At 40.6% G+C, this 217,727-nt stretch carries 164 protein-coding genes, 2 tRNA genes and 1 other RNA gene (1 of these 167 only partly in view); 69 read left to right on the top strand and 98 right to left on the bottom strand.

Annotated elements, in window-relative coordinates:
- Nucleotides 1–428 precede the first annotated feature (428 nt).
- Together lpdA (ACK2WI_RS15000) and ACK2WI_RS14995 are read left to right on the top strand one after the other, a co-directional pair.
- Complete coding sequence (gene lpdA / locus ACK2WI_RS15000) at nucleotides 429–1,835, top strand: dihydrolipoyl dehydrogenase (protein WP_409151512.1); 1,407 nt, start codon at nucleotides 429–431, stop codon at nucleotides 1,833–1,835.
- 313 nt (nucleotides 1,836–2,148) lie between these two features.
- Complete coding sequence (locus tag ACK2WI_RS14995; RefSeq protein ID WP_093100827.1) at nucleotides 2,149–2,556, top strand: acyl-CoA thioesterase; 408 nt, start codon at nucleotides 2,149–2,151, stop codon at nucleotides 2,554–2,556.
- Here ACK2WI_RS14995 and ACK2WI_RS14990 read toward each other — a convergent pair.
- A complete protein-coding gene (locus ACK2WI_RS14990; protein WP_093100829.1) occupies nucleotides 2,553–2,849 on the bottom strand; it encodes a DUF3817 domain-containing protein in 297 nt (98 codons plus the stop codon). The genes ACK2WI_RS14995 and ACK2WI_RS14990 overlap by 4 nt on opposite strands.
- Before the next feature lie 190 nt (nucleotides 2,850–3,039).
- Here ACK2WI_RS14990 and lpdA (ACK2WI_RS14985) point away from each other — a divergent pair, with 190 nt between their 5' ends.
- Nucleotides 3,040–4,428 (top strand): dihydrolipoyl dehydrogenase, encoded by a 1,389-nt coding sequence (gene lpdA / locus ACK2WI_RS14985; protein WP_093100831.1) that lies wholly within the window; start codon nucleotides 3,040–3,042, stop codon nucleotides 4,426–4,428.
- A gap of 275 nt (nucleotides 4,429–4,703) precedes the next feature.
- Nucleotides 4,704–5,198, top strand: a complete 495-nt coding sequence (locus ACK2WI_RS14980; protein ID WP_409151511.1) for a YdcF family protein — start codon at nucleotides 4,704–4,706, stop codon at nucleotides 5,196–5,198.
- A gap of 4 nt (nucleotides 5,199–5,202) precedes the next feature.
- On the opposite strand, the gene ACK2WI_RS14975 is transcribed toward ACK2WI_RS14980, so the two are convergent.
- Nucleotides 5,203–6,243: a DUF2157 domain-containing protein gene (locus ACK2WI_RS14975; RefSeq protein WP_409151510.1), complete on the bottom strand. Its 1,041-nt coding sequence runs from the start codon at nucleotides 6,241–6,243 to the stop codon at nucleotides 5,203–5,205.
- Between the two features lie 128 nt (nucleotides 6,244–6,371).
- Between ACK2WI_RS14975 and uvrA the strand changes: the two genes are divergently transcribed.
- A complete protein-coding gene (gene uvrA, locus ACK2WI_RS14970; protein WP_409151509.1) occupies nucleotides 6,372–9,221 on the top strand; it encodes an excinuclease ABC subunit UvrA in 2,850 nt (949 codons plus the stop codon).
- 28 nt (nucleotides 9,222–9,249) lie between these two features.
- On the opposite strand, the gene ACK2WI_RS14965 is transcribed toward uvrA, so the two are convergent.
- From ACK2WI_RS14965 to ACK2WI_RS14915, 11 genes are all read right to left on the bottom strand, one after another.
- Complete coding sequence (locus ACK2WI_RS14965; protein ID WP_409151508.1) at nucleotides 9,250–11,952, bottom strand: M14 metallopeptidase family protein; 2,703 nt, start codon at nucleotides 11,950–11,952, stop codon at nucleotides 9,250–9,252.
- Nucleotides 11,949–14,372: an alpha/beta hydrolase family protein gene (locus tag ACK2WI_RS14960; protein ID WP_409151507.1), complete on the bottom strand. Its 2,424-nt coding sequence runs from the start codon at nucleotides 14,370–14,372 to the stop codon at nucleotides 11,949–11,951. The genes ACK2WI_RS14965 and ACK2WI_RS14960 overlap by 4 nt, the downstream gene beginning before the upstream one ends.
- Nucleotides 14,350–15,903, bottom strand: coding sequence for a S10 family peptidase (locus tag ACK2WI_RS14955; protein WP_409151506.1), 1,554 nt, complete (start codon nucleotides 15,901–15,903; stop codon nucleotides 14,350–14,352). Before ACK2WI_RS14955 ends, ACK2WI_RS14960 begins: the two co-directional genes overlap by 23 nt.
- Before the next feature lie 12 nt (nucleotides 15,904–15,915).
- Nucleotides 15,916–17,403, bottom strand: coding sequence for a RagB/SusD family nutrient uptake outer membrane protein (locus tag ACK2WI_RS14950; RefSeq protein ID WP_409151505.1), 1,488 nt, complete (start codon nucleotides 17,401–17,403; stop codon nucleotides 15,916–15,918).
- Nucleotides 17,404–17,425: 22 nt separating this feature from the next.
- Nucleotides 17,426–20,698 (bottom strand): SusC/RagA family TonB-linked outer membrane protein, encoded by a 3,273-nt coding sequence (locus ACK2WI_RS14945; RefSeq protein ID WP_409151504.1) that lies wholly within the window; start codon nucleotides 20,696–20,698, stop codon nucleotides 17,426–17,428.
- A gap of 239 nt (nucleotides 20,699–20,937) precedes the next feature.
- Nucleotides 20,938–21,378 (bottom strand): energy transducer TonB, encoded by a 441-nt coding sequence (locus tag ACK2WI_RS14940; RefSeq protein WP_409151503.1) that lies wholly within the window; start codon nucleotides 21,376–21,378, stop codon nucleotides 20,938–20,940.
- Nucleotides 21,379–21,431: 53 nt separating this feature from the next.
- Nucleotides 21,432–22,412, bottom strand: a complete 981-nt coding sequence (locus ACK2WI_RS14935) for a hypothetical protein (protein WP_409151502.1) — start codon at nucleotides 22,410–22,412, stop codon at nucleotides 21,432–21,434.
- A gap of 87 nt (nucleotides 22,413–22,499) precedes the next feature.
- Nucleotides 22,500–23,150, bottom strand: coding sequence for an alpha/beta fold hydrolase (locus ACK2WI_RS14930; RefSeq protein ID WP_409151501.1), 651 nt, complete (start codon nucleotides 23,148–23,150; stop codon nucleotides 22,500–22,502).
- A gap of 18 nt (nucleotides 23,151–23,168) precedes the next feature.
- Nucleotides 23,169–25,280: a DNA topoisomerase 3 gene (locus tag ACK2WI_RS14925; protein ID WP_409151500.1), complete on the bottom strand. Its 2,112-nt coding sequence runs from the start codon at nucleotides 25,278–25,280 to the stop codon at nucleotides 23,169–23,171.
- Nucleotides 25,281–25,348: 68 nt separating this feature from the next.
- Nucleotides 25,349–26,695 (bottom strand): deoxyguanosinetriphosphate triphosphohydrolase, encoded by a 1,347-nt coding sequence (locus ACK2WI_RS14920; protein ID WP_409151499.1) that lies wholly within the window; start codon nucleotides 26,693–26,695, stop codon nucleotides 25,349–25,351.
- A gap of 118 nt (nucleotides 26,696–26,813) precedes the next feature.
- On the bottom strand, nucleotides 26,814–27,284 hold the full coding sequence (locus ACK2WI_RS14915) for a hypothetical protein (protein ID WP_093100853.1): 471 nt from the start codon (nucleotides 27,282–27,284) through the stop codon (nucleotides 26,814–26,816).
- A 191-nt stretch (nucleotides 27,285–27,475) separates the two neighbouring features.
- Between ACK2WI_RS14915 and ACK2WI_RS14910 the strand changes: the two genes are divergently transcribed.
- The gene (locus ACK2WI_RS14910) at nucleotides 27,476–28,537 is read left to right on the top strand and encodes an aldose epimerase family protein (RefSeq protein WP_409151498.1); all 1,062 of its coding nucleotides are present in this window, start codon (nucleotides 27,476–27,478) and stop codon (nucleotides 28,535–28,537) included.
- Nucleotides 28,538–28,764: 227 nt separating this feature from the next.
- Here the strand turns inward: ACK2WI_RS14910 and ACK2WI_RS14905 are convergent, their stop codons facing one another.
- From ACK2WI_RS14905 to argH, 4 genes are all read right to left on the bottom strand, one after another.
- Nucleotides 28,765–30,009, bottom strand: a complete 1,245-nt coding sequence (locus ACK2WI_RS14905) for a YdcF family protein (RefSeq protein WP_409151497.1) — start codon at nucleotides 30,007–30,009, stop codon at nucleotides 28,765–28,767.
- Between the two features lie 5 nt (nucleotides 30,010–30,014).
- Nucleotides 30,015–31,535 (bottom strand): RagB/SusD family nutrient uptake outer membrane protein, encoded by a 1,521-nt coding sequence (locus ACK2WI_RS14900; RefSeq protein WP_409151496.1) that lies wholly within the window; start codon nucleotides 31,533–31,535, stop codon nucleotides 30,015–30,017.
- A 10-nt stretch (nucleotides 31,536–31,545) separates the two neighbouring features.
- A complete protein-coding gene (locus ACK2WI_RS14895) occupies nucleotides 31,546–34,797 on the bottom strand; it encodes a SusC/RagA family TonB-linked outer membrane protein (protein ID WP_409151495.1) in 3,252 nt (1,083 codons plus the stop codon).
- 744 nt (nucleotides 34,798–35,541) lie between these two features.
- Nucleotides 35,542–36,876, bottom strand: a complete 1,335-nt coding sequence (argH, locus tag ACK2WI_RS14890; protein WP_409151494.1) for an argininosuccinate lyase — start codon at nucleotides 36,874–36,876, stop codon at nucleotides 35,542–35,544.
- 1,435 nt (nucleotides 36,877–38,311) lie between these two features.
- On the opposite strand from argH, the gene ACK2WI_RS14885 reads away from it, so the two are divergent.
- From ACK2WI_RS14885 to ACK2WI_RS14865, 5 genes are all read left to right on the top strand, one after another.
- Nucleotides 38,312–38,482, top strand: coding sequence for a hypothetical protein (locus ACK2WI_RS14885; protein WP_409151493.1), 171 nt, complete (start codon nucleotides 38,312–38,314; stop codon nucleotides 38,480–38,482).
- Nucleotides 38,483–38,642: 160 nt separating this feature from the next.
- Nucleotides 38,643–39,014, top strand: a complete 372-nt coding sequence (gene rbfA, locus ACK2WI_RS14880; RefSeq protein ID WP_093101568.1) for a 30S ribosome-binding factor RbfA — start codon at nucleotides 38,643–38,645, stop codon at nucleotides 39,012–39,014.
- Between the two features lie 15 nt (nucleotides 39,015–39,029).
- The gene (gene aat / locus ACK2WI_RS14875; protein ID WP_409151492.1) at nucleotides 39,030–39,698 is read left to right on the top strand and encodes a leucyl/phenylalanyl-tRNA--protein transferase; all 669 of its coding nucleotides are present in this window, start codon (nucleotides 39,030–39,032) and stop codon (nucleotides 39,696–39,698) included.
- The gene (locus ACK2WI_RS14870) at nucleotides 39,676–40,755 is read left to right on the top strand and encodes an aminotransferase class V-fold PLP-dependent enzyme (RefSeq protein ID WP_409151491.1); all 1,080 of its coding nucleotides are present in this window, start codon (nucleotides 39,676–39,678) and stop codon (nucleotides 40,753–40,755) included. The genes aat and ACK2WI_RS14870 overlap by 23 nt, the downstream gene beginning before the upstream one ends.
- Nucleotides 40,752–41,390, top strand: coding sequence for a hypothetical protein (locus ACK2WI_RS14865; protein WP_409151490.1), 639 nt, complete (start codon nucleotides 40,752–40,754; stop codon nucleotides 41,388–41,390). Before ACK2WI_RS14870 ends, ACK2WI_RS14865 begins: the two co-directional genes overlap by 4 nt.
- Nucleotides 41,391–42,308: 918 nt before the next feature.
- Here the strand turns inward: ACK2WI_RS14865 and ACK2WI_RS14860 are convergent.
- Complete coding sequence (locus ACK2WI_RS14860; RefSeq protein WP_409151489.1) at nucleotides 42,309–42,728, bottom strand: hypothetical protein; 420 nt, start codon at nucleotides 42,726–42,728, stop codon at nucleotides 42,309–42,311.
- Nucleotides 42,729–43,061: 333 nt separating this feature from the next.
- Here ACK2WI_RS14860 and hemA point away from each other — a divergent pair, with 333 nt between their 5' ends.
- The 5 genes from hemA to ACK2WI_RS14835 all read left to right on the top strand — a co-directional run bounded on the left by hemA (nucleotide 43,062) and on the right by ACK2WI_RS14835 (nucleotide 49,253).
- The gene (hemA, locus tag ACK2WI_RS14855; protein ID WP_093101537.1) at nucleotides 43,062–44,303 is read left to right on the top strand and encodes a glutamyl-tRNA reductase; all 1,242 of its coding nucleotides are present in this window, start codon (nucleotides 43,062–43,064) and stop codon (nucleotides 44,301–44,303) included.
- 105 nt (nucleotides 44,304–44,408) lie between these two features.
- Nucleotides 44,409–45,995, top strand: coding sequence for a hydroxymethylbilane synthase (gene hemC, locus ACK2WI_RS14850; protein ID WP_409151488.1), 1,587 nt, complete (start codon nucleotides 44,409–44,411; stop codon nucleotides 45,993–45,995).
- Nucleotides 45,996–46,053: 58 nt separating this feature from the next.
- On the top strand, nucleotides 46,054–47,025 hold the full coding sequence (gene hemB, locus ACK2WI_RS14845; protein ID WP_093101539.1) for a porphobilinogen synthase: 972 nt from the start codon (nucleotides 46,054–46,056) through the stop codon (nucleotides 47,023–47,025).
- 69 nt (nucleotides 47,026–47,094) lie between these two features.
- Nucleotides 47,095–48,540, top strand: a complete 1,446-nt coding sequence (asnS, locus tag ACK2WI_RS14840) for an asparagine--tRNA ligase (protein ID WP_409151487.1) — start codon at nucleotides 47,095–47,097, stop codon at nucleotides 48,538–48,540.
- Nucleotides 48,541–48,632: 92 nt separating this feature from the next.
- Nucleotides 48,633–49,253, top strand: coding sequence for an L-threonylcarbamoyladenylate synthase (locus ACK2WI_RS14835; RefSeq protein ID WP_093101542.1), 621 nt, complete (start codon nucleotides 48,633–48,635; stop codon nucleotides 49,251–49,253).
- On the opposite strand, the gene ACK2WI_RS14830 is transcribed toward ACK2WI_RS14835, so the two are convergent.
- The 8 genes from ACK2WI_RS14830 to tilS form a co-directional block, all read right to left on the bottom strand.
- Entirely contained in the window at nucleotides 49,248–49,688 is a 441-nt protein-coding gene (locus ACK2WI_RS14830; RefSeq protein ID WP_409151486.1) for an SRPBCC family protein, read from the bottom strand. The two genes, ACK2WI_RS14835 and ACK2WI_RS14830, sit on opposite strands and share 6 nt — an antisense overlap.
- Nucleotides 49,689–49,732: 44 nt before the next feature.
- The gene (locus ACK2WI_RS14825) at nucleotides 49,733–50,299 is read right to left on the bottom strand and encodes a Crp/Fnr family transcriptional regulator (RefSeq protein WP_409151485.1); all 567 of its coding nucleotides are present in this window, start codon (nucleotides 50,297–50,299) and stop codon (nucleotides 49,733–49,735) included.
- A 5-nt stretch (nucleotides 50,300–50,304) separates the two neighbouring features.
- On the bottom strand, nucleotides 50,305–51,201 hold the full coding sequence (locus ACK2WI_RS14820) for an EamA family transporter (protein ID WP_093101546.1): 897 nt from the start codon (nucleotides 51,199–51,201) through the stop codon (nucleotides 50,305–50,307).
- Between the two features lie 24 nt (nucleotides 51,202–51,225).
- Entirely contained in the window at nucleotides 51,226–51,540 is a 315-nt protein-coding gene (locus ACK2WI_RS14815; protein ID WP_093101548.1) for a DUF721 domain-containing protein, read from the bottom strand.
- Nucleotides 51,527–52,636: a DNA replication/repair protein RecF gene (gene recF, locus ACK2WI_RS14810; protein WP_409151484.1), complete on the bottom strand. Its 1,110-nt coding sequence runs from the start codon at nucleotides 52,634–52,636 to the stop codon at nucleotides 51,527–51,529. Before recF ends, ACK2WI_RS14815 begins: the two co-directional genes overlap by 14 nt.
- 37 nt (nucleotides 52,637–52,673) lie before the next feature.
- Nucleotides 52,674–52,976, bottom strand: a complete 303-nt coding sequence (locus ACK2WI_RS14805) for a DUF4834 family protein (RefSeq protein ID WP_093101551.1) — start codon at nucleotides 52,974–52,976, stop codon at nucleotides 52,674–52,676.
- An 83-nt stretch (nucleotides 52,977–53,059) separates the two neighbouring features.
- Nucleotides 53,060–53,548 (bottom strand): hypothetical protein, encoded by a 489-nt coding sequence (locus ACK2WI_RS14800; protein WP_093101552.1) that lies wholly within the window; start codon nucleotides 53,546–53,548, stop codon nucleotides 53,060–53,062.
- A gap of 5 nt (nucleotides 53,549–53,553) precedes the next feature.
- Nucleotides 53,554–54,879: a tRNA lysidine(34) synthetase TilS gene (gene tilS, locus ACK2WI_RS14795; RefSeq protein ID WP_409151483.1), complete on the bottom strand. Its 1,326-nt coding sequence runs from the start codon at nucleotides 54,877–54,879 to the stop codon at nucleotides 53,554–53,556.
- A gap of 126 nt (nucleotides 54,880–55,005) precedes the next feature.
- Between tilS and ACK2WI_RS14790 the strand changes: the two genes are divergently transcribed.
- The 3 genes from ACK2WI_RS14790 to ACK2WI_RS14780 all read left to right on the top strand — a co-directional run bounded on the left by ACK2WI_RS14790 (nucleotide 55,006) and on the right by ACK2WI_RS14780 (nucleotide 62,629).
- Nucleotides 55,006–57,438, top strand: a complete 2,433-nt coding sequence (locus tag ACK2WI_RS14790; protein WP_409151482.1) for an OstA-like protein — start codon at nucleotides 55,006–55,008, stop codon at nucleotides 57,436–57,438.
- Nucleotides 57,439–58,007: 569 nt separating this feature from the next.
- Nucleotides 58,008–61,169, top strand: a complete 3,162-nt coding sequence (locus tag ACK2WI_RS14785; RefSeq protein WP_409151481.1) for a SusC/RagA family TonB-linked outer membrane protein — start codon at nucleotides 58,008–58,010, stop codon at nucleotides 61,167–61,169.
- Nucleotides 61,170–61,180: 11 nt separating this feature from the next.
- Nucleotides 61,181–62,629: a RagB/SusD family nutrient uptake outer membrane protein gene (locus ACK2WI_RS14780; protein ID WP_409151480.1), complete on the top strand. Its 1,449-nt coding sequence runs from the start codon at nucleotides 61,181–61,183 to the stop codon at nucleotides 62,627–62,629.
- A 79-nt stretch (nucleotides 62,630–62,708) separates the two neighbouring features.
- Here the strand turns inward: ACK2WI_RS14780 and ACK2WI_RS14775 are convergent, their stop codons facing one another.
- The 7 genes from ACK2WI_RS14775 to ACK2WI_RS14745 all read right to left on the bottom strand — a co-directional run bounded on the left by ACK2WI_RS14775 (nucleotide 62,709) and on the right by ACK2WI_RS14745 (nucleotide 73,371).
- The gene (locus ACK2WI_RS14775) at nucleotides 62,709–63,956 is read right to left on the bottom strand and encodes an alkaline phosphatase family protein (RefSeq protein WP_409151479.1); all 1,248 of its coding nucleotides are present in this window, start codon (nucleotides 63,954–63,956) and stop codon (nucleotides 62,709–62,711) included.
- Nucleotides 63,957–63,974: 18 nt separating this feature from the next.
- Nucleotides 63,975–65,774 carry a RagB/SusD family nutrient uptake outer membrane protein gene (locus tag ACK2WI_RS14770; protein WP_409151478.1) on the bottom strand — a complete coding sequence of 600 codons (1,800 nt, stop codon included), beginning with the start codon at nucleotides 65,772–65,774 and terminating at the stop codon, nucleotides 63,975–63,977.
- A 4-nt stretch (nucleotides 65,775–65,778) separates the two neighbouring features.
- Nucleotides 65,779–69,072 carry a SusC/RagA family TonB-linked outer membrane protein gene (locus tag ACK2WI_RS14765; RefSeq protein WP_409151477.1) on the bottom strand — a complete coding sequence of 1,098 codons (3,294 nt, stop codon included), beginning with the start codon at nucleotides 69,070–69,072 and terminating at the stop codon, nucleotides 65,779–65,781.
- Nucleotides 69,073–69,328: 256 nt separating this feature from the next.
- The gene (locus ACK2WI_RS14760; protein WP_409151476.1) at nucleotides 69,329–69,904 is read right to left on the bottom strand and encodes a non-canonical purine NTP diphosphatase; all 576 of its coding nucleotides are present in this window, start codon (nucleotides 69,902–69,904) and stop codon (nucleotides 69,329–69,331) included.
- A gap of 74 nt (nucleotides 69,905–69,978) precedes the next feature.
- A complete protein-coding gene (locus ACK2WI_RS14755; protein ID WP_236736594.1) occupies nucleotides 69,979–70,530 on the bottom strand; it encodes a hypothetical protein in 552 nt (183 codons plus the stop codon).
- 28 nt (nucleotides 70,531–70,558) lie between these two features.
- A complete protein-coding gene (locus ACK2WI_RS14750) occupies nucleotides 70,559–71,539 on the bottom strand; it encodes a deoxyhypusine synthase family protein (RefSeq protein ID WP_093101563.1) in 981 nt (326 codons plus the stop codon).
- A 731-nt stretch (nucleotides 71,540–72,270) separates the two neighbouring features.
- Nucleotides 72,271–73,371 (bottom strand): mandelate racemase/muconate lactonizing enzyme family protein, encoded by a 1,101-nt coding sequence (locus ACK2WI_RS14745; RefSeq protein ID WP_409151475.1) that lies wholly within the window; start codon nucleotides 73,369–73,371, stop codon nucleotides 72,271–72,273.
- A 210-nt stretch (nucleotides 73,372–73,581) separates the two neighbouring features.
- Between ACK2WI_RS14745 and gltB the strand changes: the two genes are divergently transcribed.
- A complete protein-coding gene (gltB, locus tag ACK2WI_RS14740) occupies nucleotides 73,582–78,081 on the top strand; it encodes a glutamate synthase large subunit (protein WP_093101565.1) in 4,500 nt (1,499 codons plus the stop codon).
- An 18-nt stretch (nucleotides 78,082–78,099) separates the two neighbouring features.
- Complete coding sequence (locus ACK2WI_RS14735; protein WP_409151474.1) at nucleotides 78,100–79,569, top strand: glutamate synthase subunit beta; 1,470 nt, start codon at nucleotides 78,100–78,102, stop codon at nucleotides 79,567–79,569.
- 518 nt (nucleotides 79,570–80,087) lie between these two features.
- On the opposite strand, the gene ACK2WI_RS14730 is transcribed toward ACK2WI_RS14735, so the two are convergent.
- Both ACK2WI_RS14730 and ACK2WI_RS14725 read right to left on the bottom strand, forming a co-directional pair.
- A tRNA-Met gene (locus ACK2WI_RS14730) sits at nucleotides 80,088–80,160 on the bottom strand.
- Between the two features lie 58 nt (nucleotides 80,161–80,218).
- Nucleotides 80,219–80,291, bottom strand: a tRNA-Met gene (locus ACK2WI_RS14725).
- Between the two features lie 113 nt (nucleotides 80,292–80,404).
- Here ACK2WI_RS14725 and era point away from each other — a divergent pair.
- Complete coding sequence (gene era, locus ACK2WI_RS14720; RefSeq protein ID WP_093101620.1) at nucleotides 80,405–81,283, top strand: GTPase Era; 879 nt, start codon at nucleotides 80,405–80,407, stop codon at nucleotides 81,281–81,283.
- A 44-nt stretch (nucleotides 81,284–81,327) separates the two neighbouring features.
- Here era and ACK2WI_RS14715 read toward each other — a convergent pair whose 3' ends face one another.
- From ACK2WI_RS14715 to recJ, 6 genes are all read right to left on the bottom strand, one after another.
- On the bottom strand, nucleotides 81,328–83,064 hold the full coding sequence (locus ACK2WI_RS14715) for a RagB/SusD family nutrient uptake outer membrane protein (protein WP_409151473.1): 1,737 nt from the start codon (nucleotides 83,062–83,064) through the stop codon (nucleotides 81,328–81,330).
- 10 nt (nucleotides 83,065–83,074) lie between these two features.
- Nucleotides 83,075–86,302, bottom strand: coding sequence for a SusC/RagA family TonB-linked outer membrane protein (locus ACK2WI_RS14710; RefSeq protein WP_409151472.1), 3,228 nt, complete (start codon nucleotides 86,300–86,302; stop codon nucleotides 83,075–83,077).
- Between the two features lie 419 nt (nucleotides 86,303–86,721).
- Complete coding sequence (locus tag ACK2WI_RS14705) at nucleotides 86,722–87,792, bottom strand: branched-chain amino acid aminotransferase (protein WP_409151471.1); 1,071 nt, start codon at nucleotides 87,790–87,792, stop codon at nucleotides 86,722–86,724.
- Between the two features lie 613 nt (nucleotides 87,793–88,405).
- Nucleotides 88,406–89,923: a GH3 auxin-responsive promoter family protein gene (locus tag ACK2WI_RS14700; protein WP_093101626.1), complete on the bottom strand. Its 1,518-nt coding sequence runs from the start codon at nucleotides 89,921–89,923 to the stop codon at nucleotides 88,406–88,408.
- Nucleotides 89,924–89,947: 24 nt separating this feature from the next.
- A complete protein-coding gene (gene lptB, locus ACK2WI_RS14695; RefSeq protein ID WP_093101628.1) occupies nucleotides 89,948–90,682 on the bottom strand; it encodes an LPS export ABC transporter ATP-binding protein in 735 nt (244 codons plus the stop codon).
- Nucleotides 90,683–90,713: 31 nt separating this feature from the next.
- Nucleotides 90,714–92,414, bottom strand: a complete 1,701-nt coding sequence (gene recJ / locus ACK2WI_RS14690) for a single-stranded-DNA-specific exonuclease RecJ (RefSeq protein ID WP_409151470.1) — start codon at nucleotides 92,412–92,414, stop codon at nucleotides 90,714–90,716.
- 115 nt (nucleotides 92,415–92,529) lie between these two features.
- On the opposite strand from recJ, the gene ACK2WI_RS14685 reads away from it, so the two are divergent.
- The 3 genes from ACK2WI_RS14685 to ACK2WI_RS14675 all read left to right on the top strand — a co-directional run bounded on the left by ACK2WI_RS14685 (nucleotide 92,530) and on the right by ACK2WI_RS14675 (nucleotide 95,174).
- Entirely contained in the window at nucleotides 92,530–93,309 is a 780-nt protein-coding gene (locus ACK2WI_RS14685; protein ID WP_409151469.1) for an MBL fold metallo-hydrolase, read from the top strand.
- A gap of 73 nt (nucleotides 93,310–93,382) precedes the next feature.
- Nucleotides 93,383–93,862, top strand: coding sequence for a cation:proton antiporter regulatory subunit (locus ACK2WI_RS14680; protein WP_093101632.1), 480 nt, complete (start codon nucleotides 93,383–93,385; stop codon nucleotides 93,860–93,862).
- Nucleotides 93,863–93,869: 7 nt separating this feature from the next.
- Nucleotides 93,870–95,174 carry a cation:proton antiporter gene (locus ACK2WI_RS14675; RefSeq protein ID WP_409151468.1) on the top strand — a complete coding sequence of 435 codons (1,305 nt, stop codon included), beginning with the start codon at nucleotides 93,870–93,872 and terminating at the stop codon, nucleotides 95,172–95,174.
- 9 nt (nucleotides 95,175–95,183) lie between these two features.
- Here the strand turns inward: ACK2WI_RS14675 and ACK2WI_RS14670 are convergent, their stop codons facing one another.
- The gene (locus ACK2WI_RS14670; protein ID WP_409151467.1) at nucleotides 95,184–96,686 is read right to left on the bottom strand and encodes an alpha-L-fucosidase; all 1,503 of its coding nucleotides are present in this window, start codon (nucleotides 96,684–96,686) and stop codon (nucleotides 95,184–95,186) included.
- A gap of 9 nt (nucleotides 96,687–96,695) precedes the next feature.
- Entirely contained in the window at nucleotides 96,696–98,792 is a 2,097-nt protein-coding gene (locus tag ACK2WI_RS14665) for a glycoside hydrolase family 2 protein (RefSeq protein WP_409151466.1), read from the bottom strand.
- 192 nt (nucleotides 98,793–98,984) lie between these two features.
- On the opposite strand from ACK2WI_RS14665, the gene ACK2WI_RS14660 reads away from it, so the two are divergent.
- Nucleotides 98,985–99,776 (top strand): hypothetical protein, encoded by a 792-nt coding sequence (locus ACK2WI_RS14660; RefSeq protein WP_409151465.1) that lies wholly within the window; start codon nucleotides 98,985–98,987, stop codon nucleotides 99,774–99,776.
- Nucleotide 99,777: 1 nt separating this feature from the next.
- Here the strand turns inward: ACK2WI_RS14660 and ACK2WI_RS14655 are convergent, their stop codons facing one another.
- The 5 genes from ACK2WI_RS14655 to pdxA form a co-directional block, all read right to left on the bottom strand.
- Nucleotides 99,778–100,044: a hypothetical protein gene (locus ACK2WI_RS14655; protein WP_409151464.1), complete on the bottom strand. Its 267-nt coding sequence runs from the start codon at nucleotides 100,042–100,044 to the stop codon at nucleotides 99,778–99,780.
- Nucleotides 100,045–100,747: 703 nt separating this feature from the next.
- Entirely contained in the window at nucleotides 100,748–101,677 is a 930-nt protein-coding gene (gene miaA / locus ACK2WI_RS14650) for a tRNA (adenosine(37)-N6)-dimethylallyltransferase MiaA (protein WP_409151463.1), read from the bottom strand.
- Between the two features lie 80 nt (nucleotides 101,678–101,757).
- Nucleotides 101,758–102,336, bottom strand: a complete 579-nt coding sequence (locus ACK2WI_RS14645) for an IS1096 element passenger TnpR family protein (protein ID WP_093100492.1) — start codon at nucleotides 102,334–102,336, stop codon at nucleotides 101,758–101,760.
- Nucleotides 102,337–102,413: 77 nt separating this feature from the next.
- Nucleotides 102,414–103,817: a CCA tRNA nucleotidyltransferase gene (locus tag ACK2WI_RS14640; RefSeq protein ID WP_409151462.1), complete on the bottom strand. Its 1,404-nt coding sequence runs from the start codon at nucleotides 103,815–103,817 to the stop codon at nucleotides 102,414–102,416.
- 70 nt (nucleotides 103,818–103,887) lie between these two features.
- Nucleotides 103,888–104,943, bottom strand: coding sequence for a 4-hydroxythreonine-4-phosphate dehydrogenase PdxA (gene pdxA, locus ACK2WI_RS14635; protein ID WP_409151461.1), 1,056 nt, complete (start codon nucleotides 104,941–104,943; stop codon nucleotides 103,888–103,890).
- Between the two features lie 138 nt (nucleotides 104,944–105,081).
- Here pdxA and rsmA point away from each other — a divergent pair, with 138 nt between their 5' ends.
- From rsmA to ACK2WI_RS14620, 3 genes are read left to right on the top strand one after another with little or no spacing between them, the layout of a single operon-like run.
- Nucleotides 105,082–105,861 carry a 16S rRNA (adenine(1518)-N(6)/adenine(1519)-N(6))-dimethyltransferase RsmA gene (gene rsmA, locus ACK2WI_RS14630; protein ID WP_409151460.1) on the top strand — a complete coding sequence of 260 codons (780 nt, stop codon included), beginning with the start codon at nucleotides 105,082–105,084 and terminating at the stop codon, nucleotides 105,859–105,861.
- Between the two features lies 1 nt (nucleotide 105,862).
- Nucleotides 105,863–107,017 carry an FAD-dependent monooxygenase gene (locus ACK2WI_RS14625; RefSeq protein WP_409151459.1) on the top strand — a complete coding sequence of 385 codons (1,155 nt, stop codon included), beginning with the start codon at nucleotides 105,863–105,865 and terminating at the stop codon, nucleotides 107,015–107,017.
- Between the two features lie 9 nt (nucleotides 107,018–107,026).
- Nucleotides 107,027–107,953 (top strand): NAD(P)-dependent oxidoreductase, encoded by a 927-nt coding sequence (locus tag ACK2WI_RS14620; protein WP_409151458.1) that lies wholly within the window; start codon nucleotides 107,027–107,029, stop codon nucleotides 107,951–107,953.
- Here the strand turns inward: ACK2WI_RS14620 and ACK2WI_RS14615 are convergent.
- The gene (locus ACK2WI_RS14615) at nucleotides 107,918–108,805 is read right to left on the bottom strand and encodes a hypothetical protein (RefSeq protein WP_409151457.1); all 888 of its coding nucleotides are present in this window, start codon (nucleotides 108,803–108,805) and stop codon (nucleotides 107,918–107,920) included. The genes ACK2WI_RS14620 and ACK2WI_RS14615 overlap by 36 nt on opposite strands.
- A 180-nt stretch (nucleotides 108,806–108,985) precedes the next feature.
- On the opposite strand from ACK2WI_RS14615, the gene acs reads away from it, so the two are divergent.
- Nucleotides 108,986–110,902, top strand: coding sequence for an acetate--CoA ligase (gene acs, locus ACK2WI_RS14610; protein WP_409151456.1), 1,917 nt, complete (start codon nucleotides 108,986–108,988; stop codon nucleotides 110,900–110,902).
- A gap of 233 nt (nucleotides 110,903–111,135) precedes the next feature.
- Here acs and ACK2WI_RS14605 read toward each other — a convergent pair whose 3' ends face one another.
- Nucleotides 111,136–112,221, bottom strand: a complete 1,086-nt coding sequence (locus ACK2WI_RS14605) for a metallophosphoesterase (RefSeq protein ID WP_409151455.1) — start codon at nucleotides 112,219–112,221, stop codon at nucleotides 111,136–111,138.
- Between the two features lie 221 nt (nucleotides 112,222–112,442).
- Here ACK2WI_RS14605 and ACK2WI_RS14600 point away from each other — a divergent pair, with 221 nt between their 5' ends.
- From ACK2WI_RS14600 to mnhG, 7 genes are read left to right on the top strand one after another with little or no spacing between them, the layout of a single operon-like run.
- Nucleotides 112,443–114,752, top strand: coding sequence for a putative monovalent cation/H+ antiporter subunit A (locus tag ACK2WI_RS14600; RefSeq protein WP_409151454.1), 2,310 nt, complete (start codon nucleotides 112,443–112,445; stop codon nucleotides 114,750–114,752).
- A gap of 4 nt (nucleotides 114,753–114,756) precedes the next feature.
- A complete protein-coding gene (locus ACK2WI_RS14595; RefSeq protein WP_093100507.1) occupies nucleotides 114,757–115,170 on the top strand; it encodes a Na+/H+ antiporter subunit B in 414 nt (137 codons plus the stop codon).
- Between the two features lie 3 nt (nucleotides 115,171–115,173).
- Complete coding sequence (locus tag ACK2WI_RS14590) at nucleotides 115,174–115,530, top strand: Na+/H+ antiporter subunit C (protein ID WP_093100509.1); 357 nt, start codon at nucleotides 115,174–115,176, stop codon at nucleotides 115,528–115,530.
- The gene (locus ACK2WI_RS14585) at nucleotides 115,527–117,044 is read left to right on the top strand and encodes a proton-conducting transporter membrane subunit (protein WP_093100511.1); all 1,518 of its coding nucleotides are present in this window, start codon (nucleotides 115,527–115,529) and stop codon (nucleotides 117,042–117,044) included. Before ACK2WI_RS14590 ends, ACK2WI_RS14585 begins: the two co-directional genes overlap by 4 nt.
- Nucleotides 117,041–117,517, top strand: a complete 477-nt coding sequence (locus ACK2WI_RS14580) for a Na+/H+ antiporter subunit E (RefSeq protein WP_093100513.1) — start codon at nucleotides 117,041–117,043, stop codon at nucleotides 117,515–117,517. The genes ACK2WI_RS14585 and ACK2WI_RS14580 overlap by 4 nt, the downstream gene beginning before the upstream one ends.
- Nucleotides 117,514–117,786 carry a monovalent cation/H+ antiporter complex subunit F gene (locus tag ACK2WI_RS14575; protein ID WP_093100515.1) on the top strand — a complete coding sequence of 91 codons (273 nt, stop codon included), beginning with the start codon at nucleotides 117,514–117,516 and terminating at the stop codon, nucleotides 117,784–117,786. The genes ACK2WI_RS14580 and ACK2WI_RS14575 overlap by 4 nt, the downstream gene beginning before the upstream one ends.
- Nucleotides 117,779–118,195 (top strand): monovalent cation/H(+) antiporter subunit G, encoded by a 417-nt coding sequence (mnhG, locus tag ACK2WI_RS14570; protein ID WP_093100517.1) that lies wholly within the window; start codon nucleotides 117,779–117,781, stop codon nucleotides 118,193–118,195. Before ACK2WI_RS14575 ends, mnhG begins: the two co-directional genes overlap by 8 nt.
- On the opposite strand, the gene ACK2WI_RS14565 is transcribed toward mnhG, so the two are convergent.
- Entirely contained in the window at nucleotides 118,196–119,260 is a 1,065-nt protein-coding gene (locus tag ACK2WI_RS14565) for a lactonase family protein (RefSeq protein ID WP_409151453.1), read from the bottom strand. It lies immediately after the preceding gene.
- Nucleotides 119,261–119,468: 208 nt separating this feature from the next.
- On the opposite strand from ACK2WI_RS14565, the gene ACK2WI_RS14560 reads away from it, so the two are divergent.
- Nucleotides 119,469–120,854, top strand: a complete 1,386-nt coding sequence (locus ACK2WI_RS14560) for a peptidylprolyl isomerase (RefSeq protein ID WP_409151452.1) — start codon at nucleotides 119,469–119,471, stop codon at nucleotides 120,852–120,854.
- Between the two features lie 70 nt (nucleotides 120,855–120,924).
- Here ACK2WI_RS14560 and ACK2WI_RS14555 read toward each other — a convergent pair whose 3' ends face one another.
- The 8 genes from ACK2WI_RS14555 to tgt form a co-directional block, all read right to left on the bottom strand.
- Complete coding sequence (locus ACK2WI_RS14555; protein ID WP_409151451.1) at nucleotides 120,925–121,785, bottom strand: YybH family protein; 861 nt, start codon at nucleotides 121,783–121,785, stop codon at nucleotides 120,925–120,927.
- A 23-nt stretch (nucleotides 121,786–121,808) separates the two neighbouring features.
- Nucleotides 121,809–123,275 carry a cysteine--tRNA ligase gene (gene cysS, locus ACK2WI_RS14550; RefSeq protein ID WP_313368087.1) on the bottom strand — a complete coding sequence of 489 codons (1,467 nt, stop codon included), beginning with the start codon at nucleotides 123,273–123,275 and terminating at the stop codon, nucleotides 121,809–121,811.
- A 17-nt stretch (nucleotides 123,276–123,292) separates the two neighbouring features.
- Complete coding sequence (der, locus tag ACK2WI_RS14545; protein WP_093100525.1) at nucleotides 123,293–124,594, bottom strand: ribosome biogenesis GTPase Der; 1,302 nt, start codon at nucleotides 124,592–124,594, stop codon at nucleotides 123,293–123,295.
- Nucleotides 124,595–125,281: 687 nt separating this feature from the next.
- A complete protein-coding gene (locus ACK2WI_RS14540) occupies nucleotides 125,282–126,913 on the bottom strand; it encodes a RagB/SusD family nutrient uptake outer membrane protein (RefSeq protein ID WP_409151450.1) in 1,632 nt (543 codons plus the stop codon).
- 11 nt (nucleotides 126,914–126,924) lie between these two features.
- Nucleotides 126,925–129,960, bottom strand: coding sequence for a SusC/RagA family TonB-linked outer membrane protein (locus tag ACK2WI_RS14535; protein WP_409151449.1), 3,036 nt, complete (start codon nucleotides 129,958–129,960; stop codon nucleotides 126,925–126,927).
- Nucleotides 129,961–130,147: 187 nt separating this feature from the next.
- The gene (locus ACK2WI_RS14530) at nucleotides 130,148–131,026 is read right to left on the bottom strand and encodes a DMT family transporter (protein WP_409151448.1); all 879 of its coding nucleotides are present in this window, start codon (nucleotides 131,024–131,026) and stop codon (nucleotides 130,148–130,150) included.
- Nucleotides 131,027–131,038: 12 nt separating this feature from the next.
- A complete protein-coding gene (locus ACK2WI_RS14525) occupies nucleotides 131,039–132,097 on the bottom strand; it encodes an LptF/LptG family permease (protein ID WP_313514195.1) in 1,059 nt (352 codons plus the stop codon).
- 42 nt (nucleotides 132,098–132,139) lie between these two features.
- A complete protein-coding gene (gene tgt, locus ACK2WI_RS14520) occupies nucleotides 132,140–133,270 on the bottom strand; it encodes a tRNA guanosine(34) transglycosylase Tgt (RefSeq protein ID WP_093100534.1) in 1,131 nt (376 codons plus the stop codon).
- A 127-nt stretch (nucleotides 133,271–133,397) separates the two neighbouring features.
- On the opposite strand from tgt, the gene ACK2WI_RS14515 reads away from it, so the two are divergent.
- Together ACK2WI_RS14515 and rsmG are read left to right on the top strand one after the other, a co-directional pair.
- Nucleotides 133,398–134,540, top strand: coding sequence for a glycosyltransferase (locus tag ACK2WI_RS14515; RefSeq protein ID WP_409151447.1), 1,143 nt, complete (start codon nucleotides 133,398–133,400; stop codon nucleotides 134,538–134,540).
- A 21-nt stretch (nucleotides 134,541–134,561) separates the two neighbouring features.
- Entirely contained in the window at nucleotides 134,562–135,197 is a 636-nt protein-coding gene (rsmG, locus tag ACK2WI_RS14510) for a 16S rRNA (guanine(527)-N(7))-methyltransferase RsmG (protein ID WP_093100535.1), read from the top strand.
- 194 nt (nucleotides 135,198–135,391) lie between these two features.
- On the opposite strand, the gene ACK2WI_RS14505 is transcribed toward rsmG, so the two are convergent.
- Together ACK2WI_RS14505 and ACK2WI_RS14500 are read right to left on the bottom strand one after the other, a co-directional pair.
- A complete protein-coding gene (locus ACK2WI_RS14505; RefSeq protein ID WP_409151446.1) occupies nucleotides 135,392–135,592 on the bottom strand; it encodes a hypothetical protein in 201 nt (66 codons plus the stop codon).
- Between the two features lie 71 nt (nucleotides 135,593–135,663).
- Complete coding sequence (locus tag ACK2WI_RS14500; RefSeq protein ID WP_409151445.1) at nucleotides 135,664–135,900, bottom strand: hypothetical protein; 237 nt, start codon at nucleotides 135,898–135,900, stop codon at nucleotides 135,664–135,666.
- A gap of 93 nt (nucleotides 135,901–135,993) precedes the next feature.
- On the opposite strand from ACK2WI_RS14500, the gene dprA reads away from it, so the two are divergent.
- The 6 genes from dprA to ACK2WI_RS14470 all read left to right on the top strand — a co-directional run bounded on the left by dprA (nucleotide 135,994) and on the right by ACK2WI_RS14470 (nucleotide 141,661).
- A complete protein-coding gene (gene dprA / locus ACK2WI_RS14495) occupies nucleotides 135,994–137,091 on the top strand; it encodes a DNA-processing protein DprA (RefSeq protein WP_409151444.1) in 1,098 nt (365 codons plus the stop codon).
- A 15-nt stretch (nucleotides 137,092–137,106) separates the two neighbouring features.
- Nucleotides 137,107–138,603, top strand: coding sequence for an MFS transporter (locus tag ACK2WI_RS14490; protein WP_409151443.1), 1,497 nt, complete (start codon nucleotides 137,107–137,109; stop codon nucleotides 138,601–138,603).
- A 1-nt stretch (nucleotide 138,604) separates the two neighbouring features.
- Nucleotides 138,605–138,832: a DUF6814 family protein gene (locus ACK2WI_RS14485; protein WP_093100543.1), complete on the top strand. Its 228-nt coding sequence runs from the start codon at nucleotides 138,605–138,607 to the stop codon at nucleotides 138,830–138,832.
- Between the two features lie 81 nt (nucleotides 138,833–138,913).
- Nucleotides 138,914–139,011: signal recognition particle sRNA small type (ffs, locus tag ACK2WI_RS14480), an RNA gene on the top strand.
- A gap of 100 nt (nucleotides 139,012–139,111) precedes the next feature.
- Nucleotides 139,112–139,954, top strand: a complete 843-nt coding sequence (gene accD / locus ACK2WI_RS14475; RefSeq protein ID WP_093100544.1) for an acetyl-CoA carboxylase, carboxyltransferase subunit beta — start codon at nucleotides 139,112–139,114, stop codon at nucleotides 139,952–139,954.
- Between the two features lie 306 nt (nucleotides 139,955–140,260).
- A complete protein-coding gene (locus tag ACK2WI_RS14470; RefSeq protein ID WP_409151442.1) occupies nucleotides 140,261–141,661 on the top strand; it encodes a sialate O-acetylesterase in 1,401 nt (466 codons plus the stop codon).
- Nucleotides 141,662–141,741: 80 nt separating this feature from the next.
- On the opposite strand, the gene ACK2WI_RS14465 is transcribed toward ACK2WI_RS14470, so the two are convergent.
- Entirely contained in the window at nucleotides 141,742–142,092 is a 351-nt protein-coding gene (locus ACK2WI_RS14465) for a hypothetical protein (protein ID WP_312696575.1), read from the bottom strand.
- Nucleotides 142,093–142,198: 106 nt separating this feature from the next.
- Here ACK2WI_RS14465 and ACK2WI_RS14460 point away from each other — a divergent pair, with 106 nt between their 5' ends.
- Nucleotides 142,199–142,534 carry a MerR family transcriptional regulator gene (locus ACK2WI_RS14460; protein WP_093100690.1) on the top strand — a complete coding sequence of 112 codons (336 nt, stop codon included), beginning with the start codon at nucleotides 142,199–142,201 and terminating at the stop codon, nucleotides 142,532–142,534.
- Here ACK2WI_RS14460 and ACK2WI_RS14455 read toward each other — a convergent pair.
- Nucleotides 142,529–143,026, bottom strand: a complete 498-nt coding sequence (locus ACK2WI_RS14455) for a metallophosphoesterase (RefSeq protein WP_093100546.1) — start codon at nucleotides 143,024–143,026, stop codon at nucleotides 142,529–142,531. The two genes, ACK2WI_RS14460 and ACK2WI_RS14455, sit on opposite strands and share 6 nt — an antisense overlap.
- A 1-nt stretch (nucleotide 143,027) precedes the next feature.
- Nucleotides 143,028–143,732: a tRNA1(Val) (adenine(37)-N6)-methyltransferase gene (locus ACK2WI_RS14450; protein ID WP_409151441.1), complete on the bottom strand. Its 705-nt coding sequence runs from the start codon at nucleotides 143,730–143,732 to the stop codon at nucleotides 143,028–143,030.
- 124 nt (nucleotides 143,733–143,856) lie between these two features.
- On the opposite strand from ACK2WI_RS14450, the gene ACK2WI_RS14445 reads away from it, so the two are divergent.
- Nucleotides 143,857–144,252 (top strand): hypothetical protein, encoded by a 396-nt coding sequence (locus ACK2WI_RS14445; RefSeq protein WP_093100549.1) that lies wholly within the window; start codon nucleotides 143,857–143,859, stop codon nucleotides 144,250–144,252.
- A gap of 16 nt (nucleotides 144,253–144,268) precedes the next feature.
- Here the strand turns inward: ACK2WI_RS14445 and mutS are convergent, their stop codons facing one another.
- Complete coding sequence (mutS, locus tag ACK2WI_RS14440; protein ID WP_093100551.1) at nucleotides 144,269–146,875, bottom strand: DNA mismatch repair protein MutS; 2,607 nt, start codon at nucleotides 146,873–146,875, stop codon at nucleotides 144,269–144,271.
- Between the two features lie 139 nt (nucleotides 146,876–147,014).
- Here mutS and mtgA point away from each other — a divergent pair, with 139 nt between their 5' ends.
- Nucleotides 147,015–147,758: a monofunctional biosynthetic peptidoglycan transglycosylase gene (gene mtgA, locus ACK2WI_RS14435; RefSeq protein WP_093100691.1), complete on the top strand. Its 744-nt coding sequence runs from the start codon at nucleotides 147,015–147,017 to the stop codon at nucleotides 147,756–147,758.
- Nucleotides 147,759–147,774: 16 nt separating this feature from the next.
- Here mtgA and ACK2WI_RS14430 read toward each other — a convergent pair whose 3' ends face one another.
- The 7 genes from ACK2WI_RS14430 to ACK2WI_RS14400 all read right to left on the bottom strand — a co-directional run bounded on the left by ACK2WI_RS14430 (nucleotide 147,775) and on the right by ACK2WI_RS14400 (nucleotide 158,511).
- Entirely contained in the window at nucleotides 147,775–148,767 is a 993-nt protein-coding gene (locus ACK2WI_RS14430) for an isoaspartyl peptidase/L-asparaginase family protein (protein ID WP_236736554.1), read from the bottom strand.
- Nucleotides 148,768–148,913: 146 nt separating this feature from the next.
- Nucleotides 148,914–150,242: a DUF5125 domain-containing protein gene (locus tag ACK2WI_RS14425; RefSeq protein WP_409151440.1), complete on the bottom strand. Its 1,329-nt coding sequence runs from the start codon at nucleotides 150,240–150,242 to the stop codon at nucleotides 148,914–148,916.
- A complete protein-coding gene (locus tag ACK2WI_RS14420; protein WP_409151439.1) occupies nucleotides 150,239–151,735 on the bottom strand; it encodes a glycoside hydrolase family 30 protein in 1,497 nt (498 codons plus the stop codon). The genes ACK2WI_RS14425 and ACK2WI_RS14420 overlap by 4 nt, the downstream gene beginning before the upstream one ends.
- A gap of 10 nt (nucleotides 151,736–151,745) precedes the next feature.
- Nucleotides 151,746–153,254 (bottom strand): RagB/SusD family nutrient uptake outer membrane protein, encoded by a 1,509-nt coding sequence (locus tag ACK2WI_RS14415; protein WP_409151438.1) that lies wholly within the window; start codon nucleotides 153,252–153,254, stop codon nucleotides 151,746–151,748.
- A gap of 34 nt (nucleotides 153,255–153,288) precedes the next feature.
- A complete protein-coding gene (locus tag ACK2WI_RS14410) occupies nucleotides 153,289–156,258 on the bottom strand; it encodes a SusC/RagA family TonB-linked outer membrane protein (protein ID WP_409151437.1) in 2,970 nt (989 codons plus the stop codon).
- A 197-nt stretch (nucleotides 156,259–156,455) separates the two neighbouring features.
- Nucleotides 156,456–158,114 carry a DUF6377 domain-containing protein gene (locus ACK2WI_RS14405; RefSeq protein WP_409151436.1) on the bottom strand — a complete coding sequence of 553 codons (1,659 nt, stop codon included), beginning with the start codon at nucleotides 158,112–158,114 and terminating at the stop codon, nucleotides 156,456–156,458.
- On the bottom strand, nucleotides 158,101–158,511 hold the full coding sequence (locus tag ACK2WI_RS14400; RefSeq protein WP_093100558.1) for an RNA-binding S4 domain-containing protein: 411 nt from the start codon (nucleotides 158,509–158,511) through the stop codon (nucleotides 158,101–158,103). The genes ACK2WI_RS14405 and ACK2WI_RS14400 overlap by 14 nt, the downstream gene beginning before the upstream one ends.
- A gap of 105 nt (nucleotides 158,512–158,616) precedes the next feature.
- Between ACK2WI_RS14400 and ACK2WI_RS14395 the strand changes: the two genes are divergently transcribed.
- The 5 genes from ACK2WI_RS14395 to brnQ all read left to right on the top strand — a co-directional run bounded on the left by ACK2WI_RS14395 (nucleotide 158,617) and on the right by brnQ (nucleotide 162,738).
- Nucleotides 158,617–159,441: a 2,3,4,5-tetrahydropyridine-2,6-dicarboxylate N-succinyltransferase gene (locus ACK2WI_RS14395; protein ID WP_093100560.1), complete on the top strand. Its 825-nt coding sequence runs from the start codon at nucleotides 158,617–158,619 to the stop codon at nucleotides 159,439–159,441.
- 7 nt (nucleotides 159,442–159,448) lie between these two features.
- Nucleotides 159,449–160,030, top strand: coding sequence for an L-threonylcarbamoyladenylate synthase (locus ACK2WI_RS14390; RefSeq protein ID WP_093100561.1), 582 nt, complete (start codon nucleotides 159,449–159,451; stop codon nucleotides 160,028–160,030).
- Between the two features lie 2 nt (nucleotides 160,031–160,032).
- On the top strand, nucleotides 160,033–160,512 hold the full coding sequence (locus tag ACK2WI_RS14385) for a DUF4920 domain-containing protein (protein WP_409151435.1): 480 nt from the start codon (nucleotides 160,033–160,035) through the stop codon (nucleotides 160,510–160,512).
- 70 nt (nucleotides 160,513–160,582) lie between these two features.
- Complete coding sequence (gene folP, locus ACK2WI_RS14380; protein WP_409151434.1) at nucleotides 160,583–161,425, top strand: dihydropteroate synthase; 843 nt, start codon at nucleotides 160,583–160,585, stop codon at nucleotides 161,423–161,425.
- A 5-nt stretch (nucleotides 161,426–161,430) separates the two neighbouring features.
- Nucleotides 161,431–162,738 (top strand): branched-chain amino acid transport system II carrier protein, encoded by a 1,308-nt coding sequence (gene brnQ / locus ACK2WI_RS14375; protein ID WP_409151433.1) that lies wholly within the window; start codon nucleotides 161,431–161,433, stop codon nucleotides 162,736–162,738.
- A 55-nt stretch (nucleotides 162,739–162,793) separates the two neighbouring features.
- On the opposite strand, the gene metG is transcribed toward brnQ, so the two are convergent.
- A complete protein-coding gene (metG, locus tag ACK2WI_RS14370) occupies nucleotides 162,794–164,860 on the bottom strand; it encodes a methionine--tRNA ligase (protein WP_093100568.1) in 2,067 nt (688 codons plus the stop codon).
- A 216-nt stretch (nucleotides 164,861–165,076) separates the two neighbouring features.
- Between metG and ACK2WI_RS14365 the strand changes: the two genes are divergently transcribed.
- Entirely contained in the window at nucleotides 165,077–165,472 is a 396-nt protein-coding gene (locus ACK2WI_RS14365) for a DoxX family protein (protein ID WP_093100695.1), read from the top strand.
- 72 nt (nucleotides 165,473–165,544) lie between these two features.
- Here the strand turns inward: ACK2WI_RS14365 and ACK2WI_RS14360 are convergent, their stop codons facing one another.
- The 16 genes from ACK2WI_RS14360 to ACK2WI_RS14285 are packed head-to-tail and all read right to left on the bottom strand — an operon-like array spanning nucleotide 165,545 to nucleotide 182,649.
- The gene (locus ACK2WI_RS14360) at nucleotides 165,545–166,003 is read right to left on the bottom strand and encodes an ABC transporter ATPase (RefSeq protein ID WP_409151432.1); all 459 of its coding nucleotides are present in this window, start codon (nucleotides 166,001–166,003) and stop codon (nucleotides 165,545–165,547) included.
- Nucleotides 166,004–166,014: 11 nt separating this feature from the next.
- Nucleotides 166,015–166,557, bottom strand: coding sequence for a DUF420 domain-containing protein (locus tag ACK2WI_RS14355; protein WP_093100571.1), 543 nt, complete (start codon nucleotides 166,555–166,557; stop codon nucleotides 166,015–166,017).
- 1 nt (nucleotide 166,558) lies between these two features.
- Nucleotides 166,559–167,281 (bottom strand): SCO family protein, encoded by a 723-nt coding sequence (locus ACK2WI_RS14350; protein ID WP_312696562.1) that lies wholly within the window; start codon nucleotides 167,279–167,281, stop codon nucleotides 166,559–166,561.
- 11 nt (nucleotides 167,282–167,292) lie between these two features.
- On the bottom strand, nucleotides 167,293–167,670 hold the full coding sequence (locus tag ACK2WI_RS14345; protein ID WP_093100575.1) for a cytochrome C oxidase subunit IV family protein: 378 nt from the start codon (nucleotides 167,668–167,670) through the stop codon (nucleotides 167,293–167,295).
- A 34-nt stretch (nucleotides 167,671–167,704) separates the two neighbouring features.
- Entirely contained in the window at nucleotides 167,705–168,442 is a 738-nt protein-coding gene (locus ACK2WI_RS14340; protein WP_093100577.1) for a cytochrome c oxidase subunit 3, read from the bottom strand.
- A gap of 9 nt (nucleotides 168,443–168,451) precedes the next feature.
- Nucleotides 168,452–169,054, bottom strand: a complete 603-nt coding sequence (locus ACK2WI_RS14335; protein WP_409151431.1) for a heme-copper oxidase subunit III — start codon at nucleotides 169,052–169,054, stop codon at nucleotides 168,452–168,454.
- Between the two features lie 3 nt (nucleotides 169,055–169,057).
- A complete protein-coding gene (gene cyoE, locus ACK2WI_RS14330) occupies nucleotides 169,058–169,966 on the bottom strand; it encodes a heme o synthase (RefSeq protein ID WP_093100579.1) in 909 nt (302 codons plus the stop codon).
- Nucleotides 169,967–169,981: 15 nt separating this feature from the next.
- Nucleotides 169,982–171,040 carry a COX15/CtaA family protein gene (locus ACK2WI_RS14325; RefSeq protein ID WP_409151430.1) on the bottom strand — a complete coding sequence of 353 codons (1,059 nt, stop codon included), beginning with the start codon at nucleotides 171,038–171,040 and terminating at the stop codon, nucleotides 169,982–169,984.
- 48 nt (nucleotides 171,041–171,088) lie between these two features.
- Entirely contained in the window at nucleotides 171,089–172,963 is a 1,875-nt protein-coding gene (locus ACK2WI_RS14320; protein ID WP_373865677.1) for a cbb3-type cytochrome c oxidase subunit I, read from the bottom strand.
- A 25-nt stretch (nucleotides 172,964–172,988) separates the two neighbouring features.
- Nucleotides 172,989–174,341, bottom strand: a complete 1,353-nt coding sequence (locus ACK2WI_RS14315; RefSeq protein WP_409151429.1) for a cytochrome c oxidase subunit II — start codon at nucleotides 174,339–174,341, stop codon at nucleotides 172,989–172,991.
- Between the two features lie 41 nt (nucleotides 174,342–174,382).
- Nucleotides 174,383–175,618, bottom strand: a complete 1,236-nt coding sequence (locus tag ACK2WI_RS14310) for a quinol:cytochrome C oxidoreductase (RefSeq protein ID WP_093100584.1) — start codon at nucleotides 175,616–175,618, stop codon at nucleotides 174,383–174,385.
- A gap of 19 nt (nucleotides 175,619–175,637) precedes the next feature.
- A complete protein-coding gene (locus tag ACK2WI_RS14305; RefSeq protein ID WP_409151428.1) occupies nucleotides 175,638–176,288 on the bottom strand; it encodes a c-type cytochrome in 651 nt (216 codons plus the stop codon).
- On the bottom strand, nucleotides 176,260–176,796 hold the full coding sequence (locus ACK2WI_RS14300) for a DUF3341 domain-containing protein (RefSeq protein ID WP_093100588.1): 537 nt from the start codon (nucleotides 176,794–176,796) through the stop codon (nucleotides 176,260–176,262). The genes ACK2WI_RS14305 and ACK2WI_RS14300 overlap by 29 nt, the downstream gene beginning before the upstream one ends.
- Before the next feature lie 5 nt (nucleotides 176,797–176,801).
- Nucleotides 176,802–178,283 (bottom strand): NrfD/PsrC family molybdoenzyme membrane anchor subunit, encoded by a 1,482-nt coding sequence (nrfD, locus tag ACK2WI_RS14295; protein ID WP_093100590.1) that lies wholly within the window; start codon nucleotides 178,281–178,283, stop codon nucleotides 176,802–176,804.
- A gap of 27 nt (nucleotides 178,284–178,310) precedes the next feature.
- Complete coding sequence (locus tag ACK2WI_RS14290; RefSeq protein ID WP_409151427.1) at nucleotides 178,311–181,322, bottom strand: TAT-variant-translocated molybdopterin oxidoreductase; 3,012 nt, start codon at nucleotides 181,320–181,322, stop codon at nucleotides 178,311–178,313.
- Between the two features lie 40 nt (nucleotides 181,323–181,362).
- The gene (locus tag ACK2WI_RS14285; protein WP_093100593.1) at nucleotides 181,363–182,649 is read right to left on the bottom strand and encodes a cytochrome c3 family protein; all 1,287 of its coding nucleotides are present in this window, start codon (nucleotides 182,647–182,649) and stop codon (nucleotides 181,363–181,365) included.
- Between the two features lie 241 nt (nucleotides 182,650–182,890).
- Between ACK2WI_RS14285 and ACK2WI_RS14280 the strand changes: the two genes are divergently transcribed.
- Nucleotides 182,891–183,355, top strand: coding sequence for a methionine-R-sulfoxide reductase (locus ACK2WI_RS14280; protein WP_312696556.1), 465 nt, complete (start codon nucleotides 182,891–182,893; stop codon nucleotides 183,353–183,355).
- Here ACK2WI_RS14280 and ACK2WI_RS14275 read toward each other — a convergent pair.
- Entirely contained in the window at nucleotides 183,315–184,349 is a 1,035-nt protein-coding gene (locus tag ACK2WI_RS14275; RefSeq protein WP_093100596.1) for a LacI family DNA-binding transcriptional regulator, read from the bottom strand. The genes ACK2WI_RS14280 and ACK2WI_RS14275 overlap by 41 nt on opposite strands.
- A gap of 158 nt (nucleotides 184,350–184,507) precedes the next feature.
- Here ACK2WI_RS14275 and ACK2WI_RS14270 point away from each other — a divergent pair, with 158 nt between their 5' ends.
- The gene (locus tag ACK2WI_RS14270; protein WP_409151426.1) at nucleotides 184,508–186,772 is read left to right on the top strand and encodes a GH92 family glycosyl hydrolase; all 2,265 of its coding nucleotides are present in this window, start codon (nucleotides 184,508–184,510) and stop codon (nucleotides 186,770–186,772) included.
- 80 nt (nucleotides 186,773–186,852) lie between these two features.
- Nucleotides 186,853–187,179 carry a DUF493 domain-containing protein gene (locus tag ACK2WI_RS14265; protein ID WP_093100599.1) on the top strand — a complete coding sequence of 109 codons (327 nt, stop codon included), beginning with the start codon at nucleotides 186,853–186,855 and terminating at the stop codon, nucleotides 187,177–187,179.
- Between the two features lie 45 nt (nucleotides 187,180–187,224).
- On the opposite strand, the gene ACK2WI_RS14260 is transcribed toward ACK2WI_RS14265, so the two are convergent.
- The 5 genes from ACK2WI_RS14260 to ACK2WI_RS14240 form a co-directional block, all read right to left on the bottom strand.
- On the bottom strand, nucleotides 187,225–188,097 hold the full coding sequence (locus tag ACK2WI_RS14260) for a hypothetical protein (protein ID WP_409151425.1): 873 nt from the start codon (nucleotides 188,095–188,097) through the stop codon (nucleotides 187,225–187,227).
- Between the two features lie 160 nt (nucleotides 188,098–188,257).
- Nucleotides 188,258–190,597, bottom strand: a complete 2,340-nt coding sequence (locus tag ACK2WI_RS14255; protein WP_409151424.1) for a glycosyl hydrolase family 95 catalytic domain-containing protein — start codon at nucleotides 190,595–190,597, stop codon at nucleotides 188,258–188,260.
- A 142-nt stretch (nucleotides 190,598–190,739) separates the two neighbouring features.
- The gene (gene pnp / locus ACK2WI_RS14250; protein ID WP_312696551.1) at nucleotides 190,740–192,902 is read right to left on the bottom strand and encodes a polyribonucleotide nucleotidyltransferase; all 2,163 of its coding nucleotides are present in this window, start codon (nucleotides 192,900–192,902) and stop codon (nucleotides 190,740–190,742) included.
- A 223-nt stretch (nucleotides 192,903–193,125) separates the two neighbouring features.
- A complete protein-coding gene (gene rpsO / locus ACK2WI_RS14245; protein ID WP_093100604.1) occupies nucleotides 193,126–193,404 on the bottom strand; it encodes a 30S ribosomal protein S15 in 279 nt (92 codons plus the stop codon).
- A 121-nt stretch (nucleotides 193,405–193,525) separates the two neighbouring features.
- Nucleotides 193,526–194,737 (bottom strand): acyltransferase family protein, encoded by a 1,212-nt coding sequence (locus ACK2WI_RS14240; protein ID WP_409151423.1) that lies wholly within the window; start codon nucleotides 194,735–194,737, stop codon nucleotides 193,526–193,528.
- 216 nt (nucleotides 194,738–194,953) lie between these two features.
- On the opposite strand from ACK2WI_RS14240, the gene ACK2WI_RS14235 reads away from it, so the two are divergent.
- From ACK2WI_RS14235 to ACK2WI_RS14215, 5 genes are all read left to right on the top strand, one after another.
- On the top strand, nucleotides 194,954–196,135 hold the full coding sequence (locus ACK2WI_RS14235; RefSeq protein WP_409151422.1) for an ROK family protein: 1,182 nt from the start codon (nucleotides 194,954–194,956) through the stop codon (nucleotides 196,133–196,135).
- Between the two features lie 61 nt (nucleotides 196,136–196,196).
- On the top strand, nucleotides 196,197–199,469 hold the full coding sequence (locus tag ACK2WI_RS14230; RefSeq protein ID WP_409151421.1) for a SusC/RagA family TonB-linked outer membrane protein: 3,273 nt from the start codon (nucleotides 196,197–196,199) through the stop codon (nucleotides 199,467–199,469).
- Between the two features lie 4 nt (nucleotides 199,470–199,473).
- Entirely contained in the window at nucleotides 199,474–201,063 is a 1,590-nt protein-coding gene (locus ACK2WI_RS14225) for a SusD/RagB family nutrient-binding outer membrane lipoprotein (RefSeq protein WP_409151420.1), read from the top strand.
- A 74-nt stretch (nucleotides 201,064–201,137) separates the two neighbouring features.
- The gene (locus tag ACK2WI_RS14220) at nucleotides 201,138–202,568 is read left to right on the top strand and encodes an alpha-L-fucosidase (protein WP_409151419.1); all 1,431 of its coding nucleotides are present in this window, start codon (nucleotides 201,138–201,140) and stop codon (nucleotides 202,566–202,568) included.
- 72 nt (nucleotides 202,569–202,640) lie between these two features.
- Nucleotides 202,641–203,669, top strand: coding sequence for an exo-alpha-sialidase (locus tag ACK2WI_RS14215; protein ID WP_409151418.1), 1,029 nt, complete (start codon nucleotides 202,641–202,643; stop codon nucleotides 203,667–203,669).
- 32 nt (nucleotides 203,670–203,701) lie between these two features.
- Here ACK2WI_RS14215 and ACK2WI_RS14210 read toward each other — a convergent pair whose 3' ends face one another.
- A complete protein-coding gene (locus ACK2WI_RS14210) occupies nucleotides 203,702–206,086 on the bottom strand; it encodes a glycoside hydrolase family 3 N-terminal domain-containing protein (RefSeq protein WP_409151417.1) in 2,385 nt (794 codons plus the stop codon).
- Nucleotides 206,087–206,257: 171 nt separating this feature from the next.
- Here ACK2WI_RS14210 and ACK2WI_RS14205 point away from each other — a divergent pair, with 171 nt between their 5' ends.
- On the top strand, nucleotides 206,258–208,030 hold the full coding sequence (locus ACK2WI_RS14205) for an alpha-L-fucosidase (protein WP_409151416.1): 1,773 nt from the start codon (nucleotides 206,258–206,260) through the stop codon (nucleotides 208,028–208,030).
- 114 nt (nucleotides 208,031–208,144) lie between these two features.
- Here the strand turns inward: ACK2WI_RS14205 and ACK2WI_RS14200 are convergent, their stop codons facing one another.
- On the bottom strand, nucleotides 208,145–209,920 hold the full coding sequence (locus ACK2WI_RS14200; protein ID WP_409151415.1) for an aminopeptidase P family protein: 1,776 nt from the start codon (nucleotides 209,918–209,920) through the stop codon (nucleotides 208,145–208,147).
- A gap of 128 nt (nucleotides 209,921–210,048) precedes the next feature.
- Here ACK2WI_RS14200 and dacB point away from each other — a divergent pair, with 128 nt between their 5' ends.
- The 5 genes from dacB to ACK2WI_RS14175 all read left to right on the top strand — a co-directional run bounded on the left by dacB (nucleotide 210,049) and on the right by ACK2WI_RS14175 (nucleotide 216,911).
- A complete protein-coding gene (gene dacB / locus ACK2WI_RS14195) occupies nucleotides 210,049–211,488 on the top strand; it encodes a D-alanyl-D-alanine carboxypeptidase/D-alanyl-D-alanine-endopeptidase (RefSeq protein WP_409151414.1) in 1,440 nt (479 codons plus the stop codon).
- Between the two features lie 49 nt (nucleotides 211,489–211,537).
- Complete coding sequence (locus ACK2WI_RS14190; RefSeq protein ID WP_093100621.1) at nucleotides 211,538–213,823, top strand: NADP-dependent malic enzyme; 2,286 nt, start codon at nucleotides 211,538–211,540, stop codon at nucleotides 213,821–213,823.
- A 9-nt stretch (nucleotides 213,824–213,832) separates the two neighbouring features.
- A complete protein-coding gene (gene ruvA / locus ACK2WI_RS14185; protein WP_312696540.1) occupies nucleotides 213,833–214,417 on the top strand; it encodes a Holliday junction branch migration protein RuvA in 585 nt (194 codons plus the stop codon).
- 1,137 nt (nucleotides 214,418–215,554) lie between these two features.
- Entirely contained in the window at nucleotides 215,555–216,031 is a 477-nt protein-coding gene (locus ACK2WI_RS14180; protein WP_313369008.1) for a GAF domain-containing protein, read from the top strand.
- 85 nt (nucleotides 216,032–216,116) lie between these two features.
- The gene (locus ACK2WI_RS14175; RefSeq protein ID WP_409151413.1) at nucleotides 216,117–216,911 is read left to right on the top strand and encodes a hypothetical protein; all 795 of its coding nucleotides are present in this window, start codon (nucleotides 216,117–216,119) and stop codon (nucleotides 216,909–216,911) included.
- Here the strand turns inward: ACK2WI_RS14175 and ACK2WI_RS14170 are convergent.
- Nucleotides 216,883–217,727, bottom strand: partial view of a WD40 repeat domain-containing protein gene (locus ACK2WI_RS14170; protein ID WP_409151412.1) — the 3' portion only. 73 nt of this gene lie beyond the right edge of the window; only the last 845 of its 918 coding nucleotides appear in the window; its start codon lies beyond the right edge, outside the window; its stop codon occupies nucleotides 216,883–216,885. The genes ACK2WI_RS14175 and ACK2WI_RS14170 overlap by 29 nt on opposite strands.

Below are 217,727 nucleotides of genomic sequence, written 5' to 3'. Positions count from 1 at the left end.
GCGGTTGTAAACAAACTGATCAAACAGGCGTTCGCCATTGCAAAGTCTGGTGAGGTATATCGAGTGGAAAAAGGATTAGCAGAATAAAATTTGGAAAAAATTTAAAATAAATTTGGAAATAGACACAGTTCATCCTCCATCGAAGATGGAGGACCTGTACGCCAATACAATCAATTCTTGTATGGTTCCGAGAACCTTCGTGCCTCAGGTTGACACTAGAAAAGGATGTTTTTTTGCGTTTTACTGCCCTGGAAGGGCAGAATTATTTTAGGTCAGCCAAACCCCATTCCCCCCTTCTCCCCGCACCTCTTTTTCCCCTTTTGTAATCCCTCCGTCTAATTAGAAAATACTCCCTATTTTATCCTATTAATCTTCGCTTAATATGCATTTAAATAGTAAATTTGCCTCGTAAACAAAGAAAAATCTCTATGCAATACGACGTAATCGTAATCGGAAGTGGTCCAGGTGGTTATGTTGCCGCTATCCGTTGTGCTCAATTAGGCCTAAAAACTGCCGTAATTGAAAAATACAGCACATTTGGAGGAACCTGTCTTAATGTTGGATGTATCCCATCCAAAGCATTGTTGGATTCATCAGAACATTACCACAATGCTGCTCACAATTTTGAACAACACGGCATTAGCTTAAGTAACCTGAAAGTCGACATGAAGAAAATGATCGACAGAAAAAACAGTGTTATTGACCAAAATACTGCTGGTATTACCTTCTTATTCAAGAAAAACAAAATTGACAGCTTCCAAGGCGTAGGTTCATTCGTTGACAAAAACACCATTAAAGTGACTGCTGCAGATGGTAAAGTCGAAGAGTTAAGTGCGAAAAACGTGATTATCGCTTCGGGTTCTAAACCTTCAGCATTACCTTTCCTTCCTGTTGACAAAAAACGTATCATTACTTCTACGGAAGCTTTAAACCTTACAGAAGTCCCTAAACACCTGATCGTTATCGGTGGTGGTGTGATCGGATTGGAGTTAGGTTCTGTATATGCCAGATTAGGTGCTAAAGTATCGGTTGTTGAATATGCTAAATCTATCATCCCAACTATGGATGCTGGATTAGGTAAAGAATTGCAACGCGTGCTGAAGAAAAACCTAGGCGTGGAATTCTTCATGAGCCATAAAGTTACCGGCGCTACTGTAAAAGGTAAAAACGTAACGGTTACAGCTGAAGATTCTAAAGGTCAAGCCGTAGAATTAGAAGGCGATTACTGCATCGTAGCTGTTGGTAGAACTGCTTATACAGAAGGTTTAGGTCTTGAAAACATCGGCATCAAAACTGAGGAAAGAGGAAATAAAGTACCTGTAAACGAGCATTTGGAAACTTCAGTTGCTGGTGTATACGCCATCGGTGATGTGATCAAAGGTGCTATGTTGGCTCACAAGGCTGAAGATGAAGGTATCTATGTTGCTGAGCGTATTGCTGGTCAAAAACCCCATATCGACTACAACTTAATCCCTGGCGTTGTTTATACATGGCCTGAGGTTGCGTCTGTAGGTAAAACCGAAGAACAACTTAAGGAAGAAGGCAAGAAATATAAAGCTGGAAGTTTCTCATTCAAAGCTTCTGGACGTGCTAAAGCATCTGGCGACACAGATGGTTTCATCAAAGTATTGGCAGATGCTGAAACTGATGAGATCCTAGGTGTACATATGATCGGACCACGTGCAGCTGATATGATTGCAGAAGCTGTTGTAGCAATGGAATACCGTGCATCTGCAGAAGATATCGGTAGAATTTGCCATGCTCACCCTACCTTCACTGAAGCATTTAAAGAAGCTGCTCTTGCAGCAACTGCAAATAGAGCGATCCACGCTTAATATCAAAAATATTATTTCTAGAGGCTATCTTTTCAGGTAGCCTCTTTTTTTGTTTTTGAACTGAGTGCAACCATTAGTTTTATTCGAGACACATTCCGAATTTTCCGAATGTGTCTCGAATGAGACTCGAATCAGTCCCCTATAAAACTTCAAAAAAAATGCAGATCAAAAAACGATTATGATGCTCCATTTTTAAGCGATTTCCTAAGTTCTTTTTGCTAGCTTTTTTATTAAACGCAAACTGTTCTAGAAGCCTAGAATCTTTCTAAGAAATACAGAAAACGAATAAAGTATTTTTTCGGATATTTGTAGTATGAACTTTTATACTCGTAAATGGGTCAAACCCGAGGACCTAAACCCTAATGGATCCTTATTCGGAGGAACTCTATTGCGCTGGATAGATGAAGAAGCTGTAATCTACGCCATCGTCCAACTCGGGAATCCACATGTAGTCACTAAATACATCTCTGAAATCAACTTTGTCAGTTCTGCGAAACAGGGCGATATCATTGAACTCGGCATCGAGGCCATCAATTTTGGAAGGACATCACTAACCATGAGGTGCGTAGTCCGTAATAAAATAACAAGGATGGTGATCCTTTCCATTGACAAATTGGTGTTTGTCAATTTGGATCCGGAAGGAACTCCAACCCCACACGGCAAAACGGAAATTACCTATGCCTATATGGGGATAGAGTCTGATATCAAGAAAAGGGATTAAGCAGCTTTTTGAGCTGTAATCTCTCTTTTAAGGTCTTTTTCTACCCAAAAAGAAACAATTGGGATCAAGCTCAGGAAGAAGTATTTGACCACGCGGCCAATCTTCCAGTTATAGGTTTGCCAGCAGGCAATCAATAGGACGACAAAAAGTACGACTAGGAAACCATGAATGGAACCGGCAACACGTACGGCTTCTGGAATTCCTCCAAAATACTTCAATGGCATAGCAACAAAAAACAACAAAACGGTAGAGATTGCCTCCCAAAGGGCAACTTGCTGAAATATTCTTAACATATAAAATACTATTAGTCAGCGCAAAGAAAAGGAAAAGCTTTAGGGAAAAGAAATCAAGGAAAAGGATTGACCTCGATATGACATATAGGGCGTAAAAAACAGCTCCAAGCGGAAAAGATATGTCCTGACTAAATAAAAAATGTGTATTTTTGATGAATTGTATTTGCAAACATAACGACAATTAATATTTATGAATTACGACATTATTGTTATCGGTAGTGGTCCAGGTGGATACGTAGCCGCCATCAGAGCAGCTCAATTGGGATTCAAAACTGCCATTATCGAACGTGACGCATTAGGTGGAATTTGCCTTAACTGGGGCTGTATTCCTACCAAAGCACTATTGAAAAGTGCACAAGTATTCGAATATTTAAATCATGCTGCTGATTATGGTATCAAAGTAAATGGCGGTGAAGCCGACTTTGAAGCCATCGTAAAAAGAAGTCGTGGTGTAGCAGATGGCATGAGCAAAGGGATCCAGTTCTTGATGAAAAAGAACAAGATCGACGTGATCATGGGAACTGCAAAAATTAAAAAAGGTGGTAAAATCGAGGTGAAAGCCGCTGATGGTTCGACCAAAGAATATACAGCTAAACACACGATCCTAGCAACTGGTGCTCGCTCCAGAGAATTACCTAACCTACCTCAAGACGGAAAGAAAATTATCGGTTACCGCCAAGCGATGAACTTGCCAAAACAACCTAAATCAATGGTTGTCGTAGGTTCTGGTGCTATCGGTGTCGAATTCGCATACTTCTACAATGCTATCGGTACGAAAGTAACGATCGTTGAATTTATGGACCGTATCGTTCCTGTTGAAGACGAAGAAATCTCTAAACAATTAGAGAAATCATTGAAGAAAGCTGGAATCAATATCCTTACGAAATCTGAAGTTCAATCTGTAGACACTAAAGGTGACCTTTGTAAAGTTTCCATCAAAACTGAAAAAGGTACAGAAACCCTAGAAGCTGAAGTTGTTCTTTCTGCTGTAGGTATTACGCCTAACATCGAGAACCTAGGTCTTGAAGAAGTTGGTGTTAAAACCGACAAAGGACGTGTATTGGTAGATGACTTCTACAAAACGAATATCGATGGCGTTTATGCAATCGGTGATATCGTTAAAGGTCAAGCCCTAGCTCACGTTGCATCTGCTGAGGCTATCACTTGTATTGAGAAGATCAAAGGTTTACACGTAGATCCAATCGATTACAACAATATCCCTGGATGTACTTACTGTTCTCCGGAGGTTGCTTCTGTAGGTTTCACAGAAAAAGCGGCTAAGGATGCTGGCTATGAAATCAAAGTGGGTAAATTCCCATTCTCTGCTTCCGGTAAGGCTTCTGCCGCTGGTGCAAAAGACGGTTTCGTAAAAGTAATCTTCGATGCTAAATATGGTGAATTCTTAGGTGCACACTTAATCGGTGCAAACGTAACGGAAATGATCGCTGAGGTGGTAGTAGCTCGTAAATTAGAGTCAACTGGCCATGAGATCATCAAATCGGTACACCCTCACCCTACCATGAGTGAGGCCATTATGGAAGCTGTAGCGGATGCTTATGGCGAAGTAATCCACTTATAAGATAAAAATATACCAACTCCATTAGGAGTAATAAGAGGCCGGAACAAAATTCTGGCCTCTTTTTTTATTCAAAGCTTATTTAAGACCAATTTGTCCTTTTTTAACTTTTTTCGTAAATTACCTTAATATCCAACAATTGGATCGGGTCATAATTTTTTATTATAATTAGAATGTAAAACTAGCTAAGTTAATATTTTAAATTCCAAGAAATAATTATTAAACCTTACTTTATTTATATCCTTTTTTATAGTTTTGGATAATTAATTCATTTGTTCATGAAAACAATAATAATGGTGTTGGGCGCGCCTAATGACGAGTACGGACACCTATCGGCTGTAGCGCTCGATAGACTATATAGAGCATATGATTTAGCCATCAATAATGAATCTGCTTTAATCTTGTGCACGGGTGGCCAAGGCGACCACTTCAATATCACAGATAAACCACATACGTATTATGCTCAAAATTTCTTGAGCTTGAAAGGCATTAATCCTAACCGTTTCTTGCCAGGAATTCCTTCAAAAAATACAATTGAAGATTTTTCCCTATCAAAAGAGACCTTAGAGGAAATTAATCCAGATTTACTGATCATTATCACTTCAGAATTTCACATGGAAAGGGTGCAGCTCATCTCCGAAACCATCATTCCGTCCATCAATAAGTTCTTTGTTTCTGTTTCTTCTTCTCTCCTAGACTCGGAGTTGAGGCCTTTGATGGAGCATGAGAAAATTGCAGTTCAGTTCTTAAAGGAAAATGGGGTAGACTTTTAATACCTCATTCCTTTTTCTTCCAGATACTTTCGGCCCAACGGCCAACAAACCAAAAGGAAACCGCCAATAACAAAAAGAAAATCGTTCTATTGATATTATCCCACAAATACTCCACAAATCGGGTATATAGGTTCAGGATAAAGAAGACAAAACCTATATCGCGTGATACATGATCCTTGGTTTTCATTCCATAAATAGCCAAGCCCAATGATATGGCTATCCCCAATAAACCCCAGTAGAATATTTCGTATTGACGGATACTGGACCATTTATCGAAATCACTGTAGTTTCCAAATATGGAAAGCAACCAAAGTGCGATCATTGTATAGAGCAGTCCAACCACAAAAGAGGTGGACTTAAAGACGGCCAAAGGCTTTATTTTAGGTTGAAGCAATACAGCAAAGGTAGTCAGGATAATCCCAAAGATCGTAAAACGTAATGGGTAGTTCATTCCCCAGAACTTAAATCCCCAATTGCTATGGTATGCGGTTTCTGTGGCAAACCAGATCCCAAGAGCTACTAAGGTAAAAACCCAGAGCAACTTGGAGGTCAGCTTTACGGATAGGATTCCGTAAATAATGATGGACATCAGGAATAATAGGGTGAAATGGTTTTCATTACGGTCCAGGACCTGTCCGAGAAATCCTATGCTGGCTGCTGTAGAAAAAGCCCCAGCGAGCATTAAGGTCTCATTTGAAAAGTTCTTTTCAGGATTCCTCGATTTATTCCGAAAACCAAGGATATAGAACAATACCGCGAGACCGGCGAAACCTAGGCAGAAAATGACATTGGGCGTTTCATAAAATTTCTCTACCAAGTCGGAAAGATAACCATCGGAAAACAGGGATACCACCGAAAATATCAAGGATGCCAAGGCAATCCAGAAGGCATACCGAGCCAGCATCCCCCATTCAAAGCCTTTATCATCTAAGTTTGCTTTCAACTCCTCAGACTTTTCTTGCGAGATCAATTGCTCCTTCTCCCAATGTCCCAATGCCTGTTCTATGATCTCTCGCTCTGATTTATTTACGTCTAGTTTTTTCAAAATGATATGCTTTGTAGTTTAAAGGTAATACTTTTCAATAATCCTGCCTAATAGAAGATTAGAGATGGGAGACTTAAAATCCTTAGCTAAAAATCAGTAACTTTGCATTTTGCTAAAAGGAGATATTAATGGCCGTAAAAAAAGCAGTAGACCTTGGGGATCAAAGCGAATTAGAAGTATTTGGTGCCCGCGTACACAACCTTAAAAATATAGACGTATCATTTCCAAGAAACCAACTTGTCGTTATCACGGGATTAAGTGGCAGCGGTAAGTCTTCATTGGCTTTTGACACGATCTATGCCGAAGGTCAGAGACGATATATGGAGACTTTCTCAGCATACAGCCGCCAATTTTTGGGAGGGATGGAAAGACCCGATGTGGACAAAATATCAGGATTGAGCCCAGTAATTTCCATTGAGCAAAAAACCACTTCCAAAAACCCGAGATCAACCGTAGGGACCATTACTGAAATATATGACTTCCTGAGGTTGTTGTATGCTAGGATCGGTGAAGCATACTCTTATGTTACCGGCAAAAAAATGGAACGTATGTCTGATGATGAAATCACGGATCGTATCCTCAATGAATTCAACGGAGAAGGAATCTATGTCCTGGCTCCAGTGGTAAAGGGTCGTAAAGGTCATTACCGCGAACTTTTTGAACAGATCAGAAAACAGGGTTATACCAAAGTCCGCGTGGATGGAGAAATATTGGATATTGCTCCTAAAATGCAGGTAGACCGTTATAAAATCCACGATATTGAAATCGTGGTAGACCGCATCATCGTGGAGAAGGATTCACGAAAAAGGCTCTTCACCTCCATCGGTCAAGCTTTAAAAACGGCAAAGGGGATCATCAAGATTGCCAATAAGGAGAATAAGGAACAATTCTTCAGTCGATATTTAATGGATGCGGAGTCAGGGATTTCCTATGATGAACCGCAGCCGAATACCTTCTCGTTTAACTCGCCTTATGGCGCTTGTCCAAAATGTGATGGTTTGGGATATATCTATGAAATCGATAAAAAGATCGTCATCCCTGACAGAAGCCAGAGCATCCAAAAAGGTGGGATTATCCCTTTGGGACCGGTTAAGGATTCATGGAATTTTGCGGTGCTGAAAGCAGTGGCCAAGAAATATGATTTCGCATTGACCACGCCAATCGATAAGCTGCCGGAAGAACTGATCGACAACCTTCTTTTTGGTGAAGAGGAACCGATCAACTTAACGGTTTCTTATGGTTCTTATGGAGCAAGGGAATATAAAGTTCAATTCGCCGGCATCTTCAAGATGTTGGAAGAGATGAGCGCAAAATACAGTGATGATACACAAGGTTTGGATGAATTCCGTACTCAGGTAGTTTGTCCAGAGTGCCATGGGGCGCGATTGAAAAAAGAATCCCTCCATATCAAAGTTGCAGATAAGAATATTTCAGAATTAGCAGAAATGGATATCGTCGCCTTGAATGAATGGTTCGATGGCGTTGAAAACAAGCTTTCAGATAGACAGAACATTATTGCCGTTGAGATTATCAAAGAAATCAAGACCCGTATTGGATTCCTGTTGGATGTAGGGTTGAATTACCTGACCTTGAACCGTAGCTCTAAGAGCTTATCCGGTGGAGAGGCACAGCGTATCCGTTTGGCGACCCAAATTGGTTCACAATTGGTAAATGTACTTTATATCTTGGATGAGCCGAGTATTGGGCTGCACCAACGTGACAATGAGCGTTTAATCAATGCCTTAAAAAACCTTCGTGATATTGGGAACTCCATTTTGGTGGTAGAACATGATAAGGACATGATCCTTCATTCGGATTATGTGATCGACATGGGACCAGCAGCCGGTGTTCATGGTGGTAAAGTTGTCGCCCAAGGTACGCCTAAACAATTGATGAAGGAAAACACCTTGACGACCGATTACCTCAATGGAACCCGGGAGATCAAAATCCCAGAAGAAAGAAGAAAAGGAAATGGCCACACACTAACTTTAAAGGGCGCTACAGGCCATAATTTAAAGAACGTGAGCATTGATATCCCTTTGGGTGAATTAGTGCTTGTAACGGGAGTATCGGGCTCTGGCAAGTCGAGCTTGATTACCAATACCCTTTACCCTATCTTGAACCATCATTTCTTTAGGGCAAAGGCGAAACCGCTGCCTTACGCTAAAATCGAAGGTTTGGAAAATATCGATAAGGTCATTGAAATCGATCAATCTCCTATCGGTAGAACGCCAAGGTCAAACCCTTCTACCTATACCGGTGTATTCTCGGATATCCGTGCTTTATATGTACAATTACCGGAAGCCAAGATCAGGGGTTACAAGCCTGGGCGTTTTTCTTTTAATGTGAAAGGTGGTAGATGTGAGACTTGTCAGGGTGCTGGAATGAAGATCATTGAGATGAACTTTTTGCCCGATGTACAGGTTCCCTGTGAAACCTGTAACGGAAAGCGCTATAACCGAGAGACTTTAGAGGTAAGATACCGTGGAAAGTCTATTTCGGATGTATTGGACATGAGCATCGATGAGGCGGTAACTTTCTTTGAGAATATCCCATCTATCTATAGAAAAATCAAGACCCTACAGGATGTAGGTTTGGGTTATATTACCTTAGGCCAATCGTCAACCACCCTTTCTGGTGGTGAAGCCCAAAGGGTCAAATTAGCAACAGAGCTTTCTAAAAAAGATACTGGAAAGACTTTCTATATCTTGGATGAACCGACAACTGGTCTGCATTTCGAGGATGTCAATGTATTATTGGGGGTAATCAATCGTTTGGTTGACCGCGGAAATACCGTTTTGATTATCGAGCATAACCTCGATGTCATAAAAGCAGCCGATTGGGTTATCGACATGGGTCCTGAAGGTGGTAAAAACGGCGGAAAAGTCCTTTTCCAAGGAACACCTGAAGATTTGATCAAACAGAAAAACTCGGAAACAGGAAGGTTCCTGAAAATTGAAATGAACTACAATAAATAATAAAAGGGAGCTTTCGCTCCCTTTCTTTTTATCGGTATAGTTGATTAAATAACATTTTGAATGTCCCATGGCTCTGAGCCCTGTTGGTAATTTCAGGTCCGATTGCCACTAATTTCCCTTTCCCAATTTTAGATACTAATCCAATATTAACATCCTTTAGATATTGCTGTCCATGTGCCCATCCACTTAATAGGGAATGGTCAGAATTAATGGATCCTAATGCATATAGATTTTCTGAATTTTGGAATTTAAAGACAGGGCTATTATTGAACACAATGTTCAGATCTTGATCCAAACCGTAGTTCTCCGGTTTGCTGATATCAGCTTCAGCCTTTAGAATACTCGTCGGAACATAAAACTTCACACTGGACAACTTCACTTTCTTGCCATCTTTACCTATTTCCATCAATGGATTTTCAACCGGAAGATTGAAATGGTAAACTAGCTCAGAGGCTGCACCAATAGTGACGATCTGCCCGCCATTTTCCACGAAGCTTTTCAGAACTGGAATAGACTTGGCAGCTGTTACAGATCCTAACATGTGCTTATATTGATCAGGCACAATGCTTTCATCAACAGAACGTCCTGAAGCATTTGATCCAAAAGCAGGAATACCCTGACCTACAAACAATAACACATCATAATCTTTGATGCTATTATTGTCAATATCTTTTGGATAGAACAATTTGTAATCATATCCATATTGTTCCAACATCCATCTCACCCAACCGGAAGGCATGCTACCGCCATAATGATCAAATAAGCCGATCTTGATGGCTTCAACAGGTTTCAATTGTTTTGGTTTGCTAGCAACTGCTTTGCTTTGCAATCCTAATGTAGTGCCAAATTCCTTAACCTTAGCTGCAGCTTTAGCGTCTACATAGAAATCTTTGGAATCAAGGTCACGGTACACTTTCACACCTGCCTTCAACAATTGATTGATGGCTAAATAAGCATCGTTTGCTTTTCCATTGATCAAATAACCTCCTTTAGATGAGGCAACCTCTCTAGCCAATGGATTCAACAGAACTCCAGTTTCTTTTTTCTGAAGTGCTGCATTGAAATCATCATAAACCTTATCATATTCTACACCCATTTGCATAGCCAATGTCCAACCAGCAGCATCATACGGACGAACTGGTGGCCCACCTTCGTATTCTACATCATGTGGGTGATCCTGAGGCTGGAACATATCCAATACCTGAGGTCTAAAAGCCTGATTGGTTTTGACTACGATAGACCCTTTCGGATAATTCTTTCCATTGACACTGAAATCAGCACTTGCTTGATAAACATATACTCCAGATTTGATCAAGGTGTTCACGAATTTAACGACTGTTCCAAAATCATCTTGGTCTGCCGATAAGATGAAAGCTCTAGGGTCACGTTTGGATTTATCTGTGAAGATGGCATCATAATAGCTCTTAGGGATGGTTTTTGAACGATAGAAAGTATTGCTTTCTTCTTTCTTCACCTTACCTGCCGCTACATCTGCATCATAGGTTTTCTCAATGGATTCGGCATATTTCGGGTATTTGGTCCAATAATCCTCGTTTCCTCGGTCAATAGAGTTTTTACCCATCTTGTACATGTTGTACAATAATTTGTCACCATTACGGGCTGCATAATCTAGGATCGCAAAGTTCATCGATACAGAATAGTCAATTGACTTCTTGAAATTCCATTTCTGTGGAGCAACTGGGAATGGCAAGCCATTTCTAGGAACCTGTCTTTCTGCTACCAAAGGGATATCAGATGGTGTAGGATGTCCGGTTATTTCGGTCAAGATACCAATCATGTTATGGAAATAGGGTGCCGTACGCAATCCACCATTCCACCAAGTAGAGAATCCTGATTGGTCCATGCGGACATAACCTGGTTTATCTTCTTCATTCAGGCGGTTGATCATGGCAAACCCAACGCCATCGATACCTGTCACCAATAATGGATCGAACACATGGTTAAATGGATCTCGATAAGGAGGACCCGCCACAATGGTTCCATCTGGTGAGGTCTGGTGATGGTTATAGACAATCTGAGGCAACCAATCTACATATACGACCTTGGCCAAGTTGCTGGCTTCCTTCATGTTGAACATAAAGAAATCACGGTTATTATCATGGCCTACATATTTTTGGTAAAGTGTAGGGATAGACATATTACGCTTGGCCTTGTCCTCATATTGCATATACCAATCAGCCAATAGATCTTGTCCATCAGGATTGACATGCCACATCAATACCACCACCTTATCCAGGTAATTGTTGATTTCGGCATCATTACGATTGGTCAATTGATAGAAGGTTTCGATCAACTGATGTGAACCGACCATCTCGTTGGAATGCATTCCCCCATCGATCCATACCACTGGCTTACCAGCTAAGGAAAGCTCCTTTGCTTCTTCTACGGTAATTCCTTCGGCACGCCCTAAGGTTTGTGATATCTTGCGGTATTTTTCAATATCTTTTAAGTTTTCTGGAGAGGAGATGATGATCAGGTGCTGTTTTCTGCCCTCTTCTGTTAGTCCCCCATCTTTAATAAGTACTCGGTTGGATTCTTTGGCAACTTTTAGAAAATAGCTCTCCATCTGTTTGTAGTTGGCCAGCATATAGTCATCACCAATATTGAACCCAAAATGTGTTTTCGGATTGGTAACCTGTTGTGCAGTTCCATAGTTGAACTGCCCAATCAATAAGGCTACCAGAATCGATTTTATGGTATTCTTAATCATTTTTTATTGTTTTTTACATATTTCTCCAACCATTGATGTTGTTCCCAAAAGGTATGGAGCACTCCTTCCCTGCTTCTGTATCCGTGGAATTCTTTAGGCAACATCACCAAACGCACGATTCCTCCGTGCCCTTTGATAGCGGCGTAAAGACGCTCACTCTGGATCGGGAAAGTTCCTGAGTTCTCATCGTCCATTCCATGGGTCATCAATAAGGGTCTCTTGATCTGTGGTGCATAGGTAAATGGTGACATCGCATCATAAGTATCCTTTGCTTGCCAATAGGTCCTTGCTTCGCCTTGGAAACCAAATGGAGTCAAGGTTCTATTGTAGGCACCACTTCTTGCAATACCTGCAGCGAATAGATCGGTATGTGCTAAGAGGTTGGCCGTCATAAAGGCACCATAAGAGTGCCCACCGACGCCAATCCTGTTACGGTCTGCTACGCCTAAGCCAACGATATGATCAATCAATGCGCTTGCATTATCCTTAATTTGCTCTACGAACGTATCATTTGGTTCAGAAGTACCTTCTCCAACGATAGGCATATCAGCCTGGTCCACCACTGCGTATCCTTGTGTCACCCAGTAAACTGGAGAACGGAAAGCCAAGCGAGGGAAGCGATTTGGCGAACCTTTAACCTGTCCGGCTGCTTCTTTTGTTTTAAATTCCCGTGGATAGGCCCATACCAACACTGGTAATGGAGCATCGCCTTTTTTGAAATCTGCAGGTACATATAGTGTTCCTGATAGATTCAATCCATCTTTTCTAGGATAGGACAACAATGTTTTCTGAACATTGGCGATACTTGGGTATGGATCCGAGAAGTTGGTAATCTTGGATTCTTTCTTGTTTTTGATATTTACCGAATACACATTGGGCGCATCCTTTGCTGATTCCCGGGAAACATACAGCACTCCGGTATTGTTAAAGAAGATCGGTTCTTCATAATAACCGCGCTTGGATTTGTACAAGGTGTCCTGTTTGCCATTCTGCACATTCCATTTCATCAAAAATGGTCGGTCACCTTCTGGGGAAGCGCCTAGCCCCTGTGTGAATACAGAGCCTTTTCCATCGGTCAGCAATTGACCTTTTTCATTTTTCACAAAACTTCCTGGATCGGTATAGGTATCCTCTGATTTACGGGTAGAGAGCACTTTGACCACCTGATTGGTCTTTGGGTTGATCAAGGTCATTTTGGTAGAACGGTCTTTGCGCCAGTTTTCTGAAACGATGGCAAAACCATCTCCCCATTGAATATCGCGAACCCGATAGGTACCGGAGAAGATCTTATTTGATGAAGAAAGATCATAAGGAGCTCCTAATTCAAATACTTCATCACGCACCTCGGTTTTCACATTTGGATCACCTTTATCAAATGCCTGCACATAAACCAAGGATGCATCCTTGTCTTTACGCCATTCAAAATTTCGAGGTCCTTCTAATACCGCATCGAAAGAGATCGGCATTTTATCTGCCAATGGAATCGTGTAGATATCCTTCACTTTTGATCCCGTGGAAGAATAAACTGCTACTTCTGCCGGAAAAAGATAGATCGGCACCAAGTAAGAATACGGCTTAACCACTTTCTCGGTCAGGATATACTTACCATCGGGAGAATAAGAAACAGATTTAAAGATTCCTTTAATGCCGATAGGTTTTGCATTCCCCTGAAGATCGACCTGGATCAGGTCTGAGGTGAGGTAATATTCCATTAAGGTCTCATCGTATCCATTAGCAAGTAGGTTTTGATAGGTTCTTGAAGGGGTAATACCGCCAAGGTTTTCTTGAACCACAGGCCCTGTAGGAACTGGATTCTGCACTGGCACATTGCCTCTTGAAGAGTTTACTTGCTGGGCAAGTAAAGCTGTCCCATCGCCATTCCACTGAAAGGTGCTACCGTAAGTGTCATTGACCTTGCTCAATAGTTTCTTTGCTGTTTTATTGTTCAGGTCGGCAAGCCATAGTTCAGTATCTTCTAAAGATTTATTCAAAAAGGCAAATACACCAGGTTTGGAAGACCACTTAACGTCGGAAATCTGCAAATCCTGAGGTAAGCCTTGGATGCTGAATTCAGAGCCATTGCTCAGATCGCGGATCTTAAGACCCTTGAAAGTACCGAGATTCTCCGCAACCGTGGTATTGCTAATGGGATTAATCCGCAGGCCAGCAACCCCTAAGACAGGTTGTGAGGCTTGAATAATGGTCTGAAAACCTGGAACTTCCAATACCAACATATACCGTCCATCTGGACTGAACTCCTCCATTGGGATCTGTGGTGCATCCACAAGATTCACGATGGATTGAGGGGGTAATTGGTACTTGATTGCCTCTTGCGCATAGATCATCGGAGAACCCGCCAAGAAAGCAATGAAAAGTCCTGCTTTCAAATAATTTCGGTTAGTTTTTCTTGTAAAATTCATCTGCATCTTTATTTAACTGTACCATGCAATCCTTCGGCATGTACACCATGTGTCCTGCCTCGTAATAAGTAAATGATACTTTTGATTTCTGTTCTGGTCTTAAATTCATATGCTTCACAACATATTCAGCAGCATGATAAGGTGTTGCCAAATCATAATAACCACCAATAACCCAAACCTTTAGGTCCGGATTTTTGGACATAGCCTGCCTCAATAGCTCTGACGCATTTAAATATTTATTCTGAACATTATTGTAGTTCCATGGGGATACCCCACCTGAAAAATCATAAGGTAGTTCATTCTTGAATTTAAGCTCGGTCCTAATATAATGATTCATTGCGGAAGAAAAGGTACCTGCAGTGTTTCCTGCTGGATCAAATTCAAAACGATCACCTGAATCATCATAGTCGCGACCTATCGCACGGCTATCAAGTCTACCAACCGTTAAGCCTTCATCGCGTCTCAATTCTTTACAGAACTTATGGATATTGATCCTCAAGTTGGTTTCTTTGATATAGGCTTTGCTCAAGCCGGTATACCTAGCCAATTTGCTGGCTATCTGATCATATTCTTGCTCCGTCAAGTCTGTTCCTTTGTTCAGAGCCAAGAGATATTCGTTGTTTGCAAATTTCTCTACCTCATCCAATGTTGCTCGAAGGTTGCCCTGTAAACCAGACTCCAATTGTTTATGGTAAAATGCAGTTGCCGTATAGGTTGGCAAAAACAGATGATATGGCAGGTCATTACCTATGTCAAACCTTGCTGTTTGCATATTCAATATGGAACTTAACATAATGACGCCATCAAAATACATGCTGTACCGGTTCTGTAGATACTGAACTAAACCTGCCGCTCTCGGCGTACCGTAGCTCTCTCCCATGATATACTTCTTGGAATCCCAGCGTTCATTCTTGGTTACATACAACCTGATAAAATCGGCCACTGACTGCACATCCTCTACAAAGCCATGGAATTGCTTAGGGTCTTCTCCCTTTACCGCTCGGCTGTAACCTGTAGAGATCGGATCAATAAATACAAGGTCAGTCTTGTCCAACCATGTTTCCGGGTTATCTCCGTAGCTATATGGATAGACTGCATCACCAGCTTCGGTCAAATTTGGCCGTTTTGGCCCCATAAAACCCATATTTACCCACACAGAGGCCGAACCAGGTCCTCCATTGAATGCAAAAGTAACCGGACGGTCTTTCCGGTTAGTTGCCACATAGGCAATAAAGAAGACATTCCCTTTCGGGTTGCCATCTTCATCTTTCAACTGTATATAGCCTGATTGGGCCTTATACTCGATACTGCCAGACCTCAGTTTGGCTACATGCTTGGTTTCTACCACTTCAGGAATGATGGCTGAATTGTTAGATACTACTGACGTATCAGGTTTCAATGTTTCAACGGCCTTGTTTTTACTGTACTGTGGCCCCCTTGGGATAACGGGCGCTAAACTCTGCGCCCATAGATCTCCAAAGATGAACATGAAAGCTATGAAACTAATCGTCTTAATTTTATAATCATTCATACATTATTTATTTTAGTTATTCTCCATTAAATTATTCAATATCAATTCATTACTTGGAATTGGCAGAATATAAGCTGGATCATCGGTCGGAACAGCAGCAATGGCATGCTGTGATTTCGCTGGAATGGTTAATCCAAGGCGCATCAGGTCACCATTACGGATACCTTCGCCCAAGAATTCAATCCTGCGCTCCTCGATGATTCGATTTAAGTAGGCAGTTACATTGGCAAATGAAGCGGCTGTTAAGGACGCTCCTTGATTTGATCTGCCATAAACTGCATTCAGTAAGGCTAAGGAACGTGCATCCACGCTATTTGATGTTCTTGCTAATGCCTCAGATAGGTTCAACAATACTTCAGAATAACGGATCACTGGAACATAATCGATATATGGCGAGGCTTGGTTAAACTTGGTTAACCATGCTTTTCCGGTCTTTGTTCCTATTTTGGTCAATTTTCTCCTCGCATCGGTTTCTAACCATAAATCTGAGGAGTAGATACCTTCAACTTTATTCAATGAATATTCACCTGCCCCATTGCTGGTTGCCGTACCGCCGTCGCCTGTACCTGGTAAATAATACCTAGACAAGGCACTACCTGGTGCGTCATTATTGGTGAATGGCATAGAGAAAATGGATTCATTAGAAGTGTAAGGTGATTTAAAGAGATCCTCAAAATTGCCTTCTAATTTATTTCCTACCCCTGTTGCTGCGCTGAAAGGTGCTGCTGCAGGAACCAATTTATTGGCCTCTGCAATTACCTTTGCATAATCTCTCATGCTGAGATAAACTCTTGTCTTTAATGCAATGGCAGTGTTTTTATGGGCTCTTGTGGTATTCAAGAAAGCTGAGGAATAATTCCCTGGTAGGTTTTGTTCCGCATAATCCAAATCAGCCAATACCTGTTTGTAAGTTTCAGCTACAGTGCTCCGCTCTAAATCGTAGTTTCCGGGACCTGTATTGCCTTTCAAACGTAACGGCAAGCCTGGTTTGCTTCCATTACCATCCCAATAGGGTCTTGCATAAAACTGCAATAGATAATAATAGGTCATCCCACGGATCAATCGTGCTTCTGCTCGGTAACTATTCGCTGTAGCTGCATCTAAGACGGCATCACCCCCATTATCTAAGCCATCCAAGAATACGTTCAACTTGTTTATCGAAGCATAGGTCGCCACCCATATATCGTTGACATCTGAGGTGGTGGTCTGTGGCAGCATGGAATACATGGTAGCTCCTGTAGCAGCGTTCATATTGCTGCAGTGAAATTCCCCGGTTCTGACATCTGAAATCAGCGTGTACCAACTTCCTAAATAATTAGATGCCTTCATGCTGGCATATAAGCCATTGACTTGGCTCAGGATACGTTCTGGGGTACTAAATGCGGTCACATCGGTAATCAATGTTTTGGGTTGTGGATTCAACCATTCTTCCTTTCTACAACTGCTAAATAATAAGGTCAGTCCAGTTGCACATAATATGATAGATTTACTTGATTTCATTGTAATAAGTTTTTAATTGTCCTTAAAATCCAACGTTTAATCCAAATGTGAAGGTCCTTGCATTTGGTGCTTGGTTCTTGTCAATACCTTGTCTGATAGCATTGTTACCATTGGTCGTAACGTCTGGATCATATCCATTGTACTTGGTCCACAAGGCTAGGTTTTGGCCACTGACATACACACGAATGTTATTCAGCTTCATTTTGCTCACCAAAGTGTTTGGTATCGTGTAGGAAAGCATCACATTCTTTAAGCGCAAGTAATCTGTCGAAGAAATATTATGTATTAAAGGCAATGTATTACCATTGGAAACATTATCGTTATTGACTACCCTAGGGATATCCGTCTGGTCGCCAGGATTCTGCCATCTGCGCATCAAATCAACTGAATTGTTCCAGAACCTTAAATCACGCATAGTTCCTTGGTTACCATTCATCATATAACCTCCCAGTTGGTAGGTCAATAATACGGTCAGGTCAAGGCCTTTGTAGTTAAAGCTGTTGGTCCAACCTCCAAATACTTTAGGAGCAGTTGGTTTATATGGCTTCGCATCATCAGAAGGTGTAATCGCTCTGGCTCTTGTGCCATCCTCATATTCCCACTGATATTTTACAGCATTGATACCAGATACATTCTGCTGGTAGAACACCTTCTTACCGTCTCCATCAATGAAGATCCTTCTTCCTGTTGCCGGATCAACGCCAGCAGTTTCTATAGCATATAGCATACCTGCAGCTTGTCCAGGCAAGGTAATGGTCATACCATCCAAGGAACCCGAAATAATGCTAGGGACACCGTTGGCTAAAGTCAATACTTCATTGTGATTGGTCGTTAAGTTAAATGAGCTATTCCATCTGAAATCTTCCTTACGAACTGGAGCTCCTCCAATAGTAAATTCAAATCCTCTATTGTACATCTCACCAACGTTCTGTAAGATACTGTTTGAAGTACCATTAGGGATACCAACCGAGGGAGGAAGTGGCACCGCAAAGATTAAACCGTCGATAGAGTTCTTATAATAACCGATTTCTCCAGTGATTGCTGAATTGAATAGAGCAAAATCCAACCCTATATCAAATTTCTTACTGGTCTCCCATTTTAGGTCTGGGTTACCCGTTACCGAATAAGTTAAACCAGGTTGGCCTCCATATAAGGTTGCTGAGTAAGTGTTGATTGCTCCAAAATCTCCTAGTCCACCAACATTACCAACTTTACCATAACTGCTCCTCAATTTAAAGGCATTGATCTTTTTTCCTAATGAGCTACCTGACCAAAAAGCTTCTTTTGCAATGTCCCAACCGCCGGAAACTCCCCAGAAGGTACCTTTCTTATTGTTCAGCCCTAGAGCGGAATATTCATCCTGCCTTAAGTTTGCTGTAAAGAAGTATTTCTTTTGATAGTCATACTGCAAACGAGAAAATAGAGAGAACAAATAGTTGTTGATCTCTTGGTTGTCGGTTCTATAGTCAAAAACGTTCTGCCAACCACCCTGAATATTGGTATAGTATGGATCCGTCTGTCCAGTCCGCTGCAAGCCGAACATAGAACCAGTGGTTCTTTGTTGTTCTTGGCCCAGCAATAGGTTGAAGCTATGTTTATCATAGTTGCGATCGAAAGTCAAGGTATTAGTCCATACCCAACGCTGGCGTTTCGAACTTACACTGCTTGCCGAACCATTACTTGCCAAGCCCTCACCGGAAAGTGGTGAATAGTAATTATTATAGTCAATATTTCTATAATCGATACCATATACCGATTTATAAGTAACCCATTTCAATGGCTTGATCTGCACATAGGCATTGGATTGCACATTATTTCCAGTATTGTTGGAATAATTGTTTAGCAATGAAATCACGGGGTTATAGAAACCTAGACGAGATTGATTCAAATGTCCGGTATTGTCCATTAATCCTAAGAAACCATTTGATGTCACGTTAAAAGTGCCATCATTGTTATAAGGCCCAATAATCGGAGCAGAAATCAAGGCTAGACGTGCCATCGCTCCAGAAGAAGAAGACGATTGGAAACCACCCTGACCACCTGCACCGGTAGACATCGCCGCTAAATTGTTCTCATTGACATAGTTCAACTTGACACCTAGCTTTAACCAATCGGTAGTCGTATTATCAATATTGAACATCGCTGATTTCCTGTTGAAACCATTTTTCTGGAAGATACCCTCTTGGTCAGTATAGGCCGCGGAACCAAAGTAATTGGTCTTTTCGGTCGCACCAGATATATTGATATTATGTGAGTGGGAAGTTCCCGTTTGGTAGATGTAATCATACCAGCGGGTGTCAATGGTATTCCCGTTAGCATCCTTACTCAATCCATAAAAGTTTTTGGTTTCATTAAAAGTACCGTCATTCCTTAAGGCTTCGTTCTTGATTTCCACATATTGAGCGGCATTCAACAACTCTGGCAAACGGTTAGCAGTGGTATACCCTAACCATCCCTCATAATTAACCTTTGCAGATCCTCTTTTCCCTTTTTTAGTCGTGATAAATACCACCCCGTTGGCAGCACGCGAACCATAAATACTGGTTGCCGCAGCATCTTTGGCGATATCAATACTTTCAATATCAGCTGGGTTGATAGAAGATAATGGATTGGAAGCCGCATAACTAGGCCCCGAATCATCATTATCATTGAAGGCGGGAACACCATCAATCACAACCAGAGGATAGGTACTCAATGATAAAGAGTTTGTTCCCCTGATCTTAAATACGGGAGCTTGGTTTAGAACACCTGAACTGGTATTCACCTGAACCCCTGAAGACCTTCCTGCTAAGGAAGCATCAAAACTCTGAACTGGCAAGTTGCCTACATCATCCCCTTTTACTGATGTTAAACTTCCAGTAGTCTCTTTACGGCTTTGCGTTCCATAACCGATTACAACTACCTCATCCAATTCCTCATTGGATTCTGTCATCGTCAAATTGATTGGATTGGAATTCAAAACCAAGTGTTCAATGGGGCTGTATCCCATTGAAGTCAATACTAAAACACTGTTTCTTGGAACTCGGAAAGTGAAATTTCCATTGGCATCAGTAGAAGTACTGACACTCTTCCCCTTGATGGTAATGGAGACCCCTGCGATAGGAGTGCCATTTTTGTCAACAATTTTCCCCTTAATTTCAATTTCTTCTTGAAAAGAAATTATGTCCTTATTAATGCTTGCAAATGTTTGATTTGGATACGCTAATAACGACAGGCATGTAAAGCCCAGTAATGTCCATTTGCTGGTTAATGGCAATGGTTTTGTCCAAGTTTTTGGACAATTGGATTGTTTCATAAGTGAAATAATTTAGGTGCTAATTTTCATGGTAGATTAATTCAGAAGAAGAATTAACCATCTAATAGGCGGTCTATTCATAATTAGTAATTTGTTAATTTGGTTTGCCAAATTTAATATTTATTAAAAAATTACCAATGAAATAAATAAATAAGTTTATAAATTAATGTAAAGATGCTTTTACAGTAATTTAACTATAACTACAATAATGTTAATACGGATTTGCTAATTAGTTTTAGCTAAGGTAGGTAGTCTTCTAAGATTGCTACGATCGGTTGCCTAATCCGAGTGCGGACCGGTTTATCATCCTTTATTGCAGCTTTCCATTTAGGTGATTTCTTGATGATTCGCATGGTTTCGCGCGCAAATGCAGGACTGATCTTCGATTGGTTGATTATATCGATATCACAGATCCCCCCATCCTCACAAACAGTAAATTCCAAGATGGCAGTCTGACGGAGACCATACTGCACATATTCCGTACTGTCCATTGCCATGAATACGCTGGAAAGATTTAAGTTGTTTTCTAAAAAGCGTTGCCATCCTATGGCTCCGCCGACAAACTGAGGGATAATATCTACCTCGCGAACGATGCTGCTGTCCACAATTACTTCATTCTGGGCCTTTAAACTCCCAAAACCAGAAAGAAATAACATCAGGATCGTCAGCAATATCTTCATAAGGCTCTTTAAATCATCACTAAAAGATACGAAAAAATAAGGTCTTTCTAAAATTACTTAGCTAAGTCAATGTTAGCAAGAAACTCGCCTTGATCATCTGTAATGAAACTCATTGGTTTCTCTGGGTTTTTGATGATTTCAAACAAGGTGTATCCCCAAGGTTTCCAAAAACTTTCCAATACCTGCCCATAAGTCTTTGCTGTCCATTGATCAAATATTGGCTTCAGGGTCCAATCATTCAAAGGCATTGGTTCCACAAAAACCTTATCTGGAACTTCCATATAGGTATATTCCGGCAACCTGTTAAACAGATAAGCAGAATAAAAATAACGAGCACAGATTTCTTCAAATTGGATAGGGTGAAGGACCTTTCCTTTAACTTTTGCCAAAACCTCATCATGATAGATTTCGTGAACTCCGTTATCTTGCATAGTAGCTATAATGGCAAAATCTTTCATCCTTATAGAAAAGATCAAAGTATTGATCTCATCTCTATACATAAAAGTTTCTGGGCTACTATCAACTGGCAACACTAAAATGGTGAAAGGATTTTTATGCTCAAACTCCATCGGCGTGATCAGAGATTGCAACATAAAATGTAGGTTCTTGAACTTATGCACCAATGCTTGTGAAAAATTCAATTGCTCTCCAGAAAGGAAAGCCTGTCTAATTCCGACTTGGATTTCATTGAACACCACACCGTACAGAATCTTCCCTACCCATTGAAAAAGGGTCAATTGATCCAGCTCCTTCAAAGCTGTGTAACCAATGTTTACCGCATCTTCAACCTTTCTCTCAACCTCAGCAAAAACTGCCGCTACTTCCGCTGAACATGGCAATTGCAGTTGTTTATAAGTCACTAAACTCTCATCCAACAACTTAAAAGGCTTATCTTCCAAATCAAAGATCCGCATCATCCAAACAGGGAACACCTGAATCTTTTCATCTTCCGATTCCAATGCTTTTCCTGACAAGAAGCAAGTTTTGTTATCAAATTTAAAATCCAAGAAGGGATTATAGAGTCTATCTGCCATAAGCTGCAAAGGTAATAGAAAAGTCATAGATGGAAAACCATGCTGCTACAATTGACCGCAACATGACTTTGAGAAAGCCAGTATACTTTACAACAGGAAATTACGAATGGGATAATTCAGTTCTGCGGCTTTATTCCAAACCATAAAATGCCCGCCTCCTTTGATCCTGATGGTATAATCTACATTCTGGATTGGAATCAGTCGATCTTTATCCCCATGGATATGCAAACAATTTACCGGAACATGGCTATTCTCCCAATTCACGATCTTGTCTATAGCCCATTTTTGAAAGTCAGGATCCGAATCCGCTAACATGGTATCAAAAAGAAATTGTTCTTCATCTGATTTAAGGCCAAAAAGCCAATAAAGCACCTTGGAATTCGCAAAGCGTGGTTGGCTTCCAGAAAATAATTTGTGCAAAGAAAGAAATTTGGAAACACCCAAGACCTTGGGCAGCTCATCCTTCGTTTTAGCCGAAGATATTATAATGGTTTTCTTGAAATCATAATATTTGGAGAGCTCAGCAATACACATTCCACCGAAGGACAATCCCAGTACATTGGCCCCTTGCTTGGGGATCTGATAATGCTCTGCAAGCCTAAACACATAACTCTCTAATGCTTCTGCCGGCCTTGGCTTTAACCAATCGACATATACAACCTGCATCCCTGAAAAATCAAGATTTTCAAAGACTCGACGATCAGCTCCTAAACCAGAGAAAACATAGATAGTGTCCATCTATCTAAGTTAAGGAAATCAACCAATATTTACTTTAAAGTTTTCGAAAAGCAATGGAGCCGAAACAACCTGTCCATCTTGACCTTTTACACCTTTCAAAACAGAGGTTTTCCCTTTCTCCAGCAGATTCTTCATCTCCTTTTCATCCAGGAAAACACCATTCAAGGTTCGCCAAATCTTAAAGTCACAGCCTCTGGCATAATGGTCACATTGCGCCACCTTATCATACAGCTGGATCTGTCCTGGTTTACATTTAGGGCATTTGATTTTCCCTTTTTGCAAAGGTTTTAATTCCTCGTGGGCTATAGCAACGCGCAATTGCAAAAGCTCTTTGGTTATCTTCTCTGTATAATCTTTGATATGTTTCATAAACACATCATAGCTTACCTTATTCGCTCGCATTTCCTCCAGCTTCTGTTCCCACTTACCCGTCAGCGTCACTTTAGCAATCGAGCGATCCTTGATCAGAAAATAAACCGAAAGGCCTTTCTCTGTAGGAATCAACTTTTTCTTATCCCTTTTGATGTAATCCCGCTGGAATAAAGTCTCTATGGTTGCAGCACGAGTTGCAGGTGTGCCCAAACCACAATCCTTCATTGCCTGGCGCATCTCATCATCCTCGATCTCCTTCCCAGAAGTCTCCATCGCCTTCAACAAGGAAGCTTCCGTATGTATAGGTCTTGCTTTGGTAAATCGCTCGGCCAATTCCAAGGTCAATACTTCAAGCAATTCCTCCACGCTCAATTTTGGTAACTGTGCGTTTTCATTGTCTTGGTCATCCGTATTTTTATCCTCATCGGGCAATTCAACCTGATCTGCAGATAATCGCCATCCATATTGCCTGATGACCGTTCCTTTCGCAATCAACTCCACCCCCGCGGCATCAATCGTAACGGTAGTGATATCTTTCAGACAGACCTCCGAAAAACTCTCCACCATACGTTTGGCGATCATGTTGTAGATATTCTGCTGATCCATAGGCATTGGTCCCGGTTTCTCATCAGTCACCAATAAAGCGTGGTGATCCGTAACCTTTTTATCATCAACAGAGCGTTTGTTCAGTTTGGCACCAATTAGGTTTTTACTGATGACTGCAATCTGTTCTTGAGCCGTATCAGCCAAATGTTGGAAGAGTTCTTCAATTTTCTCAAAGACATCTTCACCGATATATCTAGAACCCGTACGCGGATAGGTAATTACTTTCTTCTCGTACAAGGTCTGTGCGATACTCAATGTTTGGTCAGCAGAATAGCCGTACTTTTTATTGGCATCCTGCTGAAGCGAGGTCAAATCAAATAATAGCGGCGGTTGTTCCTTCGTTTCCTTGGCCTCCACATTCTTGACGGTGGCCTGCATCCCAACCTGTAGCTTCGCAACGGTTTCCTCAGCTACATCCTTCTTATCGATCTTATTCGAAGTAGCCTTAAACTGTATACCCTCTTTTTCAAATCCTGCCTGGATCTTATAAAATGCTTGAGGTTTAAAATCTTTGTTTTCCAAATATCGCGAGCAGATCATCGCCAGCGTCGGCGTCTGCACCCTTCCTAAGGAAAGCAAACCCCTATTACCTGCCGCTAATGTCAATGCTTGGGTTGCATTGATCCCGATCAACCAATCCGATTCAGACCTTGACCTTGCCGACATATATAAACTGTCGTATTCTACACCCTCCTTCAGATTGGCAAAACCTTCTTTAATGGCTTTATCCGTCTGCGAGGAAATCCACAGCCTTTTAAAAGGCACATTGGATTTTAAGTAATAATAGATATTCCTGAAAATCAATTCACCCTCACGTCCAGCATCCGTTGCTACGATTATTTCCTCAGCTTGGGACAACAGAGCTTTGATGGTATTCAGTTGCTTCAGCGCACCTGTATCATCCGTTTGCTTGCCATCCCTCTTGATTTTCTTCACCTCCAAAGCAAACTGCTCCGGAATGATCGGCAAATTAGAAATGGACCAATTATGGAAGCCATAGGCCTGCGGAGTACACAATTGCACCAAATGGCCAAATGCATAAGTAAAGGCATAGCCATTCCCCGAAATATATCCATCCTTAACCTCTTTCGCGCCCATCACCCTGGCCAAATCTCTCGCTACTGAAGGTTTTTCAGCTATTACTACTTTCATTCAATACTTTATATTGGCCTTCTTTCAAAAGCCATATCACCTCTTAAATCTAATGAAAAATGAAATTATTATTCCAAGGAAGCTATCGATATCCCTTGGATCTTACGGTAAAGTTCTACCGCATATACATCCGTCATCCCTGATACAAAATCAAGTACTGCACGGATCTTGGAATAGGTATCATCCCTATCGGTATGGAACTGCTCAGGAATCATCGCTACCAGTTTTTTGTCAAACATGGATTTGTTGGATTTCAAATAAGCGGGCACAAATTCTTCCAATAAAGCATTCATCACCTTAAAACCTGCAATTTCAATCTGTACCACCGTTGGTGCATTATATATTCGTGCAACCGAAATCTTCGATATGACTTTCATATGCTGCACGATATCAGGATCTAAAGCATCCATCAAAGGTTTCTCAAATGTACCTTTCAAGAATTTTTCTTGGTTTTCCACAAAAACCTTTGCACAAGCCCAAATCAACGTATTGATCGCCTTCGCCCTCAATAAGGAAACCCTACTCGCCGTATCACCCAATGAATCCAGTCTTTCTCTTAAGTCCTCGCCGGCACAAAGTGGCAACAGCAATTCCTCCACTTCTTTATAGGAAAGAATCTTTAAATGGTGGGCATCTTCAAGATCAATAATATTATAGCAGATATCATCTGCAGCCTCAACAAGATAAACCAATGGATGTCGCAAATAACCCTTAGGATTAGAAGGGTCCCTTTCCAAGCCCAATTCCATTGCGATCTTTTCAAAACTCGCTTCCTCGGAGTCAAAAAAACCATACTTCTTCCTATGATGAGATCCCTTAACGTGACCATCGATCGCTAAACAGGGATATTTAACGATGGAAGCCAAACTCGTATAGGTTAGGGCAAATCCCTTGGGATCCTTTCCATTGAAGGCATGGGTCAATATCCTCAGGGCATTGGCATTTCCCTCAAAGTGGATCAAATCTTCCCACTGCTCTTTGCTGACCATTTCCTTATACTTCTGCCCTCTACCTTCGGTAAAAAAAGTGGAAATGGCCGCTTCTCCGGAATGTCCAAATGCGGGGTTTCCCAAATCATGCGATAGGCAGGCTGCCGACACAATATTCCCCACTTCCTGAAGAAATGGTGCCTCCTCATCAATATTAGGATTCTCCTGCTTCAACATGTTATAAAACAAGCGTCCTAAAGACCTACCTACTGATGCGACCTCCAAACTATGGGTCAATCGATTATGAACAAAAACAGCCCCCGGCAAAGGAAAGACCTGCGTCTTGTTCTGAAGTCTACGAAATGGCGATGAAAAGATCAAACGATCATAGTCCCGCTGAAATTCAGAACGAGCATCAAATTGATCATTGTTCGCACGACTTTCATAGCCCCAGCGCTTTGCTGATATCAGTTGTTTCCAATTCATGTAAAATCTCAGATTTTGAATGGCAAATATACCATTTTAAAAATTTCAAGGACCCAAAGTAGAAGGAATAGTCCCGAATATTGTAGCGAATAATTTCTTTGTCCCAGCTTGGTCTTATCTAATCTTCTGCAGTCCTATTTCCTGTCATCATCCCAAACAACAGATTCAACACATAGACAAACTGCATTACCAACAGCATAATAAAAGATCCCACATAAAACTGTTGGATTTTATAAAACCGTTCTACCTCAGCTAGATTTGAAGCTTTCCCCGAAACTTGGGATTCAATATTGCCAAAATAAACCCTTTCGACAAAACCCCAAGTCCACACATTGATGATGAGACATAAAAAACTGATCAAATGCATGATGCTCCAGCTTTTGGAATAGAGCATCTGCTCCGTAAAATAATATAAACCCGCAAAAATTAGCCCCAGTAAACCTAAAAACTTAAAAAGGGAGATGGAAGAGAGAATAAAATAGGTGTCGTAAATATTGATGGTAACGGAGGAATCCTTTGCAGGAACAAAAACTGCAAAAGCAAGGACCAAAATCCCTACCGCCAAAAATAATATCGAAACCTTAAACATAACGTTGATTTCCAACAAAATAATAAAATCTCCGCGATTTTTAAAATACGATTATGATCATAAAATTGTATAAATTTTGAATGTTTGACAATCAAAAGGGCATTACGGCATAAGTATTTGCCTTTCCTTTTCCATAGTTCTTTGGAACGAACCCCTTTATTATTATCTTTAACAGAAGCAATTAAAACATAATGACGACTTATAAACTCCCTCTTCCTAAAGACTTTGAAGGTAAATTGAATGGCAAAAACACCCATCTCATCACCCTTACCAACCGAGCAGGAATGCAAATCGCGTTGACAGATTATGGTGCTAGACTAGTAAGCGCTTTGGTTCCCGACAAAAACGGCGACCTTATCGATGTGGTTTTAGGGTTTAATGGCATACAAGACTACCTTCAAGCGAAACAATATTATCATGGAGCAACAGTCGGAAGGTTCTGTAACCGTATTGCCAATGGTAAATTCGCCATTGATGGAAAGGAATATACCTTAGCACAGAACAATGGCAGTAATTGCCTGCATGGCGGAGTCGATGGTTTTCACAACCGTGTATGGGACAGACAGGTCAGCTTCAATAAACAAGTCGATTTCTATTATGTTTCTCCAGATGGAGAGGAAGGCTTCCCGGGTGAATTAAAAACAACCGTTTCCTATGAATTGAGCAATGAGAATGAAATCATTATCAAGTACAGAGCCACTACAAATGCGCCAACTGTCCTCAATCTGACCAACCATGCTTATTTCAATTTAAATGGAGAGGGAAATGGCGACACCTTGAACCACGAGGTTACCATTCTTTCGGATGAATTTCTCCCACTCAATGAAAATCAAATCCCAACGGGCGATATCTATCCTGTCGAAGGTACCGCTTTCGACTTCCGCCAACCCAAACTCTTGGCAACAGATATCAATAGCCCCGAGGAACAGATCCAAATAGCTAATGGCTATGACCATAGCTTCATCAATAAACAACCTATCAGTGAGCCAATTGCCAAAGCCTATTCCAAAGAGTCTGGCATCGAACTCCAAGTCTTTACTACCGAACCTAGCCTCCACCTCTACAGCGGAAACTTTCTAGACGACGATCAAGGGAAATCCGGGAAAAAGTACTTGCGCTATGGCGGACTTTGCTTCGAAAGCCAGCACTATCCCGATAGCCCTAATCAGGAAAAATTCCCATCAGTTAGACTGAATCCAGGAGAGGTGTTCGAAAGCGAAACAAGATATAAGTTTTGTATAAAAAAGTCTTGAGACTTTTTTAGGACATAGGACAAAAGACCTTTGGCGTCTTGGTATCGAGGCAAGATTTGAACCAGGATTGCCCTCGACGGTTATCGAGCGAAGCCGAGATGCCGCTCGGGCTACTGGATAAGAGGATGGACCAAGATCCGGATTTCAACTCAGCTTATTAATATTAATAAAAAAGACATTAGACGCTGATAGGTCTAATGTCTTTTGTCTATTGTCTTATGTCTCTTCTACGGATCCAATGGCTCATCGGCATCAATGGTCATGGACTCCAGCTTTGGTTTAAATTCCAATACGACATCATTGATACGTTTTCCTAATTCATAAGGCACATAGCCTAATTCCTTGATACAACGGTCAGCCATCTTCTCTACAAAGTCTATATGGGCCTCGCTACTGGTCACCATGGCATATTTTTCCTCTGGAAAGCCATACTTCATCATGATCCTGGCTGTATTTCTCAGGTTTGTCGTGGTATGTCTTGCATGAGGATCAATAATAATCGCCTCTTCAGGGACGAGTAGGTTTTCCACCAAATACTTTTTCATTTCGATGGCCTCAATATATGGGGTCTTGTATGGATGAACCCTACCGCCTGAAAGAACAATAAAGGGCGCTTGCTTGTCAAAATATGCTCTTGCAGCCATTCTAGCTCTTAACATCCCGCCTGGGCTGATAGGTTGATCGTATACATTGGGTCCAGCACCTAAAACCAACAAAAGACTATAGGGATATTGTTCAAAATCTACCGATTTAATTGCCTCAAAAGCCTTCTTGTTCTCTCCATCCATCAAAGGTTCTAATTGTGCTGCATCCATCCGCTCATTGATCTCCAACAGCCTAACCGCTGTAAACATGCTCATAAAAGCAAATTGATAGGGCTCCTTACAATCCTTCAACACATCTTGGCGAACATCTTTCAACAAAGTCAAAAAACCCTTGTTTGTGACATCAAAAGAAATGGAATCAATCTTGGGATAATTTGGTTTTTGACCACCTGCATAAACATCGATCACATAATTCTGGAATTTCATGTCTTGGGCAATGGCTTTCACCAAATAAGCTTTTGGATCTTCTTTCCCTCCTAGATCGTAGGTATTGGAAGGAACCAATTTATCCTGAACCAACTGCCTTAGCGCTGGCGTAGAAACCATTAATTTCTCAAATGCCGACTTCATGTCTTCTATCTCTCCATCCGACCATTTAAAGGCTGTCAACATGCAGTTTAAATCCGCACAGGATTTTGACTGGTTAAACCTTTGCTCGCGTTTGCTCAGCAGCTCCTTTATTTGGGCATCTGAAAACAGCTTTTTACTCAGTTCAGGATCCTTTAACAATAAATAGCTAGCATAGTAATTCTTTGAAATCACCCAATCTTGTGGAGTAGCTTCCGTTCGAATATCCTGCGCATTAGAGGTCTGCACTAAACACACCCCTAACAGCATGATTATTATTCTGTTGACAATGTTTTTCATCCCTATTAATATCCTGGGTTTTGATACATTTTCTCTGGATTCAATTTGTATTCATCAAATGGAATTGGATAGTAACGATCCTTCGTGCTGATGTTTGACAACTTGGCATTGCCATAATCATCCTGACTTTTCTTTTTGAAATAGTTCACCAATTCCTGAGCATTATAGTTTCTTACTAAATCAAACCAACGATGGTTCTCAAAAGCAAGTTCAGCCCTTCTTTCATGCAAGATCGCCTCTTTTAAGCTTGGATATTTTGATGCATAATCAGCTTGTTTCATGGCATCCTGATAAGATGGCAATCCAGCCCTTGAACGCACTTCATTTAATAAGGTTATTGCCTCCGCATTCTTACCTAAGTTCATTTTGGTTTCAGCCAATAACAACATAACATCTGCATATCGAATCAAGATCCAGTCATTTCCTCCCCATCCAGTAGTACCTGCTGCTGTGCTAACATCTCTAAATTTGGTCACGAAGTAATCATTCACCTGTGGGCTTTTTGCAAACTTCACAGAGAAATCCTTACGCACATCCTTATCCTCATAGTCTTTCACTAAATCCAATTTTACGACCTCTCCTGAACCAGTGGATTTAAATTGAGAGTTGATCGTCTCGCCACGAGCCTGATAATTCCTGGCAATACTGGAACTATAAGTCTGATCACCTGCCAAGTATTGTACTTGGAAAATCAATTCCTTACAGGTACTTTTTTGGTTCACATCAAAGACATCCGAATAAGGGATTTCAGTCAACTTACCAAACTTTCTCAATCCATAAGAAGCAGTCAGATATTGCTCAGCCTTTTGGAAATTCGCTTGCTTGTTCTCCGCCATGGTGGAACCCATGGTTAAATAGACCTGACCAAGAATAGCATTCACCGCCGCCTTAGAAGTTCTTCCTACAGCATAGTCATGTTGTGTATCTGGTAAATCAGAAGCCAAAGCTTCAGTGAGGTCCTTCACAATCTGATCATAGACCACTTTTTCTTTTTGTCTGAAGGCCAACTCCTCTGCTTGTTCTTTCGAGATAATCTCTACCGTTGACAAAGGAATATCGCCAAACTTCCTAACCATGTGGAAATATAAAAGTGCACGAACGAACTTAGCTTCTGCTTTATATCTTTCTTTCAGATTTGCATCTGAAAACTCCACCTTATCAACATGCGTTAATAATACATTACATCTCGAAATCGCGTCATACATTGCTGACCAATGCGTTTTCAAATAGGTATTACTAGGGAGAATCGAAAAATCATTGAATTGAAAAGGTTCACCAGCAGAAGATTGGTTATCATTCCTTCCTGAATTATCAGATCGTTCTTCATTATACATTGTACTGCCTTCTCCGATCGTCGATCCCAATCGAAGACCTTGATAAAGCCCATTGACAGCTAGTAAAACATCATTTTCAGTTTTATAATAATTTTGAATAGTAACGGCATTGGGGTCATCTTGATTCAAAAAGTCTTTAGAACAAGAACTGAACAACAACAATGCTAGGGGCAATAAATATCTCTTTTTCATTAAATTCTTTTTAAAAGGTTACTTTCAATCCAAGGTTATAGGTGCGCACCAATGGGTACAAACCATAATCAACCCCAGGTGTCAAATTTCCACGTTGATCATAATCTGGTTCAGGGTTATATCCCTTGTATTTTGTTAGGGTAAATGGGTTATCCACACTAGCATACACCCTAACTCCAGCTAAGGTCCATTTTTGAGCAACTGCTGATGGTAAGGTATAGCCAAGGATAATATTGGTCATCCTCAAATAAGATCCATCCTGCAGATAAAATGTAGATAGGCGCGTACTGTTACTTTGGGTACCACCACGAGCAGCACGGTAAACCTTTCCATTTCCAGGGTTCTGAGCTGAGCGATAGCGTTGTGCCACATCGGCATATTGGTTTCCTGAGCCTTCCATGTTGTACAGATAATAATCATATCCATCAAGCACCTTGTTACCTTGTGAACCATTGAAAGAAGTCCTGATATCAAAACTCTTATAGCGCGCATCCAATGCAAATCCATAAGTAAAATCAGGGTGCGGATTTCCTATTATCCTTTTATCCTCATCGTTCACTACGCCATTTCCGTCCACATCCTCAAAATATAGATCTCCAGGTTGTAACGGAGTTGTTGAAGCCGATGAAGGCGCAACAGTTTTGTAATTCTCCTCAGTAGCAATTCCCGCTACTTTAAATCCGTAGAACATCCCGATTGGACTACCCTCTTGTGTGATGTGCGTCAAATACGAACGTTCAGCACCATTGGTCATAATGGTTGAAGCGCCACCTAGATCCAGTACCTTATTTCTGTTGACATTGATATTTCCGCTAAAGCCAAAATCAAAGTTTTCTTTTCTAATAATTGCCGCGTCCAGCTGTACATCAAAGCCTTTGTTTTCCACCTTACTGTTCGGTAGGTTGGTCAAAATTGTTGTTGTACCTGATACCGCTGTGGTTGGTTGGTTAAATAATAAGTTCGACGATTGACTTAAATAGAAGTTAGTCATCACATTCAACCTTCCTCTCAACAACCCAATATCTAAACCCACATTGGACTGCGAAGTGGTTTCCCAACTAAGGTTCGGGTCGCGCATGGCATCTGGCCAATATGCGGTAGCCACCTTATTGCCGATGATCACACCCCCTGGGTTGCTATAAACAGTAATGGCTCTATAATCTCCAATATTGTTGTTCCCGCTCTGGCCCCAACTTGCACGCATTTTCAAGGTAGACCCTGCACCTAACCAATTATCATAGAACTCTTCATTTGAAATGGTCCATCCCGCTGAAAATGAAGGGAAATCCGCCCACTTACTGTTCGGACCAAACCTCGACGAAGCATCTCTACGATAGGTTGCCGACAAGAAATATTTTGATTCGTAGGAATAGTTTACCCGACCAAAATAAGACATCATGGTCGTCCTACGCTTAAAGGTATTATCTGCCAATAATTGAAAATTAGAAGGATCAGCACCTTTATTGGTAATCTCGTCTATGGCATCATTTTGAAAACCCCTTGCTCTCACACCTACATAATCTAAATCTGTTTGCTGTGCTGAATAGCCGAGTAAACCCATGATATGGTGTTTCTCTCCAAAAGTTTTATTATAGTTTAAAGTAGCCTCTAATAATTTATCAATTGAACTTTTGGTCAATGCATCAGCATAAGCTGCAGTCTTCGCTTGATCACTGTATGGCGCATAGTTTCCACTTGAAATGCTGGTCGGACGGTAATAGTCATATTTCTCATCGTAGGTAGACAAACCACCATTCAATTTGAAATTCAAACCTTCCATTAGTTTAAAGTCTGCAAATGCATTATAAAGTCCTCTTTTTCCTTTACGGTTATTCTTTACTTCCGACACATAAGCCATTGGGTTTTCTGGGTTTTGGATCCCATAATTATTGGCGCCCAATTCAGCCATCAGATATTTGGCATAGGTACCATCCTCGTTATAAGCCGGCAAGGTAGGCAGATAGATCAATGCCGCCATCGACGGACTACGGTCATAACGTCCAGTAGTTACCTCATTATTATCGTTATACGTGAAGGATACGTTCGCACCGATATTCAACCAATTGGTCACTTTAGAATCCACATTGGTTCTAAAATTGAATACCTTTTGGCCAGTAGCCAACATGATTCCCTCTTGGTTTTGATATGATCCACTTACAAAATATCTGTTGTTTTCATTTCCTCCAGATACTGAAACATTATGGCGTTGGAATGGCGCATTTCTATACAACTCATCTTGCCAATCTGTATCATACTTTGCTTTTTTGGGCGTTCCAGTAGCAAAATCATAGTACTCTTCAGGAATAGTGATGGCGCCTGCATTTCCGACTTTGGACACCCGAAGTTCATTACTGTCAAACCTCATATTATCGGTCCAAGTTTGTCCCCTTCCCAATACTAGATCTTTGTAGGTATTGTTTCTACCATCAATCAATAAGTCGATAAACTCTTCTGAATTCAACAAGTCTACTTTCTTCGACAATTGACCGAATCCAGCAAGAACTTCATAATCTATATTATTCTTTCCTTGCTTTCCTCTTTTGGTTGTGATCAATACAACCCCGCCTGCCGCTCTAGATCCATAGATGGCAGCAGATGCCGCATCTTTCAAGACATCAATGGATTCAATATCATTAGGATTTATGTTTAGGTTGTTCCCAGCAGGGTATCCATCAATGACATATAAAGGATCGGAACCCGCATTTACGGAACCTACACCACGAACACGGATTTTAGTACCATCATAAGGCGCACCGGAAGTCTGGGAAACTTGAACCCCTGCTACCTTTCCCACCAAAGCTTGCGATAATTTAGGCGAAGTCAAGTTTAACTCATCAGCTTTCACACTGGAAATCGCTCCAGTCAAATCAGACTTACGGATCTTTTGGTAACCAATGGAAATCGTAATCTCTTCCAGTGCATTCTCTGCACTTTTCATCTCAAATAAGTTGCCTGAGGTTTTGCTGATCGTTTGAACCAAGCTTTCAAAACCAACATAGGTTACTCGAATTTGGTCTCCCTCTTTACCCTCAATTGAAAAATTACCGTACTCATCAGATTGAACCACCTTTTGATTGGTAAGATTAGAAATTGATGCCCCAGCTACGGGGTTGCCATCCTGGTCTACTACACGACCACTGATCTGGTTTTGCTTTACTACCTCGGTTTGGTTGGAGATCGGTTTTAGGCCTGCCTCTGCAAAAGTTGGAGTAATAGCAACGGCGCACAAAAGCCAAAAAAGCTTTGTAAATTTTGGTTGCATAAGAATATTAATAATTGTAAATATTGTTGCGCAATGTTAAACCTCTTATGTTAATCGAACTTTAAGCCATGATTAATAAAAGAACAAGTTTGCTAGGAAACTAATGGGGGAATTGGGGGGGGGGATTTGAACCAGGATTCATGGGATAAGAGGATGGACCAAGATCTATTCCGATAGTCAAGCGGAACGAGACTCGGCACAGGATTGCTGAATTGGCACCGCCACTGCTCACCCTTGTCATTAAGTTTAGGTTTATTATGCTGAGGTTTTCTCCTTAATCAATTCATTTTTTTATACCGGAGTCAAAATCTTATAGGTATTTCTCAAAACAAACTTCAATTCTTCCGAAGGAAGTCCTTTAGCCTCTGGCTCATTTCCTTGGCGGAAAAATGGATAGAATGCCGTTGACCTGTGCGATGGGATTGGCCTTGGAATGCTTTCAATAGATCATCCCATTAAAAGGGATGATCTATTGAAAGCATTCCCGACAACAAGGCATTCTATCCATGTGTGGGAGCCCGTGCGAAAAGCCACCTTAAATGGGCCGAAGCGTTACGGATTCGAATTATTTTTGGTATCCGTGAGCTCCTTCGTCGGTTTTGGTTACTTTTGGGCTCCAAAAGTAACGAAGAATCTGTTTTTTCATTGTTAACTTAATGACATTCCGTTCAGCCTAAAAAAAAGACATTAAACCTTTCCAGGACTAATGTCTTATGTCTTGTGTCTTATGTCTAAATCTAATACCTACTCTGCTAAAAGGCTTTCCAAAGCAGCTTCTACTTTTTCAAAACCGAAATCTGCTTTCACTTCTTTAAACATCCTTTCGATCTGGTCATTGCAAAGGTTGCCGATACTGCCTTCGTGGGTATGGTTGACTTCTTTGGCTGGTTGGAATTTACCTTCTTCGATATCCAGACCGATTTTGCGGTAGGCTTCGCGGAATGGCACTCCGTTCAACACTTCATTATTTACCACCTCCACAGAGAATAAATAATCGTATTTCGGATCATCCAGGATATTATTTTTGATGGTAATATTCTCCAACATATATTTTGCTATTGCCAAGCAATCATTCAGGGATTGGAATGCTGGGAATAGGTTTTCTTTCAATAACTGCAGGTCACGATGGTAGCCTACTGGAAGATTGGTGGTCATCATCGCAATTTCATTGGGCAGAGCTTGGATCTTATTGCAACGCGAACGGATCAATTCAAACACATCGGGGTTCTTTTTATGTGGCATAATGGAAGAACCTGTTGTCAGGTGTGCCGGAAAGGAGATAAACCCAAAATTCTGGTTGATGAAAAGGGTAACATCCATGGCAAATTTCGCCAAAGTTGCCGCTATCGAGCTCATGGCTTGTGCAAGGATCCTTTCGGTCTTCCCCCTACCCATCTGTGCATAAACCACATTATAGTTAAGGTCTTCAAATCCCAACAAGTTGGTGGTCATTGTTCTGTTCAATGGAAAAGACGACCCATAGCCCGCAGCTGAACCCAGAGGATTCTTGTTGCAGACATTCCATGCCGCTTTCAACAGTTGCAGATCATCCACCAGACTTTCTGCATAGGCACCAAACCATAAACCAAAGGATGAAGGCATTGCAATCTGAAGGTGCGTATAACCGGGCATCAGAACAGCTTTGTACTGATTGCTCAGGCTGATCAATTGATTGAACAGCTCTTCGGTATTCTTAAAGATGCTCTCGATTTCGGACCTGAAATACAATTTAAGGTCAACTAGAACCTGATCATTCCTGGAGCGTCCCGAATGGATCTTTTTACCGGCTTCACCGATTCTTTCGGTCAGCATCATCTCCACTTGGGAGTGCACATCTTCAACGCTATCCTCGATCTTGAAATTTCCGGCCAATATTTCTTTGTAGATATTCTTGAGCTCTTTTTGCACCTCGACTAAATCTTGTTCGGTCATTAAGCCTATGCTGTTGAGCATTTTGGTATGGGCCAACGAACCAAGTACATCGGCGGCTGCCAAGTTCATGTCCATTTCACGGTCTTGTCCTACGGTAAAGGTTTCCACAAAGGAATCTACATCAATATTTTTTTGCCAAATCTTCATGTTCAAAATCTTGTCGAACAAAAGTACCAATATCTAAGGAAAATGCAAGGCAACAGGACCTTTGCATTTTTAGTATTTCCAACAATAATTACAATTACTTATTCATTTCAGCCATTTTATTTTTCCGACTTTCAATAATTTTTAAAAAACCTTATGAATTTTCTGTTCTTTTTTGGTTAATTTTTGGAGAACTCCGCTAGAATTTCCCGCAAAAGTAAAATGTTAATTATTGTTAAAGCTTTTCCGTTTTAGCATAGTGTTAAACAAGCATTTACAGATTTTAAACCGGAAAATTTTCAACTCTATTTTATTAAGAAACGATGAATAAATCATGAAGAAATAGGACAAAAAATCCCTTTTGACAATTAAGTAATCACTTACTTTTTTTTAAAAAACATCTTGTGTCATCGTAATTAAAGCTCTATGTTTGTGATGTAAAGGGGAATGAATGATATTAATAAGTGAGCTTCCACTCACGGTTAATAGCCAACTACAAATTACTAAACATGATAGACCGGAAAGTCTTAAAACTACGAAAAGAATTATTCTATCCAATTATAAACTAATTTTGATTAAAGACTTGTCACCATGCCCACGACAAGTCTTTTTTTTGTGCTTTTTTTTCGCATTAGCAATGATAATTTTCAATGTCAATATTCGTGACAAGTCTTACTCTCATTCGAGACATATTCGGGAAATCAGCAAAAAATAATCGGCTCGAATTGCGAAAATTCGGAATGAGTCTCGAATAAGGTCAATATTGTATCCCAAATGTGTTTTCTATTTTTTTATTAGGCCAAGGCAAACTGGATTTTTAGGGGATTCCTAGATTGTGCTTGTGGGATTTAAACATTGGACCGGTTTATTAAGAAAGGTGATGTAAGCCTGTTGGCAATGAAAAATATTGTTATTGAACTATGGAGACCAAATCTAGTAGATTACATTATTTTAAAACAAAAAATATGCATCTGCTGTCTGTGTCACTCTGGAACGAAGAGTCTCAGAACAATACAAATAATGTTTGTATTGGCGTACAGGTCCTGCATCTTCGGTGCAGCATGACAGGATCAGTGTGGGAGAAACGTACAGATTCTTCACTCATCGTTCAGAATTGAAAGTTTCCAGAGAGGGATTCAGAGCGCAGCGAAGAATCTATTTTTTTTTATTTTTTTTATTTTTTTGCGGAGTCTGTCATCGTAAGCACCGCGAACGAACTGTTTTTTTCTCTAAACAGGTTTATTGAAAAATATTTCACCCACGCTGTGGGTTCTCCATGGGGAATCCCTTGGATCTACAAATATTTCACTCCTTCCAGGGGTTCCCAATTTTACAAACATCAATCCTTCCGCAGGAAGTCCTTTAGCCCCCGGCTCATTTCCAGTGGCGGAAAAATGGGTAGAATGCCGATGACCCGTGCGATGGGATTGGCCTTGGAATGCTTTCAATAGATCATCCCATTAAAAGGGATGATCTATTGAAAGATATTCCCGACAACAAGGCATTCTATCCATGTGCGGATGATTGTGCGAAAAGCCACCTTAAATGGGCCGAAGGTTTTTGGTTACTTTTGGGCTCCAAAAGTAACGAAGGGAATTGGTATCCCTGAGCTCCTTCGTCGATTTTGGTTACTTTTGGGCTCCAAAAGTAACGAAGAGAATTTGCTTATCAACCAAGCAAAGCTTCCACCCTGCAATATATTAGTTCATAGAAAAGCCCTATATTTGTAATAGGAAATGCAATGCAGCTTTCCTCAATCAAATCACAAGATGGGAACAGAAAGTAAAAGACAACAACGATTTGCTGGAGTAATACAACAAGACCTTGCAGAAATGTTTCAACGTGAGGGCAACTCTTGGGCTCCCGGTGCTTTTATTACCGTTACCAGGGTACGCGTCACTCCTGACTTAGCCATTGCTAGGGTTTATTTGAGCTTCTTGAACACCAAAACTGCCAAAGCAGACATGGACAGCATCAAATCTAAAACCAACGAAATCCGCTATAAACTAGGGGCACGTATTAAGAATCAAGCCCGCATCGTTCCGCAGTTGGAATTCTTCTTAGATGATACCAACGAATATGTTGAGCATATGGACAAGATCTTTGATGAGATCAGCAAGGAACCAAGACAGCCTGAATAGGCCAAACAGCATAGCATGCCATACGTATTGGATGAAAACAGATTGGTTTTCCCCCACCCTTCACTAGCCGACGAAGACGGCCTTTTGGCAATTGGCGGCGACCTGTGTACAGATAGGTTGATGCTGGCCTATGAAAACGGCATCTTCCCATGGTACAATGAGGACAGCCCAATCTTATGGTATGCGCCATTAGAAAGATTTGTTTTACGGCCTTCGGAACTGAAGGTTTCCAAAAGCTTGAAACAGGTCTTAAAGTCAAACAAATTTCAGGTCAGCTTTGACAGGGATTTTAAAGCTGTCATTGAGGGCTGTGCCAATATCCCTAGAAAGGACCAAGATGGAACCTGGATCATTTCAGATATGCAGGAAGCCTATCTACAGTTGCATGAGGAAGGATATGCGCATAGCATAGAAGTTTGGCAAGAGGATGATTTAGTGGGTGGACTTTATGGTATAAAGATAGGCAATGTTTTCTGTGGCGAGAGTATGTTCTCCATGGTCTCCAACGCTTCAAAGGTTGCGCTATACCACTTAGCCAAAAATTTTGGACTTGAATTAATCGATTGTCAGATCCCCTCCGATCATTTGCGTAAAATGGGGGCAGAAATGATCAGTCAGCAAGAATATTTATCCATTCTAAACGAACAAGAAATTTTGCCTTATGACTTTGAAGGAACACTTTAACCTTCCAAATGATGTTATTTACTTAAACACTCCTGGCAATGGTTTGTTGCCGAAGGTTACCTTGGATTGGAGAAAGACCTGGGAACAGGAATTCTTTGATATCAACTCCAATCTAAGGGATGAACAACCGGAATTTATCAATGGAGTACGGGAAACCGTCGCTGATTTTTTCGCGACGAAAACCGAAAACACTTTCTTGACACCGAATTTCTCATTTGGTTTCTCCAGCCTGGTAGACTTGCTACCAAAGGACCTGACCTATTTGGTACTGGAGGATGAATATCCATCCCTTCAATATCCCATAGTCAACAGAAAGCTAAATTATACTTCAGTTGCTGTATCGGCACAAGTTGAAGAAGACCTGCAGAAAGCAATAGAAAAAAACAAGCCTGATGTTCTGATCTTGAGCATAGTGCAATATATATCAGGTCTGATGATCGACTTGGATTTTATCAAGCGCATAAAAGCCGCCCATCCAAACCTTTGGATCATTGCTGATGGCACCCAATTTTTAGGGACATGTCCCTTTAATTTTCCAGAGTCAGGCATTGATGCCTTAGGGGCTTCAGGTTATAAATGGCTTTTATCTGGTTTTGGAAATGGTTTTTTGCTGATCAGCGACAGCTTCAAACTGATGCTGGAAGACTTGAAAGCTGAGGTTCCATTGCCGAAAGTAGCCATGTGGAAGCACAAGAGCATCTTGGACACCTTTTTTGAGCCGGGCCATCAGGATACCTTAAGCCAAGGCACCTTGCAAAGCAGTCTAAAGTTCTTGAAAGCACAAGGGCTGGAAAATATCCAGCAGCATATCAAAGAATTAACGGATGAAGCGTATCGACTGCTATTGGAAAGGGATCTGATCCTGCCATACATCGCAGAGCGTAAAGTGCGTTCTTCGTTGATCAATGTCCAGATCCCACAAGAACTTTATCCGAACCTGATGAACATGGGCGTGAAATGTTTTCCCCGTGGAACAGGGATTAGGATAGGAATACACCTTTACAATGATTTAAGGGATATTCATAATTTTGTTAATATTATTGAGAGTTTACGATGAAATTTAAAATAGGAGATTTAGTAAGGTTTGTAGATGAACCCATTGAGGGACATATCACTGCATTTTTGAGTAATGGCCTAGTTGGGGTTACCGATGACACAGGATTCGAGATTCCAGTGATGGAAGACAAGATCACGCTGGTGCATGGCAACATGCGCATGGAAGAGGACGAGGAACCAACGAATGTGGTGCAAACAGGCAAGTTTCTAGAAAAGGGCATTTTCTTGGCCCTGACCGGTGAACAGAAAGAAGGATTGGTGAAGTTCTTTATCGTTAATGAAACTTCCTTTGAATTGTTGGTTACTGTATCTGACTCATCCGGAAACAAACGCACAGGGATCTTTGCCAATATCGTCCCTGCTCGGGAATACAATCAGATCTATACCGGAAATATTTCTGCCATCAACAAATGGCCAAATTTGGAGTTCCAGATCTTGCGGACCTCAAGAAGGCAACACAATGCCTTCCCTCCGATCGAAAAAACCATTAAGGTGAAGCCTCTAGACCTAATCAATTCCAAAGAAAACCTGGAGGTCTTACCAGACAAAGCCTGGGTTTATGAATTGGACAAAGTGGAAGAAAATATTGGTCTAGATAAATTGAAGCAACATTTTATTTCGCATAGACCGGGGTAGAGATAAGACTGGAGACCCCAGAGCATTAAAGGATTAATTCTTAACCCTAGGTCGTTGAAGGGATGAATTGCGTTTTGAACCAGGATGCCCTTCGACGCCGCTCAGGGTACGGGATGGGAGGATAGACCAAGATCAAAAATAAACATTTTATTTTTCCATGTTCCTGCTGTCATCTGACGAAGGAAGAATTTGAGCTAAATTTATTGGAATGTGATGACCGGCAAGTGGAAGGCAAATTTTTGTTAATTTTAGAGATACAACCCCTTTAGGGGTTCCATTATTTTAGCAGACATGGCACGTTAGCCTGGAAGACGCGCAAAAACGATGTTCGATTAATCGAACATCGTTTTTGCATTATCCCTTTATTGTTTACCATCCATGCTAAAATAATTCATCCCCGCTGGGGATGTATGGCGGATAAAAAATATTCTTCTGGAGAGGAAATATAGGTCTAAATACCTAGAAACACAGATTTAGCAAACGTGCATTAGTACGAAGGAAGAATCTCGGAAAAATGCAGGTTTAATGGTAAAAAGGATAAGGATTATTTCAACGTACAGTTCCTTTACCTTCGGTAAAGGATGACAACTTCTAGAGTAAGAGAACCGTACAGATTCTTCACTATTCGTTCAGAATTGGAATGTACTAAGAGGGATTCAGAGAAAAGCGAAGAATCTATTTCTATTTTTTTAAGAGGATTTTGTCATCGTGAGCACAGCGAACGAACTATTTTTTTAAAGGTCTTTCAGAAAAATATTTCACCCACTCTGTGGGTTATCCGTTTGAAGATTCGATTATCTACAAATATTTCACCCCCGCTAGGGGTTCTATCCCTTTTCACCCAGAATCTATTATCCGTTCAAGATCTATTATAAATCTTACCAAATAAACAACATTCAGTTAGGCGCAAGAAAATTCTTATGTCTGTTGTCTTATGTCTAGTGTCTTATGTTTATTGCTTCCTACGGAAAAAAGAATCAACAATGCACCTAACAACAATAATCCCCAACCCCATTTGATATTTAGGGTTTTAGAAAGCAGGCCATCGATTAATTTGAAACCGAGGTAATTGTTGATTTGGAAGAACACCAATATAAAGGACAGGATAATCCAGCCGATCAGCACCCAGGCGGAGATTCGGAATGCGCTTAATTTACGCATAAAGAAAAGCAGGACACTGAGGCCAAGCAAACCGTTCGTGATCATGAACAAGGCGGTATCAACTTGGTAAAGGTTCCAGTTTGCCTGAAGGGGAACTTTGAGGAATGGGCAGAAAATTGCAGAAAAAAACACCACAAAAAATCCTATTAATGCCAAAGGTTTGTTTAAACTTCTCATGATTCAAAATATAGTCCAAAGATGAGCATTTGATGGGATTTAGGAAAGTAAATTTTGGGATTTAAACGGATTAAAGGCGGAAAAAACCAATAATTTATCGATAATCGTTAAGTCTAAACTGTAATTTATGTCATTTATTATCAACGCAAGATATGATTGTTATCACAATATTAGCGCTTTAACAAACCTATAACACTGTGCTTCAATCCATTAACATATTTTTAACACTATTTATAATCGTTCTAAATTCACTGTATTGACACATTCTTGACAATAGCAACGTGGTTTTAATCTACATTTGCAGTACAAAATTATTGGAGAAATAATTAGGCTTTGAAGAATTTAAAAGTTATAGCGTTTACCCATAAACATGTCGATCTAAAAGATTTGGGGAATCTGGTGATATGCAATGAAGAATTGGATAGTCGCCTTATTAACCTAAAAAACAATTTAGATATTCCTGAGATATTCTACATCGGTACTTGTAACCGGGTGGAATTTGTGTTCTATGGTGCGCATGAGTTAAACGATGATTTTGTAGTGCAGTTTTTAGACAGCATGAATTTCTGTGTTCCAGCGGAGCGTATGCAATGTTATTTGGGACAGGTAAACAGATATTCAGGTCTTGATGCCTTGAACCATCTATTCCGCACTTCATGTTCGATGGAGAGCTTGGTCGTTGGGGAGAAAGAAATCTTAGCACAGATCCGTCGTGCATACGACCGTTGTAAAGCGGCAGGATTTACGGGGGATTTCTTGAGGCTGATGATGGACCGTCTTGTTAAAACGGCAAAAGAAGTATACACCTACACCAATATTTCACGCAACCCTATTTCGGTAGTATCTCTAGCTTACCGTAAGCTTCGTGAAGTAAAATTAAAGGATAACCCTAGGATCTTGGTGATTGGATCTGGGGAGACCAACCAAAATTTAGCAAAATACCTTAAAAAACATAAGTACAGCAATTTCACTATCTTCAACAGAACAGTTGCCAATGCGCAGGCATTAGCGGAAGAGTTACAGGCACCTGTTTATCCTTTGAGCGAATTGAAAAATTACAAAAAGGGATTTGATATGATGATAACTTGTACCGGTGCACCTGAAGCCATTATCCATGAAGATCTATACGAATCTCTATTGAATGGTGAAGAGGATAAAAAGGTAATTGTTGACTTAGCTATTCCAAATGATATTGATGCAGCTGTGATTGCAAAACACCAAATCCACTACATCGAAGTGAGCAGTTTGCAGCAGATTGCGGAGAAGAACATTCAAGAGCGTTATGCGGAATTGGATAATGCGGAAAAGATCATTGAGCAAAACATCAAAGAATTCTTACCGATTTTGAAACAACGTCGTGTTGAGGTTGCCATGAAAGAAGTTCCTGAGAAAATCAAGGAAATCAAAGCAATGGCGCTGTCGGAAGTCTTTGCCAATGAAGTTGAGCAATTGGACCCACAAGCACGCGAAGTGTTGAACAAGGTCATCAACTATATGGAAAAGAAATATATCAAAGTTCCGATGGTGATGGCGAAAGAGATCTTGGTTAAATCTGCCGAATCAGAAAGTAATTAATAATAAATTTTCTTAAAATTATCTGATTCTGACATTAAATCATCAGAATTAAGAGGCTATTTCCTTAAATTTGCCTCCGGATTATTCATTTGTAAATCTTTGAACGTGAACAGAAAACTAATTATCGGTACCCGAGGAAGTGAATTGGCACTATGGCAAGCAAACTTTGTAAAGGACCGATTAGCCGAGATATCAATAGAAGCTGAATTAAAAATCATCAAAACCCAAGGGGATATTGTTCAGCATTTAAGACTAGACAAACTTGAAGGAAAAGGATTCTTCACGAAAGAATTGGAAGAAGAATTATTGTCTGGGCAAATTGATCTTGCCGTTCACTCCCACAAAGATTTACCGACGGTCAATCCTCCGGGATTGATCATTGCAGCGGTTTCAGAGCGTGAAGACCCTTCGGAATTATTGATCGTCCACAAAGATTGTGTGGATATCACCAAGCGTCTTTCCTTGAAGCACAATGCCACTGTTGGAACTTCTTCTAACAGAAGAAAAGCTCAACTCCTTTCCTTGCGTCCTGACCTGGAGTTTGAAGACCTTCGTGGAAATCTTCAGACCCGTGTTCAGAAACTTCGTGATGAAAAATATGATGCTATCGTATTGGCCAAAGCTGGAATTTCCAGGATCAATATGGAGCTTTCCGACTTCCATTTGGAGGAGATCGCACCAGTAGAGGTTGTCCCTGCACCTGCACAAGGGGTATTGGCGATACAGATCCGCGAAAGTGACCAAGAATTGTTCGACATCTTACAACAGATCAACGATAAAGAAGTGGCTGAAGCCATTTCAGTAGAGCGTAAAGTATTGAACCTGTTTGATGCAGGCTGTCATGCTCCTCTTGGTAGCTATTGCCGTAAAAAAGATGGTGTATTCCAATCTTGGACCTCCATTGCTGATACCAACGAGGATTTTCCTGACCGTGTATTCTTGGAGTCTGACAGCACAGAAGGAATGGCAGAGAAGATTTTTTCCAAATATCAAAAGGATAGAAAACTACCTTCTTCGGTGTTTATTACCAGAGATCTTGCTGAAAACTCGTATTTAGCTCGCTTCTTAAAGAAACATGATATCGCGGTTGATGCAAGATCATTGATCCGCATTTTCCCGACTATCAATAAATTGGACTCCTTTATCCTAAAGAGAGCGGATTGGATTTTCTTCAATTCAAAAAATGCCATTGAGCATTTCTTCAAATTAGACCCATGGATCTTGAAAAAAACAAAGATTGGTGTTCTAGGAAGAGGATCTGAAGATACTTTGCGTAAATTCAACCGTATTGCAGATTTTTCAGGTGATAACCTAGGAATTGATACGGAAGGCATCGCACAGGAGTTTGCTAAATTGGTGGATGGTCAAACGGTATTGATCCCACGTGCAGAAGGTTCTTTGCAAACCATCCAAAAAGCGTTGACCGAAAACACTAAGATCATCGATATGCCGATCTATGAAACGGTAATCGAGGAGGAAGTGGACAAGAGCAATGCGCAGGTATTGATCTTCACCAGCCCGAGCAATGTGGAAGCTTATTTCCGCGAGAACTTAGCTGACCCTGATCAGAAGATTATCTGTATCGGTTATTCTACAGCTAAGGCTATTGAGGCATTAGGTTTGAAATATACGCTACCATACACGCCAGACGAAATCGGATTGGCGGAAGCTGTATTCGGATTAGATTATTAGAAAAAATATAGCGAAGGGGGAATTATCCCCCTTTGCTCTTACATAAAAAAACAAAAACATGTTACACCGTCCTAGAAGAAACAGAAAATCAGCAGTGATCCGCGATATGGTTCAAGAGAACCATTTGTTTGCTGCAAACTTGATTTTCCCATTGTTTATTGTAGATGGAGACAACCAAAAAGTTGAAGTATCCTCCATGCCTGGTATCTACCGTTACTCGATCGATAATTTATTGCGCGAGGTAGAAAGCTGTATGAATTTGGGCTTGAAGGCCTTTGATTTATTCCCAGCTGTGGAAGAGTCCCTAAAAGACAAATACGCAACAGAAAGCTATAGAAAAGGAACCCTGTACTTAAAAGCTATTGAGGCGGTTAAGAAAAACTTCCCTGAGGCTTGCGTTGTTACAGACGTAGCTATGGACCCTTATAGTTCTGATGGGCATGATGGGATCGTTGAAAATGGCGAAATCCTGAATGATGAAACCTTAGAGGTATTGGGTAAAATGGCATTGGCACATGCGGAATCAGGTGCTGATATCATCGCTCCATCGGATATGATGGATGGCAGAATTGGTTACCTACGTAATATATTGGACGAAAATGGATTCAGCAATGTTTCCTTGATGTCCTATACAGCGAAGTATGCATCGGCATACTATGGTCCATTCCGTGATGCATTAGGTTCAGCTCCTAAAAAAGGTGATAAAAAAACCTACCAGATGAACCCTGCAAACAGCAAAGAGGCTTTGATCGAAGCACAGTTGGATACCCAAGAGGGTGCTGATTTCTTGATGGTAAAGCCAGGATTGCCTTATTTGGACGTCATCAAGTTATTGAGCGATAATTTCGATCTACCTATTGCGGCATACAATGTGTCTGGGGAATATGCGATGTTGAAAGCAGCAATCGCAAACGGATGGTTGAGCGAGCAGGTGATCTTGGAAACCCTAATGAGTTTCAAGAGAGCTGGAGCGACATCGATCTTGACCTACCATGCAAAAGAAGTTATTGAAAAAGGCTGGGTAAAATAGACCATAAATCAATTATTTGGCTATTTTTGTAAGCCTATAAAGCGACCATTAAAATATTTTTTCTACAAAATGGAACATACACGAATTAAAGAATTATTAAAATCAGAGGATTTCGGAAGAGAAGTTATTGTTAAAGGATGGGTTCGTACCTTCCGTAACAATCAATTTATAGCTATCAATGACGGGTCTTCAATCAATAATATTCAAGCGGTCATTGATTTTGAAAACACTTCGGATGCAATCTTAAAAAGGATTACTACGGGTGCGGCTGTGCGTGTAAAAGGAAATTTGGTAGAATCGTTGGGTAAAGGACAGAAAGTAGAGATCAAAGCAACGGATGTATCGATCATCGGTGACTCGGATCCTGAAAAATTCCCTTTGCAACCTAAGAAGCATAGTTTGGAATTCCTTCGTGAGATTGCACATTTGCGATTCCGTACTGGTACTTTCAACGCGATCTTCAAAGTTCGTAATGCCTTGGCATTTGCTGTGAACAAGTTCTTCCAAGAACGCGATTTCGTATATATGCATACACCGATCATTACTGGATCAGATGCTGAAGGTGCTGGAGAAATGTTCCGTGTGACGACTTTGGACCTGGACAATATTCCACGTACTGAAAATGGTGAGGTAGATTTTAAAGAAGATTTCTTTGGTAAATCCACTAACCTAACGGTTTCCGGTCAGTTGGAAGGTGAGTTGGCAGCATTGGCATTTGGAAATATCTATACCTTCGGCCCTACCTTTAGAGCTGAAAATTCCAATACGACTCGTCACTTAGCTGAATTCTGGATGATCGAGCCTGAGATGGCATTCTATGAATTGGAAGACAATATGGATCTTGCTGAAGATCTATTGAAATATGTTATCCGTTATGCTTTGGAGCAATGTCCGGAAGAAATTGAATTCTTGAACAACCGTTTATTGGAAGAGGAGAAATCTAAACCACAGAACGAGCGTTCTGAATTGAACTTGATTGAGAAATTAAACTTCGTCATCAACAATGATTTTGAACGCGTGACTTACACGGAAGCGATCGATATCTTATTGAGAAGCAAGCCTAACCAGAAGAAACAATTCAAATACCTGATTGAAAGTTGGGGTGCCGACCTGCAGTCAGAGCATGAACGTTTCTTGGTTGAGAAGCATTTCAAAAAGCCTGTTATCCTGACTGATTACCCAAGGGAGATCAAATCTTTCTACATGAAACAGAATCCTATAGATGCTAACGGTAGACAAACTGTTCGCGCTATGGACATCCTGTTCCCGGGAATCGGTGAAATGGTTGGCGGTTCACAACGTGAAGAAAACTTGGAAAAACTGATCACCAGAATGGGTGAAGTTGGAATTCCTACGGAAGAGATGGAGTGGTTCTTGGATACGCGCCGTTTTGGTTCGGTTCCGCACTCTGGATTTGGAGTTGGATTTGAAAGGTTGGTATTATTTACCACTGGAATGACCAATATCCGTGATGTAATTCCTTTCCCAAGGACACCGAATAACGCAGAGTTTTAAAAACTAAATAATATTAAAAACCGTCAAAACAAACATTATTTTGACGGTTTTTGTTTATTCAGTAATATTGAAACAATTTAATAAACTAATCCATGTTACTAAAAATCTACAATGACAATCCGAATCCAAAGGCTATTGAAGAGGCTGTGGAGATATTAAGAAAGGGAGGCGTGATTATCTATCCAACAGATACGGTATATGGTATTGGTTGCGACATTACAAACCAGAAGGCCATAGAGCGCGTCTGTTCCATCCGCGGACTGAAACCGGACAAGGCTAACCTTTCCTTTATTTGCTACGACCTGACGGATATTTCACAATATACCAAACCCTTTGACACCACCGTGTTCAGGGTATTGAAAAAAGCATTGCCTGGTCCGTTTACTTTTATCTTCAATGCGAGTTCGCAAGTCCCAAAACTATTGAGCTCGAAGAAGAAAACGGTAGGTATCCGTGTTCCTGATAACAACATCGTGCGTGATATTGTCAAGGAATTAGGCAACCCTATCGTCACGACTTCCATCCATGACGATGATGAAATCATCGAATATTCTACTGATCCGGAATTGATCTATGAGAAATTTGAGGAAAAAGTAGATTTAGTGATCGACGGTGGATATGGCGACAATGTCCCTTCGACCGTAGTTGATGTGACCTCTGGTGACTTTGAAATCATCCGTGAAGGAAAAGGCGATCTAGAGCAATACCTATAGTCTAGATTCTACCCTCTCTTTGATTGCTGCATTGAACAGCTGAAAACCTTTCTTAGTATTGCCATGGATCATTTTCTTGAAGAATGGCACCAATATGCCCATGAATATTTCCCCTTGGATAAGCTGGGTTTGATTGTTTGAAATCCTATTCAGGATAAAATAATGCTCGCCATCAAATATTCCATTGATCAGCAACTTTCCTTTCCAACGCAGTTCTTGGTTGGCATCTATCTTTAAGAAGACCGGATTCATCTTCATGCTGGTGCCTCCAGGTTGGGTAAGCAAGACTTGGGTCTTCTTTCCTACTTGCGGGGTTCCATAAAATTCAGCGATACTTGGACTCCATTCTGGATAAGCTTGGAAGTCGGATAATACGGCCCATACAGCTTCTGCAGGTGCATTTATAATAATCTGTGATTCAATCTGTTCTTTCATACCTCAAAGTTAGGCTAGTGACAGAAAGATGCACTTGACATTTATCAAGAAGATAATTTATTGCGGATCCGGCTTAGGGTTTCTGGACTCATGCCCAATACCGAAGCAATGTATTGTAAGGGAACCTGATTGAAGAGCTGCTTATTCTGTTCAAAATACTTCTGATAGCGTTCTTCGGCAGATAGAGCTATGAAATCGAATACCCGATGTTCGATTTGCATGAAACATTTAGCAATGAATCGCTTTTCGATTACATTCCAATTGGGGATGGACTGTTGGATATCGAGGTAATCGGATTTATGAAGGGTCCATAACTTTGTTGGAGTCAATGCCTCAATGGACCAGTTGGATGGATTATCAAAAAAGAAAGAAGCTAAATCGGTGATGAAATACCCCTCTCCTCCTATCCATTGGGTTACTTCCTTGCTATCTGTCCATTTGAAAACCCGACATATTCCCTCTTCGATAAAACTCAGCTTTTTACAGGCTTTACCAGCTTCCAGAAACAATTCATTCTTGGAGAGCTCTTCTGGGACGAACCTGGAGATAATTAAATCTGCTTGCTCATCAGAGAGTTCGAACATCTGTAATAACTGTTGCTTGAATTTCATTTTCCTTATGCTTTAAGTTGAGTTTGACGTCTCCTTTCATAAATATAAGCAATATTAAAAATGACTACAGCAATAAAGATCATCCCAAAGGCAATGATTTGAGCAGTATTGATGGATTCCTTGTAATATAACACCGCAAGAAAGAAGCTGATAATGGGATTGAGGTACAATAAAATACCCACTACAGATGAGTCTAGCCCTTTGAGGGCATAGATGTTCAAAAATAGTGGAATAATGGTGTATCCAATGGCTATAATAAGGATGTAGGTATAAAACTCATCCGTCTTTGGAGCGGAATTGTCTACAACAGCGAGGATGGGCAATAGCAAAATGGTGCTCACCAAGATATGGATGGTGAGGGTAAAGAATTTATCGAGTTTGAATTTATTCTTTTGAAGGACGAGATAGCCAGCATAGGAAAGCGCGATAATAAAGCTATAGAAAAGGTCGATAAAATGCCCATAGGCTAATAAGATGCAACTCAGGATACTCAGACCAACGGCAAACCACTGCCCTTTGTTGAGTCGTTCTTTTAGGAAGATACTTGCCAATACGGTGGTCAGGATGGGGCAAATCAGGTAAGCTAGCGAGGTCGCATTGACACTGACTGCATTCATCACATAAATGAATAGGAACCAGTTCATCCCCAATAGGACTGCGCTTGCCAAAACATTGACAAGGAGTTGTTTTCTTTCTGTGGAACTGCTGGTTTTTAAGTATTGAATGCTAGCTAATGTCTGTTTTCTACGAAATATAAAACAGGCCAATAGGATGCAGACTGAGGCAAATAAAACGCGGTGTATTAATATATCGAGGGCTCCATAGTCACTGAGAGGCTTCAAGACCAAGGCAAAGGTTCCCCAGATAATAAAGCCTGTCAATGCTGACAGGTAATATTTCATATTATAGATAAAGAATAAAAAGCCTTAAAGAATAACAAACTCTTCGATGACCACCTTACCAACGTATTCATTGACACGTCCGATAATCTGTCTGCGCATCATGGCCAGTTCATTCTTGATGACCGCTGATTCTACGCGTACAAACAATTTCTTATCTCTAATATAGATTTGTTGGGTTCGGTTGGCAATTGCACTTCCAATAAGCTCAGGCCAGGCGGTAACAATTGAGGTTTCATCGAATTTACGTCTGAGACGATATACATCCAATAATTTCTCCACTGCTTGTTTGATGGTTACATCATCACTTCTCCTAAATGCATCATCATTATACTTCGCCATTGATCTGACCTCCTTGTATGTCAAAGATACGAATTGGCTTTCCTATTTCTTGAAATATTTTCCTAATTCTAGCTGAGTCGGTATCGGTCAGGAAGATCTGTCCAAATTCATCTTCAGACACCAATTGCATTAGTTTTTTAGTCCTTTGATCATCTAGCTTATCGAAGATATCGTCCAATAACAAAAGCGGCTTATATTGCTTCCTGTTCTTTAGAAAAGCATATTGAGCTAACTTAAGAGCGATCAAGAAAGATTTCTGCTGTCCTTGGGAGCCAAACTTCTTCAATGGCATCCCTTCATGTATGGTGAATTGCAGATCGTCTTTATGGATACCTACTGTCGTGCGTTCGAGCGCTCTATCCTTTTCAAGCTGTTTATTGAGTAAATCCAGGAAATCCTGTTCTTGGAGTTGGGATTCATAAACTAAGTCCACCTGTTCGACATCATCAGAAAGAAATTGGTAATAACGACGGAACTCCGGCAGGAACTCTTCCATGAACTTCTGTCTTCGGGAAAATATCCTTTCCCCCGCTTCCACAAGCTGAAGATTCAGAACTTCCAATAGCCCTTTGTCAAAGACTCCGGTCTCACGGATGTTCTTCAGGATGATATTCCGGTTCAAGAGAATCCTGTTGTAGGTAATCAGGATATCTAAGTATTGATTATCGGTTTGGGAGATTACATTGTCGACAAATTTCCGGCGCTCCTCACTCCCATCCATGATAATAAAGCTATCATTCGGAGAAATCATGACCAAAGGAAATTGCCCGATATGATCGGCTAAACGGCCGTATTCTTTTTTATTCTTCTTGAATTGCTTCTTCTGATTTCTTTTGATACTACATGAAACAGCATCCAAGACGGTTTCCTTATCAAATTGCCCTTGGACCATAAACCAATCTTCTCCCTTTTTGATATGCTGGGAGTCAATCGGATTAAAGTAGGATTTGCAAAGTGAAAGGTAATGGATGGCATCCAATAGATTGGTCTTACCGGAACCATTCTGCCCTGTAAAGGCATTAGTTTCTGGTAGAAAATCTAATGAAGATTCAGTATAGTTCTTAAAATTTAAAACGGATAGATGTTTTAGCCACATAGCAATGCAAAGATATGCTTTTTCGGTGGGCTATGCTTTATTTTACCTCTTCAAAGTCAATAAACTCACCTGCAGTTTCAGTACCTTTTCTGGAACTGTTTTCTTTTGGAGGAGTATATTCCACACGAACTTTCCCATCTGGGCGTTGCTGTTGCTTAAACTGCGAAAATGGATCGTTATAGTTCTGTTGATTAGGGCCTTGATTAGCATATTGTCCTTGAGCGCCATTCATGATTTTCTCTGCCACCTTCTTCATAAAGAAAGGCATCAGAAGACGCACACCAATTTTAAATAGGTAGTAAAATATAACTGCTGATATAAGGAAATATATAAATGTCATTTTTAAATGCTTTTCATCAAATTTAACAAATAATCGAAATGAAAGTTTAGGAGATTGTCAAGTAAATCTCAGTTAACATTTTTTTACTTTTCAGATTTAGCTTTTAAAACAGCCTGAAGAAGCTGAGCAGGGTGCTGTGAACCAATCACATAGACCAAACCATCATTATCGGTAAGCCATAAAGCCTCCTTCCCACCTGAATAGAACCTGATTTTTCCATTCTTGTGCAGGTTATAAACAGGGTTGTTAAAAAAGAAGGTTGAATATCTATCCTTTTCAATCTTTTTAATTGAATTGAGATCAATCTTAACCAAACTGGTTGTCCAAAGACCGCTTAAAATAATATGTGTTTTGGTAACTGTGGTCCGGTAACTGACCATATAGAGCATGATGATGGAAACGATCAAGATTCCCACACCTACAATAAAGAACAGCTGTTGAGAGACAACGTGTTCCCAATTAATATAATAGGCAACAAAGCAAAACAATGCTAAGATCAATCGCACGCTAATCCAAGTCCAATCCCTTCCTAGATATTGTTTTTCTTGAAATAAGATTTGTTCTTCTTCCATATTTGCTATTTGTATACTAAAGTAAGTACTTTCTTTGTATTTTCTGTCACTTTAAAGCGATTATCTAAGCGCATGCCAACTACCCAAATCAATTGCCCATCGGCATTGACCAAAATAGGGACTTCCTCTTTTTGGAAACGGTTCAGTTTTTTCTGGATGAAATAATCACTCAGCTTCTTAGACCCCTCCATTCCCAATGGTTTAAAGGTATCTCCAAGCTGCCAAGACCTCAGTAACAAGGGGAACTTGATTAGATCCGCATCTACTTGGACTTGGCTTTCCTCACGCACTATTTCCTTTCCCTGGGCTTCGAGGATATAAAAGTCCTTGCTTTTGTAGTTTACTTTTGCTGATAGGTTTTCGATAGTAATTTCAGATGGTCTTTCATCCATCTTCTGTCTGAGAATTAAGTCATCACGGTCCAATAAGAGCTCATGGCTAGCGGATTCAAAGATCTGCCCCATCCCCCTAACCAGAACGGTGATTAGGTCCTCAATTACATTTCTCTGGAAGTGGTAGGGTTTAAATAGTTCAAAAATCAGAAAGTGATCGCTGGCATAGTCTTGCAAGGCCACAACTTTGATCTTTATTTGTTTCCCTTCTTTTTGAAACAGCGAATTTCGGATACCTTCTACCTGATTCTGTATAAAGCGCTGGCTTTCCTCAAAGTGTTTAATATTCTGCTCTAGGATGGATTCAAAGTCGGGCTGGATCTCCTTAAACTTCGGAATGATTTCCAATCTTATTTTATTTCTGGCATATTTAGTCGAGAAGTTAGACTGGTCATCTCTATACGGCACCTTCAGTCTCTGCACCTCCTCCGCTACCTCATTGGCAGAAAGAAACAAGATGGGTCGAACTATTACCCCACGCTTAGCTTGAATCCCTAACAGCCCTTGAATACCGGTTGATCTAGTCAGATTAAACAACATGGTTTCCAAATGATCATTGGCATGTTGGGCAATGGCAATGTGTTGGCAGGCTTGTTCGGTTCGCAGTTCTTCAAACCATTCATATCGCATTTCACGGGCAGCCATTTGGATGGATACTTTATGCTGCGCTGCATAATCTTCCGTTTTAAATCGCTTTACAAACACTGGAAACCCTAATTCCTCAGCATATTCAACAACCAAGGCCTCATCTTTATCAGACTCATCAGCTCGGAGTTGGAAATTACAATGGGCGATGATGCAGTTAATCTCCAAATCATGAAACAATCTAGCCATCAACATGGAATCCTTTCCGCCACTCACGGCCAAGAGAACCTTATCTTCTTGGTCAAGGAGTTCCTTTTCACTGATAAACTGTTTTAATCTTTCTGAAACTGACATAGTCCAAAATTACAGATTATAAATAATCTTGTGTTAGAGGCATTAAAATTTATTGTTTAACAATTTTTTGCTAATTAATTCTATATTTTTGCGCTTGTGAGATACCTATTAGTACTATTAATAAGCATGATATGCCTGTCTACCTATGCACAGGACGAGTTTACACCCGTGAACGCAGGCACGGACAATGCACCTATGCGCTTGGTATCTTCATCCAGCAGTAGATTTATCAATCAGAAAATATTAAGAAGTTACAACGCTGTCTACGAGCATAAGGGTTCAACCTTAGCTGCAGATAGCGGAGACCTTTATAAGGATGACATTGGCAATGAGTTCTTTGAAGCCCATGGTAATATCGTCATTACCCAACCTTCGGGAACTGTAATCCAAGGTACGCATCTTCATTATGATGCTTCTTCTCAACATGCGGTGTTGACTAAAAACGTAAAGATGGTCGATGATCAGAGCACGCTGACCACAAACTATCTGACGTACAACTTAAGGAGCCAACAGGGAACTTATACCGGTGGCGGTAGAATCGTAGGCCAAGGCGACACAATAACTTCCCAAAGGGCTTATTATTTCGAAAACACCAAGGATGCTTATTTCAACAACAAAGTCGTTGTAAGAAATGAAAGCACTATCATATATACGGATTCCATGCAGTACAATACCATGTACAGGGATGCCTTTTTCTTTGGCCCTACTACCATTAATGGCAGAAAAGGGGAGAAACTTTACACGGAAAAAGGAACCTACAATACTGCTTTTGGGGTTGCAAAATTCAACAAGAACAATCTTTATACAGAAGGAAGCCGCTTTTTAAAAGGTGACAGTTTGTTCTATGATCGTAATACAGGCTTAGGTGAGGCTTTCCGAAATGTATTGTTTGTGGATACCTTAGATAAGTTCTATGCCAGTGGCGAATACGGAAAATACCTAGAAAGCGACCAGTCGATCCTGATGACCAATAAGCCTTTGATCAAATACGTGGTCAGGACAGATTCTACGGATAATTCCCAAGATTCAGTACAAGTTGATACTGTCAATCGGGAAAACCTATCCAGAAGAGAATTAAGAAGACTTGAAAAGGCTGAGGAAAAGGAACGCGAGAAATTAGAGGAAGCTGAAAAAGAAAAACAGGCAGAATTAAAGAATGCTGCTATAAAACCAGTTGAAACTGACAGTATAGCTCCTCCACCGGTTCGGCAGAACAGCAAAATAGATACCGCCTATATGACGGCGGACACCCTCTTTTCCAAAGTTATTTTTGTTAGAGACTATAGGCCTTTAGATCTTAAGCTCGATAGAAATGGTGGTCAGTTGGAGGACACAACTGAAGTGGATTATGGCGACATCGATCAAGTTGATCTTTTTGAAACCGGTGATTCTTCCGTAGTAGAAGAAGTAGGGGCCAAAGAATTGACGCAAGTCGGACCTGCTAGAAAAGAAGCCGCCACCCTAAAACCAACGGCAAAAAAAGCAGCAAGCAGGCCCGCGGCGAAACCAAAACCTGTGGATTCAGCAACCATCCAAGCTACGACCAAGGCTGATAGCGTATTGAGAAGGAATGCCGTAATGCCTACCGGACAGGAACAAGATAGTTTGATGCGGAAAGCCCTGCAATCTGCCCAAACTGCCGACACTTTACTGAAAGACTCCACTGAAATATATGCTGATACGGCGAGAACCCGGATCGTAAAAGCCTATTACAATGTGAGGGTATTCAAATCAGACCTACAAGCAGTAGCAGACTCTGTATACTATGGCATGGTGGATTCCATGTTCCGATTTATGGGTTCGCCGATGATCTGGTCTGAAGGGTCACAGATCAACGCAGACACCATCTATATGCAGATCAAGAACAACAAGATGGACAATGCCCTATTGAAGGACAATGCCTTTATGGTGAATGCAGTATTAGACACCCTGAAATTCAATCAACTGAAAGGTAGAAAAATCACAGCCTTCTTTGCCAATAATAATATTGACCGGCTATTCGTTGATGGGAATGCGGAAAACTTGGTCTTTAGCACCAATGACAAAACCAATACGATTACGGAGATGTTCCATGACCGAAGTAGCCGTATTAAGGTCAAGATGGAGGGCAAGAAAGTAATTGATTATGTATCCATCCGGAAAGTTGACCAAAAAGTCTATCCATTTAAATTGGTAACTCAAGAGATTGAAGTCCTACCTGGATTCCTCTGGAAGCCGGAGGACCGACCGAAATCAGTAGAGGATATGTTGAACCGCAAGAGGACCAAAGCGGCACCTATTTCCGATCAAAAGGGCAATCCAGAAGAAAATGGCAGTACTAAGGGACAAAGCACTACCGACCCGGAGGAAAAGGTTGAGGGAACTGAAACTATTGCTCCTGAGTCAAATCCGGACAAGAAACCTTTGCCTCCAACTAAGGAAACAAAACCTGCGGAAAAGCCTCAAAACAAACCGACAGCAGTACCCGATAGCACCTTGAAATCGAAGCCAGATAGCACCTTGAAAGTTATGCCAGATTCTACTTTAAAGTCAAAGCCTGACACTATTAAAACCAAATAATATAATTGAAAGAAGTTGCCAGTAGGCAGCTCTTTTTTTGCACGATTTTCTTTAGACATTTTATGCAGCTCCTGAAATATTAAAAGGCAAATTATCCAAAAACCTTCCCTCTTATCAGCAAACCCGTTGCAATATTTTTAACAATTCCAAAAAGCCAGCCCATTTATCAACCTCATTGTTACAATTGAGACCCTCTTTTATTAAATAATGGAAAATTGAGCTTTATTCTAAATATTTTTTTAGGAAACTATTGCATTAATTACAAAATTAATCTAGTCGATTTAATTTATTTCTTTAATTCATTAAAATTAACCCAAATACATATTTGATGGTAAATTTTAAAACACATCAATTTATATTATTAACATACATTGAGTCCTTTTAATTATTTATTAATAAAAACTGAAACTTTTCTAATTTTTGCTTTATTTTCTTGAATGCACACGTTTGTTTAGTTGGAATAAATAAACATCTTCATCCTGCGGAGAAAATTCTAGAGTTTCTTTGCAAACCAGTAAGTTATGGTCTACTTGGCATCATTTACTAACTAATATTAACTAAACAAACACATGAAACAAAGATTACTTAGCATGCTTGTGCTGTGCGTGCTGCTTATTGGCAGTTCCTATGCACAAAATCGGCAGGTTACCGGTAAGGTAACGTCTGCTTCAGATGGCGCTCCGATCTCTGGAGTGTCCGTTCGAGTTGTAGGGTCATCCGTGGCAACTCAAACCAGCGGGGATGGTACATATTCCATCGCAGTTCCCGACAACAACGGTTCCCTTTCCTTTACTTACATCGGATACCAAACGTTCCAAGTCGCCATTGGAAACAGAGCGGTAATCAATGTAGAATTGGGCTCAGATGACCAAACCTTGGATGAGGTCGTAGTAACTGGTTACTTGGTTCAATCAAGAAAAGACTTTACAGGATCTTCCGCTAAAGTAGGTGGTGAAACCGTAGCCAATAGACCTTTGCAAAGTTTTACACAAGGTCTTACCGGACAGGCTACCGGGGTGAACATCGTTCAGCCTTCAGGGGTATTGAATAACCCTCCAGTGGTACGTGTTCGCGGTTTAAGTTCACTTTCCTTAAACTCCTTCCCATTGGTCGTTGTGGATGGTATTCCCATTTCTACAGGTGATGTTTCTGAAAACTCTTCAGCAAACAACCCTTTAGGAGATATCAACCCAGAGGACATTGAATCCATTGACATCTTGAAAGATGCTGCTTCAACAGCTATTTACGGATCACGTGGTGCATCTGGTGTATTGATCATTACGACCAAAAAAGGTAAAACAGGAGCGGCTAAGGTTGCTTATGATGGTTGGTTTGGTACTTCCAAAGCGGTACGTCTTCCTGAAATCATGAACGCTGCACAATATATTGCCCATAAAAATGGTGCAATCGCAAATGCTAGGGAACTTAACCCTAAACTGCCTGTAGCATCTTTTCCAGTAGGCGGTGGTTTCTTCCCAACTTTAGACGAAAATGGCAATCCAATAGATACTCGCTGGTATGACTATGTATATAGAGATGGATTCTCGCACAACCACAACTTAAGTGTAAATGGTGGTACAGAAAAAACCAAATACTTCTTCTCAGGTAACCTATCTGATCAAGATGGTATTTTATTCAACAACACCTTCAAACGTAAGGGCGTAAGAGCCAACCTTGAACACAGACTTAATGACTGGATCAAATTAGGAACGAACTTAACATTCACCAATAGCGACAATAGATCGCCAAACTCGGGTTCTGTCGAAGGTGCTGCCTTCAACACTTCGGGCCTTGGCCGTATCGCCATGGTACAAGCTCCAAACGTTCCAGCCTTCCTTCCTAATGGTGATTACAACGTTTCAGGTAGTTCGATCGGAAAAGGAGCCAATGTATTAGCACCTAACTATCCTAACCCTCTACCTATTAGAGATTTGGATAAAAACTCTTCAGAAACTAGCCGCTTCTTTGCAAATGTGAGTGCTGAAGTGAAATTATTGGATGGACTAACCTTAAACAACAATTTCAACTGGGATTTAAGAAATACCACCAACCAGCAATTCTGGAACCCAATCAATGGTGATGGTTATAGCTTCAATGGATATGCTTACAACAACCAAGCAAAAAACAACAACTGGTTACTTTTCAACGCTTTGGTCTACAATAAAGCTTTTGGAAACCATAATCTTACCGTATTGGGAGGTCATGAGGCACAAAGTACTCGTACTGAGAACTGGGGTGCAGTTCGCTACGACCTAACTGATGGTTTCTTCGATCAATTCCAAGGTAACTACCTAACCAACGATGCTGGTGGCAATGGAATTGGCGAACTCAACCTTGATTCTTATTTTGCTTCATTGAACTATAACTATGCTAACAAGTACTTCTTCACGGCTAACTTCAGACGTGACGGTCTATCATCATTAGCACCAGGTAAAAAATGGGGTAACTTCGGTGGTGCATCCGTTGGATGGACTGTTTCTGAAGAAGAATTCTTTAAATCAAGTTCTTTAAGCAATGTATTCTCTAATTTCAGATTAAGAGGAAGCTGGGGCCGAGTAGGTAACAGTTCCCTTTCCAATCTTTATGGTTCTTTTGACACCTATGACCCAGCAATCTATGGAAGTGTGGGTGGTATGGTATTCTCGCAAACCGGAAATAAAGAACTGACTTGGGAAACTGCAGACCAAACAAACATTGGTTTAGACTTAGGATTTTGGAACAATAGAGTTTCCTTAGAAGCTAACTACTACAACAAAAACCACAATGGATTGATTCTAGCCGTTCCGCAAACACCTTCAAAGGGTATCCCGGGCAACAGCATCTTGATGAACATCGGTTCGATGTACAACAGAGGATTTGAGTTTGCCTTGAACGTGAGAGCAGTTGAAAAAGAGAATTTCAAATGGACAACTTCATTAAACATCTCCACCAATAAAAACGAGGTAACAGCTTTGGATAACCAAGGCAGACCATTGATTGCAACAACTTCAGGTCTTGAAACAACAAGTATCACCGAGGTTGGAAAATCAGCAGCACAGATCTATGCCGTGCCTACAGTTGGAATCAACCCTGAAAACGGTAGAAGAATCTTTGTCAATTTAAAAGGAGAGCAAGTACAATACTTACACAATGCGCCTGACACAGAAGGAAATTACAATTACACCTATATGAATGGCGAAAAAGCAAACTCTGTAGCAGGCCAAGCCGTGGCATCAGGTAATACCTTACCTACTTACTTCGGTGGTTTCAACAACAGTTTCCAATACAAAAGCTTTGATGCTACCCTTAACTTCACCTTCTCTGGCGGTAACTATATCTACAACGGTTCTAGAGCTGGTTTAAGAGACCAACGTATCTGGAATAACTCTGTAGACATGTTGAATGCTTGGACACCAACGAATAAAAACACGGATATTCCAAGAGCTATCTATGGAGACAATATTTCAAATGGTTCTGCATTCGCAATCGGATCGAACATTGAAAAAGGTGACTTCATCAGGTTACAGACCGCATCATTAGGATACCGTCTTCCAGGAAGCGTTTTTGGAAACTCTGGTATTTCAAGCTTAAGGATCTATGCAGCAGTAAACAACGCTTTCTTGATCACCAAATACACTGGTGTTGACCCTGAAATCTCTTCCAATGGTAATGGAAACCTAAACTCAGGGGTAGAGCGTAACTCTATGCCTAATGGACGTACATTCACTTTCGGTATTAATCTAGGCTTTTAATTAATTGTGTCATGAGAAGATTTAAAATCAAAAATAAATTAGCAGGGCTATTAGTTCTAACGCCACTGTTGTTCAGTACCGTCTCTTGTAAAAAGGACTTTTTGGAACTATCCCCTGAACTATCGATCCCTAGTGAATTCGTTTTCTCTAGCGCTGACCGTATCGAATCCCAAGTAGTAGGTATATATTCATCGATCAAGAACGGCCAATTTTATGGTGGCCGCTACTTAATCTATAACGATATCCGTTCGGAAGAATTTGTCAATGAAAGGACTAACAACGTTACGGGCTATTCAACTTACCAATTCTCCAATGATGAAACAGATAGTTATGTTTCTGACTTTTGGGTAAGAGGTTATTTAACCATTAACCGCATCAATATCTTTTTGACTGATATCGAGCCTGTCGGCACCGATATCCTAGAAGCCAATAAGAAAACCCAATTGATTGCAGAAGTTAAGTTTATCCGTGCGCTGACTTATTATTCCTTGGTGCAGTTATTTGCTAAGCCTTATGCAGCGGATAACGGTGCTTCTAGAGGAATTCCTCTGCGTTTATTGGCAGAAAGAAACTCGGAAAACAACGATTTAACAGCAAGCCCTGTCAAAGACATCTATGCCCAAATCCTAAAAGATTTGAATGAAGCGGAAGCAGCAGTACCTGCTACCTATGCTTCTCAAGATGATCAGAGCACACGTGCGCATAAAAACACGATCATTGCATTCAAAACCCGTGTCTTATTAGCCATGAAAGATTATGCAAAGGTTATTACAGAAGCTAATAAAATCGTAAGTGCTACAGAGCCATTCAGGGCTAGCTCAGGGGTTCCGCATCAATTGGCTCCTGCCATTACCGATGTATTCTCGAATTTCAAAATCAACGAACGTATCTTAAGTTTCCCTTTTGAAGCCAATAATGCCCCTGGTACGCAAAACCAATTGGGTTATTATTACAATGAAGGAAATATTGAGTATTCATTAGCAGAAGGAGGTATCTTTTCGAATCCAGCTTGGCCAACAACCGATGCCCGCAAGAAAGATTTAACAGGAAAATCATCCAAAGGTGGTTTGAATATCTTAACAAAGTTCTCGGCTGCTTCTCCATATTTGGATTGGATTCCGGTAATCAGATATTCGGAGGTTCTTTTGAACTTGGCAGAAGCTGAAGCAGAAGCTGGTTCCCAAACTAGAGCCTTGGCTTTATTGAAAGCGGTTCGCAATCGTTCCGATGCGGCTTACACCTTCCCTACTTTTGCAAATAAAGCGGCTTTGGTAGATGCTATCTTATTAGAACGTAGAATTGAGTTCTTAGGCGAAGGTCTTCGTGTTCCGGACTTACAACGCAGGAATATGCCGATCAATTCTGTAGGTGCAGGCCGTTTGATACAGCCTACGGATGAGCGTTATATATTCCCAATTCCACTAGGTGAAACAATCACGAACCCTGGGGTAAGTAAATAATAAATATTAAGTTAATTGTAATGAAGAAGAGGCTGCGTCATGCAGCCTCTTTCTTATTTTTAATAAATCCTATAGTTTATTATCTCACGATCCAACGGTTCAAAGTATTGTCTTTACCTTCAAATACCACCTTTAGCATTTTGCTGTCTTTCAATTCCTTTGGCAGTTTGACTTTCACTGCCCCTGAGCTTTGCTCATAATCCCCTAAATCAATATACTTATCATTTCCCTTTACGCCTTGCTGTTTGAAGTTATTCGTTCCTGACACCAAAATCTTCACTTTATCATTTCTTTGCAGACTGGTCCAGCTCAGAACCAAACTATCATCTTTCAGCATAGCCTTTGGATGCGCAATAGAAACTTCACCAACAAACGGCACGCCATCTAATTCATATTGCTGCTCTTTTGAAATGTTTACCCCTAAATGTCTAGCCATCGAAGGTAAAATATCGACGATCTCAGGAGTATGCGCATAAAAATGCTTGTTCAAGCCCTTCTTGTTGGTTGCAATCCATATTCCTCTCTCCCGGTCAGTCTGCCCACCGTGGCTTTCACCCGTTGCTACATCCCTACCATGATCGGTGATCACGACAAACATCCAATCTTCATTAAAATACTGCTCCCTATATTGCACGGCAGCAAATAAATCGCCAACCTGACGGTCCGCAATCTGTACTGCCTTTTCCATTTCAGGACTATCCCCAAAGTGGTGTCCAATATCATCAGTATACTGAAGATAGACCCAACTGAAATCAGGTGCATCTTTTCTGATGCTCTGACTAGCTTCCTTCACCACCTCCTCATCAATATTATTAATATACTTTGACTGTTTATCATGCGGAAAACGTGCTGTATCCAATTCATATCCATCATAATGGTAATCAAACTTCAATTGTTCGGTCTGTGGCAAGCCCTCTCCGATCAATTTTGTCCTATTATCTAACCAAGTAGAATAAATCCCGATCTTCCTGTCTTTTTGATCATGCTTCAGAAACCTGAACAAAGTCCAATAGTTATAGTTTGGATCTTCCAAGCTATTATCCCAAACATTGTGCTTGTTTCCCCAAGTTCCAGTGATCATACTGGTATAACAAACCGCAGAAATGGTTGGAGTCTGGGAATATCCCGCCTTTTCTCCACCCATGGTCGCACGGGTATAACCTCCAATTTGACTTACTGCATCAATAAAAGGCGTGCTAACCTTTTCCTTCACATCAGCAGGAATACCATCTACGATGATAACGATTGCTTTTTTAGTTTTCGGAGCTTGCCCAAAAAGTAAGCTGAAACTACATAGGCAAGCAAGGATTAAACTGATTTTTTTCATAGTGTTTAATTTATTCAATTACCATCCAAAGATTTGTTCAAGACTCGGATTGATATCCCTATCGTTTTTAGGAATTGGTCTATAGTAATATTTAGGATCTTCAAAAGTACCGACTTTATCGACCACATCAATATATCCAGAATTTCCTTCACTTAAAAACACAGATACATCTTGCCCAATTCTTCCGACCTTATAATATCTTAAGGTCACGCCTAAACTGTTCTTTTCTCTTACCTCCGGCAAGGACTCATTGCTCGGGATCAATTTGATGTCAGCAATACCGTCACCCGTAACGTCATGATTTCCCAAACCTTTGAAATAGATCCCCTGTGGTTTTCTTTCCAATAGTTTACCTGCTTTCCAACGCATTAAATCATTAAAACGGAATCCTTCAAAAGCCAATTCCACCCTACGCTCTCTCCTGATTTCCAGGATCAAACTTTGGTTAGGTCCAGCCGTCTCTTTGAAATCATTGGCCATTTTAGGATCCAATACTGGGTTCAGGGTCATATCCGGCATACCTGCTCTTTTACGCAATAGGTTTACAGATTTATCTAAATCTCCTTGATTGTTCAAGATCCCCAATTCGGCCTTAGCCTCTGCAAAGGTCAACAAAACTTCCGCATAGCGGTAAAGTGGGATATCTACATTGTATCTCTCTTCTTGAACACTGGTATTTAAGAAACCTTTGATCTGGTGGTAACCTGAAAAGTTCTTGCTCAATTGCTGTACATATAAACCTGGTCCCTGTGAATAGGTACTCACATATACTAGATTCCAACCTGGTGCAGCATAGGTTTGGGCCAACCTAGGATCTCTATCCTTAAACTCTTCCACAAAGGAAAACTTTTCATAACCGGGCTTGTTGGTATAGATCGAACCATCCTTCATCAGATAACTCTGTACCACATCCCGAAGTGGATAATATTCATAATTTCCAAACATCCCAGGCCAATCCGAACGATTGATGACGTTGTTGGCATAAAATCTACCAAGGATAACCTCACTATTGTTTTCCAGATTGGCGTTATTGTACAATGAAGCATAATCCGATTCTACCTTGCCGGTATTGTGGATAGCATAACCCCCATTGTTCATGATGCTTTCAGCAGTCTGATAGGCAATAGTCAAGAAATTAGCGGCAGTCTTATCCAAACCTAGGTATTTATGGTATTTCCTGTAAGTACCTTCAAACAGGGCAAAGCGGCTATATTCCTGGCCAATTACCCATTTGTTTACTTTTCCTGGAATCTTGGTCGTTTCAACATTCTCAAAAGCGAACTTAAAGTCTTCCATTATTTTTCCAACCACCAGTTCCCTTGGATCTCTTTTGCCAAATAAAACAGCCTCATCTTCAACTTTAACCACCTTATCTATCCAAGGAACATCCGAAAAGCGCTGAACTTTACTCACATAGAACCTAGCCCTGAAATATCGAGCTAAACCTTCATAATGCTTCAGTTTTGCTTCAGAGATGTTTGCTTTCGATAGGTTTTCCAACATAAAGTTGATATCCCGTAGCTTCTGCCAGTTCCAACCTTCTGTAATGTTGGATTCAGAAGCTGTACCCAACAAGATGTTTTTGATTTCCTTATTTCCGGTGGTACTTGCGTTATCTGTTGTCGCGTCTTGTTCGTAAAAACCATTGTCCAAGAAATCGTAAAGGTTCAAGGCATACATGTCCAGATCGGATTCGGTCTTGAAGAAGTTCTCCTTTTGAACCATCGTTTCAGGCAATTGATCGAGGTAACTGTCATTACACCCTGCAAACGTTAGCAAGGAGGCAGTCAATAAACTTAATTTGATATATCGTTTCATTATTTTAAAAAGTTAATTGTAGACCAGCAGAGAAACTGCGTTGGAATGGATACATCGCTCCATTACCCTCTCTCTTTCTTGCTACGGTTGGATCTGTATAGGTGTTAATGTTCAAGACCTCAGGATCAAAATATCGCTTCACGGCAGACCATTCCATCAGGTTTTCTGCACTCACATAGACTCTAAGGTTCTTAACTCTGGCTTTCTGTAATAAATGACTTGGGATGGTATAACCTATGGTTAGGTTCTTGAATCGCAAATAAGCCGCATTCAATAAATACCTGGTCTGAGGAATGGCAGCACCTTGGGCCTCATCCACACGAGTTCCTAAGTTCAAATCCGCTAACCAAGATTGCAGTACTGGATATTTGGCATCCAAATTCTGATCGGCCAAGCCCAAGGCTAAATAAGCAGCAGAATGTTTAGCACGGTCAGCATCTGAATCATTGTTAGGACGATAGAAATCCAGAAGGTGGGAATAGATATTACCATAAGGTTGTTGGTAAACACCCCAGTATAGGTAATCCAGTGGATAATAATCTCGCTTGCCAATCCCTTGTAAAAACGCGCGCACATCAAAACCTTTCCAGCTAGCATTCAAGTTCAGACCAAAATTGTAACGCGGAGTAGAATTGCCAATAATTTTCAAGTCCTTGGTATCGCCCAAGACATATCCTTTTTCAATTTTACCATTCCCGTCTTGATCTACAAATTTCGGCCATCCCGGTACAATGGATAAGGCTCCCCATGGAATGATCGAGGTTTGATCAAGCTTATTGATCTCTTCTTGGTTTTTAAAGAAACCATCACTTTCCAATCCCCAGATCTCGCCCAGTTCCATACCCTTATAGAATTGGGTAATCCTATTGTTCGGGTTATCAAATTTGGTAATCTTAGCGCGGGAGTCCGAAAGCACAAAAGTAGCCCCAAAGTTCAGGATCGATCCTGAAACATCTTTGGAATCATTATATGACAAGGTCAATTCCCATCCGTTGGTTGCCAGGTCAGCAGCATTTTCATTCGGTTCCTTTACTCCCAAGACTTTAGGAAGTTCCTTTCCAAAGGTCAACATACCGATTGTATTTCTACGGTAGATATCGAATGAACCATTAAACTTATTCTGCATAAAGCCAAAGTCCAAACCTAAGTTGTAGGTTTTCACTTTTTCCCAAGTATAATGGTTAGATACCAAGCCTGGAGCTTTAATCGATGGATTCACTTTACCTCCAATTAAATATGGAGATTCATAAGGTTCCATGGTCGGGATATAACCAAAGTTTGACACCGCTTGGTTACCTAATTCACCATAAGAACCCCTAACTTTCAATTGGCTTAACCAGTTGACATCCGACAGGAAGTTTTCCTTGTTGATCAACCAAGCCACTGAACCCGATGGAAAAAAACCAAATCGGCTAGCCTTTGGAAATCTGGATGAACCATCATAACGGCCATTCAATTCGATGATATACTTATCATCATAGATATAGTTCAAGCGATAGAATGCTCCGCGCAAGGCATACTTGTCGATCCCCTCGCCTACTTGAGCAGTACCGGTCGCCAATGCCACGGTTGGGAATAGATCAGAGATCAAACCTTGCCGCTCAGCAACAATGTTTTCCAATCGATAATCCTCTTGGTTGAAACCTAGGACCGCTGTTACCTGATGCTTATCAAAGGTCTGGCTATAGGTCCCAAAAATATTATAGACATTATAGTAAGAAAATCCCGCTTCACGATAGGCTGAAGAAATCCCTTCCTCACGGATATCTCCTGGACCATATCCAATCTTATATCTGGTCGTATACCTGTTTAAGTTCCTTGAATTTCTTTGGAAGGTATAGTCTGCATTGATCTTAAACTTGTTTTCAAACAATCTTAATTCAGCATTGAAGGTAGACTGCAGATCATTACGTTTTGTCCTCATCTGTCCCCCGTCGACCATTTTAGCCGCAATTCGGCCTGCACCAGTATTACGTTGTTCATCGGAATATGCCCAACTTCCATCAGGATTTTTCAAGGTACTGGTTGGAAACACATGGTAAATTTCCGCCATAGAACTTGGGGAATCATACAGGGATGGATTTACCCTTTCGTTCAAACCAATTACGGTATTATTACCTACTGAAAGGTAATCGTTCAGCTTATAATTCACCTTGGACCTGATACTGTATCGATCAAAATAGTCCTCCGCGATTTTGATCGGAGAATTTTGACGATTATATCCGGTACTGATATAGTAATTGACTTTATCACTCGATCCAGAAATCGATAAATCATGGTTATGGGTATTGTTCCAGTCGGAAAGAAAATAACGGGTCCAATCCCTATTACCCATATACTCCCATTGTTTTGGATTACTTGGATCGATCCTTACATCAGCGATGCTTGGGTTATCCGATCTTTCCTTCGCATATTGATAGTATTGCTCAGAGAAGTTCACGTTATCCCAAGGTGTATTATCCGTGGAAGTTTCCAATAAACGGGAGAACACATAAGGGTCGGTAATCTTATCTGGGATTACCGTTGGGGTATTCCATGTAAAGTTATTGCTGTAATTGATTTTAAGGGCACCTTTACCGGATTTGGAGGTAATCAGGATTACCCCGAAGGAGGCTCTTGCCCCGTAAATAGCAGCGGCAGACGCATCTTTGATCACCGACATGGATTCGATATCCTGTGGGGAGATCCTGTTCAATTCTGCGGAACTGATAGGCACGTTATCGAGTAAGATCAAAGGATCACCGCCATTGATCGAAGTGATACCACGAATATTGATCTTGGCGGCTTCACCTGGAGCACCAGAGTTGAACTGCACATTCAAGTTAGGCACTAAACCCTGCAAACCTTGGGACACATTGGCAATGGGGCGGCTCTCGAGTTCCTTACCACTGACATAATCTACGGCCCCTGAAAGGTTGACTTTTTTCTGGGAACCATAACCAATGACTACCAGCTCCTCCAGATTGGATGAATTGGAATTCAAGGTAAAACTAGTCTGTTCATCGATGACAAAGATTTTGCTGTCATAGCCGATCGAACTGATCTGGATAGACTCTCCTTTGGAAACCCTTAAACTGAATTGACCATTTTCATCCGTTTGGGTAGAAATTCCTGCGTTTAAATTCTTAACAGTGGCACCTTGGATAGGGCGAGCAGATTCATCCATGACTTTGCCCGTAAAGACCTGTTGGTCCTGGACAATGGATAAAACCTCAGCCATACTATGGGAGCTTGGGATTTGAAATCCTGCAAGCAAAAAAGCCGCTAAATACAGCTTTGGAGCTTTAATTAATCTCATTGAAATGTGGGTTAATATTTGGCGTAAAAGTACCCCCGTACATTTAAGGAAACATTAACACAACAAAAAGATTAAGTAACTAAATAATGAGAAAATTGTTAACTATTACTTATTAGTTAATTGAATTCGTTAACAAAACGATATTTATCCAGCAAAAAGGAGATATTATGCAAGTTTCTGTTAACCCAATGTTAACTAAAAAGAAAACCTAAATTATTAACATTGCCTGAATTCGTCAAATTTCGTAAATTCAAACCTACTGTTGGGAATTCAGAAATTCAACCAATTTGGATACAGCCTTCGAGCGATGGCTGATTTTATTTTTTTCCTCCAAGCTCATTTCCGCAAAAGTCTGATCATAGCCATCCGGAATAAAGATCGGATCATAGCCAAATCCTGCCGTTCCGGTCCTGCCAGCAATGATCCTTCCCTCCACAGTTCCTTCAAAAAAATACTGCTCGCCTTGTAAGAATAGGGAAATAACCGTCTTGAACCTGGCCTTGCGATCTTCTTGACCTTGCAACTTTTCCAAAACCAGGTCAATGTTCTTTTCCATATCCCTAGATCCAGAATAACGTGCAGAATACACCCCCGGCTCACCATTCAAGGCATCTATTTCCAGACCTGAGTCATCCCCAAAACAATCAATGCTATATTTTTGGAATAGGTAATCGGTTTTTTGCTTGGCATTCTCTTGGAAAGTAACCCCAGTCTCCGGAATATCATCATCACAGCCTATGTCAGCCAGAGACTTCAAGACAAATTTATCTCCGACCATCTGTTGTAATTCTTCTAGTTTATGTGCGTTGTTTGTAGCAAATACCAATTCCATAGCTCAATGATTAAGCTCCAAAAATAGCATTCTATTTAAGCAATCAAGAAAAGAAGGAAGATAAAATCAGAAAATTAGGATTGAATAAAGGTCTTGAACTCATTCCAGAACAATTTCTTTTTCTGGACATCGGCAAACATCTCTTCAAAACTAAAGGTATTGAACACTGTCGCGATCTTTCCTCGCATATAGGAGTTATGGCCGATCTCTGGGAGTTTCAATGAGGTAGGTTCCACGCCAAGAAGCGTTATTTTCTTGGGTTGGAAAAACTGCATGATCTGCTTCCACTCATTTGGATTGTGTGGATTTGCCAAATTGACCACCGCAACGTTACCTGCATTCAATTGTAGGGCGCCGATGGTTTTTAGGAAAGCTTCTTCTGCCTGTGGCGAGAAGTAAGGGTAGTCTGGATAACGCAGGATAAACAATATCCCAGTCGACTTGTCCCCTTGATAAACAAACTCTTCAGCAGAGGCATCAAAATGCCCTTGCTGAAGAGTTGTATGTTGGGATCCAACGGTTTGGGTCTCTACGATGGGCATTACCGAACCAGGGATAGCAAATACCGTTTCAGACATCAAAGCCTGAATCGCAATTGGATTATCTGTTGTAAGGTTCTTGTCCACTATGATTCCTTCCGCCGTTGTTATATTCTTATTGACCTAATACCCAAGCAAAAATCAATGGTGCCACGATAGTAGCATCAGATTCTACGATAAACTTAGGTGATTCTACATCCAATTTACCCCAAGTGATTTTCTCATTTGGCACAGCACCTGAATAAGAACCGTAAGAAGTAGTTGAATCCGAAATTTGGCAGAAGTATGACCAGAAAGGAACATCATGCCATTCTAGATCTTGGTACATCATTGGAACCACACAGATTGGGAAGTCACCAGCGATACCACCACCGATTTGGAAGAAACCTACCCCTTTGCCACCTGAGTTAGCACGGTACCATTCTGTCAAATAGATCATGTATTCGATACCTGTTTTCACAGTATGTGCTTTCAATTCGCCTTTGATCACGTATGAAGCGAAGATATTACCAGTTGTAGAGTCTTCCCATCCCGGTACGATGATAGGAATATTTTTTTCTGCAGCAGCCAAAATCCAAGAGTTCTTAGGATCAATTTCATAGTGTTGCTCCAATACGCCAGATAAAACCACTTTGTATAAGAATTCATGTGGGAAGTAGCGTTCGCCAGCAGCTTCTGCATCTTTCCATACTTTTTCAAGGTGAACTTGCAATCTTCTGAACGCCTCTTCTTCAGGGATACAAGTATCCGTTACGCGGTTGTAATGGTTTTCTAACAGATCCCATTCGTCTTGAGGAGTAAGATCACGGTAGTTAGGGACACGTTTATAGTGTGAGTGCGCTACCAAGTTCATCACGTCCTCTTCCAGGTTTGCACCAGTACAGGAAATGATAGCCACTTTATCCTGACGGATCATTTCGGCCAATGAAATTCCAAGTTCAGCAGTACTCATCGCACCTGCTAATGAAACCAACATTTTACCACCTTCTGCTAGGTGGGTTTCATAACCTTTTGCGGCATCAACTAAGGAAGCGGCATTGAAGTGAAGATAGTTTTTCTCAATAAATTGAGAAATAGGACCTCTTTGTGTACTCATAATCTTATATTCAAATAAATGTCCACAAAGGTACTGATTTATTCAAGAATTACTGAGCGCAAGGCTTGCTAATCGCCCCAAATCTCCTGCAAACAAAGAAATTTGAGCAATAGTCAATATAATATCCATCTAAAAGGACCTAAAAAAAGCAGTTATTCCCCTTAAAAAGCCTGTTTTTTAACAAATGTTAAAAAATGCTCTTTATGTAGGCTGGAAGCTGAAAAACCGAGCTCGAGAATGTCGGAAACCTCGATAGCGCTTTTCTTTTGTTATCGACTCCAAATCGCACCTGAAACATTGGAATTCACGGATCGGAAAATAAATTAGAGAGCATTAGGGCAATACACTTTTACCTTATTCGAGACATATTCGGAAAATTCGCAAAATGGCCAAAAATCTTCTACTTATATGCTGCTCTGATTTTTGAAGCTTTTCCGAATGAGTCTCGAATGAGTCTCGAATGAAACCCCTAAAAGAAGGATAGAAATTTTGGATGGAAATTGCTACTTAGGAAGCACTCTATTGGGCTGAAAACTCTATAAAACAAAACAACTCCGAATCCATGGATTTCGGAGTTGTTTTGTTTTCGTAAATATTGCTGCTTACTTTCTTTTTAACAGCTTTGAAAAAAGCCAAAAGAAAAAAACGACAATCACTATTAGGATAAACAAGATGATGATCTCGTTCGTCCCTAGGTTCCAAGAGTCATTATTTAGCATATCGATTTTATTTTAGGAAACAGTCCATTTTTCACATTGCTCTAAAAATGCAGGATCAATGTCGGCCGCAATCCCAGGCCCCTCCGTAATCTTGATGGAATAGCCATCGTACTGAATACCGCCGATAACCGGATCTTCTAGGTGACCTACCATGCAGGTATCCAGGTCAAAGAATTTAACATTGGGCGCAGCGTATGCAAAATGCGTTTTAGCGGCAAGTGCCAATCGACTTTCCAACATGCCCCCGATCATACAAGGGATACCAAATTCTTGAGCAACTGCTTGGATCTTTAAGGACTCTGCAATTCCAGAGGATTTTGAGAATTTAATATTGATATAGTCGCAACTGTCCGTCCTGCAAAGGCGTTCAGCATCATGATGGTCATAAACAGACTCATCTGCCATGATCGGAACGATGGTTTCAGATCTTAATTGCGGCAACAAATGGTCGTTATACGTACGCATGGGCTGTTCGCAGAACTGGATTTTCAAGGCTTCAAGGCCTTTTAATGCTTCCAAGGCCTCTTCATAGCTCCAGCCCTGATTAGCATCAATTCTAATTGGGATATCAAAGCCAACTGCTTGTCGGATAGCTTTAATACGGGCAATATCATCCTGAGGTTTCTTACCCAGTTTCACTTTCAAGGCAACGGCACCATGATCATGCAGGTCCTTGGCTTTGGTAGCCATTTCTTCAGGACTTGCGATACCAATGGTAATATCCGTTACGATCTCCCTTGGTTTACCCCCTAAGAATTGATAAAGTGGTACCCCTGCTTTTTTAGCGGCAAGATCATAAAGGGCCATATCAAAGGCAGATTTAATAGTGGCATTCTTGGCAATGTACAGATGCAGTTCGGCCAATCTCTCTTCAATGGCCAAAGGGTCTTTACCGATCCAGATCTTAGCAAAATCCTGTGCCACTGCGATACAGGTATTTTGCGTTTCCCCAACAATCATCGGAAAGGCAGAACATTCCCCCACTCCGTATAAGCCTTCATCGGAGATGACCTTTACGAAAGTGTTCTGAGCAAACTCCATAACCCCCGTTGCGATGACAAAGAGTTCCATGGGAATACTCAACCTATAAATTTCAATTTCTTTGATCAACATAATTTATTAGTTCAAATAGCAAATGTAACGAATGATATTCCATTTTTATAAGCAAATAGCGAAACAAATACAATTTCAATTACCAAACAGCATTAAATTTATATTAACCTCAACGTTTTTGATTAATTTTTATCATTATTGCAAATATTTTATGTTTTTATTCATATATTAGCAAACTCGTTTGTTATTTTATCTAATTATCATATTACAATGCAGCAAGAAGGACTTTACAACCCAGCGTTTGAGCACGATGCCTGTGGTGTTGGATTTGTAGCCCACATCAAGGGTCAGAAGTCACATCAACAGGTTAAAGATGCACTTACCATGTTAGAGAACATGGAACACCGTGGAGCTTGTGGTTGCGATCCAGAGTCGGGCGATGGCGCCGGGATCATGATCCAGTTACCACATGAATTTCTATGGGAAGAATGTATTGAGTTGGGCATCCAGCTTCAAGAACCAGGATATTACGGCGTAGGCATGTTGTTTCTTCCGAAGGAGGAAGAGATGAACCGCATTTGCCGTCAAGTCATTGCCGAGGCTGCAAACGAAAGGGGCATGGAATTATTAGGGTTCCGAGCCGTACCCGTAAATCGAGAAGGCATCGGACCGACCGCCTTAGGTGCAGAACCAGAAATCGTCCAGTTCTTTATCTCTAGGCCGGCAGGTGTTGCCAACACCGAAGATTTTGAACGGAAATTATTTGTCTTAAGACGCTTAATCATCCAAAAAATCAAAAATCACCAAGAGTACCCCCTTCCACTCTACATCGCTTCTCTATCTTGCAAAACCATAATTTATAAAGGACAATTAACTACTTATCAAGTAGGATCATATTTTAAAGATCTTAGAGATCCACGGGTGGTATCCGCATTCGGCTTGGTTCACTCTAGGTTCTCTACCAATACTTTCCCTTCTTGGTCTTTGGCTCAACCCTTCCGCATGATCGCGCACAATGGGGAGATCAACACCTTGACCGGAAACTTAAACTGGTTTTACGCAGGGGTAAGGGCCTATTCATCGCCTTTCTTTACGGAAGAGGAGATGGAAATCCTACTACCGGTGGTAGACCGCGGACAATCGGATTCTGCATGTCTGGACAATGTGGTGGAGCTCTTGCTCCATAGCGGCCGCAGCTTACCGCATGTAATGTTGATGTTGGTACCAGAAGCGTGGGACGGCAATGAACAAATGGACCCATTGAAAAAGGCTTTCTATGAATACCATGCTACTTTGATGGAGCCATGGGATGGTCCAGCTGCTTTATGTTTTACCGATGGAAAAATCATCGGTGCTACCCTAGACCGCAACGGTTTGCGTCCATTGCGCTATGCAGTCACTTCAGATGATCGCGTGGTAGTTGCTTCAGAAGCCGGTGCATTGCCTATCGATGAAGCATTGATCATCAAAAAAGGAAGACAGCAACCCGGAAAGATCTTCGTGGTAGATATGGAAGCTGGAAAGATCCGTTCAGATGAAGAAGTAAAAGGCGAACTGATCCGCCAACAACCTTATGGCGAATGGATCAACAATTATAAAATCAAATTGGAAGAATTGGCAGAACCAAGGGTAACCTTTACCTACCTGTCCAAGGAATCCGTATTCAAATATCAATTATCATTTGGCTACTCTAGGGAGGATATCGAAACGATTTTGACCCCAATGGCCTTGACGGGCTATGAGCCGATCGGTTCCATGGGGACAGACGTGCCATTGGCAGTCCTTTCTGACCAGCCACAACATATCTCCAGTTACTTCAAGCAATTCTTTGCCCAAGTAACCAATCCCCCAATCGATCCGATCCGTGAACGTTTGGTGATGAGTTTGGCAACCTTTATCGGAAACTCAGGCAATATTTTGGTGGAAGACAAGAAATTCTGCCATTGTGTAACCTTGGAACATCCGATCTTGACCTCAAGTGAACTGGAGAAATTGCGTTCCATCGATACAGGTGTATTCCAAGCAAAAACCATCCAAAGTTATTTCCGAGCTGATGGAAAGGAAGGTTCTTTAGAAGCTGGTCTTGAAAGACTATGCCGTTATGCAGACGACGCCGTTCGTGATGGCTTTGAGGTAATCATTCTATCCGACCGTGCCATCGACTCCCAGCACTGTGCCATCCCTTCTTTATTGGCAGTTTCCGCTGTACACCACCACCTGATCAAAACGGGCAACCGTGGCGCTGTAGGTTTGGTCGTGGAAGCAGGAGACGCTTGGGAAGTTCACCATTTTGCTTGTCTATTGGCATTCGGAGCGACCGCCATCAACCCTTACATGGCATTGGCGAGCATCCGGACCATGAAAGAGATCGGGCATTTGGAAACCGACCTGACTTGGGATGACCTGAAAAAGAATTATGTAAAAGCGGTATGCAATGGTTTGTTGAAGATCTTCTCGAAGATGGGTATCTCAACCTTGCAATCTTACCATGGCGCCCAGATCTTTGAGGTGCTCGGTATAGACAGCCAAGTTGTGGACCGTTATTTCTGTGGTGCCGTTTCCAGAATTGGCGGCTTGAATCTAGATGATATCGCTAAAGAAGCCTTAGCTAAACATTGGCGCGGGTTTGAAAACAGCCGTTCAGCTCCTACGCTATTGCCTGAAGGCGGTCTCTACCAATGGAAAAGAAGAGGTGAAGGCCACTTATGGAATCCACAGACCGTACATCTATTGCAACAGGCCTGTAGGACAGATGATTTTGCAACCTACAAGAAATATGCAACATTGATCAATAACCAAAAGGAACGTATGTTCACCTTGAGGGGATTGTTAGATTTTGCAAAACATAGAAGTCCGATTTCCATCGATCAGGTGGAACCAGCGAGTGAAATCATGAAACGATTTGCCACTGGGGCGATGTCCTTCGGATCGATTTCGCATGAAGCCCATAGCACGTTGGCGATTGCGATGAACCGCATCGGCGGAAAGTCCAATACCGGTGAAGGGGGTGAAGATGAAATGCGCTACCAAAAATTACCGAATGGCGATTCCATGCGATCGGCAATCAAGCAAGTAGCTTCAGCACGCTTTGGGGTAACCTCCAATTACCTGACCCAAGCGGATGAACTACAGATTAAAATGGCGCAAGGCGCTAAACCAGGAGAAGGTGGACAACTACCGGGACATAAAGTAGACGATTGGATCGCTAAGGTGCGACATTCTACTCCCGGAGTAGGTTTGATATCCCCTCCTCCACACCATGATATCTATTCCATTGAGGATTTGGCGCAATTGATATTCGATCTAAAGAATGCCAATAGACAAGCGCGTATCAATGTGAAGTTGGTATCAAAAGCAGGGGTTGGAACCATTGCAGCAGGGGTCGCCAAGGCACATGCCGATGTGATCCTGATTGCAGGCTATGATGGCGGAACTGGAGCCTCTCCAATCAGCTCCATCAAACATGCTGGCTTACCTTGGGAACTGGGATTGGCAGAAGCCCATCAGACTCTTGTTCTGAACAAGCTTCGTAGTCGTGTGGTATTGCAAGCAGATGGACAGATGAAGACAGGTCGAGATTTGGTCATCGCCACCTTATTGGGTGCTGAAGAATGGGGAGTTGCAACGGCAGCTTTAGTTGCCGGCGGCTGTATCATGATGCGCAAATGCCATCTGAACACCTGTCCGGTTGGCGTAGCTACCCAAGACCCAGAATTGAGAAAGCTATTTACCGGTAAACCAGATGATGTCGTGAACCTATTCCGTTTCTTGGCAGAAGAGATGCGCGAGATCATGGCAGAATTAGGATTTAAATCCATCAATGAAATGGTAGGTAAAGCTCAATTCTTGAAGAAAAGAGAAAACCTAGCCCATTGGAAAGTCAACAAGATCAACTTCTCGGGCATTTTACATGTGGCTCCAAATGCAAATGGAGAAACTTTGTACAATACCGAAGAGCAAGACCATGGCATGAGCATGATCTTGGATTGGGGCTTACTGAACCAATCTAAATTGGCCTTGGAAACCAAAACGCCAGTGTTTGGAACCTTTAAGGTAAAAAATACGGACCGTACCATCGGAACTTTATTATCCAATGAGATTTCGAAGATCTATGGTTCAGAAGGGCTACCTGACAATACGATCAACTTTAAGTTCGAGGGTTCTGCAGGACAGTCTTTCGGAGCATTCAATACCAAGGGAATCTCCTTTGAACTGGAAGGTGAAGCCAATGACTATGTAGGAAAAGGACTATCAGGGGCGCAATTGGCAATCTATCCAGCAAAGGAAAGCAATTTAGTGCCGCAAGAGAACATTATCATCGGCAACGTGGCGCTTTATGGCGCAACCTCAGGCCATCTATTCATCAATGGAAAAGCCGGAGAGCGTTTCGCCGTAAGAAATTCAGGAGCGACCGCCGTTGTAGAAGGTGTAGGAGATCACGGCTGTGAATACATGACCGGTGGTAGAGCCTTGATCCTAGGAGAGACCGGAAGAAACTTTGCTGCAGGTATGAGCGGTGGTATTGCATGGATCTATGACCTTGCAGGCACTTTCAAAGAGAATTGCAATAAGGAAATGGTCGACTTGGATCCACTGGAAACGGAAGATGAAACTGCCATCATAGCCTTATTGAAACGCCATATCCACCTAACCAAGAGCGAGCGCGCAAGCTTTATCTTGGACAATTGGGCAACGGAAAGGAACCGTTTCATCAAAGTGTACCCAAGAGAGTACAAGAATGTGGTGAACAAGAAATTAGTAACAGCATAATCAAGGAGGAACATCATCATGGGAAAACCAACAGGATTTTTAGAATTTGAAAGAGCGCTTCCTCAGAAAGATGCTGTGGAAAGCAGAAAACAGAATTATCAAGAGTTTGTTCATTCATTTACCGATGAGCAATTAAATAAACAAGCGGCACGCTGCATGAACTGCGGAATACCATTCTGCCATTCAGGCTGTCCGCTAGGGAACGTGATCCCAGAATTCAATGATGCCGTTTATGATGGCAATTGGGAGGAGGCTTACCAAATCCTTTCCTCTACCAACAATTTTCCGGAATTCACGGGCAGGATCTGCCCGGCACCATGCGAATCGGCATGTGTATTGGGAATCAACAAAAACCCAGTCGCCATTGAGGAGATTGAGAAACACATCATCGAAATTGCCTACAAAAAAGGATATGTAAAACCGAGCAAGAGCTACCTGAAGACGGGAAAACGCGTTGCAGTGGTAGGCTCAGGACCTTCTGGCCTAGCCGCAGCCGCACAGTTGAACAAAGCTGGGCATGATGTAGTCGTGTACGAAAGAGATGATAAAATTGGTGGTCTATTGCGATATGGGATTCCAGATTTCAAATTGGACAAATCAGTGATCGACCGTCGTGTCGAGATCATGGAGCAATCTGGCGTAGAATTCAGGACCAATGCTGAAGTTGGAAACAATGTTCCGGCAAGTGAATTGGAGGCCTATGATGCCATTGTATTAGCTGGAGGGTCAACCATTCCAAGGAACTTGAATATTCCCGGCAGGGAGCTAAAAGGAGTCCATTATGCAATGGAATTCCTAAAGCAACAGAACAAGCGCGTAGGAAGTTCTCCAATTGAAGTGGAGGAGATTCATGCAAGAGATAAAAATGTACTGGTAATAGGCGGTGGTGATACAGGATCAGACTGTGTCGGCACATCCAATAGACACGGTGCCAAATCGGTGACCCAATTTGAATTGATGCCAACACCTCCGACCGCGCGAACGGAAGCTATGCCTTGGCCAAGTTATCCGATGTTGTTAAAAACGACGACTTCACATGAAGAAGGTTGTCAACGCCATTGGAGCATCAGCACCAAAGAGTTTTTAGGTGATGCCGATGGAAACCTGAGAGCCGCATTGATCGTAGACCTAGAATGGGAATTGGATCCTAGTGGCAGACCACTATCCTTTAAGGAGGTGGAAGGCTCGGTACGTGAAATCCCTTGTGAGTTGGTGACTTTAGCGATGGGTTTCTTACATCCGCAACATGAAGGTCTATTGACCCAACTGGGCGTAAAAACTACCGACAGAGGGAATGTAGATGCTACAGAAACGGAATACAAGACCAATGTAGACAAGGTTTTTGTGGCAGGCGATATGCGAAGAGGACAATCTTTGGTTGTTTGGGCTATTTCCGAAGGCAGAGAATGCGCTAGAAAGGTCGATGAGTACCTGATGGGCACTTCAGTGCTGGAAAGTAAAGAAGCGGTCTATGCTACAGCATTTTAGACATAAGATAATAGACGGGAGCAGTTTCAGATATTTTGATTGAATATTGCTAGGTTTTCAAAACATACAAGTGTATTTCCATATTTTTTAGAAGGGGCTGTAAAAACAGCTCCTTTTTTTGTGAGGAGTTTTTTTAGGGGGATTGTTAGATCCCTTGAGATAATTCTAATTCTGAACGATGAGTGAAGAATCTATATGGGAATGTAACTACAGTACTGTCATCCGCAATCAAGGATTACGGAACTGTTCGTAAAGACGATAAATTTTTAATGGCTTTGTTTTGAGATGGATCTTACCACGATATGGATGATGGGTACGACTGGAATACAGCGGGCGGGCTTATGCAATAAGCCCCTACGGACCTGGACGATCAGATCGCTAAAATCTTGATCAATATTGTAAGTGGACCTCGACTCCGCTCGGTCATCATATATTTAGACACTAGAAAGTTCTTGTGTCTATTGTCTTATGTCTTAAAAAAACAAAAGGTTCCAATCTTTCGATTGAAACCTTAGTAGTAGCGGGGACCAGACTCGAACTGATGACCTTCGGGTTATGAGCCCGACGAGCTACCAACTGCTCCACCCCGCAATGTATTTTAGAATGTCTTTTGGATTGTGCCTCGCGCACAATCCTTTTTTGTTTTTAGTAGCGGGGACCAGACTCGAACTGATGACCTTCGGGTTATGAGCCCGACGAGCTACCAACTGCTCCACCCCGCAATATATTTTCTAGAAATCTACGTTGGTATTTGTTAAAAGTAGATTATACTATCTCCGAATTGGAGCACAAAGATATTATTTGTTTCTTTGTAAAACAAATAAAAAAGCAAATAATGTCACATAAAGCAGGATTCGTGAGTATCATCGGTAAGCCTAATGCGGGTAAATCGACCTTGATGAATGCCCTAGTGGGTGAAAAGATGTCCATCATAACCCCTAAGGCTCAGACAACTAGACATCGTATCATCGGAATAGTTAACGATGAAGATTATCAGATTGTTTTTTCTGATACTCCCGGAGTAATTAAACCGAATTATGACCTTCAAGAGTCGATGATGAACTTTGTGATGAGTTCCTTGATCGATGCTGACGTTATTTTATTTGTTACAGACATCCATGAAAAATACGATGAAAACGATGTATTGGAAAAATTAAGGAATACTAGTTCTCCAGTTGCGGTCATCATCAATAAAGTCGACAAGTCATCCGAGGAAGAGGTGAAAGCGAAGATTGCTTTCTGGGAAGAAAAGATCAATCCAGATACAGTATTCCCTATCTCAGCTTTGTTGGGTTATAATGTGGAAGCTGTAATGGCTTACATCAAAAGTAAATTACCGGTTCACCCTCCATATTATGAAAAGGATGAATTGACCGATAAGAGCATGCGTTTCTTTGTTTCCGAAATTATCCGTGAGAAGGTATTCAAATTATATGACAAGGAAATCCCTTATAGTACGGAAGTGGTGGTGACTTCATTCAAGGAAGAAGCCCATATCACCCGCATTGCAGCAGAAATCATTGTAGAGCGTGATTCGCAGAAAAACATCATCATCGGAAAAGCTGGAGCCATGATCAAGAAAGTCGGAACCTATGCCCGCCAGGATATTGAGGAGTTTATTGGCGGAAAGGTCTTCTTGGAACTGTTCGTGAAAGTTCTTCCGGATTGGAGAAGCAAGAAAAACTACCTGAAGAGGTTTGGATATGAAGATTAAACGAAAAGGCTACCCTCGGGTAGCCTTTCGTCCTTATTACAATTTTACCATTTGGGGTTTTGTTCAATCTTATTGTTTATAGCTATTTCATTAGTTGGAATAGGCCATAAATAATCTTTTTCAGGGTCAAATTTGCGCAGGTTGGCTTCCTGTAAAATAATATGCCCTTTGCTGTCAACCGGGGTATCACTTGCCCATTTTTCTCCAGTTGTGGTCAGGAATTCGGTGAATAGATAGCTTCCGATCAAAGGTTTCTTCATTTCTACTTCAGCGGTTTTCCAACGGATCATATCCCAGTATGCTAATCCTTCGAAAGCCAATTCCACGGAACGCTCCCGGCGGATTTCTTCGCGCATATTGAGGCCATTGCTGTTCACAAAATCATTGCTGAGCTTTGGCATATCCACAAAATTTGGAGCTTCTGCTGTCCCGATATTCACCTGAGGAAGGCGTGCTCTCAAAAGATTGATGGTTTGGTCCAGGTCAGCATCGGAGATGCTTTCGTTGAGCTCATAGCTTGCCTCTGCATAGATCAGAAGGACCTCAGCATATCTCAAGACCGGTTTGTCAATATAGGAGGCCTGAAGGGCCCAATATTCCTTGTTGGCATATTTGCGGACTCCGTAACCACTTCGGTGCATCCTTGGGTTAGGAATGGTATAGTCGCTGCTGGCGATAAATTCGTCACCCGTTTTGAATAGCGTGAAACTCATGCGAGGATCCTTTTTGTCGAAATAAGCATTATATTTCATATCCTTGGTTGGTTCCATGTACAATTTTGATTTACTTATAGGCAAACCATCCGCCATCAAATAATTGTCTACAAAATTCTGGGTTGGCACCGCGTTACTACCTTCATAATAACGCTGAACAGGGGTACTGGTGACACTGTTTTCACGGTTTACACCATACTGCCTTACAATGACATTTTCTTTGTTGGCGCTGCCCTCTCCTGCCATTTGGAACAGATTATAATAGGCTTCATCGGTTCTTTGTCCATTCGCTCCTGTTTTGGCTTGCGAGAACAAAGCATATTGTTTAGAATCCATTACTTCTTTGGCAGCATCCCTTGCGATGGTCAGGTGTTTCTTGGCATCGCCATATTTATGGAATTTCTCTCTCGTTCCTTCAAATAATGCGACTCTAGCCTTAAAGGACAGAGCAGCTGTTTTTGAAATGCGACCATATTCTTTTGCTGCGATTAGCTCATCATGTCCCTTTAAGTATTGGGCAGCGATATCCAGATCTTTCAAGATCAGATCTAGGATTTCTGCGCGCGAAGCACGCGGAGCGAAAACTTCAGGATCATCTACTTTCAGGGTCTTGGTGATCATAGGAACACCACCGAAGCGGATGAACATTTGGTAGTAATACATCGCACGGAAGAAATGCGCCTCTCCTACATACCAGTTTACTTCTTTCTCCGTAGCTCCTTTTTCTAAGACAAGGGGTGCATTTTCAATCAGCTTATTCGCTTGGAAAATGGAATAATAATTATAGTCCCCACTTGTTGCAGGGGTCGCCCTAGAACCGTCGCTGATACGTGTTGCATCGCCACTATTGGAATAACCATAGCTTGACCAGACATCCTCTGCCACATCCCCGGAGCTTAGGCCAGGCAAGGTGGTATAGAAATAGTTGGCAGCCATTTTTAAGTCGTTTACTGTATTCCAGTAATTGACGTCGTTCATGGAAGTCTCCGGAACCTCATTGACTTCGCAAGAACTTAACCCTGAGAAGATCAGGGAACCTATCATTAAATATATAAATCTCTTTTTCATGATGTCAATTTTATAAGTTGATATTCAAACCAAAGGAAACTGTAGTTGCGAATGGATAAGGAGAAACCTTATTGTCCTCAGGTCTGATCTCAGGGTCAATTGCTCCCTTAAATACGCCTAATTTTGAAATGGTCAGGATATCTTCAGCAGATACATAGAGTCTAATCCTGTTGAAAGGAAGTTTCGCAACTTGGTCTTTGCTCAAGGTATATCCTAACTGTACATTCTTTAATCGGGCATAAGCACCGCTCAAGTACCATTTATCTGAATTTTGGAAGTTATGGCTTCCTTCTAGGTAAGGTCTAGGGAAGGCTGCATTTCTATTGTCCTCGGTCCAATAATCCATCTGGAAATCCATAGGTAGGTAGTAGGAATACAACTGCGGCTGGATCAACTCATTACTAGGTTTCAAGAAACGCTTGCCGATACCTTGGATAAAGAATGAGAAATCGAAATGTTTATATCCTAAATAGGCATTGATTCCATATTGGTAGCGCGGATTTGTATCACCTAAATAAACCAAGTCCCCTGTGTTTCCGACGATGTTTTCACCTGGTGTAATAATGCCATCATTGTCAATGTCCAAGTACTTGACATCACCGATTCCCGGTACTCCGGTTTTATTGACAAATCGCTCGTAGCTTGGCGCATTTTCCAATTCTCCTTCATTTTGGAAGTAACCATCAGTTTTGTAGGCCCAGATTGAATTCATGGCGTAGCCTTCCACTAACTTGTTTGTTCCGGAATAAACGATGTTGTTTGCACCGCCATAGCGTATTAATTTGTTTTTATTGTCAGCTAAACTTACACCGATGTTATAATTAAAATCATCTCCAACTTTATCACGGTAGCCTATGCTTGCTTCCCAACCCCAAGTCTTTAATTGTCCTTGGTTGGATTTTGGAATGTTTATCCCAATCGTTGCTGGCATGCTGATACTAACCAACATATTGTTGTTGAACTTCTGGAAGTAATCAAAAGATCCAAAAAGCTTGCGATCCAATAGACTGAAATCTAGACCTAGGTTCCTGGTTTCAATGGTTTCCCAAGAAAGATCCCTAGCTGGAAGAGCTCCTTGTGAGATATAAGTTTGTTTGATATCATTCAAGAGCACATTGGAACCTGTTCCCAATAGGGCGATGTAATCATAGAAACCAATACCGACTTTGGAACCTACCTTACCCCAAGAAACCCTAGGTTTCAGCTCGTTGATATAAGCTGTAGCGCCTTGGAACCATTCTTCTTTTGCCACGTTCCAACCTGCAGAGAATGAAGGGAAGACTTTCACCCGTACATTCGGGGACAGCCTAGAACTTTCATCGCTACGGATAGTCGCTTCGAACAGGTATTTTTCTTTGTAGTTGTAATTGAAACGACCGAAGTAAGACTGCATTTTTTCTCGTTCGCCGTATTGGCTGTGCGATTTATTCAATGGGTCTGAGGTGAAGTTCAAACTCGGATTATCATTAACATAAAGATTTTTAGAAGATGCCGAGACATACTGGTATTCATGGTCATAGAACTGATAACCGCCCATTAAATGGAAATTATGGTTCTCAGCTACCGTTAAATCATAGTCAACTACCGCCTGAACATTTTGTTTTAAGGTCTTGTAATTGGTAATTGAATAATTATTAGGATTATTCAATTGAGATTTTGTGTTTGGTGTTGGCCCAGAATAATAATCTACCGTTCTTCTGAAGTTTCTGTTCTGAAGATCGATGCTTTCACGGCTGTACATTAATTTAATCTCCAATCCCTTCACAAAATTGTTGATCGTAGCGGTGACATTGTTGAAATATGTTCTTTTAAGGTCATCATTGAAACCACCGTCTTTCATCATGGCATAACCGAAGGCTGATGAAGTTCCACTTTTGTAGTAGGTACCATCTTCATTATAGATCGGGAATCTCATCCGAGAGGAATAGAACTGCCTAAGGATGGAGTTACCCCCGCCATCGATAGAGTAACCACCATCTTGTGGGTTATCGGTTTTTTGATTGATAAAGGCATTACCAATATCTAATTTCAAATAGTCGTTTACCTGCGCCGAGATATTGGCCCTGGCATTGATCCTTGCGAACCTATCATCACCTACTTTGAACATCCCGTTTTGGGTCATGTTACCCAATGATGCCATGTAAGTTATCTTTTCACTACCTCCAGAAAACTGGATATTGTTATTGTAGATATTGTATTTCTTTTGAATGACTTGATCTAGGATATTTTGTTGATTGTATGTCCGCCATTGACCATTGGAACCTAGCACGAAGGTAGGGCCGTTTACGGCGTATCCTAAATCTTCCTCGGAGTATTCTGCTGCAATACCGGCATTTTTACGGGCGAGGTTTACATAGTTCATCTCGTCGATCAAGGAAAGTCGATCAGGCATAGAGCCAGGTCTTTGGATACCCAAATTGCTGGACACCGAAATCCTACCGACTCCGGATGTTCCTTTTTTGGTCGTTACCAAGATCACCCCTCCCGCTGATTGAGCACCATAGATGGCGGTGGCACCCCCATCCTTCAGGATACTGATGTTTTCTACATCATTTGGGTTCAACGCAACAAAGGTTTCCTCCGAACTGATCACTCCATCGATAACGATCAAAGGACCTACGGAACCATTCGCTGAGGTTTCACCGCGGACGGAGATATTCAGGCCCTGAGCTCCGGGTCTACCCGAGTTCCTTGTTACGACCAAACCAGGGGCTGCACCTTGCAACATATTGGTAATGGTTGGCGAAGGTCTGTTTTGGAGCACCTTGGCATCTACTTGGGATACCGCACTGGTCAAGTTGGTCTTTTTCTGGTTACCATAGCCGACCACCACGATCTCATCAAGCGCATCTTCAGAAGGAGAAAGGATAACGCTGTTCGCAGCAGAAGCAGCCACTTCCTTCGGTTGAAAACCGATATAAGAAAAGGTCAGGATGGAAGAACTGCTTGCCACTGAAATGGTAAACTTACCGTCTGTTCCTGTAGAAGTGCTTTGCCCTTCATTCTTTACCGCTACGGTCACTCCTGCTAGTGGATTGCCATCCAAATCTTTTACTGTTCCGGTAATTTCCGTTTGGAGAGGATTGATCTTAAAATTGGTCGCGTAATTGGACGCTAGTATTGGTTTCCCTTCAGTTCCATAGGTTGTGGAAGCGAAGAGCAGCGAGGGGGATATTAAAGCAAAATGAATAAACGCTTTTGATAACCTCACTTTGTTAAAGTAATGTTTTCTTCTCATTTCATTTTCGGTAAATAGTTTTTAGACTTATATGGCTATTTCAGGAATAATGGTAGGGAATAATTTAAAATTCCACGAACAATCAATTAACACAAACGATTGTGTTAATTACGAAAACGATTGAGATAATAATTTTATGAAATAATTAAACAGCAACAGTTAACAAGTAGTTTTTATTAATTGCCGATTATCATCAAGTAGCTCTTTTAGGTAAAATAATTTTATCAGGATTAACTCTTTTAACAAGAACTGCAATATTAACTATCTTTTTATCTCTAAAAAGAGCTGAATATTAATTAGGAAAAAAGAAATATAGAAGATACTGCGCGAAGAGCATTGAGCGCGAAAAATGAAGGTTAAAGGCATAAAAAAGACCGCCTCAGGGACGGTCTTTTATGTGGATATTGATAAGTTCTTAATTACTTAACGATATAGTTCCAACCAAATGGATCATCGATTTTTCCGTATCTCAAATCATTTAGATAAGCCAACACCTTGTTAGAGAATTCACGTCCTTCAACAGGCGGTAGTGTGTAGTCTTGACCATTGAATCCGATTCTATCGATATGGGTAATGGTTGCAGCAGTACCAGCAGCAAAGGCTTCTGTTACATCTCCTGCTTCGATTCCATCGATCAGTTCTTTTACAGATACTTTTCTCTGTTCTGCTTTGTAGCCCCACTTCTCAGCAAGCTCCATAATGGTACGTCTAGTAACACCATGTAAGATAGTGTCTCCATGTGGTGTGATTATGGTATCACCAATGCGGAAGATCAAGTTAGCTGTTCCAGCTTCTTCAATGTATTTGTGTTCCAATGCATCTGTCCACATGATTTGGTCATACCCTTCGTTGTTGGCCAACTGAGTAGGATAAAGTGACAAGGCATAGTTACCTGCATTTTTAGAGAATCCAACACCACCTTCAGCAGCACGAGTATAATGTGTTTCTACTTTCAAGCTGATTGGTTTGCTGTAATAAGCACCAACCGGACAGGTGATGATAATGAATTGATAAGATTTAGAAGGGTGGACACCTAGAGCAGCCTCAGTACCGAACATAAAAGGACGGATATAAAGTGCGGTGCCTTCTTTGGAAGGAATCCAGTTACGGTCTACATCCAATAGTTTTTTTAAGCCATCCAAGAAGATTTCCTGAGGAACTTCAGGCATTTCAAGTCTTTTTGCAGATTTATTGAATCTTTCCCAGTTTTTATCAGGGCGAAAGATGCTCACGGTGCCATCTTGGAATTTATAACCTTTAATTCCTTCAAAGATAGCCTGTCCATAATGTAAGGCAGACATGGAAGGGCTTACACTCAGGTTCCCATAAGGCACAATCTTAACATCTTCCCATTGCCCGTTGTCATAATTGGCAACCAGCATGTGGTCAGACATTATTTTTCCAAAAACTAAATGATCGAAGTCTACTTGAGAAATTCTTGATTGTTGGGTAGGCTCAACTTGAATAGTGAAATTATCTATGGCACTCATATCAAAAAGAATATTTATTGCTGTGCAATTTAGGTAAAAAAAACAAAAGCATAAATGAATAATGGATTTATAATCGTCCAATCTCCACAAATGCGAGAGACTCCTGTTGATTTCTTAAGAATTTAGCATTTTAGCTATAATGAAATATGTATGTTTTCCTATTCATAACTGTATAGTGTTTGCTATACAGATCATACCCTAAAATGCGGAGATTTATTGTTTATTACTTGATTTCTTTCTCGGTACAGTATTTGGAATAGGCTCAATGCTTTTTAGCAAATCTTTGAAAAGGATTTCTAACCAAGAATTGTAAGTGCAAAAGATAATTTTTATTTCTGTTTTCGGACAGGCTGCTAAAATAAAAAGGCTTGATTTGCTAAAAATAAAAGGCATATAATTAAAGGTTTAACTAAGTAATCCTAAAAATGGAAAGACAATCGACTGATTTTAATGCTCAAGCCACTCCGACAGTTGGAGTATGGAAATTTATCCTAGGTTTTTTTATCTACCTGTACAAAACTGCAATCCGTCCCTAATCAATAGCTGCTCCGAATAACATATTGCATATTACCCACATCTACCTAGCTGCCTTTTGGGCTAGAAATAAAAAAAATTAAGATGCTTGGATTAACTTCAATAGTGGTTCCAGGTATTCCCTGCTATTAGCCAATCGAGGAACTTTGTTCTGTCCTCCTAATTTCCCCCTACTTTTCATCCAGGTATAAAAACTTCCCTTCGCCGCATTGTGAATGATCGGGAAAGATAAAGCCATATTTTTATAACGTTTAGCGTCGTAATCGGAGTTAATCTCACGAAGGGTGGCGTCTAGGATTTCGCCAAATCTTTGGAAATCATCTGGCTCTTGTTCAAATTCGATGATCCACTCATGTGCACCAGCGGTCTTATCGTTGAAATACACCGGACCAGCTGTATAATCTTGGATGGTAGCTCCTGTAGCCTTACAAGCAACCTGCAATGCTTGGTCCGCATTGTCCACGATTACCTCTTCCCCAAAGGTATTGATATATTGCTTTGTTCGCCCCGATATCTGGAATCGATAAGGAGACAAGGAAGTAAAACGGATGGTATCCCCAATCTTATAACGCCAAAGTCCCGCATTGGTGGAAATGATCAACGCGTAGTTTTTGCCCAATTCAACCTCATGCAGACATAAGGTCTTAGGGTGTTCTTCATTGATCTGGTCCATTGGAAGGAATTCATAATAGATTCCATAGTCCAGCATCAACAGAAGATCCTCAGAATCAGAACGGTCTTGAAGCCCGAAATAGCCTTCGGAAGCATTATAGTTCTCCAGATAATACATGTTATCGGAAGGGATCAATTTCTTGAACTGCTCTCTGTAAGGCTTGAAACTAACGCCACCATGGCTATAGAATTCAAGATTAGGCCATACTTCCAATAGGTTATCCTTTCCAGTGATCTCAAGGATACGGTTTGCCATGACCATGTTCCAAGTCGGAACACCAGCCAAGCTCGTTACGTTTTCCTTGATGGTAATCTGAGCAATCTGCTCGATCTTTTCCTCGAAATTGGGATTTAAAGTAACCTCAATGTTAGGTGTCCGTTTAAACTCAGCCCAGAAAGGGAGATTGCGGATAAGGATGGAAGACAGATCCCCATAATAAGAATCGGGACTGAAATTATTGATCTGCGAAGATCCCCCAATTACAACGGATTTACCAGTGAATACTTTGTTTTCAGGCTTATTATGGCAATAGATGGAGAGCATGTCCTTACCACCTTGGTAATGGCATTCTTCCAACGCTTCGATACTGACTGGAATAAATTTACTGCGGTCTGAAGTAGTCCCCGAGGATTTCGCGAACCATTTGATATCGGATGGCCAAAGGATATTCTGTTCACCTTTGATCATGCGGTCTACATATCCCTTGATATCATCATAATCTTGGATTGGGACACGTTCTTTGAATTCATCAGGGGTAAAAATGCTGTTATAGCCATATTTCTTTCCCCATTCAGTTGCTTCAGCAGCAGAAACGAGGCTTTGAAACCATTCATCTTGAACATCGTGAGGATACTTCATGAATAGATCAATCTGATGCATCCGCTTTTTCATTATCCAAGTAAAAAGAGAATTCAATAAAGCCATAGGTTTATTTTCTGCTATATTTTTTTAGAATTTTTTACGTCTTAATTCGAAATGTCTACCCAAATAGAACTTACGTGCAAGTTCATTGTCGGCAATTTCTTCTGGAGTACCGGTCAGCATGATCTTCCCTTCCGTCAACAGGTAAGCTCTATCCGTAATGGAAAGAGTTTCTTGAACATTGTGGTCAGTGATCAGGATTCCGATATTTCTGGTTTTCAATTTGGCTACGATAGTTTGGATTTCTTCTACAGCGATAGGGTCAACACCTGCAAAAGGCTCATCCAAGAGAATAAAGTTAGGGTTTGCGGCCAATGCTCTGGCAATCTCCGTTCTTCTACGCTCACCACCCGACAAGAGGTCACCACGATTCTTGCGGACGCGGTGCAAACTGAACTCAGTCAATAACTCTTCCAGTTTAGCCTTGCGCTCTTCTTTGTTGGGATAATGGATTTCCAATACGGCTAGGATGTTGTTTTCAACAGATAGCTTCCTAAAAACTGAAGCTTCCTGAGCAAGATAACCAATACCACGCTGCGCACGCTTGTACATTGGGTCTTGCGTTATTTCCAAGTCATCTAAGTAGACATGTCCATCATTAGGTTTAATCAATCCAACGATCATATAAAAGGAAGTTGTCTTTCCGGCACCGTTAGGACCTAAAAGACCTACGATTTCCCCCTGTTCAACATGGAAGGATACATCGTTTACTACTGTTCGTTGTTTATATTTTTTGATTAAATGTTCTGCTCTTAGAATCATGTGAATAAACCCTTATTTGCAAATATATTTTTTAAAATCGAATTGCCTTTACATTTAGTTGCAAATTCTTCTTGCCACGCCAAGAGTTTTCCTCAATACTGAAGCATATATCAAAGGGTTTCCCCGAATTGATCAGCTCGGCAAATTCGCCTAAACCAAAGCCTATACACTCAAATATAGCGGAATCCTCCTGTTTTACGGAAAACTTTAAATGTGTACTGCCAACGACATTGGCATTGTTACCCATCGTCACGCCTTTGCAAAGAAAAGTTGGAGCTTCATTCTGCGGACCAAAAGGTTGGAATTGACTCAAGATCCTATAAAACTTAGGATCAATCTCTGACAGCCTGATTTCCTTTTCAATAGAAACCTCCTGCTGCAGCATCTCAGGTTTGATGCTTTTGCTCACGACTTCTTCAAAACGTTGTTGAAAAAGACCAATATTGTCTGTAGGCATGGTTAATCCTGCTGCGTATTTATGACCCCCATACTGATCCAATAGGTCGCTACATTCGCTCAATGCTTCATATAGGTCGAATCCGAGCACCGATCTGGCAGATCCTGCGATATGCCCATTGGTATTGGTCAAGATAATGGTAGGTCTATAATATCTTTCGGTCAATCGAGATGCGACGATCCCGATCACCCCTTTATGCCAATCCTCCTTATAGAGAACGGTGGTTTTTCTGGTCTGCAGATGCACATTGTTATCCAACAAATCCAATGCTTCTTTCGTAATCTTCAGATCAAAGTCCTTACGGGCTTTATTCTGATCATCTACACTGGCAGAGAACACTCTCGCTTCAGGCAAAGTCTTTGCAATCAATAATTTCACAGCATCTTTTGCATGGTCTATCCTACCGGCCGCATTGATTCGTGGACCAATCTGAAAGACAATATCATTAACCGTAAAATGACCAGATTTATGGGTAGAAAGATTGATCAAAGCCTGAAGTCCACAACACGGGTTGCTGTTCAGCTTTTTCAATCCAAAGTGTGTCAATATCCTGTTCTCACCAGTAATGGGTACAATATCCGAAGCAATGCTAACCGCCACTAAATCCAGATATTGATATGCCAAATCCATTGACATTTTGTTTTGCTTGATAAAAGCTTGAATGATCTTGAATCCGATTCCACAGCCTGACAATTCCTTGTAAGGATAAGGACAGTCTACACGCTTAGGATCCAATACCGCAACGGCATTAGGAAGGATATCGCCCGGCAGGTGGTGGTCACCGATGATGAAATCGATTCCTTTGGCATTTGCATATTCAATTTTATCGACTGCTTTGATACCACAGTCCAAGGCAATGATCAGGGAGAAACCATTCTCCTTTGCATAATCGATCCCCTTATTGGAAATCCCATAGCCTTCCGCATAGCGATCCGGAATATAGAACTCCAATCCCGTATGGAAGTCACGGAAAAAACTGTAGACAACAGATACGGCGGTGGTTCCATCGACATCGTAGTCACCATAGATCAAAATCTTTTCTTTATTGCCGATGGCACGTTCAATCCGGTCGATTGCTCGGTCCATGTCTTTCATCAGAAAAGGATCGTGAAGATGGTCAAGAGAAGGGCGGAAAAAGTCTTTCGCTTGGTCGAAGGTTTCGACCTCACGGTTTATTAAAAGTTCTGCAATTATATGGTTTACACCCAGCTCCTGTTGTAGCTTCTTCGCCTGCTCTACGTTCTTTTTAGGTTTCAGCACCCACCTTTTTTGCATATCTTTGCCTTATAATAAACGTGTAAAGATACATTATATCAGGGGACTTACCTAATGAGGACCTCGATGTAAAATGATATGCACACATAACTGTCAAGATAACAAACAAATACAAATGGCTCGAGCGCATTCACTATTTGAAGGTTCCTACTCTGTAGATATAAGCAAGCAATTTATCCCCTTCGACCCAAAAAAAGATGATCCAAAAGATAGACCCGGATCGCTGTTCATTCATGTACACCCTTTTCTAATTGAAACCAAAGATGGCCTTATCGTCCTGGATACTGGTCTTGGGCTGCGCAATGAAAACAACGAATTGGTCATCCATGAAAACATCAAAAAACTAGGTTTCTCTATCGATGACGTACGTTATGTTCTCATGTCCCATCTGCATAAAGATCATGCAAGCGGCATGGTGGACATCAAAGATGGCGTAAAGCGCTTAGCTTTTCCAAATGCGGAATATGTCATCCAAGAACAAGAATGGGAAGCAGCCTACAGCTATGAATCCCCTTCCTATCGCACTGAGGTATTTGATGTATTGCAGAGAAGTGGCAATATTTTATTTGTGAATGGAGATGGACAATTGACTCCAGAGATCCGCTATGAGCTTTCAGGAGGACACAGCGAGTTCCACCAGGTATTCCATGTAGAAACCGAGGGTGAACATTTTTTCTTTGGAGGAGATGAATTACCAGAACCCGAGGAAATCTTCCGAAGCTTTATTGCCAAGTATGACTTTGACGGCAGGAAAGCCAGGGACCTACGCGCAAAATACTGGGCTGCAGGTGCTCCAGAAGGCTGGGTATTCTTATTTTACCATTCAAAAAATATCGCGGTGGGGCGGCCAGAACAGAAGCCGGATGGCAGTTATAAGATCGTAAATGCCGAATAATCCATTCAGAATCGATATATTTGAGGATAACGAAAAATAATTTTTCTAATTTTTAATTAAATAAAAGGAAATCATGTCGATAGTTAGAGAAAGTGACCTAATTGGTATCGGTAAGAAATACCAAATTGAAACTGATGCTGGAGACAATATGGTGGTTGTCATCCATGATGACGGACGCAGAGAGTTATACCGCCATGAGGATGATGATAACGAAACCCACTGTGTGATGACATTGTCGGATGAGGAGTCTCGTCAGGTTGCCGGAATCTTAGGAGGGCTTTCCTATAAGCCCAAGGCATTGGAAACCATCGAGGTGGCATTGGACGACCTACGCATTGAATGGTACAAGGTTGGCGAGTCTAACGACGGAGTCAACAAGAGTATCGGTCAATTGGAGGTCAGACAGCGTACCGGAGCTTCCATTATCGCTGCTATCCGCGAAGAGGAAACCATTATTAATCCAGGCCCCGACTACGTTATTACGCCGGGAACCACCCTGGTAATCGCCGGAAAGCAGAAAAACATCAAACTTTTAAAGGAAATATTACTATAAGAATAACATGCACAGTAACCTCATCATAGAAATTGGAATCGCAGTACTATTAGTAGCTTCAGTTGGCCTACTTGCCAATAGACTAAAATTTTCAGTGATCCCCTTTTTTATCGTGATTGGTATGGTACTGGGCAATCAATCTTATCCCAAATTCATAGCAGATTTCTTAGCCAGTGTCAACAACGAGGGATTAACCTCTACTGTCGACTCGGTATGGTCTTTCCTGACCTTTACCGAAAGCAAACCGTTCATCGACTTTATGGGACGGCTGGGAGTGCTTTTCCTTTTATTCTATTTAGGGCTTGAGTTTTCAGTCGGTAGGCTTATCAAATCGGGGAAATCAATCGTAGCAGGAGGAAGTATCTACGTCGTGCTTAACTTTTTCTCTGGGCTATTGGTGGGATGGATGATGAACCTCCCATTCAAAGAAATGATGGTCTTGTGTGGTATCATGACCAGTTCGTCCACCGCAATTGTTGCCAAGGTATTGACCGACCTGAAACGTACTGCCAACCCTGAAACCGAAGTAATCATGGGGATGATCATGTTTGATGACCTGTTTATCGCCATGCATATTTCTTTCTTATCGGGCTTAATCCTTACTGGAGGCGGTTCATTCTGGACCGTAGCAGGGACTTCCCTATTGGCGCTAGGCTTCATCCTATCCTTCCTGATCCTTGGAAGGAAGCTCGTTCCATTCATCGACAAGCTCCTTCAGGAGAAATCCTCAGAACTGTTTATCCTGATTATTTTCAGCTTACTGTTTGTCATTGCTGGCTTCTCAGAAACCATCCATGTGGCTGAAGCCATTGGAGCACTGATGGCAGGATTGGTCTTTGCAGACTCCAAATACCTGAAGAAAATCGAAGGAATAGTCTTGCCATTCAAGGATTTCTTTGGCGCCATGTTCTTCTTTAGCTTTGGCCTCTCTATAGACATGTACAGCCTCGGTGGAGCTGTTGGCTGGGCAACCTTTGCCGCAGCAATTACGGTGGTAGGCAATGTAGCTTCCGGTTATTTTGCAAGCCGCTTCTCCGGACTGAAACCAAAGAATTCAGTGGATATTGGCTTTACTCTATCGGCAAGAGGGGAATTCTCTATTATCATGGCCAATATTGGTAAAGCAGGCAAGCTCCTTCCCGTAATACAATCCTTTGTAGTGGTCTATGTATTGATCCTTTCTATTATTTCCCCATTATTGACCAAGGAATCTAGAAAAATCTGGAACAAGCTTGCCGGTCAAGACGATACCGTCAAGAAACCTAAGAAAAAGCTCAGTGACCTCGAAGCCAGCGTCCAAGAGAGAAATTAATCCTTCAGTTTACATCTTGGCATCCATCAGCTTCTCTGACTTCGTTGCTGGAGCTCCCATTGTCATTTTAATCACAAATGCTCGTTCTGCTTTGAAATCAGCAGGAATAATCACATCATAGTAGGTGTTTTTATCCAAATCAAGACCAATATCAGAATGTTTCACTTGTAATTTTTGCCCATTTGAAAGCAGTACCGCTTCTACAGGAACTTCCGTAGCTTTTTTAGGAATAGCAATCCTGGCAATATTGTTTACTGGCCTGTTGAACACCGTTAAATATAGATTTTTATCCTTCTGCGTCAGGTAGCCCAATTTTGTTTTTGGAAGATCTGCATGTCTCACTCCGTAAACTGCCTCCGAATTCACCTTCATCCACTCCCCCAGTTCTTTTGCAATCTTATCCTCCTCGGGATGCATCAAACCTTGGCCGTCAGGACCAAAATTCAACACAAAATTACCATTCAGCGAGACTGTATGCATCAACATGTCCAGAAGGTCATCCGTAGTTTTCGTATAGATCCCCGACCAGTCTTTCATATAACCCCAGCCATTAGGAGGGATCGTCATTACTGCATCCCAATCATTTCCATCTAGCCATTCATATTCCTGCGGCAATTTCCTTTCCCAACCTTGCTCATAATCACCAAGGATCTTCCCATTGCTATCAAAATGCCTTTTGCCATGTTCATCGTTCCTAAACCTCGAACCGATAATCAAACCGGGATGCTTCGTCCGCAATTCCTTTTCCAGATTATAGGTAAAATCATAAGCCTTCACCCAAGATTGATCCCAAGTACCATCAAACCAAAATCCTTTGATCTGCGGGTAGTTAGCCAATAGTTCCAACAATTGATTTTTTGTATACTGCAAGAAACGATCGTACTTCTTCTTTTCGTCCTCCGTCTTTGGTTCTTTAGAAAGATAGTCTGGATTGTTCCATTCCAAAATGGAGAAATACAGATAGACATCAATCCCTTCAGCAGTATAGGCATCCACAACCTCCTTTACGATATCCTTCTTATACGGTGATTTAGTGATATTGTAGCCAGAATACTTGGTTGGCCAAAGGGCAAAACCATCATGATGCTTGGTAGTAAAGATCATGTACTTTGCACCCATATCCTTAGCTTGCTTAGCCCATTGCTTGGCATCAAAATCCTTCGGATCAAACTTTTTATAAAGGTTATCGTAGGTTTCTTTCCAGTTCTTCGGCGCAGTAGGTCCAGACCAGGTCCTGATCCATTCTGAAGCAGCAGCTCCTTTTCTGGCACTCACCCCTTCCCATTCATTCCCCGGAATGGCATATAAGCCCCAATGGATAAATTGCCCAAGGCCATAATTACGGAAAGCCTCCATATTGGCATCCGTACGGTGCTCAGGTGTCAATGAGCCATATTTCACTTCCGTTTTCGCAGTCGGTTTCACTTTCGGACCAGTCCATTGCCCATAAGAGTCTTGGCTAAATACCAAGGCTAAGGCTGCAACACATATCGTTTTAAGTATGCTTTTCATAGGTTTTAATTATTGTAGGGTCCAGGTCATTTCATCAGTCAACACTTCGCTGCCACTATTCCCTTTCGCCTGTATCTTATTTTCCCCTTGTTTCAATTCCACATTATCAACGACCCAATGCTTCGAGTTTACTCCTTGTTTTGCTTGGTATTCTTTACCATTGACAATCAGTTGGACTTTAGGAAGGTTAGAGAACAATTGGATCTTACTGTTTTTATGCGTGCGGACACTATCCCTGCGATTTGCCAGATAGATCATAGGTTCAGGGTTCCAATTGGCTTTATACCAATAGAAGGAATCCTTTTTCCTTTTACGATCAAAGGTAATCAGCCCTTTTAGGTTTCGTGCATTCACACCACCACGGTTCCAAGCAGGCACAGCAAACTCAAAACTGTTCCATAGATAAGAAGCCAAGATGATTGGGTTCTTTTCAATAGCCGCCCATTGCTGAATATGCGTCTCAGTCTGGTAATTCTCAGGGAATGCTTTCCCCGAAATCACATCCTTGGGCGCCTCGACCTCTTCCTTGCCAATATCGATATTCCCATCAGCACCATATTCCGAAAGGATAATCTTGTATTCAGGAAAATCCTTCTGCACTTTCTGTGCCCAAGGTCCCAAATCCTCGATCTTGCCTCCATACCAACCAAAATAATGGTTGATACCCTGCACATCGGTACTTAAATTTTCCTGCCTATCAATCACATTGTATCCCGTAACGGCAACCGTATAGCGATCAGGGTCCAATGTTTTAGCGATGTCATTCAATTCTCTCGACAATACTGGCACCTGTTCATCGGCAGTCTTGGAATAGACTTCATTATGCACTCCCCAGATATAGATGGATGGATGGTTAAAGTTTTGCTTTACCAATTCGACCATTTGCTGCTTGGCGTTATCATTCTCATAGTAGGAAACCCTATTCACAAAAGGTATTTCCGCCCAGGTCAAGAAGCCTATCGAATCTGCCAGAGCATACATCTGCGGCGACTGCTGATAATGGGCCAATCGAATGGTCGTCGCTCCCATTTCCTTGATCAGCATCATATCCTCCTTATGCTGTTCAAAGCTCAATGCCGAGCCAAATCCTTCTCGGTCCTGATGCCTGGTCACTCCATACATTGGATATTTCTTACCATTTAGAAACACGCCCTTATTAGCGATCATTTCGATGTGACGGATGCCCAATGGCTGTTTTACGGCATCAAGCTCTTTGCCATTGGCGGTAATCTTTGCCGTTAAAGAATATAGATAAGGATCCCTGATTCCATCCCATAGATGCGGGGATTTCATTTTGATCGTTTCATTCACATAGGTCACCCCTTGCGGCGAAATCTTAACTGGGTATTTCTGCGTTTCAACCGTTTTGCCCTGATCATCCTTGATCTCTATGCTCAATTCCACCTCTTGGATGGTCTTTTCCTTAGTTTCTAATTTTGCCTCAACCTGAATATCCGCAGATTTGCTCGATACATTTTTCTGCCTGATGAAAATCCCAGGAGCAGCTTGATCCGTAACCACAAAATTGGTTTTGTTGGTCGTAATCAGGTGCACAGGTCTATAAATACCACCATATACAGGAAAAAGGAAATGGTTGATCGGGATAATATCCTTTCTCGATTTATTGTCTGCAATTACCGTAATGCTATTGTCCTTTCCATATTCAATGGAATTACTGATTTCAAAGACAAACATCGAATAGCCACCTTTATGTTCTCCAATATAATTTCCGTTGACAAACAACTGCGCCACGGCACCAACGCCTTCAAACTTCAAAAAGGTCCTTCTCTCCTTATCGGTTTCAGCAGGACGGAATGTTTTCTGATAGACAGCTTTCCCTTCAAAGAAGTTCCGATCCTTTTGCATATCGTCCTTATTGTAAGTATGTGGCAAGGTTATATCTTCCCATACTTCCAGTTTGGTCCATTGTCCTTGGTTCTCAAAATATTTTTGGCCGTTTTCGAAATCAGTGAAGAAAGTGGAGTTATTTGCCTTATAGAATTTCCAGCCCTCATTAAAAGACTTTTCCATTCTAGACTGCGCAAAACCAATCGAATTGGCAAGCAATCCGACCATCATCAATAGGTACTCTTTCCTAAAAATCATTTTCTGTTTTAGATTTATATGAATCTAAGATAGTCATTTCAAAAAGCCCCTAACCTATCAATCGATTGCGCGAATAGCGAAATGGTTTTCGTAACAAAAACAGTAAGTAGAATTACCCGAATACAGGTATTTACCCCTTTTTTATTAAGCAATACCTTTGAATCAACACAAAAAATCAATCCTGTAAAAAACATGAAAAAGAAAATCCGCATTCCATTTGTCGTATTATTATCCTTGGTATTAGCATTTGCAATCAGTTCGTGCGGCAAAGACGACAAGGACGATGAAATCGAAATCGTTGAAGACCTACCAGGTAAGATCCCAGGACTTGGAAATACTGATGGAGAGCCAACTGGTCAGAAATATAGCCTTCCCGAAGGCATAGAACTGCAAGGTGAAATCACCGGATATGAAGGTGACTATAACACAACTGCCAGAGCTAGCGCTAAGAAAGCTATGGTTGCCAAAAGAGCATCTAATCTTAAAGCTGAAGTTGCAGCAGATCTTTCACCTGATTTCTCGCGTGGAAGTGGTTATTTCGTAAGGTTGGGAATCAAATTGAAAAACAGCACCTCAAGCACTAAAAAATTAGAATTACCCGCTGGACTTATCATTAAATCGAGAACTGGTGACTATCAAAATGGTGTACTATTGAAAAAGGTAAGCATCGATATCCCAGCAAACAAGACTATTTATCTGGATCTACACATGTATTGCGGAAATGAAAGTAAATATGCTTCTTCAGAAACTGAGAAATACGATTTCGCCGTTATTTCAAATTCCTCAAGCTTACATGATTTAATCAATAGATTGAAGAATAAGAAAATCAATATTGAGCAATATTTTAAGAATAATCAGGTAGATCAAAACTATAATGCAATAACCGGCAAACTTCAGGATATCCTATGGACCATCACTGATACGGAGAAAGGTCTTCAAGAAGATGATATCAAATATATCAATGAATATTTACCGAATGACTAATTCATCTAACTCTTAGAAAGAATACACTGTTATTGGAAATAGCCCTATTGGGGCTATTTTTATTTTTAAGCCCAAAAGTACCAAACCTACGAAGGAGCTCAAGGACACCAATCCTATTGTTACTTTTGGAGCCCAAAAGTAACCAAAAACCTTCGGCCCATTTAAGGTGGCTTTTCGCACGGTCTCCCACACATGGATAGAATGCCTTGTTGTCGGGAATATCTTTCAAGAGACCATCCCTTTTAATGGGATGATCTATTGAAAGCATTCCAAGGCCAATCCCATCGCACAGGGCATCGGCATTCTATCCATTTTTCCGCCACTGGAAATGAGCCGGAGGCTAAAGTGCTTCCTGCGGAAGAATGAATGTTCCTTGACTCACTAACAATTTAGAATCCTAGCAAGAAAAGAACCCTAGAGGGGTTTAATTATTTTAGCAATCCCATCGCACAAGTCGACGGCATTCTATCCACCTCTCCGCCAAGGAAATGAGCCGTGGGCTAAAGGGCTTCCTGCGGAAGGATGAATGTTCCTTGACTCACTAACTATGCATAATTCTAACAAGAGAGAACCCTAGACAGGTTCAATTATTTTAGAAATCTCATTGCGCAAGTCATCGGCATTCTATCCATCTCTCCGCCAAGGAAATGAGCCGGGGGCTAAAGTGCTTCCTGCGGAAGGATGGTTGTTTGCCAGGATAGGCAACCCCCAGCGGGGGTGAAATATTTTTCTGAAAATCCCTACTGAATTCATTTCCAATTCTGAACGATTAGTGAAGAATCTGTACGGCTCTCCTCCTAGAGACTTTGTCATCTTCAATCTTCGATTGAAGAACTGTTCGTCAATTCAATAAAGGCCGTCGTTGAATTTGAAGATCCGCATTTCTCCGAGATGCTTCGGATGAACCTCCGCATAAAAAACATCAACTTATTGACATTGACTAGCGGGGTTATTTTTATTTTTTAGAATTTCTAATCGTTGTTTTTAAGGGTTTGATCTAGGTAGGCGAAAATCTCGTCTTTAGCTTGGGGTTCAAACCAGACGGTATTACCATATTTCTTAAACCAAGTGATCTGCCTCTTTGCATACCTTCTGGAATTCTGCTTGATCTGCGAAACTGCGTCCTCCAAACTGATCTTCCCATCCAAATACTCAAAGATTTCAGCATAACCTACGGTCAAGAGTGCAGGTTTATTCCTGAAAGGCAATAAAGATTTAACTTCCTCCAATAAACCAGCCTCCATCATCAGATCCACCCTTTGGTTAATTCGATTATATAACCATTCTCGATCGGTATTTAGGCCAATCGTAATCACCTGAAAAGGTCTTTCCGTCTTCTGCATGTTCAAGAAATAAGAGATCGGTTTTCCAGAAGCCTCAAAAACCTCTATTGCACGGATTACACGTTGCGGATTATCAATATCTGCCTTTTCATAGTATGTTGGATCGATCTCCTTGAGCTTTTGTTTCAAGGGCTCCAATCCTTCCAACCGAAACCATTCATTCAGCTTTTCCCGGATTTCCTCACCCGCTTTGGGAAGATCGTCCAAACCCTCGGTCAATGCTCTAACAAAAAGTCCAGAACCACCAACCGCAATTACCACATCGGTACTCTTGAATAGAACTGCTAAGCGGACCAAAGCCTCCCGCTCAAAATCCCCAGCCGTATACTCCTCAGCAATGGAATGAGAATTAATAAAATAATGGCTTGCCTGTGCTAACTCTTCCGCATTGGGCTTGGCAGTCCCTATGCTCATTTCATGGTAAAACTGCCTGGAATCGGCAGAAATAATGGATGTTTTAAAATGATTGGCCAATTGGATTGCCAGTGCAGTTTTCCCTACCGCGGTAGGTCCAACGACAACTATCAATGTTTTTTGCCTATTCAATTCAGTGGACATCCTTTTTCTCTATTTATAGCATAAAAAAAATAGATGATAGAAGCTCTATCATCTATTCAAAATCTTATTGTTGATCGATATTAATAATCTTCCTCATTAGACTTGTTCGATTCACCTTCCGACTCCTCACCTTCCTCATCATCAAACATATCATAGTCATCCTCCTCATCTACGCCATATTCTTCAGCATCTTCTGGTACAAATTCATCATCATCTTCATCATCCGCCGTAACAGGGAAATTTGCAGCCGTCAAGTTTCTTGGGGCTTCACCGATTTTCTTGAACAAGGCCGGATATTCTTTACCCTCTTCCTCTTTCAATATCTTGATCAATTCCACATGAAAATCATAAGGACGGTCAAAGTTATACGTGTAGTAAAACTTTTGATGAGGATCATCAATAAATTTACTCAAACGAACATCCTCCACGATCAAAACGCCAGCTGCTTTCTTCCTTTCGTTTGGTAAGTAAGCAATCTCAGTACCTTTTTTCCATTGGTCATTGCTCACATAAAACGAAGAGGAACGCTCTTGGTCGTAGCCAGTACTTTTTTGAATCTGTGTGTGTAAATCTAAGAAAGTACTTTTTGAAGGCATGTCAATCTCTCTGTAAACATCTTCGTAGTCTTCAAAAGTTACTCTAAATCTATAAATCGCCATATTCGTAAAATGTATTAATTTGGATAAGCTCTATTTCAAGCTTTAAAATTACATATTTTTTTAAAAAATCAATCTGTTCAAACTTTGGTTAGTCCCAAGGTCTTCCCTTTTTCTATCATCAAGGATAGTGCTTCTTGCCTAGAGTTTGGAATTTCGCCTTCCAAAATCGCTTCGCGAATCGCTTTCTTGATAATGCCAACATGTTTTCCAGGCCCGATACCAAAGGTTTTCATGATATCATCACCATCCACAGGAGGTTGCCAGTTTCTTAGGTGATCTCGCTCTTCAACATCTTTCAGTTTTTGTTTGACGAGTTCAAAATTGTCCCGGTACTTCCTCTTTTTATATTCATTTTTGGTGGTGACGTCCGCATGGCACAACAACATCAGATCATCGATATCATCTGCCGCTTCAAACAATAATCTGCGGACCGCTGAATCCGTCACGATATCCTTAGCCAAAACGATCGGTCTCAGGTGGAGCATCACCAATTTTTGCACAAACTTCATCTTTTCATTCAAAGGAAGCTTCAGATCAGCAAACAATTTAGGCACCATCTTCGCACCACGGTCCTCATGTCCATGGAAAGTCCATCCTACCTTTTTATCAAATCGCTTGGTAGCCGGCTTGGCAATATCATGCATGATTGCAGCCCAACGAAGCCAAAGATCATTAGACATCTCGGCTACATTGTCCAAAACCTCAAGCGTATGGTAAAAGTTATCCTTATGGCCCTTACCATCTACGTATTCCACGCCGTACAATTGATACATAGCTGGGAATATCCTCTCCAAAAGGCCGGTATCAAATAAATACTTGAAACCGATAGAAGGTTTTTCAGCAAGGATAATTTTATTGAGTTCGTCAGTAATACGTTCTTTAGAGATAATCTGAATCCGGTCAGCATTTTCACTGATGGCATTCAGCGCGGTTGAATCGATCCTGAAGTTTAACTGGGTAGCAAAACGGATGGCGCGCATCATTCTCAATGGATCATCTGAAAAAGTGATATCCGGAGACAATGGAGTTTTTATCAGCCTATTTTGGATATCGTTAAGCCCTTGGAATGGATCGATGAGCTCGCCATAATTCGCTTCATTCAACGAAAAAGCCATGGCATTGATGGTGAAATCACGTCGATTCTGGTCATCTTCCAAGGTACCGTCCTCTACGATCGGCTTTCTGGAATCTTTTCGGTAAGATTCCTTTCTAGCACCCACAAATTCAACCTGTAGGCCTTCATAAACCAACATCGCTGTTCCAAAAGATTTATAGACAGCAACTTTCGTATGTAGTTTTTCACCTAATTTATTGGCAAAATCAATCCCGCTTCCCAAGACAAGGATGTCAATATCATCCTTAAATGGACGGCCCATGATTCTATCGCGGACATAACCGCCGATAACAAAACAGGAAACACCCTCCTGATGGGCTAATTCTCTTATTATGGAAAAAATGGGATGACTTAAATTCTCACTCATAGCAACAAAGTGCAAAAGTAATGAAATTTATAGACAACAGATGGCAGCCTTTATAAAATCCAGGCTTTACTTAGTCACGATCTTTCGATAGTCTACGGAATGCTAATGGATTTTCAGTCAGAACCTCTTGTTCTCTACGTCTATTAACTATATGTACAGCTTCAAAAATCGCTTCTAAAAATGATGCATGCGAGGCCAGATTTTTTCCAGCGATGTCGTATCCGGTTCCATGATCGGGAGAGGTACGGACAACTGGAAGACCTGCCGTGAAATTGATGCCGTTACGGGCAGCAATATGTTTGAATGGAATCAATCCTTGGTCATGGTACATCGCAAGGACCGCATCAAACTTGGTATAGGCATCAGCAGCAAAGAAACCATCTGCAGGGAATGGCCCAAAACAGAAGATATCTTCTTCATTTGCTTTCTCAATGGCTGGCTTGATGATATCCCGATCTTCAGTACCGATCAGCCCATCATCACCGGCATGCGGGTTCAGGCCTAATACAGCAATCTTTGGTTTTTGAATCCAAAAATCCTTCTTCAGGCTCTCATTCATCATCCTTAATTTGTGCAAGATGCTGTCTTCTGTAATCGAAGCGGCCACTTCCTTCACAGGGATATGTCCGGTTACAACCCCTACTCGAAGATCATCGCTCACCATAAACATCAACACATCCTTGGCTTCAAATGCATTCTGTAGGTATTCGGTATGTCCCGGAAAATTAAAGCCTTCTTGCTGGATATTATGTTTGTTTATCGGTGCAGTGACCAAGGCATCAATCAGACCTGCTTTCAGATCTTCAGTAGCCTTTTGCAATGAAACAAAGGCATACTTTCCGCCAATTTCATTTTGCTCACCTAAACTGATCTTCACATCCTCCTGCCAACAGTTGATCATATTAGGACGTTTTGGGTTCGCCTGATCCGCTGAATTGATCACATTGAAACTGAAGTCATTCACTCCAATGGCCTTTCGATGGAATGAGGCAACTTTGGTATTGCCATAAACTATGGGCGTAAAGAAATCCATAACACGGTTATCCATCAAGGATTTAATAATTACCTCTAAACCGATTCCGTTAATATCTCCTACTGAAATGCCTATTTTTAGTTTCTCACTCATCTTCAATGCTATTAGATATAGTCAAAAATAGCAAAAAATCATAAACATTAAGGTTCTATTGGCATTAACATGCAAATGGAACATATAATTCAAATCCTGCTCGCTTAAAAAACACTATCTTTGTGGCAAATAATTCCTATGGATTCAGTACGCGCAAAAAAACATTTAGGTCAGCATTTCCTTAACGATAAAAATGCCGCACAACGAATTGTTGATGCATTAACTCCTTCTCTTGGCTTTAAGCAGGTCTTGGAAGTTGGACCTGGAATGGGCGTACTCTCCGATTTCTTGTTGCAAAACGAGGCTTACGAGACTTTCCTGATCGATGTGGATGATGAATCCATTGAATACTTAGCAGACAAATACCCTGAACTCGGCAATCGCCTGATCCATGGCGATTTCCTGAACTTAGACTTCAGCCAGTATTTCGGCGAAAAGATGGCCGTTATCGGGAACTTTCCCTACAATATTTCTTCCCAAATCTTATTTAAGGTCTTGGAAGAAAGAAACCGTGTGGTCGAAATGGTGGGTATGTTCCAAAAGGAAGTTGCGGAACGTTGCGTTGCCAAACCTGGAAACAAGGAATATGGAATCTTAAGTGTGTTTCTGCAAGCTTACTATGATGTTTCTTATCTTTTCACGGTAAAAGCGGGCGCATTCAATCCACCGCCAAAGGTACTTTCCGGGGTAATGCGCATGGTCAGAAACAATCGTGAAACCTTGGACTGTGATGAGAAATTATTCTGGCGCGTAGTGAAAGCTGGTTTCAACCAAAGGCGAAAAACCCTTAGGAATGCACTCTCAGCAGTAGTCCCAAAAGATAGAATGAGCGATAACCCGCTCTATGAATTGAGGGCAGAACGCCTATCCGTTCAAGATTTTGAAATCCTGACAAACGAAATCTCAAAAAGTCTCTGACATGGAAGTACAAAGTGAATTTACCATTATTGGGGCCGGAGTTGCCGGTTTGACCGCAGCAATAGCCCTCCAAAACCTTAACCGTGAATTCACCCTTTTTGAACAAGCCCAAGCAATCAAAGGCATTGGAGCCGGATTTGGTTTGGCTGCCAATGCCATGCAAGCCCTGGAATATATAGGCATTCGCGAAGAAGTCGAAAAGATCGGTTATTACCTAGACTCCTTTGCTATCTTAGATCAAAAAGGGAATATACTGGTCAACCCAAACACCACTAAATTATCCGATAAATACGAGCAAAAGAATTTTGCCATACATCGCGCAGACCTACATCTCTACCTTTTATCCAAAGTAAAACAAGAATCCATTGCCCTTGGCAAAAAAGCTTGCAATTTGCTTCAAAAGTCAGATCATGTGGAGATCCAATTTGAGGATGGAAGTTCCCATCGAACTAAATACCTCATCATTGCCGATGGTGTAAAATCTCCATTGCGCCAAAAACTACTCCCTGCATCCAAACCACGATATGCCGGCTATAGCTGTTGGCGTGCTACCATTGACAACTCAGATCTCCAACTGAAAAGAGGTTCGGAAACTTGGGGAAACAAAGGCCGATTTGGCTTAACCCCTCTCGTTAACCAACGGATCTATTGGTATGCCTGCATCAATGGGCCACAACAAAACCCCGTCTTCAGAGATTACAAAGTAGAGGACCTGAAGCGCCAATTTGGAAACTACCATCAGCCCATTCAGGAAGTGCTGGACAAAACCTTGGATGCTGATTTGATCTGGTCCGATATCATCGATATCCAACCCATAAAGAATTTTGCTTTTGGTAATATCTTGATCATTGGTGATGCCGCACATGCCTGTACCCCAAATATGGGCCAAGGAGCCTGCCAAGCCATGGAAGATGTAGCCGTACTGCATAATGAGCTACAGAAAGAGCAGTCCGTGGAGCAAGCATTCCTTGCTTTTGAAAAAAGAAGACTGGCGAGGACCAAGTATATCACAGATACTTCAAAATTGATCGGTGATGTTGCTCAATGGGAGAATAAATTCTTAATTTCAATCCGAAATAACCTGATGAAAATCATGCCCGACAGCATGAATCAAAAGTCTTTGATCAAGCTGTTCAAGGAAGATTTCATGAAATAATGCATTCTTATGAATATTTTAATAGTAGACGATATACACGAAGTTCTATTGCAGAAATTAGGTCGCGCTGCAATTGCCTATTCCTACCAACCCGACTTCAGCAGAGCGGATGCTGAAAAAGCCATTGTTGATTATGATGGCCTGATCATACGCTCCAAATTCCAAGTGGACAAGGAATTCATAGATCTCAATCCCAACCTCAAGATGATCGGCAGAGCTGGAGCCGGCATGGACAATATTGATGAAGCTTATGCTAGCAGTAAGGGCATCAAATTGATTCCTGCCAATGAAGGGAATCGCGATGCTGTAGGCGAGCACATGATCGGTATGCTTTTGAGCCTGATGAACAACCTCAACCGTGGAGATAGAGAAGTTCGATCGGGCGAATGGAAAAGGGAAGAAAACCGAGGCCATGAGCTGAAGGGGAAAACCGTAGCACTAATCGGATATGGTCATAATGGTCAAGCCATGGCCAAGAAATTATCTGGATTTGATGTAAAAGTCATCGCTTATGATAAGTATAAAACCGGCTTTTCCGATTTATATGCCACGGAGGTCTCCATGGAAGAAGTGGTGCGAAGAGCCGATGTACTGAGTTTCCATATTCCATTGACCCGTGAAACTCGAGGCATGGTGGATGATGAATATCTGTTCCATTTCAGGAAACCGATCTTCTTTTTGATGGGTGCTCGTGGTGGAATCGTGAAAATCCCTGCAGTATTGAAGAAATTGGATGAAGGGAAGATTATTGCGGCAGCATTTGATGTGTTGCCTGTTGAAAAATTTCCAGCCTTGGCAGAGGAAGCTTGGTATGAGGACCTGATCAAAAGGGACAATGTCTTATTGAGCCCACATGTTGCCGGTTGGACCTTCGAAAGTTACTATAAGCTCTCTGATGTATTAGCCGATAAGGTTATTGCTTACGAGTATCAATAGCCATACAAAGAACCATTGAAGCACTAAAGCCAAGTCCAAGAGATAGACATGGTGATAGTGCTTTTCTTTTGAAAAGATAATAAACCTGAACATGACCAGGATCAGGATGGTCGTAATCAATAAAGCTATTTTCACACCCCAAGTATTTGGAGAAAGCAGAATCAGGATCAGGTGAAATATCCCTATTCCATAGGATAAATTAATCGCTCTTTCTTTACCCAATAAGATCGGCACCGTTTTCAGGTTGTATAGGCTATCCTGCTCAAAATCCCTGATATCAAAAGGCAAGGTACAGAGTACCAAGAACACTATTTTTACTAGACCTAAATAGTTGGCAGCATACCAATCAATTTGTTCTCCATTGGCGAATAGCTCGACCACGGGAAGTCCCACACTACTTAAAGACCAGACTAAGGCAATATAAAAAACCTTAAGTCCAGGAATCTGCCTCATCCCTACCCATCTGTCATTTACCTTGAGCAATGGGACGGCATAAGCCAAACTCATCACGCCAATAAAGCCCAGAAAAAACAAAGTCAAGATATGGACATGTAACAATGTCCAAACCGTGACCAAACCTGACAGCCCACTCAACAACCAAAAAAGCCACATATTCTTTCCAATCCATCGAGTACGCTGAAATGGCGATTTACTAGGATCTTTTGGTAAGGACAGATACAAGCTCAGGTTATAAAGCAGCAAGGTGGTAGCGCCTTCAATGATCAGGATATCATTGTTGACAGGGAATTGAAGGATATAATAGGTCAAGGCACATTGGGCCACCGCTGCCAAGGCAATCAGTAGATTCGTATGAACCAAAAAGTAGTATATCCTTTTCAAAACGCTTGTCATGGTAACCTAACAATTGCTCTCAATATTTGTTCCTAGCCTACAAAAATTAGTATTTCAATCGAAAAAAAATTAAATTAGCTAAACAGGTTCTTGTTTTTTCCGCATTCAATAACTAATTGACCGAAATAAATAATTTTCCTGATGTAAAGATAATGTAGACCTATAATTTTTAAAAAAAAGATGAATTTTCAGCTTAAATCTTTTGAGGAGTATCAAGAAGCTTACAAAAGGAGTGTAGAAGAACCCGAAGCGTTTTGGAGTGATGTGGCAGACCATTTCTTTTGGAAAAGAAAATGGAACAATGTATTGAACTGGAACTTTAGAGATCCAGACATCAATTGGTTTGAGGGTGCAAAACTTAATATTACAGAAAACTGTTTAGATCGTCATATCTATAAATTAGGAGATCAACCTGCCATTATCTGGGAACCTAACGATCCCAATGAGGCACACCGTATCCTGACCTATAAACAATTATTACAAAAAGTTGAGCAGTTTGCGAATGTTCTGAAGAACAACAATATCCGCAAAGGCGACCGGGTATGTATCTATTTACCGATGGTACCTGAATTGGTCATTGCTGTATTGGCATGTGCGCGTATCGGTGCAATCCACAATGTGGTATTCGGTGGATTCTCTGCTCGATCTATCGCTGACCGTATCAATGATGCAGAATGTAAATTGGTCATTACCTCCGACGGTGGTTTCCGTGGCCAAAAAATATTGGAACTGAAATCTATCGTGGATGATGCATTGATGCAATGTGATACCGTAGAAAAGGTAATCGTATTAACCCGTACCCGTACCCCTGTTTCCATGATCAAAGGCCGTGACGTATGGTGGGAAGATGAGATCAAGAAAGTAGAGACCCAAGGAAACCCAGCATGTCCTGCTGAAGAGATGGACGCTGAAGATACATTGTTCATCCTTTATACATCTGGTTCTACCGGCAAACCCAAGGGTGTGGTGCATAGCACAGCTGGATATATGGTCTACACCGGCTATACCTTTGCAAATACCTTCCAATACCAACCGGGAGAAGTTTTCTTCTGTACAGCAGACATCGGTTGGATTACCGGCCATAGTTATATCGTTTATGGACCGCTATCGCAAGGCGCAACTTCATTGATGTTTGAAGGAATCCCGACCTACCCAGATGCAAGTCGATTCTGGGATATCGTCGATAAATATAAAGTCAATATCTTGTACACCGCTCCAACAGCTATCCGTTCTTTGATGGCATTTGGCGATGACTTCCTTGAAGGAAAAGATCTTTCTTCCCTTCGAGTTTTAGGAACCGTTGGTGAGCCAATCAATGAGGAAGCTTGGAACTGGTATCATGATAAAGTTGGACATGGTAAATGCCCAATCGTGGATACTTGGTGGCAAACTGAAAACGGTGGACACTTAATTACACCGATTGCAGGGATTACAAAAGAAATCCCAGGCTATGCGATGTTACCACTTCCTGGTGTTCAGCCATGCTTAATGGATGAAAACGGAGAAGAAATCCAAGGAAATGATGTATCGGGCAACTTATGTATCAAGTTCCCTTGGCCAGGTATGTTGCGTACGACTTGGGGCGACCATGAACGTTGTAGACAAACTTATTTCTCTACCTACCAAGATATGTACTTCACTGGCGACGGATGTTACCGCAGCCCTGAAGGATACTACCGTATTACCGGTCGTGTGGATGATGTATTGAACGTATCCGGACACCGTATCGGAACGGCTGAGGTTGAAAATGCCATCAATATGCACTCCGATGTGGTTGAGTCAGCGATCGTAGGTTATCCGCACCCAGTTAAGGGGCAAGGAATCTACGCTTACGTGATTGCCAATCACCATATCGATGCCGAAAAAACAAGACAAGATATCTTGCAAACCGTAACCCGTATCATCGGAGCGATTGCAAAACCAGATATTATCCAATTCGTAACAGACCTTCCTAAAACAAGATCTGGAAAAATCATGCGCAGAATCCTGCGTAAGGTTGCTGAAGGCGAATTAAGCAATCTAGGCGATACCTCAACCCTTCAAGATCCTAACGTCGTGGAAGCGATTATCGAAGGAGCTAAAGAAATGAAGAAATAATCTCCAAGATTTACGAATAAGAATTCCATAAAAAAATGGAGCTTTCTCATACAGGAAGCTCCATTTTTTTATGTCCATTTTGGGGGTCTTGATTTAGAAAAATGTTCTGGCTAATTTTTTAGAAAAATCCTGGTTTATATTTTAACCTCATTCGAGACACATTCCGAATTTTCCGAATATGTCTCGAATGAGGTCAAAGCAAGACCCGAAGCCAAGTGGTCAGGAAATTCGAATCAATCTTCCAGTGAAAATTCAAATTCTTGATTTTTTTCAGTCTTGTAAGCTAGGTTCTGTGTCGCTGGAGAGATTGCAAAAAGCGGCGAAAAGGTTTTCACTTTTACGGTCTTGCCATCCGGAAGGAATTCCAGATACCTCAACCAGCCATCGCCACCATTACCGAACCATCCCCCACCCATCGCCTGGGCATTGAAGGTCATCTGGCTTACGGTTTTACCGGCAGCGTTCTTGTCCTGTCTGAACCCTATGTGCCCATCGAAATTATCTGGATCACCAATATGGCCAGAGAAGACCATTCGGATATTTTTGGAAGGCTTCACCAGTTTTTCAAAGACAGCAGCTCCATAGTTCGCATCTTCGATTTTGTACCCTTCTTTTTGGATGTGGTTGCTTTTGCTGTCCAAATAAGTATGGGTCAACAAGATGACATCATAGTTTTCATATTTCTGTTGATCCAAGGTTTTCTTTGCCCAAGCCAGCACTTCGTTTCTTGGTGCAAATTCAAGGACCATCACCAATAGTTTCCTAGGATGCGGAGTTTCAAACTCATAGACAGCATTTACAGCCGATGAGTTGCCGTTCAAGCTTGGGCCGATCTCTCGCAAAGCCTTGGCATTGAAACCATTTTGTTCTGGGGAGAAATACTTGTCGTATTGGGTTGCTCTATACTCTGCGCTGACATGGCCATAATCGTGATTTCCAGTGGCTAAAACATAGGGCACGCGGTTATCTAATTTACGGAATGCCTCACTGGTATTGGTCCATTGCTGTTTGCTATTTTGGTTGGCAGCCTTGGTATCAGGGTTCAAAAGATCATTCTGTTCCACCAAATCTCCTGTGCATAGCACGAATTGAGTATTTAAGGAATCGGCATTCTCTCGGACCCAAGAGGTCATCAGGTTTAATATTCCCACATTGCGGTCGTATTTGACATAGGTCTGGGGATCTGGGATCAAAACCAAAGACCAAGATTTGCTGTTTGTAAGTTTGGGCTTAACATAACTTTGCTGTGCAATTAATTGCTGCGAAAACAATAGCAGAGCCAGTAAAGTGGAGAGCACTGAAATAGATTTTAAATTCATAATGATTAAAAGTTGATTATCTAAATTTAATAAGAAAAGGCGATTTTTATTGAAAGTATATGTTTTTATAGAGGGACATAAATATTCCTGTTGATTTTAGAGGAATTGGCTTAATGGAATTATTTTTGAATTTCATCATGTTTTCTCTTAATTATAGCGAGAAAAATGCCTGTTTTTTATTATTTTTAGCCGAATCCCATTAATTCTTTAAGAGAGCGCCCATGTTATTTACAATACTTCTAGGTTTGATTTCTTCGATTTTGCTCATTCCATTTGGCAAAAGACTTAAATCATCCTGGAGTATCCTCATTCCGCTCATTCCAACAGCCTTATTTATTTATTATATGGGATATATCCCGAAAATCGCTGCGGGATCAAATTTTTTCCAAGAAATCAGCTGGGTTCCATCCCTAGGGGTCGACTTCAACCTCAGGTTAGATGGTTTATCCCTTTTGTTTTGCTTGTTGATTACCGGAATTGGCTGCGGAATCTTCTTTTATGCTCGAACTTACCTCAAAGGGCACCCCTATTATGACCGATTTTTTGGATATCTCTATCTTTTTATGTCGGCTATGCTGGGTTTGGTCCTTTCTGATAATATCTTTTTGCTATTTATCTTTTGGGAATTGACCAGTATCAGTTCATTTTTCCTGATCGGATTCAACAATGACCAAGAGGCCTCCCGAAAAAGTGCCATGACGGCGCTGACCATTACCGGGATGGGCGGATTCTTCCTCCTTGCCGGACTCGTGTTGATTGGAAATGTAGCAGGAACCTTCAGGATTTCAGAACTAATAGAATATCGGGATGTCATTTTGAACCATCCCCAATATCCATTGATCCTATTCCTGATTTTTATTGGAGCATTTACCAAGTCGGCACAGTTTCCATTCCATTTTTGGTTGCCCGGAGCCATGAAGGCCCCTACGCCGGTTTCAGCATACCTGCATTCTGCCACGATGGTAAAAGCAGGGATTTATCTTTTAGCTAGGTTTTTCCCGGTGCTGAGCGGAACGGAATTATGGAGCTATACCTTGATGGGTGTAGGTGGATTTACCATGTTATATTCCGCTATCCATTCGCTTTTCCGGATAGATTTGAAATCCATTTTGGCATATACCACCATTTCAGCCTTAGGTATGCTGGTGTTTTTATTAGGCGTCGGCACGAAAGAGGCTGTTATAGCCGCCAGTGTATTTATCTTGGTGCATGCCCTGTATAAAGCTACCTTGTTTCTTGTTACGGGAATCATCGATCATGAAACGGGCACAAGGGATATCACGAAACTTTCCGGTTTGAAGAAAGTATTGGGACCGGTTGCACTTGCTGCTGGATTAGCTGCTTTGAGCAGTGCAGGCCTTCCATCGACCTTTGGTTTTATCGGTAAGGACCTGATCTATGAAGCGACCTTACATGCCAAGGAAAACTGGATACTGATATTGACGATATTAGCCGTTGCCACCAACGTCTGCTTAGTAGCAGCAGGGTTTATGGCCGGAATCAAACCCTTCTTCGGTGAGCTTCCATCCACGTATGAGAAATTGCACCTGCCCTATAAGTCCATGTGGATCCCGCCTTTGATCTTGGCCTGTTTGGGTTTAATTTTCGGATTGATCCCCGGAATGGCTGGAAACTTCTTGAGTTATCAAACCGCTAATTCCATCTTTGGCGGAGATACGGAAATGCATTTGGCGATCTGGCATGGATTCAATACCGTATTGATCTTAAGCTTGGCCACCCTAGGGGCTGGTACCTTTGTATATTTCATCAATAAACCAAGCGAGACAAAAGTAAAACGGGTGGAAAGCCTAGACAGGATTTCTCCGCAACGGATCATTACAGGCTATGCCAATGACATCGTACGCTTTGCCGATTGGTTCAGCAATTTCTTCCATAATGGCTATTTAAGGTCATACCACATGAAGATCATCTTATTTGCGGAAGCTTTATTGATATACAAACTTTGGCAAAGTGGTCCCATCCAGATTGACTTTGACAACCTTACTCCATTGACTATCTATGAGGTGGCGGTGGTGATCATTCTTTTGGGTGCTTTGGTCATTGTGATCTCCACCCCTTCCCGACTGACCTCGGTGGTGGCGATGAGTGTCATCGGCTATTGTATCTGTGTGATGTATGTATTTTACAGTGCACCAGATTTGGCGATGACCCAGTTTACCATTGATACCTTGAGTACCGTACTTTTTGTATTGGTCCTGTATAAATTACCGAGTTTCTTGAACCTAGCTTCGAAAAGAGAAAGATACCGTGATAGCATCGTTGCCCTAGGCTTTGGCGCCATCCTTTCTATCATTGCCTTAAAGGTGCTTTATGAACCGATAAAAACGGAAACCAGTGATTTTTATGGTGAAAACGCCTATATCTTGGCAAAGGGAAAGAATGTAGTCAACCTGATCTTGGCAGATTTCCGAGGAATTGACACCATGTTTGAAACCGTGGTACTGGGGATTGCCGCATTAGGAGTGTACAGTTTATTGAAATTGAGATTAAAATCATCAGAAAAGGAATAAGAACATGCGCAGTATAATATTACAGACAGCTACCAGATACCTGTTACCCATCTTACTATTATTCTCTTTCTTTCTGTTGTTAAGGGGGCATTATTACCCTGGAGGAGGATTTGTTGGGGGCTTAGTAGCTTCCATTGCCTTCGTATTGCACAGCTTTGCAAATGGTACGGAAGCCACCATGAAGATATTGGGAAGGAAACCCTTGTCCCTGATTCCGATAGGATTGGGTATATCGGCGGTTGCCGTGGTGATGCCTACCTTTTTTGGATTGCCACCCATGACTGGTTTGTGGTGGGAGGAAAAGATTCCGGTTATCGGGATGATCGGATCGGCTTTGTTTTTTGACCTAGGGGTTTACCTAGTCGTGATAGGAGTTGTATTAACTATTTTATTCACTATTTCACTGACAAAGGATTAATAGATGGAATTACTGTTAGTACTCGTTTTAGGTTTTTTATATGCTGCCGGGGTTTATTTGATCCTTCGGAGGAGCATGGTCAAGCTCTTGTTGGGGATAATGCTCTTGGGAAATGGAACAAACATTTTGATCTTTCTTTTAGGTTCGATTACCAAAGGGAAGCCTCCGGTGATTGATTCACAGCATAATGTTTTCCAAGATGCCTATGCAGACCCTATTCCGCAAGCCTTGATTTTGACGGCAATTGTCATCAGCTTCGCATTGACAGCCTTTGCCATTGTATTGTTAAAACGTGTTTATGCTTTAGTGGACACAGATGATTTAGATGATTTAAACACGCCGGAAGAAGAAGATATATGATCGACAACCATATTTTAGCCCCTGTATTCATACATCTTTTTACGGCAATCATACAACTGATTGCTTGGCGAAAGACTGTTTCACAGCGTTTTTTAAGCGTTGGTGGTGCGTTTATAGGCTTGCTGATTGCCATTCGTTTATTTGCTAAGGTCTATTCCGAGGGATCCCTGCACATGAATGCCTCCAATTGGGAACCTCCCTTTGGAATCGTGTTTGTAGCGGATATGTTGAGTACCACCATGGTCTTGCTGACCTCCATAGCTGGTTTTGCCGTTTCCATCTTTTCATCCGTTGGATTAAGTAGGCAAAGGATGCTGTATGGCTATTTCCCTATCTTCCATTTCCTTTTGATGGGATTGAATGGGGCCTTTTTGACCGGTGATATCTTTAACCTCTATGTTTGGTTTGAGGTAGTCATTATCTCTTCCTTTGTCTTGATGACCTTGGGCGGTAGAAAAGCGCAACTGGAAGGTGCAGTGAAATACATGGCCATGAATATTTTGGCTTCTACCTTTTTCCTGACAGGAATTGGGATCCTGTATGGTATCACAGGTTCATTGAACATGGCGGACCTTTCCCTAAAAATCAGGGATTTTGATAATAAAGCGCTGGTTGGCATTACATCTATCTTCTTTATATTAGGATTTGGAATCAAATCGGCGGTATTCCCCTTGTACTATTGGTTACCTTCCTCTTACCATACTCCACCCTCTGCCGTTGCGGCGACTTTTGGTGGTTTATTGACTAAATTAGGTATCTACGCTATATTAAGGGTATTCAGCCTAATCTTTATACCAGATGATTTTACCAGAAACCTCTTTATGGTTCTGGCTGTTTTGACAGTATTGACGGGAGCATTTGGCGCATTGATCAAGACCAATATCAGAAGGATGTTTTCTTATCTGATCGTCTGCCATATTGGGTTTATGCTAGGTGGTATAGCCATGTTTACCAAGATCGCCCTAATGGGAACTGTGTTCTACCTGATCCACGACATCATGGTCAAGACCAATATGTTCTTGATTGCGGGCTATATCCGTTTGGTTCGTGGCAGCATGGACATGAAAAAACTGGGTGGCTTATACAAAGATTATCCGTTGATATCGTTGATGATCGCTTTGGTCCTGTTTTCCTTGGTCGGCATACCTCCACTTTCAGGATTTTGGCCAAAGATTTACCTTTTCCAAGAAGCATTTGTGGATAAGCAATACTTCTTTATTGCAGCATTGATCATCGGAAGTTTGGTGACCATGTACGTGATAGCCAAGATGTGGGCAGATGTTTTCTGGAAAGATGTACCGAATGGAGTGGTTGTAGAAGATAAATTCCATGATCAGCCTTTGTTTAAGAAAATACTGTTGGTGGGACCGATCCTGATCCTCTGTTCAGTGACCCTGTACATAGGATTCAATGCGGAGAACATCATCACGGTGGTGGATAGAATTACGAACGAATTGTTGGACACAAGCCCTTACATCCGTACCGTTTTGGGCGATAAAGCTTTTGAACAATGATCAAGTTTTTTTTAATGAACCTGCTCCTGTCTTTTATTTGGGTAGCTCTAACGGGTTCACTGTACTATTCTAACTTTATCTTCGGTTATCTGCTGGGGTTCGGGGTGCTATGGATCATGAACAGGAATGAAACTGATCAGCGTTATTTCTATCGGGTACCTAAGATCATCAGTTTCTTCTTTTTCTTTCTTTTTGAGTTGATCAAAGCGAATGTACAGGTAGCTTATGATGTGATTACACCGAAGTACTTCTTTAAACCGGGCATCGTGCGGTATCCAGTCAATACCACGACCGATTTTGAGATCAATATATTGGCAACTTTCATCTCGCTGACTCCGGGTACACTGATTATTGATATCAGCGATGACAAGAAAGCGATTTACATCCATGTGATGTACCTCAAGGACGAGGAACAATTTATCAGGACATTAAAAACAGGGGTTGAACGGAAATTATTGGAGATATTACGATGAGTTTAGAAACCTACTTTGATTTTGTCATATTACCAATCTTGACCATTTCGGTGCTATTGGTGTTTATCCGTTTGTTCAAAGGACCATCCGTTGTGGATAGGGTTATGGCCTTGGACCTCATCATTACCATTGGTATTGGGATCATTACGGTGTACAGTATCCGACAAGAACAGGAAGTCTTGCTGGATGTAGCCATTATCTTGGCGCTGATCGCCTTCCTAGGTACCATTGCATTCTCTTACTATATAGAAAAACAACAAGATGATTGATATTATTCTCGCTATACTGAGCACGGTAGGTGCGCTGTCTATCCTCTTTGCCTCCATTGGGGTATTGAGGATGCCGGATTTCTATCTGCGCCTTTCTGTTACGGTTAAGGCCTCTACGCTAGGGGTTGGTTTATTATTGATCTGTGCGGCCATCATGTTCCCGGAAGATGTCTCAGTGACCACTAAATCCATTGCTATCATCTTCTTTTTACTGCTGACTGCGCCTATTGCAGCGCACATGATCGGGAAGGCGGCCTATTTCATTGGCATTCCGCTGTGGAAAGGAACCGTCATAGATGAGCTGAAAGGGATGTACAATAAGGAAACCCACTGTTTGGAAAGTGACCCTAAAAAAGCAGATCAGAATGCGCCAGATAACATAGCGCATACCGATGATGCCACAGATTAATTAAAAAAGGATACAAACGGGTTTGGAAGCCTTAATCCTTTTTCCGGAGTCTGTTAATTTACCCGATTTTTTATCTCTATTGAAAACGACAATTTCGTCGGTCAGCTGGTTGCCAACCAAGACAAAACGCTCATCTGGACTGAAATTGAAGTTGCGAGGTCCTTTCCCCTGTACTGAATTCACTTCTTTTCTTCTGAGTTTTCCATTCTTGCTAACCGAAAAGGTCGTAATGGTATTGGCATCAATCCTATCGGTAGCATACAGGAATTTAGCATCCGAGGATATCTTGACATCCGCTGCACCACTTTTACCTTCGAACTCAGGCTTACGGATAGAAATAATTTGATAGGAATCCCAAACTCCATCCTTCTTTTTGAAAACCTCAATATCACCGGTCATTTCCATCAGGGAATACAGGACTTTGCCATTGGGATGAAAAGCGATATGCCTCGGTCCCCCGCCCAGATTGACATTAAGTTTCCCTTTTTCAACAAATTGGAATTTGCCGTTCTCGGCTTTCTGTATATCGAGGATATAAATCTTATCGCCACCTAAATCGGATACATACAATAGATTATCGGGACCAAAAAAAGCAGAATGGATATGGGAGGCCTCTTGACGTGCTTTATCTACACTTTTCCCTTTATACAGTTTGGTATCGTCCTTGGATAGGATCTCTCCTTTTGGAGAAAGCTGAAATAGATCCAGTGCACCACCCAAATAATTGGAAACTACGGCATATTGGCCATCTTTAGCAATGACCACATGGCAGGGTGCTGAACCTCCGGTTGCTAATTTGTTCTGGAAAGTCAAGCCATCCTTCCCAAGAGAAAAGGAAGAAAGGGATTGGCTACCATCGGTCATTTCATTGGCTGCCAAAAGGAAATTTCCAGTCCTATCTAAAAATGAGGGGTTGGCTGTACTGGTTTCCTGAACTAAAGTTGCATCTCCTGTTTTTGTGTTAAAAATGAATTCGTAAATGCCCTTGCTCCCATTCGGAGAAGTATAGGTACCGACATAAAGTGGGATCTGGGTATCCTGAGCCTGGGTTAATGTGACATTCATGAATAGGAAGAGTAAAAATAGCAGTCGTGCGTTCATCTGTTAAATATGGTTAAATCGCCTTAAGTTTAAAGCCGTTTAAGTATTTTAGCCCGAATATCTTAGCTTAGGCTAGGTGTTATTACAATTATTACTATATAAAAGTAGAAAAAAGGCATAATATTTAATAATTTTGCGATTGAACTTTAGATTTACTGTGACAACAGACAGCATGAAAAACTTTTCAAGTTTCCTTATATTACTTTTATTAGCTTGTACATTTCAGGCTAATGCACAAGAAAAACTGATTGACCGCGTGGTGGCGACTGTGGGATCCGGAATTATTTTGCAATCAGATGTTGACATGCAATATTCTCAGTACCTAGCCAACGGTGGAACACCAAGTGATGATTTCAAATGTACCGCCCTTCAACAATTAATATTGAGTAAAATTTTAGCTCAACAAGCCGAAATCGATTCCATCGAAGTATCAGAATCCGAAATCGACGATGAGTTGAATGGTCGTATCCGCGAAATGACCTATAGAGCAAAAGGAAAAGAACGTTTAGAGGCATTCTTAAAACGCTCCTTATTGCAATACAAGGAAGAAATGCGACCTACTGTTACGGAACAGATGAAAGCTAAAAAGTTCCAAAACACCATTGTAAGTAAAGTTTCTGTAACGCCTCAAGAAGTTAAGAAATATTTTGAAGGCTTAGATCAAGATAGTCTTCCGGCATTCAATACGGAGGTTGAGATTGGAGAAATCGTCATTTATCCGGAATTGACCAAAGAAGAGAAGAATGTATTTAGGGAAAAAGCTGAGGGATACCGCAAGCAAATCATGGACGGAACAGATTTCGGTACAGTTGCTCGTTTCTATTCAGAAGACCCAGGATCGGCCGTGCAAGGTGGTGAGTTAGGTTTCGCTCCGCGTGAAAACTACGTAAAAGAGTTTTCGGCAATGGCTTTTAGATTGAAAGAAGGTGAGATTTCGCCTGTCTTTGAAACAGAATATGGATTCCACTTCCTACAGGTTTTAGAGCGTCGTGGTGAGGAGGTGAATGCAAGGCATATCCTAGTGACCACCAAACCGACTACGGCGAGTATGGATAGGATAAAAGGTAAAATTGACTCGATCTATACAAATGTAAAGGATGGCAAACTACCTTTCAGTACCGCAGCAACGAGATATTCGGATAATAAAGAGACTAAATTCAATGGTGGTATGGTGGTAAACCAACAATCAGCATCCCGTTCTACCTTGATTCCCGTGGATATGTTGGAAAAAGAGGTGTTCTTGGCCATCGATACCTTAACGGAAGGTCAAATCTCTAAACCATTCCCATTCCAAGATCCTAGAACAGGTAAGTCTGGATATAAGTTCACTTACTTGAAAACCAGGATTCCGCCGCACAAGGCAAGCTTAGAGCAGGATTTTGCAAAGATTCAAGAAGCTGCACAAGAGGATAAAACCCGCAGGGCATTGAGTGAATGGTTTGAGAAGAAGACGAAGAATACCTTCGTTCATGTGAACAGCGAGTTTGCTACTTGTGAGGAATTGCAGATGTGGAACACGCCAGCAAATGAAAACCTGGCTTCCTCTAAAGAAGATTAAAAAAGAAATAAACGATAAAAGAAAACCCCGATCAAATGATCGGGGTTTTCTTTTATATAATTCTGTCCTGTTATCTTTCGAACATCATTTCTAAGATCACTTTCCATTGGAACTCTCCAGTTAATTGCCAAATACGGATATAACTGAATTTAACGACCTTGTCTTTTAATCCAACGGTAGCTGTGCCGGAAGTGTAAGCGAATTCACCGCTATAAGCACGGCCTACCTCTGTAGGATCTGTATCGATCTCAATTCTTTCTTTCTTCAGGAATGCCAACACATTGTCCCTTCCTTCGATTTCATTCTGCCAAGGGAAGTAGAAACGGGCATCATCAGCCAAGAACTCTTTATAGCCTGTTTTGGTATCTGCCTTTAGAATGGTAGAGAAGAGCTCGTCTGTTTGAAGAACGACTTCCTCACGCTGTTCAAGGCGTTTTACGGAGCGATGTTTTAAGTATGCCTTATCATCGGGTTCGTAGTATTCCAAAGGGCTGGCCTTCTTCTTACCGTAGTTTTCCACTTCGGCACGTAGATGAGCTCTCCAGTTTCCTTTTCTATCGCGGTGCCAAACTGTAAGGTACTGTCCGAAACGCTTAATAGAACCCATCTTTTGGAATTCAATAGGTCCTGAAGTTACTCCCCAGTCTAAACTCCTTGATACGAGGACAAAGTTGGGGTTCCAAGAAAGACGATCTGGAAGATTGGGTCTGTTATCTAAATAGTTAGCTGCATTGACTGGTGAAGGCACAAGGAAAGTAGATTCCTTGTCAATGATATATTTAAGTCCGGTATAAGGACTTTCCGTTTTTGAAAGATTCGCTGCTGTTCTATCAACCGAAAGAAGCCCCCCTACCTTTTCAGGTAGTTGGGCAAAACTCGAAAAAGAAATTAGCGTTACGGCTAAAAGAGTTAAGCCTTTTTTATTAATCATTACTGTAAAATTTACCTTACTAATCAAATCTTATTCCAAAGTGTTCCATCCTTACTATCTTTCAGTTGGATACCTACGGAATTCAATTGTTCGCGGATACGATCTGAGGTCACGAAATCCTTGTTTTTCTTAGCTTCATTGCGCATATTGATGATGATCTGCATCAAATCATCCATATTGTCACCTTCGCCGATCTGATCATCTTTAAGCCCTAGGATGTCGAATACAAATTCTTGCATATAGGTCTTCAATTCATTCAGGTCTGCTTCGGTAATCGTCAGTTTACCATCGTAGATCGAATTGATGATACGAACTACTTCAAATAACTCAGCGATTAGAACCGGGCTGTTGAAATCATCATCCATGGCAGCATAGCTGCGTTTCTTGATTTCAGCTAAGTCACCGAAATTAGAAGATTTTGAAGGCACAACTTTTTCCAATAGGCCAATGGCAGCCATTAGACGTTTATATCCTTTGTCTGCAGCATCCAAAGCATCATTGGAGAAATCCAATGTACTTCTGTAATGGGCCTGCAGCATAAAGAAACGTACCGCCATAGGCGAATAGCCCCTATTCAATAGCGGATGGTTACCAGTGAAAAGTTCTCCCGGTAGGAAACCATTACCTGCTGATTTGGACATACGGGTTCCATTCACGGTCAGCATATTGGTATGCATCCAATATTTTGCCGGTGTGGTATGGTTACATGCTTCAGATTGCGCAATCTCGTTGGTATGGTGGGTTGCTGCCAAGTCCATTCCACCACCGTGGATATCGAATTGATCCCCCAAATACTTCCTGCTCATCGCTGAACATTCGATATGCCATCCCGGGAATCCTACTCCCCAAGGAGAAGGCCAGCGCATGATATGCTCAGGTTTAGCCTTGATCCATAAGGCGAAATCAAGTCTGCCGCGCTTTTCATCCTGACCACCCAATTCGCGGGTGTTGTTCAATAGATCTTCTAGGTTTCTATTGGTCAAGATGGTGTAGTTATATTCTTTGACGTATTTCTCTACGTCGAAATAGACCGTACCATTCACCTCGTAGGCAAAACCGTTCTTAATGATCTCTTGTACCATTTCGATCTGCTCGGAAATATGTCCGGTAGCCGTTGGTTCTATGCTTGGAGGAAGGGTATTGAATAGACGCAGTACATCATGGAATCCAATGGTATATTTCTGTACGATCTCCATGGGTTCCAATTGTTCCAGCTTCGCTTTTTTCGCAAATTTATCATCCCCCTCATCATTGTCTCCCTCTAAGTGCCCAGCATCTGTGATATTACGCACATAACGTACTTTATATCCCAGGTGCAACAAGTAGCGGAAAATCAAGTCAAAGGAAACAAAAGTCCTACAGTTCCCTAAATGCACATCACTGTACACAGTGGGTCCACAAACATACATCCCAACAAGGTTAGGATGGATGGGTACAAACTTCTCTTTCTTACGGGTAAGGGTATTGTATAATACTAAATTATGCTCCATACGACAGTTGAAACTAATTATTTTTGTCTAAAGAATATCTGGATTGGCACTCCTGAAAAGTCAAAGTTCTCACGTAATTTGTTTTCGATGAAACGCTTGTACGGATCTTTGATATATTGAGGCAGATTACAGAAGAAAGCAAACATTGGCGATCTACCTGGTAATTGCGTCACGTATTTAATCTTGATGAATTTACCCTTCGTTGCTGGAGGTGGATATCTCTCGATAATTTCCAACATCACATCATTCAACTTGGAAGTAGGGATCTTTTTGGTTTTATTGTTATAAACCTCCATCGCCGTTTCCACGGTCTTGAAGATACGTTGTTTCTCTGTTACAGAAGTAAATAGGATTGGAACATCAGTGAACGGAGCAATCTTGTTCTTAATAGCTTGCTCGAATTCTTTGGCTGTTTTATGGTCTTTTTCAATGGTATCCCATTTGTTTACCAGAATAACGATTCCTTTTTTGTTCTTCTCAGCCAAGTGGAAGATATTGATATCCTGTGCTTCAATGCCATCTTTGGCATCAATCATCAAGATGACAACATCAGAATCCTCTAAGGCCTTGATGGTACGCATTACCGAGTAGAATTCGATATCCTCATTGACTTTGGATTTTCTTCTCAAGCCTGCAGTATCAACCATCAGGAACTCATGGCCAAATTGATTGTAATGAATACGGATGGAATCACGGGTGGTACCTGCAATTGGGGTAACTATATTTCTCTCTTTCCCTAATAGGGCATTCGTTAATGATGATTTACCAACGTTAGGACGTCCTACAATGGTAAACTTTGGCAATTCGGTATCATCTTCCTCTTCGTTCTCAAAATTAGAGACAACTTGGTCAAGAAGCTCTCCAGTTCCAGAACCAGTCATGGAAGAGATATTGAAGATCTCGCCAAGACCAAAGGAATAAAACTCAGCTGAATCATGGGTTTGTTTGGCGCTATCCACTTTATTGGCAACGACATAAACTGGTTTTTTGCTGCGACGCAACATGTTTGCAATCTCATCATCCAAATCGGTTACTCCTGTAGTGACATCCACCACAAATAAAATAACGGATGCCTCATCGATGGCAATCAAAACTTGCTCACGGATGGCTGCTTCAAAAACATCATCTGAACCATGTACAAAACCACCAGTGTCGATCACGGTGAATTTCTTTCCGATCCATTCCGCTTGTCCATAGTGTCTGTCACGGGTAACCCCGCTGTAATCATCGACAATAGCCTTTCTGCTCTCGGTCAAACGGTTATATAAGGTTGATTTACCAACATTGGGTCTCCCTACAATTGCTACGATATTTGCCATATTTCTTTCTATTCGTTACCTCACGGCAACGTTTTCAGGTATCTTGTAAAGGTACAAAGTTACGGATAAATCGCACATCTTGCGTGAGAAATCAGAAAATGACAGCTTTATGGGCAAATTATGGACTTCGGTCTTTTCGAATCGGCTGCTCCTTGATTTCTTTTATCACTTTTGAGGGAAAATATTTCCAAAAAAAATAGGCCGTCCCGGAAAGGGATGGCCTAAAATTAGTTTTGAAAATTAACAGTTAGAAATGTTATTAAGAATCTTTGTGTAATTTCCACTAAGTCTTACTACTTAGATTATATTCTCTACAAAGACATCTGACTTCGTCAAATTATGCTGAAAGATAGAAAATTTATTCCTAAAACTTAAATAATTCCAGGAGGAAATTTTAACTTGATTAATTAGATAAAACTCTTTAAACAGTTGATTCATAGAGTTTTTTAACACATTCGAAATCTTAGTAACTGATGATTGCAAGCAAATTGTTACACTGTTCATTTTAAGCAAGAAAACAATCTTTGAAAGCAAAAGCAACTCGAGAGGCCAGACCGATATAAATATCATAATTCTCTAAAGTTTTTTTTAGTATGACAAATAAAGTCTCAAAACTTTAATCATTCTAGTGGCAAAACAGGAAGAGCTGCCTAAAATAGGCAGCTCTTCTGATAGCTGTTCTGAGTTCTATGGATTCTGTTTCAAGACCCCATTCGATAGCACAATCTGTTGCTCTGGAATAAATTCGATAGCTTGATTGCTCTTGGAGTCGATGGTCAAAATAGGACTAGTTCCCGAGGTGTGGGTTCCTGGATATTTCCTGTCCATTAGTTTGCCATTTCTGAATACATCAAACTTTCTGTGTCCTTCCCAAGCAAGCTCCAATTTTCTTTCCTCAAGAACGACATCTAAAGCGGTCTTTCCATTTAAATTGGCAGCTGTCCAAAGTCCTGCTGTAGGAATCCCCGCTCTTTGTCTGATCATGTTCACATCCTTCAATGCTGAAGTAATATCTCCTACCTTAGCACTTGCTTCTGCACGGATTAGATACACTTCGGCTAACCTTGAAATAATCGGTGACCATAAATGCGCTTGCCCTTCTTGGCCAGAACATTTCATTACATAGTATTTCAAATAGCCATTACGGTTCGCTAACTTTCTATCGATCAATACCGTTCTCTTCTTGCCTGCGATTTGTATGTAATATTGGTAAGCACCTGCTCCATTTGACTCTTTGATCAAGTTCTTTTTAGCTCCAGCTTCAGTATAGGAATAATCTGTACCCGCTTGAGTCACTTGCACGCTCGCATATTTATAATCATCCGTTACATAATACGCATGCAGTTCGTTTGCCTTTTCAACCACTGGCTGGATCATCCTATAGCGCACATCTTCTGGATATTTTCTGACTTCCTCCAAATAGCTCCTGGAAGCATACATTTCACCCCATCCTGAACCTTGGATATTGGCATACATGGAACCAATCGTACTCCAACCATCATCTGGATAGTCAATATCCTTCACGAATTTGATAGCGAATATATTCTCTCTATTTTCCTCTGGGGTAGAAACGGTTAGTTTATTGTAATCAGATCCCGCCAACAAAGAAAACTTACCCGATTCAATGACCTTATTGGCATATTGGATAGCCTTTTGGTTATCTCCTTTGAAAAGGTAAACCCTAGCCAACAAGGCCTGAGCGGCATATACATTACCATACACATTGCTCTTGTAGGTATTGAACATACCTTCAGCCTTCAATAGATCTTTTTCCAATTGATCATAGACTTCCTTCACGGTATTACGAGGAAGGATTTCGAATGGATCATCAGATAATTTAATTGGAACGGCCAAGGACTGAGGATCTTGCGTATATGGTTTTCCAAATACATTTGCCAAATAAAAGTACATCAAGCTTCTCAGGTATAGATTCTCCGCGATCATTTGATCAACTTCGTCACTTTCACCCTCTTTCAGTTTCTGCAGCAATAAATTGGTTCCTGCAATTACGCGGTAAGAGTTTTCCCAATAGCTATTTACCCTTGCGTTATTGACTACTCTTTTGTAGTTATAATTATAGAACAGGTTATCGGTAGTCGTTCCACTCAAGGACACATTATCCCCCGGATATTCTGTTACTCGGTGCCAGTTTTCGACCCAACCTTTTAGGGTATGGTAATTCCCTAAATGTAAAGCTTGGATAGCACCTTCAGTGTTTTCGATCGATTCATTGGTCATTGAATCATAAGGCTCCTTATCCAAAGAACAAGATGTCATCAACAGACCAACGACCCCACTTAATATGAATAATTTCTTCATCTTTCTTTCTTTTAAAATGTTAGGTTAAGCCCAAAAATCAAACGCTTCGGTGCAGGATATTGCGAGGTAGCATCACCACCTGCGGCTTTATCTGCCGAATTATCATTACCTAAGATGGCAGCCTCTGGATCCAGACCTGAGAATTTGGTCGAAGTCCATAGGTTATCTCCTGATAGATAAACGTTCAATCCTTTTAATTTCAATTTGCTCACTAGGTTCTCCGAGAAGGTATAGCCTAAAGTCACGTTCCTCAATCTCAAGAAGTTCGTGCTCTCCAAGTACCTGGAAGAGGTTTTGTTTGAAAGACTGGTATTGTTGTATTCCGCCCTTGGATGCGTAGCATTTGGGTTATCTGCCGACCATCTTGACCAGCCATCCATCAAGATCATTTGATTATAAGAGGCATAAGCACCATCTGAATCAAACAATTCTCTTGCAGCATTATAGGTTACACCGCCATTTTGATAAGCAAAACTAGCATTCAAATTAAACCCTTTGTAGTTTATGGCAGAATTAAAACCACCTTGGAATTTAGGCGTTGCTGCTCCAACAAACTGCAAAGCTGCATCGTTATAATTTGAAGTGGTCGAAACCTCTCCGGTTTCTTCGTCAATGGTTTCCCAAAGTGGATCCCCGTTTTCAGGGTTCACACCCGCCCATTTACGCATGTACCAAGAGTCAACATCATGACCTTCGGAGAAACGCATATTTCCTTTAGGAATATCCTGACCATCTTTCAAGGAGGTAATTTTATTATTGTTATGGGCGATATTCACACCTAAATCCCATTGGAATGGGTTTTCAGGACTGAACACCGAACCACTCAAGGCAACTTCCACCCCACGGTTCCTCAATCCACCGATATTCAACCAATACCCATCCCATCCAGCAGTTGAAGGGAACTCCACATAGTAAAGCAATCCGCTGGTGTTCTTATTATATAAATCTACTGAAAGGTTCAATCTATTGAACATTCCCAATTCTAGACCTAGATTGGCATCATAAGATTTCTCCCAGCTCACATTAGCATTCTGGAAGTTCTTCTGGATCGCTGCAGGTTCGCCATTGTATTGCGCATTTAACCCATAGGTCGCAAATGAAGAATAATAATCGATCGGCACGTTTCCAACTCCACCATAAGACGCTTTCAAACGCAATAAATTGATGGCAGGAACATTAAAAAACGCTTCATTGTTGATATTCCAGGCACCACTTACGGAATAGAATGCACCATATTGCTGGTTCTGTCCAAACCTTGAGGATCCATCCACACGGAAGGACGCCATCAAGTTATAACGGTTATCATAGCCGTAGGTACCCTGCAAGATCCCGGATTGGAAAGAATAATCATTTTTCGTACCACCAAAATCAAGAACGCTGGCTGCATTTCCTAGGATCTGAGACCCTGGGGCAATACCTTTACCTTTGGCATTTAAACTAGAATACACATAATCCGAGTATTCGTAGGCCGCAAAACCAGATACGGAATGCTTGCCAAATGTTTCATTGTACTTCAACATCTGGTTAAAGAACCTGGTAATACGTTTATCTGAAAATTGATAGATTGTTCCTTTATCATTTCGACCAGCATTCGAGTTAGGGTCTGCATAACTCATGGTGGTCTGATTATAATAGGTCAGGTTATTCATGGATTCGAAGGTGAATCGATCAGAAATCCTATACGAGAAATCAAAATTACCCTGCATGTCAAAGGTCTGTCCCTTACCATAGTTATATTGCAAGTCATACAAGTAGTTTGTATGGTCACGTCCTAACCAAAGCACATTAGCATCAGCATCTTGCGGGTTTTTGATAGTTCCATCTGCATTATATGGATTATCCCAAGGCAGATAAAACATCATATTATATAATGAATGTTGTTTATCAAGGTAGGTCGTGTAAGCTGCATTCAATTTCGGCTTGAATGTCAATCGATCCGTCAATTTATGCTCAACATTGAAACGGCCGGTCATTCTTTCGAAATCATAACCTTTCAAGGATCCTTTTTCACCATAGTAATTGGCACTTGCGAAAACAGAGGTCTTTTCAGTTTTACCCATGTAATTTGCAGAGAAATCATTTACTGGAGCCGTTTGGGTACCGTTCTTGATCCAATTATAATCGTTGTTCAAAACATCATTGGTTACATTCGGATCAATATCCTTCTGGTTAGGGAAAGTTTGGTAGTAATCCCACAGCTCTTGAGAATTCATTAGCTCAAAGTTCCCAAAGTTGAATTTGCTCACACCGGATGAAAGGTTGACCGAAAAGGTACCTTCACCTTCGCGCAAAGCTCTTTTCGTGGTCACCACGATAACCCCATTGGTACCTCTGGAACCATATTGCGTGGTCGCTGCAGCATCTTTCAAAACCGAAATGGTCTCAATATCATTGGGGTTGATATTCGCAACACCGTGAGTGATTACCCCGTCAACTACCCATAAAGGATTAGTACCAGAAGAAAGGGAACTCCTACCCCTGATCTTCACATTCGCCTGTTGTCCAGGTCTACCTGTACCCACTACATCAACACCAGCTACTTTACCTTGCAAAAGGTTGGATACATTCGGCGATTTGCTGTCCTTCAGTTTCTTTTGATCCAAAGAAACGATAGAAGCACTGATTTCACCCTTTTTCTGGGTAGAGTAACCTGTAACCACCACCTCATCAATATTCTCCTCACTCGCACTTAGCTCCACATTCAGGGTAGCACCCGTAACCGCCACTTCTTTTTTCTCATGACCCAAGGCAGAAAACACTAAGGTCTGACCAATCTCGGCCGTGATACTAAATTCTCCTTCGGCAGTGGTAGAGGTCGATCTGCTCGGATCTTCCTTTACGGATACTGTAACTCCTGGCAAAACAACCCCACCTGAAGTCACCTTCCCTTTGACTTCTTGTTGAAATGCATGGATTTCCTTTTTATCCTTACTCAGATCATGGGCAGCCGCATATCCACTAGTTAGACTTAAACCTAAAATAATGGCTCCTGCAACTAATTGAGATCTTTTCAATGGAAAAAATGGACTTGAAAATCTCTTTATCATAATTAATCTATTAAATAAAATTTAGTAATAAGCCGTAGGCACTATCACAACTTAGATGCAGGAAGGTAAAAGTTTATTGAAAAGATTAAAGGAATAACCCATAACGAAAACGATTGCGCAAATTCATGCAAACGTGTGCATAAGCAACCAAATGTAACTTTATTGTAAAGCTTAAATCAACAGTGGATTAAATCTTGATTTTTGTCTTCAGATAAGGATAGACAAATACAGCGGCCAAGACTATAACAGCCCCGAAATAGAATCCCGTACTCATCGCTTCTTTTTGCCCAAATATGAGCAAGGCTAAGATAATACCATAAACCGGTTCCATGTTTGTCGTCAATGCAACTGTAAATGCAGATAGCTCTCGCATTACAGCTACACCAAGCACATAGGCTATTGCCGTACAGACAACACCCAATAGCAGGAGATATAACAAATCAGATTGACTGAGGACCATCTGTTCATCAAAATCCCCGGTAAAAAACATCACGAAAGAAACGCCAATCCAAGCACCGACCATCTCGTACAAGGTAATCGTTGTCGGGCTACCCTTCTTGACCATTCTAGCATTCAATATGGAAAAAATACTAGCGCAGAAAGCACAGGACAAGCCATAAACAATCCCCCAGAAGTATTTGAATTCAAATTTAAAGATCAGGTAGATCCCGAGGATAATCACCAGACCAACAATCACATCCGCTATGGAAATCCGTTTTCGGTTAATAATGGGTTCCAAAATAGCAGTAAACAAGGTCACAGAAGAAAGGGTAACCAAAGTAACCGATACGGTTGAGACCTTGATGGCATGGAAAAATAACACCCAATGCAAACCCACGATCATTCCCACGCCTAAATACTGCAAGAGCTGATCTTTAGGAACCAACAGGGTCCTCTTGGTAAAAATATAATACAGCACCAAGGAAACCGCAGCAATCAACACCCGATACCATACCAAATGCAGGGCCGAGACGGTAATCAATTCGCCCAGAACACCTGTAAAACCCCAAATTAATACGGTAAAGTGCAATATCAGTGTATTGCGGTTAATGGTTAACTGTGACATGGTTTGTGATGCTTATTTAGGAGCCTTCTTCAACAGATAAAAACTCAATATCAAGAAAATGACATTGGGGATCAATACCGAGATCAGAGGATCCAGCCCTCCTTTGATGGAGAACATACTTGAAAATCGTTCAAGCACGATATATATACAGCTCAAGCCGATTCCTAAACCTAAACTCAAGCCAATACCACCACGGACTTTCTTCGACGAAAGGGAAACCCCAATCAAGGTCAAGATAAATGCCGAAAATGGATTAATTATTCTCTTATACTTTTCGAGCAGCAATTCGTTCATCATCCCGGTTCCTCGAACTTCCTCCTTGCTGATACGCTCATTCAATTCATGCTGGTCCATCGTGGTAAACACATCCTCATAAGATTCAAAATCCTGCGGACGCATATCCAAGGTCGTGTCCTTTTTCTCTCCGCTCAGCATCTCTTCCTTCAACCCTTTGATTTCCCTCGTGGTATAGGTATGCAAGCTCCACTTCCCAGCTACCGAATCCCAAGTCACACGTTCTGCCATCAACTTCTCCAGCATCTTGTCCCCATCAAACTTCTCCAAACTAAAGTTATAGCCCACTTTGGATTTCGTATCAAAGGAACCCATATACACATAGGTATTCGAATCCACCTGCATGTGGATGGAAGAAGAAGTGGTACTGACCTTGTTCGGCTTCACATAGACGTTTTCAAAATTCACCTTTACCTTATTGGTGAAAGGAATAATGTAAACATTGGACAGCAAAGTCATCCCAAATATCAAGGCCGCACAGATCATATATGGCCTCAGCAACCTATTAAAGCTCATCCCACCACTTAGGATCGGCACGATCTCTGTTTGATCGGCCATCTTAGAGGTAAAGAAGATTACGGCAATAAAGTTGAACAGCGGGGTAAGCATATTGATAAAGAAAGGCAAGCTCCCCAAAGCATAGTATTCAAAGAATACCTGCGTCATGGTGGCCCCATATTTATTGAAATCATCAATCTTCTCCGAAATATCAAATATCACAATCACGACACAGAAGATCGCCACTGTGAAAACAAAAGTAGACAAGTACTTTTTCATGATATATCGATCGATGATCCTAAACATGCGCTTTCTCTCGAATTATAGTCTTTGACCTAATACAGGAACCATTTTATTTTTCCAATCATAAAACGTTCCATCTATGATCTTTTCTCTAGCTTGATTTACTAACCAAAGATAAAAATGTAAATTATGTAATGAAGCGATTTGTGCCCCTAAAATTTCTTGCGATCGGATTAAATGCCTCAAATAAGCTTTCGTATGGATCTGGTCCACCAACAAGTCTGATTCCGCCTCGATAGGACTGAAATCATCCTTCCATTTCTCATTCTTGATATTGATGATACCATTTTGGGTAAAGAGCATTCCATTTCTCGCATTCCTAGTCGGCATCACACAGTCGAACATATCGATACCCAATGCAATATTTTCCAAAAGGTTCACTGGCGTACCTACGCCCATCAGATACCTTGGTTTATCATGCGGCAAGATATTGGTCACGACTTCCGTCATTGCATACATCTCCTCAGCCGGCTCTCCTACAGAAAGGCCTCCAATTGCATTTCCCTCTCTATTGAAAGAAGCAATGGTCTCTGCCGATTTCTCACGTAGGTCTTTATAAACTGATCCTTGGACGATCGGGAACAAGGTCTGATCGTATCCATATAATGGATCGGTGCTATCAAAACGATCACAACAGCGTTTCAACCAACGGTGTGTCATTTCCATAGACCTTCTTGCATAGCGGTAATCGCAAGGATATGGAGTACACTCATCAAATGCCATAATAATATCGGCCCCAATGATACGCTGCGTATCCATCACGTTCTCCGGCGTAAACAAATGTTTAGAACCGTCGATATGCGACCTGAATGTTACACCCTCTTCCTTGATCTTTCTGACCTCAGTCAAGGAGTAAACTTGATAACCTCCCGAATCGGTTAAGATCGGACGGTCCCAATTGATAAATTTATGTAGACCACCAGCTTTATTCAACACATCCAATCCTGGTCTTAGGTACAGGTGATAGGTATTCCCTAAGATGATCTGTGCTTGAATATCATTTACCAATTCATGTTGGTGTACCGCTTTGACCGTTCCGGCAGTACCAACTGGCATAAAAATAGGTGTCTGTATTTTTCCGTGAGCAGTTTCAATCTCCCCGGCCCTTGCTTTTGAAAATTTATCTTGTGCTTGAAGCGTAAAATTCATAGTAATCCTTAATCGACCGCAAAAATACTATAAAATTCTTAGCGAATCGCATATCAGCCCTTTAATTCGCATTTCTTAACAATTAACAGAAATTTGGGCGATAACCTGTATCTTTGAACCTAATTTTATGGGTATAATATTCTATATCGACCTCGATCTATCGCTTATTCCTTATGGAGTCTTGGCGCTTTTGTTGATTATCCAGCTCAACTATATTTTGTTTGTATATGGAAAACTGGCTTTCTACAAGGTCAAACCCAAGCAAGAAAATGCAGCCGATAAGCAAGTCTCTATTATTATCTGCGCACATAACGAACAAGAAAATCTAAAGACTTATCTTCCCGCTATATTAGAGCAAGATTATCAAAACTTTGAAGTCATTGTAGTCAATGACTGCTCAGAAGATGACACCAAATGGGTTTTAAAGGAATTTGCAGAGCGATATGCCCATCTTAAAATCGTCGAGATCAAGGAACATATCCAATTAAAACACAGCAAGAAATTCGCCCTTACCATGGGGATCAAGGGAGCCCAATATCCTTATTTGCTGATGACGGATGCCGACTGCCAACCCAATAGCAACAATTGGTTGCGAGAAATGGTTGGGTCCTTCCAAGAAAACAAGGAGATTGTGCTAGGCTACTCACCATACTTCAAATTCCCAGGCTTTCTGAATCGACTGATCCGCTTTGAAACAAGCCATACCGCTATGAGCTATTTGTCCTATGCCTTAAAAGGAAATGCCTATATGGGCGTAGGGAGAAATCTAGCTTATACAAAGGAGCTGTTTTTTAAGAATAAAGGATTTACCGAGCATATGCATATCAAATCTGGTGACGATGACCTTTTTGTGAATGCAAATGCAGACAAACACAATGTAGAGATCAATATCCATCCCGATGCCTTCGTTTATTCAGACCCTAAAAGGACCTGGAAAACCTATTACAAACAAAAAGCAAGGCATTCGGGAGCATCTACTCTCTATAGAGGCAAACATAAACGCATGCTAGGAACGCAACTGATCAGCGCTCTGTTGTTTTATATCATGATTATCGTTTGTGTCGCAAATGAACCATCCTATTGGTATATTGCCTTGGCGGCCTATCTGATCCGATTGATCTGCCAACTCTTGATCTTTAACCCAATCTACAAAAAACTTGCGGTCAGCGACCTCTTAATCTGGTTGCCGATCTTAGATCTATATTATTATTTTTACATCTGTTTCAATGGATTGTTCAATCGCTCCAAAAAGCAGGTCTCTTGGAAATAAAAACCCTTAATTTATTACATCGTGAACCCTACTGTCGACATTATCTATAATTACTTCCCGAAATTAACGGAAACCCAGAAAGAGCAATTTGCCAAACTGGAAGAACTCTATCCCCTATGGAATGACCAGATCAACGTGATCTCCAGAAAAGATATCGAAAGCTTGTACCTGAAACATGTGCTACATTCCCTGGCTATAGGAAAGTTTGTAGGTGAATTTGCACCTAACACCAGAGTTCTTGACGTTGGTACAGGCGGTGGTTTCCCAGGAATTCCATTAGCGATCCTATTTCCAGAGGTTAAATTCCACCTAGTGGACTCCATCGGCAAAAAAATAAAGGTCGTTCGTGAAGTAGCGGAAGGCTTAGGCCTCAAGAATGTCGAAGCCGACCATATCCGTGCTGAGCAATTGGACTATAAATACGATTTCGTAGTTTCCAGAGCAGTAACACGTTTAGGTGACTTTATCCCTTGGGTGAGAAACAAAATCGAAAGACAAGATAAAAACGGTATTCCCAATGGCATCCTTTACCTGAAAGGTGGAGATTTGAAAGAAGAGATCAAAGAAGCCAGAGTAAAAGCTGAATTGCATCCCATATCATCTTATTTCAAAGAAGATTTCTTTGATACCAAGTATGTAATGTATATCCCTATGTAATTTATTGGTTTACTTTTACTTAGAATTTGTAAAAAACAAATTGAAAATTAGCATTAGTGGATTAGACATTTAATCGATAAAAAAAGCAACCCGTATGAGGTTGCTTTTTTTATAACGTTACTTATCTTTTTTAATCAAACAGATCGGAATGCGTACCAGTTTGGACAAGTTCTAATAGCAGGATTTTAGCTCGTTCAAACCATTCTTTTAAAAAGCTCAGAAACACTTGAAAAACTTACCCATTTTCCATCCTCCAATTCCTTCATGGCTTCTAGGGTCTCATGGCTAGGCTTACTGCTTTGAGAAACAATTTTTCCATTTAGTTTCTTAAGAAGTTGCTTGAATAGCTTAGTTTCCTTTTCGGGCAGTTCAATTGTAAAGATTTTCTTATCCATATGACCTATTGAATACTTGATATTATGTCTATTGCTCACATTGAAGCTAAGATATTGCCCTTCAACAACCCCTACTTCTCCTCCACGTTCTTATTGATCTCAGCCCCGATTAAATTAATTTCCTCATCCATCCCAAACAAGGGCAAACCAGTCTCTGGATTCAGTTTCAACCAAGTTGTTTCGGTATCTTTTATGATCTGCACATATTCTTTCCCATCCTTAAAAACTGTATAGGTATCCTTCTCATCCGGAAAAACGGAATAGGTTACGTCTCCAACTTCGATATCAAAAGGCTCTTGCATTTCCATGGTATTTCTTTTTCAACAAAGGTAATCAATTATACTTTATAGATATTGCATAAGGTGTATCAAATCCCTATCTTTAATTCTAAGCTAACCAAAATGAATGCAATAGAAAAAATTGCCTTGACCAAGATCAAAGGTATAGGCCCGAAAACAAGCCGTTTGTTACTCGCCTACTGTGGAAGCTTGGAAGAAATATTCAAATGCCCCCAAAAAGAACTTAGCTTGATTCCCGGCTTACAAAAAGCCACTATCGAACAGCTGATCTCCAAATCCTACCTGAAAGAAGCTGAAGAAGAATTCCGATTTATTGAAGACAACGACATTGCACTCCTGTGGTTTGAAGACGATAATTATCCTGCCCGGCTCAGACATTGCGAAGATGCCCCATTGATCCTGTTCCAAAAAGGAATATGCAACTTGAATGTTCCTAGAACCATCAGTATCGTCGGCACCAGAAATGCGACCACTTACGGCAGAAGGTTAACCGAGGATTTGGTCCATGACCTCAAAGAATTAGGCGTATTGGTGGTAAGTGGTTTGGCTTATGGCATCGATATTATGGCACATCGGTCGGCCATGCAAGAAGGTCTAGAGACCGCAGCAGTTCTGGCACATGGTCTTGATCGAATCTATCCTTTTGAACATCGGGAAATAGCCGAAGAGATCAGCCAGCATGGTTGTCTCTTAAGCGAATACCCTTCGGGCACCACCGCTGAAAAGACGCACTTCCCGATGCGGAACCGTATAGTGGCGGGTTTGTCTGATGTCACGGTCGTTGTTGAGGCGGCAAATAAGGGCGGTGCATTGATCACCGCGGATATCGCCAATAGTTACAACCGCGATGTATGTGCCTTTCCTGGCTCGATAGACCTCTATTATTCGGCAGGTTGTAATGAACTCATCCGTTCCCACAAGGCACACCTCATCCGAAACGCCAAGGACCTTTTGCATCTGATGCAATGGGATGAACCCGAGAGCAAGAGCAAAAAAAATGTGCAGCTCCCATTAATTTTTGAATTAACTAAACAAGAACAACGAGTTTTTGACTATCTTAAAGACTGCAAAGAATCTCATATAGATGATATTGCCGCATACTGCGAATTTCCGCAGAGCAAACTAGCTATGATTCTCCTGGAAATGGAAATGAATGGTATCATTCAGACCTTACCCGGAAAACGATATAAACTACCTTAAACCTAAACTTCTTTTATGCAAGAACAAGCAAGTAAAAAAGGAATTTGGAAAGTGATCGGTGCCTCCTCATTAGGAACGCTGATCGAATGGTATGACTTCTTTATTTTCGGAAGTCTTTCCATTGTTATTTCCACCAAATTCTTTCCTTCAGACAATCCGACTGCAGCCTTTCTATCTACCTTGGCCACCTTTGCCGCAGGCTTTGTGGTCCGTCCATTCGGAGCACTTTTCTTTGGAAGACTGGGCGACCTCATCGGTAGAAAGTACACCTTCATGGTCACCCTGATGCTGATGGGTGGAGCGACCTTCCTGATCGGTTGTATCCCCAGCTATGAGAGCATTGGTTTCCTTGCTCCCTTGATCGTCTTAATCTTGAGGTTGCTCCAAGGTCTTGCCTTAGGGGGTGAATACGGCGGAGCGGCAACCTATGTAGCCGAACATGCTCCAAATGGAGAACGGGGTTATTGGACCTCTTGGATACAAACGACGGCCACTTTCGGGCTATTCATTTCGCTTGTGGTCATCTTACTGACTAAACTTTTTCTTACCGAAGCCCAATTCGACCATTGGGGCTGGCGTGTCCCTTTCTTGCTTTCTATTTTAATGGTCTATGTATCTTACCTGATTCGAAAGAACATGGATGAATCCCCAGAATTCAAGAAAGCAAAAGCAGAAGGGAAGACCTCCACAAATCCGCTGAAAGAAAGCTTTGGAAATAAATACAATCTAAAGTTCGTCCTATTGGCTTTATTTGGGGCCGCGATGGGTCAGGGTGTTGTTTGGTACACTGGCCAGTTCTACTCCATGAGCTTTATGAAAACGGTCATGTTCCTCGATTCCGACCAAGCCGATATCATTCTAGGCATAGCTTTACTTTTTGGAACGCCTTTTTTTGTGGTCTTTGGTCGGCTCTCCGACAAGGTAGGCCGTAAATGGGTCATGCTCACGGGCATGTTGCTGGCGGTGCTGACCTACAGGCCGATTTACCAAGCCATGTACCAGATTAGCAACAGCGAAAACAAACAGGAATTGGTCGACAAACGAACAGAAACCATCATTCCGGTGAGCGCCGATAACGAGCATGAGATCAAATCCATCACACGCTATTACAACGATGGGTCGCATAGTGTAGAAAACACCGATACGGTAAATGCCACAAGCAAGACTGCTGTCTTTTTATCGGGCTCAAATTATGTTAAACTGATTGCTTTAATCTTTATACAAATCATTTATATCACTTTGGTTTACGGCCCTATTGCTGCTTTCTTGGTGGAAATCTTCCCAGTAAAAATCAGGTACACCTCCATGTCCCTTCCCTATCACATCGGGAATGGGATCTTCGGCGGATTATTACCGGCAGTTTCCACATACTTGGCCACGAATGCCAAAACAGCTGCAGATCCGACCTTTTATTTGGAGGGATTATGGTACCCTATCATTATTTCGGCGGTCTGTTTTGTGATAGGCGCGCTATACATCAACAAAAACATGGTTGCAAAAGATTTGAATTGACATGGAGAGCATTAAAAAAATATTAGGGATCCTTTGGATTGCATTAGCGCTACTTGCGGCATATTTCTGCATCGCCAAATTTGGCTTGCCAAAAATTATTTCCGGAAAGCAAGAAGACGTCGTTTTTGGAATTATTATTCTGTTTATCCTCACGCCGATCATCTCAATTGGGCTTGGGGTCTTTGGATATTTCGCCCTGAAGGGCGAATATCAGAAGGACAGAATGTAATTTTCAGGTTGAACCTCAGCCGAATACGTCCTAAATGCGATTTTCTTTTCGAAAAGATTAATTTTTTGTTAATTTTGCCGTGGGTAAGTCCTCTACGACCAGCTCCCATTGACTCCCCCAGGTTGGGAACAAAGCAAGGGTATTTGGTTGAGCGGTGCGATAGAGGGAGCTTACCCATTTTTTATTGGCCTAAACTCTCCTTAATTTCCATCATTTCGTTTTCTAAATACACATATTAGATATTTTTCGTTTATTTGTAAACCGAATTAACATGAGTCTATGAGTTGGTTTAAAAGAAATAAAGCAGGTATACATACTGCAACAGAAAACAAGAAAGAGGCACCTGATGGGATGTGGAACAAATGTCCTAACTGTAAAAAACCTCTTTTGAATGTGGAACAAGTTGAAAACAAGTATGTTTGCCATTACTGTGATTACCACATCCGCATTGGTTCAACTGCCTATTTCTCCGTATTATTCGATAACAACGAATTCACCGAATTATTTCCGAACCTGAAAGCTGGTGACCCCCTAAACTTTGTGGACACCAAACCTTACAAGGACAGATTATTGGATAGTCAAGCTAAAACTGGCTTGAACGATGCCTTGAGATCTGCCGTTGGTAAAGTGAACGGTCAAGATCTTGTTATCGCTTGTATGGATTTCTCCTTTATCGGAGGTTCAATGGGCTCTGTAGTTGGAGAGAAAATCTCTAGGTCCATCGATTATTGTATCGAACATAAATTACCGTTTATGTTGATCTCTAAATCTGGTGGTGCCCGTATGATGGAAGCAGCATTCTCTCTGATGCAAATGGCTAAGACATCCGCAAAATTAGCCTTATTGGCTCAAGCTAAATTACCTTACATCTGTTTATTGACTGACCCAACCACCGGTGGGGTAACAGCTTCTTACGCGATGTTAGGTGATATCAATATTGCTGAACCAGGAGCTTTGATCGGTTTCGCTGGACCACGTGTCATCAAAGAAACCATCAAGAAAGACCTTCCTAAAGGATTCCAGACCTCTGAATTCGTTTTGGAACATGGATTCCTAGACTTCATCGTCGACAGAAGACAATTAAAAGAAAAGGTATCTACTTTCCTTAAAATGGTAAAGTAGAGATACTCTAAACATATTGGAAAGCGAGCTCTTTGGGGCTCGCTTTTTTTTATCCCCATTCTCATCCTCAACACAGGCCTCGCTCATTCAGGTCTTGTTCGAGATTCATTCGAGACATATTCGAGAAGTCAGTCAGAAAAAGCGCAACCCGTTTGGAATTTTCCGAATATGCCTCGAATAAGGTCGGAGCCAAATCCAAAAACACCAACATTTTTTCGCTAATTACTTGTTTAGCTAGGCTAGATTGAAAAATAGTTTTAGATTTTTTTTGTTAAATTTAGGTATCCATAAACCTAAAAAAATCACATGAACTTAAAAAGACTCTTTTTGCTTTCCCTATTGGCAGTATTTGCCTTCCAGCAAAATGTAATAGCGCAACTCCGAATCCCTAATTTCTTTTCTGACCACATGGTATTGCAGCGTGGCACCGATATCAATTTTTGGGGATTGGCACCTGCCAGCTCTGAAATCAAGATTGTTGGTACCTGGTTTCAAGATACCATAAAAGCAAAGACTAACGGTGATGGACAATGGAAAACAACCTTACCGGAAGGAAAGGACGGTGGTCCTTATGAAATAAAGATCATGGCCAACCAAGAGAGCATCACCTTGAAAGATATTCTATTAGGCGATGTATTCTTGTGTTCAGGACAGTCTAATATGGAATGGGGGGCAGCACAGAACCTAAAAGAGATCATTGATGAAATGCCAAATGCCAATAACCCAAACATCAGGCTATTGCATATCAGCAGGAATGGCGCTTTGACTCCTCAAGACCAGATTTCCAATCAATGGGCGACCCTTAGCGCGGAATCCTTAAAGCCTTTTTCAGCCATTGGCTATTTTATTGCAAAGGAGATCAATGCGCAGGAGAATGTCCCTATCGGCGTTATCAATTCGAGTTGGGGTGGAACAGCCGCTGAGGTCTGGACCCCAAGTTACTTAATTGAGAACGACCCCTTCCTCTTGCAGCGTGCCAAAGCCCAAGGTGCAAATGATTGGCGCCCGCATAACAGCGGTGTCCTTTGGAATGCCATGATCCATCCATTTGCAGGCTATAATATCAGTGCTGCTTTCTGGTATCAAGGTGAGAGCAATGTGGGAACATGGGATGGATATGATAAACTGATGAAAACCATGATCAGTTCATGGAGATCAGCATGGAATGATGATTTCCCATTTTACTTCGTGCAGATTGCCCCTTTCCAATACAACAACAAAGAACCCTTGGCAGCTTACCTACGTGAACAACAAGTCAAGACCGCAACTGAACTACCCAACACCGGCATGGTCGTGATTACTGACCTTGTCGACAATATCAAGGACATCCATCCTATCCAGAAAAAAGCTGTAGCTAAGCGATTGGCGGATCTGGCACTTGCAGAAGTTTACCATAAACCCTTGAAAGATTATAAATCACCGATCTATAAATCACAGGAAATCAAAGGCAATAGCATTGAGATCAGCTTTAGCAACCTAGAAGGAAAATTGACCTCCAAAGGTGAGATTACAGACCTATTCATTGCCGGAGCCGATCAGCAATTCAAACCGGCTAAAGGAAAGATTAAAGGGGATAAACTGATCGTTGAATCCGCAGAGGTCAGAAACCCAGTAGCGGTACGTTTTGGATTTACAGAAATCGCTATGCCGAATCTGTTTAATTCCAATGGATTGCCAGTGTCTCCGTTTCGAACTGATCAGTGGTAGTCCTATAGGAACAAGGAATCAAAAACGTTATTAGGATATTTTGGGGCATAAGGTTAATGCCCCGACTTCCCTATCTCCGGTTATCTTGTTACATATTTCCAAAAGCTAAATAGCTTCCGAGATTTGAGGTATTTCAAGTTATGCTCATTTTCATAAGCTTCCCGTTCAAAAGAAATATTCAGGTATGCCCTAGTAAAATTGCGGTATTGGATCAGTCGAAGACTGAATTCCAATAGATAGAGCACATAAAAAGGGATAATAAGCAACTCAATGGCTTGCAATATATGGATGCGTTCATGGTTGATCAGGATCCTATTATCGCGATCGGAGGAGTATTTGAGGAAGATAAATGGAAATATGGTAATCGCCTGTGCTTTTCCCATGGAAAAGAACTTGGTCCAAAACTTACTTACAATTACTTTACCTTTCATCTAAAGTTTAAAATTACGAAATCGGCTTTAACTTTATATCAATCATGGTTTTTTTGATTTTCAAACTTAGATTGTATATTTGTTAATACACTAAAATTAAATGTTCATGCCGTACAAAGAACGAGAAATAAACAAGCTGTATTATACCATGGGTGAAGTCACTGAAATGTTCGGTGTAAATGCATCTCAAATCCGTTTTTATGAGCGTGAATTCGACATTCTTCAGCCTAAGAAAAACAAAAAAGGAAATCGTCTATTCACTCAGAATGATATTGCGAACCTCAAGATTATCTTCAATTTAGTCAAAGATAAGGGGTATACCTTACAAGGGGCACGCGAATTCTTAAGAAGCAACAAGAACGAAGCCAGGGAAAACCAAAGGATCATTGAGTCTTTGGAGGGATTAAAGAGCTTTTTAATTGAAGTTAGGGATAGTCTATAAGGCTCGACTCCCTAATTCAATCACTTCTAGATTTTCAATTTTATCTCCATTAATTTCAAAACGCATTGCGGTCCTCATCTGATGCCAACCTTGTTTGCCGGCTGCTCCTGGATTGAGGTGGAGCAACTGCAGCTTCGGATCAAACTGCACTTTTAGGATATGGGAATGTCCTGTAATAAATAGCTTTGGGGGATTGTTCAAGATTTCTGGCTTGACCAAAGGGCTATATTTCCCCGGATAACCACCAATATGGGTCATCCAAACATCGACCTGTTCGCAATGGAACCTGAGGTGCTCCGGAAATTTCAAGCGGATATCTTTATCATCGATATTTCCATATACGCCCCTTAGGGGTTTACATGCTTCCAGTTTCTCGATGACCTCCATAGAGCCAAAATCGCCAATATGCCATATCTCATCACAATTTTCAAAATGCTTTAGAATAGCATCATCCAAGTATCCGTGGGTATCCGAAAGAAGTCCGATTTTCATGTTAAAAAGCTAAAAAATAAGGTTGCAAGATCTGTTTATAGGCCTCCGAATATTGGGATCTTTCTTGGTAGATCACAAAGGTCTGTTGTTCATGATTGGTTGCCTCTCTTTGGAAACTCAGGATACAGCGAAAAGGCTCTGAATCCACAAAGGATTGCATATTGATCTGATTCTTCAGAAAAAGCTGATTTTCTTTTGCTTCAGCGACCATAAAATCCAATAACTCTATGGGAACCACAATCTGTAGCTTCCCCATACTGCTAAGTCTGCTTGCTGCAAAATGGAACATCCCCTTAAAGAATTCTACATCCGTATGCTTGGCGACTTTTTTTCTTTGGTCAGGATTATGGAGCGAATTAATGTAGAAAGGTGGATTGGAAACAATCAGATCAAACTCAAGATCCGTTTTCCAATGGAAAATATCCGAATGTACAATGCTAAGTCGATCTTGGAAGGGCGAAGCTTGAAAGTTCTCCGCTGCTCTTTGGGAAGCTAATTTATCGATTTCCACCGCCCAAATTTGGGCTTGCGGATATTTTTGAGCCAGCATCAGTGCAATTACCCCCGTTCCTGTCCCTATATCAAGAATGGCATCCGCTTGTTCTTGCTCTGCGAAGGCCCCTAATAGTACCCCATCGGTATTGATCCGCATGGCACAGTGTTCTTGATTAACTGAAAATTGCTTGAATTGGAAGATATTTCCCATAACACAAAGGTAATTCTAAATGCTTGTTTTTGAGCTAATAAATAGCATTTGAAAAAATATTTACGTGCACGGATTAATCTAAATGGTTTCCAAGTAGTCTATTTCCCTAAAGACAGACAAGCATATGAAAGCAAAATTACTTAAAATCGTAGCCTTGATCATGGTCATTGGACTATTTTCATCCTGTTCTAAGGAATATATTGGGGGATCATATTTTTATCCAGAGGACTTTGCTGTAGATGTGTTTGATGTCTATAAAGTAAGTCCAGATGCTTACCGCGTCGAGTATGCGGTTACAAATCTTTCCAATATCGATTATTACCACGGTCAGGATGGTGATTTCTATTTAGAATTTTCATTGGTTGGACATAATGGGGCACCTTTTTACAATGAGGCTCCCATAGGGACTTTATATGCCGGTGAATCGTTCCGAGGGACGATGATTATTCGGGTCGACCCTAGATTAGGTTATGATCCAAATGACATCTCCTATGATATATATGATGCTGGCAGGTATTAATCCTACCAGCATTTTTTTAGTTCTTCAATAAGCGTTGGATTTCATCTAGCTTCATCAATGCTTCCACCGGAGTAAGTGTATTCACATCCAAATTATTCAGCATATCACGGATCTTTTCCAGTACGGGATCATCAATGGCAAACATCTGCAATTGATAAGCCTGTTTTTGGATCTTTCGCATACTATCCTTGATCTTCTCCCCGCCGGTACGTTCCTGTTCCAGACGTTTCAGGATCTCGCCAGCGCGACCGATAAGCTTGGGCGGCATACCAGCCAACTTAGCCACATGTATACCGAAACTGTGCTCAGAACCACCGGGCACCAACTTCCTTAAGAAAATCACTTTATTGTTGACTTCTTTTACACTCACGTTAAAATTCTTGATCCGCGACATGGACGTGCTCAATTCGTTCAATTCATGGTAATGCGTTGCAAATAGGGTCTTTGCTCGACAGGAAGGGTGGTTGTGCAGGTATTCCGCAATCGCCCATGCGATGGAGATACCATCATAAGTACTGGTACCACGTCCAATTTCATCTAAGAGAATCAAACTACGATCAGACAAGTTGTTCATAATACTCGCTGTCTCATTCATTTCTACCATAAAGGTAGATTCTCCAGAGCTGAGGTTATCCGAAGCCCCAACACGTGTAAATATCTTATCTACGATCCCAATGGACGCTTCCTTGGCAGGCACAAAGGAACCAATTTGAGCCATCAGGACGATGAGCCCTGTCTGTCTCAGCAAAGCAGATTTACCGGCCATGTTTGGTCCTGTAATGATAATGATCTGCTGCCCCTCTTGATCCAAAAAGGTATCATTGGTAATATAGTCTTGACCTATCGGGAGATTCTTTTCAATAACAGGGTGTCTACCCCCTTTGATATCGATGTTCTTTCCAGCATTGACCTCAGGTCTTACATAGAAATTCTTCTCTGCAATAACGGCAAAATTCAACAGCACATCCAGCTTGGCAAGCAATTGGGCATTTAATTGTATCGGTTTTATATATTCCGAAATCGCGAGCATTAACTCAGCATAAATGCGGTTTTCAATGGCTTGGATTTTCTCTTCAGCACCTAAAATCTGTTCCTCATACTCCTTCAGCTCTTCGGTAATATAGCGTTCCGCATTCACCAAGGTCTGTTTACGGATCCAACCCGAAGGCACTTTATCTTTATGGGTATTGGTAACTTCTAGGTAATAGCCAAATACATTGTTGAAAGCTATCTTTAGCGATGGAATCCCGGTCGCTTCAGACTCCCTTCTTTGGATCTCTATCAGGTAATCTTTACCGCCAAAGGCAACCTTTCTCAGTTTATCCAGATCAGGGTCGACCTGATCGGCGATAACATTTCCCTTGTTCAAGGCTACTGGAGGTTCAGCTTGAATGGTCTGTTCAATTTTATCCCGGATAATCAGACAGGGATTGAGCTGTTCTGCAATGACCTTTAATGACTCAGATTCCTGTTCTTGGCAAAGCTCTTTTAGTTTTTCAACGGCATAAAGCGCTCGTTTTAATTGGATGATTTCACGCGGATTTGCTTTTTGAAGGCCAATCTTAGAAATTAGTCTTTCCAAATCGCCCACTTGCTTGACCTCTTGGATTAATTGATCCCTTAGGCTTCTGTTCTTATAAAAATCCTGAACGACCTGCAATCTTTCATTAATGGATTTCTCATCCTTCAAAGGCATGACGATCCATCTTTTCAGCAATCGTGCTCCCATAGGAGAAGAAGTTTCATCGAGAACATCCGAAAGGGTAATGGCGTTTTCATTGGTTGAACTGATCAGTTCCAAGTTGCGGATGGTAAAACGGTCCAACCACATATAACGGTCTTCTTCGATCCTGGAGATATTGGAAATATGCTGCAGATTGCGATGTTCGGTTTCATTGAGGTAATGCAAGGCAACCCCAGCTGCAATAATTCCGGTAGGCATACGATCAATACCAAACCCTTTCATGGAATTGACCTCAAAATGCTTGAGGAGATTTTCGGTGGCATAGTCACCGGTATATGGCCATTCATCCAAGGTATAGGTATAGTAATTGGAACCAAATTGTTCCACGAACTCCTTATACTGTTTTTTTGGAAGAATGATTTCAGTAGGCTTAAAGCCCTGTAAAAGCTTGTCGATATAACCAACAGAACCTTGGGCAACGAGGAATTCCCCGGTGGAGATATCCAAAAAAGAAACGCCCACAACCTGCTTATCCATGAAGATAGAGGCGAGGTAGTTATTGGATTTCTGTTGAACGATATTTTCATTGTATGAAACTCCAGGTGTAACAAGTTCCGTTACCCCTCTTTTCACGATGGTCTTGGTTTGTTTAGGATCTTCCAGCTGATCACATATAGCAACCCTTTGTCCTGCGCGCACCAATTTCGGTAGGTAGGTCTCTAGGGAATGGTGCGGAAAACCAGCCAAAGCGGTTTCAGATTCCGAGCCATTTCCTCTTTTTGTCAATACGATTCCTAAAATCTTGGCTGCTTTAACAGCATCTTCTCCAAACGTCTCGTAAAAATCCCCAACTCTAAACAGCAATAAGGCACCTGGGTATTTGGCCTTAATGGTATTATATTGCTGCATTAAAGGGGTTTGTTTCTTTGCTTTTGCCAAGGTTATTCTTTTTTTGTATAAGATGTAAAAATAGCAGAATTGTGGCGATTTGCAAAACAATGCCTACAAGCAAAAAGCATTTGGGAAATGACATAAAAATTAAAAAATACATCTTATGTTTGCATTAAATTTCAAAGTAATGGCAATCAAACGTTCTACCACAAAGAACAGGAAAAAGCAAACCAAATCATCCTTCGGGAGCACACTGAAAACCAAGGTCCTTCCTTGGGTAATTAGGGGAGTGATTGCATTTTTCGTTTTGACCATACTTTGGGTCATTGCCCTACGTTTTACTAATCCACCGATCACTTATTTGATGTTACAGCGAGGTTTTGAGCGCAAGGCGGATGGTAAGGAATGGAAACTGGAACGCAAATGGTTGGATTATGAAGATATCTCGAACAACCTGAAGCGCGCAGCCTTAGCGGGTGAAGATGCTCATTTTATGACCCACAATGGCTTTGATACGGAAGCGATCAAGGAGGCTTTTGAAAAAAACAAAGAGGGAAAAAGATTAAGGGGCGGCAGTACCATCAGTCAGCAGACTGCTAAAAACGTATTCTTATGGCCAGGTCGTTCCTGGTTCCGTAAAGGCTTAGAGACCTACTTCACGGTTTTGATTGAAGTTTTTTGGAGCAAGAAAAGGATCTTGGAAGTGTATCTCAATGTGATTGAAACGGGACAAGGCGTTTATGGGGCAGAGGCCGCAGCACAATATTACTTCCATAAATCGGCTAAGAGCTTGACCAAGAAAGAAGCAGCATTGATCATTGCCATATTGCCGAGCCCACAAAAGTGGGATGCTAGAAGACCTTCTAACTATATCAATAGAAGAGCTAATAGCATCGTGAGGTATTTGAATTATTATACCATTCCCGAGTAATGGTATAATAAATTCTCTATTTATAGATTTCCACCGTAATTTTCCCGTCTGCAGTAACCGTTCCACGGTACATCCCTTCGGTATTGAATGGCATAGCAACTTCACCATTTTTATCGATGGCAATCATTCCACCATCGCCACCTAATTTCCCGATTTCGTCGATTACTTCCTGAGAAGCTTTGGCAACACCCATTTTAGCATATTGCATTTTTGCCGAAACATTAAATGCCGCTACCGAACGGATAAAGAACTCTCCCCATCCCGTACAGGAGATTGCCACAGTAGCATTATTTGCATAAGTACCTGCACCAATGATAGGTGCATCACCTACCCTACCGAATTTCTTATTGGTCATTCCCCCAGTAGAAGTACCAGCAGCAAGGTTGCCTTGTTTATCCAATGCAACACAGCCTACGGTTCCGAATTTTTCATCTTTATATGGCGGCAAGAATGCTTTTTTATCGTCATGGTCCAGTTCCGCACGATCTTTATCTCTTTCTAAAGCTCTCTGCAGACCTTCCCAACGTTGTTTGGTCCAGAAATAAGAGGGATCAACGATTTGGATGCCGTTATTTTGAGCAAATTCCTCCGCCCCTTTACCGATCATCATAACATGTTCGGATTTGTCCATGACCGCTCGCGCTGCGCTGATAGGGTTTTTGATATTGGTAACTCCGGCGACAGCGCCGGCTTTGAGGTTAGAACCATCCATAATGGCAGCATCAAGTTCATTTTTCCCTTGATTCGTAAAAACTGCACCTTTACCAGCATTGAAAAGTGGGGAATCTTCCATGACATGGATTGCAGCTTCAATAGCGTCCAAGCTTGATTTTCCTTGTTTGATCTGATCGTATCCAGCCTGAAGGGATTCCGTTAGTTTAGCGATATATGCTTTCTCCAAGGAGTCCGTCATATTCTTTTTTAGTATAGTACCTGCACCTCCATGAATGGCTAAAACATACTTCGGTTTTGAATTGCTCTGTGCAGAAGAAGGCGTTAAATTCATCATAACACACATTAAGATTAATACGTAGGTTACACTATTTTTCATAATTAGATTCAGTTTTAAACAAAGAACGTAATTAATACCTACAAAAACAAAAGGGGTGGAAACGCCTTCATCCACCCCTAATCAATCTAAACTGTTAGTTAGTCTTATTGCTTAGTCACAGTAAGTTTTGCTTTATTATTCCCTTCAGAAAGGTCAACTACGAATACGTAAGTTGCGCCTACTTCCAGTTTTTTACCAGCCTGAAGACCTAAGTTTCCTGGGTCACGGCCATTTTTTCCATCCCCAACCAAGATCAGGTCACTCGTGGTAGTCAAGTCAGTATTCTTGAATTCACCATTCCAACCTTTTTCATGGAAGAATTTGAAGTTGATATTATCGGTATTGATGGATTGTCCGCCAACAAGGGTAACCTGATATTTCTTATCACCCATTGGTGTCACACAAATTGCCTTTCCTGGATCCCAGCCTACTTGATTGTCAGCAACACTTGGTTTACCGACTCCCTCACCAATAATCCAGATTGCTCCGGTACCATCCGCATTCAATCGCGCTAGATCGTTTCCGTTCATGGCTTCCACCTTGATATACTTCTTACCTAGATCGGCGATGAAGCGGTATTTTCCAGACATCGCGTTGAAGTAGTATTTGTCACCGTCTTGACGGATATAATCTTTATCTACCCACCATCCAGCTGGCATACCTTCGAAAGTCAATTCTTCATCTTTGTTGACCGTCAAATCCAAGGAGAAGATTTCATCTTCTACCATTTCCATATCGGTATCATTGATCGCATAACGAACGAAAGGTGCGGCTGCATAAGTCAGTGTATTGAAGCTGATCTTGTATACACCATCAAAGGCATTTGAAAATGGGATTGGTGTATTGACACCTTGTTGGATTCCCTTGTTTTCCCAACCGAATTGGATTTTGTTTCCAAATTCACCAACTTTTGGTGCTTCGATATAAGCTGGAGCTTTCATCTTGAACTCATCTGAAACTTCATATTGGTTAGGACCTACCTTGCTCATACGATAAGTTTTACCTTCCGCTACCAAATCCAGGTAAGGAAAATCAGGTCTCGCAATAGTCACGACCTTTTCTTCGGTTTTACTCACCATCTGCACATTTTGAAGGGTGAACTTCAACAATGCCGATCCATTGGGAATATTTTTAAGGAAAGGAACATATAATTTTCCAGAATAAGATCCGGCTTCTTTTGTACGGATAGTTTGTTCAGACACCACTTCATCACTGAACAACAATTGTACTTTTAAGGTAGACAGGGCTACACTTTTGTCCGAAACATTCACGGTATATTGTAAGCTGTCGCCAAACAAAGAAGCAGTTGGACTCTTAACTATTTCAATGGCAGGTTCCCCAGCGCCATAAGGCACGATTAATTCATCTTCTTTACAAGAGAACATCAAGCTCAATAGAAGAGAAAAGGCTAAATAATTGATTAATTTTTTCATTTTTTCCAAGAATAAGAAACAACAGAACCTGCAGGAACATCATAGCTGAAATGATTTTTCCCATCCTCAATAACAATTCTAGAATTGCTCCCATTTGAGTTTGCAATTACAAAAGCATAGGTGCCATCTGTATTTTTAAATGCGGAATAAGATAATCCAGCATCAGAATATCCTTCTGACCCAATACGTACTGCTCCTGGTTTTACTACAGCAGACATGTGCCCGATGATATAGTAATGTGAGTTCTTACGAATGGTTTTGTAATCCGCTTTGCTGATATCCACTGCACCATAACAGGTTTGACATCCACCTTCACGGTTAGGACCTCTTTCAGAATCCAACATCAAGTTCCAAACGATTACGCCTTTACTCCAGTTGTTTACTGTACCTAATGCCACTTCACGCATATCTTCCAACAATCTTTTACCCAATGCATGGCCATCATTCCAAGTTCCGATGGAAGTTTCGGTAAAGATTAAATCCTTATTAGGCGCTTTGGCATGGATATCCAATAATTCAGCCTTATCACCACCATAATTATGGTAAGCAGAACCAGCGAAATAAGCCGCAGCAGCAGGATCTTCAAAGATCTTGATTGGGTAATCCTGTTGTTCCGGCATATTATCATAATTATAGTTATGATCGAATGCGTAGATTTTGGTCGTTAGGCCAGCTGCTTTCATTTGTGGACCAAGCGCATTTTTCACAAATGCTTGTTGCTCATTCCAAAACATCACCAATGAAGCAGAGTTCTTATCGTTTAAAGGCTCATTTTGCGTCGTGATGGAGTAAATTTTTATGCCATGCCCATTCATTGCTTGGATCCACTTCACAAAATAAGTCGCATAATCTTGGTAGTATTTCGGGTTCAAGTGACCGCCAGTCCAAGAATCATAAGGTTTCAACTCGGTCAAGTTGTTTACTTTCATCCATTTTGGAGGAGTCCACGGTGAACCCATGATCTTGATCTCAGGATTGATAGCGATAATCTCTTTCAAAACCGGGATAACATATTCCAATTCTTCCGATTGAAGCGCGAAGTTTTCGATTCCGGGTTCATCGGCCAAGGTATATTCATCCAAGGAGAAATCAGAACAGCCGATTGCGATACGGATATAACTTTGACCCATTCCTTCTGTTGGAGAGAATGTTTCTTTTAAGAATTTCGTACGGTCTTCTGGAGCCATTTTCAACAAGTTGAAGGCCGCAGAACCGGTGATAGCCGATCCAAATCCATCCATGGTTTGGAATTTTTTGTTTTCATCGATCTTAATGGTCTTAGTTCCCATATTACTGGTCTTGCTAAAGTCCACAAAAGACTTCTTGAAATCATGGCTAAGCGAGCCTGTTGTGGTATAGATCAGGACATCTCCAGAAGTAGGGTCCACTGGTGCAGGTTCTCCGCCTCCGCCGCCGATATTATCATTACCACAAGCAGTAAAAATCGAGGAGAAAAGGCTAGCAACAAATATATATTTCTTTAAATTATTCATAGTTTCAGTATTAATATCCTAGGTTTTGCTTGATTTTCGGGTTTTCGTCAATAATCGATTGCGGAATTGGCAAACGGTATGAATTTTCTGTAAATGGATACACTTGGGCTTTTCTTCCAGAATCCTTTGCAAAGACAGCATTCATGACAGATTCTACTTTATTCAGGCGTACAAGGTCATACCAACGTTGACCTTCGAAAGCCAATTCTAATCTTCTTTCATTCAATAGGGCATTTAACATGGCATCCTTACTTCCTTTAACGGCATTAGTCAATTTTGGAAGTTTAACGCGTTGGCGAATTTGGTCAATAATTGCTGCTGCTGCAGTTAGATTTGGGCTATCGCCATTAATCAATGCTTCAGCCTTCAATAATAACAGGTCCGCATAACGGATTTTGATGATGTTACTGAATGCAGAACGTGTTTTATACATAAATGGGTAGTTGCTTGCTGGATAGTAATTGCTCCAACCAGCTTCATAATACACGATGGATTCGGTGTAGCGGATCTCATCTCCTTCGCGGGTGAATGCACTTATTAAATCCCTTGAAGGAGTGATCCATTTTGCCCATGTAAAATTGCTATTGTAGTTTGAAAGGTCACGTCCGAACATCCAGGTTACCCAGTTACCATTACCAGCAAAAAATTGAGTCTCTAGAATAGTCTCTTTGCTGTTTCTGATCAAGGGCTCTGCATTTCCATCTTGAACCCCAAACAAGTTTTTATAATCTGCATCTAGCGCAAATCCATCTGCTGCTAAATCATCTACATACTGAATGACCTTCGCGTAGTTACGGATTGGTTTTTCTGCATAGATCTTTGCCAATAATGCTTTGGCAACAGATTTTGAGAATTTAGTTTTGTTTGCAGCTGTATTCGAAGGCGCATCGACTAAGGCTTCTTCTACATCTTTTGCCAAGAATTCATAAACCTCTTTTTCAGGAGTTTGGCTTGGGAAATAATCGTCGTATACCTCTTCGATATTTTCAGCGGTAATGTCTTTACCTACTTTGGTTACCAAAGGGATATCACCCCAAAGACGAACCATATCAAAGAAAATTAAGGCTCTTTGAATTCTAGCTTCAGCTTTATATTGCTTACGCAATGCAGAAGATAGGGAATTGTCGGCAACAGAATCCACATTAACGATTAGGATATTCAGTTTGGCAACATCTTCCAGGTAACGAATCCAGTCACGCTGAACAACGGAGTTTGACCCTTCGATACCGTTATTCTCATAAGGTACTACTTCGGCACCGGTCGTTCCAGCATAAGCATTATCGGAATGCGATTCAGCGATTAACATTTGGTCTAAGTACCAGTGTTCTTGTCTATCACGCATGATATTATATAAGCCTTGCATGTAGTTGTCTACCGCAGCTTTGTCTTTAAAGACTACTTTTTTTCCTTCTTCATTTACCCCTTCAGTCACATCAGAATATTGACTAAGAGGATCTTTATCAAGAGAGCAGCTTGAGATGGCGATCGTACTCAGTACAGCGATCAGCATCTTCTTCATTATATTAAATTTCATTGTTCTCATCATCATAATCTTAGAACTCCATATTTAATCCAAACACGAATGATCTAGTTTGAGGATAGGTACCCCAATCTAAACCTTGTACCCTACCTGAATTCCCCCATTGGTTAACCTCTGGATCCAAGCCTGTATATTTTGTCAAAGTAATTAAGTTAGTGGCTGAGACAAACGGAGCCAATTTGTTAATTCCGATTTTTGACAAAGCTGGAGCTTTGATGTTGTAGGATAGGGAAATGTTTTTCAAGCGGATATAACTTCCATCTTCCACGAAATAAGAGGAGTTTTTCATGTCATACCCTGCACGAGGCACTTCTGTTACTTGACCAGGAACTCTCCAACGTTGAAGAACACGGGTGGATTGGTTTTTTCCGTCGTACATACCTTCCATTTCCATTCTGGAAACGTTGTAGATATCATTTCCTTGAGTACCTTGGATAAAGACGTTCAAGTTGAATCCTTTGTAAGAGAGGTTATTGGTAAAACCGAAAGTGAAGTTAGGGTTCGGATCGCCGATATAAGTTTTATCGTTGACCGTCACTTTGCCATCACCATTGATGTCGGAATAGATCATATCTCCAGTTTCAGGATTTACACCTTCACTGATATAACCGAAGAAACCACCTACAGGTCTACCTGCTTCGTTTCTTACTACGGTTTCATTGACATAATCTGTGGTTCTAGCATCGAAATAAACAGGTTTCAATACCAACTTGGTGAATTTATTTCTATTGAAAGAGATATTAAAGCCTGAAGACCAGGTTAAACCCTCAGATTTTAGGATATCGGCATTGATGTTGGCTTCGAAACCACGGTTGGTCATCTCACCTTCGTTTCTTTGGATTTGGGAGATATTACCACTACCTGGAAGATCTACCCACATCAACATATCGGTCGTATTCTTGTAGTAGTAGTCCAAGTTTACGGTCAATCTATTGTTGAAACCCGTAAAGTCTAAACCTACACCAGTTTGGGTTGTTCTTTCCCAACCTAAGTCGATTGTTCTCAGGTTTTCAGGTGTAACAGAAGCTAAATCATTGGTTTTACCTTCTTCAAACCAAGGGGAACGGATAATATTATAGCGTTGAAGGTAAGCATAGTCACCAATTCCAGATTGGTTACCAGTTTGTCCCCAACCACCACGTAGTTTCAAATCGTTCATCCATGGCACATCGCTCAAGAATTCCTCAGAGGATAAACGCCAAGCTGCAGAAACCGATGGGAACATCGACCATCTCTTGCTCGGGTGTAATTTAGAGGAACCGTCAGATCTTAAATTGGCAGTTACTAAGTATTTTCCGTCATAGTTATAGGAAATACGTCCGAAATAAGACATCATTGCCCAATCAGATGCAGAAGATCCAGTACCTGTCCAAGAAATTTTATTGGCCACATTTAGGGTTTCGATCAAGTCATTTCTAAAGTGTGAACCAAGGATATAACTGTTGGTATAGTTTGAGCTTAACCAAGCCGTACCAGCCATGGCTTCGAAATTGTGTTTATCAAAGCTTTTGTTATAGGTCAAGGTATTATCAAACGTAATAACGGTGTTCATATTTCTAGAATCCGTTGCCTCACCAAATTGGTTTCTACCCCAAGAGGTAGACAATGGGTCTAAGAAAGTAGAAGAGAAAGCATTTCTTCTATCCAAAGCGAACAAAGTTTTGAAGTTCAATCCTGGAGTGATATGTACGGTTGCCGAACCCGATCCGATTAATCTGTTTTCACGGTTGCGGTTATTTCCAGTAGTCGCTAAGTTCTCCAATGGAGAAGTTACGTTCAAACCATAGAAGTTATTGTAGAATTGTTTCGGATTGAATGGATCCATGATTGGAGCAAATGTCGGTGTATTGATTGCAGACAAGACTACACCCCCTCTATTAGACCCCGTACCTTCAACCATTCCATTTCCATTATAGTCGGCATAAGAGAAGTTCGCATTTACGGTTAACCAATCTCTTACTTTGTTTTCGATGTTACCTCTGAAGTTGTAACGTTTGTAGAAAGTAGAATGCACAATCCCTTTGTCATTTACATAGCCTCCCGAAAGGAAGTATTTGATTCTATCGGAACCATCTGATATAGAAAGTTGATAATCTTGGGTCAATCCATCGCTGAAGGTTTCATCAAACCAATCTGTTTGGTCGGTCAATCCATCAGGCAATTTCACGATTCCGATCTCGTCCATCAGTTCCTTGTATTGAGCGGTATTCAATGGGGTAATCGAGTTGGTCACTCTATTTTGAGTAGCTAATGCATTTACAGTAATCTTAGGATTACCTACACGACCTTGTTTTGTAGTAATTAAGATAACCCCGTTTGCAGCTCTAGAACCATAGATAGAGGCTGAGGATGCATCTTTTAAGATTTGCATATCGGCGATATCATTTGGCGATAGGAAGTTGATATTGTCAACAGTCACCCCATCAACTACATAAAGTGGGTCATTACTACCGTTGAAAGAAGTTGTACCACGGATACGGATCGAGGTTCCACCGCCTGGAGCACCAGAAGGTTGAGAAACCGTTACCCCTGCGGCTTTACCTTGAATCGCTTGGTTGGCATTGACAATTGGTCTTTCGTCCAGGTCTTCCAAGGATACAGAGGAAATAGCGGCAGTTACATCTTTTCTTTTAACTGCACCATAACCGATAACAACCACATCTTCGAGCGTATTTGTTTCCGGGCTCAAGGTAATGGTCATGTCTGTTTGTGCAATTACTTCTTGGCTTTTATAGCCTAGATAAGAAACTCGAAGTTTTGAATTAGCTGGAACATTCTCGAGTGTAAATAGTCCAGAGTTATCTGAAGAGGTCGATGTAGAACCTCCGATAACAGTGATGGTAGCCCCAATAATTGGCTCATTGTTGGCTTCGTCTATAACCTTTCCAGAAACTCGAATTCCATTTTGCGCAAATGCAAAATTTGAAAAAACGGATATCATAAAAAGGAAAAGACCGATACTAACTTTAGTAAAAAGTTTCATACGTCTTATAATCAGTTATTAGATTAATATAATAATTTAGGGTATTCCTAAACTTCCCAATCCAAAGTTAAGCAGGGTGCTAATGTTTATTTAGCTTTTGAGGCAGGTCAAAACAAAAAAGTAACCGAAGTAAACCAATAAACATTGTTTTACAGGTCATTAGGCGCTTTTAAAAAGAAAAAAAGTAAAGGGTTTTGCTAATATTTTAGGTTACCAATCTCCTTAATTTGCTCATCGAAGTCTTCTTTGGTTCCTAAAACTTTGTTACGGACCTTCACTCGGTAGTTGTAAACGGTACGTAAGGAGTAGCGAAGGAAGCGAGCAATCTTGGTCGAATCAGAAATTCCGAGACGGATCAAAGCAAAAATACGGAGTTCAGAATTCAGCAATTCATCATGCTTCAAGGTCAACTGTTCTTCAGGTTTCAGGAGCTTGTTGAATTCTTGGATAAAGGTTGGATAAAGGTTCAGAAAGATCACATCGAAATTGTGATAAAGATCGTCCAGTTCGGTCTTGATAAAATCTTGGGATTTCAGTTCCTTACTCAATTCATCAAATTGCTTATTGGAGATTTTCTTTAAGATACCTTTACGGGTATTATCTAATTTATCAATATAAGCAGAACATAACTCAAAAAACTGCGCCATGTATTCCTCCTTAATATGATTTGACTCCTGTAGATCTTGATTGACTTTTAACAACTGAGCATTCAGCCCTTGCAGTTCATCATTTAGGTTTTTCAGGTCCTTTCTGGTTTTCTTCAAGCGCTTCATCTGCATAAACAGAATGATTAAGGCGACCAAAAGCAGGATAGACATGAGGGAAATGGTATACAGGAAGTTTTTGAGTTGGTTTTTATTGGCCTCTTCTTTTTCCTGGAATGCAGAGTTGATAATCGGATAAAAGGATGAGTTTTCTATCGTCCTAAACCTGACATTACAGAAAAGGGCATCTTCCATGGCCTCTTGAATAAATTGATAGGCTTTATCGATTTCATTTCTTTCGAAATAGACTAAGGCTAGACTTTGCATGGAGGCATTGTCCTTGACCGTGTTTTTTACATCGGTAATGGCTGACAAGCTTAAATAATAGATCTGCTTTTCCTGGTCATCTTTGTTTTTATAGAGTAAACCCAAGAGGTAAGCGATTACCGCTCGTTCATGATGTGGTTCTTTGTATTCACTTAATAATTGCAATAATTCTGATTCCGCCTTATCGAAATTATTCCCAAACAATGCCCTAGTTGCAGAGCTTAAGCGATGTTCTCTAGAATCTGAAGGCAGTACATGGAGTAAGGAATCGCGATAGACTTCACTTAGGCTGAAATAATTATAGTGATTGGTACTTTGTCCATAATGGGAATAGAAATCGGAAAAAGCGCGGTAATAATCAGCTTCCTGTTCACTGGATAAGCTTTGTCTTGGTATTCCCTTTAGGATTTCATTGGATTCGATAAAGCGACCAGCCGAGGAGTATAAACCCGCCAATTGGATATCGACCTCATTCTTTTTAAGGTTATCATTCAATAGCTGGGCTAACTTTTTGTTTTCATTGACATAATAGATAGCCGAATCGATCTGATAGGTCTTGAACTCATTATATAATTTCTCCTGTAAGTTGTATCGATCTGTAGGGGATTGGCTGAATTTAAGGTGTTGCTTGATTTCGAAGATCTTCATCAATTTTTCCTTTTCAAACTCAATCTTCCTGCCTAGGACTTTTTGGAGTTCTCTTTCAACTGAGTCTTTGGGACTGATATCCACAGCAGCTTGGGCAAAGGAAGAGGATGCTACCAGTGCCAAAAAATAAATAAAGGAATAGAATACTTTCTTTAATTCAAGTTTACTTATCATCATCTTCTTCCCACCAATCACTTTTCAAATCATCAATTTCCCTTCGGTCTTTTTTAGTAGGTCGACCTGTTCCACGATCTCTTTTCAGGACAGGAGCATGGAAAGACGATTTGAAAGCATAGGTTTCTTCTACAGGTGTGTGATCTTCATAGAATTGTACAGCCGTTTTGGCGTCAGACCTCCGTTCCAGCAATCCAGTCACTTTAAGGACCTTGCGTTCAATCCCTTTCTGAATGCTATAGGTTTCCCCAACTTTTACGATTGCTGATGGTTTTACATTCTGGCCATTGAGTTTAACTTTCCCTGCTTTGCAAGCTTCTGTTGCCAAACTCCTGGTTTTGAATATACGAATTGCCCATAAGTATTTATCAATCCGCAATTTGTCTGATGCCTCTGCCATCCTACAAAAATAGTCATATCTTCTTAATTTTGCCCCTTCTGTAACTTACATATCATTAAAAATCTCCATATTTGTTAATAATTTAAAATTACTTTTAAGAATATTATGGTAGATAATACAACCCTTCAAAAATTAATAGAAGAAGCTTGGGAGAACAGACAGTTATTAGAGTACAAAGAATACTACGAGGCGATTGAATTCGTAATCCAACATTTAGACAAAGGCGAATTACGTGTTGCTGAACCAGTTGGCGAGTCTTGGTATGTTAATGATTGGATTAAAAAAGCTGTAATTCTTTATTTCCCTATCCGTAATATGGAGGTGATCAAGAATGATCCTTTTGTCTACCATGACAAAATGAAATTGAAGACAAATTACAAGGAGTTAGGTGTTCGTGTGGTGCCTGGTGCGTCGGCTCGTTATGGAGCTTTCTTATCCAAAGGTGTTATCATGATGCCTTCTTATGTCAATATCGGTGCTTATGTTGGTGAGGGTACCATGGTTGATACTTGGGCTACAGTAGGTTCTTGTGCACAGATCGGTAAAAATGTTCACTTAAGCGGTGGTGTTGGTATCGGTGGTGTTTTGGAACCTGTTCAAGCAGCGCCAGTAATTATTGAAGACAACGTATTCGTTGGTTCAAGAGCTATTGTAGTTGAGGGTGTTCGTGTGGAGGAAGAAGCGGTATTAGGTGCCAACGTGGTATTGACTGCCTCGACCAAGATTATTGATGTTTCAGGTCCGGAGCCGGTAGAATATAAAGGATTTGTTCCTGCACGTTCAGTAGTTATTCCAGGTTCTTATACCAAGAAATTCCCAGCAGGAGAATATCAAGTACCTTGTGCTTTGATCATCGGACAAAGAAAAGAATCTACCGACAAGAAGACATCATTAAATGATGCGCTTCGTGACCATAATGTAGCGGTATAACACGCTGATGCAAAGACCCTATATAGATAAAGAGGATTTGAATCAGGCTTTAGAGACCCTGAAGTCTGGTGGATTGATCTTGTATCCCACGGATACCATTTGGGGAATAGGTTGTGATGCTACAAATCCAGAAGCGGTGGAAAAGATATTTGCATTGAAAGGAAGAGATAAAGGCAAGAGCATGATCATCCTTTTAGGCAATGACAATCAGCTGCAGAGCTATGTAAGCGAGGTTCCTGAAGTTGCTTATGAACTATTGGAAGCAACGGATAAGCCATTGACCATTATCTATTCCAATGCGAAGAACTTGGCTGCCAATGTGGTTGCTGAAGATGGCAGTATTGGGATCCGTGTGGTGAATCATCCATTTTGTGAACAGTTGTTACAAAGGTTCAGAAAACCTATCGTTTCTACATCGGCAAACATCAGTGGCGAAGCCTCAGCAAGGAATTTCGTGGAAGTCTCTGATGAGATTGTAAATGGAGTGGATTATGTTGTTAAATTTGGTCAACAGGATCCATCAAATGGCACGGCATCGACGATCATGAAATTGGATCCGAGTGGAAAATTTGAATTTATTAGAAAATAAATATGAAAAAGATTATCTCTTTACTGATCTGTGCGGTTGCATTCATTGCATTTAGCCACGCACAAACTGCCATCCAACCGGCAAAAGCTGGAGTAAGCTATGGTAAGAAAATAGATAAAAAAGGTGCTATCACTGTTAAACAACTTGAAAAGAACCTAGCTGGAACAGAATCCTTTACTGGAAAAGTTCAGGGCGAGGTGGTTCAGGTATGTACTAAAAAAGGATGTTTCTTGACCTTGAAAACTGAAGAAGGCAAGGAGCCAATCATGGTACGTTTTACAGACTATGCTTATTTCGTCCCTCAAGATATCATTGGTAAGACAGTGGTATTGGAAGGTAAGGCAAAAGTGAAAGAAACCACGGTAGAGTGGCAAAAGCATTATGCTGAGGATATGGGCAAGAGCAAAGAAGAAATTGCTAAAATTAATCAGCCAAGAAAAGATATTTCTTTGGTTGCAGATGGAGTTCTAGTTGTAAAGTAGACACAAAAGACTTATTTTGGGGGCTGCAAATGAGAATTTGCAGCCTTATTTTTTTATTAATCTTACGTAAATGTCAGTTTTTCAGCCCGTTCCTTGTCAGAGCATTCGCCTTGGCAATCAACTCATGACTTTTGAAGTCCCAAGGATCATGGGGATTCTCAATCTGACACCAGATTCATTTTATGATGCTGGGCAGCATCAATCCTTAGACCTGGCATTGGAGCATACGGAGAAACTAATTGCTGAAGGGGCGGATATCATTGATATCGGCGCTTACTCAAGCCGACCTGGAGCAAAAGAAATAAGTCATCAAGAAGAATTAGATCGCGCTATACCAATTATTGAAGCCATACATAAACATTTTCCTAAAGCTATTCTATCCATCGATACTTTTCGTGCTGATGTCGCCGAAGCCTGTGTAAAGGCTGGGGTACATATCATCAACGATATTTCAGGTGGGAGTTTGGATGCGGAAATGTTTAATACAGTTGCTAGGCTTCAAGTACCTTATATTTTGATGCACATGCGGGGAACCCCAGCAACGATGCAACAAATGACAGATTATGATGATGTCGTGAATGATGTAGCAGTAAGTCTGGGCAATAGCATTGCAAAGCTCAGGGCATTAGGAGTGAAAGATATCATCCTAGATCCTGGATACGGTTTTGCAAAGACCATTGAACAGAATTATGAACTTCTGATGCGCATCAATGAGCTTCATTATTTTGGATTGCCCCTCCTGGGTGGTATTTCCAGAAAATCCATGCTCTATAAAAAAATAAAATCTACCCCTGACCAAGTATTACCTGGAACTATCGCACTAAACACCTTGCTTCTAGAACGTGGTGCCCAAATATTGCGGGTACATGATGTCAAAGAAGCCAAACAATTACTTGAAATTTTTTATACCTAATCATTTTGAAGAAAACTAGAGACATAATCACGATAGGTTTTGCCTTATTTGCCATGTTCTTCGGAGCTGGAAACTTATTACTCCCCCCTTATATTGGAATACAAATTGGAGACCATGTTTGGATCACGATCTTAGCTTTTGGTCTTACGGGAATATTACTGCCCTTTTTCGGAATACTTTCCGTTGTCAATTCGGGCGATTCTTTTGAAGATCTAGGCACTCGGATCAACAAATTTCTTTCTCCTGTCTTAGGAACCATCATTATGCTCTGTATAGGGCCAATGATTGCCATACCGAGGACTGCTGCGACAACCTTTGAAGTTGGGATATTGCCTTCCTTTCCGACTGCGGATCCCCTTTGGACTTCGATCGGTTTTTTTGCTGTAACTTGGTTATTGACCATAGCACCTTCAAAAGTAGTGGACATTATCGGGAATCTTTTGACCCCGCTTTTATTAGTCTTATTGTTGAGCTTAATTGCCATGGGGCTGTTCTCTCCTATGGGTGATTTCAGTGAATCTTCCTTGGATACAGCACAATCCTTTACTTTAGGTTTTGTGGATGGCTACCAAACATTGGATGTATTGGCTTCGGTAATTTTTGCGGGGATTATCATTACGGCATCTAAAACGAAAGGATACAATAGCGTAAAATCGAAAAATCAAGTGGTTATTGCGGCCGGTATATTGGCGGCTTCTTGCCTTTTCATCATTTACGGAGGATTGATCTATTTAGGGGCTACCTCTGGTATCGAAGATCTGGCCATTAAAAGATCGGAATTATTGATCCGTATTTCGAGAGCTATCATGGGACCATTTGGAACCATCGCCATTGCCATCAGTATCGCCTTGGCCTGTTTGACGACTGCCATTGCATTAACCTCTGCTGTAGGAACATTCTTTTCTTCCTTGACCAAAGGAAAATTGAGTTATAAACTATTGGTGACGGTATGTTGTATTGCATCTTGTGTGCTTTCCATTACCGGCGTAGATAATATTATCACCTTTGCTTATCCAATCCTTACTTTTGTTTACCCCATTGTAATTACGCTGGTTTTATATACGGTTTTCTTTGGCAGCTTTGTGAAGAACAAGAAGCCTTATGTAGCTGCATTAATCGGTTCCACCGTTATTGCCTGCTTATCATTGGCTAAGCACTTTAACTTATTGAGCGAAAATACGATTGCAACCTTGAATCATATCCCTTTCTTTCAATATGAATTAGGTTGGGTAGTACCTTCCTTTGTTTTGTTTGTATTGCTGATCCTCATCACAGGCACTGGAATGAAAAAAGAAGAAGCTAAATCATTATAACAGAAAAAGGCTGGTCATGTGGCCAGCCTTTTTCTTTAATCCTTAAGGATCTCTATTATCTTACGATACTTCCAGCGGAGATATCGGTATTAGGTCTTACAAAATCCAAACGACCATCTGCATCCTCAGCCATTAAGATCATCCCTTGAGATTGGATTCCTTTAATTTCTCTAGGTTCAAGATTGACCAAGATGGATACTTGCTTGCCTACGATCTCTTCAGGAGTGAAGTATTCCGCGATTCCAGAAACGACAGTACGCTTATCAATCCCTGTATCGATGGTTAATTTCAAAAGCTTTTTAGTTTTAGCGACTTTCTCAGCAGTCAAGATACGACCAACGCGGATATCCATTTTCATGAATTCATCGAAGTTGATATTCGCTTTTTGTTCTGCTTTTGGAGCCGCTAGTGCATTGCTGGCTTTAGCGTTCGCTAATTTATTCAGTTGGAATTCCACTTGCTCATCGGTAATCTTATCGAACAATAATTGGGTTTCACCTAATTGATGTCCCGATTCCAATAAATCGGATTTTCCAGCTTCATCCCAATTCTTGGCAGCAAGGTTCAACATTTCAAAGACTTTCGTAGAGGTGAAAGGTAGGAAAGGCTGACCTAATAAAGCAAGATTAGCAACGATTTGACTGGCAACGAATAATACGGTTTTTACGCGTTCTTCGTCTTGTTTGATTACTTTCCAAGGTTCTTCATCAGCCAAATATTTATTTCCTAAACGGGCAGCATTCATAAATTGAGCTAATGCTTCGCGGAATCTGTATTGGGATAATGATTGTTTTATTAGTTCTGGATAGGTAGCCAATTCATTTAAAACAGCCTGATCAGAATCTGTCAATGGCGAACCCAGCAATACCTTTCCTTCAAAGTATTTGTGGGATAGTACCATCACCCTGTTGACGAAGTTACCATAGATAGCTACCAACTCATTGTTTACCCGAGCTTGGAAATCTTTCCAGGTAAATTCAGAATCTGAAGTTTCAGGTAGGATTGAGGTCAACATATATCTCAATTCATCTTGTTTTCCTGGGAACTCTTCTAAGTATTCATGCAACCATACAGCATGGTTTCTTGAAGTAGATAGTTTATCGCCTTCTAGGTTCAGGAACTCATTAGCAGGAACATTCTCAGGCAGGATATAATCGCCATGAGCATGTAAGATTGCTGGGAAAATAATACAGTGGAAAACGATATTGTCTTTTCCAATGAAATGGATCAAGGTAGAGTTATCTTCTGGATTGGCTTGTTGTTTCCAATATTTCTCCCAGTCTTTTCCTTCATCGATTGCCCATTGTTTGGTAGCAGAGATATATCCAATTGGAGCATCCAACCAGACATATAATTTTTTGCCTTCAGCTTCGTCAAGCGGAACATCGACTCCCCAATCCAAATCTCGGGTCATTGAGCGAGGCTGTAATCCTGATTTTAACCAAGATTGACATTGTCCGAATACATTTGATTTTAATTCGTTCTTCTTGCCTTCAATCAACCATTTCTCTAGCCAAGGTTGGTATTTATCCAATGGCAGATACCAATGTTTGGTTTCTTTTAATACTGGTGCTTTTCCACTCAGGGTTGATTTAGGATTTATCAGATCTGTAGGGTTAAGCGAAGTACCACATTTTTCACATTGGTCACCATAGGCACCTTCGTTTCCACAATGCGGACAGGTCCCTACAATATAACGGTCTGCTAAAAACTGATGGTATTCTTCATCATAATATTGTTCTGAAAACCTTTCGATAAACTCTCCCTTTTCATAAAGATTCAAGAAGAATTCTTGGGATAGTTGATGATGGATAGGTTCAGAAGTACGGTGATAGATATTGAAAGCGATACCAAACTGTTCAAAGCTATCTTTGATCTGTTGGTTATATTGATCGATGATTTGTTGAGGAGTTACGCCCTCCTTCTTTGCTTTAATCGTGATTGCAGCGCCATGCTCGTCAGATCCACAAACATAAACAACGTCTTTGTTGTTTAATCTTAAGAATCGTACGAAAATATCTCCTGGAATGTAAGCCCCTGCAAGGTGGCCTATGTGAAGTGGACCATTGGCATATGGCAATGCAGATGTAATGGTATAACGTTGTTTACTGAATATATCCAATTTGATTGCAATTAATGATTAATATCGAGCTGTTTTCAGCTCAGAGAACAAAGATAAGGCAAATTGAAGTATTCTGCTATTCCTATGGTGATTTTCATGAAGAATACAAAAAAATAATTCCATATTTCTGAAAGTTTATCTTCTTGATCTATGTTAATGGAGGCTATTTCTGAAAATATGTATCTTCGTTTCAGTTACAGACACTTATTATTCAATATGAAAAATTCAAGAACAGATTTAGGTCTATTAATAATTCGCATAGGATTCGGATTGACCATGATTGCCTTTCACGGCCTACAAAAATTAATGGGTGGACCAGAAAAATGGACCGCTATTGGTAAATCAATGGGAAACTTAGGGATTGACTTTATGCCTACAATTTTTGGGTTTTCAGCAGGTTTGGCAGAGTCCCTAGGGTCTTTGTTGTTAATTTTAGGCTTATGGACTAGACCGGCAGCGATTGTTTTGGCCTTGACTATGCTGGTAGCGACCTTGAATCATCTTGCCAAAGGTGATGGTCTATCTGGAGCATCCCACGCGATTGAGTTCATGATCGTTTATATCGCATTCGCTATCATGGGTCCTGGAAAACTTAGTATCGACAAAAAATAATCGAAATAACAGTTATAAAAACAAAAGGGCTACGCAGATTGCATAGCCCTTGATATTTCTTTGTAATGGGATTTATCTAAAAACAGTGGCATGCCAACTGCTTTTCATTGGAACCTCCCAATTGCTTTTCAATTCTTCTTCGGTTTGAACCAAATTGTTGAAGACAATGGTATCCGCATTTACTTCGCCTTCTTTGCATAAAGCTTCAAAGACATCCCTAGACACCAATTGAATATTGTTTTCACTATCGCGGTAGCTGATCAAGGTTCTGTTGAACAATCCAATGTTCAGTTCTTCCTCTAATTCTTTCAAAATTCTTACTGATTTATCAATCGAACAGCCCGTTACTTGAGCAATTTCTTCATCAACTGTCAAAACAATAAAAAGGTTATTGATGATTTCTGCCTTCCCTGCTAATTGACTACCATGAGCAGTCCATTCCTGGATAAAAGAATCTAACTTTGCTTGAGCAAGCTCATGCTCGGGTTGGGTAAAAAAACGATCTGCCTGATAAATCCAAACTTTCTTCATATCTCAATCTATTAATGAGTGTAATAAGGAGAAATCATAAGGTATACAATTACTCCTGTTACTGCGACATACAGCCACATAGGATAAGTGATGCGAGCAAGCTTTTTATGACGCTCATAGGCACCAGCAATACCTCTAACAAAAGTAAATAATACGAATGGGATAATGACGATCGATAATATGATATGTGTCACAAGAATGAAAAAATACACATATTTAATCGCTCCCTCACCACCATAACTGGTCGAAGTGGAGGTCATGTGGTAAGCTACATACATCAACAAAAATAAGGAAGAGAATACCATGCACAACTTGATTAAGTTTTCGTGCATCTTAACATTCCCTCTCTTGATAGCTGCAACAGCAATTACCAAGCATACTGCTGTCAATCCGTTGATCGTTGCATAAATTGGAGGTAGAAAACTTAATGGTTCCACATCATAACCCATCTTTTGAAGGTTAATGCCAAATAAGGCAGCAACCGCTAAAGGAATAATTACGGACAATGTCCAAATTATACCTTTATACTTCTTTTCTTCTTCAGTCATTCCCATATTACTTTCTCTCTACTTTTAATGGATTATTTCTAACCTCTTCTACCAACTGTACTTTGATTTCATCTTCGAGACGATCTAATTCAGAACGAAGGCTGATATCGTAGAACCCTCTGATTCTTTTTTCAGAGTCGATTAATACAAATTGATTGCTGATAATAAATTTTGTGCTATCCTCAGGTACAGGCATGGCTTCAATTAACATGGAAGACCTTGCAAATTCGAAGATATCAACACTGGGTTTATTCACGACAAACCAATGTGGATTCTTGTCCTTCTTGTAAGGCTCGATATATTTCTCTAAATCCGTTGCTGAATCTTGCGGATCAACTGAAATAGAATAGAGCTCTACCTTAGGATTTGATTTGAATCTAGCCGCAATAGTGCTCATATCATGAACCAACTGCTTGGATAGACCTTGATCTCTTGTATAAAATAAATGGACAACTGACACGGCCGTATCAGTACCTAGGAATTTTACCGGTTTATTGTCGTAATTCACGAACTCAACCGGACTTAATTGGTGGAATATGGTGTCTGGGATCTCTCTTCCCATCACACGGCGCATTTCACCAGAAAGCTTTTTTTCGCCAAACACTGGTAGCTTAATGTACTCGTTGGAGCCCATTTTATTGACCAGTATATATAAAAAACCTGGCACAAAAAGAACAAGTGCCAGGATTATTAATTTTGATATATTTTTTGAACGAGTAGTTTTACTCATTACTTATATGCTTATTGATGTGGGAATGTAGGTTGATGAGTCATTACAGTGTTTAAATAACCACCTTCAACCAACATTAAAATAATGAAATAGATAATAAAGAAAAATACTACTGCACAAGTTACAATAAAGCTAGATTTCTCAAACTTTAAGTGCATGAAGAATGCAATAATATAATATGCTTTTACTAATGTCAATGCAATATAGATTGTATTAACTAGCATACCTTTTTGTAAGATTCCCCAGTGGTGTACAAAACCTAAAGCGATTAAGAATTCTAATGCTGTTAAAGCTAATAGAACAAAGAATACACTCCAGATACGTTTTTTATCCATTCCTTCGCCATGCGCATGCGCATCGTGCTCTGATATATGTTCGTGATTAGTCATGTTCAATGAATTTTAAAATAATTCTTACAAAAAATTATACTAGGTAGAAGAAGGTAAATACGAATACCCAAACTAAATCCACAAAGTGCCAGTATAAACCTACTTTTTCAATCATTAGGTAAGTTCCTCTTCTTTCAAACGTATTGTTTAGGGTCATGCTCAACACAATTATGTTCAACAATATACCGATTGATACGTGGAATCCGTGGAAACCTGTAATGGTAAAGAATAGATTAGAGAACTGCAATGCAGCTGTGTAAGAAATGTCCTTGGTGAAATAAGGTTGGAGAGCATTCACAATGGCATTATCATCCGTTAATCCAGTTGCTGGATTTTGACCGAACCAGAAGCCCATGTGATGTAAGTGGCTCCACTCTAAAGCCTGACAGCCGATGAACATAAGACCACCTAAAATAGTCCATAACATCCATTTGACAACCTCTTGCTTTGAATTTCGATGTCCTGCTTCCACGGCAAGTACCATAGTAACTGACGACATGATCAAAATAAAGGTCATGATACCCACGAAAACCAAAGGCTGACCTGAATCTGCGATACCTGGAATAGATTGGAATACCTTATCCGCATCGATCCAGCTAGGTTGCGCAAATTTTTGAGCACCATAATAAATCAAGAATGCAGAGAATGTAAATGCATCTGATACTAGGAAAAACCACATCATGATCTTTCCATACTCTAAGTTCCAAGGTGATTTACCTCCGCTCCAAGGTCCTTGTTTTACCTTATCCAATTGCGATACTGTTGTACTCATTGTTTACTGTTATTGATTCAAAAGTAAGAAAACATAAATATAAATCCATAATAGATCTAGAAAATGCCAGAATATCGAGGCAAGTTCCATCCGGAAGATATTGTTATCTAAAGCAATCTTGCGAGTTGCTCCAATATAACATCTAACCAACACCAATACTCCGGCTATGATGTGGGCCAAGTGTAAGCCTGTAAATACGTAAATGAACGATTGTGAAGCATTAGAGTTTACAAAGGTGATCCCTCTGTGAAACAACACAGACCAAGCTTCAACTTGTAGCCAAAAGAACACAATACCTAATACTATAGTAATCAGTAAAAATGTCTTTTGTTTTGATATTTGATTAGCTTTTACCGCTTTATAAGCTAAGTGCATGCTAATACTACTTAATACAATTACTGCGGTACTATAGATAAATGCATAAGGTAAGATGGTTTTGATCCCCTTATCTACACCACTAGCGGTATAAACTATAAATCCACTTGTCAAAGCAGCAAACATCATGAACATCCCGATCATTCCAAGCCAAAGATTAAACTTCTTAGCTTTTCTTGATTTTAGTAGTTCTTCATTCATCAACTCTTGCTTATCCATCGATAATTGTAAATCCATTTTTTATTTAAAAGGTATAAAGTCAAACAACAACACTAATTGAGTTAAGGGCAAATAAGCAAAAGAGGTAAACATAATCTTTTTTGCCGTACTGACCTCCATCTTTTGTAGGTGTTGAAACCCATACCAGGTGAAAAGTAATCCTCCTATTAAGGAAAGAATGGTAAATACCCATCCGCCAATTCCAAAATACATGGGAAGAAAACCAATTGGAATCATTAGCAGACATGAAACAAAAATGAACCATGCTGATAATTTATCCTTTCTCGTCGTAGGTAGCAATCTGAAACCTGCTCTTTTATAATCATCATCAGATACCCAAGCGATCGCCCAAAAATGGGGGAATTGCCAGAAGAACTGAATAGTGAATAACACCAGCGGTGTAATTACGATCGCCTGTTCACTAACCTCGGCGTAAGCTAATCCAAATCCTGCAGATTTAAATGCAGCGTAATATCCGATCAGTGGTGGCAATGCGCCTGGAATTGCTCCAACCCAAACAGCTATTGGTGATTTTTGCTTTAATGGTGTATAGACAAAAGCATAAAGGAAAATTGAAAATACAGATAGTAAACCTGCAATAAAATTCAATTCCACCAGGATCAAAGTCCCAGCTATTCCCATGAACACACTCAATATTAGAGCTTGTCCAGTAGTCATCCTTCCTGCAGGTAATGGTCTATCTTCAGTACGCTTCATTAATTTATCAAGATCTCTTTCGATAATCTCGTTAAACCCATTTGCTGCACCGGTAACCAAAAAACCTCCAATGGTCAACAACGCCCAATTAAACCAGATGATATCACCTTGCTGTGTAGCTCCAATCAAAAATGAAATGGAGGCAGAGAACACAACTGTTAGCGTAAGCCTCAGCTTGACAAGTTTGTTAAAATCTGAAATAAATTCCTTCATAACCAAAATAAATCCCTAAACCGTTGTTGATAATGCTTTCTCAGGTTTGTTAAGGATCAACAATAAATAATATTGTGAACCGACCAATAAACTTGCAATTACCAAATGCACTGTTTGTGCCACTGCGGGAACATGAAACCTAGCCAATATTATCCCTGACAACATTTGAATGCAAACTAAAACCAATGAAATCTTAGCATACTTGAATTGAAGTGTATTGATCAATTCAGAAGATCTTATCATGAAGTATAAAAATACACTCAAGGCTAAAGTCACATATGCTAGGAATCTATGGGTTATATAAGGTAACCCAATAGAATCAATCCATTCGCTTCGTTGTATCCCCTGTTGATTAAGATGATCGATTATCTCCCTAACATCAGTACCAAATACCACTTGTATAACTAGAATTGCTAAGGAGATTAAGGTAATCCAAGTGAATCCTTTATTGGTATTCTTCATGAATGATGTATCTCGCAATTTAATAGCCCAGTAATAAGTCTGTATGGCAATACAAACAATTACTAAAGCCAACAACATGTGGATGGTAATGACCCAAGGGGTAAGATTTGTTGAAACAACAATCGACCCTAACCAGGCTTGTATAACAACGACAATAAGATTAAGAACGCTCCATATGACTATGGCTTTTTTCTTTTTCCAATAAGTAAAAGAATATATTGCTGTAAACAGCATACTGAAACCGGCTAAAACTCCAGTCAGACGATTAATATATTCAGTCCAAGTTTTTACAGCATTGAATTCTTCATGCTCATGGATTGTTTCATCGTGACGAATTTGATCTGCTAAGTGCGAATATCCAAACGCTTCAATCATTTTGGCGAAGCGTTCATTCTTCTTGATGCGACCTTCTACATAATGTTGCTCAAAGCCTTCGGGCAATTGAGACACATCTGTAGGAGGAATAATCCTGTTAAAACATTTTGGCCAATCCGGACAGCCCATTCCTGAACCTGTACTCCGCACGACCCCTCCTGCTGTTATTACTAAGAAAAGAACGAAAATCGTGATCTTATTTATCCGTATAAAACGCTTTTCAGCTGCTGGATACATAGATCTCTCCTTTTACATTAAAAAGTATAAAGAGAGGTAGGTATGAACCTACCCTTCTTCTTCTCTGTTATGCTCACGATTGTAAACCTTTTGAGCTTCAATTCCTTCTTCATTTCCTTCCCAATCATGCAACAAGTTTGAACTCATTGTTTGAGAAAGTGGAGTACTTTGAGGAATGAAATCTAGGTCATGACCTGGTTTACTGTAATCGTAAGGCCAACGGTATACTGTAGGGATTTCTCCTGGCCAGTTTCCGTGAATATGTTCTACTGGAGTAGTCCACTCCAAAGTATTCGAATCCCAAGGGTTTTGCGGAGCACGTTTTCCACACCAAATTGATGCGAAGAAGTTCCACAAGAAAGCAACTTGTCCAACAGCTGAAACAATAGCAGCCCAAGTGATCAACAAGTTAACTGATACCCATTTTTCCATAAATGGAAACTCTGTAAAAGCGTAGTAACGACGAGGAACTCCATCAATACCCATAAAGTGCATTGGGAAGAATACCAAGTAAGCACCAATAAATGTCAACCAGAAGTGGAAGTAACCCAGACGCTCGTCCATCATACGTCCGAACATTTTAGGATACCAATGATAAACTCCTGACAACATACCAAAGATTGACGCAGAACCCATTACCAAGTGGAAGTGAGCTACTACGAAGTATGTATCATGCAAGTTGATATCTAATGCAGCATTACCTAGGTACAATCCTGTTAAACCACCAGACACGAAGAAAGAAACCATACCAATTGCAAACATCATAGCAGGAGTGAAACGAATGTTACCTCTCCAAAGAGTAGCAATATAGTTAAAGGCCTTAACGGCTGAAGGTACAGCAATAATCAATGTGGTAATCATAAATACACCTCCCAAGAATGGACTCATACCTGTTACGAACATGTGGTGACCCCAAACGATGAAAGATAATACGGTGATACCAACTAATGAATAAACCATCGCGTGGTAACCAAAGATTGGTTTACGAGAGTTTGTAGAAATAACCTCAGAAGTCAAACCTAATGCAGGCATTACTACGATATATACCTCAGGGTGTCCTAAGAACCAGAACAAGTGTTGGAACAAAATTGGGGAACCACCTTCGTTAGGAAGGATAGTACCTTGAACAACTAAGTCTGATAAGTAGAATGAAGTACCTACTGAACGATCAAAGAATAATAATACTACTGCAGAAACTAAAACTGGGAAAGATAACAAACCTACGATAGCTGTTAAGAAGAATGCCCAAATAGTTAGAGGCATTTTCCACAATTCCATTCCTTTAGTACGCATGTTCAATACTGTAGAGATGTAGTTAACACCCCCTAATACTTGTGATGCGATAAATAAAGCCATGGAAATTAACCATAGGGTCATACCCAATCCAGAACCTGCGATAGCTTTAGGTACTGCAGATAGTGGAGGATAAATTGTCCATCCAGCTGATGCAGGACCACTTTCGATAAAGAAAGAAGCAACCATGATCACACAAGCTGTAAAGAAAAACCAGTATGATAACATGTTCATCAATGGAGAAGCCATATCTCTAGCTCCTAATTGATAAGGGATTAATAAGTTACTGAACGTACCTGATAAACCTGCTGTAAGTACAAAGAATACCATCATGGTACCGTGAATAGTTACCAAGGATAGGAAGAAGTCGGGTCTAATACGACCACCTTCTGCCCATTTTCCTAAGAAAACCTCAAGAATTGGAAACTCATGATCAGGCCATGCTAATTGAATACGGAATAAAATCGACAGGATCATAGCGAAAACCGCCATTATAATACCAGTGATCAAGAATTGCTTAGCAATCATCTTATGATCTTGACTGAAGATATACTTCGTCAAAAAGGTCTCATGATGATGATCATGTGATCCGTGATGAGCTGCGTCGTGCGATATAACTGTAGTTGACATATTCTATTTAAATTCTCTGTTATATTTAATTTATTGAAGCCGCGATACGGTCATTCTTCTCCGTAGTTTCTCCTTCTGCTTGAGCGAACTCTTTTTGAAGGTCTTCAGTGAAGAATTTAGCTTGTTTGCTTAACCACTCTTTGTACTCAGCTTCGGTAACCACTCTTACATTCTTTTGCATGTTGTAGTGAGATTCTCCACAGATCTTCGCACATAACATAACGAAGTTGTATTGTGGATCATTCATCTTATCACGCATCTCATCAGTAGTGATGGTCGGTGTAAACTGGAAGTAGTTAGTCATTCCTGGTACTGCGTTGATCTGAACACGGAAATCAGGAATATAGAAAGAGTGAATAATATCTTTTGACATAATGTGGAAACGAACTGGTTTGTTAACAGGGATTACAATTTCATCACCTTTAACGTCGTCCCATGCAGTTTTATCATTATAATCAATACCGTAGGAATTCAGAGGAGTAGTCAATTTGTAGTTACGCTTTCCGAATTCACCATCCGCACCTGGGTAACGAACGGTCCACATGAACTGCTCACCTAATACCTCAATCTGTAAGGCAGATTTCTTTAGATCTTCAGGAATATTGGTAATTGATCTCCATGTAAAGAAACCGAACAATACCAAGATAGTTAAAACTACTGCTGGTACAATTGTCCATAATCTTTCAATAGCATCATTGTGCGGATAGAAATATGCTTTACGTTTAGCACGCATTCTGTAGATAAAAGTAAAGGTCAATAATAAAATATGAACCAATACTAATACGATGGTAATGATTACCGTAGTGATGATAAACATCCTATCAATATCCTTACCGTGCTCAGTTGCGGCAGGTCTCCATGACCAGCTTCCCCAAACTGCATATCCGTAATAAACAAATCCTAAAAATCCAATCAAGAAAACAAATAATAAAGCTGCTTGTAGCGTATTATTTGCTAAAGGATTGTATTTTCCATTTACTTTCTTAGTCAATACATAGATTGACTGTACCTTTCCGATAACTGCAACCACAGTACATAAAACCAAGAAAAGTAAAATATAATAAGTCAAGTTTTTGTAAACCTGAGGATCAATTTTCTTCTCTTCTTTGGTTGTTGAAGCAGCAGGAGTTACGGTGCTGCTAGAAGTACTAGATGCTGAAACGCTAGCTGAATCTGTTGCAGCAGGTGCCGCAGCTGCACTATCAGCTGGTGCAGCAGCCGAGTCTGCAGTAACTGCAGCTGTTGCCGCTTGCTCAACCTTAGCTGTATCAGCTGCTTGTTCCTGTATGGAAGCCATGGCAGGAGCAGCAAACAATAGGTTAATAGCTAATAAGCCTCCAAATAAGGACTTAAATCTGTTATGTAATTTAAACTTCATCTCTTATAACACGTTTGAACGTTATTTCAACTTAATCTCTATTAAATTTGGTGGTGTAAACTTTCATCCAAGAATGGGTGGTTCTTCGGTGCTAGAGCATGTTTGCTCAATTTCGAAAGAACTAAGAAAGTAAAGATTCCAACAAATCCTATTGCAGTACCGATTTCAATGAAACCAAAACCACGGTGTGAATCAACTGTACCAGGCATTACCATGATATAGTAGTCTAACCAGTGACCTAACAACAATACGATAGATATGAATAACATCATATTTTGCTTACGTTTTGCATCACGGTCAACCAATAGTAATAATGGAGCCACAAAGTTAATAACAATATTTATCCAAAACCAAGGCTTGTATTCTGGTTCCCAACGTTTATAGAAATAAACAGTTTCTTCTGGAATGTTTGAATAGTAGATCAACATAAATTGAGCAAACCATACATAAGTCCAGAAAATTGAGAAACCAAACATTAATTTACCTAAATCATGTAGGTGGTTTTCATTAACCCAGTTCATATAACCAGCTTTCTTAATCAAAATTAAGATAACTGTAATTGCAGCTAATCCGCTAACCCACATTCCTGCGAAGTTGTACCATCCAAACATGGTAGAGAACCAGTGTGCCTCTAAAGACATGATGGTGTCAAATGACCAAATTGGGGTAGTAAATCCGAAGATTACTAAAAATATTGCGGATAACTTAAAGCTCTTTTTGTATGAATTCAATCCACCTGCTAAATCCTCATTGTAAGATAATTTCGCAAGAATAAAAGCAAAGATGCTATAACTTCCCATGAAAATAATCTGACGGATTAAGAATCCTGGTACATTTAAGAAAGCAGACTTACCAGCAACTAAGCTATCATAGTTAGGGCTACTTGGATCTGTCAAGCCATCTGCATGCCAGTGGTGGTATAAATTGTGTGTATTCAATCCTAAAGCTACTATGATTAATAAAATCACGGAAGCGATTGGAAGTACACTCGCCATTGCCTGAGGAATACGGATTAAACCTGCAGACCATGCTGATTGAGTTACTAATTGTAAGGCAACGAAAAATGCTCCTGCTGCACAAACACAAGTAAAATAATATCCCATCAATAATAAATTGGCATATGTACGCTCAACCATTATATGGTCACTTGATAGTAAGCCAATTGCAATTGCGGCTATCCCTACAACGATAGCAACTAAACTCAGGACCTTAGCGATACCTGCGAATTTAAATTGCTCGCTGAAATTATAATCGTGATGATGATTGTGAGTTCCCATTTATAATATCGATGTTAATTTATTTTTTTTGCAATTCGTGAACATACATTACCACTTTCCAACGCTCCTCAGGAGATAATTGCGAAGCGTGTGAACCCATCGCGTTATATCCATAAGTAATTGTATGGTAAATCTTTCCATCTGACAATTCAGACATCTGACCTCCTCTAGAAGAAGGAGTTCCTGCTGATTGGTGGTATGATGGTGGAGGAGGGAAATTCTCTAGAGCTCTTTTTCCTCTAGAATCATCAACTTCTCTATCTTTTGTAATAGGACCATCCCCTGCTCCATCATTACCATGACAAACTGCACAGTATGTCAAGTATAAAGCTTCTCCTTCTTTTAGATGTGCTGGATTGACAACAAGAGGATTCTTTAATTCCAATCCTGCACGCTCATATTCTTCAACTGAGTTTCCATAATCAAAGCGATCAAATCCAATCGGATTAGAACCTTGAGGAGGAGTTTGAGCTGTACTATTATTTTTAAAATTCTTGTTTGGCTGATCTGGATTGAAAGCAATCGGATCATACATATTACGTGAGAATTCCCATCCTGCACTGCGAGTGGTGCCATCTCCACACGAAGAAACAACTGCTGTTAAAGCGACAGCAACACATACAGTTCCAAGAAAATTCTTTTTATTCATAACTAACATATTTTCTTTCATTGTACTTAACTTCTACTGCTCCTGCTTCTTTCAATAAGCCATCGATCAACGCATGGTCAGTATTTTCTTTTGCATCTACAGCAATAATAAAACGATCATCCGTAGCTCTCAAGTCCATCACACGTGGTGCACGTCCTGGAAATAAATGGTTACGGAAAAAGAATGTCGCAACCATACCCAAGGCACATAATAAAATTGTCACCTCAAATGTTACCGGAACAAAGTTTGGCAATGGCATCGATGGTTTACCACCAATATTCATCGGCCAATCATAAGACATGGTGTAAAACAAAAGACTGAATCCTAAAACTGTTCCCAAAGCACCGAAAATAAATGCTGCAATGGGTAATCTTGAAGGTCTCACCCCTAACTTTGCCTCAATCCCGTGGATAGGCATTGGAGTAAAACAATCGTAAATGCTAATATTGTTTGCTTGCAACTTGTCAATCCCATGCATCATATCATCAGGATCAGCAAAACTACCTAGTATATATTTTGTATTGCTCATTGCTATTATTTTTGATGTAATGCCTTAATGTCCGCTTCTGTAACTGTATCGTATTTATCCATAGAGTCTCTGAAGTATTCAACTTGCTCTTCAGGGAATGCACCTTCTTGTACAAGTTTAGTTTTATGCTGTAAGCTTGAGCTTTTCAACAACAACTTAACCTCTGCAATCGCAATACCTGGTAAGAAACGCAGGAATAATAAGAATAAAGTAAAGAATAATCCGATAGATCCAACAAAGATACCAACGTCAACCCAAGTTGGGTAGAACATCGCCCAAGAAGATGGTAAATAGTCACGGTGTAATGATGTAACGATAATTACGAAACGCTCAAACCACATACCGATGTTCACAACGATAGACAGAATCCATGAAATAGGAATACTTGTACGAATCTTCTTGAACCAGAACAACTGAGGAGAAATCACGTTACATGTCATCATCGCCCAGTAAGCCCAAGCGTAAGGTCCAGCGATACGGTTAGCAAATGCATACATTTCGTATTCTGACCCTGAGTACCATGCAATGAATAACTCAGTTAAATATGCGATACCTACGATTGAACCAGTAGTCATGATAATTTTGTTCATGGCTTCAATATGGAACATAGTAATGTAATCCTCAAAATTCATTACTTTACGTAAGATCAACAATAAGGTTTGTACCATCGCGAAGCCTGAGAAAATCGCCCCTGCAACGAAATATGGAGGGAAGATAGTCGTGTGCCATCCAGGAATCACTGAAGTAGCAAAGTCCATGGATACGATAGTGTGTACCGAAAGTACTAATGGAGTAGAGATACCAGCTAAAATCAAAGAAACGATTTCAAAACGTTGCCAAGTTTTAACAGAGCCATTCCATCCAAATGATAAAATTGAATAAACTCTTTTCTTGATACCAGAAGCACGGTCACGAACTGACGCGATATCTGGTAAAAGACCACAATACCAGAACACTAATGATACGGTGAAATATGTAGAGATCGCGAATGCGTCCCATACTAATGGTGAGTTGAAGTTAACCCACAATGATCCAAATTGATTTGGTAAAGGGAAAATCCAGTATGCTAACCAAGGACGACCCATGTGAGCTACTACGTATGTAGCAGCACAGATAACGGCAAAGATTGTCATCGCCTCAGCCGATCTGTTAATGGAGTTACGCCAGTTCTGACGGAATATTAATAATACAGCGGAAATCAAAGTACCGGCGTGACCAATACCTACCCACCATACGAAGTCGGTAATATCCCATGCCCAACCTACTGTTTTGTTTAATCCCCAAGCGCCGATACCCGTCCAAAACGTATATCCAACACTTACAACCCATAACATAGCGCCTAGTGCAGCTACGGTAAAACCGATCCACCACGCTTTGTTTGGTTTATTTTCAACCGGAAGTAAGATATCATCTGTAATCTTTGCATAGGTGATATCCTTGCCGGTGATTAATGGTTCTCTTAATATTGATTCGTTATGCGATGACATAGTTATTTTATTTCAGTCTAGAATAAATTATGCTTCAAATGTGTTTCTTACCTTCGTCATATAACCAATATTTGGTTGTACGTTGATTTCTTCAAGCACATAATAAACGCGTTCGTTACGCAATGCTTTTGAAACTTCTGACTCTGGATCGTTTGCATCACCAAAGATGATTGCATTTGCCGAACATGCTGCTTGACAAGCCATTTTGATGTCCCCGTCTTTCACTTTACGGTTCTCAACTTTAGCTTTCAACTTACCTGCTTGGATACGTTGGATACACATTGAACATTTCTCCATAACCCCGCGTGAACGTGTAGTTACATCTGGATTCAATACTAATTGTGTAAACTCGTTGTTCAAATAATTATCAAAACGAGAATCATTCCAGTAATTGAACCAGTTGAAACGACGCACTTTATATGGACAGTTGTTCGCACAGTAACGTGTTCCGAAACAACGGTTATAAGCCATGTGGTTAAGACCCTCTGAAGAGTGAACTGTTGCTAACACCGGACATACAGTCTCACATGGAGCGTGTTCACAGTGCTGACATAACATTGGTTGATAAACTACAGATACATCCTCATAGTCATAACCTGCTGCTTTAGCAATTTCTTTCTCTTTTGTTAATTTACCTTCACCTGTATTCAATGTATAGTAACGGTCGATACGCAACCAGTGCATTTCACGACGACGGCGAACCTCGTCACGCCCTACAACTGGAACGTTGTTTTCAACGTTACATGCTACGATACAAGATCCACAACCTGTACAAGCATTCAAATCGATTGCCATCACCCAACGGTGACCAGGTTGCTCAAATTTATTCCATAAATCATAAGTTTGGTGCGAATCAGAGAAACGTCCAGACTCAGAATTAGGATCTTTTAAGTAATTAGCAAAGGTAGTCTCACGGATAATGTTACGACCCTCAATAGTGTGGTGAGTTTGTGTTTGAGCCAACTCATAAATGCCAGAAGCTTTTGAAATAGTAGCTTTTGCAGCAAATTGAATTGTTCCATTTACTAGACTAGCAAAAGGATAGGCATTTACACCGACATTATTTCCAGCCTTACCAACTTTCGTACGACCATAACCAATCGCAACTGAAACAGTTCCTCTTGCTTGACCTGGTTGTAACAATACTGGAAGGTCTACTTTGTAACCATTCGCCTCGACAGTAACTTTTCCTGTTTCTTTAACACCTAATTCCTCAGCATCTGCTGGGTTGATAGCTGCAAAGTTATCCCAAGTTACTTTAGATACTGGATCAGGCAATTCTTGCAAATAAGCATTGTTTGCCCAACGTCCGTCTCTAATATTTGGAGATTCATAAATCTTTAATTCAACACCACCAGCAACACGCTTAGCATCATTTGTAATCGCAGTTGCAATTGCATTAACATCTACGTTAGCTGAGTAGGAAGAACCTGTATTTGATCCTTTATAAACAAAACCTTGTTGAAGTACATCTTTCCAAACTTTTCCAGTTCCAGCTAAGATATTGGTTTCCCAATTTTCTTTTACGAAATCATGGATTGGTTTGTTAACACCTGCCCAGTTTATCAAACTTTGTTCCGCTTGACGAGTGTTAAATACAGGGTTAATTGTTGGTTGAACGATGGTAAATAATCCCTCTTTTGAAGAAGCATCACCCCAAGATTCTAAAAATGTATTATTTGTGGCTATAGCTTTCAATTCTGACGAAGTTTCATCAGCGCGATCACCTAATGAAACAGTATAACCAATTTTAGAAATTGCAGCTTTTACATCATCAATTTTATAATAGTCATAAACTGGGTTTGAGTTCCAGAAAATAGCTACACCTACTTGACCAGCTTTAGCAGCTGTCAAGAAAGTTTGGAATGCTGAATCAGATCCTTGATGTTGTTTTGAGAAATTATCTAGGTCAATGATAGAACCATAAGCACCTAATGCTGTATTGATCGCATTTGCCAAAGCTTGTACATTGGTATCATTCGATCCTGCCACAACTACTGATGAACCTTTCGCATTCACCAATTCTTTTGCAGCTAGAGCAATCGCTGTTTTTGCTTTTGCATTGTTTGTACCGCCAGCAACTGATTGACCAGTGATAGCATTGTACAAACTAATTAATACCGCTCCTTCTTCTGAAGGTTTGATCGCAATACGAACGTCTGCATTTGAACCAGTCATTGATAATCCTGATTCAAATTGAATATGACGTGACATTTTACCGCCTTTCAACGATTTATAGTCACGGTTTTTAATATAATCTTGTGTGTGTTCTTCTCCTGCTAACCAAGTTCCTAAAAAGTCAGCTGCTACAGAAACAACAACCTGAGCTTTATCGAAATGGTAAGAAGGAACGACTGCTTTACCAAATGAAGCTCTATTAGCTTCAATGATACCACTATAAGAAACAGCATCAACTTGAACGTGTTGAGTTGCAGGATATTTAGCAGCGAATGCAGCGATAGCCGCTAAAGAAGAAGGACTGTTGATTGTATTTGATACAATAGTAATTTGTTTTCCTGCTGCTTGCGCTTTGTTTAAAGCATCAACAACTGCTTGGTCTAATTTCGCCCAATCTACATCTTTACCCCCAATTTGAGGATTTTGCAATTTGGACATATCATATAAATCAAGAACTGATGCAGATGTTGAAGCATCTGTTCCTTGATTTAAACCAACAGCATTTGGATTTGCCTCCAATGAAATTGGTCTTCCTTCCCTCGTTCTAACGATTACACTCTGACCATTGAAGGAAGAAGCGTAGAAGTTTGGTACACCTGGAGTTACTTCTTCAGGTTTGATTACATAAGGTACCGCCTTGTGAATTGGCGTACGGTTACAAGCTGCCAATGTCACAGCCCCTAAACCAAAACCTAAAGCTTTCAAAAAGTCACGACGAGGTGTCTTGGTACTTAAACCAGCTTCATTTAACACATCTTCTACGGGAATAGGCTCAGCAAACTCACTCTTGCTTCCTTCAACAAAAGCAGGAGTTTGATTCAATTCCTCTAAACCTTTCCAATATTTTTTATTGCTTTCCATTTAAGCTATATATAAGATTCCGTTATTCTAAATTAATTTATTAATAATGACACTTTCCACACTCTAATCCACCGATCATAGCAGCTGTCATTTTCTCACCTTTCTTCAACTTGTCGTGAGCCTCGATCAATTGATCATAGTAAGCATTATCTGTGTTTACAGAAGTCTCTTTGTGACAGTCAATACACCATTTCATGGTCAGTGGTGAATATTGGTAAACTTCTTCCATATCTTGGATAGGACCGTGACAAGTTTGACACTCAACTCCTGCGACAACAACGTGTTGTGAGTGGTTGAAATAAGCAAAGTCTGGTAAGTTATGAATCCTAACCCATTCGATAGGTCTTGTGTTTGTACCATAAGTTCTAGCTTCAGGATCCCAATCAACTGCACGATATAATTTCGCAATTTCTGGCGAAATGTTACCGTCGTAATGATCTGAACCTGTTACTGTATTGTGACAGTTCATACATACGTTTGCTGATGGAATTGAAGCGTTTTTAGATTTAAATGCTCCACCGTGACAGTATTGACACTCGATCTGATTTACACCAGCGTGAATTTGGTGAGAGAATTTAATCGGCTGCACAGGCTTGTACCCTTGGTGAACACCAACATTCCACATGGTCTTCCATCCTGCCACGCCTAATAAACCTACTACCATCAATACTACGAAGAACACTAACTTCTTGTTCTTTAAAAATGCTTTTGCAAATTTTACAGAACCGCTCTCTCCTTCTTCTTCGCTTTTCGCTTGAGCTTCAGCAATTGACGCCTGATTGTTAGCAATAACGCGTTCTAAAGTTTTTGTTACCCTGTTCAAGGCAAAAATCACCGCTACAGCAACCACAAACAAAGCGACCAAACCGATAATCATCATGGTGTTCGCATCTGAACTTGCAGCACCTGCACCTCCAGCAGCCGGACCAGCAGCCTTTTTCTCAGCTAACTTTACCTCTTCTGCTTTCAAGTACGCAAGGATATCCTTAATATCACCTTCTGAAAGGTTAGCATAAGGAGCCATCGTCGTAGCAAACTGAGATTTCAATTCAAGAGCTTGTGGATCGCCTGAATCAATCATCCCTTGCGGGTTGTGGATCCATTTCACAATCCATGCTTCTTCTCGACGCTCTGACAAGCCAGCCAAATCTGGACCAGTCAATTTCTTACCTACTGCGTGACATGAATTACACGCATTCGACTTGAATAGCGCTGCACCATTCGCAGCATCCTGCGCCTGCGTGGTAGTAGTAACGGCAAATAACAATACCAAACTGATTGATATTGACTTCGCAAGTCTTCCCAAAACGGATGAGATATTTCTCATATTTAGCACTTTATACTATTTTATGTGTAATAATTAATTGTTGACTCTTCAGTACATGTACACAATACCGTACAAAACAATGCACAAAAGTATAACTTATTAAGCAATCCCTGACAATTTGATGACGTAATTTATCAATTTATAATCATTCTAAATAGATTGCTTTATATAGCTCTATGTCGGTACAAATTAACATTCAATTGATATTTCAATAATCTTTTTTTAGTAAATTAGCTTCCTTATGAAAGCAATATATTGCATATTAATTTTAATTGTTTTATCTGGTTGTGCTCATTCGCAATCAAACAATACTGCTGTAACCATGGACCAAAACAAAAAATACAACGAATTAACTCCCGAAGAACAATACGTAATCCTTAATAAAGGAACCGAAAGGCCATTTACTGGTCAACTTCTAAATAACAAAGAAAAGGGAACTTATGTTTGTAAGCGATGTGATGCTCCATTATACCATTCGGAAGACAAGTTTGAGTCCCATTGTGGCTGGCCTAGTTTCGATGATGAAATCCCTGGAGCTGTAAAAAGAGAAACTGATGCAGATGGCAGAAGGACCGAGATTCTGTGTGCTGCTTGTGGTGCCCACTTAGGCCATGTTTTTGAAGGCGAAGGATTCACCTCCAAAAACACAAGGCACTGTGTCAATTCTATTTCAATGAAGTTTGTTCCAGCGTCTCCTCAGAAATAACGGAAGAACCTCGAACTAACAATTCACTAGGAATTACAATCTTCTGTAATTCCTTATTTTTCCCCTTGATCTCGTTCAATAAGGTATGGATCAATTCATTGGCTATTGCAGAGGTATCCTGAGTCACCACACTAATCCCTGGCTCATATAGCTTAAACAAGGTATGATCATCAAATGCCACCATATTAGGCAGCTTCATATTATATTTCTTAACAGCTTTCAAACCATCAATTGCCAAATAGTTGGTCGCAAATAGTACTGCATCCAGATTATTGGCGCTAATGAATTCGTGAATTTGGTCGATCGAAGAATCCTCATTTTCATCAATCTTCACTTTTTTAATAAATGCCTGTTGCTGGAATTCATCAATAGCCTTCATATAGCCGTCAAGTCGATCACGCATCTGCGTTTGATTTGAATATAAAGAAACAAACCCAACTCTTCTGTTATTTTGATTTTCCAAAAGGTGTTTAGTTGCCTCAAATGCACCATTAAAGTTGTCTAATACAACATAATGGGTCTCCAACTGCGGAATATATCGGTCAAAAAGAACCAATGGAACATTATTCTTAATTAAATTCGACAAAGTATCTTCTAGGCCTTCAGGAGGTGTAATGATATATCCATCCACCTGTCTATCATAGAATAATTGGATCAACTCCCTAGCTTTGGTCTCATCATTATCCATACTACAGTAAATAATATGATAACCATTGTCATAGGCAATCCTTTCAATATATTTTGCAACATTAGAAAAGAAAGGATTGGAGATATCTTCAACGATCAAACCTAAAATCTTAGATTGACCCGTCCTCAAACTCTGTGCTAATTGGTTCGGTTTGTATCCTACTTTTTTTACATAATCCAGCACACGTTTGGTCAACCCCTCACTGATCCTTTTTTCCTTAGCCTTCCCATTTAAAATAAATGATACGGTCGTCACGGATACCCCAAGGTTCTTTGCAATGTCACTAATTAATATTCTTTTTCTCATGTTAGGTTAATAAAATGCAATTCAAAATCTATCAAATATATAAACTCGGCTAAATTTTAGCAAATTTATGCTAAAGATTATGCTAAAAATTTGGCTAAAAGGGTTTATTAGGTTTAAAAACGTACATTTGTTCATGTACACTATTTATAACGACATTTATGAAATTACATTATAAATCTTTTGCAATTATTTTTGCAGCTGCTGGTTTGGCAATGATAAGCAGTAATCAAGCCTCTGCACAGCAATATACAAAATATGTCGACCCTTTCATCGGAACTGGTGGACATGGACATACTTATCCTGGAGCAACAGTTCCATTTTCATTGGTCCAATTATCTCCTGATAACGGAAAAAATGGTTGGGACTGGGTGAGTGGCTATCATATCAGCGCAGATTCAATTGCAGGATTCAGCCATATGCACCTAAGCGGAACAGGAATTGGAGATTGGCTTGATATTGCAATTATGCCATTAAACCAACCCATCAATCAAAAAGACTTTGACACCCGTGTAAAATTCTCTCATGACAACGAAAAAGCAAACCCGGGTTATTATGAGGTCAAATTGGAGAATGGGATCCAAGCCAAACTAACGTCTACCGAACGCGTTGGGCTCCATAATTATTCATTCCCCAACATTGCCAAGCCAACTATTAGACTAGACCTTGGCCATGCCTATAATTGGGACAGACCAATGGAAACTGAGATCAAGATCTTAAACGATAGTACAGCAATCGGAAAAAGATATTCTTATGGCTGGGCAAATCAACAACATATATATTTTGCAATCCGCTTCAACAAACCATTCAATTCCTACCTATTGAATGGAAATAAGACAAATGAAAAGCAGGTTGCCCAAATCAACAGTACAAGGCAAGGTCCTATAAACGCTGTCAATGCACAGTTTATTTTCCAACCGACAGAACAAGTGGACCTCAAGGTTGCTCTTTCAACTACTTCAGCTGAAAAAGCAATTGAAGCATTAAAAGAAATTCCAAATTGGAATTTTAACCAAGTGAAATCAGATGCGGAAGACCAATGGGAAAAAGAATTAGGAAAAATCAAGGTAGAATCCACTGATGAAACCTTGAAAAAAATCTTTTATTCCGCTTTATACCACACTGCTGTGTCACCCACTCTTTATTCCGACAAAGATGGCGAATACAAGAACTACAAAGGAGAAATCCATAAGATGAACAATGCCGGTCAACGGTACACTTTATTTTCTCTTTGGGATACTTTCCGGGCACTAAAACCATTGCTGACCATCACGCAATCTGAACGCTACACAGACATGATGAACAGCATGTTGGCCTTCTATGATGAAAATGGCTTACTCCCGGTATGGGACCTTAGCACTTTCGAAACCAATACCATGACTGGTTATCATGCTGTCCCTGTACTTGCCGACGCGGTCTTAAAAGATATCCCAGGCATTGATCAAGAAAAAGCATTTAAGGCAATGCTTGCAAGTGCAAATCAAAAAATCAGAGAAGTCCCAGATTATATTCAATATGGATATGTTCCGCAAGATGTAAACGGTGGATCAGTGACATCAACTTTGGAGTATGCCTTTGATGATTATTGCATTTCATTAGTGGCCAAAAAACTAGGAAAGAAAAAGGAGTATGAGGAATATACTAAACGTGCTAAGAATTACATCCACCTCTTCGACCCTAATTCTGGCTTTATGCGAGCTAAATTGAAAAACGGCAAATTCGTTGAACCATTTGACCCTTTCTATTCAGAACACGAATTCTCAAAAAGCCAATATATCGAAGGAAATGCATGGCAACACTCCTTCTTTGTTCCTCATGATGTAAGAGGATTGGCAAAATTATTCCCAAAAAAGGATGGCCTTGATAAAATGTTAGACACTTTATTCACCGCTCCTTCCTACATGACTGGAGAAAACCAATCACCTGATGCCAGTGGTTTTATCGGTCAATACGCTCATGGGAACGAACCGAGCCATCATATCGCTTATATGTATTCATATCTAGGAAAACCATGGAAGACCCAAGAAAAAGTGAGAGCAATCATTGACTCCATGTACCATGAAAGACCAGATGGATATGCAGGAAATGAAGATGCAGGTCAAATGAGCGCTTGGGCAGTTTGGTCGATGATGGGCTTATACCCGGCTTCTCCTGTAAATGGAGAATATGTATTCGGTAGTCCAGCCCTAGATAAATCTGATATCACTATGCCAAATGGCAAAACATTCAGCATTATTGCCAAAAACAACTCTAAAAAGAATATTTATATCAAATCCATTACTCTAAATGGAAAACCATACAAAAAGACCTATATCACCCATAAGGACATGTTAAAGGGTGGAACTTTGGAATTCCAGATGAGCGATGTCCCGAATCAAAAATTTGGAACAAAAAAGAAATCTTTACCTACTTCAATGGAAAATTAAACAAAACCCAAAATATTACGTTTTGTCATATATTGGCCTTGGGTACACTTATTGATACTTAAGGGAAAGGAGAAGAAAAAATGGAAGAATTAAACAACAATATTAACATCAAAGACATACAAGACGACAGCAACAATCAGGACTTTTACAAAAACTTTAAAGATAAATTGATTGAGGTAGAACAGTTTCCGACCATTTATACTTTCAAGTTTATCGTAAAATCGGATTCTGACCAAGCTGAAAAGGTTAAAGGATTGTTTACTCATGCCTCAGCTAAGTTTTCTGAGAAGAAATCATCAGGAGGAAAATACACTTCGATTTCAATCGAAAACTATGTAAACAATGCCGACGAAGTAATCAACTATTACAAAAAAGTGGGAGAAATCCCAGGTGTAATGATGTTATAAGAAAAATACTAAAACAGAAAAGGGTGTCAAATTGACACCCTTTTTCTATTCTTTCAACTCTTGGATAGCCCTTTCAACAGCGACAGGATCTTTCAAATCAACCCCACTTTTTTTCATCGCAATATAATAATTACCCGGAATGATAACATACCGATATTGTATGTTAACATTTATGGAAACTGTTGGGCCACCATCATAAACCATCCTCATAATTACTAATTCCCTCAATTTGGGGTGAAAGGTAATGGTCGACATCTTAAAAAACGCATTACTTGTAAATGGCAGTGGGTAAACACCTTGACCATAATCTAAATAAACCAAAATAGCAGAATTTGCTAAAACCTCTTTGGTTAATTGTGGTTCATAAATGTGAGCAGCTCTAACCCTTGTATTGTCAAATGATGTATCCACCATGCGGACCGCTAATCTCCAACCTGAATACATAATCTTAACATTGGCTTTTAAATTTGTTCCAGCTCCCCAACCAGTACTTGTCTTTGGTCCATATAAAACCATTTGAGCAGTGTTAAAATAAAAGTCGCCTACAGCACCCAATGTTACCGCGGGAATTGCAGTCCCTGAAAGAAATTGAGAACCATTTTTCCCATTAGTCCCATTCTTCCCATCAGCACCTTTCAACTTTGTTGGACTTCCCCAACCTGAGCTAGCCTTAGGCCCATATAAGTCTCCCGTCGTCGTTCTAAAATAAAAATCGCCATTCTTACCCAAACTCGTAGCTGGAACTGCAGTACCACTGTAAATCATAGATCCATCAGCTCCTTTTGCTCCAGTAACACCTTTGTCGCCCTTATCTCCTTTTGCTCCTTCAGGGCCGATTTCGCCCTGATCACCCTTCTTACATGAACCTGTCCCGAAAATAATGAAGGCCAGTAAAATCATTAAAAATTTAGTTTTCATAATCTTTTGTTTAAAATCATCATATATTATTGGATGACCTAAACTACTTGTTAATGCAAACTTAAATTATCAATAATGAGTAAAACCCAGTGCAGATTGAGTGAACAATTTATTCTAATGAGGGATTAAATCATAAGCTGTTTAAACATAAATAATCAAATCAATTTAAAGTCAAGATATTCAATCCTTCCTTCAATTTAAATTCCTTAACTACTTTCCCAAAACGAACCTTTATCTTTCCAGCAGCTTTTGCTTGAACAGTTAAAGAAACAATCCTCTTATTTTCCCATTTAAAACTAACTTTTTTGTCTCCCCTAGTTTTTATCCCATCTACCGAACCAGACTTCCAAGAAAAAGGCACTGCTGGCAAAAGATGAATTTCACCATTTTGGGATTGAACTAGCATTTCAGCAAAGCCAGCCGCACCACCAAAATTCCCGTCAATTTGGAAGGGTGGATGCGTACTGAACAAATTAGGCAAACAGGTTTTTCCGATCAGTTCCTTTAAATGTTTATTTGCTTGTTCTCCATCATATAGTCGAGCATAAAAGTTCACAATCCATGCTTTACTCCAACCAGTATGACCACCTCCTGAGGCAAGTCTGTTTTCAATCGTTTTCTTGGCAGCCTCAAATAATTTAGGGTCATTAGGGTTAATGGAATTCCCTGGATACAAACCTAACAAATGCGACATATGTCTATGACCAGGCTCAACTTCATCATAATCATGGATCCATTCCTGAATACCACCATTTTTCCCTACTCGGATTGGAGGCAATTGCTTCCTCACTTCTTTAATCCGTGCCACCAGCTCTTTGTCCTCCTTCAATAATGTGGCAGCCTCTTCGAAATTATCAAACAGCTCCAAAATGATTTCTATATCAATGGTACTCATATAAGACAACTGAGACCTGACTTCTTTGCCATCAACCATGGTCTTAAATTCATTTTCAGGAGAGTGAGAAGGATTGGTCACTAAATAACCCTCAGGTGACTTGATCAAGAAATCTAAAACCCACAATAAGGACCCTTTAAGGATTGGATAAGCCACATTCTTCAGGTATGACCTATCTTGACTGAAAGCAAAATGACGATACACCGGAAATGTCATCCATGGACCAGCCATCGGCGAGACTCCCCAGACGCCATCAGCCACCCCTGTTCTTCCAAATGGGTCAGTCAAGTGGTGGATCGTCCAACCTCGCGCAGCATACATTTCCTTTGCTGTCCTTTCTCCAGGTTTCAGTAATTCTTTCATGAAATTCGCCAATATCACACTTGTTTCCCCTAAATCTCCAGACTCTGCTGGCCAATAGTTCATTTGCAGATTGATATTAGTATGAAAATCGGAATTCCAAGGCGCCTCATATTCCTGGTTCCAAATCCCCTGTAAATTGGCAGGCAAGCGACCTGGAGATCGACTTGAAGACATCAAAAGATATCTGCCATATTGATAAAAAAGTACTGGCAACCCAAAGTCTTCTTGCCCTTCAGAAAAAGCCTTCAACCTTTGGTCTGTAGGCAACTTTGATTCAGCAGATGAATTTATTGAAACTTTAACCCTTTCGAACATCGACCTATGATCATTTACATGACGGAGTAAGTAATCCTGAGCTCGATCATTTAAAATTAAGCCCAGTCTACTTTTTACATCAGCCTCCAAATTTCTATTTCCAGAAAAATTAAGCTTCTCCAATTTATAATCAGTCAAACCTGTATAAACCAATTCAAGCTTTTTTACATCTTTAAATCGAATTCCTGACCCCGTATCATCGCTGAATACCTCATATTCACCATCGATGCTCTTGACCATAATCCCAGCAGCAAATTGCATATGCGATCCAGCGGGTCCCGCATCCTTTTTGACAGAATCTTGAATCTGTCCAGTATAATATGCTCCATTCTTCCATGTCCCATATTCATTCACATCTCGACTTCTATCAAGCTTTACAGTAAAGGAAATCGCCGCTGTTGACTCCCATTTCAGAAACAAAGCATCCCCAACAGAAGGGATATAGGAAGTTTGAATAATCTTATTGGAATTTACTGTAAATAAGGTCTGATTGACCCCTTCATTTAGATTGAGAACCCTTGAATATTCTTCTACCTTTTCACCTCCCCAATCGTATTTCACTCTTATATCTCCCAATGGTTGATAAGATCGGATCCTAGCTGGAGTACCAACCATATATTTTGTTGCCAATTCTTTAGCCAGATCAAATTGATTCTGAAAAATGGCATCTTGTATTTCCTTCAAATGCGAGGCAGATTCAGGATTATTGTTATTGATCTGGCTTCCGGCCCATAGACTCTCCTCATTCATCTGGAACAGCTCATGATCATATCGACCATGAACCATCGCCCCAAGACGACCATTACCCAACGGCAATGCTTCTGTCCACTTGGCTGCAGGTTGTTGATACCACAACTTTAGATCAGACTCCTGACCGATCAGAAAACAAGGAAATAATAAAAGGATTAGGTTTAGTAGGTTTTTCATTTCATTAATTTACGAATTTTGACATAAGACTAAAAAACAAAAGACATTAGACTTGCTGTAAGCTTCAAGTCTAATGTCTTTTATCCTCTGGTTGTAGGTCAAAAAAGAAAGAGAGCAACTCGCATCGCTCTCTTTCTCTATATTATTCGCCTTGTGGCTTGTTTTCTTGTTTTGGCTTATCTTCTCTTGGAGGACGAGGCAACAAAACTTTACGAGAAAGCTTCATTTTTCCTTGCTTGTCAACATCCAAAAGTTTTACAGTCACCATATCGCCTTCTTTGAATACACCGTCCATTGTCTCAAGACGTTTCCAGTCAATTTCAGAAATATGTAATAAACCGTCTTTACCTGGCATGATTTCAACGAATGCACCAAATGGCATGATTGATTTCACTTTACCTTCATAGATCTCACCAATTTCTGGTTTAGCAACAATCGCTTTGATTCTTGCCAATGCTGCATCAATAGATTCTTTATTATCAGCAAAGATTTGAACTACACCTTTATTCTCAACCTCTTCAATTGAAATAGTAGCGCCAGTTTCACGTTGCATTTCTTGGATAATCTTACCACCTGGTCCAATTACAGCACCAATAAATTCCTTATCGATTAAGATTTGGATGATACGTGGAGCGTGTGGTTTGTAGTCCTCACGTGGAGCAGAAATAGTCTTAGCCATTTCACCCAAGATATGTAGACGGGCTTCTTTCGCTTGATCTAATGCCTGAGTCAACACTTCCCATTTAAGACCATTGATCTTAAGGTCCATCTGACATCCTACAATACCTTTTTCAGTACCAGTAACTTTGAAGTCCATATCTCCTAAGTGATCTTCATCACCTAAGATATCCGAAAGGATTGCATATTTACCTGTTTTCTCATCAGTGATCAATCCCATTGCAATTCCTGAAACTGGAGCAGCAATCTTAACACCTGCATCCATTAGTGCCAATGTACCAGCACATACAGTTGCCATAGATGAAGAACCGTTTGATTCTAAGATATCAGAAACAACGCGGATTGTATAAGGATTATCTTCTGTTGGAAGAACTTGTTTCAAAGAACGCATTGCTAAGTTTCCGTGTCCAACTTCACGACGACCTGGACCTCTATTTGGTCTTACCTCGCCAGTTGAAAATCCTGGGAAATTATAGTGTAAGATGAATTTATTATACCCATGGAAGAAAGCTCCATCAATCATTTGCTCATCATCTTTAGCACCTAAAGTCACTGAAGTCAATGATTGTGTTTCACCACGTGTAAATACTGCTGATCCGTGAGCAGCTGGCAAATAATCTACCTCTGTCCAAATAGGACGTACAGTACGAACATCACGACCATCTAAACGAATTCCTTCGTCTAATACAAGATTACGAACTGCATCATATTGAACATCGTGGTAATACTTCTTCATCAAGAATTCTGTATCCTCATCGATTTCATCACCCATAGTTTCAAAGAATGATTGACCAATCTCTGCGAACTTCTCTGTACGTTCATGCTTGCTAGATTTTGATTTAGCAACTTCATAAACTTTCTCATAAGTAGCTGCATAGATCGCATCTTTCAATTCTGGATTAGAAGGCTCATGGTTGAAATCACGTTTTTCTTGTGATCCTACTAAATTTGCCAATTCAATCTGTCCAGCAACTTGTTTTTTAATAGCTTCATGTGCAAAAGCAATAGCTTCTACCATTTCAGTTTCCGAAATTTCTTTCGCTTCTCCTTCTACCATCACGATGTCTTGTGCAGAACCCGCCACGATAAATTCCAAAGATGCTTTCTCCAAAGCTGAAACAGTCGGGTTGATCACCAACTCACCTTCAATCTTCGCAACACGAACCTCTGAAATTGGACCATTGAATGGAATATCAGAAACAGCAATCGCTGCTGATGCTGCCAATCCTGCCAATGCATCTGGCATAATTTCTTTGTCTGCAGAAATTAAGCTTACCATAACCTGTGTATCAGCATGGTAAGTTTCTGGGAACAATGGACGTAAAGCCCTATCGATCAAACGTGAAATCAAAACCTCATAATCTGAAAGTCTTGCCTCACGACGTAAAAATCCTCCTGGAATACGCCCTGTAGCCGCATATTTCTCTTGGTAGTCTACTGATAATGGAAGAAAATCAGCACCAGCTTTAGGTTCTTTTGACGACACCACGGTCGCTAGCAACATCGTTGCTCCTTGTTTCAAAACTACTGATCCATCAGCCTGTTTAGCTAACTTACCAGTTGACAATTCAATGGGAGCTAGTCCGCCACCCATCTCAATTGTTACTTTCTTTTCGTTATAACTCATTGTTTTTTCTTTGTGATGCATTTGCGTCATTTTACATGCACCAAATTAATATTGACCTTTTTAATCGCACAAAGGTAATTAAAAATTCATTGCCGAGTCATCAACGGCCAAAATTTTAGAATCTCAGCCTATTCATTATAAGCAAGGTGTAATTTTATTAATTCAAAATAAAAAAGGGACCCTGAATAATCAGGGTCCCTTTTAAAAGCTCTTTACAGATCGCTTATTTGATGATATCACGTAAGCCTAATGCTTTGATGATAGCACGGTATCTTTCGATATCCTTTTTGTACAAATAAGCTAATAATGAACGACGCTTACCTACTAATTTTTGTAGGGAACGTTGTGTGTTAAAATCTTTTCTGTTTGATTTCAAATGCCCAGTTAAGTGAGCAATTCTTTTTGTAAATAAAGCTACTTGTCCTTCTGCAGAACCTGTGTTTTCAGCTGCTCCTGCAAATTCTTGGAAGATATCAGCTTTGTACTCTTTACTTAAATACATTTCGTGAATAATATTAAAGCGTTAAAAATTTTATTAATTGCGTGCAAAGTTAACATCTTCTTTCTGAAACAAAAAATTTATTGTTCTTTTATTGATGTTTCTATTGCACAGCGACTTAGAATTATACTTTAATGTAGATTTTCTTTTGATCTAACCAGTAACAAATCGCCCACATCAAAACCAGAAAACATAATGAATAGGCAAAAGATCCAATTTCGGGAATCCCGGGTATCTGCGCACATACATTTTTATAGAACCAGGTCAATGGGCTACCAAAAGTAGTCTCACCAAGGTCGTTCACTCCCATTGGAATACGGATTAAACCCAAGGTCTTCGGTAACAATCCACTTAAAACAAAGATAAAGAGTGGATTTTTACCAAAGACATCAAAGAATCGTGTCAACCAATTCTTAACTCCTTGTACTTCTATGTACCAGATCATGGTGCCAATGGTCAATACTCCTAAGCCAGTGGTATATAATACATACGAACTTGTCCATATCTTTTTATTGATCGGAAATCCTAACGACCAGGTCCATGCCAGGACCAATAGGATAAATCCCGTCACAAACATTCCCGATAATAGTTTAAAGTGAGGTTCATTGCTCTGTGGCACCTTGGTCCATAACCAATCAACCTGCCCATGCTTCTTGATAAAAACTCCAGCCAAATAACCAAATACCACCTGAACGACCGAAGGCATCGCACTCATTAATCCCTCTGGGTCAAACGGAACACCTTCTCCTTTATACATATGTGCAACCCCAAGAATCTGCTTGTCTATCGCTGTACCAAACCAACCCTCTAACGAATAAGGATCACCTGTCCCCAAAAAGGCACATAAGCCCCAATATCCTAACAAAATCGCTGCTGAAATATATATTAAGGTTCTAGGTTTAAAATAATAAGCCAAAATAGAGGCAAAGAAATACGCAATGGCAATTCGCTGCAATACTCCTAAAATCCGAACACCTTGTTCAGGATTGCTGCTATTTACCCATTCTCTAAATTGCAGAATTCCATCAGACCAATGGACAAACGGGAACCAATTCAAACCTAATCCTATCAAAAAGATCAATATCGTCCGTTTGATCACTTTCTTCCAAAATACAGCATCACCCGCTTCCTGTAATCTCGGAATCACAAATGACATTGCATTTCCAACCGCAAAAAGGAAAAATGGAAATACCAAATCCGTAGGGGTACAACCATGCCATGGAGCATGCTTCAAGGGTGCAAACATATACGACCAAGTCCCCGGGTTATTAACCAAAATCATTAAGGCAACTGTCGCTCCCCTAAAGACATCCAATGAATAATAGCGCTGTTTCATAATTTATATTCTCCCGAAGTTACAATTAAACGCTCATAAAAATGCAACACAAAAACTATTAATTAGCCAATCACGCATAAAAACGCATAAATCCGCCCTGCTTTTCCTTTTTTTCGAATGAAACAGATGATACTTATTAATTTTTTTAAAAAGTATTTGTTTCTTAATTCCTTTTTATCATAACTTTACGAAAGTATTAAATAATCAATTTTAACTTTGGATAGCCTTAAATTATCAATACTAAAGCGGTTATATTTTTCCAATCCGCAATCGATTGCAGAACTCAGCACTTCGATTGGGAAAAGTGTGCCCAATATTACCAATGCCGTAAATAAATTATTGCAACTAAACCTGATCGAACAAGACGGCCTAGCTCCTTCCACAGGGGGTAGACGTGCTGCTCAATTTGTACCCAACGAAAAACACCTCCCTTTAATTCTATCCATTGCTATTGACCAATTTTATACTTCTGTAGTCGTTGTTGACTTTAAAAACCAATATAAAACTGCAATAAACACCGAGGTTATCGACCTAAGAGAGGACGATGCCTATGAAAAAATTATTGCACTGACTAAAACAACAATCCAACAAACCGACGCTTATCAAATTTATGGAATAGGAGTAACCATTCCTGGATTTGTTGACAGCAAAACAGGCAAAAACAATTCTTATAGTAGCAATTCCCCATTCTACGACCTGAAAACTAACATTCAAAAAGAATTTAACTTGCCGACTTTTGTGGAAAATGACTCTTCCGCAATTGCAATTGCAGAACACAAATTTGGCTCTGCCAAATCCATTCAAGATGTCATGGTGGTCAACCTCAATTGGGGGGTTGGACTAGGAATGATCCTAGACAACGAACTCTACCGTGGCCATTCTGGATTTGCAGGTGAGTTCAGTCACATCCCTCTATCTGACTCCAACAAACTTTGTTCTTGTGGTAAAAAAGGCTGCCTGGAAGTTGATGCTTCCCTTTTGGCTGCCGTAGAATCAGCAACTAACTCTCTAAAATCCGGTGAGGTGTCCTCGCTACAATCGATTTTCAAACAACAAAAATACCTGACAGGTGACCAACTCTTATCAGCGGCTATTCATGGTGATCAACTCGCCATGGAAGCGGTTAACAAAATTGGCTATATGTTGGGAAAAGGCATAGCAACCTTAATCCATATCATCAACCCTGAATTGGTGCTGATTTCTGGACGTGGTGCAAAAGCTAAGGATGTACTGTTGCCTAAAATTCAAAGCGCAGTATTGGAGTTTAGTATCAAAAGATTATCACAAAACACAAAAATTGAATTCTCTAACACAGAAAACATACAATTATTGGGTTCAACATGCATCTGCATCTTGAGCGCAGACAAAAACATCTATAAAACACAATTAATAGACTAATTACTTAAATCATCAACAAATGAGCAATTTTTACTCAAAATGTTGCAGTATAACCTTAGTTATGCTTTTCAGCTTATCTTCGTTATTTGCACAACAAACTGTTACGGGGAGAGTAACAGATCCTAATGGAGCAGGTCTTCCAGGAGTGAGTGTGTCTGTTGTTGGAACAAACAAAGCAGCTCAATCCAACATGGAAGGTAACTACTCCATCGAAGCCAATAATGGCCAAAAACTACGCTTCACCAGTGTAGGCTATCAAACTCAAGAAGTCAATGTTACTTCTTCTACATTAAATGTAACCATGCAGGAAGATGCTGGTAACATCGATGAGGTAGTGGTAACTGCAATGGGTATCAAAAGAGCACCTAAGGAATTAGGTTATGCCATGAGTACTGTGGAAGCAAAAGAATTAACAAAAACTGGTTCACCTAACTTTGCAGGTGCATTGTATGGTAAAGCGCCAGGCGTTCGTATTTCTGCTGCTCCAGGTGGTGCTACTTCTGGTATTAACATCAATATCCGTGGTGTCAACTCAATCACCGGTAACTCACAACCTTTAATTATTATTGATGGTGTTCCTATGAGAACAACCACATTCAATAACTCTAACTACTGGGGTGACCAAAGAGCAAGAGGTAACGGGTTAGAGGACTTAAACCCTGAAGATATCGAATCCATCACTGTACTTAAAGGTGCTTCTGCTGCCGCTTTATATGGTTCTGAAGCATTAAATGGGGTAGTAATGGTAACTACTAAATCTGGTAAAGGTGGAGAAGGTGTTGCAATCGACTTCAATGCAACTTATACCCATGACCAAATCGCTTACCTACCTCGCTTTCAAGATGTGAGAGGTCCTGGTTATACGACTCAATATGCTGATGCAGGCCAAGGTGAGGACATGTTCTTCTACTATGGTGATGATCTAGCAGTTGATGGTGTAAAAAGAGGCCTTTTAGGAGCAACAATTAACTTTGGTCCAAAATTCGACGGCCAACCTGTTGTTTCTTGGGACGGTAAAGTTAGACCTTATGTAGCGCAAAATGCTTATGGTAAATTATTCAACAACCCGAATAATACCATCTTTAACTTAGCCCTATCGCATACAAGTGATAAAGCTAACACCAGGTTCTCGTTGACTAGACAAGACAATGAAATGACCGCTCTTTCTTCTTACAACAAGAAAAACATCGCTAGTATCAATTCAACTATGAAATTCTGGGATAAATTAACCACAGATATCGTAGTAAACTATGTTAACCAACATACACATAACAGACCATTCTTGACAGACCGTCTTGTAAACAACTTTACAGGTATGATCTCGACTTTTGATAATCCAGAGTGGTATTTGGACAGATACAGTACTAGCCTAGGCTATAAATATGTAACGGGTTCTAACCAAAGTTTGACTCCTGAAGAAAACCTTAGACATAATGGCTACAAAGCCGATGTTTTAGACTTCATGTGGAATAACTTAGCTAGACAATATGATGAGTACTCTAACAGGGTTATCGGATCATTTACCAACACTTGGCAAGTTACACAAGACTTCTCTATCCGCGGTAGATTCTCTGCAGATATGACGAACTTAAAAACTGATGATAAACAGCCAAACGAAATTCCGGTTGCCTTTGGACAATCAGGATACTACGCTTCGAATAACACTACTGCAAATATTTACTACACCGATTTATTGGCTTCATACAGCAAACAAATCACCGAAGATGTAAAATTAGGTGCAATGCTTGGTTATACTGCTACTAAATTGAATACGACTAATTTAACAGCAAATACCGATGGTGGTTTATCAGTAAGAAACTGGTATGATATCAGTGCGTCTAACAACCTTTCAAGAGGTAATTCTACGAAATTGAACTCCTTACGTGACGCTACATTCGGAACCATCAACTTTAACTTTAAAGATTTCTGGTTTGTTGAAGGTACATTAAGAAGAGAGCAAATTTCACAAATGCACCCTGATAACAACGTATTATACTACCCTTCAGTAAATACCAGTATTATCTTGAATGAGGCTTTCCAAATGCCAGAATTCTTCAATTATGCTAAATTAAGAGGTTCATACGGTATCGTGGGTAAATACCCAGACATCTACTTAAGTGCCTTAAGTTATTCCCAAGCTACTTTGGGTAATCAAGGTACAGGTGCATCAGTATTGTATACCCAGATCCCGACTTCTTCTTTCGGTAATGAAAAAATTAAACCTGAAAACAAACACGAATTGGAAATTGGTCTAGAAACAAGATTGTTCAATAACAAATTAGGTTTAGACTTTACCTACTATAACGGTAAAATCGTTGATCAGATCTTAAACTATACCCTTCCTTATTCAACAGGTTCTAACTCAATCCTAGCCAACGTAGGTACATTGAGAAACACAGGTTACGAATTTGCTTTAAACGGAGCCCCAATTTCAAATGATAACTTCAAATGGAATTCAATCTTAAACTTTGCATTCAACCGCAATAAGGTAGAAGCCCTTCCAGGTGGTGCTTCCCAATTAATGTTAGCAGACTACGATGGTTCTGCAGCGAGATTAGTAGCTAACGTTGGCCAATCAATGGGTGACATCATGGTACACCCGTATGTATATGATGCAAACGGCAAAAAGATTGTAAATGACAATGGCCTTTACCAATTAGACCCAGATGAATGGGTAAAAGCGGGTAATGCAATGCCAAAAGTAACAGGTGGTTTCATCAATACTTTTACTTACAAAAACATCACTCTAGATGCATTGATCGACTTCCGTTGGGGCGGACATGCCATGCCAACTGGTATCAACTGGATGAAATCTCGTGGTCTATTGGAAGAAACACTTACAGCAATGGATGCTGAGCACGGTGGTTTAAGCTACTATATCAAAGATGGTAAAGGAATTGCAACGACTGGAAATGCTGGCCCTGCTGGTGAAAAAGTTTTCCATGACGGTATGGTAATGGATGGCGTTTTAGCAGACGGTTCTCCAAACACCAATATCATTTCTCAAGCATTCTATTATGCTCAAACCTACAACTGGGGAGGTCCTCAATACTCTAACTCAAACTACGGTTTGTATGTTCAGAAAAACAACTACATTAAATTAAGAGAACTTTCATTGGGTTATAGATTACCTGCTTCTGTAGCAAAAAGCTTAAGAGCTAAAAACCTTCAGATCTCTGCATTTGCAAGAAACCTATTCTTTATTTATAGATCAATGAAAGATTTAGATCCTGAGCAAATGACAGGTGGTTCTTATTGGGTAAACAACGTTACTAATGCGGGTACTTCTCCTGCAACTAGAACTTATGGTTTCATGTTACGTGCAAGCTTCTAAAATTATGAAAACAAACAAATTATTAGTGATAGCGGGATTAATGGCTGCATCACTAGCAACGATAACCTCTTGTAAAAAAGAGTCCTTTGATGCTGAATATCGGAACCCTTCTAAAGTAACGAGTTCAACTATCGAAAAACAATATACAGGTGTACAATTTGGCTATATAGAATTAGTCGTTCCAACCTATAGAAATTACTTTGTAACCCTTTCTCCAACCATTCACCGTTATTTACAAACGATTGGCTGGGCAAACACCACCGATCAATTAACGCCAGGTATGGCAGCAATCAATGATCGCTGGGAAAGATACTATAGAGGATTAGCACAATTCAGAGAGTTCGAAAAAGTGTATAATGCTAGCCCTGACGATGAAAAGGCAATGAAGAAAATCTTCTTATTAACTGCAAAGATCTTTTTCTATGACCTTACGCAACAACAAGTAGATTTACATGGTGATATTCCTTGGTCTCAAGCTGGTATGTTAAGTACAAATGGTGGTGATTATACCAAATCGTACTCAAAATTTGACAAAGCTGCAGATATCTACACCGCTATGTTAGATGATTTAAAATCTATCAGTTCGGAGTTGAGCAATTTTACCATTCCAGCTGCCGTAGTTAATTCTTTCAAAACTCAAGATTTAGTTAACTCAGGAAATGTAGACTTGTGGAAAAAATACTGTAACTCCTTAAGATTACGTATGTTGACTCGCGTTGGAAAAGCTTCACAGTTTTCTGCTAGAGCTACTCAAGAGATCAATGAAATCTTGGACAATCCAACAAAATTCCCTGTCTTGGCATCAAATGCAGACAATATCCAAATTGATATCTTCAACAATGCTGGAGATGTGAATTCTAGAGGATTTAGAGATGCAATTGAAAGCTGGAACAACAATATTGCTGGAAAAGTTATGATTGACCACATGTTAAACAATAGCGACCCAAGGCTTCCATTTATGTTTGAACCAGGAGCTGGTGCAAATGGTGCCTTCATCGGTCTAGATCAATCGTTAACCAGCGCTGTTCAATCCTCTCAGATTGCTGGAACACCTGCTAACCCGAGTAAAATTGCTATCTATAACAGATCTACTTATTCGCGCAACCAGAACTTCCCTGGTATCTTGATCACGGCATCAGAAGTTGATTTCTTGAAAGCTGAAAGTCAATTGAACAGTGGAAACGCGACAGCAGCAAAAGCTAGTTTTGAAAAAGCAATCAAAGAATCCATTGAACTACAGGTTTCCTTGAGAAACATCAGTAATGATGCAACGGTAGCAAAACCTACCGAACCAACTGCTGCTCAAACAACAGCTTATATCAACAAAATTGGATGGGGAACAAACAACCTCCAATTGATCGCTATGCAAAAATGGTTACACTTCAACATTATCCAATCTGTAGAAAACTGGTCGGAGGTGAGAAGATTGAACTATCCAACTTTTGCTTTCCGTGTTGAAACTTCAGATTTCCAAAAAACAGTTCCTGTAAAATGGAATATGGTTCAAGATGAAATCACGTACAACCAGGAAAACTACAACGCGATCAAAGATCAAGACAACGTAAATACAAAATTATTCTGGGATGTAAATTAATGCCCAAACTAATTATTATTTGAAAAGCCACTTCGCGTGGCTTTTCTTTTATCAACTCCCTAAACTTAATACCAATGAAGAGATCAACATTATTTACCGCAGCTTTCCTCCTTGTTTCATCCTTGACTTTCGGCCAAGCGCATAATGTCTCCGCAGGTTATCAAAAACCAACCGACCCACAGGTCCTCCAAAACTTGGAACAATGGCAAGACATGAAGTTCGGGCTTTTTATGCACTGGGGAACCTATAGCCAATGGGGAATCGTTGAAAGTTGGAGTATTTGTCCTGAAGATGAAGGCTGGACCCAACGCAAACCGGAACACGGTAAAACCTATTTCGAATATGTAAAAAATTACGAAAACCTACAGAAGTCTTTCAATCCTGTAGATTTCAATCCTCAAAAATGGGCTGATGCTGCGAAAGCTGCCGGTATGAAATATGTCGTATTTACGACCAAACACCATGATGGCTTCGCCATGTTTGACACTAAGGAGTCCGATTACAAAATCACTTCCAAAAACACTCCTTTCTCTAATAATCCAAAAGCCAATATCACCAAGGAAATCTTCAATTCCTTCCGAAATGAAGGGTTCAAAATAGGTGCATATTTCTCCAAACCTGATTGGCACACAGAACACTATTGGTGGCCTTATTTCCCACCAAAAGATAGAAATGTAAATTACGACCCTACTAAATATCCAGAACGCTGGAACAACTTCAAAAACTACACCTATAACCAGATCAATGAACTGACCTCAGAATATGGTAAAGTAGATATCCTTTGGTTAGACGGTGGCTGGGTCAGACCATTCAGTACCATTGACCAATCCGTGGATTGGCAACGCGGCATAAAAGTGGAACAAGACATCGATATGGATCGTATTGGTGGAATGGCAAGAAAAAACCAACCAGGAATCATTGTGGTTGACAGGACAGTTCCCGGAAAATGGGAAAATTATGTGACTCCTGAACAGGCAGTCCCTGAACATCCACTCGATATCCCTTGGGAAAGCTGTATCACCATGGGGAATTCATTCTCCTATGTACCAAATGATCAATATAAGCCCACTAAAAAGATTGTCGAAACCCTTGTCAAGATTATCTCTCGCGGTGGAAACTATTTGATGAACATCGCTCCTGGACCCAACGGTGATTTTGACCAAGCAGCATACGATCGCCTAAAAGAATTGGCAAAATGGGTGCAGATCAATGAGTCTGCAATCTATGCTACTAGAAGTGTTGCTCCATACCATGAAAATGAATATTACTACACCCGTAGCAAAGACAATAAAACCATCAACGTATTCCATTTATCTGAAGGAGAAAAATACAGCGCTCCAGCGACTTTTTCTTTCCAAGTACCGGCCAACAGCAAAATAAAGGGAGTGAAAATCCTTGGCCAAAATGGGAAAGCAAAATGGACTTTAAAGGAAAATATACTTACCGTTCAGAATTCAGCAAAGAACCTGGATTATGCCACAGCCATTCAAGTCAGCTTGAAATAACCAGTATTTGATTACAATTTCTTATCTTAAATACTGGATAAGAAATTGTAATCAAAATTGAAATCTACGCCTATGAAAACCTCCCTTGTAATCTTCCTCCTTCTTTTTAAGATAAATCTATTTGGACAATCTCCGCAACCTAACATATTGAAATCGGAGTTTATTTTCGAACAAGGCAAATATTTCGATCAATGTCACGCTTCAACCATTGAAGAGGCAAAAGATGGGACTTTGTTGGTAAGCTGGTTTGCAGGAACACATGAGGGCAACCAAGACGTTAAGATTTGGGGCTCTACTTATGATGGAGAGAAATGGTCCGAGCCAACAATCTGGGCAGATGGAATCTCCGACAAAACCTATCCTTGCTGGAACCCAGTTCTTTTCAGGAAAAATAACGATCAAACGATCTATCTGTTTTACAAAGTTGGACCTAACCCTAGAGAATGGTGGGGAATGGTTAAAACCTCAAAAGACAACGGAAAGACATGGTCCAAAGCACAAAAATTACCAAATGGAATTCTAGGTCCAATCAAAAACAAACCCAAACAGCTTTCTAATGGAACTGTTGTTTCTCCATCCAGTGAAGAATTTACTGAAACCCGATGGGTAGCACATGTGGAGATCGCAGATAATAAAATGAAGACATGGAAAAAGTATCCCATTAACCATGAATCAACCTTGAATGTCATCCAGCCAAGCATTTTGCTTCACCCAAACAACAAGTTACAGGTTCTATGCCGCAGCAGAGAAGGTTCGGTTATTTCATCATGGTCTACCGATAATGGCAAAACTTGGTCAGACCTTGAAAAAACAAATCTGATCAATCCCAATTCAGGAACCGATGCCATAGCAGTAAAGAATCAATTTTGGATAGTATACAATCCTGATATCCCTGGAAAGGATTGGTGGGAAGGAAGAGCTAAATTAAATATTGCTTTCTCCAATAATGGACTAGATTGGAATAAGTTCTTGGAACTAGAAAACCATGATAAAGGTGAATTCAGCTATCCAACCATCTTCCAAGATTCCAAAGGAAAGATCCATATCACTTACACTTACAATAGAGTCAATGTAAAACATGTTGTTTTAGATCCAAAATAAGCAAAACGCCAGAATTAATTCTGGCGTTTTGCTTATTTAATTATTTTACTGTTCATAACCTCGAACTCTCCATTCAACTTTATATTATCTGAAGCCGGACCTATCAATACCCTGAACTTCCCTTTTTCAACTTGCCAATCCTTATTTGCGCCCCATAACTTCAAATCATTTTGATCAAGGGTAAAACTAACTTTGCGGCTTTCTCCTTTCATCAATGGTACCCGGTCAAATCCTCTTAATTGTTTTACTGCCGAAACAGCTGAACTGACCTCATCAATTAGATATAGCTGCGGAACTTCCTCCCCATCAAAACTCCCCGTATTGACCAATTCAAAAGAAACTTCCACTACAACATCCTCATCCCCTTCTAAAACCCCCATTTCCAAATCCTTGTATTCAAAATCTGTATAGCTCAAACCATAACCAAAGCTATACAAAGGAGTAGATTCTTGATCAATGTAAGGATGATGTTTGGGTTTTTGGTGATTGTAATAAACAGGTAATTGGCCAATGGACCTTGGAACTGAAATTGGAAGTCGACCAGCTGGATTGTAATCGCCAAACAACACATCCGCTATCGCAGTTCCTCCTTCTTGTCCTGGATACCAAGCATCAAGAATTGCAGGAATATGCTCATCCGCCCAGTTTAGGTTTAACGGCCTTCCTTTAATGACCACCAAAACAACTGGCTTTCCAGTTGCCTGAATAGCCTGCATCAATTTCAACTGATCTCCCATCATATCCAATGATGCACGATCGAAACCTTCACCACTCTCCATATCAGAAATTGTTTTCTTGCTGCTTTCCACTTCCGCAGCACCAGTTGCTTGATAGGAAGTCTTGAAATCGCGAGCGCTAGACCCTCCAACAACCAAGACCACAACATCAGCTTGTTTTGCTGCAGCAACCGCAGCAGGAATATCGGTTTGCCCCGTATCGCGTATGGCAGCTCCCTTTACATAATCAACCTGTGTTCCTGAACCCAACTTCTCCTTAATCCCGGCCAAAACTGTCTTTACCTTACCCTCTGCCTGCGGAGCAGTATAATCACCTAATTGATTGTAAACATTATCTGCATTAGGTCCGATCACCGCTATTCGCTTTAAATCTTTCTTTAAGGGAAGAAGATGACCCTCATTTTTCAGTAATATTATAGACTCGCGAGCAACTTGCCTCGCCACTTCTATATTTTCTTGGCTAGCAACTTTCTTCTTTGCTTCTTTTTCCGATACAAAAGGATTTTCAAACAGCCCCAAAAGAAACTTCGTCCTCAAGACTCTGCCTACCGCTTGGTTCAATTCCTCTTCACTTACCAAACCTTCTTTGATAGCCAACAATAGGTTTTTACCATAACCCGAACCACTTAGATCTACATCCAATCCCGCATTTAAGGCTTGCGAAGCCCCTTCCGCCGGACTAGCAGCCGTATTATGACCCCCAGATAAGCCTTGTATACTCAACAAATCGGAGACTACAAACCCTTTAAATCCCCATTCTTTTCTCAAAACCTCATTCAATAACCATGAATTCGAAGAGCAAGGTATCCCATCTATAGAATTATAAGCCGTCATTACAGACCAAGCCCCTTGTTTAACCGCTTTCTCAAAAGGATATAGGTAATTCATCCTCAAATCGCGCTCACCCACCGAAACACTACCGCCATTATGACCACCTTCAGGAACACCATAAGCCACAAAATGCTTCAAGGTCGAAAAGACCTTTCCCGCTTGCCCAAGCTGCTCGCCTTGCATCCCTCTCACCATGGCTTCTCCCATCTTGCCAACTAAATAAGGATCTTCACCGTAGGACTCTTCCGTCCTTGACCACCTTGGTTCCCTTGCCAAATCCAAAACAGGACCATAGCCATTATGGGCTCCAACTGCGGAAGCTTCAGCAGCTATTACCCCTGCCATTTTTTGGATCAAAAACCGATTCCAGGTGCTGGCTTGACCGATTGCTGTTGGAAAGGTGGTAGCTCCAATCGCCATATGCCCATGTGGAGTTTCCTCAGAAAGCAACAATGGTATACCCAAACGTGTACTATCTAACATGAATTTTTGAATGGCGTTGGTTGCCTTTGCCGCCTCTTCAGGGCTTAGACCAGTCAACAAAGTCTTCTGGGTCCAAGGGTCTGCACGTAGCGTAGCCCACATCAAACCAATCTTTTGATTCTTGACGGTCTCTTTAAACTTTTGACTTACCCCTATTTTTCCAGTATGCTTATCATACATTTCCCAACCCAAAACCTTTGAAAGTTGACCAACTTTCTCCTCTAAGGTCATTCTACCCAAAAGATCTTCCACCCTTTTCTCTACAGGCAGATTCTTGTTCTTATAAGGAAGTTCCTGGGCTAGCAAACTGGAATGACAAGCTGCCATCAAACCAAATATCAAAAGTCTTTTTATCTTAATTTTCATCTATAAATTTCGCTTGGGTTTAGGGATTAAAATCTACATGTTATAATCACTGTAATTTAGTGAAAATTATCCTTTTAGCGTTAAATAAACTGTCATTTGATGCTGATTCACATTAGAAAATAACTGCTGTTTTCCATATATTTGGATAGACCCAATTTTAATAGACCCAGCATGGCATCAATATCAAAGCAATTCCTTCTTTTCTTAATTCTAACATTGATTAGTTTCAGTACCTTTTCCCAAACCAAGAGAGCCCAATGGCTGGAAGACGACCGTTTCGGTATGTTCATTCATTGGGGACTCTACAGTGCCACTGAAGGTATTTGGAAAGGCGAAAGATTAAGACATCCGAATAATTATGCGGAATGGATTCGATACAGAAACCGTATCGGTGAAGCCGAATATGGTGAACTGGCAAAAAGATTTGATTGGGATAAAATCAATCCAGAAGAATGGGTACTCCTAGCCAAAAAAGCCGGCATGAAGTATATCGTCATTACCTCGAAACATCATGATGGAGTAGCTCTTTGGGATAGTAAGGTCAGCGATTATTCCCTGCCTAAACTAAGCGGAACCAATAGAGATGTCATTAAAGAAATAGCTGAAGCCTGTAAAAAACACGATATCAAACTATGTTTCTATTATTCCCACTGGATCGACTGGCAACATCCTTATGCTTGGAACCATAACCAAGAAGTCACAGGCCGTGTTACAGATGCTCAATACAATCAGTATTGGCAAGAAAAGGTTCTCCCTCAAATCCGTGAATTGCTAACAAATTACGGTGATATCGCCATGATGTGGTTTGATATGTGGATACCTTATCAACAGAGTATCATCAAAAAAGAACAGTTGGACCAACTGGCCAACCTCATCCATGAATTACAACCAAAATGTTTAATCAATTCAAGGCTGGGTTTTCCAATCGAAAATGAACATGTTGATTTTGAAACTTTAGGCGACAATCAATTCGGATCCGCTTACACCGACCATATTTGGGAAACTCCCGGAACTATCGCTCATTCATGGGGATTCAATGCCCTGGAAAATGAATGGAAGTCAACCAATCAATTATTCCAATCCTTAATCAACAATGTTAGCCTCAATGGTTCATACACCCTGAATATCGGTCCACGCGCAGACGGCTCTGTACCATATGAAGGCGTTCAACGATTAATGGATATGGGACAATGGCTAAATAAATATGGGCAAGCAGTTTATTTTAACAATGGTCTGCCCATCCGATTCTCCCAACATGACTGGGGCAAAATGACCATCAATAACAAAACAAAAGAACTGTACCTACATGTCTATAATTGGCCATTAGATAAAATCCTTCGCGTAACTGGTTTGCAGAGCAAACCAACCAAAATTGAGGTATTAAACGGCAATAAAACCCAAGAAGTACAATTTGAACAGTTTGGTCCTATCATCCATATCCATGTGCCGGAAGAGCAACCTGATCCCTATGTATCCGTCTTAAAAGTAACCATGGATCAACCTCAATTCAATACGGAAGTTGTTGCTGAATCTACCTTTGGCGGATTCTCATTAAACGCCAAGAACCACCTTTCAAAAAATCTAGAATTCAAAGCCTTTGACGGAACTAAACCGGATCATTTGGTACTAAAAGCAAATCAAACAGTAAAATGGAAGGTTTATCTTCCAGAACCTGGAGAATATAGCCTAGAAACTTCCTTACATAATGGTTCCGGCAAAACAACCCAGATCACCATCAAGGATATCGAAAGCACATTTACAGTATCCGCAGCTCCCAATGGAAAAGTAACAGTCGAACCTAATCAAAACTGGTATGTAGAAGAATTCTTAGATGTCCCAGTTGGAAAGATCAACATCACAAAACCAATAGAACTAACCTTAGAGTTTTCAGCATCAGACCCTATTCTATTTAATAGAATCTGGATTGAAAAAAAGAAAAAATAAGGATTGGGGGTTGAACCAGGATTCAAGGGATGAGAGGAGGGCATCCTGGTTCCTTCCCAGATCTTGGTCCATCCTCCCATCCCATCAATCCTGGTTCAAATAAAGGGCTAAAACCTATATAGCTTTGGTTTTCTCTTTCAACCAAGCTTTTTCTCCTTCATCCAATTTCGGAGACAACTTTTCAAACACCCAACCATTATAGTGGTTTAACCAATCAATATGTTTCTGATCCAGTAGGTTTTTATCAACCAAAGCCGTATCGATATAACAAACCGTTAAAGTCTCAAAATCCATGAAATCACCAAATTGATTACTCTCTACTTTTTTCGAAAGCACTAGATTCTCAATGCGGATTCCATAATGACCTTCTCTATATAATCCCGGTTCAATGGAGGTGATCATACCTTCCTCAACAGGAATATCGATTGCTGCCATATTGAAGGTCTGAGGTCCTTCATGAACGTTCAAGAAAAATCCAACCCCATGTCCGGTACCATGTCCATAATTGCGCATCGTTTCCCAAATCGGCCTTCTGGTTATTGCGTCAATTGAATAACCTCGGGTTCCAGTAGGGAATACCGCCTGGGAGCCTTCAATAGTCCCCTTAAGAACGATGGTATAATCGGTTTTCTCCTCAGGTTTTATTTGACCTAATGAAATAACACGGGTAATATCAGTGGTTCCATCTAGGTATTGACCACCTGAATCCACCAACAATAATCCCTCAGGTTTCAATACTGAATTACTGCTTTCTGTTGCTTTATAATGTGGTAAAGCACCATGAGCTTTATAGCCAGCAATGGTATCAAATGAGATATCAACAAATCCTTCTGAAGCGGCTCGCAAGGCTTGTAATTTCTCGGCAATAGAAATTTCCGAGAGTTCACCTGAGGCTACATTTTCCTCAACCCATTTAAAGAATTTTGTCAATGCAACACCATCCTTAATCATGGCATGACGAGTATGATCAACCTCAACTTTGTTTTTAATAGATTTCAATGAGGTTGAAGGATTCATATCTTCCAAAATTTCGATGTTTTCTGGAACAGAATCATAGATAGCAAAACAAGTACGCTTAGGATCTAATAAAATACGCTCTCCTTTCAACTGTTTTACAGCCTCAAACGCACCTTGATAGTCAGCTACTTCAACTCCAGAATCCTTTAAAGAGGAAATATCAGCTGAAGACAATTTCCCTGAGCCAATAAACAAGGTGTTTTTATCCTCTTGGATCAACAAGAATCCTAATACAACTGGATTGCAATGAACATCATTCCCACGGATATTAAGGATCCATGCCAAATCATCCAAGGAAGAAACAAAATGAACATCCGCTCTTTTATCCTTAAGTTTTGACTTTACTGTTGAAATCTTATCTTTTGTCGACTGACCAGTCGTGTTTACATCTAATAGATATGCTTTTTCAGCAGGTAGTTCGGGTCTATTTTCCCAAATTGCTTCCAATAGGTCTAAATGTCCGTTGACTTGTATACCCAAAGGTTCCAATTCTGTTTGTACAGCTTGAGCCACTGCAACAGAAGCTAAATTACCATCGAAAGCTACAGTATCGCCTTTTTTAAATGTTTTAGAAAGCCAAGTCGCATATTCTGCTTTGCCTTGGACTTGTAGTTTAACCAATTCAAAGCCTGTTCCCGCCAATTGCTCATTGGCTTGAACAAAATAACGTGAATCAGTCCATAAGCCTGCAAAATCTTGCGTAATGGCTAATGTCCCAGCAGAACCGGTAAAACCTGATGTCCAAGCTATGCACTTGTATCTTTCTGGAAGGTATTCGCTAATATGTGGATCGGAGGAGGGAATTATATAGGCATCTACACCCTTTTCTTTCATCTCTTTACGGATGGAAGCTAACTTATCGATGTATTTCATTATGTAATTTTTAATAATCCCTGCAAGTTATAAAAACTCTCACAATTAATACATTTACTTCATCATACATTTGAAATTTTACAATTTAAATGTACTACTTGTGCAGTAGATTACGATATTTGCTACCTATGAGAAGATTTTTTTCATTTTTTTATTTCCTTGCTGTTATTAGCGTCCTAAACACGCAAACAGTACAAGCCCAAGGAGTAAAGGCAAAAGTCCAAACGGCATTTGATGCTTTTAGCAAGAACCCGTCTCTAAAAAATGGCATGGCTTCCTTGACGGTCATTAACTCTAAAACTGGTGAAATTGTTTTCGACAGCAATAACCAGATCGGAATGCCTACCGCATCAACCTTGAAAGTAATTACTTCCATTACGGCCTTAGACCTATTAAGTGCAGATTTCACCTTCAACACTGAACTGTTTTACACCGGTCAGATTGACTCTTTAGGCACTTTACATGGCAATATCATTATCGAAGGTAAGGGCGACCCAACCCTTGGTAGTGATAGATACCCTGATACAAAACCGGAAGTCATACTGGCTAAGTGGTCTGAAGCCATCAAAAAGCTCGGTATCAAAAAAATTAATGGTAAAATCATTGCTGATGATATTTTCTTCAATGGCTATGATGTTCCCGGAACTTGGATGTGGACCGATATTGGAAATTATTACGGTGCTGGATTCTCTGCATTGAATTGGAAAGAAAACAAACTCGGAATCAATTTCACACCTAGTTCGCCTGGCAAACCAGCAACCTTACAGCCTGTACAAAAAGCTCCATTCTACCATTTAATCAATGAAGTAAAAACAGGAGCCAATGGATCGGGTGATAATGTATATGCCTATTCAGCTCCTTATTCGACCCAAGTTTACCTAAGGGGTACCTATGGTGCTAATCTCAAAAAAACAATTGAAATTTCAGTACCTGATCCAGCATTGGACTTAGCATATTCGCTCTCTGATGTCCTTGGCAGGGATTCTATCTTTGTTGCAGATTCACTGAACAGGGTTACAACAGGTAAACGATTAACAGACATGGATTCTGCAAGCATCTTGGATGAAAAGAGAAATTCAATCCTTCTGATTAAATCGCCTCGATTAGGAGAAATTGTACATTGGTTCAACCAAAAAAGCATCAACCTATACGGTGAGTCTCTGCTAAAATTAATCGGAGTAGTCTCAGCGATGGAATACGACACCGAAAAATCGGCAACCCTGGTTTCAAAATATTGGCAGAACAAATTATCAATCGACCCAAGTGCCATCAATACTTTCGATGGTTCAGGATTATCTCCTCAGAATAGAGTGACCACTTTGGCTATGAGTAAAATCATGCAATATGCAAAGGGAAGACCTTGGTATGATGAGTTTTTAAAATCTTTGCCAACAATTAACAATACTACCATGAAAAGTGGTACTATTGGAGGTGTATTAGGATATACTGGTTATCAAAAATCCAGCGACGGGCAAGAATATACCTTTACCTTGCTAGTCAACAACTATCAAGGTCCGGCTGGACAGATGCGCCAGCGTATGTTTAAATTATTAGATGTATTAAAGTAGATTATTACTAGGTGATAATCATGAAATATTAGTATAAACCAAAATTGTAATGAGTAACATCAACAGAAAGAAAGACGCTTTAAACTACCATGCTATGGGGCGTCCGGGTAAAATAGCAGTGGTTCCTACAAAACCACATAGTTCACAAAGAGACTTATCTTTAGCCTATTCCCCAGGTGTAGCCGAGCCTTGTCTGGCAATTGCAGAAAACAGCGAAGACGCTTATAAATATACTGCCAAGGGTAACTTGGTAGCCGTGATCAGTAATGGTACTGCCGTATTGGGCCTTGGTGACATCGGTGCCCAAGCTGGTAAACCCGTAATGGAAGGTAAAGGATTACTTTTCAAAATCTTCGCCGATATCGATGTATTTGACATCGAATTAGATACCAAAAACGTTGATGAATTTGTCAATATCGTTAAAGCTTTGGAACCAACATTCGGTGGTGTGAACCTAGAAGATATCAAAGCTCCTGAGTGTTTTGAAATTGAACGCCGTCTAAAAGCAGAAATGAACATCCCAGTCATGCACGATGACCAACATGGTACTGCAATTATTTCTGGGGCTGCTCTAATCAACGCTTCTGAGTTACAAGGCAAAAATATCGCTGACCTGAAAATCGTGGTGAATGGTGCAGGTGCTGCGGCAATATCGTGTACGGCGATGTACGTGGCTGTAGGCGCTAATAAAGACAACATCGTGATGTGCGACAGTAAAGGGGTTATCCGTAAGGACCGTGAGGTTTTAGACCCTACAAAAGCTGAATGGGCAACCGACCGCGATATCCATACCTTAGCTGATGCGGTAAAAGATGCTGATGTTTTCATCGGTCTTTCCGCTGCAGATGTTTTGACGCCAGAAATGTTGAAAAGCATGGCTCCAAAACCAATCGTATTAGCAATGGCAAACCCTAATCCTGAAATCGCTTATGAGCTTGCACTTGAAACTCGCGATGATATTATTATGGGTACCGGACGCTCTGACTTCCCTAACCAAGTAAACAACGTTCTTGGTTTCCCTTATATCTTCCGTGGTGCATTAGACGTAAGAGCTACTGCTATCAACGAAGCAATGAAAATTGCCGCTGTAAAAGCTATTGCGGAATTAGCAAAACAACCTGTCCCTGAAGAAGTAAATATTGCTTACAATGCCAACAACATCCGTTTCGGTATTGATTATGTGATTCCTAAACCTACCGACCCACGCTTGATTACTGAGGTTTCCGTAGCGGTTGCAAAAGCTGCTATTGAATCTGGTGTTGCGCGTAAGGTAATCGAAGATTGGGATGCATACCGCGATGAATTACGTAAAAGATTGGGTAAGGACGAACGATTGATCCGTACCATTACCGCTAAGGCAAAATCTAATCCTAAACGTGTTGTATTTGCAGAAGCCGATAATTATAAAACCCTTCGTGCTGCTCAAATTGTTAAAGAAGAAGGAATTGCTTTCCCAATCCTATTGGGTAACCAAGAAAAAATCAACAATTTGATCCATGAATATGGTTTTGAATTGGATGGTGTAGAGATCATCGACCCTCAAGCTGAGATCAAATCCGAAAGATTTGAAAGATATGCGGAGCACTTATACCAAAAAAGACAACGTAGAGGCGTCAATAAATTGGATTCCCGCAAGTTAATGACCAACCGTAACTACTTTGCAGCAAGTATGGTTGAATTTGGCGATGCAGACACCCTTATATCAGGTTTGACACGCAATTATGCTTCAACCATCCGCCCGGCATTACAAGTAATCGGAGCAAAACCAGGTAGCAGAGTTGCAGGTATGTACATCATGTTGACAAGCCAAGGACCTCTATTCTTTGGTGATACAACCGTAAACTCCAACCCTAGCGCCCGTGAACTTGCAGATATCGCCGTATTATTAGATTCAGCAGTTAAAAGATTCAACGTTAAGCCTCGTTTAGCGATGTTATCTTACTCTAACTTTGGTTCTAATATTGGAGATATTTCGGATAAAGTAAGGGAAGCAGTAAGCATCTTGCATAAGGAACATCCAGATATCGTTGCTGACGGTGAAATCCAAGCAAACTTTGCTTTGAACAAAAACTTATTGGCAGACAACTTCCCATTCTCTACATTAAATGGCGAACCTGCAAATACTTTGGTATTCCCTAACCTAGAATCGGGCAACATTTCTTATAAATTGTTGCAAGAAGTTGGAAATGCTGAGGCTGTAGGACCTGTTCTATTAGGAATGAACAAACCTATCCACGTATTACAATTGGATAGTTCTGTTCGTGAAATTGTAAATATGGTTACCATTGCGGTAGTTGATGCCATTGAACACGAAAAAGAATCAAAAAATCAGTAAGCTTTGCTTATGTACGAATATTTTAAAGGTAAACTAGTTTTTAAAGCACCTACCCATGTCGTTTTAGAAGTGGGAGGAATTGGCTATTACTTGCATATTTCATTGACCACTTATAGCCAGATCAAAGATCAGGAAGAATGTAAGCTGTATGCTTCCTTTCAGGTACGTGAAGATTCCCAAACTTTGTTTGGTTTCGCGACGGAAGCTGAAAGACATCTCTTTCACCATTTGATCTCGGTTTCGGGAATCGGCCCTAACACGGGTAGAATGATGCTTTCTTCCATTACTCCGGAAGAGATCCAACAAGCTATCGTCAACGGACAGGTCAATGTCATTCAGAAAATCAAAGGGATAGGACCCAAAACAGCACAACGGGTAATCCTTGAATTACAGGATAAACTTAAAAAGCAAGGTCCAGATGCATTGATTCCATTAGTAGTCAGCAAACCTTCTTCAGCCGAAGAAGCATTGACTGCATTGGTGATGTTAGGTTTCCCAAAAGCACAAGCGGAAAAAGCCCTTCAGGCTATCTATACCGCCGAACCAGATCTTTCTGTAGAGCAATTAATCAAAGCCGCCTTAAAACGCCTATAAAGATTAATTATCTTTCAATAAAAGTCAAAAAAGAGGTTATCTTGTTCAGATAACCTCTTTTTTGTTGATTAATCTTGGCCTATCCTCCCATCCTGCTCCGAATCCGAAGAATCTATTTTTGTTCTTTTTCCTTAGACAGATTGTCATCGCGAATCGCAAGATGAGCAAACTATTTTTTATTAAATCAAACAAAGATTGCATGGGCGTACAGGTCCTGTACCTTCGGTACAGAATGACAGGACCTATTGGAGGAGAACCGTACAGATTCTTCACTAATCGTTCAGAATTGGATATTCCAAAGAGGGATTCAGAGCGCAGCGAAGAATCTATTTTTTATTTTTTTTAAGGATGGCTGTCATCCCGAAATCGTAAGATGAGGGAACTATTTTTTTCTTAATAAACCCTAAATAGGATTTTCAGAAAAATATTTCACCCACGCTGTGGGTTATACGTCAAGCGATTTGATTTTCTACAAAGATTTCACCCCTTCCAGGGGTTCCCAATTTACACAAACATTCATCCTTCCGCAGGAAGCCCTTTAGCCCCCGGCTCATTTCCAGTGGCGGAAAAATGGAATAGAATGCCGATGCTCTGTGCGATGGGATTGCTAAAATAATTGAACCCCTCTAGGGTTATCTCTTGCTAGAATTATGCATAGTTAGTGAGTCAACAAACATTCATCCTTCCGAAGGAAGCACCTTTAGCCCCCGGCTCATTTCCAGTGGCGGAAAAATGGATAGAATGCCGATGCCCCGTGCGATGGGATTGGCCTTGGAATGCTTTCAAGAGATCATCCCTTTTAATGGGATGATCTCTTGAAAGATATTCCCGACAACAAGGCATTCTATCCATTTGCGGGAGGCCGTGCGAAAAGCCACCTTAAATGGGCCGAAGCGTTTTGGTTACTTTTGCGCTTCAAAAGTAACGAAGAATCTAAATTTTGCTTTTTTCTTAACTTAATGAAATTGCCTAGCGGGGGTGAAATATTTTTCTGATTTATATGCTGCGGGCGTATTCAATACCGCCCCTACGAACCTTGCCACAAAATGTTCTTGGTCCTTCCTCTTATCCTTTCCATCCTGGTTCAAATATCCCCTATCAATTCCGTATATTTGTAATACAAAAACCCTCCAAACCATGGCAGAAGATTTACATATTGCAAGCGGAAGTAAAGAACAACAATATCAATCCTTGGTACCACAGATTAAAGGCCTACTACAAGGCGAAACTAATTTTATTGCCAATCTCGCAAATATCTGTGCCGCATTAAAAGAACAGTTCAATTTCTTTTGGGTAGGATTCTATCTAGTAGAAGGAAAAGAATTGGTACTTGGACCTTTCCAAGGACCTGTAGCCTGTACACGAATTGCCTACAATAGAGGCGTATGCGGAACGGCATGGGCAAATGAAGAAACTCTGATTGTTCCCAATGTAGACGAATTCCCAGGACATATTGCCTGTTCCTCTTTGTCGAAATCTGAAATAGTTGTTCCTCTCTTTCAAAATGGAAAATGTATCGCAATTCTAGATGTCGACAGCAAAGAATTAAATTCGTTTGACTTAATCGATAAGCAATATCTAAATACCATTTTAGACCTACTTAATTCTCAGTAAAATTCTTTATATTTGTCATGCCAAACACATTAACTATTAACCGAGCATGGCAGCACCGAAGACATTATCTTTTTTAAATTTAGTGATGGTAGCATTAAATTTTCTATGGATTGCATGCCTAGAAAATGGCTTACTATTTAGTTTTTCATTCACGGATACCATAGCCTTCTACCCATCCTATTTAACCCCAGCAAAGTTTGCCTATCAAATCTGGAACTTTATCGCTTTCAATATGGTATTGGCAACCTATATGATGTATGTCGGAACGCAAAAAAACAGCTTAAATGAAAACGTGGTCAAAAAAGTTCAAAAAATAGACTATTTATTGATCTTAAATCAGATGGCGCTCGGTTTAAGTATGACCTTAAAACACAATGATTATTTCTATTGGTCCTTATTGTATTCTATAATCTGTTTGGTTTCTGTAATGCTGATCAACAAACGGATCCAAATCCAGAGGTTGACGACCAATTCTTTTACTCGATATTTTATCCGCTTAGGTTTTGGGGTTTTTACCGGTTGGTTAATGTTCGTTATAGGCTTTAATTTTGCTGTAATTCTTGTCAAACTGAGCCCCTCCATTGGAGATCCTTTATTCTTTTATTTGAACTTGTTGGCCTTGGCCATTACTTGTGCCTGCATGCTGGCCTATTCTTATTACAACTATCTGCCTTCTGTCTCAGCGGTATTGGCTTGGGGAAGCTATGGTGCATACGTTGAAAACAAACAAGACCCTCTTCCTACCCAATATGACATCTTGCCTTTCCTGATTATTTCCATGATCTTGGGTTTAATCTTTACAGCATTTAATTATTATAGATGTTCTGTCAGAAGGAAAATGCTTAGCATAACTATGCAGGAACCACCGTCCATAACTTAATAGTCTTGTCATCACTAACTGTAAAGATCCGATCTTGATCCCATAACATATTATTGATGGAAAGATAATGGCTATCATAGCCTTTATCCCGCGACACATTCTTGATCAAGGCCAAGTCTTCCAAGCGCCAAACCTTTAAGGTCTTATCCCTACTCACGGTTGCCAACAGATTTTCCTCAGAATTCAAGGCAATCCCATAAACCGTGAACATGTGTGGAACAATCTCTTGAAGGGTGTCCAAATTGGTATCCAACTTAAATAATTTCGCATCCCTTCCCCCTGACAACAAATTCCCCAAAGGATCAAATTGCAAACTAGTTACGGGTAACTCATGCACCTTTCTTTTCTTCACTTCCCGGAAATCATCCGCATGGAAAAGATGAATCTCTCCGCTCTTATCGCCAAAAGCTACAGAAGAGCCTTCCTTATCCACCTCAATGACCCTAACCGTGGTATTGGAAACCTTAAATCTATAAAGCAGCTCATAGCTCTCTAAACTCCATACATAAGCATAACCTTCCTCACCAATTGCAATCAATTCCTGTTTACCGGGAATGGTCTTGATCGAAAACACTGCACCCTGTTCCACCTTTAAATTAGCCTTTAAACTGAGGCTCTCTGTATCGACGATTAATATCTGACCAGATCTCATCCCTATCGCCAGCAAGGAAGTTCCTGGGATAGGAAATAAAGAATACACAGAACTTCCTACCTTACACAAGATCCTTTTAAAGCTCTTACTTTGCAAGTCCCATTCGACAACACCTTTATCGTTGCCTCCCGTAAATAAAATATTCGGATCCACACTTGAAATTG

Source organism: Sphingobacterium sp. BS-2 (genome assembly GCF_046161205.1).
GTDB lineage: Bacteria > Bacteroidota > Bacteroidia > Sphingobacteriales > Sphingobacteriaceae > Sphingobacterium > Sphingobacterium mizutaii.
The sequence above is the reverse complement of the archived record's forward strand: the minus strand, read 5'-3'. Positions and strand labels throughout refer to the sequence as shown.

Coding starts and splice junctions, on each gene's coding strand:
- lpdA (WP_409151512.1), top strand. CDS start 429: ATGCAATACGACGTAATCGTAATCGGAAGTGGTCCAGGTGGTTATGTT.
- ACK2WI_RS14995 (WP_093100827.1), top strand. CDS start 2,149: ATGAACTTTTATACTCGTAAATGGGTCAAACCCGAGGACCTAAACCCT.
- ACK2WI_RS14990 (WP_093100829.1), bottom strand. CDS start 2,849: ATGTTAAGAATATTTCAGCAAGTTGCCCTTTGGGAGGCAATCTCTACC.
- lpdA (WP_093100831.1), top strand. CDS start 3,040: ATGAATTACGACATTATTGTTATCGGTAGTGGTCCAGGTGGATACGTA.
- ACK2WI_RS14980 (WP_409151511.1), top strand. CDS start 4,704: ATGAAAACAATAATAATGGTGTTGGGCGCGCCTAATGACGAGTACGGA.
- uvrA (WP_409151509.1), top strand. CDS start 6,372: ATGGCCGTAAAAAAAGCAGTAGACCTTGGGGATCAAAGCGAATTAGAA.
- ACK2WI_RS14965 (WP_409151508.1), bottom strand. CDS start 11,952: ATGATTAAGAATACCATAAAATCGATTCTGGTAGCCTTATTGATTGGG.
- ACK2WI_RS14960 (WP_409151507.1), bottom strand. CDS start 14,372: ATGAATTTTACAAGAAAAACTAACCGAAATTATTTGAAAGCAGGACTT.
- ACK2WI_RS14955 (WP_409151506.1), bottom strand. CDS start 15,903: ATGAATGATTATAAAATTAAGACGATTAGTTTCATAGCTTTCATGTTC.
- ACK2WI_RS14950 (WP_409151505.1), bottom strand. CDS start 17,403: ATGAAATCAAGTAAATCTATCATATTATGTGCAACTGGACTGACCTTA.
- ACK2WI_RS14945 (WP_409151504.1), bottom strand. CDS start 20,698: ATGAAACAATCCAATTGTCCAAAAACTTGGACAAAACCATTGCCATTA.
- ACK2WI_RS14940 (WP_409151503.1), bottom strand. CDS start 21,378: ATGAAGATATTGCTGACGATCCTGATGTTATTTCTTTCTGGTTTTGGG.
- ACK2WI_RS14935 (WP_409151502.1), bottom strand. CDS start 22,412: ATGGCAGATAGACTCTATAATCCCTTCTTGGATTTTAAATTTGATAAC.
- ACK2WI_RS14930 (WP_409151501.1), bottom strand. CDS start 23,150: ATGGACACTATCTATGTTTTCTCTGGTTTAGGAGCTGATCGTCGAGTC.
- ACK2WI_RS14925 (WP_409151500.1), bottom strand. CDS start 25,280: ATGAAAGTAGTAATAGCTGAAAAACCTTCAGTAGCGAGAGATTTGGCC.
- ACK2WI_RS14920 (WP_409151499.1), bottom strand. CDS start 26,695: ATGAATTGGAAACAACTGATATCAGCAAAGCGCTGGGGCTATGAAAGT.
- ACK2WI_RS14915 (WP_093100853.1), bottom strand. CDS start 27,284: ATGTTTAAGGTTTCGATATTATTTTTGGCGGTAGGGATTTTGGTCCTT.
- ACK2WI_RS14910 (WP_409151498.1), top strand. CDS start 27,476: ATGACGACTTATAAACTCCCTCTTCCTAAAGACTTTGAAGGTAAATTG.
- ACK2WI_RS14905 (WP_409151497.1), bottom strand. CDS start 30,009: ATGAAAAACATTGTCAACAGAATAATAATCATGCTGTTAGGGGTGTGT.
- ACK2WI_RS14900 (WP_409151496.1), bottom strand. CDS start 31,535: ATGAAAAAGAGATATTTATTGCCCCTAGCATTGTTGTTGTTCAGTTCT.
- ACK2WI_RS14895 (WP_409151495.1), bottom strand. CDS start 34,797: ATGCAACCAAAATTTACAAAGCTTTTTTGGCTTTTGTGCGCCGTTGCT.
- argH (WP_409151494.1), bottom strand. CDS start 36,876: ATGAAGATTTGGCAAAAAAATATTGATGTAGATTCCTTTGTGGAAACC.
- ACK2WI_RS14885 (WP_409151493.1), top strand. CDS start 38,312: ATGCTTTCAATAGATCATCCCATTAAAAGGGATGATCTATTGAAAGAT.
- rbfA (WP_093101568.1), top strand. CDS start 38,643: ATGGGAACAGAAAGTAAAAGACAACAACGATTTGCTGGAGTAATACAA.
- aat (WP_409151492.1), top strand. CDS start 39,030: ATGCCATACGTATTGGATGAAAACAGATTGGTTTTCCCCCACCCTTCA.
- ACK2WI_RS14870 (WP_409151491.1), top strand. CDS start 39,676: ATGACTTTGAAGGAACACTTTAACCTTCCAAATGATGTTATTTACTTA.
- ACK2WI_RS14865 (WP_409151490.1), top strand. CDS start 40,752: ATGAAATTTAAAATAGGAGATTTAGTAAGGTTTGTAGATGAACCCATT.
- ACK2WI_RS14860 (WP_409151489.1), bottom strand. CDS start 42,728: ATGAGAAGTTTAAACAAACCTTTGGCATTAATAGGATTTTTTGTGGTG.
- hemB (WP_093101539.1), top strand. CDS start 46,054: ATGTTACACCGTCCTAGAAGAAACAGAAAATCAGCAGTGATCCGCGAT.
- asnS (WP_409151487.1), top strand. CDS start 47,095: ATGGAACATACACGAATTAAAGAATTATTAAAATCAGAGGATTTCGGA.
- ACK2WI_RS14835 (WP_093101542.1), top strand. CDS start 48,633: ATGTTACTAAAAATCTACAATGACAATCCGAATCCAAAGGCTATTGAA.
- ACK2WI_RS14830 (WP_409151486.1), bottom strand. CDS start 49,688: ATGAAAGAACAGATTGAATCACAGATTATTATAAATGCACCTGCAGAA.
- ACK2WI_RS14825 (WP_409151485.1), bottom strand. CDS start 50,299: ATGAAATTCAAGCAACAGTTATTACAGATGTTCGAACTCTCTGATGAG.
- ACK2WI_RS14820 (WP_093101546.1), bottom strand. CDS start 51,201: ATGAAATATTACCTGTCAGCATTGACAGGCTTTATTATCTGGGGAACC.
- ACK2WI_RS14815 (WP_093101548.1), bottom strand. CDS start 51,540: ATGGCGAAGTATAATGATGATGCATTTAGGAGAAGTGATGATGTAACC.
- recF (WP_409151484.1), bottom strand. CDS start 52,636: ATGTGGCTAAAACATCTATCCGTTTTAAATTTTAAGAACTATACTGAA.
- ACK2WI_RS14805 (WP_093101551.1), bottom strand. CDS start 52,976: ATGACATTTATATATTTCCTTATATCAGCAGTTATATTTTACTACCTA.
- ACK2WI_RS14800 (WP_093101552.1), bottom strand. CDS start 53,548: ATGGAAGAAGAACAAATCTTATTTCAAGAAAAACAATATCTAGGAAGG.
- tilS (WP_409151483.1), bottom strand. CDS start 54,879: ATGTCAGTTTCAGAAAGATTAAAACAGTTTATCAGTGAAAAGGAACTC.
- ACK2WI_RS14790 (WP_409151482.1), top strand. CDS start 55,006: ATGATATGCCTGTCTACCTATGCACAGGACGAGTTTACACCCGTGAAC.
- ACK2WI_RS14785 (WP_409151481.1), top strand. CDS start 58,008: ATGAAACAAAGATTACTTAGCATGCTTGTGCTGTGCGTGCTGCTTATT.
- ACK2WI_RS14780 (WP_409151480.1), top strand. CDS start 61,181: ATGAGAAGATTTAAAATCAAAAATAAATTAGCAGGGCTATTAGTTCTA.
- ACK2WI_RS14775 (WP_409151479.1), bottom strand. CDS start 63,956: ATGAAAAAAATCAGTTTAATCCTTGCTTGCCTATGTAGTTTCAGCTTA.
- ACK2WI_RS14770 (WP_409151478.1), bottom strand. CDS start 65,774: ATGAAACGATATATCAAATTAAGTTTATTGACTGCCTCCTTGCTAACG.
- ACK2WI_RS14765 (WP_409151477.1), bottom strand. CDS start 69,072: ATGAGATTAATTAAAGCTCCAAAGCTGTATTTAGCGGCTTTTTTGCTT.
- ACK2WI_RS14760 (WP_409151476.1), bottom strand. CDS start 69,904: ATGGAATTGGTATTTGCTACAAACAACGCACATAAACTAGAAGAATTA.
- ACK2WI_RS14750 (WP_093101563.1), bottom strand. CDS start 71,539: ATGAGTACACAAAGAGGTCCTATTTCTCAATTTATTGAGAAAAACTAT.
- ACK2WI_RS14745 (WP_409151475.1), bottom strand. CDS start 73,371: ATGTTGATCAAAGAAATTGAAATTTATAGGTTGAGTATTCCCATGGAA.
- gltB (WP_093101565.1), top strand. CDS start 73,582: ATGCAGCAAGAAGGACTTTACAACCCAGCGTTTGAGCACGATGCCTGT.
- ACK2WI_RS14735 (WP_409151474.1), top strand. CDS start 78,100: ATGGGAAAACCAACAGGATTTTTAGAATTTGAAAGAGCGCTTCCTCAG.
- era (WP_093101620.1), top strand. CDS start 80,405: ATGTCACATAAAGCAGGATTCGTGAGTATCATCGGTAAGCCTAATGCG.
- ACK2WI_RS14715 (WP_409151473.1), bottom strand. CDS start 83,064: ATGAAAAAGAGATTTATATATTTAATGATAGGTTCCCTGATCTTCTCA.
- ACK2WI_RS14710 (WP_409151472.1), bottom strand. CDS start 86,302: ATGAGAAGAAAACATTACTTTAACAAAGTGAGGTTATCAAAAGCGTTT.
- ACK2WI_RS14705 (WP_409151471.1), bottom strand. CDS start 87,792: ATGAGTGCCATAGATAATTTCACTATTCAAGTTGAGCCTACCCAACAA.
- ACK2WI_RS14700 (WP_093101626.1), bottom strand. CDS start 89,923: ATGGCTTTATTGAATTCTCTTTTTACTTGGATAATGAAAAAGCGGATG.
- lptB (WP_093101628.1), bottom strand. CDS start 90,682: ATGATTCTAAGAGCAGAACATTTAATCAAAAAATATAAACAACGAACA.
- recJ (WP_409151470.1), bottom strand. CDS start 92,414: ATGCAAAAAAGGTGGGTGCTGAAACCTAAAAAGAACGTAGAGCAGGCG.
- ACK2WI_RS14685 (WP_409151469.1), top strand. CDS start 92,530: ATGGCTCGAGCGCATTCACTATTTGAAGGTTCCTACTCTGTAGATATA.
- ACK2WI_RS14680 (WP_093101632.1), top strand. CDS start 93,383: ATGTCGATAGTTAGAGAAAGTGACCTAATTGGTATCGGTAAGAAATAC.
- ACK2WI_RS14675 (WP_409151468.1), top strand. CDS start 93,870: ATGCACAGTAACCTCATCATAGAAATTGGAATCGCAGTACTATTAGTA.
- ACK2WI_RS14670 (WP_409151467.1), bottom strand. CDS start 96,686: ATGAAAAGCATACTTAAAACGATATGTGTTGCAGCCTTAGCCTTGGTA.
- ACK2WI_RS14665 (WP_409151466.1), bottom strand. CDS start 98,792: ATGATTTTTAGGAAAGAGTACCTATTGATGATGGTCGGATTGCTTGCC.
- ACK2WI_RS14660 (WP_409151465.1), top strand. CDS start 98,985: ATGAAAAAGAAAATCCGCATTCCATTTGTCGTATTATTATCCTTGGTA.
- ACK2WI_RS14655 (WP_409151464.1), bottom strand. CDS start 100,044: ATGCTTTCAATAGATCATCCCATTAAAAGGGATGGTCTCTTGAAAGAT.
- miaA (WP_409151463.1), bottom strand. CDS start 101,677: ATGTCCACTGAATTGAATAGGCAAAAAACATTGATAGTTGTCGTTGGA.
- ACK2WI_RS14645 (WP_093100492.1), bottom strand. CDS start 102,336: ATGGCGATTTATAGATTTAGAGTAACTTTTGAAGACTACGAAGATGTT.
- ACK2WI_RS14640 (WP_409151462.1), bottom strand. CDS start 103,817: ATGAGTGAGAATTTAAGTCATCCCATTTTTTCCATAATAAGAGAATTA.
- pdxA (WP_409151461.1), bottom strand. CDS start 104,943: ATGAGTGAGAAACTAAAAATAGGCATTTCAGTAGGAGATATTAACGGA.
- rsmA (WP_409151460.1), top strand. CDS start 105,082: ATGGATTCAGTACGCGCAAAAAAACATTTAGGTCAGCATTTCCTTAAC.
- ACK2WI_RS14625 (WP_409151459.1), top strand. CDS start 105,863: ATGGAAGTACAAAGTGAATTTACCATTATTGGGGCCGGAGTTGCCGGT.
- ACK2WI_RS14620 (WP_409151458.1), top strand. CDS start 107,027: ATGAATATTTTAATAGTAGACGATATACACGAAGTTCTATTGCAGAAA.
- ACK2WI_RS14615 (WP_409151457.1), bottom strand. CDS start 108,805: ATGACAAGCGTTTTGAAAAGGATATACTACTTTTTGGTTCATACGAAT.
- acs (WP_409151456.1), top strand. CDS start 108,986: ATGAATTTTCAGCTTAAATCTTTTGAGGAGTATCAAGAAGCTTACAAA.
- ACK2WI_RS14605 (WP_409151455.1), bottom strand. CDS start 112,221: ATGAATTTAAAATCTATTTCAGTGCTCTCCACTTTACTGGCTCTGCTA.
- ACK2WI_RS14600 (WP_409151454.1), top strand. CDS start 112,443: ATGTTATTTACAATACTTCTAGGTTTGATTTCTTCGATTTTGCTCATT.
- ACK2WI_RS14595 (WP_093100507.1), top strand. CDS start 114,757: ATGCGCAGTATAATATTACAGACAGCTACCAGATACCTGTTACCCATC.
- ACK2WI_RS14590 (WP_093100509.1), top strand. CDS start 115,174: ATGGAATTACTGTTAGTACTCGTTTTAGGTTTTTTATATGCTGCCGGG.
- ACK2WI_RS14585 (WP_093100511.1), top strand. CDS start 115,527: ATGATCGACAACCATATTTTAGCCCCTGTATTCATACATCTTTTTACG.
- ACK2WI_RS14580 (WP_093100513.1), top strand. CDS start 117,041: ATGATCAAGTTTTTTTTAATGAACCTGCTCCTGTCTTTTATTTGGGTA.
- ACK2WI_RS14575 (WP_093100515.1), top strand. CDS start 117,514: ATGAGTTTAGAAACCTACTTTGATTTTGTCATATTACCAATCTTGACC.
- mnhG (WP_093100517.1), top strand. CDS start 117,779: ATGATTGATATTATTCTCGCTATACTGAGCACGGTAGGTGCGCTGTCT.
- ACK2WI_RS14565 (WP_409151453.1), bottom strand. CDS start 119,260: ATGAATGTCACATTAACCCAGGCTCAGGATACCCAGATCCCACTTTAT.
- ACK2WI_RS14560 (WP_409151452.1), top strand. CDS start 119,469: ATGAAAAACTTTTCAAGTTTCCTTATATTACTTTTATTAGCTTGTACA.
- ACK2WI_RS14555 (WP_409151451.1), bottom strand. CDS start 121,785: ATGATTAATAAAAAAGGCTTAACTCTTTTAGCCGTAACGCTAATTTCT.
- cysS (WP_313368087.1), bottom strand. CDS start 123,275: ATGGAGCATAATTTAGTATTATACAATACCCTTACCCGTAAGAAAGAG.
- der (WP_093100525.1), bottom strand. CDS start 124,594: ATGGCAAATATCGTAGCAATTGTAGGGAGACCCAATGTTGGTAAATCA.
- ACK2WI_RS14540 (WP_409151450.1), bottom strand. CDS start 126,913: ATGAAGAAATTATTCATATTAAGTGGGGTCGTTGGTCTGTTGATGACA.
- ACK2WI_RS14535 (WP_409151449.1), bottom strand. CDS start 129,960: ATGATAAAGAGATTTTCAAGTCCATTTTTTCCATTGAAAAGATCTCAA.
- ACK2WI_RS14530 (WP_409151448.1), bottom strand. CDS start 131,026: ATGTCACAGTTAACCATTAACCGCAATACACTGATATTGCACTTTACC.
- ACK2WI_RS14525 (WP_313514195.1), bottom strand. CDS start 132,097: ATGAAAAAGTACTTGTCTACTTTTGTTTTCACAGTGGCGATCTTCTGT.
- tgt (WP_093100534.1), bottom strand. CDS start 133,270: ATGAATTTTACGCTTCAAGCACAAGATAAATTTTCAAAAGCAAGGGCC.
- ACK2WI_RS14515 (WP_409151447.1), top strand. CDS start 133,398: ATGGGTATAATATTCTATATCGACCTCGATCTATCGCTTATTCCTTAT.
- ACK2WI_RS14505 (WP_409151446.1), bottom strand. CDS start 135,592: ATGGATAAGAAAATCTTTACAATTGAACTGCCCGAAAAGGAAACTAAG.
- ACK2WI_RS14500 (WP_409151445.1), bottom strand. CDS start 135,900: ATGGAAATGCAAGAGCCTTTTGATATCGAAGTTGGAGACGTAACCTAT.
- dprA (WP_409151444.1), top strand. CDS start 135,994: ATGAATGCAATAGAAAAAATTGCCTTGACCAAGATCAAAGGTATAGGC.
- ACK2WI_RS14490 (WP_409151443.1), top strand. CDS start 137,107: ATGCAAGAACAAGCAAGTAAAAAAGGAATTTGGAAAGTGATCGGTGCC.
- ACK2WI_RS14485 (WP_093100543.1), top strand. CDS start 138,605: ATGGAGAGCATTAAAAAAATATTAGGGATCCTTTGGATTGCATTAGCG.
- accD (WP_093100544.1), top strand. CDS start 139,112: ATGAGTTGGTTTAAAAGAAATAAAGCAGGTATACATACTGCAACAGAA.
- ACK2WI_RS14470 (WP_409151442.1), top strand. CDS start 140,261: ATGAACTTAAAAAGACTCTTTTTGCTTTCCCTATTGGCAGTATTTGCC.
- ACK2WI_RS14465 (WP_312696575.1), bottom strand. CDS start 142,092: ATGAAAGGTAAAGTAATTGTAAGTAAGTTTTGGACCAAGTTCTTTTCC.
- ACK2WI_RS14460 (WP_093100690.1), top strand. CDS start 142,199: ATGCCGTACAAAGAACGAGAAATAAACAAGCTGTATTATACCATGGGT.
- ACK2WI_RS14455 (WP_093100546.1), bottom strand. CDS start 143,026: ATGAAAATCGGACTTCTTTCGGATACCCACGGATACTTGGATGATGCT.
- ACK2WI_RS14450 (WP_409151441.1), bottom strand. CDS start 143,732: ATGGGAAATATCTTCCAATTCAAGCAATTTTCAGTTAATCAAGAACAC.
- ACK2WI_RS14445 (WP_093100549.1), top strand. CDS start 143,857: ATGAAAGCAAAATTACTTAAAATCGTAGCCTTGATCATGGTCATTGGA.
- mtgA (WP_093100691.1), top strand. CDS start 147,015: ATGGCAATCAAACGTTCTACCACAAAGAACAGGAAAAAGCAAACCAAA.
- ACK2WI_RS14430 (WP_236736554.1), bottom strand. CDS start 148,767: ATGATGAATTTAACGCCTTCTTCTGCACAGAGCAATTCAAAACCGAAG.
- ACK2WI_RS14425 (WP_409151440.1), bottom strand. CDS start 150,242: ATGAAAAAATTAATCAATTATTTAGCCTTTTCTCTTCTATTGAGCTTG.
- ACK2WI_RS14420 (WP_409151439.1), bottom strand. CDS start 151,735: ATGAATAATTTAAAGAAATATATATTTGTTGCTAGCCTTTTCTCCTCG.
- ACK2WI_RS14415 (WP_409151438.1), bottom strand. CDS start 153,254: ATGAAGAAGATGCTGATCGCTGTACTGAGTACGATCGCCATCTCAAGC.
- ACK2WI_RS14410 (WP_409151437.1), bottom strand. CDS start 156,258: ATGAAACTTTTTACTAAAGTTAGTATCGGTCTTTTCCTTTTTATGATA.
- ACK2WI_RS14405 (WP_409151436.1), bottom strand. CDS start 158,114: ATGATGATAAGTAAACTTGAATTAAAGAAAGTATTCTATTCCTTTATT.
- ACK2WI_RS14400 (WP_093100558.1), bottom strand. CDS start 158,511: ATGGCAGAGGCATCAGACAAATTGCGGATTGATAAATACTTATGGGCA.
- ACK2WI_RS14395 (WP_093100560.1), top strand. CDS start 158,617: ATGGTAGATAATACAACCCTTCAAAAATTAATAGAAGAAGCTTGGGAG.
- ACK2WI_RS14390 (WP_093100561.1), top strand. CDS start 159,449: ATGCAAAGACCCTATATAGATAAAGAGGATTTGAATCAGGCTTTAGAG.
- ACK2WI_RS14385 (WP_409151435.1), top strand. CDS start 160,033: ATGAAAAAGATTATCTCTTTACTGATCTGTGCGGTTGCATTCATTGCA.
- folP (WP_409151434.1), top strand. CDS start 160,583: ATGTCAGTTTTTCAGCCCGTTCCTTGTCAGAGCATTCGCCTTGGCAAT.
- ACK2WI_RS14365 (WP_093100695.1), top strand. CDS start 165,077: ATGAAAAATTCAAGAACAGATTTAGGTCTATTAATAATTCGCATAGGA.
- ACK2WI_RS14360 (WP_409151432.1), bottom strand. CDS start 166,003: ATGAAGAAAGTTTGGATTTATCAGGCAGATCGTTTTTTTACCCAACCC.
- ACK2WI_RS14355 (WP_093100571.1), bottom strand. CDS start 166,557: ATGGGAATGACTGAAGAAGAAAAGAAGTATAAAGGTATAATTTGGACA.
- ACK2WI_RS14350 (WP_312696562.1), bottom strand. CDS start 167,281: ATGAGTAAAACTACTCGTTCAAAAAATATATCAAAATTAATAATCCTG.
- ACK2WI_RS14345 (WP_093100575.1), bottom strand. CDS start 167,670: ATGACTAATCACGAACATATATCAGAGCACGATGCGCATGCGCATGGC.
- ACK2WI_RS14340 (WP_093100577.1), bottom strand. CDS start 168,442: ATGAGTACAACAGTATCGCAATTGGATAAGGTAAAACAAGGACCTTGG.
- ACK2WI_RS14335 (WP_409151431.1), bottom strand. CDS start 169,054: ATGGATTTACAATTATCGATGGATAAGCAAGAGTTGATGAATGAAGAA.
- cyoE (WP_093100579.1), bottom strand. CDS start 169,966: ATGAAGGAATTTATTTCAGATTTTAACAAACTTGTCAAGCTGAGGCTT.
- ACK2WI_RS14325 (WP_409151430.1), bottom strand. CDS start 171,040: ATGTATCCAGCAGCTGAAAAGCGTTTTATACGGATAAATAAGATCACG.
- ACK2WI_RS14320 (WP_373865677.1), bottom strand. CDS start 172,963: ATGTCAACTACAGTTATATCGCACGACGCAGCTCATCACGGATCACAT.
- ACK2WI_RS14315 (WP_409151429.1), bottom strand. CDS start 174,341: ATGAAGTTTAAATTACATAACAGATTTAAGTCCTTATTTGGAGGCTTA.
- ACK2WI_RS14310 (WP_093100584.1), bottom strand. CDS start 175,618: ATGGGAACTCACAATCATCATCACGATTATAATTTCAGCGAGCAATTT.
- ACK2WI_RS14305 (WP_409151428.1), bottom strand. CDS start 176,288: ATGAAAGAAAATATGTTAGTTATGAATAAAAAGAATTTTCTTGGAACT.
- ACK2WI_RS14300 (WP_093100588.1), bottom strand. CDS start 176,796: ATGAGCAATACAAAATATATACTAGGTAGTTTTGCTGATCCTGATGAT.
- nrfD (WP_093100590.1), bottom strand. CDS start 178,283: ATGTCATCGCATAACGAATCAATATTAAGAGAACCATTAATCACCGGC.
- ACK2WI_RS14290 (WP_409151427.1), bottom strand. CDS start 181,322: ATGGAAAGCAATAAAAAATATTGGAAAGGTTTAGAGGAATTGAATCAA.
- ACK2WI_RS14285 (WP_093100593.1), bottom strand. CDS start 182,649: ATGAGAAATATCTCATCCGTTTTGGGAAGACTTGCGAAGTCAATATCA.
- ACK2WI_RS14280 (WP_312696556.1), top strand. CDS start 182,891: ATGAAAGCAATATATTGCATATTAATTTTAATTGTTTTATCTGGTTGT.
- ACK2WI_RS14275 (WP_093100596.1), bottom strand. CDS start 184,349: ATGAGAAAAAGAATATTAATTAGTGACATTGCAAAGAACCTTGGGGTA.
- ACK2WI_RS14270 (WP_409151426.1), top strand. CDS start 184,508: ATGAAATTACATTATAAATCTTTTGCAATTATTTTTGCAGCTGCTGGT.
- ACK2WI_RS14265 (WP_093100599.1), top strand. CDS start 186,853: ATGGAAGAATTAAACAACAATATTAACATCAAAGACATACAAGACGAC.
- ACK2WI_RS14260 (WP_409151425.1), bottom strand. CDS start 188,097: ATGAAAACTAAATTTTTAATGATTTTACTGGCCTTCATTATTTTCGGG.
- ACK2WI_RS14255 (WP_409151424.1), bottom strand. CDS start 190,597: ATGAAAAACCTACTAAACCTAATCCTTTTATTATTTCCTTGTTTTCTG.
- pnp (WP_312696551.1), bottom strand. CDS start 192,902: ATGAGTTATAACGAAAAGAAAGTAACAATTGAGATGGGTGGCGGACTA.
- rpsO (WP_093100604.1), bottom strand. CDS start 193,404: ATGTATTTAAGTAAAGAGTACAAAGCTGATATCTTCCAAGAATTTGCA.
- ACK2WI_RS14240 (WP_409151423.1), bottom strand. CDS start 194,737: ATGAAACAGCGCTATTATTCATTGGATGTCTTTAGGGGAGCGACAGTT.
- ACK2WI_RS14230 (WP_409151421.1), top strand. CDS start 196,197: ATGCTTTTCAGCTTATCTTCGTTATTTGCACAACAAACTGTTACGGGG.
- ACK2WI_RS14225 (WP_409151420.1), top strand. CDS start 199,474: ATGAAAACAAACAAATTATTAGTGATAGCGGGATTAATGGCTGCATCA.
- ACK2WI_RS14220 (WP_409151419.1), top strand. CDS start 201,138: ATGAAGAGATCAACATTATTTACCGCAGCTTTCCTCCTTGTTTCATCC.
- ACK2WI_RS14215 (WP_409151418.1), top strand. CDS start 202,641: ATGAAAACCTCCCTTGTAATCTTCCTCCTTCTTTTTAAGATAAATCTA.
- ACK2WI_RS14210 (WP_409151417.1), bottom strand. CDS start 206,086: ATGAAAATTAAGATAAAAAGACTTTTGATATTTGGTTTGATGGCAGCT.
- ACK2WI_RS14205 (WP_409151416.1), top strand. CDS start 206,258: ATGGCATCAATATCAAAGCAATTCCTTCTTTTCTTAATTCTAACATTG.
- ACK2WI_RS14200 (WP_409151415.1), bottom strand. CDS start 209,920: ATGAAATACATCGATAAGTTAGCTTCCATCCGTAAAGAGATGAAAGAA.
- dacB (WP_409151414.1), top strand. CDS start 210,049: ATGAGAAGATTTTTTTCATTTTTTTATTTCCTTGCTGTTATTAGCGTC.
- ACK2WI_RS14190 (WP_093100621.1), top strand. CDS start 211,538: ATGAGTAACATCAACAGAAAGAAAGACGCTTTAAACTACCATGCTATG.
- ruvA (WP_312696540.1), top strand. CDS start 213,833: ATGTACGAATATTTTAAAGGTAAACTAGTTTTTAAAGCACCTACCCAT.
- ACK2WI_RS14180 (WP_313369008.1), top strand. CDS start 215,555: ATGGCAGAAGATTTACATATTGCAAGCGGAAGTAAAGAACAACAATAT.
- ACK2WI_RS14175 (WP_409151413.1), top strand. CDS start 216,117: ATGGTAGCATTAAATTTTCTATGGATTGCATGCCTAGAAAATGGCTTA.